Below are 217,618 nucleotides of genomic sequence, written 5' to 3'. Positions count from 1 at the left end.
CAGCGCCCGCGAGACACCCGCCCGCGCGGCCACATCCGCCATCGTCGGCCGCTGCCTGCCCGCCGCATCCACCAGTGCACCCACCCTCCGACGCCACACACCCTGGGGTCTGCCCTTCGGACCAGCCCGGCGCCAAGACGTGCCGCCTCGCAGCCGCCTTCCCGCAACATCCCTGGTCCGCGAGACAGACCCTAGCCGCGATCTCGAAGTCTCCCGGCTACAGGCTCTCGAAATCTCCGGCAGACCCCACAGACACCACAGATCCCACAGACACCACAGACGTCGAGAAAACCCCCGGTCTTCGGGTGAAGGGACACGTCATGGCGACGGCGCCAACCCCCTGCGCACCACCGCGGGCACCTGTGCCTGGGTTCCGCCCCCGACTCCTGGGGCGTCTGGTTCCCCCAGGACGAACAACAGGTCTCGTACATCCGCTTTCTCGACGAACTCGACGCCCGCGGCCTGCAGGTCTCCGGCGGCACCGCCTTCGGCGCCCTGCACCGCCCCGACGCCTGGGACGACATGCTCAAATGAGGTGCGGGGCCCGGCGGGCACGGAGCCGTGCCCGCCGGGCCGGGGTTCAGTGCAGTTCAGCACCGACAGTGCCGTCGTCGACGGGACTGTCGACCACGGCACTGTCGTCGAGGAAGCCGCCCGACTGGTGCTGCCAGAGCTTCGCGTAGGCGCCGTCCGACGCCAACAGCTCCTGGTGCGTGCCCTGTTCGACGATCCGGCCGCGGTCGAGGACGACGAGCCGGTCCATGCCGGCGACCGTGCTCAGCCGGTGGGCGACCACGAGCGCAGTCCGTCCCTCCATGAGCCGCCACAGCGCTTCCTGGACGAGGAGTTCGCTCTCCGAGTCCAGCGCGCTGGTCGCCTCGTCGAGCAGCAGGATCGGCGCGTCGCGCAGGATCGCCCGGGCGAGCGCGACCCGCTGGCGCTGTCCGCCGGACAGCTTGATGCCGCGCTCGCCGACCATGGTGTCGAAGCCGTCCGGCAGCGCGTCGGCGAACTCCGTGACATGGGCCGCCTCGGCCGCTCGGCGGATCTCGGCCTCGGTGGCGTCAGGGCGGGCGAAGGCGATGTTGTCCCGCAGGGTGCGGTGGAACATGGCCGGGTCCTGGGGGACGTAGGCGATGAGACTGCGCAGGTCGGCCTGGCGCATCCTGCTGATGTCCTGGCCGCCGATCAGGATCCGGCCCCCGTCGATGTCCGTCATCCGCAGCAGCAGCCGCGTCAGGGTGGTCTTGCCGCCGCCGGACCGGCCGACGAGGCCGATCTTCGTGCCGCTGGGCACGGCCAGGTCGAGGGCCTGGAAGAGCGGCTTCCCTCCCCCGTGGGCGAAGTCGACGCGCTCGAAGCGGATGTCGGCGGCCCCGCTCAGCAGCGGCTCCGGGGATGGCGGGTCGAGGACGGTCGGCGGTGACAGCAGGAGTTCGGTGAATTGCGCCGCCTCCGTCATTGAGCTCTCGAGACGGCGGTAGATCTGGTTGAAGTCGAACATGATCTTGGTCGCGTTGGTGTAGTAGGTGAAAGCGACCACGACTGCCTCCACCCCGTGCTCGCCCCCACCGAGCGCGACCGCGAGCAGCAGCCCCAGGACGTTGGTCAGCACGGACATCGGTGCGACCAGTGTGTCGATGCGCAGGTTGCCGTAGTCCCACGACCTGAGCATGAGCCGCCGCGACTGCGCGACGCGGTTCCGGTGCTCGGCGGCCTCGCGTTCCTCGGCGGCGAACGCGCGAACCGTGTCCATGTTCATCAGGCTGTCGGCGACATGGCCCGACACCCGAGCGATCGCCTCCTCGCGCTGGTCGACGAGTGCCTGACGGCGCCGGATGAGTGGTACGACGCACAGCGCCGTCAGCGCGATCATCGCCAACAGCCCTACGACGAGCAGCGGTTCGTAGCGCCACAGCACCACGGACCCGAACAGCAGCGGTACGAGGCTGCCCATGACGTTGAAGGTCAGCGTGTCGATGAACTCCTCGAAGCGGGAGGCGAAGCTCAACACCCGCTTGGTCAGCGAACCAGCGAAGTTGTCGTGGAAGAAGGCAGCGTCCTTCGCGAACAGTTCGTCCATACCGACGACGTAGAGGTGCTCGACACCGAAGGCGTCGAGGCGGTTCAGACAGTGCAGCCCGATGCGCCACACTCCCTCCGACAGCAGCATGATGCCGGCGAATCCGAGGACGTACGGCAGCGCAGAGCCGAGGCTTGTCCGGTCGTCACCGGAAATACGGCCGACGAGCTTCGCGACGACCAGTGGGGCGATGTAGTTCAGGCCGATGTTTCCGAGTGCCGGCAACAGCATGGCGGGCGCCGTCAGCCGCCTCAGGCGGCGCAACTCCCGTCCGTAGTAACGAAGTGCGAGGAGCACAGAGCCCCTGCGCGGCGGAGCTTCGTGCGATTGAGGTAATCCCATCCCGATCCTGTATGTCCGTTTGGGCAGGCCAGGGAAAGGGAGTGTCCCGCGACGACACCCACGGTGTCCAAGCGTTTTCGCTCAGTGACGCCGCCTGCCCGTTCCGGGGAGGGCGGCCGTCACACGTTCGGCCGAGCAGGCCGGCCTTCCAGCGGTCGATCTTCAGCACTGAGTCGTTACCTGGACGTACCCCTTGGTGCTCCCTCGCATCGCTAGTCTCGTCCTGCTTCACGAACATCACCTGGAGAGCAATGCCCGACCCGACCCTGCGGCTGCCGGACTATGTCGACCTTCGTTTGCTCGGCAAGTGCAATCTGAGCTGCCCGTTCTGTTTCGGACCTCGCCACGAGGTTCCCTCGATGGAGGAGAAGGACGCCTTCCGGGTTGTCGAGCTGTTGCGCCGGGCAGAGTTGAAGGGCGTGGTCATCTCGGGTGGGGAACCGACGCTGCTGCCCTATCTGGCCGACCTGGTCGCGGAGTTGAGCCTGCCTCTGCCGTCGGGCGCGCCGGGCCCGCGTGTCGTGTTGTCCACCAACGGGCTGGCTCCTGTGCGGACGATGGAGCGGATCCTGCCTCATCTCTCCTGGATCGCCCTGCCCCTGGAATCCGTCGACGCCGAGCAGCACCGGCGCATGCGCACGGGAGTCGCACCGCACCGCGAACGCGTACTCGGGCTCCTCAAGGAGGTGCGCACACGGCACAGACGCGTACAGGTGAAGCTCGGGACGGTCGTCACCCGGCTGAACGCGACCGGAGCGCCCGGCGTGCTGGATCTGATCGAGGAGGACGAGTGCCTTCCGGACGTCTGGAAGGTCTATCAGATGTCCGAGACGAACTACGGTGCGGACAACAGGGACTGGCTGGCCGTCAGCGACGAGAGTTTCGAGGCCGTGGTGGAACGGTGCGAGAAGACTGCCGCCAACCGCGGCGTTCAACTTCAGCTGTACCGCAATTCCACACGTAGCGGCAGCTATCTGTTCATCGATCCCGACTGCCAGGTGGTTGTCATCGACGAAGGGCGCGAACGGCGTATCGGCGACCTTTTCGAGGAGTCGGAGAAGGTCGCCGCAGGTCTGCGCGGCGCAATCGATCACACGAGGAACGCCGGTAATTTCTCCGGCACATATCCGGAACCGTGAAACCGGAACTGTGAAAGAGGACAATCATGGGCTCGGTCGTGCGTGTCGGCGTACAGGCCATTGTTCGGTCGGGTGACGGCGTTCTGCTGGGGCTGCGCAAGAACACCTTCGGCCAGGGCACATGGGGACTGCCCGGCGGGCACCTGGAGATCGGAGAGACGATCTTCGAGGCGACCGCCCGGGAGCTCATGGAGGAAGTCGGCATCCGCCCGGTCGAGTTGAGGGTCGCGTGCGTCACCGATCCTCAGCCGGAGGCCAACCACCACATGCAGATCGGTGTCGAAGTACTCGGACACGAGGGACGGATCACGGTCCGCGAGCCGCACCGCTGTGAGCGTTGGCAGTTCTGGCCGCTCGACGCACTGCCCGAGGAACTGTTCGTCGGCTCGGTCAAGGTGCTGGACAGCGTGCGGGCGGGATCACTGCATCTGTCCGTCTCCTGACTACTTGTTGTCGTTGGCCAGCGTCGTCATCAGTAAGCGCAGCCGCGACTGGTACTGCTCCTCGAATTCACGGAAGTGATCGAGACTGCTGGCGAGTTCCCACTGGGTCGCGAATCCGGCGAGGCTGTCCTCGTAAAGGCGGGTGGCGCGGTTGAAGCGGACCTCGAACGTCTTCATGCCGTGACTGGTGCGGTATTCGGGGTCCGTCGTCACATAGGGCTCGTAGAAGCCGCCTTCCGACGTCAGCAGTGTGGTCGCCGGGATGTCCATGGGGGTGAGGCGCAGTTCTATCGCCTCGCCGTGGCTCTCGCGCAGTTCCTCATAGGCCTCGGTCACAGCGACGAAGGTCTCGCGGTAGTACGCGCTGTTCTTGATGTGTTCGATGATGTTGTCCGCCGTGACCTCCACGTCGGGGTGCAGGTCCTTGTTGATGAAGACACCGAGGCTGTTCCACGGATTGCTGATGATGATCTCGAAGTGAACGTGACGGGCCAGCGCTTCGAGCAGGATCGGCCGGAACCGGTTGGCGCCTTCCAGCAGATACGACGCACCTCCGTGAGCGATCAGCCTGACCAGCGAACCCTCTTTGCGCAGGGCGTCCTTCTTCGCCTCGTTGCGATCGTCGCCGTCCTGGGGCAGATAGAGGTGATCGATGTGGTACGGCAGCTCGAGCGACGAGGGCAGGTCGGGCAGTATGCGGGCCCGGCTGTCGAGGGTCGCGAGGCTCTGCGGGTGGTCGACGCCGAGGACCGCTGAAGTGGTACCGGCGATGTGCTCCAGGGCGGCCAGAGCACTGCTGCCGCTGGGGTCGGAGCCGGCGTCCGTGGCTTCGAGTTCGGCGTTCGCGAGGACGGCGCGGACGGCCAGGGCGCGCGGGTCCTCGGTGCCGTAGGTGGCGGACACATGGAGGCCGATGATCTCCAGGGCTTCCCTGCCCCGTGCCGCCTGCTCGTGCCGGGCGGTGGCGTCGGCGTTCTTGATGGCCCGCAGCGCCAGGTCGAAGGCCGCGTTGAGGGAGAGCGAGTGGCTGTCGCCCGCGATTTCGGAGAACTGCCGCGCAGCCCGGGCGAAGTTCGCTGTGGCTGCCTCGTCCTGCGCGCCGGCCGGGGTCGCCGTGGCGGCCGCCCGCACCCAGTTGATCATCAGCCGGACCGCGGCTTCCTCCTCCTTCTCGCCCTGGTCCGCGGGCCAGGAGTCACCACCCATGGCGTCCAGTGCCTCTTCCGCCGACCCGGCCCACCTGCCCGCGTCCTGCGTGTTTCCCGAACGCAGGTTGACGGCGGCGAGATTGGCGAGGATCCGGGGCCGCAAAGATCCCGCTCCCCTGCGTGTCTTGCCAAGGCCCGTGACGAGCGCCGACCGCGCCTGGTCCAGCTGCTCGTGCTCGGCGAGGACAGCGGCCGTGTCACTCCAGACCTCGGCCCGGCACGGGGAGGGACCGGCCTCCGCGATCTCCAACTGCCGTAGAGCCAGACGTGCGACGCGCAGGGAGACCGCTTCGAACCGGAGCGCCAGCAGTACCTTCGCCAAGTGGACGAGCCCTTCTGCCGATTGGGGCGCCAGGTCGGCGGACTCCAACACCGCCACGTAGTCCTCGAAGGTCGACCTGTCCGAGTCCTCGGCCGCTCGTGCCACGCCAAGGAGCAGATCTTCGGCAAGAGCGATGGCTGAATCGAGATCCGCATTCATCATTGGCCCTCCGTCTCGTCATTCGCGCGCGTCAGAGCGCTGGGGATGGTGACGGGGGTGATGAAGCCGAACTCGCGCAGGCGGGCGCGGACTTCATTTGCGTATGTCTCACGGTACGACTCGACGATGCCCTTCTGCACCTCGTCGATCCGGAACGGTTCCGTCGGCCACATCTCCTCGATGACCGCGGTGAGGCGCAGCCGACCCAGCCGCTTCAGTGCCTCTCCGACCGTCGCCGCAACCAACTGCGGCTGGCCGTCCGGCCCTTGGGCAATGGCAGCGCCGTTGTTGAGTCGTATCGCGACACCCAGTACGACGGGGAAAGGGACCGCCTCGGCTCGCTCGATCGGCATCCCCATGCGTCCCGTGTAGGCGGTACGGTTCGCCTGCTGTTCCTCGTCGTCGGCGCCGGCACAGTCGAGCACCAGTACTTCGACGGCCGAGCGGCCGGGATCTCCGTGATGGAAGGTGAAGGAATTGAGTATGGTTCCGTGCAGAATGCCACCGCACGGATTCGGGTGAGCCGTGCGCCAGCGCTCTCCGCTTCTGGCCTGGCCGAAATAGATCTCGGGGCCGATCAAGTCCTCCTTGTAGAGCCTGATCAGCGCCAAGTCGGCTTCCGGGCAACGCTGTTCCACAGTGCCGACGATTCTGAGCCCCTGCGACAACTGCAGGTCCACGGAGGTGCGCTCACCGATCTCGCTCCCGAGATGATGATCGGCGGTGAGGACGAAATGCCGTGTCATACGGAATCCGCCACCCAGTACTCTCGCGTTGTGCGACAGCTCCACCGTGTATTCGGCCGACGTCACCCGTGATCCCCCGATCGTCGACAGGATCAGCATGCCCAAGACCCTGAATCATCAAGCATAGCTCGGCAGTTGGTGCGGATCGAGACAGCTCGTCACAGCTCAGGTCGTGCACTGTCACGAAGGTCTTCGCCACCACAGCAGGCGTGATCGCAGCGGACGTGTGCTCCTGCCGGCCTGGATCTCCGCCTGGACGATTGCCGCGAATTCAAGATCGGTGTCCTGGGCGCGTTTCGCTTGCCTTAACACGGCCGCCCAAAGAGGGTCCTCTGCCGCGTCCCGGAGGGGAGTTCTTCCGTATGCCGCCTGCTCTTTCCACGCGGCGAAGCTCGTGATCCATTCCGTCATCGCGGCGACGGTCCTCAAGTGCGCATTCACCACGCGGCGCGAGCCGTAGATCCGCAGCCGCGCCAACACCAGATCGGCCTCCACCTCGCGGCCCCGCTGCGCGGGTACCTCGGGCAGCTCACCCGTCTCCAGGACGCCCGCCCTGAACCGCTCGCCGCGGTTGACCGAAGTGAGCGCGTCCTCGTAGACCGTCGCGCGCCGTTCCCATATCCGGCTCTCGCGTTCGCGCGCCAGGGTGGCCCGTTGGATGAGCAGCGTGCTGGAGAACGAGGCCAGTGCACCCGCGGTGGTGCCGATGAGGGTGGCCTCCACCGGAGTCAGATGCATGACGGTCATCATGACAGCCGATGCCGTCCCCCTTGCGGTGCCCGGTCGAGCCTGTGGGCCGACACATCACGAGGGCTTGGGCGATCGGATCCATCCCAGCGACCGCTCGACGGCCCGCTTCCAGCTTTCGTACTCCCACTCCCGTCGTTCCGGGTCCATGTCCGGCATCCACTGCGCGGCCCGGTGCCAATTGCGGCGCAGGACCTGCAGGTCCGGCCAGTAGCCGGCCGCGAGCCCCGCGGCGTAGGCCGCGCCCAGGGAGACCGTCTCGTGGACCAGGGGCCGTACCACGGGAACGTCGAGCACATCGGCCAGGATCTGCATGAGCAGGTGGTCGGAGGTCATGCCGCCGTCCACCTTGAGCTGCTTCAGGTCGAGCGCGGAGTCGGCGTTCATGGCGTCGACGACCTCCCGGGTCTGCCAGCCGGTGGCCTCCAGGACGGCTCGGGCCAGGTGGCCCTTCGTGATGTACGACGTGAGGCCGACGATGACGCCCCGGGCGTCGCTGCGCCAGTGAGGTGCGAACAGACCGGAGAACGCGGGGACGATGTAGCAGCCGCCGTTGTCCTCGACGGTGCGCGCCAGCGTCTCGATCTCGGGGGCGCTGTGGATCAGGCCCAGCCGGTCGCGGAACCACTGGACCAGTGAGCCGGTGACGGCGATCGGGCCTTCCAGTGCGTAGACCGTGGGCTGGTTCGCGATCTTGTACGCGACGGTGGTGAGGAGCCCGTGCCGGGAGCGTACGAGATCCGTGCCGGTGTTCATCACCAGGAAGCTGCCGGTCCCGTATGTGCACTTCGCCTCGCCGGGCGAGAAGCAGGTCTGTCCGAACAGAGCGGCCTGCTGATCGCCGAGGGCGGCCGTGATGGGCACGCCCGGGAGCACGGAGCGGGCCTCGCCGTACCGCTCGGCCGAGGAGCGGATCTCCGGCAGCATCGGGCGGGGCACCCCGAAGAAGTCCATCAGTGCTTCGTCCCAGGTCAGCGTCCGGATGTCCATGAGCATGGTGCGGCTGGCATTGGTGGCGTCGGTGATGTGCAGGCCGCCGTCGGGACCCCCGGTGAGGTTCCAGATCAGCCAGCTCTCGATCGTGCCGAACAGCACCTCGCCGTCCCGGGCGCGCTGTTCCAGCCCGTCGACATGGTCGAACAGCCAGCGGATACGGGGCGCGGAGAAGTAGGTCGAAGGGGGCAGACAGCAGTGTTCGAGGAAGAACTCGTCTCCTGGCTCCTTTCTCAGCTCGTCGACGAGCGGGGCGGTGCGGGTGTCCTGCCAGACGATCGCCTTGACCAGCGGGACCCCTGTCCGCCGGTCCCAGAGGACCGTCGTCTCGCGCTGGTTGGCGATCCCTATCGCCGAGATCTGTCCCGCGTCGATCCCGGCGTTCGACAGCGCCTCGGGTACGACGCGCTGGAGATTGCGCCAGATCTCGACGGCGTCGTGCTCGACCCAGCCGGGCCGGGGGAAGTACTGCTGGTGCTCCCGCTGGGCGACCGACACCAGACGTCCGCCGTGGTCGAACAGGATGCATCGGGTGGAGGTGGTGCCCTGGTCGATGGACATCACATACCGGTCAACCATGATCGGCCCTGCCTTCCGATGTGTCGCCGAGGTGCCGGGAGCCTTACCAGCGAGCCGCACCCAGGTCTCTGGAGATCGCGCGTGCCGCCTCCCGCAGCACGGTGATCAGGGCCGGTTGAGGCCGGCCTTTGGTGTCGCAGATCCGCTCGACGGGGCCGGACACCCCGATCGCGCCCACCACGAGGCCGCCCTGCCCCCGGATCGGCGCGGCGATTCCGGCTTCTCCCATGCTCATCTCCTGCACCTCGGCGCCCCAGCCGAGCTCCCGTATCTCGCCGAGCGCCCGGTTGAACTCCTCCGGGTGGACCATGGTGTGCCGGGTGTACGCCTCCGGTTCGGCCTCCAGCAGGGGATCGATGGGCGTGGCCCCGAAGGCCAGCAGGACCTTGCCGAGCGAGGAGGCGTGCAGCGGCAGCAGCGCGCCGACGTCCAGGGTCTGGAGGGTGTCGTCCGGCCGGAAGACATGGTGGATGACGAGCACCTTGCCCTCCAGGGGCGTGCCCAGGCGGACGGCCTCCCCGCTGCGGGCGGCCAGGGCGTCGGCCCAGTTGATGGAGCGCGAGCGCAGTTCATTGACGTCGAGGTAACTGGTGCCGAGGTGCAGCAGAGCCGCCCCGAGCTGGTATTTTCCGGTCGCCGGATCCTGCTCCACGAAGTCGACGTGTTGCAGGGTGCGCAGAATTCCATGGGCGGTGCCCTTGGCCAGCCCCAGCGACGACGCCACCTCCCCCAGCCCCAGCCGACGGGAACCGCCGGCGAGCAGACGCAGGATCGCCGCCGCCCGCTCTATGGACTGGACTGGGCCGGCCATGAAGCGATGGTAGTCCGAGTTTTTCCGGTTTGGGACTGTCGTTCGGTAATGCCGACCGGGGTTCGTTGACCGGCTCTATGTCCTTCCATAGCGTGCCATGACACCCGCCCATGGCCGAAGCGCTTCCCCGAGGAGGACCCATGACACCAGCGCAGCTCGACGCCGCGCCTCGCGAGGAGGTCGAGCACGTCTTTGCACTGCCGCACGCCCCGGGGGCCGTCTCGGCCGTACGCCGACGCATACGTACGGTCCTCACCGACTGGAACCTGGCCGCGGACATCGCCGAAGACGTACTGCTGGTGGCCTCGGAGCTGCTGACCAACGCGCTCGTCCACGCCCTGCCCCCGGCGACGCTGAGGCTCTCGCGGAGCCAGGCGGAGCGGTGCAGAGCCGTACGCGTCGAAGTGACCGACATGGGGCCCGTGGCCCCGGCGGGGCTGTCTGCTTCCGCTCTCGACCCGGACGAGCACGGCCGTGGCCTCGGCATCGTCACCGCGCTGGCGGCACGGTGCGGCGTACACGTCCACTCCGGCGGGACCAGCCGGTGGGCGGAGCTGCAGCTCGGCCGGAGCTGACGCCGGCCACGCGGACGGGTGGTCCACCGGGCGGTACCGCATCAGGAATCCGGCTCACGCAAAAAGGGCCCCGCAGGCTCTCGCCTGCGAAGACCCTTCGCACCGTCGGGACGACAGGATTTGAACCTGCGACCCCTTGACCCCCAGTCAAGTGCGCTACCAAGCTGCGCCACGTCCCGGTGCCTGTCTGACCTGGGGTTTCCCCCGGCCGGACGTGCATGGAAACCATACCGCACTCGGGTCGGTGGTCGCGCACCGCTTTATCCGGGGCCGACGGCGGCTGTGATTGCCGGCGCTTGACCTGAAGTTTGGTTGAGGTTGCACGATCGTCCCCATGACGATCACCGAGGAACAGCGGCGCACGTACGAGTACGGCTACGCGGACCTGCCCCGGCTCATGGGCCTGATGACCGGCGACGAGAAGCACGGGCACGCGGCGACATCCACGCTGGATGTGCTGTGGGTGCTGTACGACCGCGTGCTGCGCGTGGCGCCCGAGCGGATGGCGGACCCGGAGCGGGACCGGTTTCTGCTGTCCAAGGGGCACGGGCCGATGGCGTATTACGCGGTCCTGGCGGCCAAGGGCTTCGTACGCGTGGAGTGGCTGCCGGGGTTCGGTTCGTACGACTCACCGCTCGGGCATCACCCCGACCGCGTGCTCGTGCCCGGCGCCGAGATCGGCAGCGGGTCCCTGGGGCACGGGCTGCCGATCGCCGTCGGTACGGCGCTGGGGCTGCGCGCCCAGGGGCTGGGCGAGCCGCGGGTCTGGGTGCTGATCGGGGACGCCGAGCTCGACGAGGGCAGCAACCACGAGGCCATCGCCTTCGCCGGTCCCGCCGGGATCGAGCAACTGCACACCGTGGTCGTCGACAACTCCTCCGCCAGCCATGCCCGCCCGGGCGGCATCGCCGCCCGCTTCGAGGCCGCGGGCTGGTCGACGGTCACGGTCGACGGCCGTGACCACGAGGCCCTGTACGCCGCGTTCACCGCTCCGCACCCCGGCCGCCCGCACGTGGTGGTGGCCCGGGTGGAGCCGAAGTACGCCTGAGTCCGACTCCCGCCCCCGCAGCCTCTCCTGCCACTTCAAGAAAGGGCCCGACCTGCCATGGAGACCATGCGTGACCGTTTCGCCCCTGTCGTCTCGCGACTGCTCGACGAGGATCCGCGCGTCGCCGTCGTTCTCGCCGAGATCGGCATGGACGGCTTCGACGAGGCGCGCCGACGGCACCCGGACCGGGTCGTCAACGTCGGCATCCGCGAGCAGCTGCTGATCGGGGCCGGTGCGGGGCTGGCGCTGACCGGGCTGCGGCCCGTCGTGCACACCTTCGCCGGCTTCCTCGTCGAGCGGCCCTTCGAGCAGGTCAAACTGGACCTCGGGCATCAGGACGCGGGCGCGGTCCTGGTGAGTGCGGCCGCCTCCTTCGACTGGCCCGCCGGCGGCTACACGCACATGGCGCCCGGCGACGTGGCCCTCCTCGACACCCTGGACGGCTGGACCGTGCACGTGCCCGGTCATCCGGACGAGGCCGAGACACTGCTGCGGCACGCGGTCGCCGCGGGCGACGACAAGGTGTACGTACGGCTCTCCGTCCAGGCGAACCAGGCCGGACTCCCGGTCGACGGCGGGCACTTCCGCACCGTCCGCGAGGGGCACTCCGGCGTCGTCGTCGCCGTCGGACCGATGCTGGACGCCGTGCTGGCCGCCACCGAGGGGCTCGACGTGACCGTCCTGTACGCGACGACCGTGCGGCCCTTCGACACGGCCGCCCTGCGCCGGGCCATCGAGACGGCCGGGGCCGACGTCGTCCTCGTCGAGCCGTACCTTGCGGGCACGTCGACGGCCGCCGCGAACGACGCCCTCTCCGACCTCCCGCACCGCGTGCTGGGCATCGGCGTGGGACGCCGTGAGCTGCGGCGGTACGGCGGCATCGAGGAACACATCGCCGCGCACGGGCTCGACACCCGGTCGCTGCGGAAGCGGATCAGCGGCTTTGTCGCCGGGGGACGGCGGGTAGCGGCGGTCGTGTGACGCGAGGACGGCAGTTCTGCGGGGAGGGGGCAACTGCGAGACCGCCGCGCCTACGGCCTACGACGTCCGGCCTCCCGCCCGGTCACCCGCCGCCCTTGTCCGAGCACTCCCGTCGGCGCACCACTTCCACGCCCGGCTCCGTGCCCGACCCCGTCCTCGGTGCATCGGCGCGTATCAGGCCCCGTATCGCCGGTACCGAGAGCAGAGCGACCGGGATGGCGAAGCTCATCGCTGCGGCGACGAGGAGAACCTGGTCGGCGCCCATGGCCGAGGCGGCGGGCCCGGCGAGGGCCTGGCCGACGGGCATCATCGCGAGGGAGCCGGCCACGTCGTACGCATGGATGCGATTGAGGACGTCGGGCGGTACCTGGGTCTGGACGCTGGTCGCCCACATCACGCCCCAGAACGACATCCCCGCGCCCGCGGCGGCCGCTCCAGCCGCCATGGCCGGTACGCCGAGCCCCGCCCCGACGGTCGCCGGGAAGCCCGCGAAGGCGAACAAGGAGATCGCGCCGGCCCGCAGCATACGGCGAGGACGCAGCCGCAGGGCGAGGAGGCCGCCGACGACGGTGCCGGCGCCGAGGGCGGAGTTGACCAGGCCGTAGGCGCGCGGGCCGTGCTGCTGCACCACCTCTGTCGCCACCAGCGGGACGGAAGGACCCCAGACGGCGATCATGTACACGCACCAGACGGCGATCACGCCCCACAGCCAAGTGCGCGCCCTGAACTCCCGCCAGCCTTCGACCAGATCGGCCCGGAAGGCGCTCCCGCCGCCGTGTCCCGTGGGGCGACTCCCGGGCGCGAGCGGGGGCAGGCGGAGCAGCAGGAGGCTCAGCGCGCTGACCGCGTATGTGGCCGCGTGGGCCGCGAAGACGCCGCCGGGCGAGGCGAAGCCGACCAGGACGCCGGCGAGGGCGGGGCCGGCGAGCTGGGCGGCGGACTCGGCGATGCGTATGGCGCCGTTCGCGCCCTGGATGTCGGAGGCGAGCCGAGGCACCGTACTGGCGACGCCGGGCTGGAACACGGCGCCCGCAACGCCGTTGACGAAGCCGATGGCGCAGACTTCCCAGAGCACCACGTGCCCGGAGTAGAACAGCACGGCGGCGAGGGACTGGGTGCCGAGGCGTACGAGGTCGGCGCCGATCATCAGCCTCCGCGTGCTGAACCGATCGGCGATCACCCCACCGAAGACGACCAGCCCGGCGAAGGCGACGGACGTCGCGGCCATCGCCAGACCGACCGCGCCCGCCCCGTACCCGTGCTGGAGCAGGCCCGCGGCGAGGGCGACGGGCAGCATGGTGTCGCCGAGCCGAGCAACGGCCCGGGCGACGAAGAACAACGCGAAGTCCCGCGACCACACCGGCCGCACATCCCCTTGGCGCCCCTTGCCGGCCACTGCCTCGCCACCGACTGCCAAAGCCGCCTCGGCCGCCCGGCCTGCCTGGCCTGCCTGGGCCGCCTCGGCAACGATGTCATGCCGCCCGCCGACAGCCCCTTCCGAGCCGCCCCGTTTCGCCATTGCCCCTGCCCCGGCTCCAGCCCCGCCCCCGTCCCCGTCGCCAATTCCCTGTTCCGACGGCTGTGATGACGTCCCGGTCATCCCGTCCAGCTCCCCTCCCCGCTCCCGATACCCAGGAGTCCCGGCCCGATCTCCATGTCCCCACCCGAGCCCCTGCGACCCGGCCGATCTCCCGGTCTCCACGACCCCACCCCGAGCCCTTACGACCCGGCCCGGTCTCCACGACCCCACCCGAACCCTTACGACCAGGCCCGAGCCCCCAAGACCCCCGCCCCCCACGTCAAGTCGGCAGCCGAAGCCCCCTCCGCCCGGCTCCCGCACTCATCCCCGGATCATGCCACCCGGCACTGACAACGCCCGAGGTATTTTCAGTCCGCAGCCGGAAGCCCCAACTCCGGGTAGGCGTCGAGGAGTCGCGGCGGGGCCGCCTGGCGCCAGGAGTCGGCGAGGATGTCGCGCAGTTCGTCCTCGTCCTCGATCGCGGAGAGGCGGGCTCTCACCCAGGCGAACTGCGCTTCGTGGTCGGCGATCCAGAACTTGCCCGGCTCGGCCAGCACCAGTTCGTCGCGCTCTTCCTTGGGACAGCGCACGGCGATGGAGGTCTCGTCCTCGGGCAGCGTGGCGAACATCTTCCCCGCGACCCGGAACGTGGGCATGCTCCAGGCGATCTTCTCCGTCGTGTCCGGCAGGGCAAGGCAGATACGGCGTACGTCTTCGGCATCCGGCATGCTTCGCACGGTAGCCGCTGCCACTGACAATCACCCGCCACTGCCGCCGACAACTACCTGGTGAGAGCGTCGGCCCTCAGTTTCTTGAAGTAGATCGACGTGGGCCGCAGCACGCCGTCCGGGTTCGCCGCGTAGTCGGGGATCACGCCGATGCGGGTCCAGCCGGCGGAGAGGTAGAGGCCCTCCGCGAGGCTGTCCGTCTCGGTGTCCAGGTGCAGGAGGGTGACGCCGGCCGCGGCTGCCGCCTCCTCGGCGGTGCTCAGGAGCCTGCGGCCGAGGCCCTGCCCGCGGGCGTCGCGGTGCACCATCAGCTTGACCAGTTCGGCGCGGTGGCTGCTGTTGGGCTTGTCCGGGAAGGCCAGGCTGACGGTGCCGACCACCCGCTCCCCGTCCTGCGCCACCCACACACCGAGTTGCCCGGCGGCGACTCCCGCAGCCCGCTCCTTCCACCAGTCGAGGGCCGCCGCGCGGTCCAGCGGTGCGAGGAAGCCCACGGAGGCGCCGCCGTCGACCGTGTCGACCAGTAGGTCGGCCAACTCGTCCACGCGCGCGTGCAGTTCAGCGCAGCTCAACCGGGTCACGATCACGGCAGCACCACCGCCAGCACATACCGCACGTCGTCGGGACCCGCGCACCGGAACCGCGTCGGCCCCCACACCCGCAGCCGCAGGCAGTCCCCGGCGCCGAGGAGGTGCTCGACCTCCTGTGCCGTCACCTCGAGCGCTCCTTCCAGAACCCAGATGTGCTGTTCCAGGCCGGGTACGGGCGGCCGGTCGTACGCGATGTCGGCGCCCGCGGTCAGACGTCCCTCGACGAGTTCGCCGCGCAGCCCGGCATGCGGCGGCGACACGGATCGCCGTACGAAACCGGAGGCCCGGTCCTCCCACACCTGCTGCTCGGCGGCCCGCACCAGCAGCGCCGGCTCCGCCTCGACCTCGCTGAGCAGCTGGGACATGGTGCGGCCGTACACACCGCACAGCCGGTTCAGTAGCGAGGCGGTCGGGCTGATCTCCGCGCGCTCGGCCCGGGACAGCGTCGACCGGCTGACCCCGCTCCGCTCCGCCAACTCGCCCAGCGACCAGCCCCGTTCGGCCCGCAGCTCGGCCAGCCGGGCACCGAGCCGGGCGTCGACGGGGTCCGGCCCGGTCCCGGCAACGTCTTGTTTCATATTCGGGATACTATCCCAGATCAGAGAAACGAAGAGACACGATCCTGTCGAACCTCCATGGCTCCCGTCACTCCCTCCCCCCGAACGCCGCCAGCGTCCGCTCCAGCGCCGGCATGGCCCGCACCACCCGCTTCGAGCGGATCAGCATGTCCCAGGCCGGTTCGAACTTCTTCCAGCCACCGGCGTACGCGAGATGCCGCAGCCGTTCATGCCGGCCCGGCTGGGCGGCGGAGCCGCGCCAGATGTTGGACCAGCGGTAGAAGTCGCGGTACGCGCGCCAGTAGCCGTCCTCCAGCTGACGGGGCGTCATTCCCTTGGGGCGGTAGACGACATGGCGCGTGTCGTAGAGGTCCCAGTCGCGGTGGACGATGCGGTCCTCGGACTCCAGCTGCTTCCACAGTCCGGTCGAGGGATACGGCGTCATGATGTGGAAGGTCGCCGTCTCGATGCCCTGCTCGACCGCCCAGGCCACGGTGCGGTCGAAGACGTCGGGACCGTCCTGGTCGAGCCCGAAGACGAAGCTGGCGTTGACCATGACTCCGGCGTCGTGCAGCCGCCGTACCGCTGCCGCGTAGTCGGTGCCGATGTTCTGGTTCTTGCGCCGCTCGGCGAGGTTGGCGTCGTTGACGGTCTCGAAGCCGACGAACAGGCTGCGCAGCCCCGCCTCGACCGCGCGCTCCAACAGGTCCGGCTTCAGCACGGAGTTGACCGTTCCCGCCGCCTGCCACAGCCGTCCCATGCCGCGCATGCCGTCGAACAGGGCTTCCGCGAAGCGGCGGTTGCCCAGGAGGTGGTCGTCGAGGAAGTAGAGGTGGCGGCCGGGCAGACGGTCGATCTCGGCGAGGGCGTCGTCGACGGTCTGCGTGTAGAAGGACTTGCCGCCCTCGAAGAAGGCGTCCTTGTAGCAGAAGTCGCAGTGGTGCGGGCAACCGCGCGACACCACGATGGAGTTGGGGACGAGATAGAGGTGACGCTTGATCAGGTCCCGTCGCACGGGCGGCAGTCCGGCGAGTGTGCGCTGCTTGGAGTCGTAGCGGCGGGCGGGCACTCCGTCACGGAAGTCCTTCAGGAACAGCGGCCATGTGTCCTCCCCGGGTCCGGTGAAGATCGTGTCGGCGTGGGCCGCCGCCTCGTCCGGGAGCGAGGTGACGTGCAGGCCGCCCATGGCCACGTGGACGCCCCGTGCGCGGAATTGGTCGGCTATCTCGTAGCTGCGCCGGGCCGAGGTGATGTACGGCTGGATCACCAGCAGGTCGGGGGTGTCGAGGGCTTCGAGGTCGATGCGCTCCACGTGCTCGTCGTGGAGCGTGACCTCGTCGTCGGGGTCGAGGTAGCCGGCCAGGGTCGCGAGGCCCAGGGGCGGGAACAGCGAGTACTTGATGGGCCGGAACAGCGGGCTGGTCGCCTCGGTCAGGGCCGGAAGGATCATCGTCACACGCATGACAACCCAGACTGCGTGCGACCCATGGCTGGTTCCCTACGCCCGCGCCGCCTCGCCCAGCGCCTCCAGCACCGGCCGGATCAGCGGATGCTCCTCGGCTCCCCGCCGTACCGCCGCGAAGACCCGCCGGGTGGGCGCGACCCCGTCGACCGGGCGTACGACCACTCCGGTCAGGTCCATGCCCCGCAGCGCCGACCGCGGGACCAGAGCGACGCCCGCATCTGCCGACGCCAGGGCCACGACCGCCCGGAAGTCGTCCGAGGAGTGCTCCAGGCGTGGCTGGAATCCGGCGCTCTCGCAGGCCAGGACGACCACCTCATGGCAGGGGTTGCCGGGGTAAGGGCCGATCCACGGGTCCTTGGCCAGCTCCGCCAGGGGCACCTCGCTCACCTCGGCCAGCCGATGCCGCACCGGCACGACCGCATCGAACGGCTCCGCGTACAGCGGTACGTGCGTCAGGCGCGGGTCGTCGGCCGGCGGCGCCCCGCGGTACTCGACCGCGACCGCGACGTCGACCTGCCGGTCCAGCACCATCGGCAGGCTGGCGTCGCCCTCGGCGTCCTGGACGCGGATGCGGATGCCGGGCGACGACTCGGCGAGACGGGCCACCGCGGGGGCGACGACCTGGGCGATACCGGTCGCGAAGGAGGCGACGGTGACCGTGCCGGCGGCGCCCGAGTCGTACGCGGCGAGCTCGGCCTCGGCCCGCTCCAGCTGGGCGAGGACGGCGTTGGCGTGGCTGAGCAGGATCTCGCCCGCCGGGGTCAGCCGTACGCCCTTGGCGCCGCGCTCGACCAGCCGGTGACCGGTCTCCTGCTCCAGGGCCGTGAGCTGCTGGGACACCGCGGAGGGCGTGAGATACAGCGCGGCGGCAGCCGCCGTCACCGTGCGGTGGTCGGCCACCGCACGGAGGATGTGCAGCCGCCGCGCTTCGATCATGAGATCGATTGTCTCAAATGCCCCCGTGCGCTCCGGCTCAGCCCTCCAGCTCCGCCCGCGCGGCCACGAAGGCGTCGACGGCCCGGTTCACGTCCTGCGTCGAGTGCCCGGCGGACAGCTGCACACGGATGCGCGCCTGCCCCTGCGGCACAACCGGGTACGAGAAGCCGATCACGTACACACCCCGCTCCAGCAGCAGCTCCGCGAGCCGGCCCGCCTTCGACGCATCACCGATCATGACCGGTGCGATGGCGTGGTCGCCGGGGAGGACGTCGAAGCCCTCCTCGGTCATACGGCGGCGGAACAGCGCGGTGTTCTCGTTCAGCCGGACGCGCAGGTCGTCCGCCGACTCCAGCAGGTCGAGCACCTTCAGGGAGGCCGCGGCGATCACCGGGGCGAGCGTGTTCGAGAAGAGGTACGGCCGCGAGCGCTGGCGCAGCAGTGCGACGATCTCGGCGCGGGCCGCCACGTAACCGCCGGAGGCGCCGCCGAGCGCCTTGCCCAGGGTGCCGGTGATGATGTCGACGCGGTCCATGACGCCGTGCAGTTCGGGGGTGCCGCGGCCGCCGGGGCCGACGAAGCCGACGGCATGGGAGTCGTCGACCATGACCATGGCGTCGTAGCGGTCGGCGAGGTCGCAGATGTCCCGCAGCGGCGCCACGTAACCGTCCATCGAGAACACGCCGTCGGTGACGATCAGCTTCCGTCGCGCGCCCGCGGCCTCCTTCAACTGCCGCTCCAGATCGGCGAGATCACGGTTGGCGTACCGGAAGCGACGGGCCTTGGACAGGCGGATGCCGTCGATGATCGACGCGTGGTTCAGCGCGTCGGAGATGACCGCGTCCTCCGGGCCCAACAGCGTTTCGAAGACACCGCCGTTGGCGTCGAAGCAGGAGGAGTAGAGGATCGTGTCCTCCTGGCCGAGGAAGGCCGACAGACGCGCCTCGAGCTCCTTGTGCACCTCCTGGGTGCCGCAGATGAAGCGGACGGACGCCATGCCGTAGCCCCAGCGGTCCAGGGCCTCGTGGGCTGCGGCGACGACCTCGGGGTGGTCGGCGAGGCCGAGGTAGTTGTTGGCGCAGAAGTTGAGGACCTCGCCGGGGCGGCCGCCCGCGGAGACGTTGACGGTCGCGGACTGCGGGGTGTCGATGACGCGCTCGGGCTTGTGCAGACCGGCGGCGCGGATCTCGTCGAGGGTGGCGCGCAGGTCGTCGCGCACGGAGTCGAACATGACAGAAGCTCCTGAAGCTGTAAGGGAGTTACGCAGTCCAGTCGAGGATGACCTTGCCGCCGCGGCCGCTCGCCGCGTCGGCGAACGCCGCCTCGAAGTCGCCGTAGCCGTACCGCCCGGTGATCACGGGCGACAGGTCGAGGCCGCCTTCGAGCAGCACCGACATCGCGTACCAGGTCTCGAACATCTCACGGCCGTAGATGCCCTTGATGGTGATCATCGAGGTGACGATCCGCGCCCAGTCGACCGCGAACTCCTGGGCGGGCAGGCCGAGCATGGCGATACGGCCGCCGTGGGTCATGTTGGCGATCATGCCGCGCATGGCCTCGGGACGGCCGGACATCTCCAGTCCGATGTCGAAGCCCTCGCGCAGCCCCAACTCCCGCTGCCCGTCGGCGATCTGAGCCTCCGACACATTCAGCGCGAGACTCACGCCGATCTTGCGGGCGAGCTCCAGGCGTTCCTCGCTGACGTCGGTGACGACGACGTTGCGGGCGCCCGCGTGCCGGGCCACCGCGGCGGCCATCAGGCCGATCGGACCGGCACCCGTGATGAGCACGTCCTCGCCGACCAGCGGGAAGGACAGGGCCGTGTGCACGGCGTTGCCGAACGGGTCGAAGATCGCGGCGACATCGAGGTCGACGGGGGCCCGGTGCACCCACACATTGGCGGCGGGCAGCGCGACGTACTCCGCGAACGCCCCGTCCCGTCCGACGCCGAGCCCGACCGTCGCCCGGCACAGATGACGGCGCCCGGCAAGACAGTTGCGGCACTTCCCGCAGACGAGGTGCCCCTCGCCGCTCACCCGGTCGCCGGCCTTGATGTCCGCGACATCACGCCCGGTCCCGACGACCTCGCCGACGAACTCGTGCCCGACCACCAGCGGCGTACGGATCGACTGCTGCGCCCAGCCGTCCCAGGCCCTGATGTGCAGATCCGTGCCGCAGATGCCGGTGCGCAGCACCTTGATCAGCACGTCGCCGGGTCCGACGGCGGGCTCCGGCACGTCCGCGAGCCACAGCCCCGGCTCCGCCTTCTCCTTGACCAGCGCCTTCAACGCTACGGCTCCTGTGCTCGAGGACCCGGATGCGGGCAGGCCGGAGCCGCCCGCATCCGGGGAGGGGGGTGGAATCGCGTAGCAATCTGCCGTACGGCACCGCCCCCGGTCCATCGAGGATTTCTTAACCCGCACCGCAGCTCCGCTTCACACCTGCCCCCGCTCGAAGTAGGCGGCGAGTTCCGCGTCCAACGGCGGCACCTCTCGTACGGCACCTCCGGCGCGCAGCGACTCGGTCGCACCGAACCCGGCCGCCACCGCCATCCGCGCGGCCACTGGGGAGGTGTCGGTGCGCCCTCCCTCCCGTACGAAGCGCAGGAACTCGTCGATGATCAGCGGATCGGCGCCGCCGTGCTCCGCGTCCTCGTCGACCTCCGGCACCGGGTACTCGGCGTCGGGCTCCGCCCGGTGGCCGGAGCGCCGGGAGTTCCACACCCGCACCGCTCCGCCGGGTCCGTCGCCGAAGTTCTCCAGACGGCCCGCGTCGCCGATGACGGTGTAGTTGCGCCAGTAGTCGGGGGTGAAGTGGCACTGCTGGTAGGCGGCCAACACCCCGTTGTCCAGGCGCATGTTGACCAGCGACACGTCCTCGACGTCGATGACCGGGTTGAGGGCGCGCTGGGTGTGCGGCGGCCAATGGCCGTCCTCCGTGTACCAGTCGGCGGTCTTGGGCTCGCCCGGTGCCCGGCGGTGCGGGTTGTCGCCGTAGACCATGAGGTCGCCGAAGGCCTGCACCTGCCGGGTGTATCCGCCGGCCAGCCAGTGCAGTACGTCGATGTCGTGGGCGCCCTTCTGGAGCAACAGGCTTGTGATGTACCGGCGTTCGGCGTGCCAGTCCTTGAAGTACCAGTCGCCGCCGTAACCGACGAAGTGGCGGACCCAGACCGTCTTGACCGTGCCGATGTCGCCGCGCGCGATGATGTCGCGCATCAGGCGGATGACCGGCATGTGGCGCATGTTGTGGCCGACGTAGAGGCGGGTGCCGGTCTCGCGGGCGGTGCGCAGGATGCGGTCGCAGCGCTCGACGGTGATGTCGAGAGGCTTTTCCACGAAGACGGGCCTGCCGGCCTGAAGGGCCGCGCAGGCGAGGTCGGCGTGCGTGTGGTCCGGGGTGAGGACGAGGATGGCGTCGACGTCCGGGGCCTCGATCGCCTGGCGGTGGTCGTCGACCGTACGCACCCCGCGGATTGCCTCTGCGGCCCGGTCCCGGCCGGCCGGATCGGGGTCGGCGACGACGGTCACGCGCGCTCCCCCGCCGGGTCGGTGGGCGATCCGGGCGAGGGAGCCGCGCAGTCCGTAGCCGAGGACACCGAGGCGCAGGTCGGTCATGGTGGGCCTTCCTTGGCAGTGCGCCCCGGGTCGCTCGGGAGGACGGCCTAGTCGAGGCGGGAGACCTGGTAGTGGCTGATGTACCAATCGTCCCCCACCCGGGTCACCAGGACCGAGAGCTTGACGTCCAGCGCGGGCCGGTCCGTGAAGGAGAACTCGACGTCCAGGTATCCGAGGACGAGCCCGTCGGCCAGGCGCCGCGTCTCGAGGATGCGGTAGTCCGCCTTCAGGCCGAGGGGCTGGGAGCCGTAGTACTCGGCGACGCCCTGCCGTCCGACGCTGTAGGGATGCAGCCCCTGGAAGATGGCGCCCTCGGTGAAGCGGGCGGCGACGCGCTCGGGTTGGTGTGCGTCGACGGCTGCCTTCCACTGGTCGAGGACCGCGCTCAGGATCGCCTTGTCATCCGCCGTTGTGGTCATGTCCGCTCCTCTGTCGACTGTCTGACGGATTGTCAATGTCCGGCGCTCATACCGCCGTCGACGTGCAGGATCTCGCCGGTGACGAACGGCGCCGTCTCCAGGAAGAGCACCGCGTCGACGATGTCGCCGACCTCACCCATCCGCCCGACCGGGTGCAGCGCGGCGAGGAACTCGTGGGTCTCCTCCGGGTGCATGGGGGTCTTGATGGTGCCGGGCGACACGGCGTTGACGCGGATGCCGCGGGTGGCGTACTCGATCGCGAGGGACTTGGTGGCGGACTGCAGACCGCCCTTGGTCAACGAGGCCAGCACGGAGGGGACGTTGGCGTTCGCGTTGTCGACCAGACTGGTCGTGACGCTGACGATGTGGCCGCCGCCCTGCGCGAGCAGGTGCGGCACGGCGAGCCGGGTGATGTGGAAGAAGCCGGCGACGTTGATGCCCGTCACGGCGGCGTAATCCTCGGCCGTGTACTCCGTGAACGGCTTGGCGACGAAGATCCCCGCGTTGTTGACCAGGGCGTCGATACGGCCGAACCGCTCGACGGCGGCGGAGATGACGCGCTCCGCGGTCGCCGGGTCGGCGATGTCGCCCTGGACGGTCAGTACGTCGGCGTCGTCGACGGGCGCGATGGTGCGCGAGGTGGCGACGACGGCGTAGCCGAGCTTGCGGTAGCCCTCGACGAGGGCGGCGCCGATGCCCTGCGATGCGCCGGTGACGACCGCGACCTTCTGGTTCGGCGTCTGGTTCTGAGTGCTCATGGTGACCTTCTCCGAAGTGGCTGACCGGTTACTAGCCGACCGGTCGACTATTTGGAAGGTAGGTCGGGTCGCCCGGCGAGGGAAGGACCGGCTTTCTCCCGTCTGGGAGGCGCAGGCTCCCAGCGCAGATCAGCCCCGGAGCGCGTACGGATCGCCGGCGGGCAGCCAGATGTCCGGGGCGTTGATGCCGAGGTCGCCGACGCCGTCGGCGAGGGCGTCGACGACGGCGAGGACTCCGGCGCGGTTCTCGCTCTCGCGCCAGACCAGGGACCAGGTCCAGTAGACCTTCGGTGCGACGATCTCCCGGCGGACCAGGTCCGGCGGGAGCGGATTGGTCTGTCCCTTGGGCGAGTTGACCACGGGGCGGGTGCAGCGGCGCACGTGGTCGAAGAAGGCGGGGCCGGTGATCGCGCCGTCGGAGATGCGTACCGTACGCGCGCCGGTGGCCTGTGCGAGCTCCTCGCCGTACACGTTCCAGGCGGCCCAGGCGGTGAGGTCGTCGTCGACGAGGACGTCGGTGTCCCGGGCCGCCACATCGGGTACGTCGCTGCTGTCGCCGCCCTTGGCCACGGCGTAGAGCCGGTCGGCGCCGATCAGCCGGGCCCGCAGCCCGAGCCGCTCGAGGTCCTCGGTGCGCACCCAGCACACGGCGAGGTCCAGGCTGCCGTCGGCGACCCGCGCGGCCTGGGTGTGCGAGGGGGCGACCCATGCGTCGACGTGCACCTGGGCCACCGCGGCGGTACGTGACGTCAGGTCCGGGGGAAGCCAGTTGACGTAGCCGAGCCGTACCGACTGGGAGCCGGACAGGCGGCCGGCCCGGCGTTTGAGGTCGTCGGCGCGTTCCAGCAGGGCGCGGGTGTGCGGGAGGAGGGCGGCGCCGGCCGGGGTGAGGGAGACCTTGCGGCGGTCGCGGTCGAAGAGCCGGACGCCCAGGTCCCGTTCGAGGGCTTTGATCTGCTGGGAGAGCGAGGGGCCCGCGATGAGCAGCCGCTCGGCGGCCCGGCCGAAGTTCAGCTCCTCGGCGACCGCGACGAAGTACCGCAGCTGACGCAGTTCCACGCGCGCCATGCTACGCGGCGACTGGGAGCCTGCGCCTATCAGCAGCGAGGAAGCCGGTCGTGGCATCGGTGCAGGTGACGCGCGCACGATGGGCTCACCAACGACGAACGGAGCACACCGTGCGAGAGTTCCTGGTCGAGATCACCACCACCGTCCCCGAGGGCACCGGCCAGGAGGAGGTCGACCGGCGGCGGGCCGCCGAGGCCGTCCGCGCGAAGGAGCTGGCCGCGACCGGCAATCTGGCCCGACTGTGGCGCCCCGTGGGCGAGTTGCGCAGCATCGGTGTGTGGCGGGCCGCCGACGAGGAGGAACTCCACGAGAAGGTGCTCGGCACCCTGCCGCTGCGCCCGTGGATGACCCTCCACGTCACGCCGCTCGAGGCACATCCGAACGACCCCGGCCGGATCGACGGCACGAAGTGAGCACGTCCTCCCCCTGGTCCCATGTCGCCAGGGCCGCCGCGGCGCTCGCTGCAGGCATGGGCGTCGGCCGCTTCGTCTACACCCCGATCCTGCCCCTGATGCACACCCAGGCGGGCCTGTCCGCCGCGGCCGGCGCGAACCTGGCCACCGCGAACTACGTCGGCTATCTCGTCGGCGCACTCGCGGGCATCCTGGCCCCCGTGCTGGTCCGGTCGCGCCTCGTACTGCGCGGGTCCCTGGTCCTGCTCACCGGCACGCTCGCCGCCATGCCCCTCACCCACAGCACCACGGTGTGGGGCCTGCTGCGGCTGCTGGCCGGTGCGGCGAGTGCCCTGGTGTTCGTCGTCGCCGCCAGTTCCCTCCTGCACCATCTGCGCGGACACCCCTCGCACCTGCCCGGCTGGGCCATCGGCGGCGTGGGCGGCGGCATCGCGCTGTCCGGCCTGCTGCTCCTGGGCCTGCGTTCGGTCGTGGACTGGCGGGCCGCCTGGTGGGCCTCGGCCGCGCTCACCGCGCTGCTCACCGTCGGCTCGTGGAACCTGCGACCGGAGGGTGCTCCGTCCGCGAGCGGCGAGAAGACCGAAGGCACAGCGCCGCGCACACACCGCTGGTTCGGTGCGCTGTTCGTCAGCTACACCCTGGAGGGCATCGGCTACATCGTCGCCGGAACCTTCCTGGTCGCGGCCATCGGCCAGGGTTCTCCCGGCTGGGTCGGCAACGGCGCCTGGGTGCTGGTGGGACTCGCCGCCCTGCCGTCCCCGGCGCTGTGGGCCTGGCTGGGACACCGCTGGTCCCGTCCCGGTCTGCTGCTCGCCGCGCTGATGGTGCAGGCGGTCGGCATCGCGCTGCCCGCCCTGATCGGCGGAACGGCCGCCGCACTCGTCTCGGCGGTGCTGTTCGGCGGCACGTTCCTGGGCGTCAGCATGCTCGCCCTCGCCGCCGGAGCCCACCTGCGGTTCCCCCGCTCGGTCGCCCTGCTGACCGCCGGCTACTCGGTCGGCCAGATCCTCGGCCCGCTGGTCGTCGCCCCGCTGCTGCACCACGGCTACCACCGGGCGCTGCTGCTGGCCGCCCTCGTGGTCCTGGCCGCGGCCGGGGCCGCCGCCGTACTGCGGATCGGCTTCCCGCACCACATGGTCGTAGTAGGACACACAGCACCCGTACGGCAGCGAGAATCGACCGAGGACGACCGGCCCGCCGCGGCCGGACCCGACGACGCACTCGCGCCGCACTCGGCCAACTGACGTGGAGCCGCTGATGACCACCGCACGGGACCTCGCGATCGTCGCCCTCGATGTGGCGACCGACAAGCCGGTGGAGCAGGGCGATCTGTCGCTCGCGCTCGCGGGAGCCGAGGTGTTCGACCTCCTCGAGGCCAGGGCCCTCGTCCTAGACGGCGACCGCATCCTGCCCAGCGCCCAGTCCCCCACGGGCGATCGCCTGCTGGACGAGGCCGCGGCGGCTCTCGTACGACAGGAGCCGTACGAGTCGGTCGAGGACTGGCTGTGGCGCCGGGGCCGCGGGCTGTCCTCGGCCTACGTCGAGGACCTGGAGCGGATCGGGCTGATCACCCGGCCGCGGGGCCGCCGGATCCCGCTGCGCACGGGGCGGACGGAGCTGGTCGACTCGGCGGCCCGGCGGCAGGCCGAGGAACGCTGGGCGGCGGACGAACCCGTCCTCGCCGCGCTGGCCGCGGCCGCCGGAATGCGCGACGAACCGGCGGCCGAGCCCGCCGACGAGACGGTCACCGTGCTGGCCGCCGTCGGGGACGCGGTGATGGAACTGGAGGCCGTACGCCAGCGAAAGGTCATCGAGGACGCCGCCTTCGACAACGTGTGGCGCGGTTACTAGGCGTCGGTGACGCCCAGCAGCGCCCGGCAGTTGTCCCACAGGGGGCTCAGGCGCTGGGGGCTGTTGTACAGCTTGGCGAACATCACCTGGCCCTCCAGCTGGGCCACCACCGCCCGGGCCGCCTCCCGGGTGTCGGTCACGGTCACGTCGCCGCGGTCGCGGGCCTCGGCGACGACCGCCTCGACCATGTCGACCTGTGCGTCGAAGATCTCCTGCAGCCGTCCGCGGACGGGCTCGGTCTGGTTGCTCAGCTCCAGAGTGAGGTTCCCGAACAGGCAGCCCGACACCGTGCCGCAGCCCTCCTGCACGGCGCGCTGGCCGGCCTCGGTCTGCTCGAAGAGGCCGCGCAGTCGCTGCAGGGGGTCCACGTCAGCACCCAACGCGCCTTCCCAGTCCCGCCGTTGGGCCGCCCAGTGCTCGTCGACGACGGCGAGCGCGAGGGCCTCCTTGGACTCGAAGAAGTAGTAGAAACTCCCCTTCGGCACCCCGGCGGCCTTGCAGATCTCGGCCACGCCCAGCGCCGAGTAGCCGCGCCCCTCGATGAGTGAGCGAGCGGCACCGAGGATCTTCCGCCTGGCGTCACTGGTACGTCCCACACGGCAATTGTACGTAGGTACTAGACCGGTCGGCTAGCAATGGGGCCGTCTCCCCCGTCACAGCAGCGGGAGCCCGTCGGCCTCCCGTCGCTCCAGGCGCGCGACCAGTTCCGCCGCCGAGGCCTTGATGGTCTCCAGGCCGGGCCTGCCCCAGGGGCGCGGCTCCACGTCGACGACGCACACGGTGCCGAGCACCATGCCGGTGCTGTCGATGAGCGGTGCGCCCAGATAGCTGCGGATGCCGAACTCGTCGACGACCGGATTGCCCGCGAACCGCGGGTAGTCGCACACGTCCTCCAGGACCAGCGCCTTGCGCCGGACGACCACATGGGGACAGAAACCGTGGTCGCGGGCCAGCTCACGGCCCAGCACGGGCGTGGTGCCGTCGGCCTTCACCACCACGACCGGTGCCACCACCGGCAGATGCAGCCCCGCGAAGAACTGCCGTTGCTCGTCGATGAAGTTGACCATGGCGTACGGCGCCCCGGTGAGCTCGGCGAGGCGGTCCGCGTAGGCGTCGAGGGCGGGGTCCGGCTGTTCTCCGAGGCCGAGCCGGTTCAGGCGCAGGGCACGCGCGGGGGCCTCCTTGTCCTCGGGGGTGAGCAGCAGACGACCGGCCGGTCGCGACGGGTCGTACCTCATGGGCGGGCTCCGTCACTGTGGACGCAGGTCATATACGGGCTCCGTGGCGGTGTGCGGGGATCACATGTGGGCGCCGTGGCTCGGCGCGTGCGCCGGGGCGTGGGCGATGAGATGGCGTACGAGGGTGAGCAGGGTCTGGACGCCGGAGCTGGAGATCCGGGCGTCGCAGCGCACGACCGGGATCTCCGGGGCGAGGTCTATGGCGGCACGGACCTCCTCGGGGTCGTAGCGATAGGAGCCGTCGAACTCGTTGATCGCGACGATGAAGCCGAGACCGCGCTGCTCGAAGAAGTCGACGGCTGCGAAGCACTCCTCCAGACGGCGGGTGTCGGCGAGGATGACCGCGCCGAGCGCGCCCTCGGAGAGCTCGTCCCACATGAACCAGAACCGCTCCTGCCCGGGCGTCCCGAACAGGTACAGCACATGTTCCGGATCGAGGGTGATACGGCCGAAGTCCATGGCCACCGTCGTCTCGACCTTGTTCTCGATCCCGTCGAGAGAGTCGGTCGCGGCGCTGACCGTGGTGAGCAGCTCCTCCGTGCTGAGCGGCGCGATCTCGCTGACCGCGCCCACGAAGGTCGTCTTGCCTACTCCGAACCCGCCCGCCACCAGGATCTTCAGTGCGGTGGGGAATGGGTCAGAGCTGTCGTCGTAGTCCATCGAGCACTGCCTCCAGTAGGGCCCGGTCAGTCGGGTTGTGGTGGAACTCGGGGGGCTTGGTGGTGAGCGCCCCGCAGTCGACTAGGTCCGACAGCAGCACCTTGGTGACCACCGCCGGCAGCTTCAGTTGGGCGGCGACCTCGGCGACCGACACGGGCGCGCGGCACAGGTCGAGCGCCTCGGCGTGTTCCGGACCGAGATAGCCGAGCGGGGTGGCGCCGGTGGCCATCACGTGCGACAGGAGGTCGAGTGCGATGCTGGGCCGGGTGCGGCCGTTGCTGACCGTGAAGGGGCGCACCAGCCGACCGGCCGCGTCGTCGAGCCAGGGCCCGTCGCCGACCGTCGCCACGCTCAAGGCCTCATCGCCGTGGGTTCGACGGCGTGCTGCCGGGGCGCGGTGACCAGGTAGGGGCGGACGCTCTTGACCAGCATCGCCATCTCGTAGCCGAGGACCGCCGCGTCGGCCTCGCGGCCGGCCAGCACGGCGAGACAGGTGCCGGAGCCCGCGGTGGTCACGAACAGCAGGGTCGAGTCGAGTTCGACGACGACCTGGCGGACGTCCCCGCCGTCGCCGAAGCGGACCCCGGCGCTGCGGCCGAGGGAGTAGAGGCCGGAGGCCAGCGCGGCCATGTGGTCGGCGCTGTCGGCATCGAGGCCGTGGACCGACTTCACGAGCCCGTCGCAGGAGAGGAGTACCGCACTGGTCGTGTGGGGTACGCGCTGCACGAGGCCGCTCATCAGCCAGTCGAGATCGGATACATGGCCGGTCGGCGCATCGCTCGCCATGGTGGATCGACTCCTTGAGGTACGAAGGTCTGCGGGAGCGGTGGGGGCGGGGGTGGAGAGGTTGGTCATCCGGCCGGTGCGCTCCCGTCGTGCCGGGTGGGGTGGTCGATGCCGCGCGCGGACGCGGGGCGCGCCTCGGCTATGTGGGCGGGGTCCATGTGCGGTACGTCCATGGCGGCCACCTCCAGGGACGTGATGTTCACGGAGGTCGCGTGCACGGTGGTCGGGTCCGTGGCCGCCTGGTCCATGGCGGCGGTGGACATGGGTTCGCGCTCCGGGTGTGACGACGCCTGCACATGGGGCGACTCCATGCGGGCCGGGCCCGCGTGCGCCGAATCCGTGTGCGTAGGGTCCATGGGAGCCGGGTCCGTGGGAGCCGACGCCGTCTCCGCCGACCAGTTGTGTTCCGACTCCAGGTGCTGCTGGGCCTCCGCCAGACCGATGCCGCGCTGGAAGGCCGCCATCAGGCCCGGGTCGTGGCCGGCGAGGTACTCGGTGTCCTGACGGGGCGCGGGACCGTCGCGGAGTTGGGGTGCGATGTGCTCCTGGGCGCGGCGGCGCGGGAGTTGGGGCTTGCCCATGGTGCCGCGGACGGTGCCGGTGCGGGGCGTCGGGGGCGCGGACGTGTTCTCCGCGACCAGCCGCCGGTCGTCGGGCCGGATGCCGGGGAGGGCCTCCGCCGGGTTGGCCCGCTCCTCGTCGGCGCCGCGTACGGGCAGGGGGTCCGGTCGGCCGCCGCCCGCCGTGGTGCCGTTCAGCGTGTCGTCGCTGAGGGAACCGCCGCCGTGGGAACCGCCGTTGACCATGCTGCCGTTCGGCATGGTGGCCGCGGGCAGCGCGACCTCCCGCTGCTCTGCGCGCCGCGGCGCAGGAGGCACGACACGACGGGCCCCGGTCCCGGGTCCGGGCACGGACGGCATCTGCGGCTGCGGGGAGCGCGGCGGCACGGACACCCCGGTCACTCCCCCCACCCCCATGACACCCTGCGGCTGCGGCGCCACGCCGGGAATGCCCGGCGTCGAGCCCAGCAGGCCCTGCGGCACGACGAGTACGGCCTGGACGCCGCCGTAGATGTTGGTCTGGAGGCGGACGTTGATGCCGTGCCGCCGCGCGAGCTGCGAGACCACGAACAGGCCGATGCGGCCGTCGGCCAGCAGGCTGGCGACGTTGACCTGGTCGGGGTCGGAGAGCAGGTCGTTCATCTTCTTCTGCTCGGCGACGGGCATGCCCAGGCCGCGGTCCTCGACCTCGACGGCGAGTCCGGACGTCACGAGGTTGGCGCGCAGCAGGACCTGGGTGTGCGGGGCGCTGAACACCGTTGCGTTCTCGACGAGTTCGGCCAGCAGGTGGATGACGTCGGCAACGGCGTGGCCGCGCAGGGTGCCGTCGATCGGGGGTACGAGCTTGACCCGGGAGTACTGCTCGACCTCGGCGATGGCGGAGCGCAGCACCTCGGTCATGGAGACGGGGTTGCTCCACTGCCGGCGGGAGACCGCGCCGCCGAGGACGGCGAGGTTCTCGGCGTGGCGGCGGATCCGGGTGGCGAGGTGGTCGACGTGGAAGAGGCCCTTGAGCAGATCGGGGTCCTCGATCTCGTTCTCCAGCTCGTCGAGGATCGAGATCTCCCGGTGCACCAGTGACTGCAGCCGCCGGGCGAGATTGACGAAGACCTCGAGCTTCTGTTCGCTGCCGGCCTGACTGGAGAGCTGGGCGGCATGGACGACTGCGGTGACCGCGCCGTCGTGGGCGCGGGCCAGGTCGGCGGCGAGCAGCTCGAAGTCGTCGGCGCCGTCGGCGGGACCGCTGCGCGGCTTGCGCGGGGGCACGGCGTCGCCGCGGCGCAGGGACTCGACGAGGGCGCGCAGGTCGGCCTCGCCGCGGGCGCTGCTGCGGCGCAGGGCGGCGATGCGGTCGCTGACCGACTTGGCGGCGCGGTCGGCGGCGACGCTGGCGATCAGGATGCCCGCGAGGGCCACCGCGGCGGCGCCGGCGAGTACGCCCCACAGGACAAGACCGGGCCTGGCCCCCGTGGAGCGGACCGTGAACAGGACTGCGGCGCAGGCGCTGAGGGCGACCGCGATCGGCGGCAGGATCGCGAGCCGCAGCAGCTGAGGCCGTATGTGCGTCTCGGGCAGCGAGGGAGCGGTGCGGGCGACCGGCCGTCCGTGCCGTCCGCCCTCGCGGCGGTCTGCGCGGGGGGCCGGTGCGCGGAGGTGAGACATCGGTGTCCTCGTCGTACTGGTCCGTCGGTGCCTGGCGCGCGGGCTGCGCGGTTCGGGCATGCGGCGCCCGATGGACACTCACAGTAGTCGCCAACGCATCATGTGCGGTGGGCAGTTGACAAAGTCCCACGCACAGCGTCCCGCTCTGGTATGAGGCTTCGTACGACAGACCGATAAACCCAGCGGACAGGTGATCTCGCTCCATAAGCGATCGATCAGAGCTGGTCAGAAGTGGTCACCGCGAAGAAGTGCGGGCCGGGGAGCGATCGCTCCCCGGCCCTCGCCGGTTGCCGATATCTGTCCGCTCGCCGACCCGACCGGACCGTTTCGGGCCCCTCCCGGGCCCTGGGGAGTCATCCCCTGAACGTCACTGTCCGTGTCAACCGCGGTGGTGGTCTCACGCCTTCGGCTGGGTGAAACGGATGCTGTTGCCGAAGGGGTCCCTGAGGCCGCAGTCGATTCCGTACGGCCGCTCGGTGGGCTCCTCGGTGAACTCGACGCCCTTGGCCTTGAGGGTCTCGTAGGTCTTGCGGCAGTCCTCGGTCCTGAAGATGAGGAAGCCGCCCGTCGCGCCCTTGGTCAGCAGCTCGCGGACCTGTTCCGCCGTCTCCTCCGACAGCCGCGGCGGGCCGGGCCGCTCCAGCAGGACCTCGCGGTCCGGCTGACCGGGGACGTTGATGGTGAGCCAGCGCATGAAGCCGAGGTCGGCGTCGGTGTTGACCTCGAGGCCGAGCTTGCCGACGTAGAAGTCGAGCGCCTCGTCCTGGTCGAGTACGTAGATCTGCGAGTGCGTGATTGCTGTGAACATGTGCATCACGCTACGAGCCCGGGGCGGCGAAAACTTATCCAAAACTGCTCTGCCGGCCGAAGGGCGAGCGGACCGTCAGGCGCTCGGCCGCATCCACGCCATCGTGAAGCAGGTGGGGACGTCCAGGGCGACGGCCTGCTTGCGGTACTCCCTCGGCGAGCGGCCGACGATGTCGCGGAACGTGCGGCTGAAGGTGCCCGGGCTGGCGAAGCCGACCTCGAAGCTGATGTCCGTGACGCTGCGGTCGGTCTCGCGCAGCAGGAACATCGCGCGCTCGACGCGGCGACGCTGCAGGTAGCGGTGCGGGGTCTCGCCGAACGTGGCCCGGAAGGTGCGCGTGAAGTGCGCCGGGGACACATGGGCGATCCGGGCCAGCGCCGGCACGTCCAGCGGCTCGGCATAGGCACGGTCCATGGCGTCCCGGGCCCGGAGCATACGGCGGTTGCTCTCTTCGACGGCACGGCTCACGCGGCCATCACACCATGGATCTCAACGGGTGGTGGCCGCCCGCGGCTAGCCTGGTCATGAGACGTGGCCGCCGCTGGACGGCCCGAGCGGAAGGAGCCGTCATGGACCTTCGACGCGATGAGGTGCACGTCGTCCGTCCCGGTGACCGCAGGCCCGGGCCCGCGACTGCGGGGATGGACCGGCAGGAGGCGCTCGCCACCGGGGGAATGTGGTCGGGATTCGTCCGCACCGAGGCCGGGATGGTCTCCGGCTGGCATCACCACGGCGAGCACGAATCGGTGATCTACGTCCTCACCGGAGCCCTGCGGATGGAGTTCGGCCCGGACGGCTCGCAGACGCTCGAAGCCGGCCCCGGCGACTTCGTCTACGTGCCGAAGGGGGCCGTGCACCGGGAGAGCAACCCCTCGTCGGAGCCCGCCGACATCATCGTCACGCGGGCGGGGACCGGGCAGTCCACGTTCAACGTCGACGGCCCCGCAGGGAAGTGAGGTCTCCGTCCGGCAGATGGATCCACCCTTCCTGCCGGGCGGCGGCCCGCTCCTGCGGCGTACGCGGCCACCTGGTGCCGCCGACCAGGACGGCACGGGCGACCAACGCGCAGACCAGGGCGTCGAGATGGTCGTGGCTGTCGACGCACTGCGCGCGCACCGGATCGGGCAGGGTCAGCCCGAGGCCCGTCTCGATCGAGCGCACGATGTACTCCCGCACTTCGCGGGCTTCCGGTACGGCGCTCTTGTAGCTGCGGGCCGGCCGGATGCCCCACAACCGCAGCGCCGCGGCGGGATACACCTCGGCGACCGGTCCGGAGCCGTCGCGCGGTACGGCGGTGTCCGTCGCCACGAACTCGTCCAGGAGACGGGCCGCGCGCAGCGCCACAACCCCGAGCAGATCGGTGGACACCGACAGCGGCGGCCGCATCGAGGTCGCCTTCCACGTGACGTCGTCGGTCAGCCGGAACCGCAGCGGGTCCAGGCCGGGCCTGCCGTCCGCACGCCCCTGGAACCGGGCCGCGGCCGGCAGCCGCTGCCCCTGGTGGTGGGCCAGGACGGTCGCCACGAAGCTCGACGGCCAGCCGAGCGGGCAGTCGAGGCCGGTCTTGTCGGCGGCCCGGACCAGCGCCAGCAGGTCCTCGTCCCCGTCCGGCACGACGAACTCCGCCGCCGGGCCGCCCCCGTCTCCCCAGACCACCCGGCACACGGCGGTCCGCCGCGCACTCGCAGCCAGGTCGATCCCGACCGTCACAGCCCGCGGCTGCCGCACGCCGGGGTCCTCCCCCGGCACGTCGCGCCGGCTCACGGCCTCCACTGACGGGGTCAGCCCGCCGGGACCGTCTCGGGCTCCCCGGTGCCCTCGGACGTCTTCCCCTCCGCGGCCCCGTCGGCCTGGGCCTCGGCGTCGTCGGCCGCCGTCTTGACCACGGCCTCCGTGAGGGCGTCCACAGCAGGCCAGCCGCCCGGCGGGGCCTGGGCGACACCGCGCCACCACGGGTCGGCGGGCACGGTCTCCGCGGTGGGCTCGAAGGGCTCGCCGGGGCGGGGCAGGGCTATGCGCGAGCCCGTGGCGCGGGCGGCCGCGACGGTGCCCTCGCCGGGGTCCGCCCAGGGGTGCGTCGCCAGGTTGAAGGTGGCCCAGTGGATCGGCATCATCACGCCGTGCGGCTGCCCGCCCTGGAGGTCGAGGTGGGCGCGCATGCCCTCTTCGGGCGTCATGTGGATGTCCGGCCAGAAGTCGGAGTACGCGCCGATCTGGATCATCGTGGCGTCGAACGGCCCGTGCTCGGCGCCGATGTCCTTGAAGCCCTCGAAGTACCCGGTGTCACCGCTGTGGTAGATCCGGTGCTCCTCGCCGGCGACGGACCACGAGGCCCACAGCGTGTGCTGGGTGTTGCGCAGTCCGCGGCCGCAGAAGTGCCGGGCCGGGGTGGCGGTCAGGGTGAGGCCGCCGACCTTCGTCGCCTCGTGCCAGTCCAGCTCGCGCAGCCGGTCGGCGGAGACGCCCCAGTACTCGAGGTGGGCGCCGACGCCGAGGGGCACGGCGAACAGGGTGTCCGTGTCGGCCAGTGCCTTGATCGTGGGCATGTCCAGGTGGTCGTAGTGGTCGTGCGAGATGACGACGACGTCGACCGGGCCCAGCGCGGCCAGCGGCAGCGGCACCGGGTGCAGCCGCTTGGGGCCGACGAAGGAGAACGGGGAGCAGCGCTCGCCCCACACCGGGTCGAAGAGCACCCGCTGTCCGTCGATCTCGGCGAGCACGCTGGAGTGCCCCATCCAGGTCAGCCGGAGCCCCGTGGCGGGCGGCTTGGAGATGTCGGCGAGCGTCGTGGCGTGCACGGGCACCGTGCCCTTCGGCGCGCGCCGGGGCCGCTCGTCCTTGTCGAAGAAGACCTTCGCGAAGTCCAGCGTCGAACCGGAGGGCCGGGTCCGGGCGGTGCCTCCGGGGTTCTGGAAGACACCGTCCTTGAAGTGGGGCGATCTGCGGATGCGCGCGAGGCGCTCACCGCTCGGGTCCGCGCCGAAGCCCGCGGGCTGCAGCGCGCGGAGCCCGGAGCTCAGGGAACGGAAACCGGACACGGTACCTCCAGGTGGAGTCGGTGAGGCATTCCATTATGGTCTGCCCCTCTGACAACACCCGGGCCGTCCGGGTCATGCCGGGCTCTTTCCAAGGAAAGCCCAAAGAAATCTCACAGTCACTCGCGGGTGACGCTGCGCAGCAAGCGGCTCCGGCCCACCGGCCGCCGTACTGACGATCCAGTCAGGACATTGACACGGCACGAGCCCGATTCCGATACTGACTGACGATTCAGTAATTGAGAAACCTGTCGAACCCCGTCGGTGAGCACCCCCCGCGGCCCGTTGGAGGCACCATGTCCGACCTCCCCACCGAACTGGTCCCGCTCGGCCAGGAGCAGCGCGACATCGTGGACCTCACGCGCGCGTTCGCACGGGAGGAGATACGCCCACGCGCGCGTGCCGTCGACGAGGCGGACGTCGAGACGCCGTGGGACCTGTGGAGCAAGGCCGCCGAGGTGGGCATCACCGGCTTCATGCTCCCGGAGGAGTACGGCGGGGGCGGCTTCACCGACGTGTTCACGCAGTGCCTCGTACAGGAGGAGCTGTGCGTGGGCGATCTGGGCATCGGCAACCTGCTCTGCTCGAACGGCTTCTTCGCCGACCCGGTCCTGGAGCTGGGCAGCGCGGAGCAGAAGCGGGAGTGGCTGACCCCGCTCACCGGTCCCGGCACCCCGATGACGGCCCTGGCGACGACCGAGCCGGGCGCGGGCTCCGACGCCGCCTCGATCATCACCACTGCGCACCGTGCCGAGGGCGGCTACCGGCTCAACGGCCAGAAGGCGTGGATCTCCAATGCGGGCGAGGCCGAGCAGTACGTCGTGTTCGCCAAGACCGACCCGACGCAGCGCTCGCGCGGCGTGACCGCGTTCCTGCTGCGCAAGGGCACGGAAGGCGTCTCGTTCGGTGAGCCGATGAAGAAGATGGGGCAGCGCGCGATCGTGTGCCGGGAGATCTTCTTCCAGGACGCCTTCGTGCCAGAGGAGCACCGGCTCGGGGCGGAGGGGCAGGGCTTCCACGGGCTGATGCGGACCTTCGACGTCTCGCGCACGGTGCTGGGCGCGGCGGCGACCGGGGTGGCGCGGGCCGCGTACGAGTACGCACGCGACTACGCCCGTGAACGGCGCCAGTTCGGCAAGCCGATCGTCGAGCACCAGGCGGTCGCCTTCCGTCTGGCCGACATGCGTACGCGCGTGGAGCAGGCCCGGCTGATGACCTGGCGGGCCGCGCGCCGCCTGGACGCCGGTCTGGACGCGACCGCCGAGGCCGCGATGGCGAAGCTGACGGCGTCCGAGACCGCCGCGTACTGCACCTGGTCGGCCGTCCAGACGCTGGGCGGCTGGGGGTACTCGCGTGAGTTCCCGGTCGAGCAGTGGATGCGGGACGCCAAGCTGGAGGAGATCGAGGAGGGCACCTCGGACATCATGCGGCTCGTCATCGCCCGGAGTCTGTGATGGGACACGACCGGTTCCTCAGCGGAGGAGAGGCGCTCGTCCGTGCCCTGGAGGCGCACTCCGTGACGGACGTCTTCGGCATCCCCGGGACGCACAACCTGGAGGTCTACCGGCATCTGGCGCCGTACGGCATACGGCATGTGACGTCCCGTCATGAACAGGGTGCCGGGTACGCGGCCGACGGGTACGCGCGCGTGACGGGCCGTCCGGGTGTCGTCCTCACCACGACCGGACCCGCCTTGCTGAACGCCGCTGCAGCCGTCGGGCAGGCGTACTCGGACAGCGTGCCGCTGCTCGTGGTCTCCCCGGGCGTGCCGCTGCGCCACCCGCGCCTGTCGACGGGCCTGCTGCACGAGACGCGCAGCCAGACCGAGGCGCTGCGGGGCGTGGCCGCGTTCAGTCATCGCGTCTCCTCGGTCGCCGAGATCGACGCCGCGGTGGCGCGTGCGTTCACCCTGTTCCGTACGGGGCGTCCGCGGCCCGCGCACATCGAGGTCCCGCTGGACCTCCTGGAGGCGACCGAGGCACTGGGGCCCGTCCGCACCGCCCCGTCCGTCCCGCGCGCCGCCCCGGATCCGCACGCCGTACGCGAGGCGGCCGGGGCCCTCGCACAGGCCCGGCGCCCGGCACTGGTCCTCGGCGGCGGCGCACGCGGCGCACAGGGTGCCTGCCTCGCCCTCGCCGAACGGCTGGGCGCTCCGGTCGTCACCACCGCCAACGGCAAGGGCACCGTCCCCGAGACGCATCCGCTGTCCCTCGGCGTGTCCCTGCACAGCGCGGCGGTGCAGAAGTGGCTCGCCACCCGGGACGTCGTCCTCGCCGCAGGGACTGAACTGGCCGAGTCCGACTTCTGGTCCCCCCCGCCCCCGCTCGACGGCACGCTCGTGCGCATCGACATCGACCCGGACCAGATGTACGCGGGTGCGCCTGCGGACGTGGCGCTCGTCGGGGACGCGCGTGCCGTCCTGGACGCCCTGCTGCCCGAAGTCACGGGCCACGCGCGCGTGGCGGACGAGATCCCCGTCCTCCGGGCGGCGCGCGACGCCGAGACCGCGGCACGCGACGCGCGCTGGATCCCGTATCTGAAGGCGATGCGCTCTGTGCTCGCCGAGGACGCGATCGTCACCTCGGACAGCGCCCAGTGCTGCTACTACGGCGCGCTCCCTCACTTCCCGCTCGGCCCCGAGGGCCGCTACCTCCACCCGACCGGATTCGGCACCCTCGGCTACGCCCTGCCCGCCGCGATCGGCGCCAAGGTCGCGCGGCCCGACCGGCAGGTGATGGCGCTCGGCGGCGACGGCGGGCTGCAGTTCACCGTGCAGGAACTGGCCACCGCGGTGCAGCTCCGACTCCCGTTGCCCATAGTGGTGTTCGACAACGGCGGCTACGGCGAGATCCGCGCCGAGATGGCGGCGCGCGGCGACACCCCCACCGCGGTGGACCTGCCGCCGGTCGACCTGCCGGCCCTGGCGCGCGCGTACGGCGGGCACGGCACGCGCGCGTGCGGTCCCGAGGAGCTCCGCCGCGCCCTCACCGAGGCCATGGACACGCCCGGTCCCACCCTGATCGTCATCCCTGAGGAGACCTCATGACCGCCGCCCCCCTGATGTCGCTCACCTGGACCGACCATCTCACCGGCCGCCAGGGCTTCCTGGTCGTCGACCGGCTGGTGCGCGGCGTCTCCAGCGGCGGGCTGCGCATGCGCGCGGGCTGCACGCTCGACGAGGTGGCCGGGCTCGCCCGCGGGATGACCATGAAGGAGGCGCTGCACTACAACCCCGAGGGCCGCTACGTCCCCCTGGGAGGCGCCAAGGGCGGCATCGACTGCGACCCCCAGGACCCGGGCGCGTACGAGCTGTTGGTGCGGTATGTGAGGGCCATGAAGCCGTACGTCGAAAGCTTCTGGACCACCGGTGAGGACCTCGGTCTGACCCAGGACCTGGTGGACCGGGCGGCGGCCGAGGCGGGCCTGGTGTCGTCCATCCAGGCCGTGTATCCGCTGCTCGACGACGAGGCGACGGCCCGGCGGCGGCTCGCGGACGCGTTCGCGGTCGACGTGGACGGCATCGGGCTCGACGAACTGGTCGGCGGCTGCGGGGTCGCCGAGTCCGCACTGGCGGCCCTGGACCGGGCGGGCGTGCCGCATGCGGGAACCCGGGTCGCCGTGCAGGGCCTGGGCACCATGGGCGGGGCCACGGCGCGCTTCCTCGCGCGCGCGGGGCTCACCGTCGTGGCTGTCGCCGACATCAAGGGCACCATCGCCAATCCGGCGGGCCTGGACGTCGAGGCGCTGCTCGCCGCGCGGGACGCGTACGGCACCGTGGACCGCGCGGTCCTGCGCCCCGGCGACCGTGAACTGCCGGGCGACGCCTGGCTGTCGGCCGAAGCGGAGGTGCTGGTGCCGGCGGCCGTGTCGTACGCGATCGACACGACGAACCAGGAGCGGATCACCGCCCGCTGGATCGTCGAGGCGGCCAACATGCCCGTACTGCCCGATGCTGAGGAGCTGTTGGCCGCGCGCGGGGTGACCGTGCTGCCGGACGTGGTGGTCAACTCCGGTACGAACGCCTGGTGGTGGTGGACCCTGTTCGGCGACATCGGCCCGTACGCGGACGAGGCGTTCGCGCACACCCGCCGTTCGATGCGCGCCCTGACCGAGCAGATGCTGGCCCGCGCGGAGGCCGACGGGACGACCCCGCGAGCGGCCGCGCACGCGATCGTCGCGGACCGACTGCCGGTGATCGCCGAGCGGTTCGGGTGGTATCGGTGACGGCGGCGATGGAGCCGCCATACCCTGCCGGGAATTGAGACGGGAAGCCGGCGGCGGGAGGGTCGAGGGCATACGCAGCTCACCCCACCTGAGGAGTGCCATGCCCGCCGTCGACGCGCAGGACCTGGTCGAGCGCTACATAGGGCTCTGGAACGAACCCGACCCGGAGATCCGTCGCAAGACCGTGCACGATCTGTGGACCGAGGAGGGTCGGCACTTCCTCCTGCCGCCCCAGCAGATGCATGAGCAGGCGGTGGGCCTCGGCTTCACCACCGCCGCCCTGGAGGCCCGCGGCCACGACGAGCTCCACGCGCGCGTGTCGCGCGCCTACGAGGAGTTCGTCGCGCCGGGAACGTACGTCTTCCGCGTCCAGGAGGCCGCCCGGCACCTGCGGGACGTGATCACGTTCCGCTGGGAGGCCTTTCACACCGGGGAAGGTCAAGTGACCGGCGGTGGCCGGGACTTCCTGGTCCTGGACGGGGACGGCCGCATCAGGTTCGACTACCAGTTCCCGGACTGACCCCGCCTCTGGATAGGGTCGGGCACCGTGACCGTTCGACTGTGTTGTCTGCTGTGGGCCCGACCCGGTGCCGCCGAGGCGCTGGCCGCGTACGAGGACAAGGTGCTGGCCCTGCTGGGCGAGCACGACGGGCGGCTGCTGCAGCGCGCCCGCACCGACGGTGACGACGGCCGGCCGGACGAGATCCAGCTGATCGAGTTCGCCTCGCAGGCCGGCTACGACGGGTTCATGGCCGACGAGCGCCGTACCGCCCTGGCGGGCGAGCGCGAGGCGGCCGTGGCGCGGACGGACCTGTACCCCGTGGAACTCGTCGGGCAGTGACCTCGCCCGGCACCGTCGGCGGCGACGGAATAGGGTGACCGCGTGGCGAGAGTGCGGTTGAGCGTGGCCGAGCGGCGCGAGGAGCTGTTGCGGGCCTCCATCGAGCAGATCGAGGCGCGGGGCGTGGCGGCGGTCAGGATCGCCGATGTGGCCTCGGCGCTCGGCGTGAGCAATGCGCTGGTGCTGTACCACTTCTCGACGAAGGAGAAGCTGGTCGCCGCAGCGTTCACCTACGCGGCCGAGGGTGACCTCGCGCATCTGCGCAAGCTGCTGGGCCGCCGCACCACGGCGCTACGACGGCTGCGCTCGGCCGTGCGCTGGTACGCGCCGACCGGCCAGGCCAAGGGCTGGCGGCTGTGGATCGAGGGTTGGGCGGCGGCGCTGCGCGAACCGGCGCTGCAGGAGGTCACGCGCGACCTCGACAAGCAGTGGAAGGCGGCGCTCGCCGAGGTCATCGCGGAGGGCGTGGCCGCCGGCGAGTTCCGCTGCCCGGACCCGCACGGCACGGCCCTGCGTCTGACGGCCCTGCTGGACGGGCTCGCGGTGCAGCTGACGTCGTACGCGGGCGCGGTGTCGCGGGCGCGGGCCCAGGAGTGGGTGGACGAGGCGCTGGCACGCGAACTGGGGCTGGAGCGGGCCGCGTTGACGGCGTCGGAGCGCGCAGAACCCGCGTCCGAAACCTCCTGACCGCGGGGCCTCAGAGCAGGACCGGGCCGTCGGATCCGGCCCGGCTTTCAGAGAGCAGGCCCAGGCTTTCAGAGGGGTGCGCCGCCGAACCCGATCTCATTTCCGTCCGGATCCCGATAGGTGACCTTGCGTACGCCGTTCGCGTACGTCTCTCGACCCGTGGGCCTCAGACCTCGGTCGACGATCTGCGCGACCCGCGCGTCGAGGTCGTCGACGAAGACGGTGTGCAGGGCGTGACCGCCGTGGCCGGGCCGGTGCTCGATGTACACGTACCGGTGCTCGGCAAGCTCCCACACGGCCTCCTTGTCGTTCGGGAAGAACGTCGCGGGGCCACCGAGCAGCCGCTCGTACCAGGTCAGTGCCGCTTCGTAGTCGTTGACGGGGATGCCTGCGAAGAGGACGACGGCCATGACGACATGGTAGGTCCGGCGATTCCGTGCGCTCAGCCCGACGGGCCGAGCCGCTGGAAGTCGGCCCGGCCCGTCGCGGTCCGCGTGGGCGTCGGTTCAGGCCACCGAGGCGATCCGCATCTTGATGTCGTCCGGGGACAGCGCGCCCTTCGCCGTGACGTGGTCGCCGGACGACTCGCCGCGCAGCCGGCGGCCGATCCACGGCACCAGGTACTCGCGCGCCCAGTGCACGTCGTCCCGCCGGACCTCGAGGGTGCCGCGCGGCGGGAGCGGCGGCCAGGGCTGGTCCGGGTCGGCCGGCACCTCCAGGCCGAGGACCTGTCCGGCCCGCAGCGCCACGCGCGTGTGCCCCTCGGGGGAGAGATGGAGGCGGTCGTCGTCCCAGGCCCTGCGGTCCTGGACGGTCTTCAGGGACCACAGGTCGAGCACGGGACAGCCGTACCGGTCGGCGATGGCCCGTACATGGCCGTTGTAGGTGGCGATCTTGCCGCGCAGATGCTTGAGCACGGGCACGCCACGGGTGTCGAAGCCGGTCGTCACCATGACGGTGCCGACGGCCTCGGTGAGCCGGACGATGGCCCGCTCGAAGCGCTCGGCGACCTCGTCGGGGTCGGTACCGGGCCGGATGATGTCGTTGCCGCCGGCGCAGAAGGAGACCAGGTCCGGCGCGAGTTCGACGGCCTGCGCGAGCTGGTCCTCCACGATCTGGTCGAGCAGCTTGCCGCGCACGGCGAGGTTCGTGTAGGTGAAGTCGCCCTCGGGCCGCCGGTCCGCGAGCAGTACCGCGAACCGGTCGGCCCAGCCGACGAACGCCCCGTCGGGGCCGGGGTCGCCGACGCCCTCGGTGAAGCTGTCCCCCACCGCAACGTACGACCCGATCACTGATCTGCTGTCACTCTTCGAATCGTCTGCCACGTCGGCCATGATTCACCTTCGAATGTGACCTACGCGACCGTAATAAAGGGGTGACGGACGGTGAGATAAACCACGTCCAAAGTGTTCACCAAGGCCGGAATAACCCTCTGATCAGGGATGTTGACGGGTCAATCGCCAGACCCTGAAGTCGCTGATCCGGAAGTGGCTCCAGGTGGTCCGAAAGGCGAAATGCCCACTGGTGTACGGCTCCGGGTCGCTGTAGTCGAAGACGAGCCGTCCGTTGTTCCACCAGCGGACCGTCGATCCGTCGGAGAGGATCCGGACCCGGTTGGGCTGGTTCGCGACCAGCAGCGGCTCCGTGTAGTCGTAGACGAGCGGCCGCACCCCGGCCTCGCCGACGTAACGGCGCAGGCGGGTCGTGGTGTTCGTGTTGGCGCCGTAGCCGACGTAGTACGTCTTGAGGTAGTCGTACTCGGCCAGCGCCCCGCCGCGCTGCGTGGCGAAGAGGTCGTCCGGGGAGCGGACGTCGGTGGCGTTCCAGAAGTTGTTGAGGTCGGAGACACGGTCGTTGACCCCGCCCTCCGAGACGGCCGTGGCGGTGTACTCGATGACGTACGGCCCTTCGAGGCGCTGCTTGAACCAGACGGTCGCCCCGGCGGGTACGTCCACCTCCAGGACCCCGCAGGAGGCGGTGACGGTGCCGCCCTTCTCCAGTTCCACGGCCCACTTGTCGAGGCCGCGGCGGAAGTCGTCATGGGCGACGAGGCGGCCGCGGTGCCGGGGCGCGGCGCTCGCGGTCCCGGCGGGGGCGAGGGCAGCCAGGGTGGCGCCGGCGGCCAGGGCTCCGAAGGTTCTGCGCGTGGTCGGGCGTGAACTGACGGTCACTGGTGCTCCTTTGCGATGAGGACAAGCAGACGGTCGGCCACCTTGCGATGGCCCTGGGCGCTGGGGTGGACGGTGCCGTTGAAGTCACCGTCCGAGGGAGAGCCAGTCGGTTGTGCCGACGAACTCCGCGCCGCAATCGGCCGGTTCGGCCACCACGGCCGCGATGCCGTCGGCGTGCGCGCCGTTGAAGGGACGCGGCGCGAGGATGCGAGTGTGCGGAGCGGCCGCCCGCAACCGGTCGAGGAGGGCGCGGTAGGCGGCTCGGAACTCCGCTGCTCCGGTATGACGAACACGCCGCCACCCGAGTCGGCGAACCGTATGTGCCGGTCGTACGGCTGGTCGGAGGGCGGCACCGTGCAGCGGATGCCGAGGCCGCGCAGGAAGCCGCCCCGGTCGGCACCGGGCTTCTGCTCGCCGTCCCCGACGAAGGTGTGCACCAGACCGAAGGACTCGGCGCCGGCGAAGAAGACGAAGCGGAGCGTGTACGGCAGCCAGGCGCGCCCGCCGCGGCGGTGCCGGCCCTCGACGCGGACCACGGCCCGCACCGGACCGTCCTGCTCCACCTCGACCTTCTCGACACGACCGGCCGACTGCTCGACGTCCGCGCCCTCACGCACGGACTCCTGCCGTACGGCGACCAGTTGACCGTCCCGCCCGATCTCGGCCGACCCGCGCCGCACGCTGCGCACGGCCGTGTCGGAGCCCTTCGCGCCGAACACGGCGGTGATGACGCCGATGGACACCTCGACCCGTCCGGCGGAGCGGCTGACGGTCACCTTCTGCGCGCGTGCGGCGCGAGTTCCGGCCGTGAGCCGGTACGCCGATGCCTTCGGTGCGTCTCGGGCGATCGCGTGCGCGGTCCACTTGATCGAGCCGTCGGGCCAGTAGCCGGAGGCCCAGGTCTGTACGGGGACATCGGCGCCGTCCGCGGTCGCGAGCCGGAACGTCTGCTCCGGCCGGTGAGCACCGAGCGCCCAGGGCACGCCCCAGGTGGCACCGCCGTGCACGTCGGGGGCCTGGCCCTCCAGCCAGTGCAGTTCGGTGTCGTCGCCGTCCGCCGCGGCGGTGCAGGACACGGCCCAGGAGAACTGGGCGACGGCGGCCGCGGCTGCGGCGCCCTTGATGACGGTGCGTCGGTCGACGCCGGGCAGGGGGACCTCCGTGGGCCTCGAAGGGCGGTAGCAAGCGCTTGCATCGCTACGGAGATCACTCTGTCCCCACTTTCCCCTCACTGTCGACAGCCCTGCACCACCCGCCACAGGACCGCAATGAAACGATCATGGCTCCGCAAAGCCGAACACACCGAAGGCCGGACCCGGGGATCGGGGTCCGGCCTTCGGCGGCGTGTCAGGCGATCGGTCGGCGGGGGGTCAGCCGACTCCGACGCCCTTCGAGCGGAGGTAGGCGACCGGGTCCACGTCGGAGCCGTAGTTCGGCGTGGTCCTGATCTCGAAGTGCAGGTGCGGTCCGGTCACGTTGCCGGTCGCTCCGGAGAGGCCGATCTGCTGGCCCTCGGTCACGGTCTGGCCTGCCGAGACGGAGAGCTGGGACAGGTGGCCGTACTGCGCGTAGTAGCCGTCGGCGAGCTTGATGACGACCTGGTTGCCGTACGCGCCGCCCCAGCCCGCGGAGACGACGGTGCCCGCACCCACGGCTTTGAGGGAGGTGCCGGTCGGGACGACGAAGTCGACGCCCGTGTGGTACCCGCTGGACCACATGCTGCCGGCCACGTGGTAGCCCGTGCCGACGGCGGCACCGGCGACCGGGAGCGTGAACCCGCTTGCCGTCTTGGTGGTTTCGGCGGCCTGCGTGGCGGTCTTCTTCGAGGAGGAAGAGGACTTCGCCGAAGAGCCCCTCGGCGAAGAGGCCTTGGACGGGGCGGAGGACGAGGACTTGGTGGTGCTCGTCGCGGCCTTATTGCCGATCGTGAGCTTCAGACCCGGGTGAATCAACGAGGGGTCGTCGCCGACGGCCCGGCGGTTGTCCGAGTAGAGCTTCTTCCAGCCGCCGGCGACGTGCTGCTCGTCGGCGATCTTCGCGAGATAGTCACCGGCCCGGACCGAATAGGTCCGCACACCCGCGTTGGCGGCGGTCTTCTTCTTGGCCGCCTTCTTCTCGGCGGCCGGAAGGGACTGGACGGTCTTTTCCGAAACCGACTGGGAAGCGGACTGCGGGGTGGCGGCATGGGCCCCGGCGGCGCCCATGAGCGGAAGGGCGAGAGCTGCGCCACCGGTTCCGGCGACGGCAATGGAGCGAGTGAAACGCTGGTACTTCGGGCGGCGGTGCTTACCCTTCGCGGGCATGGCGAATTCCTCTCCGGCGCCTACGAGGTGAGCTGTCGGGTGCGGACTGGAGATGTCCGGCCGCGTTTTGGACGCGACTTAACCCCTAGCCGTTCCGGAGACCGGAACAGGCGGTTGTACCTGTGGGTCCCCCGCTCCTGCCGTTCACGGGTGAGTTGTGCGGGCACCGGGCGGCGGCAGGATTGGGCGTCCGTCCGGATTGGTGGCGAACGTAAGCGACCGGGACGCAAAGGGACAAGTGACGGTTCCCTGGGAATGGGATTCTGTTGATCCCTTGTGGGAATTCGCGGTCACCCAGCGTGAATTACGGGATCACCTCTTTACCCAAACCCCCATGTAAAGCACGTGAATTACGTGAGCATGACGGGCCACGCACGGTCACGAATATGACGCTCCTCACGTGACACTGCTCCACCACACCTCATTCCAGAGCGAGTTGGAATGAAGGATGATGAAGCAGAATCAAGGCACCAATTCGGACAGATAGCTCAGATGCGACGCAGTCGGAAGATCGCCGCATCAAGGTCGCCACGCAATCCGGTACGAAGCCCGTGATGCAGCAATACGCCACCTCTGTGAACTTCGCCCGTTTCGAGGCATTCGTACGATGCTGTCGGGTCGAGGCCGCGCAGCCGCAGGGCCGGTACAGGCTCCCCGTAGCTCTGCGCCTGGAGCCAGGCAAGGACAACCGCCTCGTCCCCGCGCACGTACTGCACCGCGCTGAGCCCACCGGTCGGGGGCCGGAGCCGATGGAGGTCGCCGTGCTGCACAAGGGGCCGGATCTCCTTGTAGAGCGTCACCCACTCCCGGGCCTCGGCAAGCTCCTCCTCGGTCCACTGAGTGAGGTCCCCGCCGACCCCGAGTACGCCCGCCATGGCGCTCACGAACCGGAAGCGCAGCGAGCTGACCCGCCCGTTGAGCTGGGTGTTCGGGCTGTCGGTGACCCAGGCGGCCATCACGCGCGCGGGGTGGATCTGGCTGAAGCCGTGCTGGATGGCGAGACGGTCGAGCGGATCGGTGTTGTCGGAGGTCCACACCTGGTCCGTACGGCTCATGATCCCGAAATCGATCCGGCCGCCACCGCCCGAGCAGGACTCGAAGGCGACGTCGGGGTGGGCCGCCCGCAGTCGGTCCAACAGCGTGTACAGGGCGCGGACATGATCCACCCAGAGCCGCTGCGGGTAGGGCTCGCCCGGCCAGCCCGCGTCGGTGAAGCAGCGGTTGAAGTCCCACTTCACATAGTCGATCGGGGCGCCGGACAGCAGCCCGTCGAGCCGCTCCCACAGGTACTCCTGGACATCCTCCCGGGCCAGGTTCAGTACAAGCTGATTGCGGAATTCCGTCCGCTTTCGTCCCGGTTGGAACTGCACCCAGTCGGGGTGTGCGCGGTAGAGGTCGCTGTCCGGATTGATCATCTCGGGTTCGACCCAGATGCCGAACTGCATGCCGAGGGCGTGCACATAGTCGGCGAGCGGCTTGAGGCCGTTCGGGAACCGGTCCCGGTTGGGCGTCCAGTCGCCGAGTCCGGCGCGGTCGCTGACGCGCTTGCCGAACCAGCCGTCGTCGACGACGAACAGCTCGACACCGATCGCCGCGGCCCGCCGGGCAAGGGTTCCCTGCTGCTCCTCGGAGATGTCGAACTCCGTGGCCTCCCAGGAGTTGAACAGCACGGGCCGGTCCCGGTCGGCGTCCGGGATGACGTACGCGCGCTGGTACGCGTGCCAGGCACGGCTCGCACCGCCGAAGCCGCCGTCGCTCCACAGGCCGGCGAAGACGGGGGACGTGTACGACTCCCCCGCCTCCAGGCGCAGCAGCCCGGAGTCGTCGTAGCCGGCGCCGCCGGTGATCTGCACGCGCGCGTCCGGGAGTTGCGCCACCGCGATCCGCCAGGAACCGGACCAGCCGAGGGCGCAGCCGTAGACCTCGCCGCGCTCCTCGGTCGCGTCGGTGTCGAGCGCCACCCAGGGCAGGTGCTGGTGCCCGGTGTGCCCGCGGCGGCTGCCGATGACCTTCTCACCGTAGGTGAGGAGAGAGCCGGTCAGCCGGGACTCCGCGGCCCACCGCCCATGCAGCTGGGACAGCCGCCAGCCCTCCCGATCGGGCAGGGTCCAGGTCGCGGGGTCGGCCCGCAGCAGCTCCAGGGCGGGCCCGTCGTTGTCGAGGGTCACCCATCGCTCCAGGACGTCCTGCCGCATCCGGTAGTGCAACGTGATCGCGAGCCCGCCGTCCCGGAAGCGGAGCCGCAGATGGTCGCCCTCCGCCTCGTACGCCTCGAAGCGCCACTCGGTGCCGCGGCGCTCGTCGGTGCGCACGGACAGGGCGGGCCGTACGAAGCGGGGGCCGCCCTCGACCGGGTACTCCTCGCGCCCGTCGAGCCGGGACTCGAAGGGCCAGTAGTCGGGCAGCGGCCGGACGGCGAGGGCCTCGGCGTCGGCGAGCGCGATCCGGGGACCCCAGTGCAGGTGCAGCAGCTCGTCGTCCTCGGTGAGATGGACGGCGTAACCACTGGCCGGCCCGGTGAGAAGCCATGTACGGCCGTTGTCGGCGATCTCCAGCATCGAGCCCTCACATATCCGAACAGGTGCGATCAATCGCCAACATCATCAAGGGCCATGGGGCCCGGTCGCAACGCCTGTGGACAACTCATTGCCTCAAGAACCCATGTCGTATCGTCGGGAGAGCCCGTCGACGAGCCGCGCCGGCGGGGCGGACTGTGAGGAGCCCCCGTGACGCAGCAGATTCCGTCGACCGAGCCCGAGCTTGCCGGAGTCCGCAACTTCCGTGATGTGGGCGGACTTCCGACCGTGGACGGACGGCGGGTGCGGTACGGAGTGCTGTTCCGCAGCGGCCACCTCGCGCACGCGACCGAGGAGGACGCGGAGTTCCTCGCCTCGCTGGGGCTGCACACGATCTTCGACTTCCGGAACGCGGCGGACCAGAAGCTGGAGGGCGCGGACGTCGAGCTGCCGGGAGTGCGCAATGTGAACCTGCCGCTGACCGACCCGGCGGAGGGCTCCGAGTTCTGGAAGATGGTCCGGGACGGCGAGATCGACCAGCTGCGGGAGATCCTCGGCGACGGCAAGGGGGCGAACCGCATGATCGGTTCGTACCGGACGATCATCAAGGAGCGCACCGGCGTGCACGCGCGCGTGCTGCGCTCGCTCGCCGAGGACAGCGTGCCCGCGCTGATGCACTGCGCGGCCGGCAAGGACCGTGCGGGCCTGTCCATAGCAGTGACGCTGCTCGCCCTGGGTGTCGAGCGCGAGGCGATCGTCGCCGACTACATGGAGTCGAACGCGAAGCACCGCCGCTACAAGGTGCGCCGCAGCAGTTCCTCCCCCGAGGCCTACTCCCCCGAGGTCATGGAGCTGCTCAGCCCCTTCTTCGAGGCGCGTGCCGAGTACATGGCGGCGGCCTTCGAGACCATCGAGGAGACGTGGGGCAGCGTGGACGCCTACCTGGAGCAGGGCCTCGGGGTCACGCCGGAGCTTCGCGAGCAACTGCGGGAGCGGCTGCTCGACTGACCCGGAGGGTCACTTCGCGCCCACCTCGAACAGCAGGTAGACGAAGGCCGCGAACAGGTGGCCGACGGCGATGTAGATGATCAGGCGCACCCACAGGGCGCGGGGGAACTTCTCCTCCATGTTGCTGTTGCTCATGGTGTGTCTCCAGTGGTGGGGCCCAGGCACAGCGTGGCCGTGGGGCTCTGCAGCAGGGTGTGTACGAAGAGGAGCTCGACCCCGTCCGCGTCCTGCGCGGCGAGGCGGTGCGGGGTCAGCGAGTCGAAGTGTGCGCTGTCGCCCGGGGCAAGCAGATGCGTCGTGTCGCCGAGGCGCAGCCGCAGCCGCCCGGTGAGGACGTACAGCCACTCCTCACCGGGGTGCACACGCACGATGTCGCCCTGGGAGCCGTGCGGCACCTGGACCCGCAGGGCCTGCATACCGCGGCCGGGCGACCCGGCCTGCCAGTAGGTCCAGCCGCCGGCCGCCGTCGGTTCCATGTCCTCGGCCCGCAGCACGGCGTCCCGGTCGGCGACCGTCTCGCCGAGCAGCTCCGAGACGGTCGTACCGTAGATACGGGCCAGCGCGAGCAGCATCGGCAGCGAAGGCTGGCGCTGCCCGGTCTCCAGCCGGGAGAGGTGGGCCGGTGACAGCCCGGCGGCACGGGCCGCGGCCTCCAGCGTGAGGGAGGCGCGGCGACGCAGCGCGCGAAGCTGTGGGGCGACCACGGGCAGCTCCGCTTCGGCTTCCGAAGAGCTCATGCCTCCATTCAGCCCGATTCTTGCCTCTGCGGCAAATTTCTTGCCTCAGAGGCAAAACCCCGTCCGAGGCCGCTACCGGTTGGCGACCGCCTGCTTCACCAGCGTCTTGCTGAAGTCCCACATCAGCCCGCCACCGCTGTGCGCGTCGTCCATCACGGCCGTGAAGGCGTCGACGAACCGGTCCACGTCCTGCTCGCCGATGATCAGCGGCGGAATCAGCTTGATCACCTCGAGGTGGTCGCCGGAGACCTGGGTCAGGATCCGGTGCCGCTGCAGCAGCGGTACGACGACCATCTGGGCGAACAGCCCCTTGCGCGCGGCCTGCAGCATGGTCCAACGGCTGCGCAGCTTCAGCGACTTGGGCCTGCCGAACTCGATGCCGATCATCAGGCCCCGGCCGCGTACGTCGGCGAGCAGCTCGTACTTGTCGATCAGAGCGGCGAGCCGGGACTTCAACTGCTCACCGGTGGCACGGGCATTGGCGACGATCTGCTCGTTCTCCATGACCGACAGCACGGCGAGGCCCGCCGCCATGGCCTGGGCGTTGGACCCGAAGCTCGCCGAGTGCACGAGCACCCGGTCCATCGACGAGTAGACCTTCTTGAAGATCCAGTCCTTGCCGAGCGTGGCACCGACGGGCACATAGCCGCCGGAGAGCGCCTTCGCCACGCACACCAGGTCGGGCTCGACACCCTCCTCGTGCTGGTAGGCGTAGAAGTCGCCGGTCCTGCCCAGCCCCGTCTGCACCTCGTCCGCGATGAGCAGCGCCTTGTGCTTGCGCAGCAGCTCCTGGCCGGCGCGCAAGTAGCCGGGCGGGGCCTCGTGGACGCCCTTGCCCTGGATCGGCTCGACGATCAGGGCGGCGACGTCGCCCTTCTTCAACTCCCTTGCCAGGGCGTCGAGATCACCGAGCGCTACGGCCGTGTCGGGCAGCAGCGGGGCGAAGCCGTCCCGGAAGCCGGACTCGCCGTTGACCGACAGCGACCCGGTGGTCAGGCCGTGGAAGGCGTGGTCGCAGTACAGGATCCGCGGCTTCCCGGTGACGTACCGGGCGAACTTCAGCGCGGTCTCCACCGCCTCCGTACCGCTGTTGCCGAAGAACACGCGGTCCAGGTGCGGGCTGTGCGCAAGGAGCTGCTCGGCCAGCAGTCCGGGCAGCGGCTGGCAGTCGAAGCGGGTGAGGTCGGCGAGGCCGGCGTCGAGGACGTCGTGCAGCGCCTTGCGGACGACGGGGTGGTGGCGCCCCAGGCCCATCACCCCGAACCCGGCCAGCATGTCCAGGTAGTCGTTGCCGGCCGCGTCCCAGAAGTGGGCGCCCTCGGCGCGCTCGTAGACCTTGTCGAAGCCGATGGTGTGCAGCATGCGCGGGAGCTGGTGGTTCAGGTACTTCCCGTGCAGCTCGTAGCGTTCGGCTCCGCGCTCGGCCATGAGTGCGCCGAGGTCGAACTCCTTGGTCATTCAGCGTTCTCCTTGACTGGCGCGGCCGCCTCACCGCTCTCGGCCGCCTCCTTGACGGCCAGGGTGTCCTCGGCCTCCTTGACGGCCAGGCTCGCGCTGATCCGCCCGGCGACCTCCACCGGCGTGAGCCCGATGTCGGCCAGCACCTCGCCGCGCTTGGCGTGCGCGAGGAACTGCTCCGGGATGCCGAACCGCCGTACGGGTACGTCGACTTCGGCATCGCCGAGGGCCAGCGCGACCGCCGCACCGACTCCCGACGCACGGCTGTTGTCCTCGACGACGGCCACCAGACGGTGTTCGGCTGCGAGGCCCGGGAGCGCCGGGTCGACGGGCTTGACCCAGCGCGGGTCGACGACCGTGCACGAGATCCCGCGCGCCTCCAGCAGCTCGGCGGCCTGCAGGCAGACGGGCGCCATCACGCCGACGGCGATGAGCAGCACGTCGGGCGCGTCCGGGCCGCGGTGCAGGACGTCGAGGCCGCCCACCCGGTCGATCGCCGGGATCTGCGGGCCGACCGACTCCTTCGGGAAGCGGACCAGCGTCGGCGCGTCGTCGACGGCGACGGCTTCGCGCAGCTGGGCGCGCAGCTGGTCCGCGTCGCGCGGTGCGGCGATCCTGAGCCCCGGCACCACCTGGAGGATCGACATGTCCCACATGCCGTTGTGGGAGGGCCCGTCCACGCCCGTGACGCCGGCCCGGTCCAGGACGAACGTGACCCCGCAGCGGTGCAGCGCCACGTCCATCAGGAGCTGGTCGAAGGCACGGTTGAGGAAGGTGGCGTAGACGGCGACGACGGGGTGCAGGCCGCCGGTCGCCAGGCCTGCCGCCGATACGGCGGCATGCTGCTCGGCGATGCCCACGTCCCACACCCGGTCCGGGAACCGCGCGGCGAACTTGCCGAGCCCCACCGGGTGCAGCATGGCCGCCGTGATCGCCACGACGTCCTCCCGCTCCTCCCCGATCGCGACGATCTCGTCGCCGAACACCGAGGTCCAGGAAGGGCCGTTGGAGGGCGCGAGGGGCTCACAGGTGAGCGGGTCCATCACGCCGACGGTGTGGAAGTGGTCCTCCTCGTGGGCGATGGCGGGCTCGTAGCCGCGGCCCTTCTCCGTCAGGCAGTGGATGAGCACCGGCCCGTGGAAGCGCTTCGCGCGCCTGAGCGCCGACTCGACGGCGCCGATGTCATGTCCGTCGATCGGGCCGACGTACTTCAGGCCCAGGTCCTCGAACATGCCCTGCGGTGCGAACGCGTCCTTGAAGCCCTTCTTGGCGCCGTGCAGCGACTCGTAGATGGTGTTGCCGACGACCGGCGTGCGCAGCAGCACGTCCTTGCCCCAGGCGAGCACCCTCTCGTAACTGTCGGTGGTGCGCAGGGTCGCCAGGTGGTTGGCGAGGCCGCCGATGGTCGGCGCGTAGGAGCGCTCGTTGTCGTTGACGACGATGATCAGCGGCCGGTCCTTGGCGGCCGCGATGTTGTTCAGCGCCTCCCAGGCCATGCCGCCGGTGAGCGCGCCGTCGCCGATGACCGCGACCACATGCCCCTTCTCGCCCTGCACCTGACGGGCCTTGGCAAGACCGTCGGCCCAGCCGAGCGCGGTGGAGGCGTGGCTGTTCTCGACGATGTCGTGCTCGGACTCCTCACGCGACGGGTAGCCGGACAGGCCGCCCTTTCCGCGCAGCTTGGAGAAGTCCTGACGCCCTGTCAGCAACTTGTGTACGTAGCTCTGATGGCCGGTGTCCCACACGAGGCGGTCGACGGGTGACTCGAAGACCCGGTGGAGCGCGATGGAGAGTTCCACCACCCCCAGGTTGGGCCCGAGGTGTCCGCCGGTCCTGGCCACCGCGTGCACCAGGAACTCCCTGATCTCTTCGGTCAGTTGACCGAGTTCCGCTTCGGACAGCGCCTTCAGGTCGCGTGGTCCCCGGATGTTCTCCAGAATCGTCACGCTCGGGCCCCCTTCGGTCCGTGCTGTTCAACTCACGGTGACGGCCGGCTCCCCCGACGCGACGCCGTCCTGTTCCATCTGTTCGGCGATCTTCATCGCCTCCTCGATGAGGGTCTCCACGATCTTCGACTCGGGCACGGTCTTGATGACCTCGCCCTTGACGAAGATCTGCCCCTTGCCGTTGCCGGAGGCGACCCCCAGGTCCGCCTCCCGTGCCTCGCCCGGGCCGTTGACCACACAGCCCATCACGGCTACCCGCAACGGGACTTCCATGCCCTCGAGGCCCGCCGTGACCTCGTCGGCCAGCTTGTAGACGTCGACCTGGGCGCGTCCACAGGAGGGGCAGGAGACGATCTCCAGGCGCCGCTGCCTGAGGTTCAGCGACTCCAGGATCTGGATGCCGACCTTGACCTCCTCGGCGGGCGGCGCGGACAGCGACACCCTGATCGTGTCGCCGATGCCCTGGCTCAGCAGTGCACCGAAGGCCACCGCCGACTTGATCGTGCCCTGGAACGCCGGGCCCGCCTCGGTCACGCCCAGGTGCAGCGGGTAGTCGCACTCCGCCGCGAGCTGCTTGTAGGCCTCGATCATCACGACCGGATCGTTGTGCTTCACCGAGATCTTGATGTCGCGGAAGTCGTGCTCCTCGAAGAGCGAGGCCTCCCACAGCGCGCTCTCCACGAGCGCCTCCGGAGTCGCCTTGCCGTGCTTCTGGAGCAGCCGCTTGTCGAGCGACCCCGCGTTGACCCCGATCCGGATCGGCGTGCCGTGATCCTTGGCGGCCCGCGCGATCTCCTTCACCTGGTCGTCGAACTTCTTGATGTTGCCCGGATTGACACGTACGGCCGCACACCCGGCCTCGATCGCCGCGAACACGTACTTCGGCTGGAAGTGGATGTCCGCGATCACCGGGATCTGCGACTTGCGGGCGATGGTGGCGAGTGCGTCCGCGTCGTCCTGCGTCGGACAGGCGACGCGGACGATCTGGCAGCCGGAAGCGGTGAGCTCCGCGATCTGCTGCAGGGTGGCGCCGATGTCGGACGTACGGGTCGTCGTCATCGACTGCACCGACACCGGTGCCCCGCCCCCGACCGCCACCGGCCCGACATGGATCTGCCGCGACACGCGCCGCTCGGCGATCGGCCGGGCCGGTACCTCGGGGACGCCCAAGGAGACGGCGGTCATCTCGTCACTCCCGGTTTCCGGAGACCGTCTCGCGCATCGCGCGCAGGGACTCCTTCAGGGACCCCATGGTGGCGAGGACGGCGGTGGGCTCGTAGCCGCAGTGCGCCATGCAGTTGGCGCAGCGCGGGTCCTTGCCGCGGCCGTACTTGTCCCAGTCGGTGTCCTCGATCAGCTCGCGGTACGTCGGCACGTACCCGTCGCTCATCAGGTAGCAGGGGCGCTGCCAGCCGAAGAGCGAGTAGTTCGGGATCGCCCAGGCGGTGCACGGGAAGTCGACCTTGCCCTCGAGGAAGTCGAGGAACAGCGGCGAGTGGTTCAGCCGCCAGCGACGGCGGTTGCCGCCCGCGAAGGCCTTCTTGAACAGCTCGCGGGTCTGCTCCACGCCCAGGAAGTGCTCCTGGTCGGGGGCCTTCTCGTAGGCGTAGGCGGGCGAGATCATCATCTCGTCGACCTTGAGGTCGTCGTTGAGGAAGTTGAGCACCTCGATGATGGTCTGTGGGGTGTCCGTGTTGAAGAAGGTCGAGTTGGTGGTGACCCGGAAGCCGCGCCGCTTGGCCTCCTTGATCGCCTCCACGGCCTCGTCGAACACGCCCTCCTTCGCCACCGACTCGTCGTGCCGCTCGCGCAGTCCGTCGATGTGCACGGCGAAGGCGAAGTACGGAGAGGGCTTGAACTTGTCGATCTTCTTGCGCAGCAGCATGGCGTTGGTGCAGAGGAAGACGTACTTCTTCTTCGCCACCAGCTGCCGCACGATCTCGTCGATCTGAGGGTGCATCAGGGGCTCGCCGCCCGCGATGGACACCATCGGAGCACCGGACTCCAGTACCGCTCCCACGGCCTGCGCGACCGGCATGCGCTGCTTGAGGACACCTGCCGGATGCTGGATCTTGCCGCAGCCCTCGCACTTCAGGTTGCATGCGAAGAGGGGTTCCAGCTCCACGATCAGCGGAAACTTGTCCCGCTTGCGGAGCTTCTGTTCAGCCAAGTACGTAGCGACCTTGATGGACTGACGCAGCGGCATGGCCATCTGGCTCACCTCCTGGGGAGCAGCAAAGAACGGTGCCATTCGAAGAAAGCTGGAAGAACGGCACGAAGGACGCGGAAAGCCGATATTCCACCGCGTACCGTGCCGATTCGAACAAGTTCATGTTCAGGAGCGTCCACGACCACTCGTACGGCCGCAACCGGGCGCTCGCCCGTCTGCACGGCGCTGAGGAGCGTCGCGGCAGATTCCATGTCGACCGCGATCGCGCCGGTCGCGAGCAGATCGGACCGTTCGTGACCACGGACGACGTGATCGGAGCCGGTGAGCGGTCCGGTGTGGACGGTGCGCCCGGGCACGGCCCGCGCCAGCTCCTTGACGAGTAGGTCGGTCCCCAGACAGGGAACGGTTCCGTCCGGATCCCTGGTCTCCTCGGCGACGACCAGATCACCGGGGTGCATGCCGGGGGCGAGCCCCGCGCAGAAGCCCGTGGCCAGCACGGCGGCCTCGCTGAGCGCCGGGTCGGCCAGCACCCGGGCGACGGACCGCTCGGCTGCCTTCGGCCCCATACCGGTCCGCAGGACGGTGACCGGCCCGTCGGCACCGCTGCGGTCGCCGCTGCGCAGGGCGAGCTGCTCGATGCCGAGCGCACAGGCGATCAGCAGCGGGGCCGGGGCGGGCTGGGTGCTCATCAGCCCCCCTTGCCGACGGGTTTCGCGGCGAACGGCTCTCCGTGCACGTACCGCCCGAGCGCGGTGAGCGGGAAGACCTGCCGGTAGAGGTGGTAGTTGATCGAGAAGTCCCAGGGGAAGCCGGTCCCGGTGAAGTACGGCTCGTCCCATGAGCCGTCCTCCTGCTGGGTGGCCGCGAGCCACTCGACGCCTCGCTCGACGGCCTTGGAGTCCTTCTCCCCCGCGGCCAGCAGTGCCATCAGCGCCCACGCGGTCTGCGAGGCGGTGGAGGCGCCCTTGCCGCTCCACTCCTTGACGTACTTGTAGGAGCGCAGGTCCTCGCCCCAGCCGCCGTCGTCGTTCTGGACGGACTCCAGCCAGGAAACGGCACGCCGGATCGCGGGGTGCGAGCCGGGGAATCCGGCCGCGACGAGGGCGGGTACGACGGATCCGGTGCCGTAGACGTAGTTGACGCCCCAGCGCCCGAACCACGAGCCGTCCGGCTCCTGCTCGGCGAGCAGCCACTCGATGCCGCGCCGGGTGCGCGGGTCGTGCGAGAGGCCCTCGACGGCCAGCATCTCCACCACGTGGGCGGTCACGTCGGCGGACGGCGGGTCGATGACCTCGCCGAAGTCGCAGAACGGCAGCCGGTTGGGGAAGGGGCTGGTGTTGTCGACGTCGAAGGCGCCCCAGGCCCCGTTCTTCGACTGCATCCCGAGGTTCCAGCGCATCCCGCGCCCGATCGCCTTTTCCACCCGCTCCGGGTCGTGGTGCCGGACCCGGCGCAGCGCGAGGATCACCTCGGCGGTGTCGTCGATGTCGGGGTAGTTGTCGTTGTGGAACTCGAACGCCCAGCCGCCGGGAGGCAGCCCGGGCCGCTTCACGGCCCAGTCGCCGGGCCGGACGATCTCCTCGCCGAGCATCCAGTCCGCCGCCTTGACGAGCTGCGGATGATCGGCGGGCACGCCCGCGTCGACGAGCGCGATGGTCGCCAGACAGGTGTCCCACACGGGCGACTGGCAGGCCTCGATCATCCGGGCCCCGTCCGCGCGCCACACGGCGAAACGGTCCAGCGAGGCCAACCCCTCACGCATCACGGGGTGTTCGAGGTCGTAGCCCAGCAGATACAGCGCGATCACCGAGTACACGGCCGGCGGCTGGATACCGCCCCAGCAGCCGTCGTTCTCCTGCCGCTCGATGATCCAGCGGGCCGCGGAGTTCATGGCCGCCTTGCGCAGTCGGCGCGGCACGACCTTGCGCAGCTGGTGCAGGCCCTTGTCGAGGCGCTGGAACGCGCCGTCCCAACTCGCCACCGGGGCAAGGGGCTTGGGCGGGTTCGGGTTGCTCGGGTCGGTGTGCAGCTCGTCGAGCGGGAAGGGCGCGGGCCGCACCGGCCGCTTCGCGGACACGATCGTCAGGGGGACGATCGTCTGCCGGGCCCAGCACCCGAAGTCGTAGATGTTGAGCGGTACCCACTTGGGGAAGTAGATGAGTTCCGGCGGGAGTTCGGGCAGGTCCTCCCACTTCCACCAGCCGAACAGCGCGAGCCAGATCCGGGTGAAGACTCGCGCCGCGGCGATGCCGCCCCGCTCACGGATCCAGGCGGAGGCCTTCGCCATGTGCGGTGCGTCCGGCTCGTGGCCGGCCAGCCGGAGTGCGACGTACGCCTCGATGGTGGTGGAGAGTTCGCCCGGCCCGCCGTAGAAGCTGGCCCAGGCGCCGTCCTCGCGCTGCTCGCCGCGGATGAACAGGGCGGCGGCGTGCGCGGTGGCCTCGTCGAGGATGCCCAGAAACTGCCGTAGAAGAAGATCCTCGGCGTCCATGGTCACATTGGTCTCGAGGTCGCCCTTCCACCAGCCCTGGGCGTCCTGCTGGGACAGCAGGAAGTCGGTGGAGCGTTGTACGGCGCGTACGGCGGCATCGCGGACCCCCGCCGCCACAGGGCTCGTGCTGTCGGTTTCGCTGGCCGCGGCAGCTCGGGGCGGGAGAGCCCCGGTGCTTCCGTCGGTCGTCGCTGTCATGGCTTCCCCTTCGTGCAGTCGTGCGAGTCGTGCTGCTGTGGGTCCGCCGTCGGCCGGTGCTCTGCTGGTGCCCGGGGCACCGGCCGGCGACTACGCGAGGGTTCTTCGACCGATAGTGATCATCTCTTTCGTACGACGACGAAGTCGGCGAGCTCCGCGAACTGGGCCCGCACCCGGTCGGGCATGTCGATGGCGTCCAGGGCTTCGATGGCGATGGTGTGCTGACGACGCGCCTCTTCGGCGGTCCATTCGCGGCCGCCCGCCTTCTCGATCAGGGCGGCGCGGGCCGCGAACTCCTCCTCGGAGAAGTTCTGGAAGTCGCTGCTCTTGGCGTCGGCGGCGAGGAGCTCGCCCAGCCGCTCGGCGGCGGGACCCTCCGCCGCGAGCGCGGCCACCACCGGCAGGGACTTCTTGCGCTGGCGCAGATCGCTCCAGGTCTGCTTGCCGGTGGAGACCGGGTCGCCCCAGATCCCGAGCAGGTCGTCGACGGCCTGGAAGGCCAGGCCCAGGTGGTAGCCGTACTTCTCCAGGGTGTCGGCGGTGCGGTCGTCCGCGCCGCCGAGCACCGCGCCGATGGAGCTGGCGCAGGCGAGCAGGGCGCCGGTCTTGTTCCCCTCCATCTCCAGGCACTCCTCGACGCTGACGCGGTCGCGGTGCTCGTAGGAGATGTCCTGCGCCTGGCCGTCGATCAGGGCGCGGGTGGCGGTCGTGAGACGGCGGGTGGCACGGCCGGCCTCGACCGTGCCGAGCTCCAGCAGGATCTCGTTGGCGAGGGCGAACAGGGCGTCGCCGACGAGGATCGCCTGGGCGGGGCCGTGCACCTTCCAGACGGTGTCGCGGTGGCGGCGCTGTTCGTCGCCGTCCATCAGGTCGTCGTGCAGGAGGGAGAAGTTGTGGACGAGTTCGACGGCCACGGCGCCGGGGATGCCGACCTCGGGCGCGGCGCCGGTGACCTCGGCCGAGAGCACCGCGAGGGCGGGGCGCACGGCCTTGCCGCCGTCCCCGTCCGCGGGGTTGCCGTCGGCGTCGATCCAGCCGAAGTGGTAGGCGGAAACGGTGTCCATGGGAGGGGCCAGGCGGTCCACGGCCGCCCGCAGTACCGGTGTGGCAAGGGTCCGGCCGCGCTCCAGGAGCGCGGTCACGTCCACCGCGTCGGCAGCCGTCTCGGCCGGGGGCACAGTGGGCACAGTCTCTCCTCTTGTTGCGGTACCGGGGGTGCGGGGGCCTGCCGCATGCTGATCGAGCATCACGCCGCCTCCTCGAACTCGAAGAGGTGACTCGGGCGGGGCCGGCCCAGGGCGCTCAGCGCGGCGTCCGCCGCACTCACGCCACTGCGGACCGCACTCTCCATGGTCGCGGGCCACCCAGTGGCGGTCCACGCTCCGGCCAGGTAGAGGCCGGGGGCTTTGGTGCGGGCGCCGGGCCGCAGCCGCCCGACGCCGGGGGTGGGAGCGAAGGTCGCCGTGCGCTCCCTGGTCACGAAGAAGTCCTTCACTTCCGCACCGCGCGTACCCGGAAGCAGGCGTTCCAGCTCCGGCAGGTAGCGCTCGCGCAGTGCGGCGACCGGCTCCTCGATCTCGTCGTGGGCCGCCGACTGCGAGAGCGCGAGGTACTGGCCCTCGCGCAGCCCGGAGGCGTCGGTGCGGTCGAAGACCCACTGGACCGGGGTGCCGAGGGCCGCGAAGAAGGGCTTTTCCAGCACCTTGCGGTCGTAGACGACATGGACGTTGAGGATCGGCGCGGTACCGATCTCCAGAAGATTTTCAGGCGCCTCGAGCGCGCCGTCCGGCAGCAGGTCATGGGCCTCGCGCTGGGGTACGGCGAGCACGACGGCGTCCGCCTCGAGCGTCTCGCCGGGAACCTGAACGCTCCAACGCCCGTTCTCATCAGTAGAGATGGAGGTGACGCGTGTACGGACCTCGGTACGGACGCCCGCGGAGTCGAGCGCCTTGCGGGCGAGACGGTCATGCAGTTCACCCAGCGGGACGCGCGCCCATCCGATGTCGGCCGCGCCCGGGTCGGACAGCAGACCGGTCTTGAACACCATCGCGGCGAGCCCCAGCGAGGAGTCGCCCGCGACCGCGTTGAGGGTGGCGACCCCGACCAGGTCCCACAGGGCCTCGACGGCACGCGCCGACTGACCGTGCGCGGTCAGCCAGCTGCCGAAGTCCTGCGTGTCCAGGTTCGGATCGGCGAGGTCGAGCCCCTTGAGCGCGAGCGCGGCACGCCCCACCTTGGCCCGCTCGGCGAGCGAGAGATGCGGATACGTCGCCAGGCTGCGCCCCAGATGCAGGGGTACGGGCAGGGCGTCGCGCCGCAGCCTGCCCAGCCGCCGCCCCTCGGGCCTGTCGACGTCGAGTACGGGCACGTCGAGACGATCCTGCAGCGGCGCCAGCGCCGTCCCCTCGATGCGGTCGAGGAACCAGCGGTAGGCGGTGCAGCAGCGCAGGTAGACGTGCTGTCCGTTGTCGACGGTCAGTTCGCCGCGCTGGAAGGAGAAGGCGAGGCCACCGAGCCGGGGCCTGCCCTCGATCAGGGTGACGCGGACGCCCGCGTCGGCGAGCGCGAGCGCCGCGGTGATACCGGCGAGCCCGCCGCCGACCACGACGGCGTCCCGCCCGGATCGTCCCCGGGTGTCAGCAGCCAGCCCCTCGGGCTGCGTGCCGTCGCTCATCGTGCACCCTCCCCTGCGCGACCGCCGTGGTTGAACCGTGCACGGCAGGCCGTCGCAGTCAGGGACGCCGTCCTTACGCGGAGGGTTGCGTGCCGCTTTTCTCCGGCGGAATCACCTTGGACCGTTTTGTCCATCAGGCGCGCCTCCTGACGGTCCTCCGCGTCACATGCCGGGCATCCAGGCCGGACAGTCCGCGAACGGCGACATACGCCTTCTCCCGGCCGGGCAGCGAGACCCGGCCGCGCAGCACGGCCTCGGGGTCGCGCTCGATGCGGTCGAGCAGCCGACGGTAGATGCCCGCCATGGCGGCGACACACGCGCCGCTGCGCCGGTCGAGCATGGGGAGCAGCCGGTAGCCCTCGGCGAAAAGGGCGCGGGCCCGTCGCACTTCGAAGTGCACGAGGCCCACGAAGTCGGAGCCCTCCGGTGGGGTCGGGCCGTTGAACCCGGCCGAGCACCCGAATTTCGCGAGGTCGTCGGAGGGCAGATAGGTGCGGCCGCCCTCGGCGTCCTCGCGGACGTCTCTGAGGATGTTCGTGAGCTGCAGCGCGAGCCCGAGCGTGTCGGCGTACTCCGGCGCGCGATCGGCCCCGCGCGCCCCCGGTTCCGTACCGAACACACCGAGCGAGAGCCGGCCGATGGCGCCCGCGACACAGCGGCAGTAGACCTTCAGGTCGTCCCAGGTCTCGTAGGTCTCGCCACGGACGTCCATGAGCACGCCGTCGATCAGCTCGTCCAGGCCGCCGAGCGGGATCGGAAAGGTCTCCGCGGCATGGGCGAGGGCGACCGCGACGGGGTCGATGTCGTCCTCGGCGACCGCACCCTCGCGCACCCGGGTCAGCAGCGACCGGGTGTCCTCGAGTCTCGCGGCCTTGACGTCGTCCGCCAGCGCGCCGTCGCCGATGTCGTCGACGCGCCGGGAGAACGCGTACAGCGCCGACATCGCACGGCGCTTGGGCGTCGGCAGCAGCCTGATGCCGTACGCGAAATTACGGGCCTGCTGTCCGGTGACGGCCTCGCAGTAGCTGTAGGCGGCGAGTACCGGTGCGGACACGTGTTGTTCCAACTCCACGGTCCGGATCACCCCTCTCCTCGCAGAGTCACGCCCACCTCGCGCAGCAGCTGCACCTTGCCGGGCTTCGGCGGGCCGGGAAGTACGTCGTATTCGGCGGCGGCGATCGCTCGGATCGCCGCCCTTCCCCCCGCCACGAACCCCGCGAGCAGCAGCTTCAGCCTGCCGTGGACGCTACCCACCAGGGGGGCGCCTTCATTCAGGAGATTCCGGGCGCGTTCCGCTTCGTATGCAACCAGTGCGCGCACCGATGCGCCCGCGGTGGGCGTGGCGAGATCTGCCTCTTGAACATGGAAGTGCTTCATGTCCTCGGCAGGCAGATAGATCCGGTCGCGGCCGAGATCCTCGGCCACGTCCTGCAGGTGTTCGACGATCTGGAGCGCCGTGCAGATCGCGTCGGACAGACGGATCCGCTCCGGGGTCGAGGTGCCGGTGACCGAGAGGACCAGGCGGCCGACGGGGTTGGCCGACAGCTCGCAGTAGGCGACCAGGTCGTCGTAGGTCTCGTACCGGCTGACCAGCTGGTCCTGGCGGTTGGCCGCGATCAGGCCGAGGAAGGGGTCGGGGGTGAGCGAGCGGCGGCGGACCGTCGGCTGGAGGCGGCGCAGCAGGGGGTGGCGGGGGGTGGAGTCGAAGACGCGGTTCAGGTCGGCCTCGAAGGCGTCCAGGAGCAGCAGCCGGTCCTCGGCGTCCGCGGGCGACACGCCGAGCAGCCGGGCGTCGGCGCCGCCGGGGGCCAGGTCGCCGTCGCCGATGTCGTCGACGAGGCGGGCGAATCCGTACACCGCCATGAGGTCGTCGCGCCAGGCCCGGGGCAGGAAGAAAGGTGCCACGGGGAAGTTCTCACCCGCGGCCTTGTCGAGCGTGTCGCGCTCCGTATCACCGGCGCGCGACGTGCCGGTTCCCGTCACCGCGGACTGCCCGGGGCGGGGACGGCACATGCTGCGTGGAGCTGGGGAGTTTCCGTAGCCATTGCCGTCACATCTCCCGTTCTACACTGCCGACCCAATACGCACTATTTCGGACACGCCGCCCGGCCGTCCGCGCGGTTGTCCCACTTGAGGGTGTCGCGCATTATCGCCCCACTTGCCGCGTTTCGGGACCGGTACAGCTTACGTTGTACAACGCAGCGAGGTTCCCTGGGGTGTCCTGCACATCACAACAACACACCGATTGGCGTCAAGATTCCTTGGGCGAAACCGAGTTGACGTTTCCTTTGCAGACGCGGGGCCCCGCCGGAGCAGTTCCGGCGAGGCCCCGCGAAGCGTTCTGGCCAGTGTGTCCAGGTGGGGGTGGACTACTTGCCCGTGAACTTCTCGTACTCCTTGAGGACCTCTTCGGTAGGCCCGTCCATGCGCAGCTCGCCGCGTTCCAGCCACAGGACGCGGTCGCAGGTGTCGCGGATCGACTTGTTGTTGTGACTGACCAGAAACACCGTGCCGGCCTCTTTGCGCAGCTCACGGATGCGCTCCTCGGAGCGCTTCTGGAACTTGCGGTCACCGGTGGCGAGCGCCTCGTCGATCATCAGGACGTCGTGGTCCTTGGCGGCGGCGATGGAAAAACGCAGACGGGCCGCCATGCCGGAGGAGTAGGTGCGCATCGGCAGGGTGATGAAGTCGCCCTTCTCGTTGATGCCGGAGAAGTCGACGATCGCCTGGTAGCGCTCCCTGATCTGCTCGCGGGACATACCCATGGCGAGCCCGCCCAATATGACGTTCCGCTCGCCCGTCAGGTCGTTCATCAGGGCGGCGTTGACGCCGAGCAGCGAGGGCTGGCCGTTGGTGTAGACCTTGCCCTTCTCCGCCGGGAGGAGGCCGGCGATGGCGCGCAGCAGGGTCGACTTGCCGGAGCCGTTGGAGCCGATGAGGCCGATGGCCTCGCCGCGGTAGGCGACGAAGGAGACGCCCTTGACGGCGTGCACCTTGCGCACGCCGCGCTCCTCGCCCCGCTTGACGATACGGCTGAGGGCGGCGGTGGCGCTGCCCTTGCCGGTCTTGGCGCCGTGGACGCGGTAGACGATGTGCAGCTCGTCGGCGATGACCGTGGGAATGCGGTCTTCCTGCTGGTTCTCAGCCACGGCCGTACCTCTCCTCCGCCTTCCAGAAGTACACGAAGCCGCCGAGGGCGATCAGGACGGCCCAGCCGCCCGCGGCCGCCCAGACATGGTCGGGGAGGTTCTCCGCTCCGTAGTCCTCGATCAGCGCGAAGCGCATCAGGTCCATGTAGATCGCGGCCGGGTTCCACTGCAGGACGGTCGCCAGCCACTGCGGCTTGTCGGCCAGCATGATCGGGATGGAGAACATCACGCCGGACGCGTACATCCACGTACGCATGACGAACGGCATCAGCTGTGCCAGGTCCGGGGTCTTGGCACCGGCGCGGGCCATGATCAGCGCGAGGCCGCTGTTGAAGAGGAACTGCAGGGCGAGCACCGGGACGATCAGCAGCCAGGACAGGTCCGGGAAGCTGCCGAAGCCGATCGCCACGGCGAACAGCACGATCATCGAGAACAGCAGCTGCTGGAGCTGCTGGAGCGCGAAGGAGATCGGCAGCGAGGCGCGCGGGAAGTGCAGCGCGCGGACCAGGCCGAGGTTGCCGGAGATGGCGCGCACGCCCGCCATCACGGAGCTCTGCGTGAAGGTGAACACGAAGACGCCCGTGACCAGGAACGGGATGTACACGTCCTTGGACATGCCCCGGCTGGCGTTCAGGATGACGCCGAAGATGAAGAAGTAGACGGCCGCGTTCAGCAGCGGCGTCGCCACCTGCCAGAGCTGGCCGAGCTTCGCCTGGCTGTACTGGGCGGTCAGCTTCGCCCGCGAGAAGGCGAGGATGAAGTGACGCCGGTCCCAGAGCTGGCGGACGTACTCGACGAGGGAGGGCCGGGCGCCGCTCACGGTCAGCCCGTACTTGGCGGCGAGCTGTGGCGCCGCGAGGCCCTCGTCGGGCGACACGGACGCGCTCAGGGCGACCGTGCCGTCGTGCGTTGTCTCACTCACAGGTGGAAACTTTCGTCTTCTGGATGCGCAGCCTGTGCGGGCTTGGCATGAATCCGGGACCCGGCTCGGGTCCGTTGGCTCACAGGAACGAGCTTGTCAGATCACAGGGGGTCGGCCCAGTCTGGTCAGCCGCCACACCGTACGCCACTTCATGGGCCTGCGCGGCCCGCACGGAGTGGTCCAGCCTTCCCGGAACCCGCCGAACCATGCCCTCAGGGCGGGCCGCGAGGGGCGGCGGACGAGGGTGAGCAGCAGCCAGACCCCGAGGTAGACCGGGACGAGGGGCGCGGGGAGGTTGCGGCGGGCCAGCCAGACGCGGTTGCGGGCGACCATGCGGTGGTAGACCGCGTGCCGCGAGGGCGCGGTCGTCGGGTGGTACAGCACCATGTCGGACCGGTAGTCGATCATCCAGCCCGCGTCGAGGGCCCGCCATGCCAGGTCGGTTTCCTCGTGGGCGTAGAAGAATTCGTCCGGCAGACCGCCGACTTCGGCGAAGACCTGGGTGCGTACGGCGTTGGCGCCGCCGAGGAAGGTGGTGACCCGGGAGGAGCGCATCGGGTCGGCGGCGCGCAGCCGCGGGACGTGCCGGCGCTGGGTGTCCCCGGTGTCGGGGTCGGCGATGCGGAAGCTGATGATGCCGAGCCTGGGGTCGGCATCGAAGGCCTGGCGGCACAGCTCGGCGGTGTCGTGGCCGGCGAGGAGGCCGTCGTCGTCGAGGAACATCAATATGTCGACGTCGCGGCCGCTGGGGCCGAAGGCCTCGATACCGACGTTGCGGCCGCCGGGGATGCCGAGGTTCTCCGGCAGCTCGATGGTGCGGACGCCGTCGGGGACGTCCGGGACGGGCGAGCCGTTGCCGACCACGACCACCTCGACACGGTCGCCGTCCTGCTTGGCGACCGAATCGAGGAGCGCGCGGAGCTCGTCGGGGCGGTTGCCCATGGTGATGATCACCGCGCCGACCTTCATGGGCGTGCTCACTTCAGCCTGCTCGACGCGAGGATCGACACCAGGTGCAGCAGGGTCTGCAGCAGCGCGATGCCGGCGAGCACCGCGACGCCGAGCCGGGTGAAGAACAGGTCGCCGCGGGCCTGGTCGACGAACGCGAGGACCAGGATCAGCAGGGACGCCTCGATGCCGAGGATGAGGCGGTGGAACTTCAGCATGGCGGCGGCCTTGCGGGCCAGGGCCATGCCGGAGGAGCGCATCTCGGCTGCGGACTCCTGCACCGGGGGCTTCCCGGCCTGGTGGCGGGCGACGCCGACCAGGTCGGTCTCGGCCTTGATCAGGATCGCGCCGAGCGCGGCCAGTGTGCCGAGGAAGGCCCACAGCCAGTCGATACGGCCGCTGCCCCACGGGTCGGCGGCGCGCAGGCCGAAACCGACGAGCACAGCGGCGTCGGTGAGGTAGGCGCCGACGCGGTCGAGGTAGACGCCGTTCAGCGAGTACTGCTTCTTCCAGCGCGCGATCTCGCCGTCGACGCAGTCCAGCAGCAGATACATCTGGACGCAGACCACGCCGAGCACGGCCCCGGGGACGCCGGGCACCAGCAGTGCCGGGGCCGCGAGCACGCCGAATACGGTCATCAGGTACGTGAGCTGGTTGGGCGTGACCCTGGTGTTCACCAGGTAGCGGTCGACCCGCAGGGACACCTCACGCATGTAGAGGCGTCCCATCCAGTGCTCACCGCTGCGCCGGTCCTTGACCCCTGCGGGGTGGACGACCGGGCGGAGTTCAGCTACCGATGGCCTTGACATAGTCGGCGTATGTGTCCTTGATCTGGTCGGTTTTCAGGTCGAGGTGTTCGAGGATCGTGTAGCGGCCGGGCCGGGTCTCCGGGGCGAACTCCACGGCGCGGACGAACTCGTCCACCGTGAAGCCGATCTCCTCCGGGAGCACCGGCAGCCCGTGCCGTCGCAGCACCGCGGCCATGTAGGCCGACTCCTCGTGGGCTCCGCGCAGGTACATCGCGAAGGCGGCGCCGAGGCCGCACTGCTCGCCGTGGCTGGCGGCACGCTTGGGGAACAGCAGGTCGAAAGCATGATTGATCTCGTGGCAGGAACCCGAGGCGGGACGCGAGTCGCCGGAGATGGACATCGCGACGCCGGTGAGGACCAGCGCCTCGGCGAGCACCTGGAGGAAGCCGTTGTCGCCGACGCCGCCGGGGTGCCGCAGCACGGCCTCGCCTGCCTGACGGGCCATGGCCGCCGCGAGGCCGTCGATCTTCTCGCCCTTGACGCGGTTCGCGAGCTCCCAGTCGGCGATCGCGTTGATGTTGGAGATCGCGTCGCCGATGCCCGCACGCACGAAGCGCACCGGGGCCTCGCGGATGACGTCCAGGTCGACGACTGCCGCTATCGGGTTGGGGACACCGTACGATCCGCGGCCCGCGTCGTTGTCGAGGGTCGCGACGGGCGAGCACAGGCCGTCGTGTGCGAGGTTCGTCGGTACGGCGACCAGGGGCAGGCCGATGCGCGCCGCGGCGAACTTGGCACAGTCGATGATCTTGCCGCCGCCGAGGCCCACGACCGCGTCATAGTGACCGCCCTTCATCTCGCCGGCCAGCCGGATCGCGTCGTCGAGGGTGCCGCCACCCACCTCGTACCAGGTGGCGCCGGGAAGCGACGGCTCGATGCGCTCGCGCAGCCTCGCGCCCGAGCCGCCGCTCACCGCTACGGCGAGGCGGCCGGAGTGCGAGATGCGCTCGTCCGCGAGCACACAGGCCAGGTCGTCGAGGGCACCCGGGCGGATGTCCACGACGACCGGGGAGGGAATCAGCCTCGTCAGTACTGGCACGCGATCTCCCGTCCGCGGGCGAGATCGTCGTGGTTGTCGATCTCGACCCACTTGACGTCGCCGATCGGCGCCACGTCGATCCGGAAGCCGCGGTTCACAAGCTCCTGGTACCCGTGCTCGTAGAACTGCTGCGGGTCGGTCTCCCAGACCGCCTTCAGGGCGTCGGCCAGCTCGGGGGCGGCGTCGCCCTCGATGAGCGTCACGCCGATGTACTCGCCGGTCGCCTCGGCGGGGTCCATCAGCTTGGTGATCTTCGTCATGCCCTTCTCGGGGTCGACGACGACCTTCATCTCCTCGTCGGCCAGGTTCTTCACCGTGTCCAGGGCGAGGATGATCCGCTTGCCCTCGCCGCGGGCGGCGAGCAGCTTCTTCTCGACGGAGACCGGGTGGACGGTGTCGCCGTTGGCCAGGATCACGCCGTCCTTGAGGGCGTCACGGCCGCACCACAGGGAGTAGGCGTTGTTCCACTCCTCGGCCTTGTCGTTGTCGATGAGGGTGAGCTTGAGGCCGTACTTCTGCTCCAGGGCGGCCTTGCGCTCGTACACGGCCTCCTTGCGGTAGCCGACGATGATCGCGACCTCGGTCAGACCGATCTCGGCGAAGTTGCCGAGGGTCAGGTCCAGGACCGTGGGTTCGCCCTCTATGCCCGCGGGCCCCACCGGCACCAGAGCCTTGGGAAGGCTGTCGGTGTAGGGGCGCAGACGCCGTCCGGCGCCGGCCGCCAGCACGAGGCCGATCATGCGGGTTCTCCTTCATCGTGTACGGCGGGGGCCCCGGAGGACACCCAGAAGCGGATGCTCTCGACGAGCACCACCAGGGCGACGGCCACGGCGAGCGCCGTGAGCGCGACCTTGAACTGCGAGGCGGTGAGCGCGGCGGCGAGGACCGTGACGAGCAGCGTCCGCCCCTCCTGCCCCCCGACGGCGCGCACCAGCCAGGCCGGGGGCGCTCCGGCGTTGCCGCGAATGCGGTACACCGTGTCGTAGTGATGGTAGGCGACGGCCGCCACCAGGCCGAAAGCCGCAGGAAGGGCTCCGTTCACGTCCGCTTCGGCCGCCAGTACCAGGACGGTGCCGTATTCGGCGAGCCGGAACAGCGGCGGGACGAGCCAGTCCAGGGCGCCCTTGAGGGGGCGGTACAGCGCCTGACCGGCGGTGATCGTGTAGACGAAGGCGCCCGCGACGGGGGCCCAGGTCACCCCGGAGAAGAGGGAGACGGCGAGGACGGCCGTGCCGGCAGCCGCCACCAGCAGCGGAGCGCCGAGGCGGGCCCGTGTGGCACGCGCCACGAAGGAGGCGAGCGGGCCGTTGTCCGCGAGGTCCGCCAGCGCCTGCGCCGCCCGGTCGGTGCGCCGGGCCTTGCGCGTCAACGAGCGCAGCACCCGGCCCGCCGTCGTGTACGTCGCCGCGAACGCGCAGCCGATGAGCAGGACGTAGAAGGTGATGCGAGGTGTCGTGGCCGCCGTGAGCACGGCGATCATCGCCCAGCGCTCGCCGATCGGCAGCACGATCATGCGCCGGACCCAGACCGTCCAGCCGACGCTGTCCAGCTTGTCGGAAAGGGCGGCGGTGGGGCTGGTGTTGGCGGTGGCGTCGTGGTTGGCCTCGTTGAAGGAGAAGTCGACGACGTGCCGGCAGGTCTGCAGGATCATCGCGCCGAGGGCGAGGGCCCATACGTCGTCACCGCCGCGGGCCGCTCCTAGGGCGAGGCCCGCGTAGTAGGCGTACTCCTTGGCGCGGTCGAAGGTGGCGTCCAGCCAGGCGCCGAGCGTGGAGTACTGCAGGGAGTAGCGGGCGAGCTGGCCGTCGGTGCAGTCCAGGACGAACGAGGCGATCAGCAGGACGCCCGCCGCGATGAAGCCGCCGCGGGTGCCGGTGGCCGCGCAGCTCGCCGCGATCAGCGCGGTGAGGAGGGAGGCGGTCGTGACCTGGTTCGGGGTCAGACCGCGGCGGGCGCACCAGCGGGCGATGTAGCGGGAGTAGGGGCTGATGAAGAACGTGGTGAAGAAGCCGTCGCGGGACTTCACGGCCGACTTCAGGCGTATGGCTTCGTCGTCGACGGCGGCGACGGCCTGCCGTGCCTCGTTGCGGGCCTGCGGGTCGGCGGGGACGACGGCGACCAGGCTGCCGAGGTCGGGGCGGTGGACGTCGGCGCCGTCGGCGTCCAGGGCGGTGACGACACGGTCGGCGAGGCTGTCCACCGCGACGGCGGTTCCTCCGCTCGCCGAGCTCTCGCGGGCCATCGCCCGGGTCAGGGCCTGGCGTCCTGCCGACTGGGCGGTGACGGCGCCGGGGATCGCGGCGAGGTCGAAGCGCGGGTCGGTGAGGCCGAGGCGCAGGGCGTGCAGGTGGCCGACGAAGCGGGCGTCGACGACGGCGACCCGCTCACCGCCCGGCGCCTGCGCGAGCAACGTCTCGGCGTCGGCGGCGTCGGCGGCGACCCGGACGTCGAAGCCGAGGGACCGCAGATCGCCCTCGATCGACGATCCGGGGACCGGCTGACCGGTGAGGATGGCGGTCGACAACCGAACTCACTCCCTGGGGTGCCGACGCGCCGGCGCCGGTCATGTGCATGGTGGGGGCGCCCCTTGGCTGCACCAGGCGGGCGGCATGTCGGCAGAGGCTATCGGATGCCCGGAGAGCGGTGTTCACCGCCCGTTCACGGGCCGATCAACGCCGTCTCCACCGGCCTTTGCCGCGATCATCATCGGTGATCCGGGGCTCCGGCCACAAACCGCGCGGACCAGATCAGGCATCCCGGACATTGGGGGCCTCCGGCCGGCGCCGACATAGGGTGGGCGACCATGACTTGGCTGATCACAGGCGGAGCGGGATACATAGGGGCCCATGTGGCGCGGGCCATGGCCGGTGCCGGGGAGCGCGTCGTCGCGCTGGACGACCTCTCGTCAGGGGTGCCCGCGCGGCTGCCCGCCCAGGTCCCGCTCGTCGAGGGCTCGACGTTCGACGGCGACCTGCTCAAGGGGGTCTTCGCCGAGTACGGCGTGACCGGTGTCGTACATCTCGCGGCGCGCAAGCAGGTCGCCGAGTCCGTGGCGCAGCCCACGCGCTACTACCGGGAGAACGTCGGCGGGCTGGCGACACTGCTGGAGACCGTCGCCGAGGCCGGGATCGGGAAGTTGCTGTTCTCCTCGTCGGCGGCCGTGTACGGCAACCCCGATGTGGAGCTGATCACGGAGGCCACTGAGTGCGCGCCGGTGAACCCGTACGGCGAGACCAAGCTCGCCGGGGAGTGGCTGGTACGGGCGGCGGGCCGGGCGCACGGCATCGCGACGGTGTGCCTGCGCTACTTCAACGTGGCGGGGGCGGCGGCGCCCGAGCTGGCCGACACGGGCGTCTTCAACATCGTCCCCATGGTCTTCGACCGGCTCACCCGCGACGAGGCCCCGCGGATCTTCGGGGACGACTATCCGACGCCGGACGGCACCTGCATCCGCGACTACATCCACGTCGCCGACCTGGCCGAGGCGCATCTGGCGGCGGCTCGGCGGCTCGAGGGCCGCAGCGGTGATCTGACGGTGAACATCGGCCGCGGCGAGGGCGTCTCCGTACGCGAACTGATCACGGTCATCGGCGAGGTGGCCGGCGACCGGCGCACGCCCGTCGTCGAGGGACGCCGCCCGGGGGATGCGCCGTGCGCGGTCGCCTCGGCCGCGCGGGCCGCCGAGGAGCTCGGCTGGACCGCCAGGCGCGGAGTGCACGAGATGGTCGAGTCGGCCTGGCGGGGCTGGCAGCTGCATCACGGAAAGTAACTGAGGGTGCCCTGACCTGCGTATCGTTTCCGCAGGTCAGGGCACATGACAACGGTGTTCAGTGCCGCGTTGCCCGATACCCCCCACCCGTAGTTCACTGTGATCCCGGGCGGAACACAGGAGGGCGGCTGTCATGGGGGCTGGGCACGATCACGGGCATGCGCACACGCACGCGCCGCCCACCGGTACGGCCGCGGCGGCCTACCGCGGGCGGCTGCGCGTCGCGCTGTCGATCACGCTCACCGTCATGGTGGTCGAGATCGTCGGTGGTGTCCTCGCGGACTCCCTCGCGCTGATCGCGGACGCCGCCCACATGGCGACCGACGCGCTGGGTCTGGGCTTGGCGCTGCTCGCGATCCACTTCGCCAACCGCCCGCCGACCGGCAACCGCACCTTCGGGTACGCCCGCGCCGAGATCCTCGCCGCGCTCGCCAACTGTCTGCTGCTGCTCGGGGTCGGCGGCTACGTCCTGTACGAGGCGATCCAGCGGTTCATCACGCCGGCCGACACGTCGGGCGGGCTGACCATCGTGTTCGGCGCGATCGGTCTGGTCGCGAACATGATCTCCCTCACGCTGCTCGTCCGCGGCCAGCAGGAGAGCCTGAACGTGCGCGGGGCGTTCCTGGAGGTCGCGGCGGACGCGCTGGGTTCGCTCGCGGTGATCATCTCGGCGCTGGTGATCCTGGCCACCGGCTGGCAGGCCGCCGACCCGATCGCCTCGCTCGTCATCGGCCTGATGATCGTGCCCCGCACCTTCAAGCTGCTGCGCGAGACGCTGGACGTCCTGCTGGAGGCCGCGCCCAGGGGTGTCGACATGACGGAGGTGCGGACCCACATCCTCGACCTGGACGGTGTCGAGGACGTGCACGACCTGCACGCCTGGACGATCACCTCCGGGATGCCGGTGCTCTCCGCGCACGTGGTCGTGCGCTCCGACGTCCTCAGCGCGATCGGCCACGAGAAGATGCTGCACGAGCTCCAGGAGTGCCTCGGCGACCACTTCGACGTGGAGCACTGCACCTTCCAGCTGGAACCGGGCGGACACGCGGAGCACGAGGCGAAACTGTGCCATTGAGGCAGATGGGGCGCCCTTTGGCCGGAATGCAGCCGTCCGCCGCGACCCTGCGTCGTTAAGCCTCACAGCGCTGCCCCGGACGGTTCCCCGCCGATCGCGACGGGCACGATCAACTACCGGGCCCCTCTTCCGGTCTTCAACCGGTGACGGCCGTGATCCGCGCCGCGCGCGGGACATGCGGGCGTGCCGTGAAGTGCCGGGAGTGCCGGATTCGTGCGGCACACTTGGGGCGCGAAGACCGATGTGAAGGATGGGTATGCCGATCACACCTGCCACCGCGACGCACAGTCCGTCGAACGGCACCGCAGACGCGATTTTGCTGGAACTGGTCGACGAGAACGGCGTCACGATCGGCACCGCGGAGAAGCTCGCCGCCCACCAGCCGCCGGGGCAGCTGCACCGCGCCTTCTCCGTCTTCCTCTTCGACGAGCACGGCCGGCTGCTGCTGCAGCAGCGGGCGCTCGGCAAGTACCACTCCCCCGGTGTGTGGTCCAACACCTGCTGCGGCCACCCCTACCCCGGCGAGTCGCCCTTCGCGGCGGCGGCCCGGCGGACGTACGAGGAGCTCGGGGTCTCCCCGTCGCTGCTCGCCGAGGCCGGCACGGTCCGCTACAACCACCCGGACCCGGACTCGGGCCTGGTCGAGCAGGAGTACAACCACCTCTTCGTCGGCATGGTGCAGTCTCCGCTGCGGCCGGACCCGGAGGAGGTCGGCGCGACGGCCTTCGTGACCCCCGCGGAGCTCGCCGAGCGGCACGCGAAGGACACCTTCTCGTCCTGGTTCATGACGGTGCTGGACGCGGCCCGCCCCGCGGTCAAGGAGCTGACCGGCCCGTCCGCCGGCTGGTGACCCCCCTCAGAGCACCCGCACGGGTTTGAGCGGCAGGGCTGCCCAGATCACCTTGCCGCCGTTCGCCGTGTGCTCGACGTCGCACACACCGCCCGCCTCCCGGGTCACCTCGCTGACCAGGAGCAGCCCCCGGCCGCCGGTCTGGCCGTGGTCGGCCTCCAGGGCGGTCGGGCGGTAGGGGTGGTTGTCCTCCACCGACACCCGCACCCACTCGGCGCCGACGGCGACCTCCACCGCGAGCATCGGCGACAGCAGCGCCGCGTGCCGGACGGCGTTCGTGACCAGCTCCGAGACGATCAGCAGCAGGCCGTGCACCAGGTCGTCGGAGATGGGCACGCCCTGGCGGTACAGCAGGTCCCGTACGGCATGTCGCGCCTGCGGGACCGAGGCGTCGGCGGCGGGAGCGGTGAACCGCCAGACACCTTCGTACGGCAGCGGCTGCGCGGGCCCCGGGTCGAGGGGCTCGTCCGCGCCGCCCTCTGGGCGTGGGCCGGACCCGCGCCCGTGGTTCTCCATCGTCCGGTCGCCACCCTTGCGCTCGATTGTCACCACACGTCCGAGTGTTGGTAACGACCCGCTCCGCCCCGGATGACTGAACAGAAGTCAGCAAGTATCGAGCACTTCTGACCGTTGGCGTATGACACGGTCAGTTGTGGGACTGCTCCTGTCCCCCTTCAGCCGACTTGGAGAACTTTTCGGGTTGTACGGGTTTGACGGCACCCTCACCCGATTCGTCCCGGACGTCGCCCTCGCCGGCGAGCTGCTCGGAGACCATGCCGACGATGCGCCGCCCGCCGAAACCGGTGGCGATCAGCCCGAGCCCGTCGAAGAGCAGCGCGAGCGAGAAGAAGCAGCCGATGACGTACTTGCTGCTGCTCGGCCAGGACGACAGCACCAGGATGCCGAGGAGCAGGTCGAAGGCTCCCTGCACCAGCGTCCAGCCGAACTGCGGGCCGCGCACCACCAGGCTGCCGACCAGGCGGAAGACACCACCGGTCAGGAACAGCAGCGCGGCGAACATGGTCAGCGCCTCGGCGGCGGCCTCCGGGCGGCGGATGACGACGATCCCGGCCGCGATGTTCAGGGCGGCGACCACGACCCCGAGCCAGAAGAAGTTGGAGGCCCGGGCCTGGATCGCGTGCAGCAGGCCGACCGCGCCGCCGATCAGCAGCAGCCAGCCGAACAGCAGCATCGAGGTGAGCGTGGCGACGCCGGTGTAGACGAGTCCGACGAGACCGGCGAGGACCAGGACGATGCCGAGTGCGGCGAGCACGCCGAAGCCGCGGTGGAGTTTCGCCGCCTCGCCCGTGGGCTTGGTGGACTGGGCCATCAGCCTCTCCTCACTCTCCGGCCGTCCCCCCTCTCCCTTCGTTGAGTCCCCCGTGCCCACGTGTCGTAACTCTCGCCCTTCCGTCCTTGATCACCCGCCCGGCGGGGCGGCTAGCATCCGGCCCATGGAGCCCCAGCTGCTGCACGACGTCGCCGACTCGGTCGCCACCGTCGTCATCCACCATCCGGCCAAGCGCAACGCCATGACGGCCGCGATGTGGGCCGCCCTGCCGCCGCTGCTCGACACGCTCGCGGCCGACCCGGCCGTACGGGCGGTGGTGCTGACCGGGGAGGGCGGGACGTTCTGCGCCGGGGCCGACATCTCCACGCTGCGGGGGTCGCCGGAGGACGCGCAGGGGCTGGCCGTGCGGGCCGAGGACGCCCTCGCCGCCTTTCCGAAGCCGACGCTGGCCGCGGTCCGCGGGCACTGTGTGGGCGGCGGGGCGCAGCTCGCGGGGGCCTGCGATCTGCGGTTCGCCGCGCAGGGGTCGCTGTTCGGGGTGACGCCGGCGAAGCTCGGGATCGTGTATCCGGCCTCCTCCACCCGGCGGTTGGTGTCGCTGGTGGGTCCGGCGGCCGCCAAGTACCTCCTGTTCTCCGGTGAGTTGATCGACTCGGCGCGGGCACTGCGCACCGGGCTGGTGGACGAGGTGCTGCCCGAGGACGAACTCGCCAAGCGGGTCGCGGAGTTCACCCGGATCCTGGCGTCCCGCTCACAGCTCACGCAGGCCGCGGCGAAGGAGTTCGCGAACGGACGCACCGACCGGGACGCGTACTGGACGGAGCAGATGCGCGGCAGCGGCGACACCGCCGAGGGGGTCGCCGCGTTTCTGGAGCGCCGTCAGCCGCGGTTCACGTGGACGGTTCCCGACCGAGGATGAACCGGCTCATCGACCGCATCAGCTCCACGACGTCCGCCGGGGCCTTCTGCGGGGCCCCCGCGTCGTAGGGCGGCTGCGGGTCGTACTCGATGCCCAGCTGCACGGCCTGCGCCACGAAGTCGCCCGCCATCCGGCCGAGCAGGGCGAGCCCCATGTCGATGCCGGAGGAGACCCCGGCGGCGGTGACGTACTTGCCGTCGGTCACCACCCGCTCCCCCGTGGGCTCGACGCCGAACTTCTTCAGTTCCTCGAGGGCCAGCCAGTGCGAGGTCGCGCGGCGTCCTTCGAGCAGGCCCGCGGCGGCGAGCAGCAGGGAGCCGGTGCACACCGACGTCGTCCAGGTGCTGGTGGCGTCGGCGGTGCGGATCCAGTCGAGGAGCACCTTGTTGTCCATCTGCGCGGTCTGCCCCGGGCCACCGGGAACGACCACGACATCGGGGTTCGGCACGTCGGCCAGGGTCTTGTCGGCGGTCAGGGCGAGGTTGCCGTTGTCGTTGCGGACCGGGCCGGTCCGCTCGGCGACGAACACGGTCTCGGCATCGGGCAGCCGGCCGAGGGTCTCGTACGGTCCCACGGCGTCGAGGGCGGTGAAGCGGTCGTAGAGGACGATCGCGAACTGCATTGGTTTCCCCCTTGAGCTGACGGGTGATCAGTGGGCGGGTGCCGGGCGGAACCGGCGCCGGTACTCGGCGGGTGCCGCGCCGAGCGTTCTGACGAAGGCGCGGCGCATGGCCTCCGGGGTGCCGTAGCCGCTGGCGCGGGAGATCTCCTCGACGCCGTCGGCGGTGTCCTCGAGCAGGCGGCGGGCGTGTTCGAGGCGGACGCGGTCGACGTAGCGGCCCGGCGTCATGCCGGTCTCCGCCTGGAAGGCGCGGGCGAAGTGGCGGGGCGAGAGGGCGGCGCGTTCGGCCAGGGACTCCACGCTCAGATCGCCGGACGGATGCTCGGTGACCCACTGCTGCACCTCGCGCAGCGGTTCGCGCCGGGCGGTCTGGGCGGCCAGTTGGGCGCTGAACTGCGCCTGGTTTCCCGGCCGGCGCAGGAAGACGACGAGATGGCGGGCGAGCGCGAGGGCGGTGTCGCGGCCCAGGTCCTCCTCGACCAGGGCGAGCGCGAGGTCGATGCCGGAGGTGACGCCGGCGGAGGTGGCCACGTGTCCGTCGCGTATGTAGATCGGGTCCGGGTCGACCTCGACGGCCGGGTGGTCGCGGGCGAGCTTGGCGCAGTACGCCCAGTGGGTGGTGGCCCGACGGCCGTCGAGCAGGCCCGCCTCGGCGAGCAGGAGGGCGCCGGTGCAGACGGAGACCAGGCGTTCGGCGCGGGAACCGTGCTCGCGCAGCCAGTCGGTCAGGCGGGCGTCACGGCCGGTGCGGCGGGTGCCCTCGCCGCCGGGGACGAGGAGCGTGTGCGGGTCCGGTGCCTCGGCCAGCGACTCGTCCGGTACGAGGGTCAGACCGCTGGAGGTGCGTACGGGGGCGCCGTCCGGGGAGGCCGTACGGATGCGGTAGGTGCCCGGGGTGTGTTTCTCGGCCCCGGCGAAGACCTCCAGGGGGCCGGTGACGTCGAGACTCTGTACGCCGTCGAAGAGGACGATCAGGACTGTTCGCTGCGCCATGTCATCGATTCTTGGCGGGCGCGAGGGTGGCCGCAATGACGAGCATCCCACCTTTCCTGCCATTCGGCGTCCGCCCTTGGATGACGTACCGACCAGTCGGTAACGTCCTCGTCATGACTATCGCCCTCGAGCCGCGCGCCGGCCGGCGCTGCCACAATGTCCTCAACGCGCTGCACGCGACGCTCTACTTCTCGCCCGATCTGGGCACGGAACTGGGCGCCCTCGGCATCACGCACCCCAGGGCCGTCAACTTCGCCGTGCGCGCGGCGGCGATGGGGCCGGTCGGGCCGGGCACGGTGACCGCGACCTTCTACAACTACAAGTACGCGCTCGTGGCCCGGCATGTGCCCGCGGTGTGGTCGGTCGCCGCTCCCGAGCAGGTGCTGGCAGCACGCGCGCGTGCCGTCGACGCGACCCTGCGACGGCTGCTGGGCGACGAGGCCGTGGCGTCCGCAGAGATGGCGGAGGCCGCGCGGCTCGCGCTGCGGGCCACCGAGGCCTGTACCCGCTCCGCCCGGCCGCTGTACTCCGCGCACGCCGATCTGCCGGTCCCCGAGGAGCCGCACCTGGCCTACTTCCACGCCGCGACGCTGCTGCGCGAGCACCGGGGCGACGGGCACCTCGCGGTCCTGATGTCGGCGGGGCTCGACGGGCTGGAGGCCGTCGTGACCCACACCGCGACCGGCAAGGGCATGAGGCCCAAGTGGGTGTTCGGCAGCCGGGGTTGGAGCCAGGAGGAGTGGGACGCGGCGGCCGGGCGGCTGCGCGAGCGCGGGCTGCTGGACGCGGACGGCGAACTGACCGAGCAGGGCGTCGCGCTGCGGGCCGGGATCGAGGCGGAGACCGACCGGCTGGACCGCGCGCCGTACGAGCATCTGGGCGCCGGGGGCGTGGGGCGGCTGACGGAGCTCGGGACGGTGTTCACGGGGGCCGCCGTGGCCGCGGGGTGCTTCCCGGCGGATCTGATCGGCAAGGGCTGAGGAGAGCTGGGTACCCGGGCCTCTCCCGGCCACCGTGGCCGGGAGAGGAAAGGGGAAACTCGTGTTCCGTGCGATCGCAGACGTACTGCGGCAGATCGGTGGCGCGATCGCCACCGTCGTAACCCTGCCCTTCCGCGCTCTGGCTCGGCTCTTCGGCGGAGCCTCCGGCTCGGCGCGGGGCCACCGGGCCTGATACCGCCGCCTCGCCCCGCCGGTGGGGCGCCCTGATCCCCGACTGTCGGTGCCACCTGCCACAATTGCGGCGCAACCTCAGTGGAGAAGGCGGTACGGGATCGTGACGACACCCGGATCCATCGAAGTAGGGTCCATCGAAGGCAGGATCGCCGAGGAGCTCGGCGTACGGGAGCGGCAGGTCAAGGCTGCCGTGGAGCTGCTGGACGGCGGTTCGACGGTGCCCTTCATCGCCCGCTACCGCAAGGAAGCGACCGAGATGCTCGACGATGCGCAGCTGCGCACGATCGAGGAGCGGCTGCGCTACCTGCGGGAGCTGGAGGAGCGCCGGGCGGCGATCCTCGACTCGGTGCGCGAGCAGGGCAAGCTCACCGAGGAGCTGGAAGCGCAGATCCGCGCCGCCGAGACCAAGGCGCGGCTCGAGGACATCTACCTGCCGTACAAGCCCAAGCGGCGTACGAAGGCGCAGATCGCGCGCGAGGCCGGGCTGGAGCCGCTCGCCGAGGGGCTGCTCGGCGACCCGACGGTCGATCCGCTCGCCGCGGCCGCCGCGTTCGTCGACGCCGACAAGGGCGTGGCCGATCCGCAGGCGGCTCTGGACGGCGCCCGGGCGATCCTGACCGAGCGGTTCTCGGAGGACGCCGACCTGATCGGCGAGGTGCGCGAGCGCATGTGGGTGCGCGGCCGGCTGGCCGCCAAGGTGCGCGAGGGCAAGGAGGAGGCGGGCGCCAAGTTCGCCGACTACTTCGACTTCGCCGAGCCGTTCACCGAGCTGCCCTCGCACCGCATCCTCGCGATGCTGCGCGGCGAGAAGGAGGAGGTCCTCGACCTCGTCCTGGAGCCGGAGGAACCCACGGACGGTCCGTCCTCGTACGAGGGCATCGTCGCCGCGAAGTTCCAGATCGCCGACCGCGGCCGTCCCGCCGACAAGTGGCTGACGGACACGGTCCGTTGGGCCTGGCGCACCCGCATCCTGGTGCACCTCGGCATCGATCTGCGGCTGCGGCTGCGCACGGCAGCCGAGGACGAGGCGGTGGGCGTCTTCGCCGCGAACCTCCGCGACCTGCTGCTCGCCGCCCCGGCCGGCACACGCGCGACGCTGGGCCTGGACCCCGGCTTCCGTACGGGTGTGAAGGTCGCCGTCATCGACGCGACCGGCAAGGTGGTGGCGACCGACGTCATCTACCCGCACGTCCCGGCGAACAAGTGGGACGAGGCGATCGCCAAGCTGGCCCGGCTGGCGAAGGAGCACGCGGTCGAGCTGGTCGCGATCGGCAACGGCACGGCGTCCCGCGAGACCGACAAGCTCGCCGGTGAACTCATCACCAAGCACCCGGAGTTGAACCTCACCAAGGTGATGGTCTCCGAGGCCGGCGCGTCCGTGTACTCGGCGTCCGCGTTCGCCTCGCAGGAGCTGCCCGACATGGACGTGTCGCTGCGCGGCGCCGTGTCGATCGCGCGCCGGCTGCAGGACCCGCTGGCCGAGCTGGTGAAGATCGACCCCAAGTCGATCGGTGTCGGCCAGTACCAGCACGACCTGTCCGAGGTGAAGCTGTCGCGCTCGCTGGACGCGGTGGTGGAGGACTGTGTGAACGGCGTGGGCGTGGACGTCAACACGGCGTCGGCCCCGCTGCTCGCCCGCGTCTCCGGCATCACTTCCGGCCTGGCCGAGAACATCGTGTCGCACCGCGACGCCAACGGGCCGTTCAAGTCCCGTACGGAACTGAAGAAGGTGGCGCGGCTCGGCCCCAAGGCCTACGAGCAGTGCGCGGGCTTCCTGCGGATCCGAGGCGGCGACGACCCGCTGGACGCGTCCAGCGTGCACCCGGAGGCGTACCCGGTGGTGCGGCGGATGGTGAAGACGTCCGGGCAGGAGGTGGCCTCGCTCATCGGCAACTCGGGCGTGCTGCGGTCGCTGAAGCCGAACGACTTCGTGGACGAGACGTTCGGTCTGCCGACCGTCACCGACATCCTCAAGGAGCTGGAGAAGCCCGGGCGCGACCCGCGGCCCGCCTTCAAGACGGCCACCTTCAAGGAGGGCGTCGAGAAGATCTCCGACCTGGCGTCCGGGATGGTTCTGGAGGGCGTGGTCACGAATGTGGCGGCCTTCGGGGCGTTCGTCGATGTCGGCGTGCACCAGGACGGTCTGGTGCACGTCTCGGCCATGTCGAAGACGTTCGTGAAGGACCCGCGGGATGTGGTGAAGCCCGGGGACATCGTGAAGGTGAAGGTCCTCGACGTCGACATTCCGCGCAAGCGGATCTCGCTGACCCTGCGCCTCGACGACGAGGCGGCTCCGCAGGGTCAGCAGGGCGGCGGTGAGCGCCGGCAGCGGGGCTCACGTCCGCCTCAGCAGCGGCAGCAGCAGCGCCAGGGCGGCGGCCGTGGTGGTCAGGGCGGCGGTTCACGTCAGGCGCCGCCGCCTGCCAACAGTGCAATGGCCGATGCTCTTCGCCGGGCCGGGTTGGTCGATCCGAAGAACGGGCGGCGTTAAGAGCTCGGGGCGACAGGTTGTGGGGAGCTGCGGGTCCGTTGTGGCTGGTCGCGCAGTTCCCCGCGGCCCTGAAGGAGGCGCTGCGCGCCCCTTCAGGCCTAGGGTGATGGCATGGTCACTTCGCGCGCCGTCACCTGGGAAGTGTTCGAGAGCCGGGGGTTCGAGACGGCCTGGGTCGAGCTCGGGGAAGGTGTGCTGCGGGCGCGTGGGCGGGCCGTCGGGATCGTTCCCGAGCCTTACTGGGTCTCGTACGAGCTGGAGACCTCCGAGCGGTTCGTGACCCGGCGGCTGAGGGTCACGGCGGAGACCGAGGCCGGGGTTCGCAGTCTGGATCTGCGGCACGACGGGCACGGGCGGTGGACCGCGGACGGTGAGCGGTTGCCCGGCGTCGACCGGGCGCTCGACTGCGATCTCGGGCTGTGCCCGCTCACCAACACCATGCCGGTGCTCCGGCACGGGCTCCATCTGGCGCCCGGCGAGCGGGAGTTCCTGATGGCGTGGGTGTCGGTGCCGGGTCTGGTCGTACGGCCGTCGCGGCAGAGCTACACGCATCTCGGGCGCACGAACGGCGGCGGGCAGGTCCGGTTCGCCTCCGGCGAGTACCGCAGTGACCTGGAGTTCGACGGTGACGGACTCGTCGTCGACTATCCGGGGCTGGCGACCGGTCTGCGCCGGGGCGCGTGACGGTCGACGCAGGCTGTCAGCTCGCCTCGGGGGGCCGGGGGGTGCCGTTCATCCGGGCGCGGTTCTCCGCGAGCAGCTCCTGGACGCGCCGCTCGACCTCCACGGCGTCGACGCCCAGAGCTCGGCCCATGTGGACGGCCCACACCTCCGAGCGCACGTTGGTCTCGAAGTCGAGGTCGGCGCGTACGTTCTCGCGGGCGGCCTGGCGGTTCTGGCTCACCATGACGAAGGTCGAGAGGAAGATCGCCTCCAGGCTGACGATCATGGTGAGCAGGCCGAAGGGGTACGGGTCCCAAACGGCTCCCTTGCCGAACGCGCCCTCGTTGCACACGATCCACACCGTGAACCACAGGGCGTGCAGGTACACGAAGGCCATGGTCCCGGCGAAGGCGGTGATCGCGTCCGCGATCCGGTCCTGCGTCCCGCGCATCCGCGTGACGACGTCCTGTTCGTGCGTGATCCGCACGGCCGGCCGTTTCGCCGTACTGCCCATGGCCCCTCCCTACCCCACGTCGAGTTCTAGCGTTCGGTGACCTTGCCCGCCGACACCTCCAGTCGCCGGGTCACGTGGACTGCGTCCAGCATGCGGCGATCGTGGGTGACCAGGAGGAGCGTGCCTTCGTAGGAGTCGAGGGCCGACTCCAGCTGCTCGATGGCCGGCAGGTCGAGGTGGTTGGTCGGTTCGTCCAGGACCAGGAGGTTGACGCCCCGGCCCTGCAGCAGCGCCAGGGCGGCCCGTGTGCGTTCGCCCGGGGACAGGCTCGCCGCCGGGCGCAGGACGTGGTCGGACTTCAGGCCGAACTTGGCCAGCAGGGTGCGTACTTCGACCGGCTCGGTGTCCGGGACGGCGGCGCAGAACGCGTCGAGCAGGGCCTCCGTGCCGTGGAACAGCTTGCGGGCCTGGTCGACCTCGCCGACGAGGACGCCGGAGCCGAGGGTGGCTGCGCCGGCGTCCAGCGGGATGCGGCCCAGCAGGGCGCCCAGCAGGGTCGACTTGCCGGCGCCGTTCGCTCCGGTCACCGCCACCCGGTCCGCCCAGTCGATCTGCAGGGAGACCGGGCCGAAGGTGAAGTCGCCGCGCTGTACCTCGGCGTCGCGCAGGGTGGCCACGACGGCGCCCGAGCGGGGGGCCGCCGCGATCTCCATGCGCAGTTCCCACTCCTTGCGGGGCTCCTCCACGGCATCGAGGCGCTCGATCATGCGCTGGGTCTGCCGGGCCTTGGCGGCCTGCTTCTCGCTGGCCTCGCTGCGGAACTTGCGGCCGATCTTGTCGTTGTCGTTGCTCGCCTTGCGGCGCGCGTTCTTGACGCCCTTGTCCATCCAGGAGCGCTGCATCTGGGCGCGGTCCTGGAGGGCGGCGCGCTTGTCGGCGTACTCCTCGTAGTCCTCGCGGGCGTGCCGGCGGGCTACGTCCCGCTCCTCCAGGTAGGCCTCGTAGCCGCCGCCGTAGAGGGTGATCTGCTGCTGGGCGAGGTCGAGTTCGAGGACCTTGGTGACGGTGCGGGTGAGGAACTCGCGGTCGTGGCTGACGACGACGGTGCCCGCGCGGAGGCCGGACACGAAGCGCTCGAGGCGTTCCAGGCCGTCCAGGTCGAGGTCGTTGGTCGGCTCGTCGAGGAGGAAGACGTCGTAGCGGGAGAGGAGGAGGGAGGCAAGGCCGGCCCTTGCCGCCTGGCCGCCGGACAGGGACGTCATCGGCTGGTCCAGGTCCACCGCGAGGCCGAGCGAGTCGGCGACCTCCTCGGCCCGCTCCTCCAGGTCGGCGCCGCCGAGGTCGAGCCAGCGCTCCAGGCTCGTCGCGTATGCGTCGTCGGCGCCGGGTGCGCCGTCGACCAGGGCCTGGGTGGCCTCGTCCATCACGCGCTGGGCCTCGGCAACGCCGGTGCGGCGGGCGAGGAACTCGCGGACGGTCTCGCCGGGGCGGCGCTCCGGCTCCTGGGGGAGGTGGCCGACGGTCGCGGTCGGCGGGGACAGGCGCAGCTCGCCCTGCTCCGGCGCGAGCAGCCCCGCGAGCATCCTGAGCAGGGTGGACTTGCCCGCGCCGTTGGCACCGACCAGCCCGATCACATCGCCGGGCGCGACGACGAGGTCGAGCCCGGTGAACAGGGAGCGGTCGCCGTGCCCGGCGGCGAGGTTCTTGGCGACGAGGGTGGCAGTCATCAGGGGGCTGATCCTAGTCGCCGTACCGCCTGGTCCTCAGCGGGCCATCGCCTCCACCAGCACGCTCCCGGCCGTCCGTGCCACCACGAAGGACTCCCCCTTGACCGCCTTGGCGTCCAGGGCGATGCGGTGGCGGCCCGGTTCGAGGACACCGTCGAAGACCTCGAGGGCGTGGGTGCGGTAGAGGCGGTCCAGGCGGTACGCGGTGAGGCGGACCCGGCAGGGGGAGGTGACCTCGACGCCCGCCTCGCCGTCGGCCGCCACCAGGCGGGTCAGGCGGCGCTGTTCCACGGGGCTGCGGTCCAGGGCGTGTTCGATCTGGGCGACGAGCAGCGGGACGATCGGGGCGAGGCCCTCGACGTACGCGACCTCGACGCCCGCCTGCTCGAAGGCGCGGCGTACGGCGGCGCGTTCCTCCCGGGTGATCGCGCGGCCGAAGGCGACGGCGCCGTAGCCGCGCAGTTCGTCGGCGTGGACGCCGTTCGTGTCGTGGGCGATGTCGGCGCCGATGCCGATGGTGCGCAGGGCGGCGGCGAGCTTGGCGAGCAGGGCGACGCGGGCGCCGATGAGAAGGACCCGGCGGCGGGTGCCCGGCGCTTCGCCGTCGAGAAGGGCGGCCAGCGCCTCGCGGTACTCGGGGCCGTGGAAGCGGAACGGCCCTATGCCGTGGTACCCGTTCAGATCCATGTCGGCGTGCTCCTCGGTCTGCCAGGCGAAGTCCCGCCAGATGTAGTCCTCGCCGTCCCGCTCGATGACCGCGGTGACGGCGCCGCAGGCCAGATCGGCGCACTCGGGGCAGCCGTAGATGACGTAGCGGCCGTCCGGAAGCGGTGGGTCCGCCTCCAGGAGAAGGCTGCGGACCTGTTCGGTGAAGATCGCGGGCGGGACGTCGGAGGCCAGTGGGGAGACGGCGTCCAGGTCGGAGAGCTGGAAGAGCAACGGACGGCCGTCGACGATGAAGTCCACGAAGTCCCGGTGAACCTGGTAGTCACCGTTGGCGAGGACTCCACCGGCACGCATCGCCGGTGCCAGGCCGAAGGTCGCGTACTCGGCAGACATGCTGTGAGTATTCCCGCAGTGGAAGCGATCTGCGCACGGCATGGGACATTCCGCTACGGTCCGGACGTGGAGAGTGGACTGAACAACGATGTCATCGTGGTCGGCGGCGGAATCATCGGCCTCACGACCGCTGTCGTCCTCGCCGAGCGGGGCGTACGGGTGCGGGTGTGGTCGCGGGATCCCGTCGAGCGGACCACCTCGGCGGTTGCGGGCGCGCTGTGGTGGCCGTACCACATCGAGCCGATCGCGCGGGCGCGCGAGTGGGCGCTGCAATCCCTGGATGTGTACGAGAAGTTGACGACGCGGGCCGAGTCGACCGGCGTACGCATGGTCGAAGGTGTAATGGGTGAAACCGAGCTGGACAGTGACGCGGCGTGGGCTGCCGCGCGGATTCCGGGGCTGCGGGCGTCGACGGCCGAGGAGTACGCAGGGTCGGGGCTCTGGGCCCGGCTGCCGCTCATCGACATGTCGACTCATCTGCCGTGGCTGCGGGAGCGGTTGCTGAAGGCGGGCGGAGTGATCGAGGAGCGTTCGGTCGGCGGCCTCGGGGAGGCCGACTCGCCGGTCGTCGTCAACTGCACGGGGCTGGGGGCGCGCGAGCTCGTGCCGGATGACTCGGTGTACCCCGTGCGCGGGCAGTTGGTCGTGGTGGAGAACCCCGGGATCAGCACCTGGCTCGGCTCCACCGGCCCCGACGGGGAGATGGCGTACTTCTTCCCACAGCCCGGGCGACTGCTGCTGGGCGGCACCGCCGACGAGGACGCATGGTCGACGGAGCCGGATCCTGCGGTGGCCGAGGCGATCGTACGGCGGTGTGCGGCGCTGCGGCCGGAGATCGCGGGGGCGCGGGTGCTGGAGCATCGGGTGGGGTTGCGGCCGGCGCGGGACGCGGTCCGGTTGGAGCGTGAACTGCTCGCGGACGGGCGGGTGTTGGTGCACAACTACGGTCACGGTGGGGGTGGGGTGACGGTGGCCTGGGGGTGTGCGACGGAGGCGGCCGGGCTGGCTGTTCCGGCCGCCTCCGGGTGAGCGTGCGGCTCAGCAGTCGGTCACCGGCTCGCCCGAGGTGAGGTGGTAGGGCGCTCGCGCGTCCAGGAGCAGAGGGACCAGGGCCCGCAGGGGCTGGCGGAGAGGGACGTAGCTGCCCCTCGACTTCACTCCGTGCAGGGCGAGTTCGTCCTTCACCTCCGTGTACTGGGCGTCGGTGAGCCGGTAGCCGCAGGGCGGGTCCTGGATCACCTCGGACGGTTCGGGCGGGTCGTTGTCGGCGCCGCCGAGGTAGATCGGGCCGGTGTCGGCGTAGCCCACGCGGCGGGCGGTGCCGGTGGCCGTCTCGACCTGTGCGCGGTGCTCGTCCGTGAAGTCGAACAGGCCGTCCAGGGCGGCGAGTTGGGAGTCCACCCGGCGCCTGTTGTTGGTTGCCTCGTCGACCTCGGTCAGCGGGTCGACGCGGCTCTCGATCAGCAGCCCGACCGAGTGCTTCACACCGGACATGTTCCGCAGGATGCGTTCCTGTCCGTCACCGGCGGTCTGCTTGATCGGGTCGCCGGTCACCGGATCGGTCCAGATGCCGTACGTGCCGGTGGTGTAGCCGGCCTGCCGGGCGGCGGGGCGGACGTACTCCTGGGACAGCGTTTCGGCCTCGTCGTGGACCGTCTCGTCCGTGTTGAGGTTGCGCGGCCAGAGGTCGAAGAGGTCCTTGTCGTAGTACTTGGGCGTGGGTGTGTATTCGTGCAAGTCGTAGACCACGTCCGGGTGTTGGTCGCGCAGGACCGTGGCCATGGCGCGCGCCTCCGCGGTCTGCAGGGCGAGGTGGTCGCGGTTGACGTCGACGCCGTCGCTGTTTCCGCGGGTGTCGGCGGCACGGCCGTCGGGGTTGGCGGTGGGCACGACGAACACCGTGGTGCGGTCCAGGAAGCGGCGGGTCTGCCGGTCCGTCGTGTAGGCCAGGTCGCGGATCGTGGTCAGGCAGGCCTCGCGGCCGGAGGGTTCGTCGCCGTGCTGGCTGCAGACGAGCAGGACCTTGTTCGGAGCCGAGTGGGAGCCGATACGGGCCAGTTGGAGCGGGCGGCCCTGCTTCGTCGTACCGATGCGGGCGACGGAGACCCTGGCGCTCGCCCTGTCGACGCGCGCCAGGAACTCCTGCTCCTCGGCCTCGCCGGTCCAGCGGGCGCCGTTCGTCTCCTCGAAGCCGGTGCGCGGCGGGGGCTCGGAGGCGTCCGCCGGTGCCGCGGCGAGGGAGGCGAGCAGGGCGGCCGCCGTTGCGGTGAAGGCGCGGATCACCGGGCTCCTTCCGGGACGCGGTGGATGCCGTTCGGAGAACGTACGCCGTCCAGGGTCGTGGCCGAGGGAGCAGCGGACGCCGTGCCGCCGGACGTGGCGCGGGCGAAGGCCGGCGCGCCGCCGACGAGCGGGACGCGGGCCGAGGTGCGGGACAGGTCCAGGGTGAGCGTCGGCTTGTCGGCCGGCGGGTCGATGAGGTCCTTGTCGGTGCCCGCGACGATCAGGGCGAGGCGGTGGCCGGCCGGGACGACGTGGTCGGCGGCGGCGAGGTCGAGGGTGATGGTGTAGGCCTTGCCGGGGGTGAGCGGGACGCCCTTGAGGTCGGAGGCGTAGTTGCCGAGGTCGGCCCAACCGCGGCTGAACACGGTGTAGTCGACGTCGGCCCTCTTGGCCTGGGTGTTCTTGAAGCAGGCGCTGTCGCCCGAGGTGCTCGCGCCCCAGCAGCTGCGGTCGGTGAGGGTGGTGATGCCCTCGGCGGCGTCGGCGTAGTCACGGATCGTGTCGGACCCGAGGTCGACCAGGACGGCGGAGAGGTGGGCCGTCGGGGTGGTCGGGGTCGCCGTGATCGTGACCTTGGAGGAGCCGGACAGGCGCAGGTCGCGGGTGAGCGGCTTGGTGACGAAGCCGGCCTTGTCGGGGGTCGACTTGTCGATCTGTGCGGCCCAGTCGGTCTCGCTCAGCTGCGGGTTGTCGGTGAAGGTCTCGATGCCGGAGCCGGTGGCCGGGCCGAGGGTGCCGACGCCGGGCTGGGCGCCGGCGGCCGGGCGCAGGGTCGTGGTGGCGGTGCCGCGCGGGGGCCAGGACCGGGAGGTGACCCACTGGTCGGGGTGGCGCTCGATGTCGGCCATGGGCTCGCGGTCGATGCCGTTGTCGTAGCCGAGGAGTTCGTGGTCGAACCAGCGGTGCAGGGTGTCTACCCAGGTGGCGCGGCGGAAGTCGAACGGGTCGACGTGGCCGGTCTGGGAGAGCCAGATCTTGCGCTCCACGCCGTTCTTGGCGAGGGCGTCCCACCACTGGCCGAAGTGCTTGGTGCGGACGTTGAGGTCCTGCATGCCGTGGATCAGGAAGACGCTCGCCCGGACCTTCGAGGCGTCCTTCACGTAGTCGCGCTCGGTCCAGAGCGAGGTCCAGTCACCGGTGCGCGGCGCCTCGTCGACGAGCTTCTTCTGTACGGCGGCGCACTTGGCCCGGGCGTCGGGGCTGTCGACGTAGTTCGAGAGCCAGTCCGGGCCGGAGTCGTAGAGCGGGGCGCCCTTGGCGAAGTAGTAGTCGTACCAGGAGGAGATGGCGCTGATCGGGACGATCGTCTTCAGGCCCTTGACGCCGGTGGCGGCGACGCCGTTGGCGATGGTGCCGTCCCAGCTCTTGCCGATCATGCCGGTCCTGCCGTTGGTCCAACCGGCTTTCGCGGGAACGGTTCCCGTGCGGGTCGTGTACGCCTTGGCGCGTCCGTTCAGCCAGTCGATCACGGCCTTCGCGGACTGGATGTCGGAGTGGCCGCCGACGTCGACGCAGCCGTCGGAGCGGTTGGTGCCGGCGAGGTCGACGCCGACGAAGGCGTAGCCGCGCGGGACGAAGTAGTTGTCGTAGAAGAGCGGCATCTGGACGACGTTGCCGTTCGCGTCGTACGTCTTCTTCTGGCTCTCGTTGCCGCGGCCGCAGCAGGAGTAGTAGGGGCTGGCGTCCATGATGACGGGCACTTTGCGGCCCTGCTGGGCGGGTTCGCGGGGACGGACGATGTCGGCGGCGACTCGGTCGGTCTTCCCGTCGCCGTCCCCGTCGAGTCCGGTGTCCACCCATACGGCCTCGCGGATGGCGTCGGCGTAGGAGTGGACGGGCCTGCTCTCCCGCGTTTTCTGCGGGGCTGCGTGGGCCGCCACCGGGGTGAGGAAGGCTGCCATCAGGACGGCGATGACCGCCGTCGCGAGCGTTCTCCAGGTCGTGAAGCGCATGCGTATCGGCATGCGCGGGACGCTACATCGGTCAACTCCCGTGCAGAAGAGGGCAGTAAAAGGCCAGGTGGGGCGAGGGTGGCCGAATAAGGCGCATGGCACGGCGTCGCTCATGACGGCCAAATGGCGATCGTGTGACACATGGGGCCATGGACATGCCCGGGGACACAGGGACTCAATAGGCTCCGAACAGACTTCGTTCCCCCACGACTTGGAGCTTTCGTGCACCGCAGAATCATCGCGCCGGGCGCACTCGCTGCGGCGTCCCTGATGCTGGCGATCCCGGCGTCGGCCGCGAGCTACTCCCCTGGCGCTCCGGGCATCGGCGACCCCTACTACCCGGCCTACGGCAACGGCGGATACGACGTCTCCCACTACGATCTGCGTCTGCAATACCAGCCCGCCACCGACGAGTTGGCGGGTACGGCGACGATCCTCGCCAAGACCACGCAGGACCTGTCGAGCTTCGACCTGGACTTCCTGCTCGACGTCAACGAGGTGCGCGTCAACGGCGCCAAGGCCTCCTTCGCGGCCTCGGGCCAGCACGAACTGGTCGTCACCCCGAAGACACCGCTGGCCAAGGGCACACCGATCACCGTGGTCGTCCGCTACAGCGGGGTGCCGTCCACGAAGAGCGCGTACGGCTTCAACACCTGGCACCGCACCCCGGACGGGGCCGTCGCGGCGGACGAGCCCGAGGCGGCCTGGTGGTGGTTCCCGAGCAACGACCACCCGCTCGACAAGGCGACCTACGACGTGTCGGTGGCCGTGCCGGACGGCACCCAGGTCATCTCCAACGGCCTGCTGCAGTCGACGAGTTCACGGCTCGGCTGGACCCGCTACAACTGGCGGGAGAACAAACCGCAGGCGACCTATCTGGCCACGCTGGCCGTCGGCAGGTTCGACATCACGACCAGCACGTCCGAGGGTGGCATTCCGGTCATCAACGCCTACAGCAAGGACCTCGGCGACAACGACGGGGCCGCGCGGGCGAGCGTGGAGCGGACCGGGGAGCTCGTCGACTGGCTGAGCGGCTACTTCGGGCCGTATCCCTTCAGCTCGGCCGGCGGGTATGTGCCGAACACGACCACCGGGTACGCGCTGGAGACGCAGACGCGCGTGTACTACAGCCCGCGGCAGTTCGCGAACGGCTCCAACACCTCTGTGGTCGTGCATGAGTTGGCGCACCAGTGGTACGGCGACTCCGTGTCGCTCAAGGGCTGGAAGGACATCTGGATCAACGAGGGCTTCGCGCGGTACGCGCAGTGGCTGTGGTCCGAGCACGAGGGCGAGGGCACGACGCAGGAGCTCGCCGACTATGTGTACGCCTCGCATCCGGCCGACGACGCGTTCTGGACCGTCAAGCCCGGTGACCCGGGTGCGGACAACCAGTTCGACTCCGCCGTCTACGACCGGGGCGCGGTGGCCGTGCAGGCGTTGCGCAACGCGGTGGGGGACGACGCGTTCTTCGCCATCCTGAAGGGCTGGCCGCAGGAGCACGCGTACGGCAACGCGTCCGTCGCCGACTTCGAGGCGTACGCCGAGAAGGTTTCCGGGAAGTCGCTGTCCGCGCTCTTCGACACGTGGCTGTTCCAGCCGACGAAGCCGGCCGCCCCGGCGGCGCGTTCCGCTTCGATCGCGAAGACGTCGACGGCGCCCGCGCAGCCGAAGTCGTGGAAGAAGATCGAGGCGACGAACGACGTGCACGCGCACTGACGAGTGTAGGCAGGGCAACTGCCGTGCGGCCCGGGGCGGTTGCCCCGGGCCCGCGCGTTGCGGATTGTCGAAAATTTACGCGGTTTCACGCGTGGTTCGTGGTCTTGGCTGGGAAGCTCCTGTCCTGAGCGGCACACCTGTCTGATGCGAGATCGCTCCGGGGGGACACGGTGTGCGAGGAGCGGGGGGAGAAACTGTGTCACAAACGCAGAACGCCGGTAGTGGTCTGGCGTTGTGGAGGGCGTTGGTTCTCGTCGGGGCGGTGCTGCTGGCCGCCGGCCTGATCGGTGGCGTACCGCTGTTCACCCTGCTGGGCTCACCCGTCGCCATCGTGGGTGTGGTCGGGCTGTTGGTGGCTCGGCGCAGACAGGCCTGACGGGGGGGGATACGCGATGTCCACGTGGAACGGGATCGGCACCAAGTACCTGGGTTACAGCCATCGCAACCGCGACGGCAGCCACTACGCCACCGAGTGGGGTGTGCTGTTCGACCTGCCGGTGATGCCGCTGCGTCGGCATCGGCTGAAGGTCGGCAGAACGGTCCACGCCACGGCCGGGACGGTCAACAAATCCAGCACCCGGTTCGCGGTGCTGGAGGAGACGCCGCTCAACGGCCGTGAGATTGCGCGTACTTATCTGACCTGGTGGGTGCTGGGCCCTCTCGTCGCGCTCGGCCCCGCGGCCCTGTTCGTCTGGCCGGTCAGCAGCAAGCCGGATGCCGGGTTCGGGGCGTGGCTCTTCGTTCTGGTCCTCTCTGCCGCGTGGGTGATGGGCTCGGGGGCGGCCATGGTCACGTTCAGTCGGCGTCAGCGCGGGCTGCCGTAGAAGTCGGCGGCGCGGGCGAGGAGTTCGTCGCGGGCAAGGGCGGCGGTCTCGGTGGACGGGACCGTGCAGGCGTACGCTCCGGCGAGCGTGCCGTACTGCGCACAGCGGTGCGGTGGCTCGTCGTTCAGCCAGCCGAAGAGGAAGGCCGCCGCGAAGGCGTCGCCCGCGCCGTTTGAATCCACGACCGGCGTCTGCGGTGGCACCGCCGGTATATGGGTGATCGTGCCGTCGGTCAGCAGGTACGCGCCCTCGGCGCCGGCCGTGGCGACGACGACCCGGGCCCTTCCCTGCTCGGCGATACGGCGCATGGTGCGCTCGGGGTCGGTCAGGGCGGCCGTGGAGAGGAAGACCACGTCCGCCACGTGTGCGAAGGGTTCCTGGTACGGGTTCTCGCCGTCCCAGTTGTGCAGGTCGGTCGAGAGGGTCACGCCGGACTCTCGCAATACGGGCAGGGCCTCGGCGCAGGGCTGGGTGATCGAGACGTGCGCGTGACGGCTCGCTTCGGCCAGCTCGCGGACCAGGGGCTCGAGCAGGCGGTCCTCGCCGAGCGTGCGGCTCGCGTCGTAGAGCGACAGCCGTCTGCCGTCGGGGCCGACGAGGTTGACGGCGCGCTTGGTGCCGGCGGGGTGGGCGACGGCGGTGAGTGCGATGCCGCGGTCCCGGTGCAGGCCGCGGACCAGGTCGCCCTCGGGGTCGTCGCCGAGCATGTCGAGGTGGTGGACGCGCAGGCCGAGGGCCGTGAGGCCCAGGGCCACGAAGTCGCCGGTCTGTCCGGCGCGGGTGCGGATGCCGCGCTCGATCATGTAGCTGTCGGCGTACGGAAGCGGCAGCTCCGGCACGTACACGATGGTGTCGACGCCCGCGCCGCCGAGCACGAGGACGTCGGTGTCACGGCTCAACTCCCGTTCTCCCCATGGTCGTAGACGGTGACCTTGATCCCCCGCTTCACGAGCCGTTCGATGATGAGTGGCTCGACGCGGGACCACTTGCCGCCTGCCAGGCCGCACCCTATCCGCGGCATGTGGACGGAGGCGTCGAGCTCCAGCGCCTTGTCGGCCAGCTTGGCGAGGGCCGCGTCGATCGCCTCGTACCGCACCGGGACGCCCTTGCTGCCGGTGCGCGTCCCGCGCTGCCCGATCAGGTTGGCCACCCACACATACGGCTCGACCTGCACGAACTGGGCCGCGCCCAGCCCGAAGTCGTTCGCCGCGCGGTGGCGGTGCCAGGCGCGGTACGCCGCCTCGGGCTCGGGCCAGCGGCGCGATACGGCTACGACGAAGCCCTTTCCCCAGCCCCCGCTGTCGTTCGCTGTCGTTGCAGACATGGGCGATCACCTTGACCCCCTTCACCGACGGAACGGTGGCGTCACCCCGGATGTAGATGATCTCCGACATGACGCCACCGTAGACGCCGCCACTGACAACGGCCCCTGGTTGTCCGCGCCCCCAGGCCGCGCGGGCTACTTCGTCAGCTCCGTCAGTTCGCGGTCCTCGTCGCGGCCGACCCGGCGACGGACCGCGTACCAGCCGCCCACCAGCAACGCGGCGATCACCGGGGATGTACTTGGCCTGCGCGTTCGGTGGAAGGCGCAGGCCAACGCGTTCCTTCCCCCGGCACCGGGGCGTATGCGATGGCGTGGATCACAGAGCGGGACTTCTCACAGGCCCCACCGGCCCCTCGAACCGGGTTTCGCAGTACTGGTGTGACAGCGATACTGCTGCACATGACGACCGACGCCGAGGAGCCGACGCTCACGATCGACGAACTGGCCGCGCGAGCCGGCATCACGGTGCGCACGGTCCGCTTCTACGGCACCAAGGGACTGCTGCCGCCGCCGGTGATCGGTCCGCGACGGGTGGGCCACTACGGCAGCGAGCACCTGGCCCGGCTCGCGCTCATCGAGGAGCTGCAGCTCCAGGGCATGACGCTGGCGGCGATCGAGCGCTACATGGAGCAGCTTCCGCCCGGCCTGAGCCACCACGACCTGGCGATCCACCGGGCCGTGGTGGCCTCCTGGGCTCCCGACAGCGTCGAGACGGTTACGGCGGCCGAGCTGCAGCGCCGGGCCGGGCGGCAGCTCGACGAGGACGACGTCGAGCGGCTCACCGCCATGGGCGTGGTCCGGCCGGACGGGGACACCTACCGGATCGACGCGGGCCTGCTGCGGCTCGCCGTGCAGCTGCTGGACGTACCGCTGTCCCAGGACGCGATCCTCGCCGCACGGAAGGTGCTGATCGCGCACTCACGGGCCGCGGCGCACGAGCTGTCGCAGCTGTTCCGGGGCGAGGTGTCGGAGCGGGCCGAGCAGGACGTGAAGTCCCTGTCCGCGCACATGGAGCCGATCGTCGTCCAGGCGCTGCTGACGACCTTCCAGCGGTCGCTGAAGGAAGAGGTGCACCAGTGGCTCGCCGCCTCAGACGAAGGCCGACCCTCCTGACACGTTGAGCGTCTGCCCGGTCAGGAAGCCGCTGCCCTCGTCCACCACGTACAGGAGCGTCGAGACCAGGTCGGACGTCTCCTGGGTGCGCGGCACGACCTGCCCGGAGCGAACGAACTCGAAGCCGCCGTCCGCGCCCACCGTCCGCTCGGCGGTGGCGGTGCGCACCATGCTGGGCGCGATCGCGTTGACGGTGATGTCGTACGGGCCGAGGGCCGCGGCGAGCGCGCGGGTGAAGCCGATCAGGCCCGTCTTCGAGGCGACGTACGGGACCATCGTGGGCGGCGCGGTGTAGACGGCCGCCGAGACGATGTTGACGATACGGCCCCACCCGGCCGCCTTCAGGTACGGCAGCGCGGCCTGCGTGACCAGGAACGGGGCCTCCAGGTTGACGCGCATGATCCGCCGCCAGTCCTCGGCGGTGGTCTCCTCGAAGGGCTTCGCGGGGTAGACGCCGGCGTTGTTGACGACGACGTGCAGCGTGCCGAACCGGTCGATGACGCGCTCCAGTCCGGCCCGTACCTGCTCCTCGTCGGTGACGTCGCCGACCAGCTCCACGTAGTCGAGGATCTTCCCGGCGGTCTCCGACTGAGGATCGAGATCGAGGCCGGCGACCCGGTAGCCGCGCCCGGCGAGCGCGACGGCGAACTCCTGCCCGAGGCCCTGTGCCGCTCCGGTCACCAGGGCGGTACGCGTCTCCATGGGGCGAGTGTGATGACCCCTCAGGCACTCCACAAGGGCGCATTTCACTCGCTGAAACGAGTCTGTTGCCGCTCGCGGCCGTGGGGCCGACGCTGCGGGGCGACGCCAAGACGGGCCGCAGCCGGGCCTGGCACCAGCCGTACGGGAGCCGTGTCGCATGACCGAGACCGAGCGTGCCGTGGACGACGCCGAGCGCGCCCGCGATCAGGGTGGCGGACCGCGCCGGATCGGGCCGCTGCCGCGGCTGGTGCGGGACGAGCTGGGTGTACTGCTCGTGCTGGGGCTGCTGATCGCCGGGATCGGCATCCCGTACCCGGACTTCCTGGACACCGACAACCTGCTCTCCACGGCCCACAACTCCGTCTACATCTCGCTGATGGCGTGCGGCATGGTCTTCGCGCTCGCCATGCGCGAGGTCGACCTGTCGGTGGGCGGCACCTATGCGATGTGCCTGGTGGTCGGGGCGCTGCTGGTGCGGGGCGGGCTGAATCCGTGGCTCGCGGTGCCGGTGATGCTGGTGACCGGGATCGCGGCGGGCGTGTTCAACGCGCTGGTGACGACGCTGCTGGCGCTGCCGTCGTTCATCGTGACGCTGGGCACGCTGATGCTGTACCGGGGCGTCGGGCTCGCGCTCGCCGACGGCAAGCAGATCACCGATCTGCCGCTGGACAACTCGTTCTTCACCGTCGCGGGCGGCGATCCGGGCGGGGTGCCCTTCGCGTTGTGGGTGCTGCTCGTGGTGGCCGTCGTGCTGGCCGTGGTGCTCGCCCGCACCCGCTTCGGGGCCCGGGTGCGGGCGATCGGGTCCAATCCCGACGCGGCCGCGTTCAGCGGCATCCCGGTCGTCCGCACCCGTGTCCAGGCCCTGGCCCTGTCCGGGCTGACCACGGCGTGCGCCGCAGCGCTCGCCCTCGCCTTCTACGGCGCCGGCGACCCGACCCTGGGCCAGGGCTACGAGCTGCAGGCGATCGCCGCGTGCATCATCGGCGGCACCCCGCTGGCCGGCGGACGCGGTTCGGTCGTCGGCGCGGTGGCCGGCGCGATGATCCTTTCGGTCGTCGCCTCTGGGCTCGTGTTCTTCGAAGTACCCATCAACTGGACGTCGTTCGCGACCGGCGGGGTCATCCTCGTCGCCGTCGCGGCCGACAGCGCACTGCGGCGCACCGGACGCCGACGCAAGTGAACACCCCGCCTGCGCAAGGCTCTTGGAGGCCGTGATGCATCCCCGACTCCGTACGACCGCCGCGGCGCTCGGCGCTCTGGTGCTGCTCGGCGCCGCGGGCTGCGGCGACAACAGCCCAGGCGGCAAGGGCGACAAGCTGAACATGGGCATCGCGGTCGCCAACATCTCCCTCAACTTCGCCCACGAGATGGTGCTCGGCGCCGAGAGCGCCGCGAGTCATGCGGGGAACGTCAACTTCAAGGCCGTGGGGCCGCCGAACACGGACGGGCCGGCCGAGGTGCAGCTGTTCCAGAACCTCACCGCGCGCGCGAAGGACGGCATCGTCCTGGAGAACCTCGACCCGCCGATCTTCACCCGGCCCGCCGCGCAGGCCGTCGACAAGGGCATCCCCATCGTCGCCCTGGACACCTCACCCACCGAAGGCAGCAAGGTCGACTTCTATGTGGGGAACGACAATTACGCGCTCGGCGAGCTGATGGCGAAGGAGGCGCTGAAGCGGCTGGGCTCCGACCCGAAGGGCCAGATCGTCATCGGCGTGCCCAACCCGGGGACACCGGTGCTGGACAACCGGGCGAAGGGCATCGCGGACACGTTCAAGAAGCAGGCGCCGAACGTCAAGGTGCTCGGCCCCTTCCAGACGTACAGCGACCCCGGGCAGAACTACAGCTCCTGGTCGGCTCAAGTGAACGCGCACCCAAGGGCGTTGGCCTTCCTCGGTGTGGGCGACGCCGACAGCTACAACCTCGCCAAGATCAAGAAGGCGGAGAAGGGCAAGTGGCTGTCGGCCGGCTTCGACGTCGACCCCAAGACCCTGGACGCGGTGAAGGACGGCTCGAACTTCGTCACCGTCGACCCGCAGCACTTCCTCAAGGGCTATCTCTCCACGGCGATACTGATCGACTCGGTCCGCAACAAGGACGGCAAGCTGCCCGAGGGCTGGTTCCTCTCCCCCGGCGGCGTCGTCGACTCCTCCAACATCGACGAGATCATCGCCCGCCAGAAGTCCTCCGATGCGGCCTACGACTGGTACAAGCCGACCATCGACAAGCTCCTCGGTGACCAGAAGGCCAACATCAAGCCCCTGACGGACGCCCGCTGAGATGACCTACGGCGACATCCTCGTGGCGCAGGGCCTGGTCAAGTCGTACGGCGGCGTACGGGCGTTGGACGGGGCCGCCATCCGGCTGCGGGGCGGCGAGGTGCACGCGCTGGTCGGGGAGAACGGCGCGGGCAAGTCGACGCTCGTACGGATCCTGTCGGGGACGCTGGCGGCGGACGAGGGGGCGGTGCGGTCGGCCCGGGACACCCGGATCGCCGTGGTCTCCCAGGAATTGAGCCTGTTCCCCGATCTGACCGTCCGCGAGAACCTCTTCCCGACCGGGCCGCCGCGGCGCTTCGGAATGCTCGACCGGGGTGCGATGGACCGCGCGGCCCGTCCGGTCCTCGCCGAGCTGGGCCTGGACCTGGACCTCGGTCTGGAGCTCGGTGAACTCCCCCTCGCCGACCAGCAGTTGACGGAGATCGCGCGGGCACTGCTGCGCAGCCCCCGGCTGCTGATCCTCGACGAGCCGACCTCCGCGCTCCCGGCCGCCGCCGTCGACCGGCTCGAACGGGTCCTGCGCACCCTCACCGGGCGGGGCATCGCCGTCCTGTACGTCACCCACTTCCTGGACGAGGTGATGCGGTTCGCGCACCGCGTGACGGTCCTGCGGGACGGGCGGGTCGCGCTGGCCGGGGTGCGCCGCACGGAGGTCGACGTGCCCGAGCTGGTCACGGCGATGCTGGGCGGGCGCCCGGAGCAGCCGGCGCGCCGGAAACGCGCGGTCGTCGACCTGCCGCCGCCGGTGGTGCTGTCCGGGGTGAGCGTGCCCGGTGAGCTCAGGGACGTGACCTTCACCGTGCGGGCGGGCGAGGTGGTCGGGGTCGCCGGGCTGCAGGGAGCGGGGCATCTCAGCGCCTTGGAGGTGGTGTGCGGGCGTTCGGCGATCTCGGCGGGGCGGGTGGACGTCGCGGGCCGCGGGCTGCCGCGCTCGCTTCGGGAGGCAATCCGGGCGGGCGTCGCCTTCGTGCCGAGCGACCGCAAGCGGTACGGGCTGATGGTGGACCGGGCGGTGTGGGAGAACACGACGGCGGTGAGCTGGCTGGCGCTGGGCCGCGGCGGCGTGCTGCCCTCGCGGTCCGAACTGGTGCGCCGCACGGCCGACTTGACCGGGCGGCTACGGCTGCGCGGCGGCCCGTACGACATCGTGGCCCGCCTCTCCGGCGGCAACCAGCAGAAGGTCGTCTTCGCCAAGTGGCTGGCGACGGAGCCGAAGATCGTGGTGCTCGACGATCCCACGCGGGGCGTCGACGTCGGCGTACGGGCCGAAATGCACCGCATCGTGGGCGAGTTGGCGGCGGGCGGCGCGGCTGTCCTGATCGCGTCGACCGACCTCGCGGAACTGACGGAGGTGTGCGACCGGGTGCTGGTGTTCGTACGCGGGCGGATCACCGGGGAGGTGCACGGGGAGCGGCTGACGGAGCATGCGCTCGCGGTGGCGATGCAGCAGACGGTGCCCGAGTCGGGGTGACGCCGGGCGCCCGTGCGCGGCGCGGGGGCCTGCGACAGCGGTGTCCGCGAACGGCTGTGCCGAGCCAGGCGAGCGGACTGCGCACGGAAGCCAGGCGGGCGCACCCCACGCAGAGCCAGGCGGTGGCATGCAGCACTTGGGGCCCGAGTCGGGGTGACGCCGGGCGCCCGTGCGCGGCGCGGGGGCCTGCGACAGCGGTGTCCGCGAACGGCTGTGCCGAGTCAAGCGGGCGGACTGCGCGCGGAAACCAGGCGGGCGCACCCCACGCAGAGCCAGGCGGTGGCGATGCAGCAGACGGTGCCCGAGCGGGGGTGACGAGGCGGACGTGAGTCAGGCGGAGAGTTTGCGGGTCAGGGCTCTCGCCGCCGCGCACACCCGGGCGCCGACGCGGTCGACGTCGAGGCGGCGGGTGCCGCCGGTGACGGAGATCGCGGCGATGGGGCGGGGGCCGTGGTCGCGGGCGTAGATCGGGGCGGCGACCGCGGAGATGCCGACCTCGGCCTCCTCCAGGTTGACGCCGTAGCCGCGGGCGCGGGTCAGGGCGAGGTCGCGGGCGAGCTGGCCGGGCAGGACCAGGGTGCGCGGGGTGAGGCGGGCCAGCGTGCGGTGCGGCGGGCGCGGGTCCTGGGCGAGGAAGACCTTGCCGGTGGCGGTGCAGTGGGCGGGCAGCCGGCCTCCGGTGCGGGAGACGATCGGGGTGGCGCGGCGGCCGGTGACCTTCTCCAGGAAGAGGGTGTCGGCACCGTCGGGGACGGCCAGGTGCACGTTCTCCTGCGTCAGCTCGTGCAGGTCGCCGAGGTACGGCAGGGCCGCGTCGCGCAGTTCGCGCACGGTCGGCGCCGCCTGGCCCAGCACGAACAGCCCGAGCCCGATGCGGTAGCTGCCCTCCTCGGTGCGCTCGACCAGACCGAGCCGGACCAGTTCACCGAGCAGCCGGTGCGCGGTGGGCTTCGGCAGCCCCGTGCACAGGGCCAGCTCATTGAGGCTGAGGGCGGTGTCGCAGTCGCCGCAGGCACGCAGCAGCAGCACCCCGCGCGCAAGCACCGACTTCGGCAGCTGCCCGTCCGTCATGGATCGATGGTGGTCGCTCGCGCGGGCGGGTGACAAGGCGTGGGCGACTGTGAATCCGGCGCGCCGCAGGCCCCGACGATCACTGCCTGAGCGGTACGTCGACCAGCAGCGGCCGGGTCAACTCGCCTGCCCCGGCGACCAGTTCGCGCAGATGGTCGGCGTCGGCCGCGCGGACCGCGTCGACGCCGAAGAAGCGGGCCGCCTGGGTGAAGTCCAGCTGTCCCAGGTCGGTGCCGGGGCAGACGCCCGTGCCGCCCGTCGCCTCGTAGGTGTCCTGGAGGGTGCGGTAGGCGCCGTTGCTCATGACGACGAACAGGACGGGGACCGCCTGACGTGCCGCGCTCCACAGTCCCTGCAGGCCGAACAGGGTGCAGCCGTCGCCGAGGACGGCCACCACCGGCCTGCCGGGTTCGGCGAGCGAGCGGCCGACGGCGGCGCCGATGCCCCAGCCCAGGCCGCCGCCGACGGTGTGCAGGTAGCTGCCGGGGCGGTCGAGGCGGACGAGGCGGCGGAGCAACAGGCCGACGGTGATGGCCTCTTCGACGACCACCGCGTCGGGGGGCAGGCCGCGGGCGACGGCGTGGGCGGCGGCCCAGGGGGCGAGCGGGGCCGGGGAGTAGGCGGCGCGGGCGGCGGACTCGGCGCGGGCGCGGTCGGCGGTGTGGCGTTCGCCGGCGCGCAGGATGCGGGCCTTGGCGGTGTGGGCGGGGACGCGGTCGCGCAGGAGCTCGCACAGGCGGTGGAGGGAGGGGGCGAGCGCGCCCACGAGCCCCGCGGCCGCCGGGAAGTTGCGGCCGATCTCGTGCGGGTCCGAGTCGAGCTGGACCACGGTGAGCCCGGGCGGCAGCGCGGGGCCGGGCGTGTAGTGGTGCGGTGTGAAGGCGTGCGCTCCGGCGATGAGCACGGTGTCGTACTCGGCGAGGGCGGCCCGGATCGCGTCGTGGCGGGGCGGCAGCATCCCGGCGTAGAGGGGGTGTGTGGTGGGGAAGTCGAGGCAGTCGGCCATCGGCTGGTGGTGGACGACCGCGCCGCACGCCTCCGCCGTACGCACGAGCGCGCCGAGGGCGTCCTCGCGGCCCACGCCGTCGCCGGCGACGATCGCCGGGCGGGTGGCCGCGCCGAGCAGGTGGGCGGCGCGTTCGAGGCCGGCGGCCGGTGCGGGTGGGGGTGCGGGGGTGCGGGCCGGGACTTCGACCTCCGTCTCCTCGCCGAGCACGTCCATGGGGACGGAGAGGAACACCGGTCCGGCGGGCGGTCGTACGGCCAGGGCGAAGGCGCGGCGCAGGGCGAGCGGCAGGTCGTGGGCGTGCTGGACGTCGTACGTCGCCTTCACCGCGGGCGTGGCCAGGCCGATGAGGTCGCCGGAGAGCATGGGGTCCTGCTGGAGGTGGCGGCGGTGCTGCTGGCCGGCCGTCACGACGAGGGGGGTGCGGGAGCGGCGGGCGTTGAGCAGGCCGATGAGCCCGTTGGCGAGCCCGGCGGCGATGTGCAGGCTCACGAACGCGGGCCGTCCGGTGCCGCGGGCGTATCCGTCGGCCATGGAGACGACGGCGCCCTCGTGGACGCCGAGCACGTACTCGGGGCTGCCGTGGGCGTCCGCCAGCGCGGACAGGAAAGGGAGTTCGGTGGTGCCTGGGTTGCCGAAGACGCGGTCCACGCCCTCGCCGCGCAGGATGTGCAGGACGGCGAGGGCGGGACGGTATCCCATGGGGGGCTCCTCGGGGACGGCGACCGTGCGAGCCTTTCGCCGATCAGCGTGCGGGGCCCCGGCCGGGCGGGCAAGGGGGCCGTGTCGCTGAGCGATACGACGCGCCTGCGACGGGTCTCACCCCGCCGCCCTCACCGCCGGGACCCCCGACCGTCACGCGTCCGAGAACCGCTCCCCCTTCTCCGCCTTCTCCACCAGCAGCGCGGGCGGCTCGAACCGCTCCCCGTAGCGCTCGGCCAGCTCACGCGCGCGTGCCACGAAGCCCGGCAGGCCGCCCTCGTAGCCGTTGATGTACTGCAGGATGCCGCCCGTCCAGCCGGGGAAGCCGATGCCGAAGATGGAACCGATGTTGGCGTCGGCGACCGATGTCAGGACGCCCTCCTCCAGGAGCTTGACCGTGTCGAGCGCCTCGGAGAAGAGCATGCGCTCCTGCATGTCCTCGAAGGGGATCTCGGCGCCCGCGCGCGTGAAGTGCTCGCGCAGCCCGGGCCACAGGCCTGTCCGCTTGCCGTCCTCCCCGTACTCGTAGAAGCCCGCACCCCCGCTGCGCCCGGTGCGCCCGAACTCGTCGACCATGCGGTCGATGACGGCCTCGGCGGGGTGCGTCGGCCAGGTGCCGCCCGCCTCCTCGACGGCCCGCTTGGACTCGTTGCGGATCTTGCGCGGGAGGGTGAGCGTCAGCTCGTCCATCAGGGAGAGCACCTTCGCCGGGTAGCCGGCCTGGGCCGCCGCCTGCTCGACGGACGCGGGCTCGATGCCCTCGCCGACCATCGCGACGCCCTCGTTGATGAAGTGGCCGATCACGCGGGAGGTGAAGAAGCCACGGGAGTCGTTGACCACGATCGGCGTCTTCTTGATCTGCCGGACCAGGTCGAAGGCGCGGGCCAGGGCCTCCTCGCCCGTGCGCTCGCCCTTGATGATCTCGACGAGCGGCATCTTGTCGACGGGCGAGAAGAAGTGCAGTCCGATGAAGTCGGTCTGGCGCTCGACGCCTTCGGCCAGCGCGGTGATCGGCAGGGTCGAGGTGTTGGAGCACAGCAGCGCGTCCGGCTCGACGATGTGCTGGATCTCCTGGAAGACCTTGTGCTTGAGCTCCGGGTTCTCGAAGACGGCCTCGATGACCGCGTCGCAGCCCGCGACGTCGGCGGGGTCGGCCGTCGGCGTGATGAGCGCCAGCAGCGCGTCCGCCTTCTCCTGGCTCGTACGGCCCCGGGACACCGCCTTGGCGCAGAGCGTCTCGGAGTAGGCCTTGCCCTTCGCCGCCGCCTCCGCCGACACGTCCTTGAGGACCACCTCGATGCCGGCGCGGGCGCATGAGTAGGCGATGCCCGCGCCCATCATCCCGGCACCCAGGACGGCGACCTTGCGGACCTGGCGGGGCTCGATGCCCGTCGGCCGGTTGGCGCCGGAGTTGACGGCCTGGAGGTCGAAGAAGAACGCCTGGATCATGTTCTTCGAGGTCTGGCCGGCCGCCAGCTCCACGAAGTAGCGGGCCTCGATGACCTGCGCGGTCTCGAAGTCGACCTGGGAGCCCTCCACCGCCGCCGCGAGGATGTTGCGCGGGGCCGGGTAGGGCGCGCCGTTGGTCTGCTTGCGCAGGTTGGCCGGGAAGGCGGGCAGGTTGGCCGCGAACTTGGGGTTGGCCGGGGTGCCGCCCGGGATGCGGTAGCCGGGCCTGTCCCAGGGCTGCTGCGACTCGGGGTTGGCGTCGATGAACGCGCGCGCCTTGGCGAGCAGTTCGTCCGGGGTGGCGGCCACGTCGTCGATCAGGCCGTTCTGCAGGGCGCGCTGCGCGTTGTACTGGGTGCCCTGGAGCAGGACCTTCAGCAGCGCGTCGGCGATGCCCAGCAGGCGGACCGTACGGACCACGCCGCCGCCTCCGGGGAGCAGGCCGAGGGTGACCTCCGGGCAGCCGATCTTGGTGCCGGAGGTGTCGAGCGCGACCCGGTGGTGGCAGGCCAGGGCGATCTCGTAACCGCCGCCCAGGGCCGCGCCGTTGATCGCGGCGACGACGGGCTTGCCCAGGGTCTCGATGCGGCGCAGGTTGCGCTTGATCGCCATACCGCCGTCGAAGAGGTCCTGCGCGGTCTCCGGGGTGACCCGGATGAGGTCACGGAGGTCGCCGCCGGCGAAGAAGGTCTTCTTGGCGGAGGTGAAGATGATGCCGCGGATGGAGTCCTTCTCGGCCTCCAGCCGGTCGGTGATCACGGCGAGGGAGTCGCGGAACGCCTGGTTCATGGTGTTCGCGGACTGGTTCGGGTCGTCGAGGACGAGGGTGACGACGCCGGTGCGGTCCTGTTCCCAGCGGATGGTGGTGCTCTGAGTCATGACGAGGGTCTCCGTAGAAGTCTCTGAAGTCTCTTGGTTCCGCCGGGTGTTCAGATGCGCTCGACGACGGTGGCGATGCCCATGCCGCCGCCGACGCAGAGGGTCGCGAGGCCGTACCGCTTGTCCTGGCGCTCCAGTTCGTCGACGAGCGTGCCGAGGATCATGGCGCCGGTGGCGCCCAGCGGGTGGCCGAGGGCGATCGCACCGCCGTTGACGTTGACCTTGTCCAGGGACAGGCCCATGTCGCGCACGAAGCGCAGGACGACCGCCGCGAAGGCCTCGTTGATCTCGACGAGGTCGATGTCGTCGATGGTCAGCCCGGCCTTGGCGAGGGCCTTGCGGGTGGCGGGCGCGGGGCCGGTGAGCATGATCGTCGGCTCGGATCCGGAGACCGCGGCGGAGACGATCCGCGCGCGCGGGGTGAGGCCGTGGCGCTCGCCGACCTCCTTGGAGCCGATGGCGACCAGCGAGGCGCCGTCGACGATGCCGGAGGAGTTGCCCGCGTGGTGGACGTGGTCGATCTTCTCGACCCAGTGGTACTTCTGCAGCGCCACGGCGTCGAAGCCGCCCAGGTCGCCGATGTCCGCGAAGGACGGCTTCAGCTTGGCGAGGGAGTCGGCGGTGGTGCCCGGGCGCGGAAACTCGTCGTGGTCGAGGACGACCAGGCCGCTGCGGTCCTTCACGGGGACGACGGAGCGGTCGAAGCGGCCTTCCTTCTGTGCCGTGGCCGCCCGCTCCTGCGAGAGCGCCGCGTACTCGTCGACGTCGCGGCGCGAGAAGCCCTCGATGGTGGCGATCAGGTCGGCGCCGATGCCCTGCGGCACGAAGTTGACGGCCAGGTTGGTCATCGGGTCGTTGAACCAGGCACCGCCGTCCGAGGCCATCGGCACCCGGGACATGGACTCCACGCCGCCCGCCAGGACCAGGTCCTCCCAGCCCGAACGGACCTTGGCGGCGGCCATGTTGACGGCCTCCAGACCGGACGCACAGAAGCGGTTCTCCTGTACGCCGGCCACCGTGTCCGGCAGTCCGGCGGCGACCGCGGCGATGCGGGCGATGTCGGAGCCCTGGTCGCCGACCGGTCCGACGACGCCGAGCACGATGTCGTCGATCGCGGCCGGGTCGAGGCCCGGGAAGCGGTCGCGGATCTCGTGGATGAGTCCGACGACCAGGTCGATGGGCTTGGTGCCGTGCAAGGAGCCGTTCGCCTTGCCGCGGCCGCGCGGGGTGCGGATCGCGTCGTACACGTACGCTTCGGTGCTCACTGGAAAGCCTTTCGGGGATGAGGGTGGGCCGAGCGGGAGGGGCCTCAGCCGAGCAGGGAACGGCCGATGATCTCCTTCATGATCTCGGTGGTTCCGCCGTAGATGGTCTGGATACGGCCGTCGGTGAAGGCCCGGGCGATGGGGTACTCGGTCATGTAGCCGTAGCCGCCGTGCAGTTGGAGGCAGCGGTCGGTGACCCGCTTCTGCAGCTCGGTCGCCCACCACTTGGCCATGGAGGCGTGCACGGCGTCGAGCTGCCCGTCCGAGTGGTCCTCGACGCAGCGGTCGATGAACGCGCGCGTGACGGCGCACTCGGTGGCCATCTCGGCTATCTCGAAGCGGATGTGCTGCTTGGTCGCGAGCGGCCGGCCGAAGGCCTCGCGCTCCTTGACGTAGTCGGTGGTGATCTCCAGCAGGTGCTCGGCGGCGGCGATCGCGGAGACGGCGATGCTCAGGCGCTCCTGCGCGAGGTTGGTCATCAGATGGACGAAGGCGCCGTTGAGCGTGCCCAGCAGGTTCTCCTTGGGCACGCGCACGTCGCGGAAGAACAACTCGGCGGTGTCCTGCGCCTTCTGGCCGATCTTGTCGAGGTTGCGACCGCGCTCGAAGCCCTCCGTGCCGCGCTCGACGACCAGCAGCGACAGACCGTGCGCGCCGCCCTCCGGGGTCGTCTTCGCAACGACGATCACCAGGTCGGCGAGGATCCCGTTGGAGATGAACGTCTTGGAGCCGTTCAGCACCCAGTGGTCGCCGCGGTCCTCGGCGTGCGTACGGATCCCCTGGAGGTCGGAGCCGGCGCCGGGCTCGGTCATGGCGATGGCGGTGATGATCGAACCGTCGCAGAAGCCCGGCAGCCAGCGCCGCTTCTGCTCCTCGGTGGCGAGGCCGGTGAGGTACGGGCCGATGACGTCGTTGTGCAGGCCGAGGGCGAGCCCGGGCGCACCCGCGCGCGTGAACTCCTCGGCCAGCACGGTGGCGTAGCGGAAGTCGGACGTGCCGCCGCCCCCGAACTCCTCGGGCACGGCGAGCCCGAGCAATCCCTGCTTGCCGGCCGCGCGCCAGGCCTCGCGGGAGACGATGCCGTCCTTCTCCCACTGCTCGTAGTACGGCAGCACCTCCCTGGCCAGGAAGGCGCGCACCGTCTCGCGGAACGCGTCGTGCTCGGGGGCGAAGATCTGCCGCTTCATTCAAGGCCTTTCAGGAGGTCGGGCACGTCCCAGTCGCGTGCCACGTCGGTGGTGTCGGCGCCGGGCTGCGCGGGGCCGGTCCGTACGGCCGTGGGGGTCGCGGAGAAGCGGGGTGCGGGCGCGGGCTGGGTGATGCCGCCGTGGTCGGTGAAGGTGCCGCGGCCGGCGAGATGCGGGTGCTGCGGGGCCTCGCGCAGCGACAGCACGGGGGCCACGCACGCGTCCGTGCCGTCGAAGGCGGACGTCCACTCGTCCCGGGTGCGGGACTTGAAGCGGGCGGCGACGGCCTCGCGCAGGTCGCCCCAGCGGGTCCAGTCCTTGCGGGCCTCGGCGTGCTCCTGCAGGTCGAGGAGTCGTACGAACTCGTCGTAGAACTGCGGCTCCAGCGGCCCGACCGCCATGTACTGACCGTCGGCCGTCTCGTAGGTGCCGTAGTACGGGCAGCCGCCGTCGAGGAGGTTGGCGCCCCGCCGGTCCTGCCAGCCACCGGCCGCGAGCATGCCGTGGATCATCGCCGAGAGGTGGGCGGTGCCGTCGACGATCGCGGCGTCGACGACCTGGCCGATGCCGGCCGCGCGCGCGTGGTGCAGGGCGGCGAGGACCCCGACGACGAGGTAGAGGGAGCCGCCCGCGTAGTCGCCGAGGAGGTTGGCGGGGGCGGGTGGAGGCTCGCCGGGGCTGCCGATCATGCCGAGGGTGCCGGTGAGGGCGATGTACGCGATGTCGTGGCCGGCGCGCTGGGCGAGCGGGCCTTCCTGGCCCCAGCCGGTCATCCGGCCGTAGACGAGCCGAGGGTTGCGGGCGTGGCAGGCCTGCGGTCCGATGCCGAGCCGTTCGGCGACGCCGGGACGGTAGCCCTCGATGAGGATGTCGGCGCGTTCGGCGAGGTCGAGGACGCGGGCCGCGCCGTCCGGGGCCTTCAGGTCGATGATCACCGAGCGCTTGTTGCGGTTGGTGACGTCGTACTCGGGGTTGATCGCCAGACCCGGGCCGCCGGGCCGGTCGACGCGCACGACGTCGGCGCCGAGGTCGGCGAGGAGCATGGCGGCGAACGGGCCCGGTCCGATACCGGCCAGCTCGAGTACGCGCACGCCGGTCAGCGGGCCCTGTCCTGGCGTCGTTGCCGTTGTCATGCAGCCCCCATTGGCGTGACACAACTGATGTAACACCAGTGATGCTAAGAACCTGTTCCACTGGACACAAGACCTGAACGAGCAAGCGCTTAGACAATCAGGGTTTCAGGGCGTTCTTCGGCACGGACACCGCTTACCTCCGGGCTCGTCGTCGGGCTCCGCATCCTTCACGCTAGCCTCGGCCACCGACAACGGCGCGTGCTGCGGAGCAAGGGGTGTCATGAACAGGCTGAACAGGGCGGACCGTCCGTACGACATCGTGCTCTTCGGAGCCACGGGCTTCGTCGGCGCGCTCACTGCGGAGTACCTCGCCGCGCACGCGCCCGACGGGCTGCGCTGGGCGATCGCGGGCCGCAGCGAGGAGAAGCTGGAGCGGCTGCGCGGGCGGCTGCCGGGTGCCGAGAAGGTGGGGGTGCTGCGGGCGGACGTGTCCGATCCGGCCTCGCTGCGCGAACTCGCCGAGCACGCGCGCGTGGTGGCCACGACGGTGGGCCCGTACGTGACGTACGGGGAGGAACTCGTCGCCGCCTGCGCCGACACGGGGGCGGACTATCTGGACCTCACGGGTGAGCCGGAGTTCGTGGACCTGACGTACGTCCGGCACGACGCACGCGCGCGTGAGACAGGCGCACGTCTGGTGCACGCCTGCGGGTTCGACTCCATCCCGCACGACCTGGGCGCGTACTTCACCGTGCAGCAACTGCCGGAGGGCGTGCCCCTGACGGTCGACGGATTCGTCACCGCCGACGCCACCTTCTCGGGCGGTACGTTCGCCTCGGCGCTCAACCAGTTCTCACGGGTGCGTCCGATGTGGGCCGCCGAGCGGGACCGCAAGCGGCACGAGCCGCGTCTGGTGGGCAGGCGGGCCACCGCGCCCACGGGTGCGCCGCGGTTCGCGAAGGAGGTCGGCGCGTGGGCGCTGCCGCTGCCGACGATCGACCCGCAGATCGTGCGCCGCTCCGCGCAGGCCCTGGAGCGCTACGGCCCGGACTTCCGCTACCGGCACTACGCGGCGGCGCGGCACCTGCCGGTCGCGGTCGGCGGGATCGCGGCCGCGGGCGGTGTCTTCGCGGCCGCACAACTGCCGCCCGCCCGGCGCTGGTTGTCGGACCGCCTCAAGCCCGGGGACGGGCCGAGCCCCGAGAAGCGCGCGAAGAGCTGGTTCAGGGTCCGCTTCGTCGGCGAGGGCGGCGGCCGGCGGGTGCTCACGGAGGTCGCGGGCGGCGACCCCGGCTACGACGAGACGGCCAAGATGTTCGCCGAGTCGGCGCTGTCGCTGGCCTTCGACGACCTTCCGCCGACGGCCGGCCAGGTCACCACGGCGGTCGCGATGGGCGACGCGCTCACGGAACGGCTGCGGCGGGCGGGGATCATCTTCCGGGTGGCGTCGAGCCGGTGAATTCGGACTGCTGGGGCCGCGGTGGCGACGTCGGGGTTCCGAGGCGGCGCCTCAGGAAGGGCTCCTGGGACAGTACGGCGCCCACGCTGAGGCAGACGGCGATGGCCGCACACACGACGATCAGCCAGGACAGCAGGACGAAGACCGAACCCGCGGAACCGTAGTCGCCCAGTGCCCGGTTGAGCGCTCGTGGCATGTAGAAGTGTGCCGTCACGGACAGACAGCCGACCGCGATCGCCGTGAGGACGGCCCCCGGCAGGAGGGGCGCCCAGCGGACGACGCCACCCAGCAGAAGATGCTGGGTCCACCACCACAGGGCCGCCTGCATGACCAGGACGAGCGGAAGCGCCAACCACGTCCCCAGGCCGAACCCGTCGTGCACCAGCCCTTGCACGACCAGTGCGCCGAGCCACAGGGCGATCCATGCGAGCCACCTCCACGGAGCGAGCTTCGTCCCGCCCCGGGGCAGCAGCCAGGCCCGCCGGCACAGCCGCTGCACCGCGCGACTGACCGCCGTGGCCGACAGCAGCACCATCAACCCGCCCACCACGCCGATCGCCTGGCGCAGATCCTCGTCGGGTGGCGCGAAGGCGTGCTTCACCTCGGACTTCGTCTGCCCGGTCAGTCCGAAGACGGCGCTGATCGATTTGACGACCTGGTCCTGCATCGCCTCCGGCGCGTATGCGCTCAGCACGAGCAGCAACGGGACGGCGGTCAGGAAGCACTGCGCCGCGATGCGGGTGGCGGAGTCGAAGATGTTCACCGACACGATGCGGTCGACGAGTCCCGTGATGACCGGGTAGCGGCTCTCCAACCGCGCGTGGACGGCTTTCAGTCGGGCCGTGAGTTCCCGTGAACGATCACGCCACCGTGACGAGCTCGCGTCCTCGCCCGTACCCTCGCGCCGCATCAGCCGCCAGTCTCCATTGCGCCGCTCCTTCCCTTTCCAGAGTGCGCGACGAAGCGGGCCATGGCACCTTGCCGTGCAAAGGAGCGCACAATGGACGCGTGCGGCTCACCCGAGACGAGATGCGGCGGGCCACCGCCCTGCCTAGGCTCGCAGCGTACGGTGCCTGATGGGATAGCCCATGGTCCTCGACCTCCTGCTCATCGCCCTTGCCATCACGCTGGACCCTCTTCCGGTCATGGCGTTCGTCCTGGTCGTGGCATCTGTCAAAGGCGTACGGACGGGACTTGCCTTCATCGCGGGATGGACGGTGTGTTTCGTCGCGGTGATCGCTCTGGTCCTGACGCTGACCGGCGGGAAGCCCCCGGAGCCGAGGTCGCCGCCGTCCACGGTGACCCTCGCGATCAAGGCCGCCATCGGAGTGTCTCTGATCGCGTACGGCCTCCACCGACGCCGACGGCCCGCTCACCACGAGCGTTCCGACACCGCCGCCTCGTCCTCGCAGGGCAAGTCCTCGTCCCTCACCGCCCGGATAGACCGCGGCGCGATCTGGCCGGCCGCGGGGCTTGCCATCGCTCTCCAGCCGTGGGGTCTCGTCGCTGCCGGCGCCATGACCGTGGTGGAGGCCGACGGCTCCCACCCCACGACCTGGCTGGTACTGGTCGCGTTCTGCGTCATCGCGACCGCCAGTCTGCTCGCCGCCGAGCTGTACGTGGTGCTCAAGCCCGCATCGGCCCGACGCAAACTGCATGAACTCCGCTCGTGGATGCAGGGCCACGCGGAACACGCGATCGTGTACGGCAGCATCGTGATCGGCCTGTGGCTGGCGGGCAAGAGCATCTATCAGCTGGCCGGTTGACGCCCCACCAGCACGGCGGGCGTTCCTTCCGCGTCAGGCGAGGAGCCGGCGCTTCTGGGCCTCGAATTCGTCGTCCGTGAGCACTCCCCGGGCCTTGAGCTCGCCGAGTTCCTTCAGTTGGTCGATCTTGCGGGTCATGTCGTCGCCAGTGGTCTGCTGTGCCGCGGGCGCGGCGGGTGCGGGCGGCGCGACGTCCTGCTGGTAGGCGAGTTGCCGTTCGCGGTCCTGCTCGGCCCAGCGGCCCGCCTGCCGCCGTGAGACGCGGTTGGACACCGCTGTCGCCGTCCCCGCGACCACGGCCGTACGGGCGACGCCACGAAGGAGTCCTGGCATGTCACTCATCTCCCTGTGCTCCGTGCGCGGTGTGGCGCTGCGGTGGCCGAGGCCGGTCTCACCGGGCGGCTCCACCGGAGGACGTCGTCGCCTCGGCGGCGTCCAGAGACGCCAGCAGCGTGTCCACGGAGATGCGGCCGCTCGCCACCATCTCGGCCCCGCTGCGCCGCAGCGCACGGGCGAGGGGCGCGGCCCAGAGGTTCTCGTACACGAGGACGGCGGCGGAGTTGCCGGGCGCCAGCGCGGCACCGGCGTCGTCCAGGTCGCCCTGGTCCAGCAGTCCCGACGAGGCTCCCTCGAACACCGTCAGATCGACCTCTTCGCCCACCTGCCGGAGTTCCAGCACCTCGACCGAACCGTCGGTGCCCTTGCGGATGAACACGAGGTCGAGAATGCGGATCACACCGCGCTCGACCAGATCGACGAGCAGGGGCAGGCCCTCACCCGTCATACGGCTGCCGGGAAACTCGACGATCAGGTAGTCGACGGGTCCCATGTCCCCGATGTCCTGCTGCATGGCCACTCCTCAGGAGGTGACTGGAACGCGGTCACGCCTCGGGCGTCGGTCACCCGCAGCGCAGCCGGAAAATCAGCCCCTTCAGCCATTGCAGCACTCGGCTCGGCCCCCTGCATGTTCAGTCGGCGGCCGGCGGGAGTTCAGACCGACCATCCCGCGATGGTGTAGATCATCCCGGCGATCCAGCCGAGCCCCGCCAGCACGGCGAGGATCAGCGCAGCTGTCACGGCACGCTCGACGGGACGGTTCGGGTCGGCGAGGGGCTTCGGTGCGCGGTGCGTGGTCATGCGGTGCGTCGTCATGCGGCACAGCCTGCCGACAGCGGCCATGTGCCCACATCCGTACGGGTACTCAGTCCAGGTACTCAGGTACCCCGTCGCGCGGCTCCGGCGGCCGCTCCCCGAGCGCGTCCGCGATCCGGTCCCGCACTGCGGGGTCGTACGCGGCGATGGCGAGCTGCCAGGCGAGTGGGCCGATCTGCCACCCGGCGTGGTGGTCGAAGAACGGGGGCGGCCCGGCCGCGTTGTGAGCGACCTTGCCCACCAGCTCCGCGAGGCGGAACAGGATCCGTTGCTCCTGCGGGAGTTGCTCCGCCCGGTCTCCGCGGACCAGCTCGAACACCTCCCGTCCGCGGCTCCACCGGTCCCGGTCGGCTGCCAGCTCCAACGCGGCCTCGATCTCCGGTGTCCGGCCCGGGCCCTCGGCCGCCGCCTCGAGCACACGGCCCGCCCAGGTCACCGGGTCGGGCTGACGCTCGAACACGGTGCGTCCCCACGATCGGGTCCGGTCCGCCGCCGCCAGGTCGGCGAGCGGCTGTCTCGGCGCAGCCGCCTCCCGCAACGCCGTGCGGCACAGCGCGTCCGCCCTGCGGGTCGTCTCCGGGAGGCGGTACTTCGGGGTCAGGGCCAGCACGTGGGCGCAGGCGTTGTCGAGGTCAGTGCGGTGGCCCACGGAGACGAAGACCGGCTTGACGGCCTCGCGGGTGCGCAGGGCACGGCCGACCTCTTCGGTGTCCGCGAGGAGCGGTGACGTGCTGCCCCGCTGAGCGCCCGGGTCGTCGTACGTGAAGGTGAAGGGGTTCTTGGCGACGCCGATCGTGGGCAGGCCGGTGAGGACACCGAGGTGGCCGGCGAGGCCGAAGCGGCGTGGGTGGGCGAGGCCGTAGCCGTCGCAGACGACCAGGCCCGGCTCGCACGGCAGGGCGTCGAGGGCGGCGAGGACCGTGGGGATCTCGCGGAAGGCGAGCAGGCCGGGGACGTACGGGAAGGAGATCCGGCCGACGGCCGTGGCCTCGGCGACGACCTCCAGGGTCGCCGCGTGCAGGACGACCGCCGCGGCCGCGACGACGTCCCGCTCGTCGTCGTAGGCCACGTCGACACCGGTGACATGACCCGTGCCGGGCGGCGGTCCCGGTTCGTCGAGCACCAGGCGTCCGCGCAGCTCGTCCTGAACGGTGCGGGCCTCTTCCTCGGTCGCGGGCCAGCCCGCGGGGATGCGTACGGTCGTCATGATGGCGACGAGCCTACGGCTCGCTGCCGGCGCCGCAGGCTCGCGATCCTGTTCGTACCGGAGTCGTGCGGTTCAGCCTTTCTTCGCGTTCAGCGCGCGCTGCAGCTGGTCCTTGTTCATGTTCGAACGGCCCTCGATGCCGCGCTGCTTGGCCTCGTTGTACAGCTGGTCGCGGGTCGGGCCCTGGGAACCCTGACCGGACCGCCGGCCACCCCGCTCGCCGGACGACATGTCCTTGGTGGAGCTGCGGCTGGCCGACTTGGACTCGCCCGACCGGGCGCGCTCCTTGTTCACCGTCCTCGCGGCGATCTCCTCGGCGCGCTTCTTGCTCTCTCCCCGGTCCTGCGCGCTCTCCTTGATGTGCTCGTACTGGCGTTCCCGCTTGGGGCTCGAACCACGCGGCATGTTCGCTCACTCCTCTCACAGTCGGCGACCGAGTACCCGCAATCGAGCCCCATGCGTCACCTCTCCAGGCGAGCCACCCGCCCCTGCTCCCCCGCCGCCCAGCAGCCCAGGTCCGCCGTGCAGTCCACGGTGTCGTACGACCCCGTGTCGACCGTCCGCCAGGTGCGGCCGCCGTCGGTCGTCAGATCGGTGCCGGTCGGGCCGACCGCGAGGGCGGCGGTGCGGCTGTGCGGGAGCCAGGCGGCGCCGGAGCGGTAGGCGGGCGGCGGCTCGGCGGCGGGCTGCCAGGTGCGGCCGCCGTCGCCGGTGACCGCCGCGGCCTGCGGTGAGGACTGGTCGGGGCGGTAGTCGCCGCCGACCGCGAGGCCGTGGGTGCGGTCGCGGAAGGCGAGCGCGAAGACACCCTTGGCGGGGTCGCCCGCCGGGATCGGCGTGTCGGCGGCCGTCCAGGTGAGCCCGCGGTCTCGGGAGTGCAGCACGCGTGCGCGTGCACCGCCGCCGGTGGCCAGCCAGACGTCCGACGGGCCGGAGGCGACCAGGCACTGGCCGCTCGCCGCGAAGCCCGCCTCGCCGTCCAGCGCGGCCGGCATGCCGGTGTTCGGGAGGACCTTCCAGGAGCGGCCGCCGTCGCTGGTCGACAGGATGCGGAACTTGCCGTCCACCGGGTCGCTCATCGCCAGGCCGTGGCGGCGGTCGAAGAAGGTGAGGCAGTCGTAGAAGGCCCTGGCGTCGGTGTTGCGGAAGGACTCGGTCCAGGTCGCGCCGCCGTCGTCGGTGCGGTACACGCGGGAGGCCTCGCCCTCGCCGATGGCCAGCACCACCGCGCGCCGCGCGTCGAACGCCTGGATGTCCCGGAACTGCAGATCGGTGACGCCGGGCGGCGAGACGTTCCGCCAGCTCGCCCCGCCGTCGGTGGTGCGCAGCACGGTGCCCTGGGTTCCGGCCACCCACGCGGTGTCGCGGCTCACGGCCGACAGCCCGCGGAAGCGCACACCGCTCGCTCCGGTGTCCTTGACCTCCCAGTGCGGCGCCCGGTGCTCCGGCTCGTGCGCCTGCGCCGGTACGGCGGTCAGCGCGGCCAGCGCCGCCGAGCACACCGCCCCCGCGGCCACCGTGCGAAACGTACGTCTCATTCGTCGCGTGTTCCCCATACGCCTCATGGCGGGCGAAGCTAGCCGACGCCTTGTACGCCGTCCAGACGGCGGGATCGCCACAACTGCCCGTCGGGACACGGGAGGTGGGCCTCGTCACTCCCGTGCATGAACACGGTGACGGAGGTCACTCGAATTCCGGGTGCACGGATTGGCTGATTCCGGCGTCTCTAGCAGTGCCCCGCCCGATCCACCCGAAGCCCGTCCAGCCGTCACAAGGGAGCAGGCGTTGTCCACCGTCATCGAGCAGCCCGTGGAGGCCCGCCTCGTCGCGGCCGCGCCGCGTATGCCGAGCATCCCGGCGAAGCTGCACTACGACCGCAGCGATCCGTTCGCGGTCCGCATGACCTTCCCCGCCCCGGCGACCCTGGAGGGCGTGGAGGTCTGCTGGACCTTCGCGCGCGAACTCCTCTCGGCCGGTCTGGAGGGACCCGAGGGTCACGGCGACGTACGGGTGCGGCCGTACGGCTACGACCGCACCGTCCTGGAGTTCCATGCCCCTGAGGGCACCGCCGTCGTACACGTCCACTCGGAGGACGTACGCCGGTTCCTCGGCGCGACGAGCGACCTGGTGCCGGTCGGGCTGGAGCATCTGCAGCTGGACCTGGACCACGACCTGGCCGAGCTCATGCGGGACGCCTGCTGAGCCTGCGCGGTCGGCGCCCGGCTCCCAGCAGTCCGTTGAGCTCGCCGTAGTCGAGGCCTCGCTCGAGCGTCCCGTACGTCCCCGCGCCCAACAGCTCCCTCGCGGCGCGGCGGACCAGGGCGTGCACCGCCTGGGCGATGGACGAACCGACGCTCACGCGCGCGACGCCGAGCGCGGACAGTTCGGCGACCGGCGGGGCGCCGGGGCCTGCCAGCACGTTCAGTGGGCCGTCGATTCCGTCGACGAGGAGTTTGAGTGTTCCCGGTTCGACGGCACCGGGGACGAAGATCCCGTCGGCGCCCGCGGCGCGGAAGGCGGCGGCCCGTTCCAGGGTGAGGTCCACTTCCCCGGCGCCCCTGAGGAACGTGTCGATCCGGGCGTTGATGAACAGCGGGACGCCCTCCGCGTCGGCGGCCTCGCGGGCGGCGGCGATGCGTTCGGACTGCTCGGCGACGGAACGCAACGGGCCCGTCCCGGCCTCGTACAGCGCATCCTCGATGTTCACGCCGACCGCGCCCGCCGCGAGCACCGCGCGGATGGTGTCGGCGACACCATCCGCATCTGGCGCGTAGCCGCTCTCGATGTCCGCGCTGACGGGCACGTCGACCGCGGCGGCGATGTCCGCGGCGGCGGCCAGGGCCCGGTCGCGGTCCAGTCGGTCGCCGTCCGCCGAGCCGAGCGCCCAGGCAAGGCCCGCGCTGGTGGTGGCGATCGCGGCGGCGCCCGCGTCCTCGATCAGGCGGGCGCTCGTGGTGTCCCAGGCGTTCGGCAGGACGAGCGGCCGGCCCGGGACATGCAGGGAGCGGAAGGCCAGGGCACGGTCGCGGAGAGGGTTCTCGGTCGTCATGCGGCTCACTCAACCAGCCGCTGCGGGGCGGGAGCTGGCAGGAATCCGACGTGTACGTGCAGCGCGAGAGCCGCCTCAGTCGCCCGTCGTCACGGCCACCGTCGTCACCGTTGCGATCACCGCCGTGTGCACCTCGGTGACGACCTTCCGCAGCGCCGGCGCCGCCGCCCCGCTGCGCTCGGTGAGCGCGTCCACGCGCGCCTTGTGGCGCTTGCGGTCCTTGCCCGGCACCACGGTGCGCAGCTCCGCGGCCGCGGCGAGGGCGACGACGGCCGCGTCCCGGTCGGAGACCTCCGCGACCGGCACCGGCCCCTCGAGGACCCGCCGCGCCTCCTCCTGGAGCGCGTTCACGAGGGCACCCTGCTCCAGTACGTGCTCCACGCTCGGGAAGACGCCGAGCACCCGCTTCTTCTCCGCGCGCAGGTAGCCCGCGGCGGTCAGCTGCTCCCGTACCGCGTCCAAGGTCACGCGCGCGTGCAGCGTCACCCAGGTCCGCCACCGGTGCGGCCGCGACTCGCGGACCAGCTCCAGCAGCCCGTCGAGGGCGGTGTCCCCGGTGAGGGAGTCCATGTCGGCGGGCGTGGCGATGCCGTCCTCGTCCACGAGCAGACCGCGCTGGGCCAGTTCGGTGAGGGCGCCGGCCCGCACCAGGTGAGGGAGGCGGGCGGCGCCGGTGACCTCGGTCCTGTTCGTGTCCCAGGCAAGCAGGTAGAGCCGGGCGGGCAGGGAGAGCGAGCCGTTGGGCACGAGGCCTCCTTCGTACGGTGAGGTCGGGGATCACGTTAATTCGTTGACAGGCCCCGAGCCGCTTCCTACGGTGTACAGCGGTTCTGTTGCCGTCGATCGGAGAAGGACGTTGCTCGTCTGAGGTCCTGAGACACCGCGTCACACACCTGAGGTGTGTGCGCAGCGTGCGACCTCGGCATTCGAGCCGTCCCGACGGAGCAGGGCCTTTCTCGTGCCCCGCCTGCTGCCTCAGGGCTCCCCTCTCCGCCGTCGGTCGCCGGTGTCTCGATACGCGTTTGCCCCTTTCCGCATCGAGCAACCGCGAGGCCCGCATGTCTGCTTCCATCACTTGTACGTCCCTGTCGTTCACCTGGCCCGACGGCACCGCCGTCTTCGAGGGCCTCGATGTCGCCTTCGGCCCCGGCAGGACCGGGCTGGTCGGCGTCAACGGCTCGGGGAAATCGACCCTGTTGAAGCTGATCGCCGGGGAGCTCGCCCCGGCCGACGGCACCGTCCGAGTCGCGGGCGAGGTCGGCCATCTCCCGCAGAACGTCACGCTCGACACCCGGTTGCGCGTCGACCATGCGCTCGGCATCGCCGCACAGCGGGCCGCGCTGCACGCCATCGAGGCGGGCGACGTGGCCGAGGAACACTTCGAGACGGTCGGCGACGACTGGGACGTGGAAGAGCGCGCCCTTGCCACACTCGGCGAACTCGGGCTCGGGCACATCGAGTTGGACCGCACCATCGGCGAGGTCTCGGGGGGCGAGTCGGTGCTGCTGCGGCTGGCCGCACTGCTGCTGCGCCGCCCGGACGTGCTGCTCCTGGACGAGCCGACGAACAACCTCGACCTGTACGCGCGCAGGCGGCTGTACGCGGCCGTCGAGTCCTGGCCGGGAGTGATGGTGGTGGTCAGCCACGACCGCGAACTCCTGGACCTCGTCGACCAGATCGCCGATCTGCGCTCCGGGGAGGTCACCTGGTACGGCGGCAACTTCTCCGCCTATGAGGCGGCGCTCGCCACCGAACAGGAGGCGGCCGAGCGGATGGTGCGGGTCGCGGAGGCCGACTTCAGGAAGCAGAAGCGCGAACTGGCCGACGCCCAGATGAAGTTGGCCCGCCGCAAGCGGTACGGGCAGAAGATGTGGGACCAGAAGCGCGAGCCGAAGATCGTCATGGGGGCGCGCAAGCGTGCGGCGCAGGAGTCCGCGGGCAAGCACCGCATCATGCACGAGGAGCGGCTCAGCGAGGCGAAGGAGCGGCTCGACGAGGCGGTGGACGCGGTACGGGACGACGACGAGATCCGCGTGGACCTGCCGTACACGGCCGTACCGCCGGGTCGTGACGTCCTCACGCTGATGGACCTGGAGCTCGCGTACGGCGCGCGCGTGGCGGGCGGGCTGGATCTGCGCGGTCCGGAGCGGGTCGCGCTGATCGGGCGCAACGGCGCGGGCAAGACGACGCTGCTGCGCACCATCGCCGGGGAGCTGGCGCCGGTGTCGGGCGAGGCACGCGCGCACGTGCCGATGCGTTTCCTGCCGCAGCGGCTCGACGTGCTCGACGGCGAGCTGTCGGTCGCCGAGAACGTGGCCCGGTTCGCGCCGGGCGCCACCAACAACCGGGTCCGGGCGCGACTGGCCCGCTTCCTGTTCCGCGGCGCCCGCGCCGACCAGAAGGCGGCGACCCTGTCCGGCGGCGAACGCTTCCGGGCGGCCCTGGCCGCGCTGATGCTGGCCGAGCCGGCCCCGCAGCTGCTCATGCTCGACGAGCCGACGAACAACCTCGACATGGCGAGCGTGCGGCAGCTGACCACGGCCCTGGAGTCGTACGAGGGGGCGCTGATCGTGGCCAGTCACGACCTGCCGTTCCTGGAGTCGATCGGGATCACGCGCTGGCTGCTGCTGGACGGCGAACTGAGCGAAACGGCACCGGAGGAGATCGGGTAGCGCATCTCAGGAGGGCCACAGCTGGGCAACGAGGGTTTTGTCGTCGTGGATCGGCGCTGCATGATGGCGGACCGGGCGTCGTTTCATGGGCGCCCGGTCTGCCGTCCCTTCGATTCGGAGTCCCCTCGTGCCCAGCAAGAAGGCCCTCGTCCGCCGTCCGAGCCCCCGCCTCGCCGAAGGACTGGTCACCCACGTCGAGCGGGAGAAGGTCGACGCCGAGCTCGCGGTCGAGCAGTGGGAGGCGTACGTCGAGGCCCTGCGCGAGCACGGCTGGGAGACGGTCGAGGTCGATCCGGAGGACGACTGCCCCGACTCGGTGTTCGTCGAGGACACCGTGGTCATGTACAAGAACGTCGCCCTGATCACCCGCCCCGGCGCCACCTCCCGGCGGAACGAGACGGTGGGCGTCGAGGAGGCCGTCGCCCGCCTCGGCTGCTCGGTGAACTGGATCTGGGAGCCGGGCACCCTGGACGGCGGAGACGTGCTGAAGGTCGGCGACACGATCTACGTCGGCCGGGGCGGCCGCACCAACGCGGCGGGCGTCCAGCAGCTGCGGGCCGCCTTCGAACCGCTGGGGGCGCAGGTCGTCGCCGTACCCGTCAGCAAGGTGCTGCACCTTAAGTCGGCGGTCACCGCGCTGCCCGACGGGACCGTCATCGGGCACATCCCGAAGGTGGACCGGCCCTCGCTGTTCCCGCGCTTCCTCTCGGTGCCCGAGGAGGCCGGCTCCCACGTGGTGCTCCTGGGCGGCAGCAAGCTGCTGATGGCGGCGAGCGCACCGAAGTCGGCGGAGCTGCTGACCGATCTCGGTTTCGAGGTGGTCGTGGTGGACATCAGCGAGTTCGAGAAGCTCGAGGGCTGTGTGACATGTCTCTCGGTGCGCCTCAGGGAGCTGTACGCCTGACGAGTGAGCCGATCATCCTTTCAGCCCTGGGACCTGCGAGTCCTGGGGCTTCAGGCATGTCCTCGGAAGTCCTAGGAAACATGGCCTGATCAGGGATCTTTACGCACTACTTAACCTACGGCAACGTAACCTACGGTTTCGTAGCCTACGCTTGCGTAAGTTCCGGCACCGCTCGCCGGTTTGTTCCGCTTTGTTACGCGTCCCCCTGGAGTTCCCGTGACGATCACTTCCCCGCACCTCGGCAGCCCCGCCGTCTGGACCGACGCCAAGCTGCTGTACGCACTGGAAGAAGTGGTCGAGACAGAACTCAACCGGCATCTGAAGGTCGCCAAGGACTGGATGCCGCACGAGTATGTCCCGTGGTCGGACGGCCGTAACTTCCCCGGTCTCTTCGAGGACGGCGAGGCCTGGGACAAGGAGCAGTCCAAGGTCACCGAGCTCGGCCGCATCGCCCTGGTCGTGAACCTCCTCACCGAGGACAACCTCCCGAGCTACCACCACGAGATCGCCTCGCTGTTCGGCCGGGACGGCGCCTGGGGCACCTGGGTGCACCGCTGGACCGCCGAGGAGGGCCGGCACGGCATCGTGATGCGGGACTACCTGCTCGCCTCGCGCGCGGTGGACCCGGACAAGCTGGAGCAGTTCCGCATGGCCCACATGAGCGAGGGCTTCGAGTCGGACAACCGCCACTCGATGCTGCACTCCGTCGCCTACGTCGCGTTCCAGGAGCTCGCCACCCGCGTCTCGCACCGCAACACCGGGCACCAGTCGGGCGACCCGGTCTGCGACCGCATGCTGGCCCGCATCGCGACCGACGAGAACCTGCACATGGTCTTCTACCGCAACCTCCTCAAGGCGGCCTTCGAGCTCGCGCCCGACCTCACCATGCAGGCCGTGCGCGACGTGATCGTCAACTTCCGGATGCCCGGCCACGGCATGCCCGGCTTCGAGCGGGCCGCCGCGCAGATGGCGATCGGCGAGGTCTACAACATGCGCATCCACCACGACGACGTGCTCCAGCCGGTCCTGCGCTTCCTGAAGGTCATGGAGATCGACGGCCTCGGCCCCGAGGGTCAGCAGGCCCAGGACGAACTCGGCCTGTTCATGGGCGGCCTCGACGCGGAGGCCCTGAAGTTCGACGAGAAGCTGGCGGCGCGCAAGGCGCGGATGGCGGCGCGGGCGGGAGCCTGACGGACTCCGCCGAGAAGACAGTGCCGGATTCCCCCGGGGGCAGCGGCACCCTAGGGCCCTGGCCGGGCGCGGCGCGCCCGTGCGCGTACCGCTCGCCCTGACCGGGCGCTCCATGGCCGGCCTGCTCCCGGCCCGCTGCGCGCAGTGGTACGGCGGCGAGCTGGCCGCGCTGACGGTGTTCGGACCAGCGATCGGGGCCTGGGGACCACCGGGCCCGGTGCACTCGCTCGACGAGATCCCCGACACCCCCATCACCCCGGCCGCACTCTGGAGCCGGCGGTCGGGCCCTGGGGCGCGGCGCGTCAGTGTGTCGTCCGCCTGAGTTCCAGGCGCTCCTTCTCCGACAGACCGCCCCAGACGCCGAAGCGCTCGTCGTTCTGCATGGCGTACTCGAGGCAGGCGGGGCGCATCTCGCACAGGCCGCAGATGCGCTTCGCCTCGCGCACCGAGCTGCCCGGCTCGGGAAAGAAGAAGTCCGCCCCGGTCTGCGCGCACAGCGCCTGGGCCTGCCAGGCGAGGTCGACCGGGGTGATCGTGTCGATGTGCATGGGCGAGATCGTGCCGGGCGGCGAAAAACGTTCGATCAACGCGCGATCAACGCCGCTCCCCGGGCCCCCGGCCACCCTGATGGTGACGTGCACGCGCGCGGTAGCGCACGGCGGCGCGCGGAAGAAGGTCCCCCCAGTCCCCCATGACACTCCGGCAGCGATTGTCAGTGGGCGGTGCAAGACTCGGCAGTGCAGAGAACGGGACCCTTCCGAGGAGGGCAACAATGCTCACCACCCGTTTCGTCAACGGCGCGCCGAACTGGATCGACGTCGGCACATCCGACATCGACGGCGCCATCTCCTTCTACGGCGGTCTCTTCGGCTGGCGGTTCCAGTCGGCGGGGCCGGATGCCGGCGGCTACGGCTTCTTCCAGCTGGACGGGAAGACCGTGGCCGGCGGCATGCAGACCACGCCGGAGCAGGGCCCGCCGTCCTGGACCGTGTACTTCCAGAGCGCGGACGCCGAAGCCACCGCCAAGGCGGCCGAGCAGGCGCACGGCAGCGTGCTCATGCAGCCCATGGACGTGATGGGCGAGGGACACATGGCGATCCTCGCCGACAAGGCGAGCGTGCCGTTCGGCATCTGGCAGCCGGGGCGGACCAAGGGCGTCGACGTGGCGAACGAACCCAATTCCCTGTCCTGGGTGGAGCTCTACACACCGGACATCGCCGCGGCCGCCTGGTTCTATCACGAGACGCTCGGCCTGGAGACTGCGGCAGTGCCCTTCCCGGGTGGCACGTACACCACCCTCAACCCCGCCGGGGGCGACGAGAACTCGATGTTCGGCGGCGTCGTCCCGCTGGTCGACGACCCGTCGGAGGACAGCGCGTACTGGCTGCCGTACTTCGAGGTCACCGACGCGGATGCCACGGTCGCCAAGGCACGGGAACTGGGCGGCACGGTCCGCGTCCCCGCCACCGACATCGAGGGAGTCGGCCGCTTTGCGAAACTGGCCGACCCGTACGGCGCCCGCTTCGCGGTGATCAAGAGCGCGCCGCCGCAGACGTAAGGGACACGCGCTCCGCAAGGGGCGCGGGGAACTGCGCGACGAGCCCCCACCGACCCGCAGCTTTCAGACCGCTTCGCCGACGGAGCGCTCACGCCGAGGCGCGCCGTACCAGCGTGGTGGGCAGGACCACGCCGGACGGTGCGTCTGCGGCGTCCGGGCCGGTGTTGCGGCGGTCGAGGCGGCGCAGCAGCAGGCGGGCCATCAGCCGGCCCATCTCCTCGATGTCCTGACGGACCGTCGTGAGCGGCGGGTCGGCCTGTTCGGCGACGGGCAGCATGTCGTCGAAGCCGATCACCGCGACGTCCTCGGGCACCCGCCGCCCCTGCTCGCGCAGCACCCGCAGGGCGCCCGCGGCGGTGAGGTCGTTGGCGGCGAACACCGCGTCCAGATCGGGTCGGCGGTCGAGGAGTTCCCGCATCGCCCGCTCTCCGCCGGCGGGCGTGAAGTCGCTCTCGGCGATCAGCCGCGGGTCGGCGTCGACCATGACGTCCCGGAAGCCGTCGAGCCGGTCCGCCGCGGATGTCTGGTCGAGGGGGCCGGTGATGTGCGCGATCCGGGTGCGGCCGAGCCCGACGAGATGGCGCACGGCCTCGCGGGCACCGCCGCGGTTGTCGCTGTCGACGTACACCACTCCGCTACGGCCGTCGCTCCAGCCGGGCCGGCCGCCGAACACGGTCGGCACACCGGCGTGCTGGATGAGTCCGGGCAGCGGGTCGTCGAGGTGCAGCGAGAAGACGAGCGCGCCGTCGACATGGCCGCCGGCGAGATAGCGGCCGACCCGGGCGTGGTCGTCGCGGCCCTCGGTGAGCAGCAGCACCAGCTGGTTGTCGTGGGCGGTCAACTCCTTGCTGATGCCCCGCAGTTGCAGCGCGAAGAAGGGGTCGGCGAAGACCCGGGTCTCCGGTTCGGCGATGACCACGGCGACGGCGTCGTGCCGCCTGGTCACCAGGCTGCGTGCCGCCTGGTTCGGCACGTATCCGAGCTCCTCCACCGCGCGCCGCACCCGTGCGACGAGCGGTTCGCGCACCCCGTCGCCGCCGTTCACCACCCGGGAGACGGTGGCCCGGGACACTCCCGCCCGGGCAGCCACGGCCTCCAGTGTGGGGCGCGGTGCGGTGTCGGTCACTTCGAGCTCCTAGTCGGCGGGTGCCGATCAGGATAGCTCCGGGTGGGTGAGGGTGGAGAGAGCGCTCTCAGTGTTCGTGCGGCTCGTATCCCGGAATCGTGCCGTCCGTCTTCTTCACCAGGAAGAGCCCGACCATCCCCATGTCGGAGTGGCTCTGGACGTGGCAGTGGTACATCCACGCGCCCGCTCCGACGCCCTCCCCCGCGAGCACCTGGAAACCGAAGGAGTCCGCCGGGCCCACGATCTTGTTGTCGATCACCTGGCTCGGGTCGTCGGGGCCGGTCAGCATGCCCGTGCGGTTGTCCGCCCAGCGGTGACCGTGCATATGGAAGGTGTGGTAGTACTCGCCGTGCGTGATCATCACGAACTCGACCCGATCGCCCACCGTGGCCTCGAAGTTCGGCCCGGAGTGCGCCGGCCTGTTGTTGATCGACATGTCGTTGAAGACGATCGTGTACGTCCGGTCCGGCAGCACGTCTCCCTTGCGGCGCACGATCACCGGACCGTACAGGCCCTTCCTGATGCCGCCGGTCCCGTGTTCCGTGCCGACGACGTGGTCGTGGTAGTGCCAGTAGCCGGCGCTGCCCGCCCGCCAGGTGCCGTCGGAGCGCCGGCCCGGCACATGGGTGCGCCAGGTGTAGGTGCGGGTGCCGCCGGGCTCGACGTCGCTCTTGTTCAACTTCGTTCCGTCACTGGAGATTTCGTAGTCCAGCCCGTGGACGTGCAGGCTGGCCGCCACGTCCGTCGTGTTCTCGAACTCGATGTGCAGCGTGTCGCCCTCGTTCAGCTCGATGAGCGGCCCGGGGATCGAGGCCTTGCCCTTCTCCAGGCCGTAGCCCATCTGCCCGTCGGCCAGCTTCTCGGCGTACAGCTTGATGCGCTTGACCTCTCCCCCGGCCGGCGCGGTCTTCGCCGGACCGGCGGCGGTCGCGGTCTCCGGCACCAGGGACAACGATGTCGCAACGGCCGCACCGCCCAACAGCACGTGCCGACGGTCGAATCGGCGTCTGTCCATGCAGAACTCCCCACGTCGATACGGGATTTGCGGAGACGTACCTGTGATGAACCTGTGAGACGGTACCGGCCCCGAGGCTGTTTATCCACACGCAGGACAAAGTTCGTGCCATTGCGGTCATAGGTATTGGCGAGTCATGCAAAGGGGTCTAGCTTCCTTGGCGTTGTTGCTGTGACCAAGGAGGTGCCCATGCACTTACGAGGGTTGAGCACAGGAAAAGCGAGAAGACGGGCCTGGGCGGCCACCGTCACGGCGGGGGTCCTCGGGGCGGGACTGCTCTCGGGTCCCGTCGCCCATGCGCGCCCGGCTCCGGAGCCATCCCTGACAACGATGTCCGTCAAGTCGCCGCCGGGCGGCGCGAATGTACGGGTGCTGATCTTCTACGGTTCCGCGGCGGCCGGGGACGAGTCACCGGTCGTGAACGCCGGTATCGAGGCGATCGAGAAGATCGGTCTGACGGGGCCCGAGAACCAGCGGTTCAAGGTCGAGGCGACGGACGACGCCTCGGTCTTCACCAACGAGACCCGCCTGGGCCGTTACAACGCGATCGTGTTCCCGACCGGCGGCGGGGACGTCCTCGATCCGGAGCAGGAGGCGGGACTCGAGGCCTACATGGAGGCGGGCGGCGGGTTCGTCGGCATCCATGACGCGGCGCGGGCCGAGCCGTACTCCGACTGGTTCACCGGTCTGGTCGGCGCCCGGCCCGCGGCCTCCAGTCCAACCGACGTACAGCGTGCGGTGGTTGAGGTGGGCGACCGGCAGCATCCGGCGACCAGGAGCCTGCCGTTGCAGTGGAAGCGACCCGACCAGAGGTTCAACTGGGTGAAGAACCCCTCCGGCGACGTGCACACCGTCGCGCGGGTGCGCGAGTCGACGTACAAGCCGGGGGCGAGCGCCAACGGCTGGGATCATCCGGTCAGTTGGTGCCGTGACTACGACGGCGGGCGGTCCTTCTACACCGGTATGGGCGGCACGGTGTCGTCGTACGACGAGACGGACTTCCGCGACCATCTGCGCGGTGCCCTGCTGTGGACGACCCGGCTGGTGCAGGCAGACTGCAAGGCCACGATCAACGCCAACTACAAGGCGGAGCGGCTGACTCAGCCCAACCAGCCGGGCCAGAACGACCAGATCGGCGAGCCGCACGGCCTGGTGACGGCGCCCGACGGACGGGTGCTCTACATCGGCCGTGGTGGCGCGGACTCCTCCCAGCCGGTGATCACCGACTGGAACAGCCCGGACATCGGCAAGGGCAAGGGCCAGATCCACGTCTACGACCCGAAGACCAAGAAGGTCACGCTCGCGGGCGAGTTGTCGGTCTTCGGCAACAAGGGCGGCGGTGACGAGCTCACCAAGGTCGAGGAGGGGCTGCTCGGCATCGAGATCGACCCGAGGTTCGAGCAGAACGGCTGGGTGTACCTCCACTACACGCCGCACTCCCAGCTCAACCGCGACACGCAGATGGCCGAGCGGCGCGTCTCCCGCTTCACGCTCGACCTCGCCACGAACAGGCTGGACCTGAGCAGCGAGAAGGTCCTCCTCAAGTGGCCGGTGCAGGTGCACAGTTGCTGTCACGCGGGCGGCGGGATGACCTGGGACTCCAAGGGCAACCTGTACATCGCGACGGGCGACAACAACTCCAGCGGCTTCAGCGACGGCTACTCCGGCAACAACCCGCAGCCCAGCTACAAGGGCGTCTCCTTCGCCGACGCGCGCCGCACCGCCGGCAACACCAACAACCTCAACGGCAAGATCCTGCGCATCCACCCGGAAGCCGACGGGACGTACACCCTCCCGGAGGGCAACCTCTTCACCGGCAGGGAGACCGACGAGGGCGGCGGCAAGACGCGCGGTGAGATCTATGTGATGGGCGTCAGGAACCCCGCCCGGATCTTCGTCGACAAGAAGACCGACGTCCTGTACGCGGGCTGGGTCGGCCCCGACGCTTCGGCGCCCTCCACGACATGGGGTCCCGCGAAGTACGACACCTTCGCCTCCATCACCAAGGCGAGCAACCGGGGTTGGCCGTACTGCATGGGCAACAAGCAGCCCTACCGGGACCGCAATCTGCCGGATCCGTCGAAGCCGCTGGGCTGGTACGACTGCGATCACCCGAAGAACGAGTCGCCGAACAACGACGGCCTCGTCAACCTCCCGCGGGTCACCGGCAACAACATCTGGTACTCGCCCCAGGGCGGCGCCCCGGACTACCCGCGCGACGCGGGCGGCATCCCCTCGTACAAGCAGTCGGAAGCCACCTATCTGCTGCCGTGGCTCAAGGGCGGCGGCCAGGCGGCGATGAACGGGCCGGTCTACCGCTACGACGCGGCGAGCACGAGTGGGACCAAGTGGCCCTCGTACTGGGACGGCAAGTGGTTCGTCGGGGACTTCTACGACGCCGACCAGCCGCGCAACGCGGTCATCACCGACCCGAGGACGCAAGGAGACGGCGGACTGCCGGTCCACTCCGAGACATTGAAGAAGATCGTGCCGATCGGCAACGACGGCATCAAGAACCTCATGGACTGGAAGTTCGGTCCGGACGGCGCGCTGTACGTCCTCGACTACGGGCGCGGCTTCTTCACCTCGGACGCCAAGTCGGCACTGTGGCGGGTCACTTACACCGGCGGCGGGCCCACACCGGCCGCCGGTCAGCTGGCGAGGGGAGGGCAGTGATGCGGCAACGAAGAGTCCTGACGGCCCTGTTGGCCGCCGTACTGATGATGCTGGGGCTGCAGACGACGGCCGGCGCGCAGCCGGAACAGCCCACGCAGGCAGCCGCCCAGGTACTCACCTGGACGGCGGGTGACGACATCACCAAGTACCTCTCGGCGCCCACGACAGCGGTCGCGGGCACGGCCACGATCGTCTTCGAGAACAGCACGGCCACCGGCAACACCACCGGGATGCCGCACACGTTGACGTTCGTGACGTCCGACCCCGAGTACAACAACGACGTCCAGCTCAACATCCTCGCCAGCCCGAACGACGACATGGGAGGCCGCCACACCGCCGAGGTCACCCTGACGCCCGGCCGGTACTTCTACCACTGCACGATCCCCGGCCACGGGCACATGCAGGGCACCCTGGTCGTGGCCGAGGGCGGCGGCGAGGACACGACGGCGCCCGAGACGTCGGCCGCCGTGAGCGGCACGCAGAACTCGCAGGGCCAGTACGTCGGTTCGGCGAGCGTGGCGATCAGCGCGAGCGACGCGGGCGGCTCCGGCGTGGACCGCGTCGAGTACGCGATGGGGGACGACGGCGCCTGGCAGCCGTACACCGCCCCGATCGTGGTCGATCAGGTCGGCGGTCACAAGGTGCGATACCGGGCCGTCGACAAGGCGGGCAACGTATCGGCCGAGAAGAGCGTCGAGTTCACGGTCGTGGCACCGCCGTCGGACGACACGACCGCGCCGGACACCTCGGCGACGGTCGGCGGTGAGCGGAACGCCGACGGGGCCTACCTCGACATGGCGACGGTCACCGTCTCCGCCTCCGACACCGGGTCCGGGGTCAACACGATCGAGTACGCGGTCGACTCCGGGGCCTGGACCCCGTACACCGCCCCCGTGATGGTGCATCAGCTCGGCACGCACACCGTGAAGTACCGGGCCACCGACAAGGCGGGCAACGTGTCCGCGGAGAAGAGCGTCGGGTTCACGGTCGTGTCGGCGCCCGCGCAGGACACCACTCCGCCGGTGACGGGTGTGTCCGTCGAGGGCACGAAGAACTCCGACGGGGCCTATGTGGGCAGCGCCAAGGTGACCGTGACGGCCACCGACGAGGGCGGGTCGGGTGTGGACCGGATCGAGTACTCGCTCGACGGCGGACCGTACCTCGCCTACACCGCCCCCGTGATCGTCGACCGCGCGGGCGCGCACACGGTGGCGTACCGGGCGACCGACAAGGCGGGCAACACCGCCTCCGCCCGCACCGTGAGTCTCACCCTGGTGTCGAGCCCGGTGCCGCCGCCCAACTGCCCCGAGTACGACGAGCGGTTGACGGTCATCGTCGGCACGGTCGACTCGGGTGTGCCGAACCGGATCACCAACAACCGTTGCCGTATCAACGAGTTGATCGAGGACGAGAAGGAGTGGACGTCCCACGCGCTGTTCCTCAAGCACGTGAAGACGGTCCTCGACCGGCTGTTGAAGGAAGGCGTCGTCGACCAGCGCGAGTACGACGCCATCCAGAAGGCCGCCCGGCAGTCCGGGATCGGCAAGCCCGGTCAGACCGAGGGCTACCGGAAGATCTTCGACGGGACGGCCGGTTCCCTCGCCAGGTGGGAGCAGGTGGGCGGCGGTTCGTTCGGTCTGGGCGCCGACGGGTCGATCACCAGCGGCACCACCAAGGACGGCCTGGGCATGCTGTGGTTCCCGCAGCGCAAGTACGGCAACTTCTCGCTGAAGCTCCAGTGGCGGGACGACGCTCCGGGCACCGGGAACGCCAACTCCGGTGTGTTCGTGCGCTTCCCGTGGGTCCACGACCACCCGGAGGAGTCTCGCCCGGAGTGGGTCGCCATCAAGTACGGGCACGAGGTGCAGGTGCTCGACCGGCCCGACGGCGACATGTACAAGACGGGCTCGATCTACGGCTTCGACCGTGTCGGGCTCGCCGGTGCCGGCGTCACCCAGAAGGGCACCTGGAACGACTACGAGATCCGGGTGGTCGACCAGCACTACTCGGTCTACCGCAACGGCGTGCTGATCAACGAGTTCGACAACATCGGCGGCCAGGTCTTCTACCCGCCGCGCTCGGACGACCCGGGCACGGACGGGCGGCGGTTCGCCTCCGGCTACATCGGGCTGCAGGTGCACAGCACGACGGACGTGGTCTCCTACCGGGACATCCGGATCAAGGAGTTGTAGCGTCCGGAGGGGGCGCCTCGGTCTTCGCCGGGGGCGCCTCCTTCTTCGCCCGGCTCGGCTGCACCCGCTTCGGCTCGCCCGGCATCTTCGGGTACTCCGGCGGATACGGCAGATCGCCCAGGCCGTGGTCGTGCTCGTCCCGGCGGGCGAGTTCGAGCAGGGCCTCCAGCGAATAGCGGTGGTCGTCCATGTCCGCGTGCACATCGCCCAGTTGGGCGAAGCGCGCGGGCATGGTCGCGATGTCGAAGTCCTGCGGGTGCGCGGTGCCGACCTCGTCCCAGCTCAGGGGAGCCGAGACGGGGGCGTGCGGGCGGGGTCGTACGGAATAGGCGGAGGCGATCGTGCGGTCCCTGGCCGTCTGGTTGTAGTCGACGAAGATGCGCTCGCCGCGCTCCTCCTTCCACCACTTGATGGTCACATGGTCCGGCATGCGCCGCTCCAGCTCCCGGCCGACCGCGATGGCGGCCCGCCTGACCTGGGTGAAGGTCCAGCGCGGCTCGATCGGCACGAAGACATGCAGGCCGCGGCCGCCGGAGGTCTTGGGGAAGCCGCGCAGTCCGCCGAACTCCTCCAGTACGTCGCGGAGTTCAAAAGCCGCACGCACCGCGTCGTCGAAGTCGGTGCCGGGCTGCGGGTCGAGGTCGATGCGGAGTTCGTCGGGCCGGTCGACGTCGTCACGGCGCACCGGCCAGGGGTGGAAGGTGAGCGTGCCGTACTGGGCGGCCCACACGACGGCGGCCTCTTCGGTGGGGCACATCTCGTCGGCGCTGCGGCCACTGGGGAAGGTGATGTGGGCGGTGGGGATCCAGTCGGGCATGTTCTTGGGCGCCCGCTTCTGGAAGAAGTTCTCGCCGTTCACCCCGTCCGGGTAGCGCTCCAGGGTGGTGGGCCGGTTGCGCAGGGCGCGCAGGATGCCGGGGCCCACGGCGATGTAGTACCGGGCGAGGTCCAGCTTGGTGAAACCGCGCTCGGGGAAGAAGATCTTGTCCGGGCTGGACAGCCGGACGGTGCGGCCGCCCGCCTCCAGTTCCACCGCTTCACCCATACGGCAACGGTAGGCACACCTGGTAAACCTCGCATACCGGGCGACAAGCGGCGTATGCGAGCAGAATCGGATCCATGGATCTGCCGGTGATGCCGCCCGTGAAGCCGATGCTCGCCAAGTCGGTGGCGAAGATCCCGCCGGGCATGCAGTACGAGGCGAAGTGGGACGGGTTCCGGGCGATCGTGTTCCGCGACGGGGCCGAGGTCGAGCTCGGCAGTCGTACGGGCAAGCCGCTGACCAGGTACTTTCCCGAGGTCGTCGTAGCCCTGAAGGAGCGGGTGCCCGAGCGCTGCGTCCTGGACGGGGAGATCGTGATCGCCCGGGAGGGGCACCTCGACTTCGACGCGCTCACGGAGCGCATCCATCCGGCGGACTCCCGGGTGCGGATGCTCGCCGAGAAGACCCCGGCGTCCTTCGTGGCCTTCGACCTGCTGGCGCTGGCGGACGAGTCGCTGCTGGACGTGGAGCTGACCGACCGGCGGGCGCTGCTGGAGCGGGCGCTGGCCGATGTCACCGCGCCGGTCCACCTCGCGCCGGCGACGACCGACGTCGACGTGGCACAGAGCTGGTTCGAGCAGTACGAGGGGGCGGGCCTGGACGGCGTCATCGCCAAGCCGCTCACCGGGCGCTACCTCCAGGACGAGCGCGCCATGTTCAAGATCAAGCACGAGCGGACTGCGGACGTCGTCGTCGCGGGCTACCGCTTCCACAAGAGCGGCCCGATCGTGGGCTCACTGCTGCTCGGGCTCTACGACGACCGGGGCGCCCTGCAGCATGTGGGCGTGTCGGCGGCGTTCCCGATGAAGCGGCGCGCGGAGCTGGTCGAGGAGCTGGAGCCCCTGCGGATGGAGGACGCCGAGGGGCACCCCTGGGCGGCCTGGTCCGACGAGGCCGCGCACGAGACGGCCCGGCTGCCGGGCGCGCCCAGCCGCTGGTCCGGCAAGAAGGACCTGTCCTGGGTGCCGCTCAGGCCGGAGCGGGTGGCCGAGGTGGCGTACGACCACATGGAGAACGGGGCCCGGTTCCGGCACACGGCCCGCTTCCGCCGCTGGCGCCCGGACCGGACCCCGCAGAGCTGCACCTACGCCCAGCTGGAGGAGCCGGTGCGCTACGACCTGGACGAGATCCTCGGGGGTCCCTGACTCAGGGGTGACCCAGGGGTGACTCAGGGATGCATCAACACCTTGACCGCGCCGTCCTGCTTCTTCTGGAACATCTCGTACGCGTGCGGGGCGTCCGTCAGCGGCAGCCGGTGGGTGGCGAAGTCGTCGACGCCGAGCGGGTCCTCGTCGGTCAGGTAGGGCAGGATGTCGTCGCTCCAGCGGCGGACATTGGCCTGACCCATCCGGATCTGGATCTGCTTGTCGAACATCGTCAGCATCGGCAGCGGGTCGGCCATGCCTCCGTAGACACCGGTGAGGGAGAGCGTGCCGCCGCGGCGCACCAGCTCGATCGCGGTGTGGAGAGCGGCGAGCCGGTCGACGCTGAAGCGTTCCGCGAACGGTCCGCTGATCTTCCTGGGCAGCAGGGCCGAGGCCTGCTGGGCCAGCCGGGCGGCCGCGCTGCCGTGGGCCTCCGTGCCGACCGCGTCGATCACGGCGTCGGGGCCGCGGCCGTCGGTCTCGTCGCGGATCGCCTCGATCAGCTCCTTCTCGTTGTCGAAGTGCCTGAGGTTGTACACCTCCACACCCCGCGACTTCGCCCTGCGCAGCCGCGCGTTCACCAGGTCCACGCCGAACACCCGCCCGGCTCCCCGGACTTGGGCGACACGGCAGGCCATGTCGCCGATCGGTCCGAGGCCGAGCACGGCGACGCTGCCGCCCTGGGGGATGCCGGCGTAGGAGACGGCCTGCCAGGCGGTGGGCAGCACGTCGGAGAGGTAGACGAAGCGGTCGTCCGGCGGCCCCTCCGGGATCTTGATCGGGCCGAACTGGGCCTGCGGCACCCGCAGATACTCGGCCTGGGCGCCCGGGACGGCGCCGTACAGACGGGTGTAGCCGAACAGGGCGGCGCCCATGCCCTCGCTGGTCACCTGCGTGGTCTCGCACTGCGTGGGCAGCCCGGTCAGGCACATCCAGCAGTCGCCGCAGGCGATCTGGAACGGCACGACGACCCGGTCGCCCGCCGCGAGGTCCGGCACCCCGGCACCGACCTCCTCCACGATGCCCATCGGTTCGTGTCCGAGGATGTCCCCCGGCGTCATGAACGCGGTGAGCACCTCGTACAGATGCAGATCGGAACCGCACAGCCCCGTCGACGTGATCCGGATGATCGCGTCGGTCGGTTCCTCGATCTTCGGATCGGGGACGTCCTCGACCCGTACGTCCCGCTTGCCCTGCCAGGTCACAGCCTTCATCGCGTGACGCTCCCTCCGTCGCACCGGTGCGTCCGGTCCTGCGGTGCCGCCCGGGTACCCGGGCGCCCCGAGCCGAAGCGGGGACGGGAACTGATCTGCGTATTCAACGCACACAATCAGAACCGAGCGGGTATGGCCATCAATGAACGGATAAGCGCACAATCATTGACACGGGATGTGGTGGCCACGGTGAGCAAGGGACGGAAGGCGCGCCCGCGACGGGCAGCGACGACGGTGGCGCTGCTCGCCGCCACGATGACGGCCGCCCTGGCCGCGGGCTGCACGGCAGGGACCGGCCCGGCGGAGGACGGACGCGGCCGGCCGCAGACGCCCGTCCCGGACCAGAGCCCCACCACCGGCGCCTCCCCACTCGCCGTGAAGATCGACAACGCGCCCGCGGCCCGCCCCCAGACGGGACTGGACGCGGCGGACGTCGTCTACGCCGAGCAGGTCGAGGGCGGGCTCAGCCGTCTGATGGCGGTGTACGCGACCATGCTGCCCCAGGTCGTCGGGCCGGTACGCAGCGCCCGTGAGTCGGATCTGGAGCTGCTGCGCCAGTACTTCGACCCGACGCTCGCCTTCTCCGGGGCCCAGCGCAAACTGCTGCCGCTCATCGACAGCGCCCCGCTGCAGGCGGAGCCGCCCGGCAAGGTGTCCGGCGCCTACTTCCGCGGGACCGACAAGGCCGCACCCCACAACCTCTACCTGCGCCCCGCCCGGCTGGTGCCGTCGCCCCCGGGCACGGCCGCCCTGACCAACGGCTTCCGCTACGGCGCCGCACCCGCCGGCGGCAAGGCCGAGACCACCCGCACGGTCCGCTTCCCGGCCGCCCGCTTCACCTTCACCTGGTCCCCCGGCAAACACAGCTATTCGGTCGCGATGGACGGGACGCCCACGGTGTCGCCCGGCGGAAAGGCGGTCGCGCCGGCGACCGTCGTCGTGCAGCACGTGAAGGTGCGCGAGTCCGACTTCCACGACTTCCTGGGCAACAACACGCCGTACACCGAGACGGTCGGCTCCGGGAAGGCGGAGGTGCTGCGCGACGGGCGGGTCTACGACGTCGACTGGAAGCGGGAGCAGGCGACGGACGGGACGGACTTCACAACGCCGGACGGCAAGCCGGTGAACTTCGCGAAGGGGCAGGTGTGGGTGGTGCTGGTGAAGTCCGGCTGATCACCCCGGCGGGCTCACGCCTGCGCGCTCACCCCTGCGCCACGAGGGGTTCCGCCGGGTTGCGGAGCCCTTCGGCCGCGTCCGCAACCCGCCGGATGAGGTCGAAGAACACCGCCTGCTCGTCGGCGGACAGCGGCGCCAGGAAGACCTGGTTCATCCGGGCCGTGCGCACGGTCAGCTTGCGGTGGGTGCGTATGCCCTCGTCGGTCGGACGGAGCAGGAAACGGCGGCCGTCCTGCGGGTCGCGCACCTTGTCCAGCAGTCCGCGCCTGCCCAGCCGGCTGATCACCTCGGCGATCGTGGACCGGTCGAGCCCCACCCGCTCCCCCACCGTGCGCTGGTCCAGGCCCGGCTCGGCGACGAGCGCGTTGAGGACCGCGAACTGGGGCGAGGTGATCTCCTCCGAGACCATGGTGTTCCACAGCAGGTAGTGGGCCTGCTGCAGCCGCCGGGCCAGATGCCCGGGGTGGGTGGTGAGGTCCACCGCTGCCATGTGCGCTCCCCGCGTCAAATTGGTTGGTGCACTGAACGATACCTGCCGGCCGATGGACTGTCTGTAGACCTGCACGCTTCGCTGACCTTGCACTTCTCCAGGGTCTTGACGCCGCACCCTTCCAGTGGCAGCGTGAAGGAAACTTCACCGAAATACTCAGTGCCCTGATTAATTCATTGAGGCCTGGCGCTCGGACGGGATGGAGCTTCACGGATGGACAAGGTGGTCGCCACAGCCGCGGAGGCGGTGGCCGATGTGCCGGACGGCGCGACGCTCGCCGTCGGCGGATTCGGGCTGAGCGGTGTGCCCAACGTGCTGATCCAGGCGCTGTACGAGCGCGAGGTGACCGGCCTCGGCGTGGTCTCCAACAACTGCGGGGCGATGGAGACCGGTCTTGCGGTGCTGCTGGCGGCGGGGCGGATCGCCCGGGTGACCGGTTCCTACATCGGCGCGAACAAGGAGTTCGCGCGGCAGTATCTGGCCGGGGAGCTGGAGGTGGAGCTGATCCCGCAGGGCACGCTGGCGGAGCGGCTGCGGGCCGGCGGGGCCGGGATCCCGGCCTTCTTCACCCCGGCGGGGGTGGGTACGCAGGTGGCCGAGGGCGGGCTGCCGTGGCGTTACGACGGCTCCGGTGGGGTGGCGCTGGCCTCCCCGCCGAAGGAGGTGCGGGAGTTCGACGGCACCGAGTACGTGCTGGAGCGGGGTATCCGGACCGACTTCGCGCTGGTGCGGGCCGCCAAGGGCGACCGGCACGGGAATCTGGTGTTCAACAAGTCCACCCGCAACTTCAACCCGCTGGCCGCGATGGCAGGCCGGATCACCATCGCCGAGGTGGAGGAACTGGTGGAGCCCGGCGAGATCGATCCGGATGCGGTGCACCTGCCGGGCATCTTCGTGCAGCGTGTGGTGGCGTTGAGCGCGGAGCAGGCGGCGGACAAGAAGATCGAGCAGCGGACGGTGAGCAGCTGATGGCCTGGAGTCGTGAGCAGATGGCCGCGCGGGCCGCGCGCGAGCTCGAAGACGGGCAGTACGTCAACCTGGGCATCGGGCTGCCCACCCTGATCCCGAACTATCTCCCCGAGGGCGTGGAGGTGGTCCTGGAGTCGGAGAACGGCATCCTGGGCACCGGCCCCTACCCGAGCGAGGAGGCGGTCGACCCGGATCTGATCAATGCCGGGAAGGAGACCGTGACCGTGCTGCCGGGGGCGTCCTTCTTCGACTCGGCGCTGTCGTTCTCGATGATCCGGGGCGGGCACATCGACGTCGCGGTGCTCGGCGCGATGCAGGTGTCCGCGGGCGGGGACCTGGCCAACTGGGCCATCCCGGGCAAGCTGATCACCGGGATCGGCGGGGCGATGGACCTGGTGCACGGGGCGCGCACGGTGATCGTGGTGATGACGCACACCGCGAAGGACGGCTCGCCGAAGATCCTGGAGGAGTGCGCGCTGCCGCTCACCGGCAAGGCGTGTGTGAACCGGGTCATCACCGACCTCGGTGTCCTGGACATCACCGACGAGGGTCTGCTCCTCGTCGAGACCGCGCCGGGCGTGAGCGTCGAGGAGATCGTGGCCAAGACCGCCGCCAAGGTGCGTATCGCGGAGGAGATCCAGTCATGACCAACGGTCTGAAGGACGTGTACATCGTCGACGCGGTGCGCACCCCGATCGGCCGCTACGGCGGCGGCCTGGCGAGCGTCCGACCCGACGACCTGGCCGCCCATGCCATCCGTGTACTGCTGGCCCGTACGCCGGAGTTGGAGCCGTCCCGGATCGAGGACGTGTACCTCGGCAACGCCAACGGGGCCGGCGAGGAGAACCGCAACGTCGGCCGGATGGCCGCCCTGCTGGCAGGCCTGCCCACCTCGGTGCCCGGCGTCACGGTCAACCGGCTGTGCGCCTCCGGTCTGGAGGCGGTCATCCAGGCCGCCCGCGCCATCGCCCTCGGCGACGCCCACATTGCCGTGGCGGGCGGGGTGGAGTCGATGACCCGGGCCCCGTACGTGCTGCCCAAGAACGACCGCCCGTTCCCCGCCGCCCACACCGAGCTGTACTCCACCACCCTGGGCTGGCGCCTGGTCAACCCGAGGATGGACCCGCAGTGGACCGTCCCGCTCGGCGAGTCCGCGGAACTGATCGCCGAGAAGCACAAGATCAGCCGCGAGCAGCAGGACGAGTTCGCCCTCGCCTCCCACCACAAGGCCGCCACCGCCCAGCAACAGGGTCTGTTCGACGCCGAGTTGGCGCCGGTGAGCATCCCGCAGCGCAAGGGCGACCCGGTGCTCTTCGCCGCCGACGAGTCCGTCCGCGCGGACGCCTCCCTCGCGGCGATGGCGAAGCTGAAGCCGTCCTTCCGCACCGAGCACGGCACGGTCACCGCGGGCAACGCCTCGCCGCTGAACGACGGCGCCGCGGCCCTGCTGCTGGTCGACGAGGAGGGTCTCAAGGCCACCGGCCGCGAGCCACTGGCCCGCGTCTCCGCGACCGGCGTGCACGCCGTCGACCCGCACTACTTCGGGCTCGCCCCGGTCGAGGCCGTCAACCGGGCGCTGGCCAAGGCCGGCAAGAGTTTCGCCGACCTGGACGTGCTGGAGCTGAACGAGGCCTTCGCCGCCCAGGTGCTGGGCTGCGTCGCCGAGTGGCCCGAGTTCGACCCGGCGATCCTCAACCCGCAGGGCGGCGCCATCGCGCTGGGCCACCCGCTGGGCGCCTCCGGTGCCCGCCTCGCCGGCACCGTCGCCCACCAACTCGCCCGCAAGGGCAGCGGTGTTGGCATCGCCACCCTCTGCATCGGCGTCGGCCAGGGCCTCGCCCTCGTCCTCGAACGTTAAGACCCCCGAGGAATCCCCATGACTCTCACGCAGCACGACATCGACCAGGAGATCGCGGCCGAGCACGCCGCGTACGAGAAGCGCATCGCCGACGGCGCCCCCGTCGAGCACCACCCGCGCCGCGACTACGCGCCGTACCGCTCCTCGGTCCTCCGTCACCCCAAGCAGCCGCTGATCTCCATCGACGTCAGCAAGGACCCGGAGCTGGTGGAGCTGTCCTCCCCCGCCTTCGGCGAGCGCGACATCACCGAGATCGACAACGACCTCACCAGGCAGCACAACGGCGAGCCGATCGGCGAGCGGATCACCGTCTCCGGGCGACTGCTCGACCGCGACGGCCGGCCGATCCGGGGCCAGCTCATCGAGATCTGGCAGGCGAACTCGGCCGGTCGCTACGCCCACCAGCGCGAGCAGCACGACGCCCCGCTCGACCCGAACTTCACCGGCGTCGGCCGCACGCTGACCGGCGACGACGGCCAGTACGAGTTCACGACCGTCCAGCCGGGACCGTACCCGTGGCGCCAGCACCTCAACGCCTGGCGGCCGGCGCACATCCACTTCTCGCTCTTCGGCACGGCGTTCACCCAGCGGCTCGTGACGCAGATGTACTTCCCGAGCGACCCGCTGTTCCCGTACGACCCGATCATCCAGTCGGTGACGGACGACGCGGCCCGGCAGCGGCTGGTCGCGACGTACGACCACAACCTGTCCGTGCCGGAGTTCTCGATGGGCTACCACTGGGACATCGTGCTCGACGGGCCGAACGCCACCTGGCTCGAAGAAGGGCGCTGACCTGCCATGACGAAGATCGACACGAACCGCCCGGAGACCGTGCTCCCGACCCCGTCGCACACGGTCGGCCCCTTCTACGGCCACGCCCTGCCCTTCCCCGGTGGCGGCGACATCGCTCCGGTCGGCCACCCCGACACGATCACCGTCCAGGGGTACATCACCGACGGCGAGGGCAATCCGCTGCCGGACGCCTTCGTCGAGCTGTGGGGTGCGGACCCCGACGGCAACCTCCCGCAGGTCGACGGTTCGATCCGGCGCGACCCGGCGAGCGGCGGCCATCTCGGCCGCAACGGCGTGGAGTTCACCGGCTGGGGGCGCATTCAGACGGACGCCAACGGCCACTGGTACGCGCGTACGCTGCGGCCCGGCGCCCGCGGACAGAGCGCGCCGTACATCAGCGTGTGCGTGTTCGCGCGGGGGCTGCTGGTGCACCTGTACACGCGGATCTACCTGCCCGGTGACGAGGCTGCGCTGGCCGCCGATCCACTGCTCGCCCGGCTGGACGCGGAGCGACGCGACACGCTGATCGCGAAGGACGACGGCAAGGGCACATACCGTTTCGACATCCGCCTTCAGGGCGAAGGCGAGACGGTCTTCCTGGAGTTCCAGTGACATCTGTCGGTCCCGACGACACCGGCCTGCTCGCCCCCGGGTGGGCAGGCTCCCCCGCCGCCTCCGCGACCGGCGACCGGGCCTACCTCCAGGCCCTGCTCGACGCGGAGGCGGCACTCACCCGCGCCCAGGCGACCCTGGACCTCGCGCCGTCCGAGGCGGCGGCCGCGGTGACCGAGGCGGCCGACAACGGCCGTTTCGACGTACGCTCCCTCGCCGAGCGCGCCCGCGGCGGCGGCAACCCGGTGATCCCCCTGGTCGCCGATCTGACGAAGGCCGTCGGCGAGGAGTACGGGCCGTACGTCCACCGGGGCGCGACCAGCCAGGACATCATGGACACGGCGACGATGCTGGTCGCCGTGCGCACGCTGGACCTGATCCTCGCCGACCTCGGCCGTACCGAGCGGGCTCTGGCCCGGCTGGCCGCCGACCACCGTGACACCGCGATGCCGGGGCGGACTCTCACCCAGCACGCCGTGCCGACGACGTTCGGGCTGAAGGCAGCCGGCTGGCGGTCGCTCGCCCTCGACGCACGGGACCGGATCAAGACCGTACGGGACTCGCTGCCCGCCCAACTGGGGGGTGCGGCAGGGACGTTGGCGGCGTTCACCGTGTACGGCGCCGCGGACACGCGGGCACTCACGGCGGCCTTCGCACGCGAACTCGGGCTTCGGGAGCCGCCGCTCCCCTGGCACACCCTGCGCACGCCGATCGCCGATCTCGCCGGGTGCCTGGCCTTCGCGGCCGGGGCGCTGGGCAAGGCGGCCGCGGACGTGCTGGTCCTCGGCCGTACCGAGATCGCCGAGGTCGCGGAGGGAAGCGGCGGCGGTTCGTCGGCCATGCCGCACAAGGCGAACCCCGTACGGTCCACGCTGATCGCGGCGGCGGCCCGGCGGGCGCCGCAGCTCGCGGCCACGCTGTACGGGTCGCTGGCCGCCGAGGACGAGCGGCCTGCCGGGGCCTGGCACGCCGAGTGGGAGCCGCTCAGGGATCTGCTGCGGCTGGTCGGCGGGGCCGCCCGGGACGCCGCCGAACTCGCCGAAGGGCTACGGGTCCACGCGGACGCCATGCGCGAACACCTGGGCCGCACCCACGGGTTGATCGTCTCCGAACGGCTGTCCGCCGGGTTGGCCCCGGTACTGGGCCGCGCCCGCGCGAAGGCCCTGCTCACCGACCTCGCCGCGCGCACCTACAACGAGGGCCGTTCGCTCGCCGAACTCCTCGCCGAAGAGCCCGAGTTGAAGGACGTCGACCTCGACGAGCTCACCGACCCCGCCCGATACACCGGCTCCGCCGGAGCCCTCACCGACCGTGCCCTGGAGCGACGTTGACCGACCACCTCCTCAACCACCGTGCCGAAGGGCCCACTTCCGCTCCCCCGCTGCTGCTCGGGCCCTCGCTGGGCACGTCGTACGCCCTGTGGGACAAGGTGGCGCCCGAGCTGTCCATCACCCACCGCGTGGTGCGCTGGGACCTGCCGGGGCACGGCGGGTCCGCGCCCGGTCTGATCAAGCCCGGTGCCACCATCGGCGACATCGCCGACCTGGTGCTCGCGCTCGCCGACTCGCTGGGCATCGAGCGGTTCGCGTACGCCGGTGTGTCGCTCGGCGGGGGCGTCGGTCTGCATCTCGCCCTGCACCACCCGGAGCGGGTGTCGTCGCTGGCCGTGATCTGCTCGTCGGCGCACTTCAACGGGTCCAAGCCGTGGGAGGAGCGGGCCGAGCTGGTCCGGCGCGAGGGCCTGGGCCCGCTCGTGGAGAGCGCCCCCGCCCGCTGGTTCACGCCCGGTTTCACCGTGCCGGAGCTGGTACGCGACCAGCGGGACGCCGACCCGGAGGCGTACGCCGCCTGCTGTGACGCGCTGGCCGCCTTCGACGTGCGCGACCGGCTCCCGGAGATCTCCGCGCGCACGCTGCTGATCGCCGGCCGCGAGGACAAGGCCACGCCGCCCCCGCATCTGCGGGAGATCGCGGACGCCGTGCCCGACGCCACGCTCGTCGAACTGCCGGGCTGCGCGCACCTGGCGCCCGCGCAGTGCCCCGAGGCCGTACTGACGGCCCTGCGGGCGCACCTCGACGGAGGCGCCAAGCGCGGCATGGAAGTGCGGCGCGAGGTGCTCGGCGACGCGCACGTCGACCGGGCCCAGGCCCGCCAGACACCCTTCACCGCCCGCTTCCAGGACTTCATCTCACGCTACGCCTGGGGCGAGATCTGGACCGACCCGACGCTCTCGCGCCGCGAACGCAGCATGATCACCCTGACCGCGCTGGTCGCGCACGGCCACTACGACGAGCTGGCCATGCACGTCCGGGCGGCGCGGCGCAACGGCCTCACGCCGGAGGAGATCGGCGCGGTGCTGCTGCAGACGGCCGTGTACTGCGGGGTCCCGGCGGCGAACTCGGCGTTCGCGGCGGCACAGCGCGTCCTGGCGGAAGAGGCCGAAGCAGAAGGGTGACCCTGCTGGTAGTAGCTTCAGCAGCACCTCGCACATGCCTCCACCGCGTGCCTACGGTGGAGGCATGTCCACCATTCTGATCACCGGCGCCACGTCCGGTCTCGGCCGCTACGTCGCCTTCGAACTGGTCCGCTCCGGCCACGTCGTCCTCGCGCACGGCCGCGACCCGCGCCGTACGCAGCAGCTGGTCGAGGAGCTGCGCACCGAGGGCGACGCCGAGGGCTTCGTCGCCGACCTGGCCTCGCTGACGCAGGTGCGCGAACTGGGCGCGCACGTGGCCGACGCACACCCCGACCTCGATGTCCTGATCAACAACGCGGGCGTCGGTGCGGGCGCCCCCGGCGCGGCCCGCGAGTTGAGCACCGACGGCCACGAACTCCGCCTGGCCGTCAACTACTTGGCACCGGTGGTACTGACCCGCACCCTGCTGCCCGCCCTGCGCGCGAACACACCGGCCCGAATCGTCAACGTGGGTTCGGTGGGCCAGGACCCCCTCGACTTCGACGACATCGAGTTCCGCCGCGCCTACGACGGCTTCGCGGCCTACCGCCGCGCCAAGTTCGCGTTGGCGGCCCATACGTTCGCCCTGGCAGAGGAGTTGGCGGACACCGGCGTCGTGGTGAACGTCCTGCACCCGGCAACTTTCATGGACACGGCGATGGTCCGCGAGGGCGGAGTGACCCCCTGGAACACGGTGGCGGACGGCGCCCCGGGCGTACTGGCCCTGGCCACGCAAGACCTGGGCACGGGCGGCTACTTCGACGGCACGAGCCCGTCAAGGGCACACGAGGCGACGTACGACCGCGAGGTGCAGAAACGCCTGACAACGGTCACGGACCAACTCCTGGCGCTGTAACGCCCTTCTTCAGCGCAGCCCCCGACCCGTCTCCAGAACGTCCCGGGCCTGCGCCGCCAACCCGTCCGCCCCACACGAACGAGCCAGCGCCATCCCCCGATTGAGCTCGGCAACCGACCGCGCAGCGATCCCGTACTCGACCCGAGCCGCCGCATGCTCGTACTGACAGGGCGACGCCTCCAGGTAGGCAACGGCCTGCGCCGCCAAGCGAACGGCCCGCTGCCCCGTCTCCAACGCGGCACCGCACCGAAGCGCCTCCCCGATGGCCGTGTCCGTACCGAACCGCTCCGCCTGCCGCCGCGCATCCGCGGCCAGCCGCCCCGCCCGAGCCGGATCCTCCGTGGCAAGGGCACGGGCGAGGTCGAGCGCCCAGGGCACGACCACCGGATTGTGATGCCCACGCGCGGCCGCCGCCTTCTCGGCCTCCTCGAGCTCGTTGATGCCCTCCTGGGTACGGCCGACCGCGAGCAGCAACCGACCACGCACGGACCTCGGGTCCGGCATCACGATCGTCGAGGGATACGGCGGCGCGAACCCGTACTGCTCCGCGACGGCCCAGGCCTCGTCCACATGACCACGGCAGAGCAGTACGTCGACGAGGTTGCAGGTCGCCGTCCAGTACAGCGGCAGCCCGCGCCCCACCCGCTCGGCCAGGCGCAGCGACTCCCGCAGGGACGACTCGGCGTCCCGGAGCCGCCCGCGCCGGCGGTGCCCGAGGCCGACGTAGGCATGGGCGAGGGCGAGGTGGCCGCCGCTCCAGCCGGCCGACTCGTAGGCGCGCAGGGCCTCGTTGTAGAGGCTCTCGGCGCGGTCGAGGCGGTCGGTGTAGGCGTAGGAGTTGGCGAGCATCAGCAGCAGTTCGATGCCCCACTCGGTGTCGGTCCAGCCGAGCCCGGGAGCGAGCCGGCCGTTGACGAGGGAGCGGTCACAGGCCTCGACGACCTCCTCGGCGTTCTCCCCCTGGATCAGGGCGTCGAAGCCACGCAGCATGAGCAGGGCGCGCTCGGAGTTGTCGCGGCCGGTGCAGGTGGCGGCGAGTGCGGTGAGGCGCTCGGAGCGGCCCGGGGAGATGGCCTCGCCGGCGTAGATGCCCTCCCACATGAAGTGCACGGCCTGGAGCCGGAGTTTGGCGGGCCCCTGCTCGTGCCGGGCGGCCTCCGCCTCGACGGTGCGGACCGCCTCCTCCAGCTGGTCGTTGTGGAGGAGCGCCTGGGAGAGGCGGAAGACGGCGTCCACGCGGGTGTCGCCGTCGAGGCCGGGCATGGCGAGTGCGGTCTGCAGGTGGTCGATGGTGACGGCGGGCGCGGTGAGCAGGGTGGCGCAGCCGAGTTCGTAGAGGACCTGCGCGTGGGCCTCGGGCACGGGCGGTTCCAGCAGGGCGCGTTCGAGGCAGCGGCGGGCCGCGTCCGGGGCGCCGACGGCGAGGTGTTCGCCGGCCGCCTCGCGCAGCTGCTCGACGAGTTCCTCGTCGTCGTCCGGGTGGACCTGGAGGAGGTGGCGTGAGGCCATGGCGGCGCCGAGGCCGGAGTCGGTGACGACCTGGGCGGCGATGCCGTGCATGGCGGTGCGCAGGGCGTCGGGGATGGAGTTGTAGACCGCGGAGGCGATCAGCGGGTGCACGAACTCCAGGTCACCGGCGTCGGCCTGGGCGCTCGCCGGGTCGGGTTCGGTGAGGATGCGGGCGTCCTGCAGCAGTTCGGCGCAGCGCTGTGCGTCCTCGTGGCCCATGGTGGCGAGCTTGGCGACCAGGCCGACGGAGATACCGGTGCCGAGGATCGCGGCGGCCCAGGCGAACCGGGTGGCGTCGATGCCGAGTTCCTCGAGGCGGGCGACGAGGCCGCCGCCGCGGGCCGAGCGGTTGAGGGCGCGCAGTTCGGCGGCGGCGCCCTCGGTCGGCTCCAGTTCGCTGTCCTGGACCTTGGCGAGGAGTTCCACGGTCTCGTACGGGTTGCCGCCGGTGACGGCCCAGACCTCGCGGCAGAACGGGGCGTCGGCGTGCGGGCCCAGGGTGGCGCGGGTGAGGCCGGCGGTGGCGTCCGGGGTGAGGGCGCTCAGGGTGGCGTCGGGGCGCCCGGCGGCGGCCGCGATCGCCTCGAGGTGGCGGGCGCTCTCGCCGCTGACCTCGCCGGGCCGCCGGGCGACCAGGACGAGGACGGACAGGTCGTCGAGCCGCTCGGCGAACGCGGCGAGCCAGCGCAGGGTCTCCTGGTCGGCCCAGTGGGCGTCGTCGATCAGCAGGACCAGCGGCCAGTCGCGCCGGGCCAGCCTGCGTACGGCGGCGACGAGGCCGTCGCACACGCCCTGCGGGTCGGCCTGGCGCTCGCCCGGCTCCGTGATGCCGAGGGCGGGGCCGGCGATGTCGTACCAGTCGCCGAGGTACTCGCGCGCCTCTTCGGGCATCAGCGAGACCAGTGCGGGCTGCAGTAACTGCCGTACGACGTTGAAGGGGACGGACCTGAGGGTCTCGCCGCCGCGGGCCGACCAGACCGTGCAGCCGCGGCGCTCGGCGATGCGGCGGGTCTCGGCCAGCAGGGCGGTCTTGCCGAGTCCCGCCTCGCCCCGGACCATCAGCAGGCTGCCCGAGGAGGAGCGGTCGGCGCACAGGGTGTCGATCGCCTGCCCGACGGCGGCGACTTCCTCTTCGCGCTCCCACAGGGAGTCCGAGGCGGCCTCCGTGGGCCTGACCTCCGTCATCCCGCTACCTCCCCAAGTCGCCCGAACGACGTACAGATCTCGAGCGTAGCGGCCCGATTGCGGAAGTGGAGGCCGGTCCGGGTACCTGTTGCCGTGATGGGTGACAGGCGGTGCGGGCGGGCGACGCGCCACGCCTGTGATCTGCCTGTGTGAAGGTGACCGACAGTCAAAAGGCGCTGAAATGACGCTGTTTTCCGGACAACGCCGGGCCGCACGGGAGCCGGCCGCGGTAAGAGCCCTCGCGGCGGGCTCCGTGGGCAATTTCGTCGAGTGGTACGAGTTCGGGGTCTACGGCTATTTCGCGACCGTCATCGCGGCACGGTTCTTCACTCCGGAGGGCGGCGGCGAGGTCGAGGCGCTGGTGAAGACGTACGCGTCGTTCGCGCTGGCGTTCTTCTTCCGGCCGGTCGGGGCGGCCCTGTTCGGGCGGCTCGGCGACCGGATCGGCCGCCGGCCGGTGCTGATCCTGGTGATCCTGCTGATGACGGGTGCGACGACACTGATCGGTGCGCTGCCGACGTACGCGCAGGTCGGCGCGCCGGCGCCGTGGCTGCTGACGTTTCTGAGGGTGCTTCAGGGGCTGTCCGCGGGCGGGGAGTTCGGGGGTGCGGTGGCGGTGATGACGGAGTTCGCGCCGCCGGGCCGGCGCGGGCTGTACGGGTCGTGGCAGTCGTTCACGGTGGCGCTGGGGCTGCTGGGCGGGGCGGGGGTGGCCGCCGTGCTGGCCACGGTGCTCACCGAGCGGCAACTGGGCGACTGGGGCTGGCGGGTGCCGTTCCTGCTGACGTTGCCGATGGGGCTGGCGGCGCTGTGGCTGCGGTTGCGGCTGGAGGAGACGCCGGCGTTCCGGGAGGAGGCGGAGGTCGTACGTCCGCCGGTGCGCGAGCTCGTCGGCGCGATCGCGCTGGGCGCCGCGCGGATCATGGGCTGGGCGGCGGCAGGCTACACCTTCCTGGTCGTGCTGCCGTCGTATCTGCAGAGCACCCTCAATGCGAGTTTCCAACAGGCGTTGATCGCAACCGTGTTGGCGAATCTGGGCTTCGCGGTGACGATCGTGCCGGCGGGCCTGCTCAGCGACCGGATCGGACGGCGGGCGGTGATGCTGACGGGCGCGCTGCTCGTGGCGGTGCTCGCGCTGCCGCTGCTCAACCTCCTTCAGGACGGCGGGACTTCGCACACCGTGCAGGGCGCCGCGGTGTTCGGCGCGGGTGCCGTGGTGGGCCTGATGGCGGGTCCGGGACCGGCGATGCTCTCGGAGCTGTTCCCCACGAACGTCCGCCACACGGGCCTGGGACTCGCCTACGCCCTGTCCAATGCCGTGTTCTCGGGCTGTGCCGGGCTCATCATCACGGAAACCGTGAAGCGGACGGGGAACGTCGACATCCCTGGGTACTACGCGGCGGCCATGTGTGCGGTGAGCGTGCTCGCCCTGACCAAGGCACCGAAACGGAAAGCGAGTTGAGCGCATGCGGGTGATCGGCCTGATGTCGGGCACGTCGTACGACGCCATCGACGCGGCGGCGGCCGACCTGAGCCTCGCCGACGACAGCCTCGTAATGAAGCCGCTCGGGATGGTGAGCGCGGCCTACGACGAGGAGCTGCGGGAGGCGCTCGCGGCCGCCCTGCCGCCGTCGCCCACCTCGCTGGCCGAGGTGTGCCGGCTCGACACGGAGATCGGGCAGGCCTTCGCCGCGGCGGCCGTGCGCGCCGACCGTGAACTGTGCGACGGCAGGGCCGAGTTGGTGGCCTCGCACGGACAGACGGTCTACCACTGGTCCGACGGCGGCAAGGTGCACGGCACGCTGCAGCTCGGGCAGCCCGCCTGGATCGCCGAGGCGACCGGGCTGCCGGTCGTCGCCGACTTCCGGCCGCGTGACATCGCGGCCGGCGGTCAGGGCGCGCCCCTGGTCAGCCTGGTCGACCTGCTGTGGCTGCGCGGCCGCCCGGGCACCCCCGTCGCGCTCAACCTCGGGGGCATCGCCAACCTCACGGCACCGGACGGCACGGCCTTCGACACCGGCGCCGCGTGCGCGCTGATCGACGCGGCGGCGAGCGGGTTCAGCGGCGGGCGGTTCGCGTACGACGTCGACGGTGCGCTGGCCGCCCGCGGCACCGTCCACGAGCCGCTGCTGGAGCGGCTGTTGGACGAGCCGTACTACGCGCTGCCCGCGCCGAAGACGACAGGCAAGGAGCTGTTCCACCTCGGCTGTCTGCGGGACGCGCTGGCCGGGTTCGGGACGCTCAGGGCCGAGGACGTGGTCGCCACCCTGACCATGCTCAGCGCCCGGACGGTCGCGGACGCGGTGCTCGCGCTCGGTGCCACCGAGGTGATCGTCTCCGGCGGCGGGATCCGCAACCCGGTGCTCATGGGGATGCTGGGGCAGCGGCTGCCGGCGGTCGCGCTGCGCACCTCCGACGAGCTGGGGCTGGCGTCGGACGCGAAGGAGGCGTACGCCTTCGCAGTGCTCGGCTTTCTGACCGCGCACGGTCTGGCGGGCACCGAGCCCGCGAGCACCGGCGCGCGGCATGCGAGCGTGCTCGGTTCGGTCACACCCGGCCGGGCGGGGCTGCGGCTGCCCACGCCGGGCACAAATCCACCGAAACGGCTGGTGGTGGCCTGAGTCCGGGATCCTCTCATCCCTCTTTCACCGACGCCTCATACGGTGGGGGCATGACGCAGGTGACTCCTCCCGGGTGGTATCCCGATCCCGGGCAGACAAGTGAGGGTCCCGCCACCGAGCGCTGGTGGGACGGCAAGGCATGGACGGAGCAGACCCGTCCCGCGGGCTCGGCCGCCGTATGGGGTCCCCCGGCGCAGGCGCCGACCGCCGGGGCGAGTCCGGCCGACCCGGCGTATTCGTCCTATCCGACGTACCCGGCGTTTCCCGCCCAGCCGCCGGCCGCTCCGCGGCGCGGTCTGCGCACCGGGATCGCCGTCGGGGCGGCGGTGGTCGTCCTCGCGTGCATCGGTGTGGGTGTGTACGCACTGGCCGGCAACGACAGTTCGGGCGGCGGCAGCGCCAACTCGCAGCAGGGCCCGGGCGGCACCGGCGGCCAGGGCGGTCCCGGCGGCTCGAGCGGCGGTCAGGGCGGACCGGGCGGCGGGAACGGCGGGTCCGGTGGATCCGGCGGTACGCAGTCGCCCGCTCCCGGCCAGTCCGAGGCACCGAAGATCGAGAGCGGTTCGGTGACGGACGCGCTGTCCGGGATCAGCATCCCGATCCCGGCGGACTGGTACGGCCAGGAGTACGCGGCGGGCGCGCAGGTCACGTCCAACGACTCCTACAAGTGCCCCGGCGACACCTCCCAGACCTGCACCAAGGGCGGCGCGTCATCGACACTGGCCGCGGTCCTCAAGACCGCGGGCAGCACGGCCGAGGCGGTCGCGAAGGCCGACATCAAGGCGAACGCCGAGCAGTCCTACGGCGGCAAGACCTACGGCTCGATCACCTCGCACCAGGTGCTGGCCTCCAAGGCGGTGACCGTCGCCGGGCAGAAGGGCTATCTGGTCCGCTGGAAGGCGATCACCAGCAAGGGCGCGGACGGCTATGTGGAGTCGCTCGCATTCCCCTCCCCCGCGGAGCCCTCGCAGATCGTCGTGGTCCGCTTCGGCGTCGACGTGGGCGAGAAGCAGTCGATCATCGACACGATCACCAAGGGCATCAAGGTGTCGACCGGCAGCGGCAACGGCCAGAAGGTCTGAACACCGGTCGGCCGGGTGGGGCGCCCCTCCGCTCAAGAGGAACCCCACCCGGCCGGGGGGTACGCGCCGCCCCCGTCCCCACGGTGCGGCGCGAGCAGGTCACCGTCCAGTCATCCCATGGACGGCGGCCTGATTCTCAGGTGAGACCGAGTACCGGCAGCACGGCGGCCTCCACGAAGCGGACCAGGTAGTCCGGGTCTGCGTACTCGCCGTCCACGACAGGGCGGGCGCGTACGACGCCGAACATCTGCGCCGGGATGTACTCCAGCGCCGGATGGTCGGCGACGATCTCGCCCCGCTCGACCCCGCGGCGCAGAATCTCCTTCAGCGCGGCGATCTCCGGGTCGACCAGGGCCTCCCGCAGCGCCTTGGCGAGGTCCACGTCCTGGGTGACGGCGTGCCCGAGGGCCTGCAGCAGCTTGGTGTCGTTCGTCGACCACCGGCCCACGGCCCGTGCCGCCTCGCGCAGGTCCTCCGCGAGCGACCCGGTGTCGATGCCCCCGAAGCGGGCCTTGCGGCGGGAGCGCAGGGCGGCCACCACGAACTGGGGCTTCGTCTTCCACTGCCGGTACAGCGTGGACTTGCTGCAGCGGGTGCTGGCGGCGATCCCCTCCATGGTGACGGCCTCGTATCCGCATTCGCGGATCTGCTCGAGCACGGCGTCGAAGAACTCCTGCTCACGCTCGCGCGTGAGTTTGGAGCGGCGCGAGGCGGCGGCCGTCTCCGGTCCGTCCGCGGCCTGCGACGTCATCTGCCCTTCTCCCTCACTCCGAGTGCCGGCTTTATTCGCGCTTTATTCCCGGCTTCCAGTGTGTCGTACCTCAATCGATACGCCAGTGTACCGGAACGTCGGCGTATCGGTACACTGCCGTATCGGAACGCTTTCGTTTCGGGACGGACGCGTACCGATGAGTTCGGGCCACGGCCCGAGTCATCACTCGCACCAGCACAAGCACCACGTCAGCGAAGGGGCCGGGGGATGAATGCCCGCACCGAGCCTGCAGCAGCAGAAGGGGAGACCGACGCGATAGCGCGGCCTCCGGTCGTCCGTGAGCTCCTGCTCGTCGCAGGGCTCTTCCTCGTCTACAAGTTCGGCCGCCAACTGGCGACGGGCCACACCGGGGAGGCGCTGCACAACGCGCACCGCGTGTGGGACCTGGAACGGACGCTCCACCTGCCCGGCGAGGGCTCGGTGCAGTCGGCGCTGCTGCACAGCGACACGCTCGTGCACATCGCGAACACCTACTACGCGACGGTGCACTTCCCGGCCACCGCGGCCTTCCTGGTCTGGCTCTATCTACGGCGCCCCGCACACTACGTCTGGGCCCGCCGGGTGCTCGCCACGGTCACCTCCGCGGCCCTGGTGCTGCCCTTCGTCTTCCCGCTGGCGCCGCCGCGGATGCTGGCCGCCACCGGACTCGTCGACACGGCGCGCGTCTACGGCCCGTCGGTCTACGGCCCGCCCTCCTCGGACCACCTCTCGAACCAGTTCGCGGCGATGCCGTCGCTGCACTTCGGCTGGGCCCTGATGGTGGCGATCGGCCTGATCGCGGCGACGCGTTCCCGCCTGCGCTGGCTGTGGCTGCTGCACCCGCTGGTGACGCTGCTGGTCATCGTGGGCACGGCCAACCACTACTGGCTCGACGCGATCGTGGCGACCGCCATGCTCGCCGCCGCCCTCGCCCTGGTCCTTCCCCAGACTTCGTCCGGGGGGACCCCCATCTCGCTTCGCTCGCCGCACCGCACGGTCTCCACCGCCGGGCGCGGCAGCGAGCAGCTCGCCCCCGCCGCCGAAGACAACGTCCTGCTAGGAGCGGGCCGATGAGCGCCACCCTTCTCGCCGTCGCCCTGTCCCTCTTCTCCGCGGTCGCCTACGCGGCCGCCGCGGTCGCCCAGGAGCGGCTGGCCTCCCGCAATCCCGGCTCGGGCCTGGCGCACATGCTCAAGTCGGGCGCCTGGTGGGGATCGGTCCTGCTCAACGCGTCCGCCGCGCTGCTGCATGTGGTCGCCCTCAAGTACGGTCCGCTGACCGTGGTGCAGCCGCTCGGTGCGCTCACCCTGGTCGCCGCGGTTCCCATGGGGGCGCGGATCGCCGGGCGGAAGGTCAGCGCGGTGGAGTGGCGGGGCACCGCGCTCACACTGCTCGGCCTGTCCGCGATCCTCGTCACGGCGTCCGGGCACGCGCCCGAGAAGGTGCTGAGCGTGCCCCAGGCGCTGGCGGTCGCGGGCGTGACCACGGCGCTGATCGGCATGCTGGCCCGGCCCGGGGCCCGGCCGGGACTGCGGCACGCGAGCGCGTCCGGCTTCGCCTCCGGTGTCGCCTCGGCGCTCACACAGACGGTGACGGTGGCCGCGACGGACCGCTCCGGCTCGCTGCTGAGCTGGCAGGTGGTCGGCGTGGCCCTGCTGGTCGCGGCCTTCGCAACGGGCGGACTGCTGCTGTCGCAGACCGCCTACCAGGGCGGCCTGGGCGCACCGCTCGCCATGGTGACCCTGGCCAACCCGATGGCCGCCGCGGTGATCGGACTCACACTGCTCGGCGAGCGGCTGCAGGGCGGCGCGGCCGGCGTGCTCCTCGCGCTCGCGGGAGCGGGGCTGGCGTCCTGGGGCGTGGTGCTGCTGACCCGGGCGACGCCCGAGGTGGCCCTCGTGGACGAGGAGCACCCGGTGGCGGCCGTACTGGCTCTGGAGCCCGAAACGGCGTTGCTGGAAAACCCGTTGGTGCCCCGACAGCCGGAGCCGGGGCACCTCACACCACTGTGACCGCGGTCAGCCGAGGCCGCGCGAGTCCTGCTTGAGTGCCGTGTCGACGGTCAGGGCCGTCGCGACGACGAGGCTCAGCAGCGGCTCGGGCAGCTGGTAGTGGATCTGCAGGACGTAGTTGTCCGCGGTGGTGAACATCGTCTTGGCGAGGCCTTCCCAGGTCTTGGTGATCCGGGCGACCTCGTTCTCGGCGTGGTCCACGATGGCGAAGTTCCAGGCCCGCCAGTTCTCCGCCTTGATCGCGCCGACCTTCTGGCCGTTCACGTTCATCGCGAAGTTGATCTTCCCGATCATGTTCTCCTGGACGATCTCGCCGACGGGCGAGCCGTCCGGACGGGACACGATCACCCGGGACTTGAAGAACTTCGCGGGCCGGGTCAGCAGCAGCTGCGGCTGACCGTAGGTGTCGCGGATCTCCAGCTTGTGCGTCATGAACTGGTCGAGGCTGGAGAGGAAGCGCAGCACCTTCTTCAGCGCGCTCTGGCCGACCTCGGTGACCGAGCCGATCTGGTTGCCGTTCTGATCCATGACCTTGTACTCATTGGTCACCTCGATCAGCTTGGCCTTCTGGTTGACCACCAGGACCGGCTCGGTGAAGAGGGTGCCGCCGCCGGGGCCGCCCGCGGCGACTCCGGCCTCCTGCTGCACCTGACGCTGCACCCGCAGGTCAGGTCCCGCGCTCTGGTGCGGAACCTGTACCTGCTGGGCGGCCTGCGCCTGCTGCTGGTCCGCGTTGGTGTGCTGGGTCCACTGGGCGCCGTCCCAGTAGCGGAGCGTCTGGGCCGCTCCGTGCGGATCCGGGTACCAGCCTGCAGGTGTGTTCGATTGCGTGGTCACCGGCGCACACTACCCCGACCACACCGGTATCCCGCCACCCCTCTCGTACCGGTATTCATCAGCTTTTACCCCGCACTTCACTTCGAGATGATCGCCGGGTCGCTCACACCGGGTCGCCCGTTCTCAACATGTCCGGCGAATCGCCGCAGGAATGCCGGGTCGGCCTCGGACGTGACGGTGAGGTCGTACCAGCGACGGCTGGCCGCGAGGTCGACGGTGTGCCGGACCGTGGCACCGGAGCGGACGGTGATGGTCTGCGGCTTGCATCCGTAGCCGCCGGACAGCTTCAAACGGGCCGTGCCCGAGCCCTTGTTGGTGAAGGTCAGCTCGATGTCGTCGCCGCTGTGGCGTGCGGTGACCTCGGGTCCGGCGGCCTTGTTGTCGCCCTTGAAGCCGCGCAGGAAGCCGTTCGGGCCGTGCACGGTCAGATCGTACGAGCCCTTCGAGTACGCCGAGTTCCAGGTGTCGGCCACGGTCTTGCCGGCCTCGGTGGTGTAACTCCACGGCCCGTCGGTGCGGTTGCCGGAGGTCACCAGGAAGGCGGCGCCGGCCTTCGCCCCCGAGGCGAAGGTGAGCGTGAACTTCCCGGCGGCCGTGTCCGCCGAACCGTCCACGTACGGCGCGTACTTGAGGGGCCGCGCCGGGCGCAGGCCGCGCTCCTGCTTGGGCAGGACGCCGCTCGCCGGCGGGGTCGGTACGTAGTCGGGGTGGCGGTTGTGGTCCGGCGGCTGGTAGCCGTCGGTGCCGGGCAGCGCGACCGGCTTGGTGTCCTTGTGCGAGAAGTCGAACGCGGAGGTCAGGTCGCCGCAGATCGCGCGCCGCCAGGGCGAGATGTTCGGCTCGTGCACGCCGAAGCGGTGCTCCATGAACCGGATGATCGAGGTGTGGTCGAGCGTCTCGGAGCAGACGTAACCGCCCTTGCTCCAGGGCGAGACGACGAGCATCGGCACGCGCTGGCCGAGCCCGTAGGGACCGGCCGGGTGGCTGCTGTCGCCCTTGAACAGGTCGAGGGCGGGGTCGACCGTGGACTTGCCCTGCGCCGCGGAGCCGGCCGGGAACGGCGGGACCAGGTGGTCGAAGAAGCCGTCGTTCTCGTCGTACGTGATGAACAGCGCCGTCTTCGCCCACACCTCGGGCGAGGAGGTGAGCGCGTCGAGGACCTGGGCGACGTACCAGGCGCCGTAGTTGGCGGGCCAGTTGGGGTGCTCGGTGAAGGCCTCGGGGGCGACGATCCAGGAGATCTGCGGCAGCTTGCCGCCCTTGACGTCCGCCTTCAGCTGGTCGAAGAAGCCCTCGCCCTTGCGGGCGTCGGTGCCGGTGCGGGCCTTGTCGTAGAGCGGGTCGCCGGGCTGGGCGTTGCGGTACTGGTTGAAGTACAGCAGCGAGTTGTCGCCGTAGTTGCCGCGGTAGGCGTCCTGGATCCAGCCCCAGGAACCGTTCGCGTCGAGGCCGTCACCGACGTCCTGGTAGATCTTCCAGGAGACGCCGGCCTTCTCCAGCCGCTCGGGGTAGGTCGTCCAGCCGTAGCCCACCTCGTCGTTGCCGAGGACCGGGCCACCGCCCTGACCGTCGTTGCCCGTGTAGCCCGTCCACATGTAGTAGCGGTTCGGGTCGGTCGAGCCGATGAAGGAGCAGTGGTAGGCGTCGCAGATGGTGAAGGAGTCGGCGAGCGCGTAGTGGAACGGGATGTCGTCACGGGTCAGGTACGCCATCGTCGTGGACCCCTTGGACGGGACCCACTTGTCGTACTTGCCCCCGTTGAAGGCGGCATGTCCGTCGTTCCAGCCGTGCGGGAGGTCCTGGATGAACGCCATGCCCAGGTCGTCGGCGTCGGGGTGGAAGGGCAGGATCTCCTTGCCGTTCGCGTCCGTCTGGTGCCAGACGGCCTTGCCGTTCGGCCAGGTCACCGGGCGCGGGTCGCCATAGCCGCGGACGCCTCTGAGCGTGCCGAAGTAGTGGTCGAAGGAACGGTTTTCCTGCATCAGGACGACGATGTGCTCGACGTCCTCGATGGAGCCGGTGCGGTGGTTCGCGGGCAGCGCGGCGGCGCGCTGGATGCTGTTGGACAGTGCGGTGAAGGCCGTGGTCGCGCCCGCGACCTGCAGGAATCGGCGCCGGTTGACTTCGGGCATGGGTGAAGGACCTCTCGCCTTGAGGGTGTTCGGCCGGCCGGATGTGACGGATTGCGCGCGGAGCGAGTGTTCCAAGAGCACCAAACGTCAGGGAAGGGTCTGGTGGCGTCTGTGTGAAAGTCGTCGGTACGTGAGGTGTGGCGCGACTCAGTCCGGCAGCGTGAAGGGGGTCGCGGACGGCAACTCGGCGGCGAGGCGTGCCGCTTGGGCGCGCCAGCGGGCCTCGACGCAGATCAGGATCGGACGCTCGGGTGCGGCCACCCGTCTGAGCCGCAGCCTGCCGGTCCCGCCCCGCCCGGCACGGAACGCCTCGACCAGCACGCTCCCGGCCGGGTCGGCCCAACCCGAGTGCGGCGGCCCGGGGTCGATCAGGAAGAGGCGGTGCCGGGTGAGCGCCAGGAAGACCGGCCGGGACCGTGAGCGCGCCAAGGCACCCCAGCGTGACCGGCTGCCCCACAGGGCACCGGCGAGAGCGTGGGGTACCACCGCCCCGTAGAGCCGGATCCGCACCGTTTCACCGGGCAGCAGGGCCGGGGCGATCAGTTCGAGTAGTTCGGCGGTGCCGGGCTGTCCGGGCTCGTCCGCCTGCGGTGCGGGCATCGGCGGCCTCCAGACCTGGGACGGGCCCGGAGACCGCCGGCGCAGCCGTCACCAGCCTTGGTAATTGCCCATGTCGTGCTGGAAGTTGTCGTACATGTGGTCGGAGAGGCCCTGAGGGTCGACGTCGAGGTCGTCCTCGATCTCCTGGTGCCGGTAGAAGTCGTCGAGCTCGTCACCCAGCGACTGGTCCGGTACCTGCTGTTCGGGCACGCCGTACGACGAGTCGGCGTCCCCCGAGCCGCCGTACGGCGCATCGCCGTCCCCCGTCCCCTCGTCGTACGACGTGTCCGCTCCCCCGTCGCCCGGGTCGTCCTGCGCGATCCCGGGCGGGTCGGCCGGCTTGTCCGTGTCCGGACTGCCGCAGGCCGTCAGCGCCATGACCAGTGCGGCGCCGGCCGAGACCATCAAGAGCTTCACTCGCATGGTTGGTTCTCCCCCGTGGTGTTCTGCGTGCTGTGCGGTGGTGCAGTCCCAGACTGGCAGCGGCCTTCCGGCCTCTCTGCGGGGTCAACCCTCCGAAGAGCGGCGGGTTTTCCCTCCGGTCGGCACAATGGGGGCATGCCGGCGGCAGGCGTCGTCCCGACAGCCGCCACTGCCTGGCCATGGGGGGAGGACCGGGATCCGGGCCGGTCGTTCGCCCCCGTGGCGCTGGGGGTGGCGGGGGTCCTTGTCGCCTCGGCGGCCGTGGTCACCACCTGGCGCGTGGCGCCGTATCCGTCGTGGCTGTGGCTTCCGGTGCAGTTGGCGGGCGTGTCGTTCGTGGTGTGCGGAGTGGTGCTGCGGCTGCGCAGGCCGGCCAACGGCACCGGCCCGCTGATGATCCTGGTCGGCTTCACGTGGTACATCGGCGACCTTCAACTCGGCGACAGCGCCGTGCTGTTCGCGATCGGCTTCTGCGGCTACCACCTCACGTACGCGGCCATCGGCCATCTGGTGCTGGCGCTGCCCGCCGGGCGGCTCTACAACCGGTACGAGCGCTGGGTGGTCGCCCTGCTGTACACCATGCCGCTGGTGACCCAGGGGGTGCGGTACGCGGTCGAGTACCCGCCGCAGCCGCAGATGTGGGGCGATCCGCATGCGCGGTACTCGGTGTGGGCGCCGGTCGGCAGCGTCCTCGTGTTCGCGCTGACCGCCCTGACCGCCGCGCTCGTGGTGCGCCGCTGGTCCACCGCCGGGCGGCCCGTGCGGCGGGCGTACGCGCCGGTGTGGATGACGATGCTGGCGCTGGGCGCCGTGGTCGCCGCGGGCGCGGTCGCGGCGCTGCTCGACGCACCGCACGCCGTCCAGCGGCTCACGCTCTTCGGATACGCCGTGGGCATGATCGTGACGCCGGTCGCGCTGGCCGGCGGGCTGGTGCGGGTGCGCATGGCCCGGGTGCGGGTCGCCGATCTCGTCGTACGACTGGAGGAGTCCGCCGAGCCGGAGGACGTACGCACGGCCATCGCCGAGGCGCTCGGCGACCCCGCTCTGGAGCTGTGGTTCCCGCGCCCCGAAGCGCCGGAGCATCCGGGTGTTCGCTATGTGCGCGCGGACGGGTCGAGGGCCGACAGCGCGCCGGGGAACGGCCGTTGTGTCACGCCGGTCGTCCGGCGGGGCGAGCCGCTCGCGCTGGTCGTCCACGATCCGGCGCTGCGCGAACAGCGGCCGCTGGTCGACACGGTGCTGGCCGCGGCCGGGCTCGCCCTGGACAACGCCCGGCTGCTGGCCGCGCAGCGAGCCCAGTTGGAGGAGATCCGTGCCTCCCGGGCCCGGGTCGTGCTGGCGGCCGACGCCGAACGGCGGCGCATCCAGCGCGACCTGCACGACGGCGTCCAGCACAAGCTGCTGGTCATCTCGATGCTGGTGGACCGGGCCCGGGGAACCCCGGCAGCTGCAGACGACGACTGGGAACGGACCGATCTCGCCAGTGCCGCCGCCCACTTGACGGAGGTCCTGGCCGAACTGCGGGCCCTGGCCGAGGGAATCCATCCACCGGCCCTCGCGGAACAGGGGCTGGCGGCCGCCGTCGAAGCACTGGCGGAACGCGCGCCGTTGCCGCTCCTGGCGGAGATCCCCGACCGCCGCCGGCCCGAACACCTGGAACGGGCCGCCTACTTCATCATCACCGAGGCCCTCGCCAACACGTACAAGCACGCGCGCGCGTCCCAGGTGCGCGTCGAGGTGACGGACGGCCCGGACCGGCTGTTCGTCGAGATCGCCGACGACGGTGTCGGCGGCGCGGATCCCGTACGGGGAACGGGACTTCGAGGACTGGAGGACCGGGTGGGTGCACTCGACGGACGGCTTCGTGTGGACAGTCCGCCCGGTGCGGGCACCCGTCTGGTCGCGGAGCTGCCATGCGGATCGTGATCGCGGAGGACTCCGGGCTGCTGCGGCAGATGCTGGCCGAGATCCTCACCGCGCGCGGCTTCACCGTGACCGCGGAGGTCGCCTCCCTGCCCGAGGTGCTGCAGGCCGTCGCCGCCGATCCGCCGGATGTCGCCGTGCTGGACATCCGCATGCCGCCGGCCCATCGCGACGAGGGCCTGCAGGCCGCGGAGCGGATCCGGGCCGACCATCCGTCGGTCGGTCTGCTGGTGCTCTCTCACTACGCCGAGACCTCCTACGCGATGCGCCTGTTGACGGCGGCCGACCAGGCGGTGGGTTATCTCGTCAAGGACCGGGTGCGGGACGCGGACCGGCTCGTCGACGCCATCAAGCGGGTGGCGTCCGGCGAGGTCGTCGTCGACCCGGACGTCGTGCAGCGGGTGCTGACGCGGCCCCGGACGACGGATCCGCTGGCGCCGCTGCTCCCGGTGGAGCGGCAGATCCTGGCGCTGATGGCCGAGGGGCAGTCCAACGCGGCGATCGCGGGGCGGCTCAGCTACAGCCTCAAGACCATCGAGAAACGCGTCACCTCGATCTCCCAGAAACTCGGCCTGCCGCACCCGGAGAGCCACGAGCGGGCCCACGTCAATCTGCGCGTGCTCGCGGTGCTGGCTTACCTGCGCAGTACGCGACCGACGGCCGAGCCCCCTGCCTGACACCGCGTCACCCGTTCCCGGCCAGCAGGGGCGGCGGCTTCCGCTCGGCCGCCGTCTCCCTCAGGCGACGCTGTGCGGCGGCCGGGGCACCCGCGGCCAGGAGTGCCTCGCTGAGCGCCCCGGCGACCGGGGGCACGTCGAGGACCCGGGGCCGGGCCAGCGGTGCCTCGGCGGACAGACGGGCCCGGATGTGGTCCCGCAGCAGTACGTGGTCGTTCTGAATCGTGCCGCCGCCCAGGACCACCGGGGTCGGTGTCCGCAGCAGACGAAGGCGGCGCAGCAGAGCGGTCACCATGGCGACGATCTCGTCGCCGAGGCGTTCCACGATGCCCTGGGCCACGGCGTCACCGCCGACGGCGGTTGCGAAGACCAGGGGGGCCAGGCCGTGCAGTGCGGTCATCGGTATGTCGCCGGCGCTGACTGCCAGCGCGACGGACTCCACGCTGTCCAGACCGAAGTGGACCGGTAGCTCCTGCCGCAGTCGGGTCGCCGGTCCTCGCCCGTCGCCCGCCCGGACGGCGGCGCCCAGCCCCGCCCGGGCCACCGCGAGGCCGCCGCCCCAGTCCCCGGTGATGTCGCCGAGGGAGAGAAAGCGGGCTGAGCGGCCTCCCGGGTGGACGGCGGCCGCATTGATGCCGGCGCCGGACACCACCGCGACCCCCCAGCCGTCCGGTGCGCCTGCACGCAGGACGGCGAGGGTGTCATTGCGGACGAGAGCCCGCTCGGCCACCCCCAGCTGGGTCAATTGCCGTAGTGCCAGACGTTCTTGTGCCCGGCGGTCGACGTTGGCGAGGAAGTACGCTCCGACCGAGACCGGGGCCGTCTCGGGCAGGCCCGCCTCGGCCAGCGCGCGCCGGCCGAGACGGGCGAGCCTTGCAGTGGTGGTCTGCATGCCCTCGGTGTGCGGGCGGGTACCCGCGCCGCGCACCCAGGACAACAGGCGCCCCTCGGTGTCCGCGAGGACGAGGTCGGTCTTGGAACTGCCCCCGTCGACGCCCACCACGAGGTCAGGCATGGGCGGCCTCACTCGCGAGGAACCGGGGCAGGTGGCGGGAGTTGGCTGTCAGCAGCGCGTCGAGAAAGGCGTCCGCGACCTCCCACTCACGCACGAGCGGGTGTGCCACGAGGGCACGCCGGGCCACCCCTCGGTCGCCGCTCAGCGCCGCCTCGACGGTGAGGGTCTCGTACGCGGTGACCGCCTGGACGAGCCCGAGCATCTCCGGCGGCAGGGGCGGCACGGCGGCGGCGTGCGGTCCGGCGGTGTCGACGTCGGCCGCCACTTCGACCACGGCCTCGTCCGGCAGGCCGGACAGTACGCCGTCGTTGCGTACGTTCACGTAATGGTGGGCGCCGTCGCCGGTGAGCAGGCTGGTGACCAGGGCGGCCGCGGCTTCGCTGTAGTACGCCCCGCCCCGCTGCTCCAGCAGGCCGGGGCTGCGGTCCAGCCCGGGATCCGCGTAGAGCGACAGCAACTCCCTTTCGATGGCCAGGACTTGCTCGGCCCGGTGCGATCCGGTCTGCTGGGCCCGGATCTCCTCGTGGGTGCAGTAGAAGTAGTGGAGGTAGTACGAGGGGATGGCACCGAGGTCACGCAGCACCCCGGCGGGGACGCGGACCTGCGCGGCGAGTTCGTCCAGAGCGGCGCCGCTCAGGAGTTCCGGCAGGCGGTCCGCTCCGTCGACGGTGACCGAGCGGATCCAGGACAGGTGGTTGAGGCCGGCGTGGCCGAGGCGTACCCGCTCAGGAGTGGTGCCGAGCCGATCGGCCAGCTGCCGCTGGAACTTGATCGCCACGTTGCACAGGCCGACCGCACGGTGTCCGGCGTCCAGCAGTGCACGGGTGACGATGCCGACCGGGTTGGTGAAATCGACGATCCAGGCGCCTGGTCGAGCCCGACGTCGGACCTCGTCCGCGATGCCCAGCACCACCGGCACCGTGCGCAGGGCCTTGGCGAAGCCTCCGGGGCCGGTGGTCTCCTGGCCGAGCAGGCCGAACCTGTTCGGCAGGGTCTCGTCCACCAGCCGGGCCGCCTGCCCGCCCACACGGAGCTGGACGAGCACCGCAGCGGCCGAGTCCACCGCACGGGCGAGGTCGGTCGTGGTGGTCAGCCGACCGGGGAAGCAGTGCCGGGCGAGGATACGGCGGGACAGTCCGCCGACGACGGCGAGGCGCTCGGTGTCGATGTCGTGCAGAACGAGTTCGTCGATCGGCAGGACGCCGGCACGCCGGGCGAAGCCCTCGATCAGTTCGGGTGTGTAGGTGCTGCCACCGCCGACAACGGTGATCTTCATCGTGCTCCCAGGAGTGTGTGCGGGCGCAGGGGTCCGGCCTGTCGGGGCGCCGGCGTCAGCCCTTGACGCCGGTCAGCGCGATACCTTCGACGAAGACCTTCTGCGCCAGGAAGAACAGCACCAGGACGGGCAGCAGGAACATCAGCGAGGCCGCCATCTGCAGCTGGTAGGCGTTCTGGTGGCCGTTCTTGGCGAGCTGGCTGAGGGCCACCGCGAGGGTCTGGCCGGTGTCGCTGTTCCCGGTGTAGAGCAGCGGGTTGTAGAAGTCGTTCCACGCGTAGAGGAACGCGAACAGCCCGACGGCGGCGATGGCCGGTCGGGCCACGGGGATCAACACCCGCCACAGGATGCGTAGTTCGCCCGCGCCGTCCACTCGGGCGGCCTCGGTGAACTCGTCGGGGATGGTCAGGAAGAACTGGCGCAGGAGGAAGATGCTGAAGGCATCGCCGAAGAAGGCCGGCACGATGAGGGGTTTGAGGGTGCCCACCCAGCCGATGTGCGCGTACATCACGTACAGGGGCAGGCTGGTGACCTGCGCCGGGATCATCATCGCGGCCAGGACGACCAGGAAGACACCCTCCCGGCCGCGCCACCGCAGCCGGGCCAGGGCGTAGGCCACGGGTACCGAGGAGACGACGACGCCGATCGTGGACAGTCCGGCGTACAGCATGGTGTTGAGCAGGTCGTGGCCGAACGGCATGGCTTTGAAGACCTCGGCGAAGTTACCGAACTCCCAGGGCGAGGGCCACAGCGATCCGGTGCCTGCCTGATGCTGGGTCATGAACGCGGTGAACACACAGATCGTCAGCGGCAGCAGGAAGCACAGCGCGATCGCGACAGCCGGTGCGTGCTCGGCGAGGACGTACAACAGACGCCGTCCGGCGCGAGATTGATGTTTCGTCAGGTCAGGGGTGCTCATCGGCCACCGCCGGCGTGATGCACGAAGCGGCGCGAGGCGCGGATGAAGACCGCCGTCGCCGCGAAGATGACCAGGAACAGCAGCCAGGCCATGGCGGAGGCGTAGCCGGTCTTGAAGTAGGCGAAGCCCTGCCGGTAGAGCTCTGTCGAGTAGAAAAGCAGCGAGTTGGCGGGGTAGCCGATCAGGTCGTTGCTGGAGGAGGTGGCGTTCGCGGAGCTGGAGGCGACGAACGCCTCGGTGAAGTACTGGAAGGTGTAGATCATCCCGGTGAGCAGCGCGAAGAAGATGACCGGGGAGATCGCCGGGAGGGTGACGCTGCGGAACTTCTGCAGCGCACTCGCACCGTCGAGTTCGGCGGCCTCGTACAGCTCGCGCGGAACGTCGAGCATGGCGGCGGAGAAGATGACCATCACGTTGCCGCTGGCCCACAGCGCCATCAGGACGAGGCTGGGCTTGGACCAGGCGGGGTCCGAGAACCATCCGGGGCCGCTCACGCCCACGAGGCCGAGCAGCCGGTTGAGCGGTCCGACCGGGTTGAGCAGCACGATGAACGACAGGGCGGCGGCCACCACGGGCACCATGGACGGCAGAAAGAACAGTGTCCGGTACACGGCCCGGCCGCGCTTGACGCGGATGATCACCCAGGCCGTGAGCATGGCCCAGGCGGTGCGAAGGGGCACCATGACCACGACCATCCACAGCGTGTTGCGTACGGCCGTCCAGAAGGTGTCGGACTGGGTGAACAGGGTGCGGTAGTTGCGCAGTCCGACGAACTGCACCGGCCGGTAGGAACCGGCCTGGAAGTCGGTGAGCGAGTAGTAGAGCGTGGCGACCACCGGGTAGAGCACGAAGACGGCGAACCCGACGACGAACGGTGACAGGAACGCGAGGACGACCCACCAGCGGGCCCGGCTCGGACGGCGCCGCCCGCCCCGGGCAGGGCACGGACGTGCCGTCCCCGGGGCGTCGCCGACGGGGGCGAGAACGGTCGTCATGCCTACTGCCCGCTCTCGGAGTTGAGGTCGTCGATCTTCTTGCCGACCTGCGCCAGTCCGCTCGCGGCGTCCTTCACCTTGCCCTGTTCGTATTCGAGGAGGAACGCCCGCCAGGTGTCCATGTCCTCGATGCCCGCCGGAGTGAGGGTCTTGTACGAGGAGTGCGGGTTCTCGAAGACGTCGACGAACGGCTTCCAGTGCGGGTCGTCGCGTTTGTCCCAGGCCTTGAGCGCGGCGAAGGTGGTCGGGATGTTGTAGACCGTGTCGGCCAGCGTGTTCAGGAACGTGGTGTCGGTGGTGAGTTGCTGGAGCGCGAAGAACGCCTCCTGCTTGTGCTTCGAGCCGGCCGACAGGTATGCGACGGTGCCCAGGGTGCTGCCGGCTCCGTAGGTGCCCGACGAGCCGTCCAGGACCGGCATCGGCACCACGCCGTAGTCGAAGTCCTTCTTCTCCGAGGCGATCTCGCCGACGTGCCACTCGCCGTCGAACTCCATCGCCGCGGCGCCGGTGAGCAGCGGGTTGCCCGCATCGTCGGCGTGCGGCTGGTAACGGCCCACGAACTTCTGCACGTTCGCCCTGCCGTAGTGGTCGATGAGCTCCCGGTCCCACTTGAGCAGTTGCTGCCACCTGGCGTCGGAGGCGAAGGTGGTCCTGCCCTCCTTGCCGTAGAAGTCGGTGTCGCTGTGCGCGCCGGTGAAGAGGAACCGGTTGACGTCGTAGTCGGAACGCGGGACGAAGCCGAAGGTCTTGATCGAACCGTCCGCGTTCTTCACGGTCAGCTTCTTGGCGTCGGCGGTCAGTTCGGCGAGCGTGGTGGGCGGCTTGGTGATGCCGGCCGCGGCGAACATCTTCTTGTTGTAATAGAGCGCGAAGGCGTCGGTCAGTAGCGGCAGCGCGCACTGCTTGCCCTGGTAGCGGGTGTAGACGAGGGTGGCCGACGGGAACATCTTCGCCGTGTCGATCTTGGCCGAGGACAGGTACGGGCTCAGGTCGGCGACCGTGCCGTTGTAGCAGAACCTCGCGACGTTGTCGGGTGCGGAGCCGATGAACACGTCGGGCGGGTCGCCCGCGGCGACTGCCTTGGCGTAGGCGGCATCGTCCTTGTTGGGCACGAACTTCACGGTCAGCCACGGGTACTTGGAGTGCAGCCTGTTCAGTGTGGCCTTGAACGCCGCCACCTCGTTCGGGAGGTGGTTGAACGTCCAGACCGTGACGGTGGTGGCCTCGTGCGAGGCGCCCGGCGAGATCGCGGAGGCGGGCTGTGAGGAGGCGGGGCCGGTGGACGTGCAGCCGGCCAGCAGCAGTACGCCGGCGGCCGTGGCGGACACGGCCCCGGTGATAGGTTTGAACACTGATCGTCCTTCCTCGGAGACGGGATTTCCTGGGTGACGGATCGGTCGTCGGTCGATCGGGCGCGGCAACGCTCGATGACCTGGAGCGGCGGCGCTGTCCGGCAAGACGGCGTCGCCGCGGTGTGTGCGAGGACACGGCGGTGTTTCAGGACAGGGACGACGGTGGCTCTGTCTGCGGGACAGGAGTGGTGGCGGCGGCGAAGGCGGCCTCGCGGGCCAGCTTGGCCGACATGGTCGTGGCTCCTGTGAGCACGGCGTCCTGGCCGAGAGCCGACGCGACGATGGGCGGCCGGAAGGTACTGAAGTCGGCCAGATGACGGGCGACCGGTTCGAGCAGCAGGTCGCCGTTGGCGCCGATGGCGCCGCCCAGCACGATGAGTGCTGGGTCGATGAGAGGTACGACGCAGGCCACCACGTAGGCGACGCTGCGGGCGGTGTCCTCGACGATCTCCAACGCGGCGGGGTTACCGGCACGGGCGAGTTCGAAGACGGTGCGCGGGCTGGCGTCACCGGGCAGTCCGCGCCGCTGGGCCTGCCCGCTGATGTAGCGGGCGCCCAGGTGTTCCTGCACGAGGTCCCTGCGCTGCCCCACCGGCGCGATCATGCGGTCGCTGGGGAGATAGCCGGCCTCTCCGGCCACGCCCGTGGCGCCCCGCCGGACCCGGCCGTCCACCACCAGCCCGAGACCCAGCCCGACCCCGAGGCTGACCAGGACGAAGTCGTCGGTCTCGGCTCCGCGCCCATGGGTGCGTTCGGCCAGCGCCGCGAGGTTCACGTCGTTCTCCAGGACCAACGGCACCGGCATCGCGCGGCCGAGCGCCTCGCCGAACCCCCGACCCGCGTCGGGCAACCCGGTGGCGTACGACAGGTGGCGTCCGTCCGGGCCGACCGCGGCCGGCATGCCCGCGACGATCCGGGTGATCTCCTGCAGCGGTCGCCCGACCTGCCCTGCCAGGTCCACGCACATGTCCAGGATCTGTGCGACGAGCGTGTCGGCACCCCGGTCACTGTGCTGCTCGGCCTCGGCCCGCCCCCGGATCCGACCGGTCACGTCGGCGACCGCGGCGCGGATCTTCCGGTGCCCGAGGTCCACACCGATCGCGAAGGCACAGTCGGCGTTCACCCCGTACTGCGCCGGCGCCGGACCCTTGCGGCCCGTCACCGGGCCCACCTCGGTGATCACCCCACGCTCCAGCAACAGCCCGACCGCGGCGGCAACGGTCGGCCGCGACAACGGAATCCGCCCGGCCAAGTCGGTGGTCGTGACGGGGCCCGCCTCGTCGATGGCCTCCAGAACGGCACGGCCGTTGAGCGAACGCAGCAACCGCTGCGGACCTGCTGGATAACGGCGGGTCACAGTGCCCTCATCTCGCCATCGGCGCTTGTAAGAAAGAAAGTTGCTTATTTATACGCTCGGGCATGGCCCGGATCAACCCCTCGGCCGGGGTCCGCCCCGGGCGCCGGCGCGCGTGAACGGCGTCCGCGTCCTTGCGAGATCCTTGCGAGACGACGCACCGCGGCCGGCAGTGCGGCCGAGTGGGGCACCGGACCACGGGTGGGCGCCTACGGCGTAGGCCTGGTAGGCGTGGGGTAGAGGGCTCGTGTGGGCGAACCCGAGAGGAGTCCAGCAGGGCTGGACATCAGCCGAGTGGCCGAGGTGATCACGGGACGTTCAACTGGTCTTGCGGGTCGCCGGGGCTCGGGCTACCGGGTGTCGGGGCATCACGTGATTACCTCGGCGCACGTCGTGGAGGCGTCGGCAGCCGTGTTGCGGGTCCGTTTCGATGCGGATCGCCCCGCCGAGTGGGCCACCGAAGCGCGAGTCGTATTTGCGTCTGCCCGGGCCGATCTGGCGCTGTTGGAGCTCACGGATCTGCCCGACGAGGTTCCGACGAGCCTCACGTCCCCACGGTTTGCGGGAGTTCCGGACGCCGACGTGACGGTGCAGGTCTCCGCCGTCGGGTTCCCCCTCTTCAAGATGCGTCGGCCCGCCGCCCCGACCGATCGTCCGGAATCCGGTCGACCGACCCGATATCGCGATTCCTGTCACGTGGACGGCAGAGTGTCCGTCCTCTCCAACCGCCGCGAAGGAACCTTGGAAGTCGCCGTTGCGCCGCCCGCCGACGAGGTGGGACCGGAGCGATCTCCCTGGGAGGGCATGTCCGGTGCGGCCGTCTGGTACAGGAACGCCATCATCGGCGTGATTGCCGTACACCATCGAGCAGACGGGCTGAACCGACTGGCTGCGGTACGGGTGGCCCGCTGGTACGAGGCGTTGAAGGACGAGGAACTGGAGATGATGTGCAGGCATGCCGACTTGCCGCCGTGTCTGCCGGTCGCGGAGGAGGCGCCCATTCCCGTACTTCCCTCCCGTCTGCTGTCCCTCTTGAATCCCGCCGAACTCTGGCACGTGACGGACGCAATTACCGCGCTTCCTTCGCTGCGCCGACTCAACGGGTTGGACACGGTTTTGGAGGGGGCCGATCCGCGTCTTGCAGCCCAGCGCCCCCGAGACAGCAGTCTCCGCTTCGAGGTGCACGGCCTGTTGCGTACGTGCCGAAGATACCCGGGCACCTTCGGCACGGTGGTCGATGCCCTCCGGCACTGGGAGCAGGACTCGGAGGAGGTCCGCCACGTCGAGCACGTTCTGAGACGACTAACGCTCAAATACGGATGAAGTGAGGCGGTGACTGGTCGGTACGCAGGGTTTCGGGAAGGCTTGCTCTGGGTCATCATGGGAAGGAGCGCCGCATGGAGCAACGGCCGTTAACAGGAGGGGACTTGGCAGACGCAGAGCAGGCTGAGCCTGAGAATGGTTCTGCAATCCTGGACCTTTCGGGCATATCTCTTGAGGAACTGCGCTCCATGGACGGTCCGGATCTGGCCGAGTCGCTCGAGTACTTGATAAGCGACCTCGACGACCCGTATTCGGTCAGGGTCGGGGGCAGCAACCCGTCTCGTGTGGGGTGACGCAGGGGGGATCTGTGGGTGCTGATGTCGGCGCGACCAACGACCGGCCAGCCTTCCACACCCTTTCCACGGAGGATGTTCCGGCGCTTGTCGACAGTGGCGATCCCAGCCGATTCGTCCTCGAGTTACTGAAGGCGGAACGCAGCCGCCGTATGTTGCTCCTGCGAGCGTTCCTGGACCGAGTTCGCCAGGACATCCCAGCTGAAGAAGCAGCCGTCGCCCAGGCCTGGACCCTGCTGGAGAGCGCCCAGCAGGTGGTCCCCGAGGCTGTGGAAGAGATCCTGATGTCTCCGGGAACGGGCATCTGGGTTTCCTCGGCCCTGCGGCAGCTGAGGGACGGTACATCCGGCCAACTTCCACTGTGGATGGTTACGGGACACCTGTCCGCGCTGGCCGTCGCCGCAGCGACCCGTGCCCGGCTCTCGTTCTCCATGAAAGTGCCGGTCCATCAGGGAACCGTTTCTCTTCCCGGTTTGGGCTGTGCGAGCTTTGAGGACCTGTGCGTGCCACCGTGGGCAACTGCTCATGCCGTCGGCCAGGACGGCTCTCTGCGCATTACCACAGCCGGCAGCGAGGTGGCCATAGAGTCCGACTGGCGGCGCTCCGCTCCCGGCTGGCTGCCGACCCGCCGACTGGCGATCGGGCCACGAAGGTCCGCCCTCCATCTCGTACTGGAGGAACACGACCCTTACCGCACCTTTTCGTCACCCCGAGCGCCGCGCTTTCTGCACCCCGCGGAGGAGCGCGTCTGGCGCTCATCGCTCGGCGATGCGTGGAGCATACTCTTGCGCGACGATCCGGTTGTGGCGGAGGAAATGCGGTCTGGCCCCCTCCTGTCCCTGGCACCAGCAGAAGCAAGGGAGAGATTTCGGCCATACAGCAGCTCGGCCGGTGAGGCTTTTGGTGGCATCAGTGCTTCATTACCAGACAGCCCTGCCCAACTTGCGGCCACCTTGGTGCATGAATTCCAGCACATCAAACTCGGCGCTTTGATTCACCTCGAACCGTTGTTGCATAGGGCGGAAAACGAGAACGACCGGATCGAGTTGTTCTACGCTCCATGGCGTGACGACCCCCGGCCACTGGAAGGAATAATCCAGGGGATATACGCCTTCTTCGGCGTGACACGATTTTGGCGAGCGCACCGCCGAAAATCTGCCGCCTCATCATTATTGGCCGACTTTGAATTTGCCCTATGCCGTAACCAAGTGTGGGAAACCCTCAAGGACGTCGGACGGCACCACCGCTTGACTCCCACAGGGCGTCGTCTCTTGCGCTTGCTCAGCGAGCACTGTGACGCATGGGTTGCTGAAGAGGTGTCCCAGACGGGGGTACGCCTGGCACACGAGGCGGCCACAGATCACCGTGCCAGATGGCGCGCCCACCACCTACGACCGCCCGTGCAGGCTGTCGAAGAAGCCGTACGTGCCTGGAAACGAGGGGACAGCCACCCGCCCGTCCTCCTGGAGACCGCACCGCGCTCCGTGCCCGACACCGCGGCGGTCTGTCTGGACACCGCTGCCACTCTCGCCCGGCACGCCATCGCGGATCCAGCGGCGCTTTGGGGCTCTCGAGCTGAGGATCAGGTCGTCGGAGCGGGACGGGCGGATGTGCTCCTGGCACTGGGCGAACGGTCAGCCGCTCGCCTGGTCCTGGTGGAGCAATTACGTGCCGAGAATCCCCCGGCAGGCTCCTGGCCCCTTTTGGGGCGGGCGCTGGTCGACGACCCGGCCCAGGGAGAGGTTTCTCGCTTTCTGCTCGATTTCCCGGAACGGATCAGAGCGGTTCACGAAGCCTTGAGTACCGCAGGTTCGGAGCAGGATGACCCCATTCGGCTGGCTGCCTGGCTGGCCAAGAAGCGATGACCTGAGGGAGCAGCCGCAGGGGCATACCAGCGGGTGGAACGTCGCGGCGGTCAGCTCCCTGCGGCATGTACGTCATCACCGACAAGCGTGCTAAAGCGGCAGCGGGTCGATGTCGCAGTTCGCACGGGCACCGGCCCGGAAATCAATGGCTGCGGGGTGCGGCGCCACATTGTCCTGCCCAGCCGATGATGTGTTCAGCACTCGCTCCAGGCGCTCTCCGGTATCCCTGCGCAAGGCCGCGCCTTCGTCGTGCAATCCGAGGGACACAAGGTCCTGGGCAAGATTTCCCGCGCATGCGAGGGTGGTGGGGTGGTCCGGGCCGAAGGTTTCCAGGCACCGTGTGAGCGTTTCCCGTCCCCTGTCGGCAGCCGATTGATACTCACCCAGGGCTGCCAAATCGCTGGCCAGATTGATGGCGGTCACAAGGGTGAACGGGTGAAGTGGGCCGATCGCGTCGGTCAATGCCTCCGAGGCAGCCTCGTCCAGCCGACGTGCTTCCTCCGGGCGTCCCAGCAGGCGTTCGGAGATCGCCAGTCCGACGTCAGCCGACATGGTGTATGGATGCCGCTCGTGGAATACCGTGCGATAGCCGCTGCAGACTTGGAGACTGCGGGCATGTGCGCTGTCCAGATCGCCGTTCTGACGCAGCGCGATTGCCAGCGTCAATGCACTGGCCAGGGACCGGGGGTGGGTCTCACCATAGCGACGGGTGAAGCCTTCGTGGGCTTCCAGAGCGAACTCCAGGGCGCGAGCGTGATCGCCTGACTTGCGGCAGGCAATACCCAGCTCACGTACGGTGTCGATTGTGTTGGGATTGTCGCCGCCAAAGAGCTCCCGGGACGCGCTCAGGGCACTTTCCTGGAGTCGACGTGCACCGATGTAGTCCCCGATCTCACGGACGTCGATGGCGATCGAGTTCTCGGTGATGAGGCTGCGCTGTTCATCGCGGCCGAAGACGCGCAGTTTGAGCTCCCACGTCTTACGGTCCAGATCGAGCGCCTCTCGGAATGCACCGGTCAGGCGAAGACTCACGCCGAGGTTGTGGGCGATGTTCAGGGTGACGGGATCGTCCTCACGGAAGGCGCGTACCGCTCGTTCGTAGGCGACTCGGTTGAGCTCCACCGCGTCTTGGAAACGACCTTCGGCACGGCGTACGCCGGCCTCGGTGTCGATGGCGTCGAGGGCGCTTTCTGCGTCGGGGTCCGCGACGCGATCGTAGACCCGCCGGACGTGTTCAACGAGGTCGGAGGCTTCCTGATACCGGCCGACCGTCCAGTACATCCAGGTCAGCCATTGGCCCATCAACAGCGTCTGATGGTCTTCCTCACCGAACAGCTCCAGCCACGCCTTCCAGGCGGATTCGGAGAAGTCGACCGCGACCTCGTGTTCGCCCCAGTGGTACAGGTACTTCGCGACGTTGATGACGAGGTCGCGGGTCCAGGACTGGTTCGACCGCAAGGCGTCTGAGGCCATCACGTGAGTGTAGAGCTCAGCGTACCGATCCCAGCTGGTCGGGTCGGTCGGTGTCCCTGGGTCGGCGGTCGCCATCAGGCGGTGGGCGCTCTCGCGCATGCTGTCTTGCTCCTGGGGGCTCATACGGTTGATCAAAACGTGCTGAACCAACCTGTGCATCTCGATGGAGTTGGTACGGTGATCGATTCGGGCCAACGAGTAACGGTTGATCTCCCGAATCGCACGTGCGAGCTTCATCGGATCGCTGAGCGTTGCGTTCAGCTCCGGAAAGGGGTCGTCGCGATTACTTTCGCGGCGGGAAAGGATTTTCCTGGAGATCGGGTCCGGCGCAAAGTATGAGCACAGCTGGAGCAGGCGGAGCGCGGCTGGGCTGCGCGTCTCCAGGTGGTCCAGAGATACGTTCCAGGCAGCCGCGACGGGCAGCTGATAGTCCGGCGGTGGTGCGGTTTCCAGCAGTTCGTTCTTCTTGCTCTCGAAAAGACGCAGGTATTCGGCTGCCGACATACCCGTTTCGGCCCGCCATGCGGCGGCCTGGACGAGTGCCAGAGGCAGATCGCCCAGCGCTTCGGCCAGTGCTTCCGCTTCTTCTTCCGCGAGGATCGGCCCAGAACCGCGTAGCAGCTCTTTACTCTCTTCGCGCGTAAAGACGTCCACCTCGAGGGAGCCGCTGACAAGTCCCCAACGTCGATTACGGGAAGTGACGAGAATGGTTCCCGTTCCGCCGGTCGGGAAATAGGGGCGCACCTGTTCAGGGCTGTCGGCGTTATCAAAGATAAGCATCCACCTGGAGTAGGGCTTACCTTCACGCAGCGCTTCTCGTACTGCGGGACCAGCTACGTTGACTTCCGAAGAGGTAGTCAGTCCCAATCGCCTGGCGAGTTCGACCAACGACTGGCCGATCTGTCCTGGGCGTTCGGACGGAATCCACCAGATGATGTCGAATTCGGCTTGGTGGCGATAGGCGTATTCAATTGCCAGCTGCGTTTTTCCGACCCCACCCATGCCGTGGATCGCTTCGGGCAATACCGTTGTCGTGCCCTCGCCAAGCCGCTCGTCCAGCAAATTAAGAAGCCCGGTCCGGCCAGTGAAGTTCTGATTACGTGGCGGCAGGCTCCAAATGCGGGGCTGTGCGGTCCTCACTCCTTCCTCCGGGCGCTGAGGCGTGGTTGTCATGCGCAGTGCTCCTTCGTCTTCTACGGGGTGAGGGGATGGGGTGACGTCGGACGCAGCGGGCGGAAGATCGGTAAGGCGAACTGCATGCCGCTGATCGTGCCAGCGCAGGGCATCTCGGAGAACGGCGGCGCGCCCAAGAAAGGACACGGCCACCATCGCGCTGAGTTCCACGCGGAGGAAATAGGCGTTCCGGCTCGTGACCGCAGGAACAGTCGAGTCGCACAACGACGCCGATGGAGGCGGCAGCAGAGAGGCGCTGGACGGGGCCCGGGCCAGCACCGCGCGCACCTCACGCAGGGTGCGCATCGTCGCGCTACGACGGCCCACGGCAAGCAATTGCTCGCGCGCATCGGGAAGGAAGTCGTAAACAACGGCGTCGGGCGCGTCGTCACGGACTCCTGTGGGGCGCACCAAGCCGCCGAGGAAGAGTTCCGAGGCGTGCACCGGTCCGGCGCCTGGTGTGGAACGAATCAGCGCACGGATGACGGGCAGGCTGAGCGGTGCCGCGGCGAGGCGGGTGGCCAGTTGGAAGGCAGTGGGAGAGGCGGCCGCACGGAAGTCGGAGACGCGGCTTGCGGCAGAAGGCGGGCCCTGCGCGGCAAGGAACTCGTCCGCCCAGGGGAAAGCCCGTGCCGAGTCGGGTCGGGCCTTCCAGCGGTGGGCAATCAGCGCCGGCAGATCTCGCCAGTGGGGTCCGTCGGTGAGCACGCCGGACAGAGCCCGCGCTCCGTGCTGGGCAAGAGAGAGTACGGGAACGATGCTCGGGGCGTCTGCTTCGGCTGTGCCGTCTTCGTCGTCTTCCGCCTCTCCTGCGCCGACCGACCACAATCCGGGTGGCGCCTCCCGCAGCCGCCACTCCCACAGTGCATTGGCCGTCCATGGGCTCGGTGCTTTCACCTGAACGTGGGACACATCGAGTCCGGTGCGAAACCACAGGTGGGGTGGAAGGACATCGATCACGGCAAGAGGCCAGGTCATCGTCCAGTCACGGAGCAGCGGCTGCACCGTCCCGAGGTGCCAACCAGCCGCAAGCCCGTCGGTGACCACGAGGATCACCCGTCGGGTACCTTCTTGCGTTGTTCCGAGCAGTGAATCGGTGCCCACTCGCGAAGGCACCGTTTCGTCCGTGCCCAGCAGACGGATGACCCGCACTTGGGTGAAGTTCTCAGCCAGCGCCTCGGGCACTTGCTGGACCACCTGGTCCCACACGCGCATGCTGACATGGGCATCGACGACCAGAACGGCCTCCGTCGGCACCGCGCTGCCTTCCGGGAGCAACGCGTGCCAGAGCAGTGCTGCGTCTGTACCAGCTCGTAACCGACCGCGCCAGACATCGTCATTGGACATGGTCACTCGCAGGGGATTGGCGGCGGTGTCGGGGCGGTGACGGGGACGCGTCTCCGCTGACAGTCGTGACAACCACCCCGTGCACGGGGCAGCTTACCCGTGCCCCGGGCGGGTGGTCGCACGCTATGACGCGCGTATCCGGCATCAAGAAATGCGCCTCCAATCTCCCCCGCTCGTAGGCAACTTCGGATCAGGAGCTGCCCTGCCCACCCGCTGAGGCAGAGGGACCCGGCAGTCGTTCAGGATCATCCAGGAGCAGCGCCAAATGGCGGCCGACATGACCGTTCCAGCCCTCGGGCCCCAGTGCCAGCGCTGCATTGCGCCAACGACGGGTGCGGTCCAGCAGTCCGGCCAGTCCTCCGTCGCGGACGATGTCCGCGGCTGCCTCACGAAAGGGCACTCCGGAGCCGCTCCTGTCCCACAGCAGGGCAGGGATGCCCGCGCGCAGAGCCGCCACGAATTCCTGACGGGCCGTCGGCGAGTCGGTACGAGGGGATTCATTGAGAACCAGGCAGACGATCTGCTCGTCTTCTTTGAGCTCTCGTTCCAGGTGAAAGGCAGATTCCTCCGACGTGCTCCAGTGCGAGCGGCTGTCAGCGGGCCGGTCCTTCAGTTGGCGCCAGCGATTGTTCCAGGGGCGGTGCCACGCCCCCCTGCGTAGCCGCTCGAACGAACGCAGGACCACGGTGTAGTCCATCACCAGGGGAGTCGGGATGGGCGCGTCGAGTTCCTTGTTCCACCACTCCACCGGTTCGTCAAGCAGTTCCCACGGCAGGATGTACTCGATGATCACCGGTTGGCGCAGATCTGCCCACCGTTCCTCGGCTTGCTCGATGAGGCGATCCACGGCGGCGGGAAGGTCGGTCCTCCGGAGTTTGAGGGTCTCACCTGGTATCGGGTGCCACCCGTCCGAATCGGACTGCCGCCAGTGCGACAAGTAGTAGCTGTCAAGGTCGACTCCGTCCGGTTCCAACTGGATCAGCAGGTATGCGGGATGGAGTGCGGGTTCACTGGGAGGGTCGTAGGCGTCATGCTGCCAATTGGTCATCTCGTCGGTCAGCCCCCGCTGTTGGGCCTGTCCCCGGTTCCAACGCCGCAACTCCTCAGCTTCCTTGGTACGGCCGTCCTTGACCAGGTATTCAGCGACCACAGCGAGGAACGCCATGGCAGGGGGGAGCTCATCCGCCACGGCGTTGTCGCCGGCCAGATGCAGGAACACCTCCCAACTGGTGCCGCACCAGGCTTCAAGCTCCTGGGTTCGCCCATGGCTGGCTCGGCGGGCCAGCCGCGTCAGGAGCGATGCGGAGCGTAAGCTCTGCAGGATCGGTCGCAGAGGATGCAGATCCGCATCCTCGAAAAACGCCACCGCTTCCCACTCCTCCACCAATCGCCACAGCGCAAGGGCGGTCTCGGAGCCCTGCTCGGCGTAGTCAAAACACCGAGCCAGCGTCTGCAGGCCTTCGTCGGCAGCCGCACAGGACTTCACCAACTGGCGCATCCACAGCGCCAGGGGAACGTCCTGGCGGGGGTCGATGGCCGCATGTGGCCCCAGCTCGGCGGCGAGATCCTGTAGCACCATGTCAGCGCCGGCCTGTCGGCGCATCGTCTCCGACGTGGTGAGTACGCGGGTGATCGCTGCTATGAGTTCGTTGCGTACCCGTGCGGAGCTGCGCTCTCCCACCCCGTGACCTCCCCCCGGCTGTCATCGAGTTGCTTCCCGCTGGTTTGGACAGCCTACGGCTAAGCCTTCCCAACCGTCATGCGCTCGAAAGGTCGTAGTAGTCGAACGAGCTTCCTTGGGCGCGCGCCTGAGACGGGGAAGCCGAACCAGTGGCAAAAGGCACCCAAGTACCGGTGAGCGCCCCGGAGTTCATCTCGTCCTCTGCCGGGTTGGCGGTTGCTCCGGCCAGTGCCGGCTCACCCGTTGCCTCGTACCAGAAGGAGCCGCGCAAGCAACTGAACGCCCTTCCCGGGACTCGCTACGATGCTGGCTCCAGGGCGACGGCAGGGAGCAAGCGTGATTGAACTGGCCGACATGATACGGGAGTTGCGACTGGAGCTGTATGCCGCGATGGCGGAGGGACCGGCCGGACCGATCCGATTCGAGCTCGGTCCGGTGGAGATCCAGGCGAGTGTGGCAGTGGACCGCGAGGCCGGGGCTGGAGGGAAGGTCCGCTTCTGGGTCGTCGAAGCCAACGCCGACGCCAAGTTGGCGACTTCGCAGACCCATCAGATCAATGTCACCTTGCATCCGAAGCTGGTTGCCCCGGATGGCACACAGCGGAGTGTCCTGATCACGGGAGATGAGGCCGACGGCGAGCGCTGACCGCCACGCGGCGACTGTGCCTCCGGTTACGAAAGAAGTCTGTTCCGGCCAGACGGTTCACCGATCCCCTTCCGCCAGACGGAAGCACCCTTGCCGGGCTGTGTCCCCCGTCACGAGTCTGAGTCCAACCACGGCAAGCGGGGCGAGGGCGCCCCGCTCTCAGGGACGGGATCGCCATGCCTCACATCACTGCCTTCGCCAGGAACCAGTGGTACGTCGCCGCCTACAGCCATGAGGTCGGGCGCGAGGAGCTGCTGGGTCGGACGATCCTCGGTGAGCCCCTCGTCTTCTACCGGACCGAGGAGGAGGGCACCCCGGTCGCGCTGGCCGACCGCTGTGTGCACCGCCGGTTCCCGCTGCACGAGAAGCCGAGCCGGCTCGACGGCGACAAGATCGTGTGCGGGTACCACGGGTTCACGTACGACACGACGGGTACCTGTGTGTACGTGCCCGGTCAGAAGCGTGTCCCGCGCACCGCCCGGGTCGCCTCCTACCCCGTGGTCGAGCAGGACTCCCTGGTGTGGGTGTGGATCGGCGACCCGGCGCTCGCCGACGCCGACACCATTCCGCGGGCCAGGCACCTCGACTCCCCCGGCTGGGTCACCGTCCGCGGAATGGAGCCCATCGACGCCGACTACGGCCTCCTGGTCGACAACCTCCTCGACCTCTCCCACGAGACCTATCTGCACGGCGGCTACATCGGCACCCCCGAGGTCGCCGAGACGCCGATCACCACCGAGGTCGACGAGGGCGCGGGCATCGTGCGGGTCAGCCGGCACATGGACGACGCCGAGTGCCCGCCGTTCTACGCCAAGTCCACCGGCATCGAGGGCCGGATCACCCGCTGGCAGGACATCGAGTACCACGCCCCCTGCCTGTACCTGCTGCACAGCCGCATCGCGCCGGTGGGCGTGCTGCCGGAGGCCGACGGCAGCGACCCGAACGGCTTCCACACCGAGATCACGTACGCGATCACGCCGTCCTCCGACGGCAAGGTGTACGACTTCTGGATGGTCTCCCGCGACTGGGCGACCGACAACGACGAGGTCACCGAGTTCCTGCGGGGCAACAACCACACCGTCGTCATGCAGGACGTGGACGCGCTCAACCTGCTGCAGAAGACGCTCGGCACGGAGCGCACCGGCTACCAGGAGCTGAGCATCAACATCGACACCGGCGGTCTGGCCGCCCGCCGTATCCTCGCCCGCCTCGTCGAGGAGGGCGACAAGCCCGTGGAGAAGGTCCTGTGAGCAGCAGCCCCACCGGCGAGATCTACCGCATCGACTGGCTGCCGGGCACGGACATCCTGCACGGCACCTGTCACTGCGGGGCCGAGCACAGCGCCCAGGACCCGATCGAGATGTGGGAGTGGATGCTCGCCCACCCCGAAGGACACCAGCCGCGAGGGCACGAGTCTCAAGGAAACAGCTCATGACCGTGTACGAAGCCGAACTCGTCGTCGACCGCAGGGAGTTCGCGGCCGACGGCGTGCTCGCCCTCACCCTGCGCCACCCGCTCGGCGAGGACCTGCCGGCCTGGGAGCCGGGCGCCCATGTCGACGTGGTGCTCGGGCCGGAGCTGGAGCGGCAGTACTCGCTGTGCGGCGATCCGGGGGATCGGTCGGTGTGGCGGATCGCCGTACTGCGAGAGCCCGACGGGCGCGGCGGATCCGCGCACGTGCACGAGCAGTTGGAGCACGGGGACAAGGTGCGGGTGCGGGGACCGCGCAACCACTTCCGGCTGGAGTCCGCGCCTCGCTACCGCTTCATCGCGGGCGGGATCGGCATCACGCCGATCCTGCCGATGGTGGCCGCAGCGGAGGCGGCGGGCGCGGAGTGGACGCTGCTGTACGGCGGCCGCACCCGCAACTCCATAGCTTTCACCGAGGAGTTGGGGCGGTACGGCGACCGGGTGACCGTCGCCCCGCAGGACGAGACGGGTCTGCTGGACCTCGCCTCCGTGCTGGACGACGTCCCCGACGGCACGCTCGTGTACTGCTGCGGTCCGGGGCCGCTGCTGGACGCGGTGGAGGAGCGCTGCCCCGCCGACCGGCTGCGGGTCGAGCGGTTCTCCCCGAAGGCCCAACAGGTCGGCGAGAACAGCGAGTTCGAGGTCGAGCTGGCACAGAGCGGCCGTACCGTGACGGTCGCACCGGACGTCTCCGTGCTCGACGCCGTGCGCGCCGCCGGCGTCGAGGTGCTGTTCTCCTGCACCGAGGGCACCTGCGGCACCTGCGAGACCGACGTCCTCGAAGGCACCCCGGACCACCGGGACTCGGTGCTCACCGACGAGGAGCGGGAGGCCGGCGAGACGATGATGATCTGCGTGTCCCGTTGCCGTGGGAGACGGCTCGTACTGGACCTGTGACCCCCAAGGCCGACGCTCGACCGGGCGTCGGCCTTGCACTGCTCCAAAGTGTCAACAATTTCGTCAGCCGAGCCATTGACCGCGCAGGATGCGTGGCTCTAGGTTCCCTGCACGTCAGTTGGGCATTACTGTGCGGTGCGCGCACAGCCTGTCGGAACACCGTTGTCTGCACAGGAGGAGCCATGCGTCGTCTGCCCGCCGGTCTCGCTGCCGGCGCCTTACTGCTCGCCGCGACGGCCTGCGGCTCGTCCGGTGACGATTCGTCGAGCGGGAGCACGTCGTCCGGAGGCACCACCACGGTCAAGGTGGGTCTCATCCCCATCGTTGATGTCGCGCCCCTTTTCCTCGGTCAGAAGAAGGGCTTCTACAAGAAGCAGGGCCTGAAACTGTCGGTGTCGTTCGCCGCGGGCGGCGCCGCCATCGTGCCCGCCGTGGCCTCCGGCCAGAACCAGTTCGGGTTCTCCAATGTGTTCTCCCTGATGGTCGCGCAGTCCAACGGCGTGGCCCTGAAGGCGATTTCCAACGGCAACGCCTCAACCGGGGTCGCCGGCAAGGACTTCGCGGCCACCCTGGTGAAGAAGGACAGCCCGATCAAGACGGCGAAGGACCTCGAGGGCAAGAAGGTCGCCGTCAACACCCTCAAGAACATCGCCGAGTTGTCGGTGCGGGAGTCGGTGAAGAAGGCGGGCGGCGACCCGGACAAGCTGAAGCTCGTCGAGATGCCCTTCGACCAGATGCCCGCGGCGCTCGACAAGGGTCAGGTCGACGCCGCCCTGGCCGTGGAGCCCGCGCTCACCACCATCAAGCAACAGGGCGGGCGCGAGATCGCCGCCTCGTTCGTCGACGTGGCGCCCGACATGACCGTCGGCATGTACTTCACGTCGCAGCAGTACGCGCAGAAGAACCCGGCCGTGGTCAAGAAGTTCCAGCAGGCCACCGCCGAGTCCCTCGCCTACGCGAACGCCCACCCGGACGAGGCGCGCGAGATCGTCGCCACGTACACGAAGGTCCCGGCGTCGCTCCTGGCCGAGATCACCCTGCCGAAGTGGCCGGCCGAAGCCAACCGCGCCTCCATCGAGACGCAGGCGAAGCTGGGCGAGGAGTTCGGGTTCTTCAAGAAGTCGCCCGACGTGGACGCGCTGCTGCCGTGAGGGGTGCGAACGCCGCATTCGGTGCGGCCGGGCTCGCGGCCTTCCTCGCCCTGGGCGAGGCGGTGCCGCGGCTCGGCCTCGTCAAGGAGGCCTACTTCCCGCCGACCAGCCGTATCGCCTCCGCCCTCGGGGACGAACTCGCCGACGGCGCCTTCTGGTCGGCGCTCGGAGACACCCTGACCGGCTGGGCGATCGGCCTCGCGATCGCGGTCGGCGCGGGTGTCGTCGTCGGCGTGGTGATCTCGATCGTGCCGTATCTGCGCGAGGCGACGGCCTCGACGATCGAGTTCCTGCGCCCGATCCCCTCGGTCGCCCTGATCCCGCTGGCGGTGCTGCTGTACGGCACCGAACTGAAGTCGGTGCTGTTACTCGTCGTCTATGCCTCCTTCTGGCAGGTCCTCATCCAGACCCTGTACGGCGTCCAGGACGTCGACCCGGTCGCCGAGGAGACGGCGCGCTCGTACGGTCTCGGCACCTGGGCCCGGGTCCGCCATGTGCTGTGGCCGACGGCGCTGCCGTACGTCATGACGGGTGTGCGGCTCGCCGCGGCGGTGGCGCTGATCCTCGCCATCACCGCCGAACTGGTCATCGGCGCACCGGGGTTGGGCGCGCGGATCGCGGTCGCGCAGACCTCGCAGGCCGTGCCGGAGATGTATGCGCTCGTCGTGGTCGCAGGGCTGCTGGGGCTGCTCATCAACGTCGGCGCGCGTACGGTGGAGCGGCGGGCTCTGGCGTGGCACCAGTCGGTGCGCGGGGAGGTGGCGGTGTGAGGCGTCTGCTGCTGCGGCTGCTGTTCGTGGTCGCGCTGCCCGCGATCCTGGTCGCCGTGTGGTGGGCCGCGTCCGACGGCAGCACGGACCCCTTCTGGCCTCCCCTGCGGACCATCCTCAACACCTTCCCGGACGTCTGGACCGGCGAACGCCTGCGCACGGACGTGTGGCCGAGCCTGCTGAGGCTCACGGCCGGCTATGCGACGGCGGCCGTCCTCGGCGTCGCGATCGGCACGCTCATCGGCTCCTACCGGCGGGTGCGCGCGGTGTGCGAACCGGTCCTGGAGTTCCTGCGGGCGGTGCCGCCGCCCGTGCTGGTGCCGATCATCATGCTGTTCGCGGGCATCGGCGACACCATGAAGATCGTCGTGATCGCGAGCGGCTGCGTCTGGCCGATCCTGCTCAACACGGTCGAGGGCGTGCGCGCGGTCGACTCGGTGATGCTGGAGACGGCCCGTTCGTACGGCATCACGGGCGCCGCCCGGCTGCGCAACCTGGTCCTGCGCTCGGCGAGCCCGCAGATCTTCGCGGGGCTGCGCCAGGCCCTGTCCATCGGCATCATCCTGATGGTCATCAGCGAGATGTTCGCGGCCAGCAACGGCATCGGCTTCACCGTGGTCCAGTTCCAGCGCAGCTTCGCCATCCCCGACATGTGGACCGGCATCCTCGTCCTCGGCCTGCTCGGCTTCCTGCTCTCCGTCGTGTTCCAGGTCGTCGAGCGCCGGGTGCTCGGCTGGTACCACGGCCTGCGCGCGTCCACCCGGCGGTCCCCGTGAACCTCGTGAAAGGGCGGTCCATGCTCGACGTACGCGGCCTGCGGAAGGTCTACGAGGGGTCCGGCCGTCGCGTGGAGGCGGTGCGCGACCTCACCTTCACGGTCGAGGCGGGCGAACTGGTCTGTCTCGTGGGCCCGTCGGGCTGCGGCAAGACGACCCTGCTGAAGTGCGTCGGCGGACTGCTCGCGCCGACCTCCGGCCAAGTGCAGCTCGCGGGAAAGCCGGTGAGCGGACCACCGCCCGGGATGGCGTTCGTCTTCCAGGAGTACGGGCGCAGTCTGTTCCCCTGGATGCGAGTGGGCGAGAACGTCGAACTTCCCTTGAAACAGAAGGACTTGAGCAAGTCCCGCCGCAAGGAGCTGGTCGCGGACGCACTGCGGTCGGTGGGGCTCTCGGACGCGGCCGGCGCATACCCGTGGCAGCTGTCCGGCGGAATGCAGCAGCGTGTCGCCATCGCGCGGGCGCTGGCGTACGAGCCCGACGTCCTGCTGATGGACGAGCCGTTCGCGGCGGTCGACGCGCAGACACGCGCCGATCTGGAGGATCTCGTACGGCGGCTGTGGCGGGAGCGCGGGATGACGATCCTGTTCGTCACGCACGACATCGACGAGGCCGTGTACCTGGGCGAGCGGGTGGTCGTGCTGTCCGCGTCGCCCACCGTCGTACAGGAGCAGTTGAAGGTCGATCTGCCCGACGAGCGCGACCAGTTGCACACGCGGGTGACCCCGCGCTTCGCCGAGCTGCGGACCCATGTGTACGAGCAGATCCAGGCGGCGAAGCGCGGGGTGGTGCAGGACGCGGTCACGAAGTCGGATACGCCTCCACCTCGCTGAACTGACCTGCGGGCCAACCGGTGTTGGCGCTCACGGACAGACGCAGATAGCGCAGGTTCGTGCTCGCGGGCAGGGCGACGGTGACCGTGTTGCCGGTCGCCGGGTCGAAGCGGTAGCCGGTGGAGCCGACCACGGTCGAGTAGTTCGAGCCGTCGGTGCTGCCCAGCACGGTGATCGTCTGCGTGCGTGCGCCCCAGGCCGACGACGGCGGGAGCTTCAGCACCAGTCGCCGGACCGCGTAGGACGAGCCGAGGTCGGCCGTCCAGGCCTGCGGGAAGGCGTTGTTGGTGGACTCCCAGTAGCTGTTCGCGTCACCGTCGACCGCCTTGCCGGGCGTGTAGACGTCCTGCGAGCCGGTCGCGGTGACCGGGCGGCCCTTGGCGAGGTTGCGGTTCGGGTCGGGGTCGGGGTTGCCCTGGCCGGGCTGCGGCCAGGTCGAGCAGTCCAACCAGGTGCTGCTCCAGCCGGAGTTGCCGCCGCCGTCGGTGAGGGTGAAGGTGCCCGAGCTCGCCGGGTACGGGCAGTTGTAGATCCCGGCGGCGCCGACGCTCGTCGCCGTGACGTTGCGGAAGGTCGCCGCGCCCTGGGCCTCGGCCTGGACGACGACCGTGCCGGTGTTCTTGACGGTCGCGCCGTCCACGGTGACGTTGCGGACGGGGTGGCCCTGCCCGCCGCCGGAGACGAACTCGAAGGCGCTGTACGGGCTGTCGGTGACCGTCGTGTGGGTGATGTCGACCGTGGCGTTGATGGCGCTGTCGTAGGAGTCGACGCGCAACGCGCCCATCGGGTGGTTCCAGTTGGGGTTCATCGCGCCGGTGCGCACGAGGGTGTTGCCGTCGACCGTGATGGTGCCGGCGAGCGGGGAGAAGGGGTCCAGGAACTTCTGGTTGGAGATCGCGATGCCGCTGCCGAGGGCGTTGGTGTCGGAGACCAGGTTGTTCTTGACGGCGATGTCGGTGCCGCCGTAGATCGCGATGCCGTTGGCGAGGTTCGGCTGCGAGACGGTGTTGTTCTCGAAGCTGCTGTTGGTGTCGGGCGAGTACAGCGACCACATGGCGAGCGCGTCGTCGCCCTGGTTGCGCAGGAAGTTGTTCCGGACACGGACGCCGCGGGCGTTGCCGTTGAGGTTGAGGCCGTCGGCGGTGGTGTCGAGGATGCGGTTGTTCTCGACGACCAGGTTGTCGTTGTTGCCCATCAGCCAGAGGCCGACCTTGAGGTGCTGCAGCCACATGCCGGACACCGAACTGTTCGGCCCCAGCGCTCCGTTGACGAAGTTGTCCGGGTTGGAGTCGACCCGCTCTGTGACCTCGCCGATCACCGCGAAGTCCTTGATGTGCACGCCCCCTGAGGAGCTGGACTGGTCGATGAAGCGGGATGTGTGCACGATCGAGTACCAGCTGCCGGCGCCCTGGAGGGTGACGTTCTGCACGCCGCTGAGCGAGGACGACAGCTTGTAGTCGCCCGGCGGGATCCAGACGACTCCCCCTTGGGCGGCGGAGATCGCGTCCCGGAAGGCTTGCGTGGAGTCGCCGTTGCCGCTGGGGTCGGCGCCCTTGGAGGTGACCGAGACCGAGCCGGCGGGCTGGATGGCTGCCGCGTCGACCTGCTCGAAGTCGGCGACGTCGACGGTGGCTTGGGTGGCGGTCGCCTCGAGGGCGACCTTGTCGCCCGCCTGGACGTTCTGCCCGAGCAGAAGACGGGTGTTGTCGAAGAAGTGGTGCGTCTTGGCGCCGGGGATCCAACTGGTGTCGATGTACGAGTACTTGGAGGTCACCGGGAGCGTCTTGGTGAGCTTGGTGCCGTTGACGTACACGTCGAGCGTGCCCGACTGGCCGTCCGGGACGCTGTAGGCGAGGTTCACGGCGTTGGCCGCGCGCGGCACGGTGAACTCGACGCGTTGGCCGGAGGTGAGCCGTACGGCCTGGCGTCCGGAGGCCTCGGAGGCGAGGGTGCCCTGGGTGTAGTCGGGGCCGATCTTCGTGCCGGTGGTGGTCGCCGACTCGGCCTCGACGGAGCTCAAGGGGAGGGTGGCGCCGGAGGCCGCGTGGGCGGCGGGGGCCGTTGTGGTGAGCAGGCCGGCGGAGAGGGCGACGACCATCGCTGCTGGCATGCCCCTGACAGTTCTGTGCATGTGCTGATCCCTTCGATGTGGGGGTGCGGGGATAGCGGGAGTGGATACGGTGCGGTCTCAGGCGCGCAGCCAGACCGCGGTGTCCTGCGGCAGCCGTCCCTCGGGGTCCAAGGGGCCGCTGGCCAGGAGCAGTTGGGTGTGGGCGGGCAGGTCGGCCGGAGTTTCCGCGAGGTTGACCGCGCACAGGACGCCGCCGTCGGCGCGGGCGAAGGCGAGGACGCCGTCGGGTGCGGTCAGCCAGGTGAGCGGGCCGCCGCCGAAGACGGGGCGGATCGTGATCGCCGTACGGTAGAGGCTCAGCATCGAACCGGGGTCCTGGGCCTGCCGGTCGACCGCGTACGACGCCCAGTCCTCGGGCAGCGGCAGCCATGGCTCCCCGCGGGAGCCGAAGCCCGCGTACGGTGCGCCCGCCTCCCAGGGCAGCGGCACCCGGCAGCCGTCGCGGCCCGGGTCGGTGCCGCCGGAGCGGAAGTGCATCGGGTCCTCGATGCGGTCGCGGGGGATGTCGGCCTCGGGCAGCCCCAACTCCTCGCCCTGGTAGACGTAGACGGCGCCCGGCAGGGCGAGCGACAGCAGGGCGGCCGCGCGGGCGCGCCGGGTGCCGAGGGCGAGGTCGGTCGGGGTGCCGAAGGCCTTGGCGGCGAAGTCGAATCCGGTGTCGGCGCGACCGTAGCGGGTGACCGTACGCGTGACGTCGTGGTTGCACAGCACCCAGGTGGCGGGGGCGCCCACGGGTGCGTGCTCGGCGAGTGTCTCGTCGATGGACGTACGCAGCCTCTGAGCATCCCAAGGGCAGGTCATGAACGCGAAGTTGAAGGCGGTGTGCAGTTCGTCGGGGCGCAGGTAGCGGGCGAAGCGTTCACTGTCGGGGAGCCAGACCTCGCCGACGAAGACACCGTCGTACTCGTCGGCGATCGCCCGCCAGGACCGGTAGATGTCGTGGAGTTCGTCGCGGTCGACGTAGGGGTGCGGGTCTCGGCCTTCGACGAAGTCCGGCAGGGCGGGGTCCTTGGCGGGGAGGGCGGCCGAGTCGATGCGGACTCCGGCGACACCCCGCTCGAACCAGAAGCGCAGGATGTCCTCATGCTCCTGGCGGACGGCCGGGTGGGCCCAGTTCAGGTCGGGCTGCTCGGGGGCGAACAGGTGCAAGTACCAGGCGCCGTCGGGCATTTGGGTCCAGGCGGGGCCGCCGAACTGGGACGTCCAGTCGTTGGGCGGGAGTTCGCCGTGGGCTCCGCGGCCGGTCCGGAAGTGGAAGAGCTCGCGCTCCGGGGCGCCGGCGAGTGCGGCTTGGAACCACGGGTGCTGGTCGGAGACATGGTTGGGCACGATGTCGACGATGGTGCGGATGCCCAGCTCCCGGGCTTCGGCGATCAGCTTCTCCGCCTCGGCGAGCGTGCCGAAGGCCGGGTCGATGGCGCGGTAGTCGGCGACGTCGTAGCCGCCGTCCTTCATCGGCGACAGGTACCAGGGGCTGAACCACAGGGCGTCCACGCCGAGTTCGGCGAGATACGGCAGCTTCGAGCGGACGCCCGCGAGGTCGCCGGTGCCGTCGCCGTCGCCGTCGGCGAAGCTGCGGATGTACACCTGGTGGATGACGGCGGAGCGCCACCACTCCTTCTGGGCAGGGCGGGGCTGTCCCACTGTGCTTGCCTTTCTGTCGGAGGGAGGGCGTCAGCCCTTGGCGCTGCCCGCGCTGATCCCGGCGATGATGTGCCGCTGGAAGAGCAGGAACAGGGCGACCATCGGGATGCTGGCGATCACCATCGCCGCGATGAGCACGGTCAGTTGGATGTTCTGCGACAGCTGGACGAGTGCCACGCTGATGGGCTGCTTGGCGGTGTCGGAGAAGACCATCAGCGGCCAGAGGAAGTCCTGCCACACGGCGACCAGAGCGAAGATCGACACGACGCCGAGCACCGGCCGGGACATGGGCAGCACGATCGACGACAGGATGCGCAGCTTCCCCGCGCCGTCGATCTCGGCGGCCTCCAGCACATCCCGCGGGATCTGGTCGAAGAACCTCTTGAGCAGGTACAGGTTGAAGGCGTTGGCGACGGCCGGCAGCCAGATCGCAAGGGGGTCGTTGAGCAGGCTGGTGTGGATCAGCGGCAGGTCGGCGACGGTCAGGTACTTCGGTACGACGAGGGCCTGGGCCGGGACCATCAGCGTGGCGAGGATGCCACCGAGGATCAACTTGCCGAAGGCGGGCCGCAGTTTGGACAGGGCGTAGGCGGCGGCCGTGCAGAAGACCAGCTGGAACACCCAGGCTCCGGCGGCCTGGACCACCGTGTTCCACAGGTGCTGCGGCAGCTGCATCAGGTCCCAGGCGTCGGTGTAGCCGCCGATGTGCCAGTGCTCGGGAACGACGGTGGGCGGGGTCTGCGCCACCTCGTCCGGCGACTTCAACGCGCCGGTCACCATCCAGTAGACGGGGAAGAGGAAGGCGAGGGCGAAGAGCAGGACGACGGTGGTGAACACCGCCCAGTAAGCAGCTTTGCCGCGCGGGCGAGCCAGGGTCGCCGGCGAGACGATGGTCCGGGTGCTCATATGTCCCCCTCGGAGCGTGTGAGCCGCAGATAGAGGGCCGAGAACGCGCCGAGCAGCACGAGAAGCATCACGCTGAGCGCACAGGCGCCGCCGAAGTCGTTGTAGAGGAAGGCGTACTTGTAGATCAGGTAGAGGACGGTGACCGTGGCGTTCTCCGGGCCGCCGCCCGTGATCACGAACGGTTCGGTGAACACCTGCATCGTCGCGATGATCTGAAGGAGCATCAGCATGAGGATGACGAACCTGGTCTGCGGGATCGTCACATGGCGGATGCGCTGGAGCAGGTTCGCGCCGTCCAGCTCTGCCGCCTCGTACAGCTCGCCGGGGATGGACTGGAGCGCGGCCAGGTAGATCAGGACGGTGCCGCCCATGTTGGCCCAGGTCGCCACGATCACAAGGGAGACGAGGGCGGTGTCGGCGCCGTTGGACCAATTGGATGTGGGCAGGTGCAGCAAGCGCAGCGCCTCGTTGGCGAGGCCCGCTCCGGGGTCGTAGAACCACTTCCAGAGCAGGGCGCTGACCACCGGCGGGATCATCACCGGGAGGTAGACCACGACCCTGAAGAAGGCTTTGGCGTGCCGGAGTTCGTTGAGGACGAGGGCCATCACGAAGGGGATCGCGAAGCCGATCAGCAGGGCGAGCAGCGTGAAGGTGAGCGTGTTGCGCCAGGCCGCGCTGAACTCCGGGTCGTGCCAGACGCGGGTGAAGTTGGCGGTGCCGACCCACTCGGGCGGTGAGCCCGGCGTGTACTTCTGGAAGGCGATCACGACCGCGCGGATCGCCGGGTACCAGGAGAACAGCGCGAAGCAGATCAGGCCGCCGAGGAGGAAGGCGTAGGCGCGGGCCTGCTCGGCGAGGCGGCGCCGCCTCCGGTCCCCTGCCGGGGGCGGCGCCTGGACCGGGTGGACGGCGACCTTGCCGACCGGTCGCCGCTCGGCCGTCTTCGTCATGTGCGTCAGCCCCGCGCCAGGATGCTGTCGATCTTGCCGGAGGCGTCCTTGAGGAGCTGGTCGATGTCGGCGTCCTTCTTGGTGAGGACGGCGGAGACGGTGCCGTCGAGGACGGAGTAGATCTGCTGGGCGTCGGGCGGCTCGATCTTCATCTGGAGTGTGTGGTTGCCGTCCAGGAAGGTCTGGTAATTCGCCACCGGCACATTGGCGTTGGCCTTCTTGACCTGCTGGTCCTTGGCGTCGGCGGCGCCGGTGAACAGGCGCGGCTCGGGCAGGCCGACCGGGGCGTCGGCCTTCTTCGCGCGGGCGTAGTCGCCGAGGAAGCCTGTGCCCGGAGTGAGGAACATGTGGTCCAGCCACTGCAGGCCGGCGCGGATCTGGGCGGGCGTGTCGTGCTTGTTGAACATGTAGCCGTCGCCGCCGATGAGCGTGCCCTTGCCGCCGGGCATCGGAGCGAGGGCGAGGTCCTTGTAGTTGCCGCCCTTCTCCTTCACCAGGATCGGGATGTTGTCCGGCGCGGACAGATACATGCCGAGCTTGCCCGAACCCATCATCTGCTGCACGTCGTTGATGACGAGGAGCTGCTTGCTGCCCATCGAGTTGTCGGTCCAGCGCATGTCGTGCAGGGTCTGCAGGACGGCCCGGCCCTCTGGGGTGTCGATGGTGGCCTTCTTGCCGTCGGCGCTGACGACGTCGCCGCCCTGCGAGTACAGCTCGGCGGTGAAGTGCCAACCGCCTTGGTTCTGGGCGCTGTAGTCGGCGTATCCGACGGTGCCGTTGCCGAGTGCGGCGATCTTCTTGGCGTCGCTGCGGACCTCGTCCCAGGTGGCCGGTGGCCGGTCGGGGTCGAGGCCGGCCTTCTCGAAGAGCTTGCGGTTGTAGATCAGGCCCATCGAGTAGCCGGTGCGCGGGACGCCGTAGACCTTTCCGTCGACGGTGTAGATGTCGCGCAACTGCTTCTGGATGGTGTCGTAGCTCTTCAACTCCTTGATGTACGGGGTGAGATCGGCCGCCTGTTTGATGTCGACGACGTGCTTGGCGTCGGTGAAGTACGTGTAGAAGACGTCCTCCATCTGCCCGCCGGCGAGCTTGGCGTCGAAGGTCTTCGGGTCCTGGCAGGGGAAGGCGTCGTGTGCGGCGACCTCGATGTCCGGGTTCTGCTTCTCGAAGGAGGCGATGTCCTGCTCGAAGAACCGCCGGTCGACCTTGGCGCTCTTCGGCGGCATGCAGTTGACCGTGATGCGGGTCTTGCCGCTCGCCGAGTCGTCGCCCGACCCGCAGGCGGACGCGGTGAGAGCAAGAGAACAGACGCTGAGCGCGACGAACGTACGGCGGAACCCGGTGCTTCTCATCGGTGGACCCCTCGTGGCAGGAGCGGTGGGCGGGGCACACTCAAGCACCGGCAACATCTGTCCACAAGATGTCGCGCGCAATCTGAAATTATTTGACAGACGGATGGATCTCAGGAACGAGGCGCCTGCGCGGTCGACCCCCGAACTACCAACTCGGGCTCGAACAGCAGCTCTTCGGGGGTTACGGCACTGCCGTTGATCTGTGTGTTCAGCAGCTCCACGGCCGCCCTGCCCATGGCCTCGATGGGCTGGCGGACGGTGGTGAGCGGGGGCTCGGTGCAGTTCATGAACGCGGAGTCGTCGTAGCCGACGACCGACACCTGGGACGGGACGGCCAGCCCCTTGCGGCGGGCGGCCCTGATCGCGCCGAGCGCCAGGGGGTCGCTGGCGCAGATGATGCCGGTGACGCCCCGGTCGATGAGCCGGGAGGCCGCCGCGTGGCCGCCCTCGATCGAGAACATGGCGCGGGCGACGTGCTCGTCGGGCAGCTCCCCCATGGTCTGCGCGGTGGCGAGCTTGCGCGCCGACGGCACATGGTCGGCCGGTCCCAGCATCAGGCCGATACGCTCGTGGCCCAGTGAGGCCAGGTGCCGCCAGGCCTGCTCCACCGCCACCGCGTCGTCGCAGGAGACGCCCGGGAAGCCCAGGTCGTCGATGGACGCGTTGACCAGCACCACCGGGATGTTCCGCTCGGCCAGCTGCCGGTAGTGCTCGTGCGGGGCGTCGGCCTGGGCGTACAGACCGCCGGCGAACACGACGCCGGAGACCTGCTGCTGCAGCAGCAGCTCCACGTAGTCGGCCTCGGAGACGCCGCCCTTGGTCTGTGTGCACAGCACCGGCGTCAGGCCGAGCTGGGCGAGGGCGCCGCCGATCACCTCGGCGAACGCCGGGAAGATCGGGTTCTGCAGTTCGGGCAGGACGAGGCCCACGAGCCGCGCGCGTTCGCCGCGCAGCTGCGTGGGCCGCTCGTAGCCGAGGACGTCCAACGCGGACAGCACCGCCTGCCGGGTGGCCTCCGAGACCCCGGGCTTGCCGTTGAGAACCCGGCTGACCGTGGCCTCGCTGACCCCGACCTTCTTCGCCACCTCAGCAAGTCGTCGCGTCATGAACGCAAGAATAGCGCAAGAAACGCAAACGGCTTGCGTAGATGCGTCACTCTTCCCCGCGGGCCGCCCACAGGCCGCGTACGTGGCCGAGGTGCCGGGTGATCACCTCGCGGACGGCCTCCTCGTCCCGCGCGAGCAGCGCGTCGAGGAGTTCGAGGTGCTCCCTGGCGGAGGCGTCCAGCCGCCCCGCCTCGACCAGGGCGGTCAGTCCGTACAGCCGCGAACGGCGCCGCAAGTCCCGTACGACTTCCACGAGATGCTCGTTGCCGGCGAGGGCGAGCAGACCGGAGTGGAAGTGCAGGTCCGCCTCGACGTAGTCGATGAGGTCGCCTCTCGCGGCCGAGCTGACGATCTCCAAGGCGAGCGGGCGCAGCGCCTCCAGGTCATCGGGGTCGGCGGTGATCGCGAGGGCGACGGTCGTGGGGATCTCGATCAGGGACCGGACGTGGGTGTACTCGTCGAGCTGTTTCTCGGAGACCTCGGTGACCCGGAAGCCCTTGTTCGGGACGATGTCGACCATGCCCTCCTTCACCAGCTCGAGCATCGCCTCGCGCACCGGGGTCGCGGAGACGCCGAAGCGGGGAGCGAGGGACGGCGCCGAGTACACCTCGCCGGCGCGCAGTTCACCGGTGATCAGCGCGGCCCGCAGCACGTCCACGAGCCGTTCCCGGAAGTTGGGTTTCCTGCCGCCGAGATGAGGCAGAGCCGGTCGGTTCCGCACGGCCATGGTGATCGTCCTCCTTGGGTCACCGGACATTATCGGGGCCGTCCAGGGCCTGTCCGGCGGATCAGGTCGGCTGCAAGAAACGGTCGCCTTGCAGCCGCCCCGAGCGGGGTCATGGGGGTCCCCCCGCTCGAGCGAAGCCGAGAGTGGGGGAGACCGACGACAACGCCGCTGGGGGTCCCCCCACGCCTTTGAGGCAGTGGGGGAGCTCGTGCCAGGGCCCGCGGCGCCGAGCTGATCCGCCGGACGGGCCCTAGAGCACGAATCCCGCCGGGAACGGGTCCTCCGGGTCCAGCAGGTACTGGGCGGTTCCGGTGATCCAGGCGCGGCCGGTGAAGCTGGGCAGGACCGCGGGGCGGCCCGCGACCTCGGCCGTGTCGAGCAGGCGGCCGGTGAAGCGGGTGCCGATGAACGACTCGTTGACGAACTCCGTGTGCAGCGGCAGTTCACCGCGTGCGTGCAGCTGCGCCATGCGCGCGCTCGTCCCGGTGCCGCAGGGCGAGCGGTCGAACCAGCCGGGGTGGATGGCCATCGCGTGCCGGGAGTGGCGGGCGGTGGAGCCGGGGGCGTAGAGGTGGACGTGGTGGCAGCCGCGGATGGACGGGTCCTCGGGGTGGACGGGCTCGTCGTCCGCATTGATGGCGTCCATCAACTCCAGCCCCGCCGCGAGGATTTCGTCCTTGCGGGAGCGGTCGAAGGGGAGGCCGAACTGCTCGAGGGGGAGGATGGCGTAGAAGTTGCCGCCGTATGCCATGTCATATGTCACTGACCGCCCGTCGGACAACGTCGCCTTCCGGTCGAGCCCGACCGAGAAGGACGGCACGTTCTTCAGCGTCACCGCCTTGGCCGCGCCGCCCTCCACCGCCACCTCGGCGACGACGAGCCCGGCCGGGGTGTCCAGGCGGATGGTGGTGACGGGCTCGACGACCTCGACCATGCCGGTCTCCACGAGGACGGTCGCGACACCGATCGTGCCGTGCCCGCACATCGGCAGATAGCCGGAGACCTCGATGTAGACGACGCCCCAGTCGCAGTCCGGCCGGGTCGGCGGCTGGAGGATCGCGCCGCTCATCGCGGAGTGGCCGCGCGGCTCGTTCATCAGCAACTGCTTGATGTCGTCGCGGTGTTCGCGGAAGTACAGCCGTCGCTCGTTCATCGTCGCGCCGGGGATGGTGCCGATCCCGCCGGTGATCACGCGGGTTGGCATGCCCTCGGTGTGCGAGTCGACGGCGTGCAGGACGAGTTTGCTGCGCATGGTCGCTCCTCCGTTATGCGAGTCCGGCGGCGACGGCCTTCTCGGTGGCGGCGCGGACGACGGCCTCCTGCTCGGGCAGCAGGGGCATGCGCGGCGGCCGGACCGGGCCGCCGTGTCGTCCGATCACGTCCATCGAGACCTTGATGGCCTGCACGAACTCGACCTGCGAGTCCCAGCGCAGCAGTGGGTGCAGCTGCCGGTAGAGGCGGTTCGCGGTGGCCAGATCGCCTCGGACGGCCGCGTGGTACAGCTCGACGCTCGCAGCGGGCAGGGCGTTCGGGTATCCCGCCACCCAGCCCTTCGCGCCCGCGATCGCCAGCTCGAGCAGGACGTCGTCGGCGCCGATCAACAGGTCGAGTTCCGGGGCGAGTTCGGCGATCCGATAAGCGCGGCGGACATCCCCGGAGAACTCCTTGACGGCGTGGATGTACCCCTCGCCGTGGAGCTTCGCGAGGAGTTCGGGGACGAGGTCGACCTTGGTGTCGATCGGGTTGTTGTACGCCACGATCGGCACGCCCGCCTTCGCGACCTCGGCGTAGTGGGCGAGGACCGAACGCTCGTCGGCGCGGTAGGCGTTGGGCGGCAGCAGCATCACGGACGCACAGCCCGCGTCCCGCGCCTGCTCGGCCCAGCGGCGGGACTCCGCGGACCCGTACGCGGCGACGCCGGGCATGACCCGCTGCCCGCCGATCGCGGCGACGGCCGTCTCGACGACCTTGGCGCGCTCCTCGGGAGTGAGCACCTGGTATTCGCCGAGCGAGCCGTTGGGGACGACACCGTCGCAGCCGTTCTCGACGAGCCAGGCGCAGTGCTCGGCGTACCGGCCGTAGTTGACGGAGAGGTCGTCGTTCAGGGGCAGCGCGGTGGCGACGAGGACGCCGCGCCAGGGACGGTGGTCGGTCATGAGAGGCCTCCATCGGTGGGGTGGGTGTGCTCGCGGGCGAGGACGCCGAGGGGTACGGGGCGCGCGAACGGCCGCCGGGAGGGGACGAGTTCGCATCCGGCGAGGGCGGCGACCGCGGGTGCGCACATGCGGCCCTGGCACCAGCCCATGCCGGCCCGGGTCAGCAGCTTCGCGGTGCGTACGTCGCCGGCACCGAGGCCCGCGACGGCCTCGCGGAGGGCGCCCGCGGTGACCTCCTCGCAGCGGCAGACGACGGTGTCGTCGGTGAGTTGCTCCCTCCAGTGGGCGGGCGGGCTGTACACGGAGTCGAGCGCGGCGGCGAACTCCCGCAGCCGAGTACGGGACTTGGCGGCCGTGGCCCATGCGTGCGGGTCGGGTGCGGTGCCCTGGAGGCGGGCCGCGGCCGAGCATCCGGCGATGTGGCCCTCAGCCAGGGCGAGGGCCGAACCGCCGATGCCGGTGGTCTCCCCCGCGGCCCAGACGCCGGGCACGTCGGTGCGCTGCTCGTCGTCGACGTGGACGTTCAGGCCGTCGAGGCGGCAGCCGAGGGTCTCCGCGAGATCGGTGTGCGGGAGCATGCCGTGGCCTACGGCGAGGGTGTCGCACGGGATGCGGCGCTCGGTGCCGGGGCGGATGCGCCCTTCGGCGTCGAGGGCGGCGACGGTGACCGCCTCCAGGCGTTCGCCGCCGTGCGCCTCGACGACGGTGTGCCGGGTGAGGGTGCGTACGCGGTGCCGGGCCAGCTGGGCGGCGTACCGGGCACCTTCGGCGAGCTTGCCGGGCTGCGCCGCCAGCGCCCGGGTCCGTCGTACGAAGGCCTTGGGGTCGGCGGACTCGACGAGCGCCGCCACTTCCACGCCCGCCGCGGCGAGGCCGGTCGCGACCGGCAGCAGCAGCGGTCCGGTGCCGGCGACGACGGCGGTGCGGCCGGAGACCACGAGCGTGCCCTTGAGCATGGCCTGGGCACCGCCCGCGGTGACGACTCCGGGGAGGGTCCAGCCGGGGAAGGGCAGGACCTTCTCGTAGCCGCCGGTGGCCAGGAGCACGGCGTCGGCGTGCACCGTCACCGGGTCCTCCTGCTCGGGGCCGAGCAGCGCGTGCACGGTGAAGCCGTCGGGCCACCGCTCCGCGAACCAGACGTGATGATCCGTCAAGTGGCGTACGACGCCCGCCTGTAGGTGGGTTCGGAGGCCGTCCTGCAGTCGTTCCCAGGTCCGCCACTCGTGGTGCAGCGCCTGCGGGCGGCGGGCGTGCAGCTCGGTGGCGGGGCAGCGGTAGAACTGGCCGCCGGCCTCCGGGGCCGAGTCGAGCAGTGTGACGCGGACGCCGTGCGCGGCGGCGGCCAGGGTCGCGGCGAGGCCCGCCGGGCCCGCGCCGATCACCGCGAGGTGCGGTCGGTCAGTCATCGGCGTCGGCCCCCTCCTGTGTACCGCGGCCGGTCCCCTCCTGTGTGCGGATCGCGTCGCCCGGCTGCAGAGGGACGAGGCAAGCTCGTTGGTTGGGGCGGTCGTTGACCGTCACCAGGCAGTCGAAGCAGACGCCGATCCCGCAGAAGACACCGCGCGGGCGTCCCCCGTAGCGAGTGGTGCGCCAGGAGGTGATGCCGTTCGCCCAGAGCGCGGCGGCGACGGTCTGCCCGGGCACTGCCTCGATCTCACGGCCGTCCAGCGTGACCGTGTACGCCGGGCCCGGGTGGGCCCGGGCCAGGTCCAGTGGGGAGCTCACGCGGCCTCCTGGGGGAAGCGGTCGGGGCGGAACGGGGCCAGGTCCAGGTCGGGTGTCTTCGCGGTCAGCGTCTGTGCGATCAAGTGGCCGGTGCCGGGGGCGAGTCCGATGCCCGCGCCCTCGTGTCCGCAGGCGTGGTGGAGACCGGGGACGCGGGGGTCGGGGCCGATGGCGGGCAGGTGGTCGGGCATGTACGGGCGGAAACCGGCGTACGAGCGGATGGCGCGGACGTCGGCCAGGAAGGGGAAGAGCCTGGTCGCGCCCGCCGCGAGGGCACGCAGCGCCGGCAGCGAGAACGACCGGTCGAAGCCGACCCGTTCGCGGCTCGCCCCGATCAGGATCGGCCCCGCCGCCGTGCCCTCCACGACCGGTGAGGTCTGCAGGGCGGCCGAGTCGCTGGCCACGTCGGCCACGTAGTCGGCGGCGTAGACCTTGTGGTGGACCATGCGCGGGAGCGGTTCGGTGACGAGGACGAAGCCGCGCCGCGGGAGGACGGGCAGGGAGGTGCCCGCGAGCGCGGCCAGGTCGCCGCCCCAGGTACCGGCCGCGTTGACGACCGCCGGGGCGTGGATGTCGCCCCGGTCCGTGCGCACCCCGCGTACCGCCCCGTCGGCCGTGCGCAGGACGTCCGTCACGGTGCGGCCGGTGAACAGGCGGGCGCCCGAGGCGCGGAGGAGGTGGGCGGCGGCCAGGGCGGGCATGACCTGGGCGTCCTGCGGGTAGTGCACGGCGCCGGGAAGGCCCGGGGCGAGATGGGGTTCGAGGTCGTACAGGGCGTTGCCCTCGACCGACGTGGCGGTGACTCCGGCGGCCCGCTGCCGGTCGGCGAAGTCCTCCAGCGCGGTGAGGCCGCCGGGTGAAGTGGCCACCACCACTCCGCCCTTGGCCTCGTACTCGATCGACTCCCCGAATTCCAGGGCCAGTTCGCCCCACAGTCGGTTCGACAGGAGGGCCAGGTCGAGCTCCGGGCCGGGCTCCTTGTCGGAGACGAGGAGGTTGCCCTCCCCCGCGCCGGTGGTGCCGCCGGCCACCGGGCCGCGGTCCACGACGACGACGTCCAGGCCCGCGCGGGCTGCGTAGAGGGCGCAGGCGGCGCCTGTCATGCCGGCTCCGACGACCACGACATCGCAGGTCAGTCGCTGACTCACGCCAGTACTATGTCACATACCACTGGTCCTGGAAACAGTGCGCGCACTCCCGCGCACCGACTCACACCCGACTCCCCGTAGCCGTGTCCGCCGACAGCCGCTGAGCCACGTAGATCGGAATCACGGAAAGCAGCACGAGCACGGCCGCCACCACGTTCACCACCGGCGCCTGCTGCGGGCGGGTCATGTTGTTGAAGATCCAGATCGGCAGCGTCTCGATGCCCGGCCCCGCCGTGAACGTCGTCACCACGATCTCGTCGAAGGAGAGCGCGAAGGCGAGCAGTCCGCCCGCGAACAGCGCCGAGCGCACCAGCGGGAAGGTGACGTCGGCGAACGCGCGGAAGGTGTTGGCGCCGAGGTCCATCGCCGCCTCCTCGTAGGAGCCGGCGGTGCGGCGCAGCCGGGCCACGACGTTGTTGAAGACGACGACGATGCAGAAGGTGGCATGCCCGACGACCACGGTGAACAGGCCGAGGCCCACGCCGAGCGGCGCAAGGACGGTCCCGAAGGCCGAGTTGAGGGCGATGCCCGTGACGATGCCGGGCAGGGCGATCGGCAGCACGACCACGAAGGAGATGGCGTCCCGGCCGAAGAACCGGTGCCGGGCCACGGCGAAGGCGATCAGCGTGCCGAGGACCAGGGCGATGGCGGTGGCCCCGAGGCCCGCCTTGACGGAGACCCAAAGGGCCTCCCGCGCACCGGCGTTCTGCCAGGCCACGGACCACCAGTGCACGGTGAGACCGGGCGGCGGCCAGCTCGCACTGCGGTCCGGGTTGAGGGAGTTGACGAGGACGAGCAGCAGCGGGACGTAGATCACGGCGAAGCCGAGTCCGGCGGCGATGCGCAGCGCGATGCGCGCGGAGCGGGAGAGTGGCATGTGATACAGCACCGCCTTTCAGAGGCTGCTCAGCGCGCCCGTGCGCCGCATCGCCAGCAGATACACCACGATGACGACAACCGGCACAGTGCCCAGCGCAGCCGCCATCGGCAGATTGAGTTCGATGTTGGAGTAGACAAGATTGCCGATCAGCTGCGTCTTGCCACCGACGATCTGCACCGTGATGTAGTCGCCGAGGCTGAGCGAGAAGGTGAAGATCGACCCGGCGGCGACGGACGGCAGCACCATCGGCAGTACCACGGAACGGAAGGTCCGCCAGCCCTTGGCGCCCAGGTCGGCCGATGCATCGAGCAGGTTGGCGGGCAGCTGCTCCAGCGCCGTGTGGATCGGCAGGATCATGTACGGGAGCCAGAGGTACGTCAGGGTCAGCACGGTGGCCGGGAGGCCGAAGCCCGGGCCGCTCAGCCCGAACGGCTTCAGCATCCAGTCGGCGAGCCCGCCCTCGGACAGGATCAGCCGCCAGGCGTACACCTTGACGAGGTAACTCGCCCACAGCGGAGTGAGGATGGCGACCACCAGCAGCGGCCGCCACTTCGGCTTCGCCACGCGCGCGGTGTAGAAGGCGACCGGGAAGGCGATCACCACGCAGAGGGCGGTGACCGCGAGCGCCACGACCACGCTGCGCAGGATCACCTGCCGGAAGACCGGCGTGGTGAGCAGCTCGCGGAAGTTGTCGGTCGACCAGACCTTCACGACCTCGGAGGTGAAGGAGTTGGTCGTCCAGAACGCGGAGACGAACAGCACGGCGAGCGAGCCGAGGTAGAGCACGGCCAGCCACAGCACCGGGGCGGTCAGCAGCAGGGCCAGTCTCAGCCGGGGGCGGCGGTGCAGCGCCCCGGCGAGCCGCCGTACGGGTCCTGCGGAGTCCCGTACGGCGGCCTGCGCGGAGACGGTCATGTCTTATTCAGCCCTTGATCTCGGTCCAGGCCTGGACCCACTTGGCGTACGGCACGCACTTGACGTCGGTGCGGCCGTCGAGGCACTGCTCGATGGGCGTGTTCCAGAAAGCGATGTTCTTCCAGTAGCTCTCGTCGGCCGCGTGGTAGGTGGTGCAGAAGTTCTTGTCGCTGGTCAGGTCGCAGGCCTTGGAGTTGGCGGGCGCCTCGCCGAAGTACTCGGCGACCTGGGCGTTGACCTTCGGGGAGACGATCCAGTTCATCCACTGGTAGGCGCAGTTGGGGTGCTTGGCCTTGGCCGAGATCATCCAGGTGTCGGACCAGCCGGTCGAACCCTCCTTGGGCACGAAGGCCTTGACCTTGGCGCCCTCGTCGGCGGTGAGGTTGGCGATGACCTGCCAGGTCGTACCGACGACGGAGTCGCCGCTCTTGAAGGCGGAGATCTCCTTGAGGTAGTCGCTCCAGTACTCGCCGATGTCCGCGTTCTGCTTCTTCAGCAGGGCGACGGCGGCGTCGAACTGCTTCTGGTCGAGCGCGTACGGGTCCTTGATCTTCAACTCGGGCTTGGTGGCCTTGAGATACAGCGCGGCGTCGGCGATGTAGATCGGGGAGTCGTACGCGGTGACGTGGCCCTTGTACTTCGAGGCGTCGTCGAAGACCGCGGACCAGGAGGTGGGCGCGGGCGTGACCTTCTGCGTGTTGTACATCAGCAGGTTGGCGCCGCGGCCGTGCGGGATGCCGTACATCTGGCCCTTGACGGAGTTCCAACTGCCGTTCTTCAGGCCGCTGAAGATGTCCTTGTAGTTCGGTACGAGCTTGGTGTTGACGGGGGCCGCGTCGCCGGAGGCGATGAGGCGCAGGGACGCGTCACCGGAGGCGGAGACGGCGTCGTACTCGCCGGTCTTCATCAGTTTGACCATCTCGTCGGAGCTGGCCGCGACCTTGGAGTTGACCTGACAGCCGGTCTGCTTCTCGAAGTCGCTGACCCAGTCGACCTTGGGGTCGTTGGAGCCGTCCTCGACATAGCCGGCCCAGGCGATCAGGTTGACCTTGCCCTCGGACTTGCCGAGCTTCGACTGCGCCTTGAGATCAGGGGGGTTGAGGCCGGTGGCCGAGGAGCCGTCGCCGTTGTCGGAGGATCCGCAGGCGGTGGTGGCGAGGAGCAGGGCGGCTGCGGAGGCCGCGACCTGGAGCATTCGGGTGGGGCGCACGACGTTCTCCCTACGGGAAGGGGCTTCAGCGGGTGTCGGGGACCTGGACGGTGTGGCGGCGGTGCCATAGCAGTCGCACCCGGGTGCCGCGGTAGGCGGCGACGTCCTCGGCGGAGGTCTCCAGGTTCTGCTGGAGTGCGGTGAGGCGGCCGCCGGCGTCGAGGTCCACCAGGAAGCGGGTGGCGTCGCCGAGGTAGACGACCTCGGCGACGGTGCCGGTGGCGGTGGCGTGGTCGGGCTGGTCGGCCTCCGCGGACTCCTTCAGGACGCGGATCTTCTCGGGCCGGATGCTGTAGATGCCGGGGCTGCCGACGACGCGCTGGGCGGACTCGCCCTCGAGCAGGTTGGAGGTGCCGACGAAGGACGCCACGAACGGGGTCGCGGGGCGTTCGTAGATCTCGGCGGGGGTGCCGACCTGCTGGATGCGGCCCTGGTCGAAGACGGCGATGCGGTCGCTCATCGTCAGGGCCTCCTCCTGGTCGTGGGTGACGAAGACGAAGGTGATGCCGACCTCGCGCTGCAGGGCCTTGAGCTCGACCTGCATCTGCTCGCGCAGCTTGAGGTCGAGGGCGCCGAGCGGTTCGTCGAGCAGCAGCACCCGGGGGCGGCCGACCAGGGCGCGGGCGAGGGCGACGCGCTGGCGCTGGCCGCCGGAGAGCTGGGCGGGGCGCCGCTTGCCGAAACCTTCGAGGCGGACCTCGGCGAGGGCCTTGCGGGCGCGGACCAGGCGTTCGGCCTTGGGCACCTTGCGGATCTTGAGGGCGTAGGCGACGTTCTGCTCGACGGTCATGTGCGGGAACAGGGCGTAGTCCTGGAAGACGGTGTGCACGTCCCGCTCGAAGGGGGCGAGGCCGGTGACCTCCTGGCCGGCCAGTTCGATCCGGCCCGCGGTGGGGATCTCGAACCCGGCGATCATGCGCAGGACCGTGGTCTTGCCGGAGCCGGAGGGACCGAGCATCGAGAAGAACTCGCCGTCCCGGATCTCCAGGTCGATCCCGGCCACGGCGGTCGTCTCCCCGAACGACTTCCGCAGATCCTGCAGCCGGATCGCAATTCCCTCCATGGACGGGAACCTTTCTGGCGTTCTCGTACGTTGCTACGTTGCACGGAAAGATATGAAGTCATAGTTCAAAGCTCAAGGCCCCCTTAGGGTAAAGCTTGAGTCAACGCACAAGGTGGTGGCCGTGAAGCAGCAGCAGATGAACGGCGGCGCCCGCAGAGCCGTCTTCACCCCGGTGGACAACCGGGCGCGCGTCGACGCGGTCGTCCGCCGGATCGGCGACGCCATCGAGCTCGGGCTGCTCGCCGACGGGGAGCAGCTGCCCGGCGAGAGCGAGCTGGCCGGGCAGCTCGGGGTGTCCACCGTGACCCTGCGCGAGGCGCTCATGGCCCTTCGCCAGCAGGGCCTGGTCACCACCCGCCGCGGCCGCGGCGGCGGCTCCTTCGTGTCCCTCCCCGAGGTTCCCGGCGAGGACCGTCTCAGGGTGCGCCTGCGCGGCTGGAGCACCGAGGAGCTACGCGACCTCGGCGACCACTGGGCCGCTTTGTCCGGTACGGCAGCGCGCCTCGCCGCCGAGCGCACGGAACCGGACGACCTCGTACAACTCCGCCGTACGGCCGAGGAGTTGACGCACGCGGAGGACGCGGCGGCACGCAGTCGCGTCTACGGCCGTTTCCATGTGGAGCTGGCCGCCGCCGCGCAGTCGGCCCGCCTCACCCGCGAACAGGTCGCGCTGCAGACCGAGATCGGGGCACTGCTGTGTCTTGTGCTCGGGGACGACGAATATCGTGAAGAGGTGGCAGACCGTCACCACTCCGTAATCTCGGCCGTGCAGGATGGGGCCCACGAAACGGCCAGGGAACTGGCCGAGCGGTGCGTCCAGGACTCCACGGCGCGGCTCATCGCCCTGCGCCTGACCCTCTAGCCACGGAGTCCACGCTCGCGCCGCGCCCGGTCCCCGTCCGCTGGAGGGCAGCCATGAGCCTCGCGACGGCAGCAGTCGGCACGGCACCGGAGGAGTCGGTCGCAGCCGGGGTCCGCTCCGCCCTCGAGAGCGTCTTCGACGCCGTCGCCGCCACCCGCGCCGACACGGCGGACCTGCTGGCCCGGGTGGCCGCCGAGGGCCGCCGCCCCGCGACCGTGGACCTCGCCGCACTGCGCCCCGGGCTCCATCTGCGCCTCGCCCGCCACGAGTTGGTCTCCGGCGTCGGCTTCGTCGCCGCACCGGGACTGCTCACCGACGTACCGGCCTGGCTGGAGTGGTGGCAGAGCGGCTCCGACGGCGGCGTACGGCCGCTGCTGCTCGACCTCGACCCCGAGCAGTCGGCGTACGCGGACTACACGCACTGGGACTGGTTCGCCCTCCCCCGCGACACCGGCAAGCGCGCGGTGGCCGGGCCGTACGTCGACTACCTGTGCTCCGACGAGTACAGCCTCACGCTGTCCGCGCCGGTCGAGATGGCGGGACGGTTCGCCGGGGTGGCCGCTGCGGACGTGTATCTACGGCACTTCGAGGCGGCCGTGATGCCGATGCTGCGCCGGCTGCCCGGACCGGCCCATCTGGTGAACGCCCGCGGGCGGGTGACCGCCTCCGCGGACCCGGCCCATCTCGCCGGATCCCTCACCAAGGGGCCGGACTTCGCAGCCGTACTGGAGCGGGGGCGGCCCTCCCGGTACCGCGGGCTGCGGCTGGTCCCGTGCCGGGACATCCCGCTCGTGCTGGTGGTCTCCGCGCGTTGACGCCGATGCCGGTGCGGGTCAGTTCCCGGGGGCCGGAACCACCTTCAGGTGTGCTGCCGCATGCCGTGTCCGGCGAGCTCGGGGCCGGTCGCGCAGGACCAGCGTCATCCGCGTGTACCCCATGTCCCGCAGGGTCCTCGGGGTCTCGTCCACGACCCGGCAGTCGGTGGCGCCCCAGCGCGGATCGGGGTGCAGCAGGGGGCGTACGGCGCCGTCGTGCTGCACGGCCTGCTCGCCGACCGCGCGGATCCAGTGCGGCAGGCCCTGCCGGTAGGCGGCCTCCATGATCGGGTCCTGGGCGATGTCCCGGCGGATGGCCTGCAGTCCGTGGTCGTGGCCGTAGCGCTCCACTGCGGCCGCGAAGTGCGCCAGCACGGGCAGACACCAGCTCGACTCGTGCTCGCCCAGGACCGTGGCCGCGTCCGGGTGGAACAGCACGAATCTCAGGAAGTTGTCGCCCGGCATGGCCGTCGGATGCGGGCCCACCTCGCGGAAAAGTGACGCGAAAGCGTTGTTGGAGAGAACGACGTCCCAACGGTGGTCCAGGACGACGGAGGGGAAGGGAACCGCCTCCAGAAGGGCCGCGTAGTCCTGTAGATACGCCTGGGCCTCGAGACTCTCGGGGACGGGCCGCGGTGCCGACCGCTGCCCTCCTGCCTGATACGCCATCGGGAGGTCACCCCTCTTGCCTATGCGGCCTTCACGCGGCGCCTTGATCCTGCGGCCCGGACGCGAGTCGTGTCAACTATCGTGGCATTTCGTGCCTGTTGACGGCTGAAATTGGCCACAGTTGTGGCGACACCTGGATGTGAGTTCGAACTACCCGGTAATCTCCGTCGAGTTCACGGCAACCGCTTGTGAAGAGCCTGTGAGAAACGTGGGAGATCTGTCGGTGACGGATGGCTTCGAGAGTCCGGGCACCACGGGGACGACCGCGGCGCTGCCCGCCGTCGTCGCTCGCGTCACCGCGCTCGCCGACCGGCTCGGCGTGCCGCACGCGGAGGTCTTCGACACCGGCCGTCTGTCCGCCGCCTCCGGCGTCCCCGAGCCCGTGGTCAAGGCCCTGCTGGGCGGCCGCCCCGCGGGCGAGCCCGATGTCCAGGCACGGTTCCTGCAGCGGCTGCAGCTGCTGCGGCGCACCCGGCTCAAGCCCAACGGGCGCAAGTACACCCAGCAGGAGATCGCCGACGGCGCGGGCATGTCCCGCCAGCAGGCCGGAGCGCTCATCAACGGCGACCGGCGCCCCACCATGGAGCACTGCGACGCCATCCAGCGCTTCTTCCGCGTGCACGCCGGATTCCTCACGGCCGAGGACCCCGAGGCCCTCACGGGCGCCCTGCAGGGCGTGGAGCAGGAGCTCCTGCAAAGGCTTGCCGAACGGGAGGCCGCCGCGACCGACGACGACCCGCTGGAGCGGCTGCTGCAGGACCACGGCGTCCGCGGGATCGCCTGGCGGGCCGCCCAGCTGCCCACCGACCAGCACCGCGACAAGGTCGCGGAGTGGCTGGACATGCTCCTGGAGAGCGTCAAGCGGCCCGAGTCGTGAGCCTGGGGAGAACTGTGGGCATCGGTAAGGAAATGCGCCGCCTGTGCGGCGAGCTGATCGCGGAGCTGGCACTCCCCGCACCGGCACGGCCCGATGACCTCTACGGCGCCCTGTGCGACGCGATGAGCAGACGCCGCGGCCGGCCCGTCCACTTCCGTACGGCGGCCTTCCCGAGCGGCACCGCGAGCGGGCTGTGGCTCGACATGGCCGACCAGGACCTCGTCGTGATCGAGGAACGGACCGCGCCCGACCACCAGTTGGTGATCCTCGGCCACGAGCTGTGGCACATGAAGGCCGGGCACTGCGGTCACCACGTCGAGGGCGCCAAGGTCGCGGCGCGCCTGCTGAGCGACGACGCGGACCTGGCAGCCACCGTCCGCAGAGTGGCCGCCCGCAGCCGCTTCGACCTCGCCGAGGAGCAGGAGGCCGAGACGTTCGGCCTGCTGCTGGCGAGCAGGTGCCGTACGTGGCTGGCGGGGTCGGGGTTGCGGGGGCCGGTGCAGAGGGATCATCTGGCGGGGCGGATCGAGGCTTCGTTGGGGTATTTGGGGCCGCAGGGCTGAGGGCGGGGCGGCTGCGGCAGTGGCAGTGGCAGTGGCAGTGGCAGTGGCATGTGACATACCACTGCACCGGTTCCACAGTGCCATGTCACGTTGCACTGCGTTCACTGGCCTCCCGCAGATCCCGCTCCACCGCCCGATTACGAGCCGTGTCCGGCCGTCCCGCGCTGGTGCCGGGACGGCCCTCGACCAGGAGTTCCCGCCAGTGTTCGCGACTCCAGTCGGCCGGGGCCGTGGTCGACGTGAACTCCTCGACCAGGGAGACGAATCGCGCGGGGTCGGTGTGGAACGGGAAGTGGCCGGCCTGCTCGAAGATCTCCAGCCTGCTGCCCGGCATCGCCTCGTGCGCACCGTAGGCGTGCCGTACGGGCACCACGCTGTCCCGGTCGCCCCACAGCAGCATGGTCGGCATGCCCTCGGTGAGATAGCACCGGTCGAGCATGGTGACGACCTGGCCACGCCAGTCGACGACCGCGCGCAACGTGCGGATGAAGGCGTTGCGGGAGGTCTCGTCGGGCAGCGCGTCGACGAGGTTGATCAGGTCGGGGGCGTCCAGGCCGAGGTCGGTGTCCAGCATCTTCATCAGGTGGATCGCCAGGCTCACTTGGAGCCGCATGCCGGGCAGCCGGAGGCTGGACAGCATCAGGTGGGCGCCGGGGAGCGAGACCAGACGCAGCACGGGGTTGACCTCGCGGCCGACGCCGCCGGCGCTGACCAGGATGAGCCGTTCCGTGCGCTCGGGGAACTGGTAGGCGAACTGCATGGCCACGCCGCCGCCCAGCGAGTGCCCGACCAGCGTCGCGGACTCGATGCCGAGCGTGGTGAGCAGGTCCCGCACGCCGTTCGCGTACGCCGCCACCGAGTAGTCGGCGCGCGGCTTGTCGGAGGCGCCGTGGCCGAGCAGGTCGGGGGCGATCACGGTGTGGGTGCGGGCGAGGTCGGGGATCAGCTCGGCCCAGGTCGCCGAGGAGTCCCCGATACCGTGGATGAGCACCAGCGCCGGGCCCTCGCCGGCCATGCGGAAGGCGCGCCGGTAGCCGTGCACCAGGCGGTACTGCAACTCGAGTTCACCGTCGCCCACCGGACGCAGCCGTACGGCGCGCCCGGGACGGCGGTGCGGGACGTCGACCACGCACTTGCCTCCCCGCTCCATGGCCGCCGCTGAAGCGGCCGAAAGCCCTTCCCTTCCAGCGTAGGACTGCTTTCCCACAAGGGATTTCGTGGACGTTTCGCCTCCGCTAAGCGGGCGACGCCACCCGTGGTCACAGCCGATTGTCAGTGGCGGGCGGCAAGCTGGAGTTGCGCCCCTTTGTGAGGGCGTGACGCAACGATGCCGAGACGGGGAGAGCCGACCGATGCCCACTGCAGTAATGACCGATCGCGAGCGCACCGCGGTACAGGCCTACCTGCGGCTGCTGCACACCGTACGAGCCGCCTTCGACGGCCCGCCCGGCACCGCGCGACCACCGGTCGTGCCGCCCTCCGTACTCGCCGAGGCGGAACAGGCCCTGGCGGCCGCGGGCCTGACCGGCAACGAGGAGGAGTTCTTCCGACTGCTGCAGATGTGGTGCCCGGAGCCATGACCATCACCTCCGGCGAGAGCCCGAACGCGCGGAGGCGCGAAGCGCTGAGCACGATCGGGCTCTCGACACCGACTCAGGCGCCCCCGGAGGCGAACGAAGCCGCAAGAGGTTCGTGCGGCACCGTCACCGCCGAAGCCACCAGGCCGCGTTGGACGGTCCAGCGGCCCTCGAAGTGACCGAGGCGCCGGCCGCCCACCAGCGGACCGGGGACGAGGAGTTCGGCGCGGAAGGTGCCGTGCAGCCGTTCGCCGGGGGCGACGGAGACCTCGATGTCGGCTTCGGTGAACTCCAGCCACCGGCCGGTGAGGGGGAACCACGCCTTGTAGACGGACTCCTTGGCGCTGAACAGCAGCCGGTCCCAGGCGACCGCCGGGTGGTCCGCCGCCAGGCGGCTCAGCCTGGCGGCCTCGGCGGGCAGGGACACGGCGTCCAGGACGCCCTCCGGGAGCGGCAGATGGGGTTCGGCGTCGATGCCGAGGGAGGCGAGGTCGGTGGCGCGGACCAGGGCGGCGGCGCAGTAGCCGTCGCAGTGGGTCATGCTGCCGGCCAGGCCGGCCGGCCAGGTCGGTGCGCCGCGCTCGCCGGGCAGCAGGGGCTGCGGCGGGACGCCGAGCTTGTCCATGGCGCGCCGAGCGCAGGCGCGGACGAGGGCGAACTCGCGGCGGCGCTTGTCGACGGCCTGGGCGACGACGGCCGCCTCCTCGGGGTACAGCGGCGCGGGCTCGCTCCCGTCGTCGCCGTGCACCTCCACGGCCACCACCTCGTCCGGCAGCAGCTCCTCGATCACCCGACCCCGACCTCCTTCGGCAGCACACGGCGCAGACGCCCCGGCGGCTGCGGCCGCTTCCGCCACTCGCGGGGATACCCGACGGACACCTCCTCGAAGCGGACGCCCTCGTGCCAGGTGGTCCGCGGGATGTGGAGGTGGCCATAGACCATGGTCTCGACGCGGAAGCGGCGGTGCCAGTCGGCGGTCAGCTCGGTGCCGCACCACATGGCGAACTCGGGGTGCCACAGGACCTCGGTCGGGTGCCGGTCCAGTGGGTAGTGGTTGACGAGGACGGTGGGCAGGTCGTCGGGCAGGGCGGCGAGCCTGCGCTCGGTGTCGGCGACCCGGGCCCGGCACCAGGCCTCGCGGGACGGGTAGGGGTCGGGGTGCAGCAGGAGCTCGTCGTTGCAGACGATGCCGGTGCCGTGCGCGTACTCCAGCCCCTCGGCCTTGGTGGTGCAGCCCTCCGGCAGGAACGAGTAGTCGTAGAGGAGGAAGAGCGGTGCGACGGCCACGGGGCCGTCGGGGCCCGCCCAGAGCGGGTAGGGGTCCTCGGGTGTCGTCACGCCGAGTTCGCGGCACAGGGTGACGAGGTGCTCGTAGCGGGCGACGCCACGGAGGGTGACGGGGTCGTTCGGGTGGGTCCACAGTTCGTGGTTGCCGGGCGCCCAGATCACTTTGCGGAAGCGGCTCGCGAGGGTCTTCAGGGCCCAGTGGATGTCGGAGACGGTCTCCGAGACGTCGCCGGCGACGAGCAGCCAGTCGTCGTCCGTCTCGGGGCGCATGCGCTCGACCAGGGCGCGGTTCTCGGGGTACCCGATGTGCAGATCGCTGATGGCCAGCAGCTGTCCGGTCCCACCGGCCGTCGACGTCACCTCTCGCCCCCTCCGTCCGCCCGGTCCGTCGGCCCTGCGCGCTCACGGACGGGTCCACGACAACACATTTCACGGCTCCGGGACAAGGCGACCCCGCCCAGGTCGGGCCAGGTGCCCGGCGGACCGGAAAATCCGTAACACGTACGTTGCACGCGCGGCCCCTCGGAAGCCGTATGATCGCCCCAACACCACCGCCACGAAGACGAACTCCCTTCACACAGGGGCGGTTTGGTGACCCTCCAACTCCCCTGCCCGGGCACGGGCTGCTCCGCCGTGCCCGCGAACCGTGAAAGGACGGCCCTGCATGGTCTCTCGCGTACGCGTCTGGCTCAACCGCACGTACGCGGAGAACGTGTTCTTCATGGATCAGCTGCGGCGAAATCCCAGCGATCGGGCGGTCGAGATCCATGCGACGCACGGGGACGCCGACTCCCCCGTACTGGCCGCCGCCGACACCGCCGAACTGGAGCCGGAGGGCCTGTCCCCGGCCGGGTACGTCGAGTACGCCCTCGCCCAGTGCGGGCGCCGCGGCATCGACGTGTTCGTGCCCCGGCTGCACCAGTCGGCGATCGTGGCGCACCGTGCGGACTTCGAGGCGATCGGTACGGCGCTGCTGGCGCCGCCGCCGGAGGCCGTGGCCGTCTTCGAGGACAAGGTGATCGCCTACGAGGCCGTGCAGGCGATCGGCGTGCCGGTGCCGTCGTGGTGGCGGGTGCGCAGCGCCGATGAACTCGTCGCCGCCGTGGAGGAGTTGGAGGCGGCCGGGCACAAGGCGTGCTTCAAGCCGGCGTCCGGTGCGGGTGGGGTGGGCTTCCGTGTGATCACGCGCGCCCCCTTCTCGATGGTTCACCTCACCGGGTTCCCTAGCCCGTACGTGCCGCTCGATCTGGTCGTGGAGGCGCTGAAGCAGTCCGACGAGCCGGTCGACTGGATCGTGATGCCGCGGCTCGAGCAGCCGGAGGTGTCGGTGGACTGCCTCACCGGCCCCGACAACCGGGTGCGGCTGGCCATCGGCCGTACCAAGAACGGCCGTCGGCGCGGGTTCACGCTGCACGAGCAGTGGCTGGAGCCGGCGCGGCAGATCGCGGAGGGGTTCGGGCTGCACTACCTGTCCAACATCCAGTTCCGCATGTTCGGTGACCGGCCGGTCCTGATGGACGTCAACACCCGGCCCGCGGGCGGGCTGCACCAGCTGTCCCTGTGCGGGGTCAACGCCCCTTGGGCGGCTGTGCAGTTGGCACTCGGCGAGGACCCGGGCGAGATGACGCCGCCGTTCCTCGGGCAGGACTACACGGTGGTTTCCGGCCCACGGCCGCTGCGGGCGATTTCGCTGCCGCAGCAGCGGGTCGAGGAGGCGGAGCCGCTGCTGCCGGCCGTACCCGCGCAGACGGCGGAGACCACCGAGGTCGGCGCCGCGGAGACGGCGAACCGGGCCATCACACCGGCCTAGACCACAAGTTCATACCGGTCTGGACCAATCATGGCGCAGCACCTTGACACCCTGATTGGTCCATACCAACTTGGTTGCGCACCTCTCTGCACTCCCGAACACCCCCATTCCTTCAGGGAGATCGCGTGCGCAACACATTCAGACGTTCCAGACGTCGGCTCCTCGCACTGCTCGGCTCCGCCGCCCTCGCGCTCGCCGGAGCCATCGCCCTTCCGGGTACGGCCCAAGCGGCCAACGTCCTGACCAATCCCGGCTTCGAGTCGGGCAGTCTGTCGCCCTGGTCCTGCACCGGGAACCTCGGTTCGGTCGTCTCCTCCCCCGTGCACGGCGGCTTCAGGGCCCTGCAGGGGGCGGTGACGGACAGCGACAACGCCCAGTGCACGCAGACCGTCTCCGTGCAGCCCAACACCACCTACAACCTCACCGGTTGGGTGCGCGGCTCCTACGTCTACCTCGGCGTGAGCGGCGGTGCTTCGACCTGGACGACCTCCCCGTCGGCGTACAGCCAGCTGTCGGTCTCCTTCACCACCGGTGCCTCGCAGACCAGCGCCACGATCTACGTCCACGGCTGGTACGCCCAGGGGACCTACTACGCCGACGACATCAGCCTCGACGGGCCCGGCGGCGGTGGCGGTTCGGACACCCAGGCGCCGACCGCGCCGACCGGACTGGCCTCCACGGGCAAGACGTCGTCGAGCGTGTCGCTGAAGTGGAACGCCTCGACGGACAACGTGGGTGTCACGGCCTACGACATCTACAGCGGCTCCAACAACGTCCTTACCGTGTCGGGTACTTCGGCCACGGTCAGCGGGCTTTCGCCGAGCACGAGTTACACCTTCACGGTCAAGGCGCGGGACGCCGCCGGCAACACCTCCGGCGCCTCCAACTCCGTGTCCGTCACGACCGACGCGGGCAGCGGTGGCGGGACCGGCTTCAAGCAGGCCGCGCCGTATCTGTACGAGGGCTGGGGCGATCCACCGAGCCCGAGCACGGTGATGAGCGCGACCGGCATCAAGTGGTTCACGATGGCGTTCGTGCTCGACTCCGGTGGCTGCACGCCTGCCTGGGACGGCAGCCGGGCGCTGACCGGCGGTGTCGACCAGACCGCCATCAACCAGATCCGTTCCGCCGGCGGTGACATCGTGCCGTCGTTCGGCGGCTGGCAGGGCAGCAAGCTCGGCGCCAACTGCTCGTCCGCGAGCGCGCTCGCCGGAGCCCTGCAGAAGGTGATCGACGCATACTCGCTCAGGGCGATCGACATGGACATCGAGAACACGGACGAGTTCGAGAACGAGGCCGTGCAGGCCAAGATCCTCACCGCCCTGAAGACGGTCAAGGCCAACAACCCCGGCCTCAAGACCATCGTCACGTTCGGCACGTCCACCACCGGCCCGACCTACTACGGCAACCGGCTCATCGAGCAGGCCCAGTCGCTCGGCGCCAACATCGACGTCTTCACGATCATGCCGTTCGACTTCGGCGGCGGCTCGGACATGTACGGCAACACCGTCAACGCGGCCGAGGGGCTCAAGGCCAAGCTGAAGTCGACGTTCGGCTGGGACGACGCCACCGCGTACTCCCACATCGGCATCTCCGGCATGAACGGCCTGTCCGACCAGCAGGAGAACACCACCCCGGCGATCTGGACCCAGATCAAGGACTGGTCCAACAGCCACCACATCGCCCGTCTCGCCTTCTGGTCGGTCAACCGCGACCGGCCGTGCCCGGGCGGCGGCGTGGTGAGCAACTGCTCCGGAATCAGCCAGAACAACTGGCAGTTCAGCTCGATCACGGCGGGCTTCACCGGCTGAGGAGCCATTGAGGAGGCTGGAAGAAGGGCTGGCGCCCGGGCCCCCGCGGCGGGAAGAATCTTGAACCGACCCGCCGCGGGGGCCTTCCCGCGGTTCGACGGCACGGGATCCGGGGGCGGCTCATGGCCGAGGCGGCGCAGGGGTGAGGAGCAGGAGCATCACTGCCGGCCGGTGTCTGTCGTTCCTCCTCGCTCTCGGCCTCCTCGCTCTCCTCGCCTCCTGCGGCGTGCCCGACAGCGCGAACAAGGGGCCCGAGGACGTGGAACAGCGGCCCGGGCAGGCGGACTTACAGGCCTCGATCGTCAACGACCGCAAGCACCTCTTCGACGGATCCCTCGCGTACGACCCCGCCGTCTCCGTGAACGTCGACGAGAGCCTGACCTACGACGTACGGCTCACCGCGCGGGGAGAGAAGTCGTCGGGCAAGGCGGCGCAGGCCGCCCTGGTGACCCGGACGTTCCGGGTGGGCGGAGACGAGGGCGCCACGCTGGCCTCCGGGAGCAGGCAGGTGCGGATCGTACTGCTGGGCGACGGGTCCAAACAGGCCATCGCCCAGCCCGGCGAGGACGCGGAGTGGCAGTGGAGCGTCTCCGCCGACGAGCCGGGCGACTACGACCTCGCGCTCACCGTCACGACGTACCAGGGCGAGTCGGACCGTGCCCTGGACACCTTGCATCCCCCGATCAAGATCCGTCTGAGCGTGCAGAACACATGGTCGCACCGCATCGACTCGATGAACGACTGGCTCATCACGGCGAGCGGCATCGCGACCGCGCTGATCGCCATCTACGCGCTACGGGCTCCCCTCACCGAGTTCGTACGAACCCGAAGGGAAGCCCGTCGGCAGCGCAACCAGAGCCGGGACGGCTATATGTGAGCAGTCGTCAGAAGCGACCCGCCCCCCGGTACAGCTCCAGTTCCCCCTCCAGCTCCACGGCCAGCACCGTGGCGTACGGGTCCAAGTCCGCCTCCGCCGGCGGGTCGATCCACAGCACGCCCACCGCGTCGTGCAGCCCGCCGACCACCCGGTGGCCCAGCTCGGTGCCGGTGCCCACCACCCTGACCTTGCGGACCCCCGTCGCCAGACCCCGGACGCCGATCTCGGCGCGCGGGATGTCGAACAGGGTGAGGTAGAGGGTCCGGCGGTCGGCGGAGAGGGTGCTGGGCCCGTAGTGGTGCCCGGCCGGGAGGCCGCGCACCGTTCCGTACACCGCCTCCGCGTGCCCCCGGATCCACTCCCCCAGCCCCTCCAGCCGCTCGACCTGCGGCTGCGGGATCGTGCCGTCCTCCATGGGTCCGACGTCGAGGAGCAGGTTGCCGCCTGCGCCGATCGTCTCCGTGAAGTAACGGACCAGCTGGGACAGCGACTTGTGGTTGTGGTCCTGGTGCTGGTAGCCCCACGAGTCGTTGATCGTCAGGCACAGCTCCCAGGGGCCCTCCGGCGGCACGATCGGCGCGCCCTGTTCCGGCGTCGCGTAGTCGCCCTCGCCGAGCATGCGCGCGTTGAAGACGACGTCGGGGACGTACGACCTGATCAGCGCGGCCAGCTCCGGGATGCGCCACTGCTCCTCGCTGCGGTCCCACTCGCCGTCGAACCACATCAGGTCGGGCCGGTAGCGCGAGGCCAACTCCCGGATCTGGCCGTCCCGGTAGGCGATGAACCGCTCCCAGGCCGCCAGGTCCTCGTCCTCGGCCGCGACCTCGGAGTAGCGGTTGTCCTCCTGCTCCGGCGGGCGGCCAGGCTTGCGGGTGGACGCGTAGTCGGGGTGGTTCCAGTCGGAGTGGGAGTAGTAGAAGCCGACCTTGAGGTCCTTCTCGCGCAGGGCCTCGGCGTACGGGCCGAGATAGTCCTTGCCGAGGTTGAGGTCGCCGTACTGCGTGTCCCACAGGGCCACGCCGTCATGGTGACGGCTCGTGAGGACCGCGTACTTGGCGCCCGCGCGGGCGAACAGGTCGGCCCACGCCTTCGGGTCGTACTTGGCGCCGGTGAAGCGCTCCAGCTGGGACATGTACTGGTCGTGCGGCACGATGTCGTCGTAGAACGACCAGGACTCCTGGACGCCGTCCACGGCGTAGATGCCCCAGTGGATGAAGATCCCCAACTTGGCGTCGGTGAACCAGGGTTGCATGGCCACGGGTCAGGCCCTCCGCAGGCGGAGCGTGAGGATCTGGAAGGGACGCAGCGCGACGGGGACACCGCCGTCGGCGATCTCCGCGTCCTCCAGCGGACGCTCCAGCAGGTCGGTCACCTGGGCGCCCGCGAGCGGGAATCCCGTGCGCAGCACGCCTGTGGCACGTCCACCGCGGGACTCGTAGAGCCGTACGACGACATCGCCGGAGGCGTCGTCCGCGAGTTTGACCGCCTCGACCGTCACGCCCTCGCCGTCGACCGAGACGACCGGCTCCGGCACGCCCGCCGAATCCGCCAGCCGCAGCGGGAGGTTGAGGGCGTAACCCTCCGCGATCGCGTCGTCGATGCTCGCGCCGGGCAGGAGGGAGTAGGTGAAGCGGTGCCTGCCCTGGTCGGCCTCGGGGTCCGGGATCCGCGGGGCGCGGACCAGGCTGAGGCTGACCCGGGTCGTCGTACCACCGTGCTCGCGGACCGTGCGGGAGACGTCGTGGCCGTAGGTCGAGTCGTTGATGACCGCGACGCCGTAGCCGGGCTCGGCGATGTGCACCCAGCGGTGGCCGGAGACCTCGAAACGGGCCGCCTCCCAGCTGGTGTTGGTGTGCGTGGGCCGCTGGATGTGGCCGAACTGGATCTCCGCGGAGGAGTGCGGGGCGCGGATGTCCACCGGGAAGCCCGCCTTGAGGATCTTCTCGGCCTCGTGCCAGTCGATGTCGGTCTCGAAGTCGATACGGGGGCTGCCGGCGCGGAGGGTGATCGTCTGGGTGAGTTTCGAGCCCTTGCCGAAGGACCGCGAGACGCGGATCGCGCCGAGCAGCGGGTCCTCCTCGACGACCGTGACCGACTCGGCCTCCAGCAGGTCCGTGTAGCGGTTCTTGTAGTGCTTGTCGATGTCCCAGGCGTCCCAGTAGTTCGGGAGGTCGGTGTGCAGACGCAGCAGGTTGCCCTTCTCGGCGAGGACTTCACGGCCGCCGGCGCGCAGGTCGCGTACGGAGGCCAGGGTGCCGTCCTCCGCGACCTCGACCCGCACCAGGCCGTTGTCGAGCACCCGGCCGCTCACCGTGACGGGGTCCGGCACCGTCCCGGCGCCCACCACGGCGCTGCCGCTCGCCGGCACCTCGACATACGCCGGGGCGCCCTCGGCCGTACGGACGACCTCGGCCCGGTCGAACGGGCTGGTGTTGAAGACACGGGTGGCTCCACCGCCCAGCGCGGCGACCGCCTCGGCCGTCAGCTCCTCCAACTCGACCGCCACCCTGGCGTATTCGGCCTCGGCCTCCCGGTGCACCCAGGCGATCGAAGACCCCGGCAGGATGTCGTGGAACTGGTGGAGGAGGACCGTCTTCCACAGCCGGTCCAGCTTCTCGTACGGGTAGGAGTAGCCCGGCGCGTGCAGTGCGGCCGTCGTCGCCCACAACTCGGCCTCGCGCAGGCGGTGTTCGGAGCGCCGGTTGCCCTGCTTGGTGCGGGCCTGGGAGGTGTAGGTGGCGCGGTGCAGCTCGAGGTAGAGCTCGCCGTTCCAGACCGGGGCGTCCTCGTACTCCGCGCGGGCCTTGGCGAAGAACTCGTCGGGATGCTCGACGACGACCTTGGGCGAACCCTCCAGGTCGGCGAGCCTGCGGGCGCGTTCCATGATCTCGCGGGTGGGGCCGCCGCCGCCGTCGCCCCAGCCGAAGGGGGCGAGGGAGCGCGTACCGGCGCCCTTCTCGGCGTAGTTGCGGACCGCGCGGTCCATCTCCTCGCCGCTGAAGCGGGCGTTGTAGGTGTCGACCGGCGGGAAGTGGGTGAAGATGCGGGTGCCGTCGATGCCCTCCCACCAGAAGGTGTGGTGGGGGAACTTGTTGGTCTGGTTCCAGGAGATCTTCTGGGTGAGGAACCACTCGTTGCCTGCCAGCTTGGCGAGCTGCGGGTAGGCGGCGTTGTAGCCGAAGGAGTCCGGCAGCCAGACTCCCTTGGTCTCGATGCCGAAGTGCTCGATGAAGAACCGCTTGCCGTGGACGAGCTGGCGGGCGATGGCCTCGCCGCCGGGCAGGTTGCCGTCGGACTCGACCCACATGCCGCCGACCGGCGCCCACTGGCCCTTCTTCACGGACTCCTGGATGCGCGCCCAGACCTTGGGGTAGTTGTCGCGCACCCACTCGTACTGCTGGGCCTGCGAGCAGGCGAAGATGAAGTCGTCGTACTCGTCGGCGAGCGAGGTGACGTTGGAGAACGTGCGGGAGGTCTTGCGCTTGGTCTCGCGGATGGGCCACAGCCAGGCGGAGTCGATGTGCGCGTGGCCCACGCCGGAGACGACGTGGGCACTCGCGTGCGCGGGCTTGGCCAGGACGGGCGCGAGCACCTCGCGGACGGCGGCGGCGCTGCCGGAGACGTCGTCCAGGTCCAGGGCGTCCATGGCCCGGTCCAGGGCGTGCAGGATCTCGTGGCGGCGCGGCTCGTGCTCGGCGAGGTGGACCATGAGCTCGCGCAGCACCTGGAGGTCCAGGTCGAGGTGGAAGACCTCCTCGTCCAGGACGGCGAGGTCGGCGCGCCGGAAGGTGTACAGCGGCTTGTCGCCGGCCGTCAGGACGTCGCCGAGGAGCGTGGGCTCGGAAAAGTTGTCGGCCAGGATGTCCGGGTTGGAGGCCGCCTCGACCAGGTAGTCGATCTGCTCGCCGCCGGTCGCCGGGTTGGCGATGGCCACGTACTGGTTGAGCGGGTTGACCGCCTTCAGCGGCGTCCCGTCGGTGAGGTGGACCAGTGCCTCGGCCTGGTTGCCCGGCCAGTCGCCCACGAAGCCGAGGTCGATGACCGCCTCGACGCGCTTGCCGGCCCACTCGGCGGGCACCTGCCCGCGCATCCGGAACCAGGTCGTGCCCCAGGGCGGACCCCACGGGGTGTCCATCGCGAAGGGCTTGTACGGGGCTGCCGCGGCCTCCTCGAAGGAGACCGGCTCGCCCGGCGCCTGCCAGGCCTCGACCGCCAGGGGGACGGTGGCCGCGTAGATCGCGGGCTTGATGCGCTGGGTGTGGAGGCGCTCGGCGCGCTCCTCGATCCGGCGGCGTTCGTCGTGCATGGGAAGTCTCCAGAAACCAGGAAGCCGAAGAGGGGCAGGAGGCCGAAGAGGCGGTAAGCGCTTTCCGGCGAGCGTCTACTTAAGGTACGACAGCCCGGGATGCACGTCCGTGTACCCGTCGACCAGCCGTCGGGCCACGTTCACGGAATCCACCAGCGGATGCAGCGCGAACGCCTTCACCGCCGTCGTACGGGAGCCGGACTCGGCGGCGGCCAGCACCTCGCGCTCGACCGCCTTGACCGCGCAGACCAGGCCGGTGGCGTGGTCGGGCAGCGGGGCGACGGCGACCGGGTGCGCACCGTTGGCGTCGACCAGGCACGGGACCTCGATGACGGCCTCGGTGTCCAGTACGGACAGCGTGCTGCGGTTGCGGACGTTGAGGATCAGGGTGGTGCGCTCGTCGCGGGCGATGGCCCGCATCAGGGCGAGGGCGACCTTCTCGTAGCCGCCGGAGAGGTCGTCGGCGTCGCGTTCGCCTGCGCCGGCACTCTCGCGGTTCTCGGCCATGTACGTCGCCTCGCGCTCGGCGCGGGTGCGGTCCCAGGCGTCGAGTGCCCGGGCGTCGGGGTTGCGCATCTCCTCGTAGAAATGGGCCTGCTGGTCGCGCAGGAAGGCGCCGCGGGTCTTCTCGGCCTGCTGGTAGGCGCGGACGGCCTCGCGGTTGAAGTAGTAGTAGTGCAGGTACTCGTTCGGGATCGCGCCGAGGGACTGCAGCCAGTCGACGCCGAAGAGCTTGCCCTCCTCGAAGGAGCCGAGCAGGTCGGGGTCGGCGAGCAGCCGCGGGAGCTCGTCGCGGCCTGCGATGTGCAGCCCGCGGACCCAGCCGAGGTGGTTGAGGCCGACGTAGTCGATCCACGCCTCCTTCGGGTTCCCGCCGAGCACCCGGGCGATACGGCGGCCGAGGCCGACCGGCGAGTCGCAGATGCCGATGACGCGGTCGCCGAGGTGGCGGGACATGGCCTCGGTGACCAGGCCCGCCGGGTTGGTGAAGTTGATGACCCAGGCGTCGGGCGCGAGGCGGGCCACCCGCCGGGCGATGTCGACGGCGACCGGGACCGTGCGCAGGCCGTAGGCGATGCCGCCCGCGCCGACCGTCTCCTGGCCGAGGACACCCTCGGCCAGGGCCACCCGCTCGTCGTTCGCCCTGCCCTCCAGGCCGCCGACGCGGATCGCGGAGAAGACGAAGTCGGCGCCGCGCAGCGCCTCGTCGAGGTCGGTCGTCGCGGTCACCTCGGGGGCGTCGGCGACCTGGGCGGCCTGCTCGGCGAGGACTCGGGTCACCGCGGACAGCCGGCCCGCGTCCAGGTCGTGCAGGACGACCTCGGTGACCCGGCCCTCGCCTCTGTCGCCCAGCAGTGCCCCGTACACGAGCGGCACCCGGAACCCGCCGCCGCCCAGAATCGTCAGCTTCACGCCTGCACCTTTCCTGCCACGACCACCTCGACGCCCGCCTCCTCCAGGGAGGAGCGGGTCGCCGGATCGACCGGGGCGTTCGTCACCACCACGTCCAGGTTCTCCGGACCGCAGACCTTCGCCATGCCCGTGCCCGGGAACTTCGCCTGGTCGGCGAGGAGGACGACCTTGTCGCTCGCTTTGATCATGGCCCGCTTGACCGGCACCTCGACGACCGTCGTGTCCATCACCTGCCCACCGGGGCGCACTCCACTGGTGCCGAGGAAGAGCCAGTCGGCGTGCAGCTGACGCAGATTGTCCTCGGTGAGGAAGCCGACCAGGGAGCGGTACTCGCGGCGGACCATGCCGCCGAGCAGCACCAGCTCGATGCCCTCGTCGTCGGCGAGCTCCTCGTAGACCACCAGGTTGCTGGTGATCACCGTGAGCCGGCGGCCGTGCAGCTGGCGGGCCAGCCGGAAGGCGGTGGTGCCGATGTCGAGCAGCACCGACTGACCGTCCCTGACCATCGCCGCGGCACGCTCGGCTATCGCGTCCTTCTCGGACACGCGCACCTCGGCGACCTCGGCGAAGGGCTGGTCGCCCTCCTCCACTACGGCGCCGCCGTGCACACGCGTGAGCAGCCCGTCCTCCTCGAGCTTGACCAGGTCGCGCCTGATCGTGGCGGGGCTCACACCCAGCTGCTCTGAGAGGTCGGTCACTGCCGCGGGACCGCCGGAGCGCAGGGCCCGCAGGATGAGTTGGTGTCGTCGTTCTGCCAGCACGCGCTGCACACTACTCGTCATCTTCAATCATTTCCATGCTCACTTCTGCTCGGGTATTGACCAATCTCGTGGATCAGCGCACGATTCCCGTCATCGAAAATGACGAGTTTTGACGAGAGGCGGTGCGCGTGGACGACGACAGGCCCGACGTGCTCCTGACCGGGCTGCTCTTCTACGACCTCGTCCTCACCGGGCTCGGGAAGCCCCCGACGCCGGGCGAGGAGATCTGGACGGGCGGCATGGGCTGCGGCCCCGGCGGCATCGCGAACCTCGCGGTGGCCGCGTCCCGGTTCGGTCTGCGCACCTCGCTGGCCACGGTCTTCGGCGACGACTTCTACGGCGAGTACTGCCGTGACGTCCTCGACGACCAGGAAGGCGTCGACCTCTCGCTCTCCCCCACCGCCGACGGCTGGCCCACCCCCGTCACCGTCTCCCTCGCCCACGGTTTTGACCGCGCCCTCGTCACCCACGGCCAGGAGCCCCCGTACTCGCAGGACGCGCTGATGGGCGACCCGCCCGAGGCGCGCACGGCCCTCGTGCACATCGAGGCCGAACCCCGCGAGTGGCTCGCCAAGGCCGCCGCGAACGGCACCCACATCTACGCCGACGTCGGCTGGGACCCCACCCAGGAGTGGTCGACGGACCTCCTCGACCAGCTGAAGCTCTGCCACGCCTTCCTCCCGAACGAGACCGAGGCGATGGCCTACACCCGCACCGACAGCGCGGTCGCGGCCCTCGGCACGCTCTCCGAGCTGGTGCCGGTGGCCGTGGTCACGCGCGGCGGCGACGGCGCGGTCGCCGTCGACCAGGCGACGGGCGAGTACGCGGAGGTCCCGGCCCTCGACGTCGACGTGCTGGACGCGACGGGCGCCGGGGACGTCTTCGGCGCGAGCTTCGTCACGGCCTCGCTCGGCGGCTGGCCGCTGGAGGAACGGCTGCGGTTCGCCGTCCTCGCCGCGGGCCTGTCCGTCCGGCACCACGGCGGGGCGCTCGCCGCCCCCGGCTGGTACGGCGTCGACCGCTGGTGGCGCTCCCTGACCGACCCCGACCTCAAGCGCGCGTACGGCTTCCTCGCGGACCGCCTACCGGCGAACGTCGGCCCGCCGGTGCGGTACGCGCCGGTGACCCCGCCCGCCCCTCACACGCTCGTCGGCCCACGCGCCACCGAACGGCTGCACTGACCCTCAAGCCCCTCAGCACCTCGAACAGGAACAACAGGAGTGACCCGTGGACCTTTCTCGTAGAGGCTTCCTCCAGGCCGCCGCGCTCACCGCGGCCGCGTCCGGCCTGACCGTCGCATGCGGCGGCAGCTCGGGATCGGGCGGCACCAAGAACGGCAAGAACCTCACCCTGTGGTACTGGGGTGGCGCGCTCAGCGACAAGGTGGTCGCCGAGGCCAAGACCCACTTCAGCAGCCAGGTCAAGCTGACCAGCGCCTCCATCGGCGGCGACTTCAAGCAGAAGCTCACCACCACCCTGGCGGCCGGCACCTCCGTGCCCGACATCACCGGCATCAAGGGCGAGGACATGGCGTCCTTCCTGCCCAACGCAAGCCGCTTCCTCGACCTGAACGACCTGGGCTTCAAGAAGATCTCGTCCCAGTACCTGGACTGGAAGACCAAGCTCGCCCAGACCGAGGACGGCAAGCAGATCGGCTTCCCCATCGACATCGGTCCCACCGCGCTCTTCTACCGCGAGGACCTCTTCGACAAGGCCGGGGTGGACACCGACCCCGACAAGGTCGCCGCCCTGGTCAAGACCTGGGAGGACTACTTCGCGCTCGGCACCGAGCTGCAGAAGAAGAACCCCGGCACCTACCTGGTCAACAACATCAGCTCCATGTTCGACATGACCGTCGGCCAGGGCACCCAGCGGTTCATCGACAAGAACAACCACTTCATCGGCGACCAGGACCACATCCGCGCCGCCTGGACCACGTCGGTGCGCCCCTACACCCTGGGCCTGGACGCCAAGATCAACGACAACACCTGGAACGCCGCCGTCGGCAAGAACCTGCTCACCGAGCTCGGCGCGGCCTGGCACGCGCTGGACATCGAGCAGGCGGCCCCGCAGACCAAGGGCAAGTGGCGGGTGTGCGCGATGCCCGTCGGACCCGCCAACCAGGGCGGCTCCTACCTGGCCCTGCCCAAGCAGTGCCGGAACCCGGAAGAGGCCTTCAAGATCATCAGCTGGATACTCAGCCCCGCCAACGACGCCCGCGGTTTCACCGACGCCGCCATCTTCCCGGCCGCCCCGGCCGCCTACGCCATGCCGGCCATGACGGGCCCGGACGCCTTCTTCGGCGGCCAGAAGATCATCGAGGTCTTCGGGCCGGCCGCCAAGGCCGTCCCGGTCGCCTACGAGGCCCCGGCCGACGCCGCTGTCATGGCTCCCTACAAGACGGAGCTGACCAACATCGAGGCCAAGGGCAAGAAGCCCGATGACGCCTGGAAGGACGCGGTCAGCCAGGCCAAGCAGATCGCCAGGCGACAGGGGGTGAACTGAGGTGTCGTCACCTCCGGTCACCGGCCCCGCCACGGTGCCCGAGCACCGTGGCGGGGGGGGCCCCGGCCGGGTTCGTGCGCGGGGGCCCCCCCCCCCGGGCGCCGGGGGGCCC

203 protein-coding genes, 1 tRNA gene, 3 pseudogenes and 1 riboswitch are annotated in these 217,618 nt (G+C 70.4%); of the genes and pseudogenes, 81 read left to right on the top strand and 126 right to left on the bottom strand.

The window, feature by feature from the left end:
- Positions 1-320: 320 nt before the first annotated feature.
- Positions 321-528: pseudogene (locus ABZ880_RS32300) on the top strand (2-keto-myo-inositol dehydratase); the annotation flags it as partial.
- A gap of 52 nt (positions 529-580) precedes the next feature.
- Here ABZ880_RS32300 and ABZ880_RS32295 read toward each other — a convergent pair.
- Positions 581-2,425, bottom strand: a complete 1,845-nt coding sequence (locus ABZ880_RS32295; RefSeq protein ID WP_361270004.1) for an ABC transporter ATP-binding protein — start codon at positions 2,423-2,425, stop codon at positions 581-583.
- A gap of 251 nt (positions 2,426-2,676) precedes the next feature.
- On the opposite strand from ABZ880_RS32295, the gene ABZ880_RS32290 reads away from it, so the two are divergent.
- Together ABZ880_RS32290 and ABZ880_RS32285 are read left to right on the top strand one after the other, a co-directional pair.
- Positions 2,677-3,564: a radical SAM protein gene (locus tag ABZ880_RS32290; protein WP_361270002.1), complete on the top strand. Its 888-nt coding sequence runs from the start codon at positions 2,677-2,679 to the stop codon at positions 3,562-3,564.
- Between the two features lie 26 nt (positions 3,565-3,590).
- Positions 3,591-4,007: an NUDIX domain-containing protein gene (locus ABZ880_RS32285; RefSeq protein ID WP_361270000.1), complete on the top strand. Its 417-nt coding sequence runs from the start codon at positions 3,591-3,593 to the stop codon at positions 4,005-4,007.
- On the opposite strand, the gene ABZ880_RS32280 is transcribed toward ABZ880_RS32285, so the two are convergent.
- From ABZ880_RS32280 to ABZ880_RS32260, 5 genes are all read right to left on the bottom strand, one after another.
- On the bottom strand, positions 4,008-5,642 hold the full coding sequence (locus ABZ880_RS32280) for a hypothetical protein (protein ID WP_361269997.1): 1,635 nt from the start codon (positions 5,640-5,642) through the stop codon (positions 4,008-4,010).
- A gap of 53 nt (positions 5,643-5,695) precedes the next feature.
- On the bottom strand, positions 5,696-6,541 hold the full coding sequence (locus tag ABZ880_RS32275) for a hypothetical protein (RefSeq protein WP_361269995.1): 846 nt from the start codon (positions 6,539-6,541) through the stop codon (positions 5,696-5,698).
- Between the two features lie 81 nt (positions 6,542-6,622).
- The gene (locus tag ABZ880_RS32270; protein WP_361269992.1) at positions 6,623-7,180 is read right to left on the bottom strand and encodes a hypothetical protein; all 558 of its coding nucleotides are present in this window, start codon (positions 7,178-7,180) and stop codon (positions 6,623-6,625) included.
- 66 nt (positions 7,181-7,246) lie between these two features.
- Complete coding sequence (gene glpK / locus ABZ880_RS32265; protein WP_361269990.1) at positions 7,247-8,761, bottom strand: glycerol kinase GlpK; 1,515 nt, start codon at positions 8,759-8,761, stop codon at positions 7,247-7,249.
- A gap of 43 nt (positions 8,762-8,804) precedes the next feature.
- Entirely contained in the window at positions 8,805-9,572 is a 768-nt protein-coding gene (locus ABZ880_RS32260; protein WP_361269986.1) for an IclR family transcriptional regulator, read from the bottom strand.
- A gap of 140 nt (positions 9,573-9,712) precedes the next feature.
- Here ABZ880_RS32260 and ABZ880_RS32255 point away from each other — a divergent pair, with 140 nt between their 5' ends.
- Entirely contained in the window at positions 9,713-10,147 is a 435-nt protein-coding gene (locus tag ABZ880_RS32255) for an ATP-binding protein (protein WP_361269983.1), read from the top strand.
- A 105-nt stretch (positions 10,148-10,252) separates the two neighbouring features.
- Here the strand turns inward: ABZ880_RS32255 and ABZ880_RS32250 are convergent.
- A tRNA-Pro gene (locus ABZ880_RS32250) sits at positions 10,253-10,326 on the bottom strand.
- Positions 10,327-10,481: 155 nt separating this feature from the next.
- Here ABZ880_RS32250 and ABZ880_RS32245 point away from each other — a divergent pair.
- Positions 10,482-11,195, top strand: coding sequence for a transketolase (locus ABZ880_RS32245; RefSeq protein ID WP_361269980.1), 714 nt, complete (start codon positions 10,482-10,484; stop codon positions 11,193-11,195).
- 57 nt (positions 11,196-11,252) lie between these two features.
- Complete coding sequence (locus tag ABZ880_RS32240; protein WP_361269978.1) at positions 11,253-12,176, top strand: transketolase C-terminal domain-containing protein; 924 nt, start codon at positions 11,253-11,255, stop codon at positions 12,174-12,176.
- A gap of 82 nt (positions 12,177-12,258) precedes the next feature.
- Here ABZ880_RS32240 and ABZ880_RS32235 read toward each other — a convergent pair whose 3' ends face one another.
- The 12 genes from ABZ880_RS32235 to ABZ880_RS32180 form a co-directional block, all read right to left on the bottom strand.
- Complete coding sequence (locus ABZ880_RS32235; RefSeq protein ID WP_361269975.1) at positions 12,259-13,572, bottom strand: MFS transporter; 1,314 nt, start codon at positions 13,570-13,572, stop codon at positions 12,259-12,261.
- Positions 13,573-14,063: 491 nt separating this feature from the next.
- Entirely contained in the window at positions 14,064-14,423 is a 360-nt protein-coding gene (locus ABZ880_RS32230) for an MmcQ/YjbR family DNA-binding protein (protein WP_361269972.1), read from the bottom strand.
- Between the two features lie 53 nt (positions 14,424-14,476).
- Positions 14,477-15,010 (bottom strand): GNAT family N-acetyltransferase, encoded by a 534-nt coding sequence (locus tag ABZ880_RS32225; RefSeq protein WP_361269970.1) that lies wholly within the window; start codon positions 15,008-15,010, stop codon positions 14,477-14,479.
- A complete protein-coding gene (locus ABZ880_RS32220; RefSeq protein ID WP_361269967.1) occupies positions 15,007-15,591 on the bottom strand; it encodes an XRE family transcriptional regulator in 585 nt (194 codons plus the stop codon). Before ABZ880_RS32220 ends, ABZ880_RS32225 begins: the two co-directional genes overlap by 4 nt.
- A 67-nt stretch (positions 15,592-15,658) precedes the next feature.
- Entirely contained in the window at positions 15,659-17,032 is a 1,374-nt protein-coding gene (locus tag ABZ880_RS32215) for a radical SAM protein (RefSeq protein ID WP_361269965.1), read from the bottom strand.
- A gap of 36 nt (positions 17,033-17,068) precedes the next feature.
- Positions 17,069-17,971 carry a LysR family transcriptional regulator gene (locus tag ABZ880_RS32210; protein ID WP_361269962.1) on the bottom strand — a complete coding sequence of 301 codons (903 nt, stop codon included), beginning with the start codon at positions 17,969-17,971 and terminating at the stop codon, positions 17,069-17,071.
- 37 nt (positions 17,972-18,008) lie between these two features.
- Positions 18,009-19,202 carry a glycine C-acetyltransferase gene (locus ABZ880_RS32205; protein ID WP_361269960.1) on the bottom strand — a complete coding sequence of 398 codons (1,194 nt, stop codon included), beginning with the start codon at positions 19,200-19,202 and terminating at the stop codon, positions 18,009-18,011.
- A gap of 28 nt (positions 19,203-19,230) precedes the next feature.
- Positions 19,231-20,259, bottom strand: a complete 1,029-nt coding sequence (tdh, locus tag ABZ880_RS32200) for an L-threonine 3-dehydrogenase (RefSeq protein ID WP_361269958.1) — start codon at positions 20,257-20,259, stop codon at positions 19,231-19,233.
- Positions 20,260-20,406: 147 nt separating this feature from the next.
- Positions 20,407-21,588, bottom strand: coding sequence for a Gfo/Idh/MocA family oxidoreductase (locus tag ABZ880_RS32195; RefSeq protein ID WP_361269955.1), 1,182 nt, complete (start codon positions 21,586-21,588; stop codon positions 20,407-20,409).
- Between the two features lie 47 nt (positions 21,589-21,635).
- Positions 21,636-22,007 carry a hypothetical protein gene (locus ABZ880_RS32190; protein WP_361269952.1) on the bottom strand — a complete coding sequence of 124 codons (372 nt, stop codon included), beginning with the start codon at positions 22,005-22,007 and terminating at the stop codon, positions 21,636-21,638.
- A 32-nt stretch (positions 22,008-22,039) separates the two neighbouring features.
- Positions 22,040-22,765, bottom strand: a complete 726-nt coding sequence (locus tag ABZ880_RS32185) for an SDR family oxidoreductase (RefSeq protein WP_361269949.1) — start codon at positions 22,763-22,765, stop codon at positions 22,040-22,042.
- 129 nt (positions 22,766-22,894) lie between these two features.
- Positions 22,895-23,833 (bottom strand): LysR family transcriptional regulator, encoded by a 939-nt coding sequence (locus ABZ880_RS32180; protein WP_361269947.1) that lies wholly within the window; start codon positions 23,831-23,833, stop codon positions 22,895-22,897.
- Between the two features lie 110 nt (positions 23,834-23,943).
- On the opposite strand from ABZ880_RS32180, the gene ABZ880_RS32175 reads away from it, so the two are divergent.
- Genes ABZ880_RS32175 through ABZ880_RS32165 form a run of 3 tightly spaced genes read left to right on the top strand, consistent with a single transcriptional unit; the run spans position 23,944 to position 26,097 of the window.
- Positions 23,944-24,246, top strand: coding sequence for a muconolactone Delta-isomerase family protein (locus tag ABZ880_RS32175; RefSeq protein ID WP_361269944.1), 303 nt, complete (start codon positions 23,944-23,946; stop codon positions 24,244-24,246).
- 56 nt (positions 24,247-24,302) lie between these two features.
- On the top strand, positions 24,303-25,490 hold the full coding sequence (locus tag ABZ880_RS32170; RefSeq protein ID WP_361270023.1) for a YbfB/YjiJ family MFS transporter: 1,188 nt from the start codon (positions 24,303-24,305) through the stop codon (positions 25,488-25,490).
- Positions 25,491-25,503: 13 nt separating this feature from the next.
- Complete coding sequence (locus ABZ880_RS32165; RefSeq protein WP_361269941.1) at positions 25,504-26,097, top strand: GPP34 family phosphoprotein; 594 nt, start codon at positions 25,504-25,506, stop codon at positions 26,095-26,097.
- On the opposite strand, the gene ABZ880_RS32160 is transcribed toward ABZ880_RS32165, so the two are convergent.
- The 8 genes from ABZ880_RS32160 to ABZ880_RS32125 form a co-directional block, all read right to left on the bottom strand.
- Complete coding sequence (locus ABZ880_RS32160) at positions 26,094-26,693, bottom strand: TetR/AcrR family transcriptional regulator (RefSeq protein ID WP_361269938.1); 600 nt, start codon at positions 26,691-26,693, stop codon at positions 26,094-26,096. The two genes, ABZ880_RS32165 and ABZ880_RS32160, sit on opposite strands and share 4 nt — an antisense overlap.
- A 57-nt stretch (positions 26,694-26,750) precedes the next feature.
- Positions 26,751-27,335, bottom strand: coding sequence for a GAF domain-containing protein (locus ABZ880_RS32155; protein WP_361269935.1), 585 nt, complete (start codon positions 27,333-27,335; stop codon positions 26,751-26,753).
- A 60-nt stretch (positions 27,336-27,395) separates the two neighbouring features.
- Positions 27,396-27,995, bottom strand: coding sequence for an ATP/GTP-binding protein (locus ABZ880_RS32150; protein WP_242761822.1), 600 nt, complete (start codon positions 27,993-27,995; stop codon positions 27,396-27,398).
- Positions 27,973-28,344 (bottom strand): DUF742 domain-containing protein, encoded by a 372-nt coding sequence (locus ABZ880_RS32145; RefSeq protein WP_361269931.1) that lies wholly within the window; start codon positions 28,342-28,344, stop codon positions 27,973-27,975. Before ABZ880_RS32145 ends, ABZ880_RS32150 begins: the two co-directional genes overlap by 23 nt.
- 2 nt (positions 28,345-28,346) lie before the next feature.
- On the bottom strand, positions 28,347-28,781 hold the full coding sequence (locus ABZ880_RS32140) for a roadblock/LC7 domain-containing protein (protein ID WP_242761824.1): 435 nt from the start codon (positions 28,779-28,781) through the stop codon (positions 28,347-28,349).
- Between the two features lie 65 nt (positions 28,782-28,846).
- Positions 28,847-31,003, bottom strand: a complete 2,157-nt coding sequence (locus ABZ880_RS32135) for an ATP-binding protein (protein WP_361269929.1) — start codon at positions 31,001-31,003, stop codon at positions 28,847-28,849.
- A gap of 397 nt (positions 31,004-31,400) precedes the next feature.
- The gene (locus ABZ880_RS32130) at positions 31,401-31,811 is read right to left on the bottom strand and encodes a VOC family protein (protein WP_266963214.1); all 411 of its coding nucleotides are present in this window, start codon (positions 31,809-31,811) and stop codon (positions 31,401-31,403) included.
- A gap of 75 nt (positions 31,812-31,886) precedes the next feature.
- The gene (locus tag ABZ880_RS32125) at positions 31,887-32,279 is read right to left on the bottom strand and encodes an AraC family transcriptional regulator (protein WP_361269925.1); all 393 of its coding nucleotides are present in this window, start codon (positions 32,277-32,279) and stop codon (positions 31,887-31,889) included.
- 101 nt (positions 32,280-32,380) lie between these two features.
- Between ABZ880_RS32125 and ABZ880_RS32120 the strand changes: the two genes are divergently transcribed.
- The gene (locus ABZ880_RS32120) at positions 32,381-32,767 is read left to right on the top strand and encodes a cupin domain-containing protein (protein WP_361269923.1); all 387 of its coding nucleotides are present in this window, start codon (positions 32,381-32,383) and stop codon (positions 32,765-32,767) included.
- Here ABZ880_RS32120 and ABZ880_RS32115 read toward each other — a convergent pair.
- Positions 32,739-33,575: a DUF429 domain-containing protein gene (locus ABZ880_RS32115; protein ID WP_361269920.1), complete on the bottom strand. Its 837-nt coding sequence runs from the start codon at positions 33,573-33,575 to the stop codon at positions 32,739-32,741. The genes ABZ880_RS32120 and ABZ880_RS32115 overlap by 29 nt on opposite strands.
- A gap of 17 nt (positions 33,576-33,592) precedes the next feature.
- Entirely contained in the window at positions 33,593-34,849 is a 1,257-nt protein-coding gene (locus ABZ880_RS32110; RefSeq protein ID WP_361269918.1) for an MBL fold metallo-hydrolase, read from the bottom strand.
- Positions 34,850-35,142: 293 nt separating this feature from the next.
- Between ABZ880_RS32110 and ABZ880_RS32105 the strand changes: the two genes are divergently transcribed.
- The 6 genes from ABZ880_RS32105 (at position 35,143) to ABZ880_RS32080 (ending at position 40,598) form a co-directional block, all read left to right on the top strand.
- Positions 35,143-36,300 carry an acyl-CoA dehydrogenase family protein gene (locus ABZ880_RS32105; RefSeq protein WP_361269915.1) on the top strand — a complete coding sequence of 386 codons (1,158 nt, stop codon included), beginning with the start codon at positions 35,143-35,145 and terminating at the stop codon, positions 36,298-36,300.
- Entirely contained in the window at positions 36,300-37,892 is a 1,593-nt protein-coding gene (locus tag ABZ880_RS32100; RefSeq protein WP_361269912.1) for a 5-guanidino-2-oxopentanoate decarboxylase, read from the top strand. The genes ABZ880_RS32105 and ABZ880_RS32100 overlap by 1 nt, the downstream gene beginning before the upstream one ends.
- The gene (locus ABZ880_RS32095; RefSeq protein ID WP_361269910.1) at positions 37,889-39,070 is read left to right on the top strand and encodes a Glu/Leu/Phe/Val dehydrogenase dimerization domain-containing protein; all 1,182 of its coding nucleotides are present in this window, start codon (positions 37,889-37,891) and stop codon (positions 39,068-39,070) included. Before ABZ880_RS32100 ends, ABZ880_RS32095 begins: the two co-directional genes overlap by 4 nt.
- Before the next feature lie 100 nt (positions 39,071-39,170).
- The gene (locus ABZ880_RS32090; protein WP_361269908.1) at positions 39,171-39,590 is read left to right on the top strand and encodes a hypothetical protein; all 420 of its coding nucleotides are present in this window, start codon (positions 39,171-39,173) and stop codon (positions 39,588-39,590) included.
- 27 nt (positions 39,591-39,617) lie between these two features.
- On the top strand, positions 39,618-39,911 hold the full coding sequence (locus tag ABZ880_RS32085; RefSeq protein ID WP_361269905.1) for a hypothetical protein: 294 nt from the start codon (positions 39,618-39,620) through the stop codon (positions 39,909-39,911).
- A gap of 42 nt (positions 39,912-39,953) precedes the next feature.
- Positions 39,954-40,598, top strand: coding sequence for a TetR family transcriptional regulator C-terminal domain-containing protein (locus tag ABZ880_RS32080; RefSeq protein WP_361269902.1), 645 nt, complete (start codon positions 39,954-39,956; stop codon positions 40,596-40,598).
- Between the two features lie 68 nt (positions 40,599-40,666).
- On the opposite strand, the gene ABZ880_RS32075 is transcribed toward ABZ880_RS32080, so the two are convergent.
- The 6 genes from ABZ880_RS32075 to ABZ880_RS32050 all read right to left on the bottom strand — a co-directional run bounded on the left by ABZ880_RS32075 (position 40,667) and on the right by ABZ880_RS32050 (position 47,630).
- The gene (locus ABZ880_RS32075) at positions 40,667-41,008 is read right to left on the bottom strand and encodes a VOC family protein (RefSeq protein WP_361269900.1); all 342 of its coding nucleotides are present in this window, start codon (positions 41,006-41,008) and stop codon (positions 40,667-40,669) included.
- A gap of 96 nt (positions 41,009-41,104) precedes the next feature.
- Positions 41,105-41,890 (bottom strand): SGNH/GDSL hydrolase family protein, encoded by a 786-nt coding sequence (locus ABZ880_RS32070; RefSeq protein ID WP_361270021.1) that lies wholly within the window; start codon positions 41,888-41,890, stop codon positions 41,105-41,107.
- A 144-nt stretch (positions 41,891-42,034) separates the two neighbouring features.
- Entirely contained in the window at positions 42,035-42,769 is a 735-nt protein-coding gene (locus ABZ880_RS32065) for a DUF6250 domain-containing protein (protein WP_361269897.1), read from the bottom strand.
- A complete protein-coding gene (locus ABZ880_RS32060; RefSeq protein ID WP_361269894.1) occupies positions 42,766-43,845 on the bottom strand; it encodes a hypothetical protein in 1,080 nt (359 codons plus the stop codon). The genes ABZ880_RS32065 and ABZ880_RS32060 overlap by 4 nt, the downstream gene beginning before the upstream one ends.
- A 294-nt stretch (positions 43,846-44,139) precedes the next feature.
- Positions 44,140-45,072: a LysM peptidoglycan-binding domain-containing M23 family metallopeptidase gene (locus ABZ880_RS32055; RefSeq protein WP_361269892.1), complete on the bottom strand. Its 933-nt coding sequence runs from the start codon at positions 45,070-45,072 to the stop codon at positions 44,140-44,142.
- Between the two features lie 4 nt (positions 45,073-45,076).
- Positions 45,077-45,255, bottom strand: a riboswitch (cyclic di-AMP (ydaO/yuaA leader).
- 305 nt (positions 45,256-45,560) lie between these two features.
- A complete protein-coding gene (locus ABZ880_RS32050; protein WP_361269890.1) occupies positions 45,561-47,630 on the bottom strand; it encodes an alpha-galactosidase in 2,070 nt (689 codons plus the stop codon).
- A gap of 168 nt (positions 47,631-47,798) precedes the next feature.
- Here ABZ880_RS32050 and ABZ880_RS32045 point away from each other — a divergent pair, with 168 nt between their 5' ends.
- Entirely contained in the window at positions 47,799-48,596 is a 798-nt protein-coding gene (locus tag ABZ880_RS32045) for a tyrosine-protein phosphatase (RefSeq protein WP_361269888.1), read from the top strand.
- Between the two features lie 9 nt (positions 48,597-48,605).
- Here ABZ880_RS32045 and ABZ880_RS32040 read toward each other — a convergent pair whose 3' ends face one another.
- The 20 genes from ABZ880_RS32040 to ABZ880_RS31945 all read right to left on the bottom strand — a co-directional run bounded on the left by ABZ880_RS32040 (position 48,606) and on the right by ABZ880_RS31945 (position 69,661).
- Positions 48,606-48,731 carry a DUF6126 family protein gene (locus ABZ880_RS32040; protein WP_344400340.1) on the bottom strand — a complete coding sequence of 42 codons (126 nt, stop codon included), beginning with the start codon at positions 48,729-48,731 and terminating at the stop codon, positions 48,606-48,608.
- The gene (locus tag ABZ880_RS32035; RefSeq protein WP_361269886.1) at positions 48,728-49,333 is read right to left on the bottom strand and encodes an XRE family transcriptional regulator; all 606 of its coding nucleotides are present in this window, start codon (positions 49,331-49,333) and stop codon (positions 48,728-48,730) included. Before ABZ880_RS32035 ends, ABZ880_RS32040 begins: the two co-directional genes overlap by 4 nt.
- A 72-nt stretch (positions 49,334-49,405) precedes the next feature.
- Entirely contained in the window at positions 49,406-50,791 is a 1,386-nt protein-coding gene (locus ABZ880_RS32030) for an aspartate aminotransferase family protein (protein WP_361269884.1), read from the bottom strand.
- Positions 50,788-52,737, bottom strand: a complete 1,950-nt coding sequence (gene dxs / locus ABZ880_RS32025; RefSeq protein ID WP_361269881.1) for a 1-deoxy-D-xylulose-5-phosphate synthase — start codon at positions 52,735-52,737, stop codon at positions 50,788-50,790. Before dxs ends, ABZ880_RS32030 begins: the two co-directional genes overlap by 4 nt.
- 27 nt (positions 52,738-52,764) lie before the next feature.
- Entirely contained in the window at positions 52,765-53,922 is a 1,158-nt protein-coding gene (gene ispG / locus ABZ880_RS32020) for a flavodoxin-dependent (E)-4-hydroxy-3-methylbut-2-enyl-diphosphate synthase (protein ID WP_361269878.1), read from the bottom strand.
- A 4-nt stretch (positions 53,923-53,926) separates the two neighbouring features.
- The gene (gene hpnH, locus ABZ880_RS32015; protein ID WP_361269876.1) at positions 53,927-54,949 is read right to left on the bottom strand and encodes an adenosyl-hopene transferase HpnH; all 1,023 of its coding nucleotides are present in this window, start codon (positions 54,947-54,949) and stop codon (positions 53,927-53,929) included.
- Positions 54,950-54,954: 5 nt separating this feature from the next.
- Complete coding sequence (locus ABZ880_RS32010; protein ID WP_361269873.1) at positions 54,955-55,596, bottom strand: 1-hydroxy-2-methyl-2-butenyl 4-diphosphate reductase; 642 nt, start codon at positions 55,594-55,596, stop codon at positions 54,955-54,957.
- Positions 55,596-57,596: a squalene--hopene cyclase gene (gene shc, locus ABZ880_RS32005; protein WP_361269871.1), complete on the bottom strand. Its 2,001-nt coding sequence runs from the start codon at positions 57,594-57,596 to the stop codon at positions 55,596-55,598. The genes ABZ880_RS32010 and shc overlap by 1 nt, the downstream gene beginning before the upstream one ends.
- 119 nt (positions 57,597-57,715) lie before the next feature.
- Positions 57,716-58,843 carry a polyprenyl synthetase family protein gene (locus tag ABZ880_RS32000; RefSeq protein WP_361269869.1) on the bottom strand — a complete coding sequence of 376 codons (1,128 nt, stop codon included), beginning with the start codon at positions 58,841-58,843 and terminating at the stop codon, positions 57,716-57,718.
- Positions 58,843-60,270, bottom strand: coding sequence for a hydroxysqualene dehydroxylase HpnE (gene hpnE / locus ABZ880_RS31995; RefSeq protein WP_361269867.1), 1,428 nt, complete (start codon positions 60,268-60,270; stop codon positions 58,843-58,845). Before hpnE ends, ABZ880_RS32000 begins: the two co-directional genes overlap by 1 nt.
- Positions 60,267-60,404: a DUF6380 family protein gene (locus ABZ880_RS31990; protein ID WP_361269864.1), complete on the bottom strand. Its 138-nt coding sequence runs from the start codon at positions 60,402-60,404 to the stop codon at positions 60,267-60,269. Before ABZ880_RS31990 ends, hpnE begins: the two co-directional genes overlap by 4 nt.
- A complete protein-coding gene (hpnD, locus tag ABZ880_RS31985; protein ID WP_361269860.1) occupies positions 60,404-61,354 on the bottom strand; it encodes a presqualene diphosphate synthase HpnD in 951 nt (316 codons plus the stop codon). The genes ABZ880_RS31990 and hpnD overlap by 1 nt, the downstream gene beginning before the upstream one ends.
- Positions 61,351-62,253 carry a squalene synthase HpnC gene (gene hpnC, locus ABZ880_RS31980; RefSeq protein WP_361269857.1) on the bottom strand — a complete coding sequence of 301 codons (903 nt, stop codon included), beginning with the start codon at positions 62,251-62,253 and terminating at the stop codon, positions 61,351-61,353. The genes hpnD and hpnC overlap by 4 nt, the downstream gene beginning before the upstream one ends.
- A gap of 386 nt (positions 62,254-62,639) precedes the next feature.
- A complete protein-coding gene (locus tag ABZ880_RS31975) occupies positions 62,640-63,419 on the bottom strand; it encodes an ABC transporter ATP-binding protein (RefSeq protein WP_361269855.1) in 780 nt (259 codons plus the stop codon).
- Entirely contained in the window at positions 63,412-64,341 is a 930-nt protein-coding gene (locus ABZ880_RS31970; protein ID WP_361269852.1) for an ABC transporter permease, read from the bottom strand. The genes ABZ880_RS31975 and ABZ880_RS31970 overlap by 8 nt, the downstream gene beginning before the upstream one ends.
- Before the next feature lie 96 nt (positions 64,342-64,437).
- Positions 64,438-65,322: a glycosyltransferase family 2 protein gene (locus ABZ880_RS31965; protein WP_361269849.1), complete on the bottom strand. Its 885-nt coding sequence runs from the start codon at positions 65,320-65,322 to the stop codon at positions 64,438-64,440.
- Positions 65,319-66,098 carry a CDP-alcohol phosphatidyltransferase family protein gene (locus ABZ880_RS31960; protein ID WP_361269846.1) on the bottom strand — a complete coding sequence of 260 codons (780 nt, stop codon included), beginning with the start codon at positions 66,096-66,098 and terminating at the stop codon, positions 65,319-65,321. The genes ABZ880_RS31965 and ABZ880_RS31960 overlap by 4 nt, the downstream gene beginning before the upstream one ends.
- The gene (locus ABZ880_RS31955; protein WP_361269843.1) at positions 66,076-67,137 is read right to left on the bottom strand and encodes an iron-containing alcohol dehydrogenase family protein; all 1,062 of its coding nucleotides are present in this window, start codon (positions 67,135-67,137) and stop codon (positions 66,076-66,078) included. The genes ABZ880_RS31960 and ABZ880_RS31955 overlap by 23 nt, the downstream gene beginning before the upstream one ends.
- Positions 67,125-67,877 carry a phosphocholine cytidylyltransferase family protein gene (locus ABZ880_RS31950; protein ID WP_361269840.1) on the bottom strand — a complete coding sequence of 251 codons (753 nt, stop codon included), beginning with the start codon at positions 67,875-67,877 and terminating at the stop codon, positions 67,125-67,127. Before ABZ880_RS31950 ends, ABZ880_RS31955 begins: the two co-directional genes overlap by 13 nt.
- A complete protein-coding gene (locus ABZ880_RS31945; RefSeq protein ID WP_361269838.1) occupies positions 67,874-69,661 on the bottom strand; it encodes a DUF5941 domain-containing protein in 1,788 nt (595 codons plus the stop codon). Before ABZ880_RS31945 ends, ABZ880_RS31950 begins: the two co-directional genes overlap by 4 nt.
- Positions 69,662-69,940: 279 nt before the next feature.
- On the opposite strand from ABZ880_RS31945, the gene galE reads away from it, so the two are divergent.
- From galE to idi, 3 genes are all read left to right on the top strand, one after another.
- The gene (gene galE / locus ABZ880_RS31940) at positions 69,941-70,906 is read left to right on the top strand and encodes a UDP-glucose 4-epimerase GalE (protein ID WP_361269836.1); all 966 of its coding nucleotides are present in this window, start codon (positions 69,941-69,943) and stop codon (positions 70,904-70,906) included.
- 133 nt (positions 70,907-71,039) lie between these two features.
- Positions 71,040-71,981 carry a cation diffusion facilitator family transporter gene (locus ABZ880_RS31935; protein ID WP_361269834.1) on the top strand — a complete coding sequence of 314 codons (942 nt, stop codon included), beginning with the start codon at positions 71,040-71,042 and terminating at the stop codon, positions 71,979-71,981.
- Between the two features lie 256 nt (positions 71,982-72,237).
- Positions 72,238-72,831, top strand: a complete 594-nt coding sequence (gene idi / locus ABZ880_RS31930) for an isopentenyl-diphosphate Delta-isomerase (RefSeq protein ID WP_361269832.1) — start codon at positions 72,238-72,240, stop codon at positions 72,829-72,831.
- 6 nt (positions 72,832-72,837) lie between these two features.
- Here the strand turns inward: idi and ABZ880_RS31925 are convergent, their stop codons facing one another.
- Together ABZ880_RS31925 and ABZ880_RS31920 are read right to left on the bottom strand one after the other, a co-directional pair.
- Positions 72,838-73,347, bottom strand: coding sequence for an ATP-binding protein (locus tag ABZ880_RS31925; RefSeq protein ID WP_361270018.1), 510 nt, complete (start codon positions 73,345-73,347; stop codon positions 72,838-72,840).
- Positions 73,348-73,477: 130 nt separating this feature from the next.
- Positions 73,478-74,161, bottom strand: a complete 684-nt coding sequence (locus ABZ880_RS31920; protein ID WP_361269829.1) for an HdeD family acid-resistance protein — start codon at positions 74,159-74,161, stop codon at positions 73,478-73,480.
- A 124-nt stretch (positions 74,162-74,285) separates the two neighbouring features.
- Between ABZ880_RS31920 and ABZ880_RS31915 the strand changes: the two genes are divergently transcribed.
- Positions 74,286-75,041 carry an enoyl-CoA hydratase-related protein gene (locus ABZ880_RS31915; protein ID WP_361269827.1) on the top strand — a complete coding sequence of 252 codons (756 nt, stop codon included), beginning with the start codon at positions 74,286-74,288 and terminating at the stop codon, positions 75,039-75,041.
- On the opposite strand, the gene ABZ880_RS31910 is transcribed toward ABZ880_RS31915, so the two are convergent.
- Both ABZ880_RS31910 and ABZ880_RS31905 read right to left on the bottom strand, forming a co-directional pair.
- On the bottom strand, positions 75,013-75,663 hold the full coding sequence (locus tag ABZ880_RS31910) for a DJ-1/PfpI family protein (protein WP_361269824.1): 651 nt from the start codon (positions 75,661-75,663) through the stop codon (positions 75,013-75,015). The two genes, ABZ880_RS31915 and ABZ880_RS31910, sit on opposite strands and share 29 nt — an antisense overlap.
- 27 nt (positions 75,664-75,690) lie before the next feature.
- Entirely contained in the window at positions 75,691-76,656 is a 966-nt protein-coding gene (locus tag ABZ880_RS31905) for a GlxA family transcriptional regulator (RefSeq protein ID WP_361269822.1), read from the bottom strand.
- Between the two features lie 113 nt (positions 76,657-76,769).
- Here ABZ880_RS31905 and ABZ880_RS31900 point away from each other — a divergent pair, with 113 nt between their 5' ends.
- From ABZ880_RS31900 to ABZ880_RS31885, 4 genes are all read left to right on the top strand, one after another.
- A complete protein-coding gene (locus ABZ880_RS31900) occupies positions 76,770-77,636 on the top strand; it encodes a hypothetical protein (protein ID WP_361269819.1) in 867 nt (288 codons plus the stop codon).
- A gap of 61 nt (positions 77,637-77,697) precedes the next feature.
- Complete coding sequence (locus ABZ880_RS31895) at positions 77,698-77,829, top strand: LPFR motif small protein (protein WP_260844787.1); 132 nt, start codon at positions 77,698-77,700, stop codon at positions 77,827-77,829.
- Positions 77,830-77,931: 102 nt separating this feature from the next.
- A complete protein-coding gene (locus ABZ880_RS31890) occupies positions 77,932-80,322 on the top strand; it encodes a Tex family protein (RefSeq protein WP_361269815.1) in 2,391 nt (796 codons plus the stop codon).
- A 111-nt stretch (positions 80,323-80,433) separates the two neighbouring features.
- Entirely contained in the window at positions 80,434-81,006 is a 573-nt protein-coding gene (locus tag ABZ880_RS31885) for a putative glycolipid-binding domain-containing protein (RefSeq protein WP_361269812.1), read from the top strand.
- A 16-nt stretch (positions 81,007-81,022) separates the two neighbouring features.
- Here the strand turns inward: ABZ880_RS31885 and ABZ880_RS31880 are convergent, their stop codons facing one another.
- From ABZ880_RS31880 to ABZ880_RS31870, 3 genes are read right to left on the bottom strand one after another with little or no spacing between them, the layout of a single operon-like run.
- Positions 81,023-81,499, bottom strand: a complete 477-nt coding sequence (locus tag ABZ880_RS31880; protein WP_361269809.1) for a DUF1003 domain-containing protein — start codon at positions 81,497-81,499, stop codon at positions 81,023-81,025.
- A 26-nt stretch (positions 81,500-81,525) separates the two neighbouring features.
- Positions 81,526-83,166 (bottom strand): ABC-F family ATP-binding cassette domain-containing protein, encoded by a 1,641-nt coding sequence (locus ABZ880_RS31875; RefSeq protein WP_361269806.1) that lies wholly within the window; start codon positions 83,164-83,166, stop codon positions 81,526-81,528.
- A 36-nt stretch (positions 83,167-83,202) separates the two neighbouring features.
- Positions 83,203-84,225, bottom strand: coding sequence for an oxidoreductase (locus ABZ880_RS31870; RefSeq protein WP_361269803.1), 1,023 nt, complete (start codon positions 84,223-84,225; stop codon positions 83,203-83,205).
- A 66-nt stretch (positions 84,226-84,291) separates the two neighbouring features.
- Here ABZ880_RS31870 and ABZ880_RS31865 point away from each other — a divergent pair, with 66 nt between their 5' ends.
- A complete protein-coding gene (locus ABZ880_RS31865) occupies positions 84,292-85,254 on the top strand; it encodes an FAD-dependent oxidoreductase (RefSeq protein ID WP_361269801.1) in 963 nt (320 codons plus the stop codon).
- Positions 85,255-85,263: 9 nt separating this feature from the next.
- On the opposite strand, the gene ABZ880_RS31860 is transcribed toward ABZ880_RS31865, so the two are convergent.
- Both ABZ880_RS31860 and ABZ880_RS31855 read right to left on the bottom strand, forming a co-directional pair.
- Complete coding sequence (locus ABZ880_RS31860; protein WP_361269798.1) at positions 85,264-86,508, bottom strand: M14 family metallocarboxypeptidase; 1,245 nt, start codon at positions 86,506-86,508, stop codon at positions 85,264-85,266.
- Positions 86,505-88,472 (bottom strand): Xaa-Pro dipeptidyl-peptidase, encoded by a 1,968-nt coding sequence (locus ABZ880_RS31855; protein WP_361269796.1) that lies wholly within the window; start codon positions 88,470-88,472, stop codon positions 86,505-86,507. The genes ABZ880_RS31860 and ABZ880_RS31855 overlap by 4 nt, the downstream gene beginning before the upstream one ends.
- Positions 88,473-88,682: 210 nt before the next feature.
- Here ABZ880_RS31855 and ABZ880_RS31850 point away from each other — a divergent pair, with 210 nt between their 5' ends.
- The 3 genes from ABZ880_RS31850 to ABZ880_RS31840 all read left to right on the top strand — a co-directional run bounded on the left by ABZ880_RS31850 (position 88,683) and on the right by ABZ880_RS31840 (position 91,000).
- The gene (locus tag ABZ880_RS31850) at positions 88,683-90,176 is read left to right on the top strand and encodes a M1 family metallopeptidase (RefSeq protein ID WP_361269793.1); all 1,494 of its coding nucleotides are present in this window, start codon (positions 88,683-88,685) and stop codon (positions 90,174-90,176) included.
- A 244-nt stretch (positions 90,177-90,420) separates the two neighbouring features.
- A complete protein-coding gene (locus ABZ880_RS31845; RefSeq protein ID WP_361269790.1) occupies positions 90,421-90,552 on the top strand; it encodes a hypothetical protein in 132 nt (43 codons plus the stop codon).
- Between the two features lie 16 nt (positions 90,553-90,568).
- Positions 90,569-91,000, top strand: a complete 432-nt coding sequence (locus ABZ880_RS31840) for a hypothetical protein (RefSeq protein ID WP_361269788.1) — start codon at positions 90,569-90,571, stop codon at positions 90,998-91,000.
- On the opposite strand, the gene ABZ880_RS31835 is transcribed toward ABZ880_RS31840, so the two are convergent.
- Together ABZ880_RS31835 and ABZ880_RS31830 are read right to left on the bottom strand one after the other, a co-directional pair.
- Positions 90,982-91,899, bottom strand: a complete 918-nt coding sequence (locus ABZ880_RS31835) for a PfkB family carbohydrate kinase (RefSeq protein WP_361269786.1) — start codon at positions 91,897-91,899, stop codon at positions 90,982-90,984. The two genes, ABZ880_RS31840 and ABZ880_RS31835, sit on opposite strands and share 19 nt — an antisense overlap.
- Positions 91,896-92,394, bottom strand: a pseudogene (locus tag ABZ880_RS31830) (Appr-1-p processing protein). Before ABZ880_RS31830 ends, ABZ880_RS31835 begins: the two are co-directional and overlap by 4 nt.
- Positions 92,395-92,723: 329 nt before the next feature.
- Between ABZ880_RS31830 and ABZ880_RS31825 the strand changes: the two are divergent.
- Positions 92,724-93,437, top strand: a complete 714-nt coding sequence (locus tag ABZ880_RS31825) for a MerR family transcriptional regulator (RefSeq protein WP_361269784.1) — start codon at positions 92,724-92,726, stop codon at positions 93,435-93,437.
- Here the strand turns inward: ABZ880_RS31825 and ABZ880_RS31820 are convergent.
- Entirely contained in the window at positions 93,414-94,139 is a 726-nt protein-coding gene (locus ABZ880_RS31820) for an SDR family oxidoreductase (protein WP_361269781.1), read from the bottom strand. The genes ABZ880_RS31825 and ABZ880_RS31820 overlap by 24 nt on opposite strands.
- A 157-nt stretch (positions 94,140-94,296) precedes the next feature.
- Here ABZ880_RS31820 and ABZ880_RS31815 point away from each other — a divergent pair, with 157 nt between their 5' ends.
- From ABZ880_RS31815 to ABZ880_RS31805, 3 genes are read left to right on the top strand one after another with little or no spacing between them, the layout of a single operon-like run.
- Positions 94,297-95,322 (top strand): ABC transporter permease, encoded by a 1,026-nt coding sequence (locus tag ABZ880_RS31815; RefSeq protein ID WP_361269779.1) that lies wholly within the window; start codon positions 94,297-94,299, stop codon positions 95,320-95,322.
- A 34-nt stretch (positions 95,323-95,356) separates the two neighbouring features.
- Entirely contained in the window at positions 95,357-96,421 is a 1,065-nt protein-coding gene (locus ABZ880_RS31810) for a sugar ABC transporter substrate-binding protein (protein WP_361269776.1), read from the top strand.
- A 1-nt stretch (position 96,422) separates the two neighbouring features.
- Entirely contained in the window at positions 96,423-97,892 is a 1,470-nt protein-coding gene (locus ABZ880_RS31805; protein WP_361269772.1) for a sugar ABC transporter ATP-binding protein, read from the top strand.
- A gap of 330 nt (positions 97,893-98,222) precedes the next feature.
- On the opposite strand, the gene ABZ880_RS31800 is transcribed toward ABZ880_RS31805, so the two are convergent.
- The 6 genes from ABZ880_RS31800 to ABZ880_RS31775 form a co-directional block, all read right to left on the bottom strand.
- Positions 98,223-98,963 (bottom strand): IclR family transcriptional regulator, encoded by a 741-nt coding sequence (locus ABZ880_RS31800; RefSeq protein ID WP_361269770.1) that lies wholly within the window; start codon positions 98,961-98,963, stop codon positions 98,223-98,225.
- Between the two features lie 79 nt (positions 98,964-99,042).
- Positions 99,043-100,671 (bottom strand): thiamine pyrophosphate-binding protein, encoded by a 1,629-nt coding sequence (locus tag ABZ880_RS31795; RefSeq protein ID WP_361269767.1) that lies wholly within the window; start codon positions 100,669-100,671, stop codon positions 99,043-99,045.
- Between the two features lie 153 nt (positions 100,672-100,824).
- Positions 100,825-102,999 (bottom strand): 3-hydroxyacyl-CoA dehydrogenase NAD-binding domain-containing protein, encoded by a 2,175-nt coding sequence (locus tag ABZ880_RS31790; protein ID WP_361269764.1) that lies wholly within the window; start codon positions 102,997-102,999, stop codon positions 100,825-100,827.
- Positions 103,000-103,049: 50 nt separating this feature from the next.
- On the bottom strand, positions 103,050-104,264 hold the full coding sequence (locus ABZ880_RS31785) for an acetyl-CoA C-acetyltransferase (protein ID WP_361269762.1): 1,215 nt from the start codon (positions 104,262-104,264) through the stop codon (positions 103,050-103,052).
- A gap of 44 nt (positions 104,265-104,308) precedes the next feature.
- Complete coding sequence (locus ABZ880_RS31780; protein WP_361269759.1) at positions 104,309-105,451, bottom strand: acyl-CoA dehydrogenase family protein; 1,143 nt, start codon at positions 105,449-105,451, stop codon at positions 104,309-104,311.
- A complete protein-coding gene (locus tag ABZ880_RS31775; protein WP_361269757.1) occupies positions 105,448-106,584 on the bottom strand; it encodes a CaiB/BaiF CoA-transferase family protein in 1,137 nt (378 codons plus the stop codon). The genes ABZ880_RS31780 and ABZ880_RS31775 overlap by 4 nt, the downstream gene beginning before the upstream one ends.
- A gap of 220 nt (positions 106,585-106,804) precedes the next feature.
- On the opposite strand from ABZ880_RS31775, the gene ABZ880_RS31770 reads away from it, so the two are divergent.
- A complete protein-coding gene (locus ABZ880_RS31770) occupies positions 106,805-107,983 on the top strand; it encodes a saccharopine dehydrogenase NADP-binding domain-containing protein (protein ID WP_361269755.1) in 1,179 nt (392 codons plus the stop codon).
- Here ABZ880_RS31770 and ABZ880_RS31765 read toward each other — a convergent pair.
- Complete coding sequence (locus ABZ880_RS31765; protein WP_361269753.1) at positions 107,955-108,893, bottom strand: YhjD/YihY/BrkB family envelope integrity protein; 939 nt, start codon at positions 108,891-108,893, stop codon at positions 107,955-107,957. The two genes, ABZ880_RS31770 and ABZ880_RS31765, sit on opposite strands and share 29 nt — an antisense overlap.
- 178 nt (positions 108,894-109,071) lie before the next feature.
- Here ABZ880_RS31765 and ABZ880_RS31760 point away from each other — a divergent pair, with 178 nt between their 5' ends.
- Positions 109,072-109,749, top strand: a complete 678-nt coding sequence (locus ABZ880_RS31760; RefSeq protein WP_361269751.1) for a GAP family protein — start codon at positions 109,072-109,074, stop codon at positions 109,747-109,749.
- A gap of 33 nt (positions 109,750-109,782) precedes the next feature.
- Here the strand turns inward: ABZ880_RS31760 and ABZ880_RS31755 are convergent, their stop codons facing one another.
- The 6 genes and pseudogenes from ABZ880_RS31755 to ABZ880_RS31730 all read right to left on the bottom strand — a co-directional run bounded on the left by ABZ880_RS31755 (position 109,783) and on the right by ABZ880_RS31730 (position 113,646).
- Entirely contained in the window at positions 109,783-110,082 is a 300-nt protein-coding gene (locus tag ABZ880_RS31755) for an SHOCT domain-containing protein (RefSeq protein ID WP_361269748.1), read from the bottom strand.
- Positions 110,083-110,140: 58 nt separating this feature from the next.
- Positions 110,141-110,599, bottom strand: coding sequence for a DUF6325 family protein (locus ABZ880_RS31750; RefSeq protein ID WP_361269745.1), 459 nt, complete (start codon positions 110,597-110,599; stop codon positions 110,141-110,143).
- Positions 110,600-110,739: 140 nt separating this feature from the next.
- Positions 110,740-110,901 carry a hypothetical protein gene (locus ABZ880_RS31745; RefSeq protein WP_361270026.1) on the bottom strand — a complete coding sequence of 54 codons (162 nt, stop codon included), beginning with the start codon at positions 110,899-110,901 and terminating at the stop codon, positions 110,740-110,742.
- Between the two features lie 523 nt (positions 110,902-111,424).
- Positions 111,425-112,108 (bottom strand): annotated as a pseudogene (locus tag ABZ880_RS31740) (endonuclease V); the annotation flags it as partial.
- A 72-nt stretch (positions 112,109-112,180) separates the two neighbouring features.
- Complete coding sequence (locus ABZ880_RS31735; protein WP_361269742.1) at positions 112,181-112,513, bottom strand: plasmid stabilization protein; 333 nt, start codon at positions 112,511-112,513, stop codon at positions 112,181-112,183.
- 56 nt (positions 112,514-112,569) lie between these two features.
- On the bottom strand, positions 112,570-113,646 hold the full coding sequence (locus tag ABZ880_RS31730; RefSeq protein WP_361269739.1) for an oxidoreductase: 1,077 nt from the start codon (positions 113,644-113,646) through the stop codon (positions 112,570-112,572).
- Between the two features lie 247 nt (positions 113,647-113,893).
- On the opposite strand from ABZ880_RS31730, the gene ABZ880_RS31725 reads away from it, so the two are divergent.
- On the top strand, positions 113,894-114,310 hold the full coding sequence (locus tag ABZ880_RS31725; protein ID WP_361269736.1) for an SsgA family sporulation/cell division regulator: 417 nt from the start codon (positions 113,894-113,896) through the stop codon (positions 114,308-114,310).
- Here ABZ880_RS31725 and ABZ880_RS31720 read toward each other — a convergent pair.
- Both ABZ880_RS31720 and ABZ880_RS31715 read right to left on the bottom strand, forming a co-directional pair.
- Positions 114,291-115,157, bottom strand: a complete 867-nt coding sequence (locus tag ABZ880_RS31720; protein WP_361269732.1) for an isocitrate lyase/phosphoenolpyruvate mutase family protein — start codon at positions 115,155-115,157, stop codon at positions 114,291-114,293. The genes ABZ880_RS31725 and ABZ880_RS31720 overlap by 20 nt on opposite strands.
- A 75-nt stretch (positions 115,158-115,232) precedes the next feature.
- Entirely contained in the window at positions 115,233-115,904 is a 672-nt protein-coding gene (locus ABZ880_RS31715; protein ID WP_361269729.1) for a GPP34 family phosphoprotein, read from the bottom strand.
- Between the two features lie 311 nt (positions 115,905-116,215).
- Here ABZ880_RS31715 and ABZ880_RS31710 point away from each other — a divergent pair, with 311 nt between their 5' ends.
- The 4 genes from ABZ880_RS31710 to ABZ880_RS31695 all read left to right on the top strand — a co-directional run bounded on the left by ABZ880_RS31710 (position 116,216) and on the right by ABZ880_RS31695 (position 120,246).
- Positions 116,216-117,829 (top strand): ABC-F family ATP-binding cassette domain-containing protein, encoded by a 1,614-nt coding sequence (locus ABZ880_RS31710; protein WP_361269726.1) that lies wholly within the window; start codon positions 116,216-116,218, stop codon positions 117,827-117,829.
- 127 nt (positions 117,830-117,956) lie between these two features.
- Entirely contained in the window at positions 117,957-118,733 is a 777-nt protein-coding gene (gene ddaH / locus ABZ880_RS31705) for a dimethylargininase (RefSeq protein WP_361269723.1), read from the top strand.
- A 216-nt stretch (positions 118,734-118,949) separates the two neighbouring features.
- A complete protein-coding gene (locus ABZ880_RS31700) occupies positions 118,950-119,924 on the top strand; it encodes an acyl-ACP desaturase (protein ID WP_361269721.1) in 975 nt (324 codons plus the stop codon).
- Between the two features lie 79 nt (positions 119,925-120,003).
- On the top strand, positions 120,004-120,246 hold the full coding sequence (locus tag ABZ880_RS31695; RefSeq protein ID WP_361269718.1) for a hypothetical protein: 243 nt from the start codon (positions 120,004-120,006) through the stop codon (positions 120,244-120,246).
- On the opposite strand, the gene ABZ880_RS31690 is transcribed toward ABZ880_RS31695, so the two are convergent.
- Complete coding sequence (locus ABZ880_RS31690; RefSeq protein ID WP_361269715.1) at positions 120,227-120,472, bottom strand: WhiB family transcriptional regulator; 246 nt, start codon at positions 120,470-120,472, stop codon at positions 120,227-120,229. The genes ABZ880_RS31695 and ABZ880_RS31690 overlap by 20 nt on opposite strands.
- A gap of 224 nt (positions 120,473-120,696) precedes the next feature.
- Between ABZ880_RS31690 and ABZ880_RS31685 the strand changes: the two genes are divergently transcribed.
- A complete protein-coding gene (locus ABZ880_RS31685) occupies positions 120,697-121,482 on the top strand; it encodes a VOC family protein (protein WP_361269712.1) in 786 nt (261 codons plus the stop codon).
- 88 nt (positions 121,483-121,570) lie between these two features.
- Here the strand turns inward: ABZ880_RS31685 and ABZ880_RS31680 are convergent, their stop codons facing one another.
- Entirely contained in the window at positions 121,571-122,608 is a 1,038-nt protein-coding gene (locus tag ABZ880_RS31680; protein WP_361269710.1) for a LacI family DNA-binding transcriptional regulator, read from the bottom strand.
- Between the two features lie 67 nt (positions 122,609-122,675).
- Positions 122,676-123,623 (bottom strand): multicopper oxidase domain-containing protein, encoded by a 948-nt coding sequence (locus ABZ880_RS31675; RefSeq protein ID WP_361269708.1) that lies wholly within the window; start codon positions 123,621-123,623, stop codon positions 122,676-122,678.
- A gap of 189 nt (positions 123,624-123,812) precedes the next feature.
- Between ABZ880_RS31675 and ABZ880_RS31670 the strand changes: the two genes are divergently transcribed.
- Entirely contained in the window at positions 123,813-126,299 is a 2,487-nt protein-coding gene (locus tag ABZ880_RS31670) for a ThuA domain-containing protein (protein ID WP_361269706.1), read from the top strand.
- The gene (locus ABZ880_RS31665; protein ID WP_361269703.1) at positions 126,299-128,491 is read left to right on the top strand and encodes a family 16 glycoside hydrolase; all 2,193 of its coding nucleotides are present in this window, start codon (positions 126,299-126,301) and stop codon (positions 128,489-128,491) included. The genes ABZ880_RS31670 and ABZ880_RS31665 overlap by 1 nt, the downstream gene beginning before the upstream one ends.
- On the opposite strand, the gene ligD is transcribed toward ABZ880_RS31665, so the two are convergent.
- Positions 128,478-129,536: a non-homologous end-joining DNA ligase gene (gene ligD / locus ABZ880_RS31660; RefSeq protein WP_361269700.1), complete on the bottom strand. Its 1,059-nt coding sequence runs from the start codon at positions 129,534-129,536 to the stop codon at positions 128,478-128,480. The two genes, ABZ880_RS31665 and ligD, sit on opposite strands and share 14 nt — an antisense overlap.
- Positions 129,537-129,610: 74 nt before the next feature.
- On the opposite strand from ligD, the gene ABZ880_RS31655 reads away from it, so the two are divergent.
- Positions 129,611-130,678, top strand: a complete 1,068-nt coding sequence (locus ABZ880_RS31655) for an ATP-dependent DNA ligase (protein ID WP_361269697.1) — start codon at positions 129,611-129,613, stop codon at positions 130,676-130,678.
- A 23-nt stretch (positions 130,679-130,701) separates the two neighbouring features.
- Here ABZ880_RS31655 and ABZ880_RS31650 read toward each other — a convergent pair whose 3' ends face one another.
- Complete coding sequence (locus ABZ880_RS31650) at positions 130,702-131,892, bottom strand: zinc-dependent alcohol dehydrogenase (RefSeq protein WP_361269694.1); 1,191 nt, start codon at positions 131,890-131,892, stop codon at positions 130,702-130,704.
- A 255-nt stretch (positions 131,893-132,147) separates the two neighbouring features.
- Between ABZ880_RS31650 and ABZ880_RS31645 the strand changes: the two genes are divergently transcribed.
- On the top strand, positions 132,148-133,065 hold the full coding sequence (locus ABZ880_RS31645; protein ID WP_361270015.1) for a DUF3048 domain-containing protein: 918 nt from the start codon (positions 132,148-132,150) through the stop codon (positions 133,063-133,065).
- Between the two features lie 28 nt (positions 133,066-133,093).
- Here the strand turns inward: ABZ880_RS31645 and ABZ880_RS31640 are convergent, their stop codons facing one another.
- Entirely contained in the window at positions 133,094-133,558 is a 465-nt protein-coding gene (locus tag ABZ880_RS31640) for a MarR family transcriptional regulator (RefSeq protein WP_361269691.1), read from the bottom strand.
- A 213-nt stretch (positions 133,559-133,771) separates the two neighbouring features.
- Between ABZ880_RS31640 and ABZ880_RS31635 the strand changes: the two genes are divergently transcribed.
- The 8 genes from ABZ880_RS31635 (at position 133,772) to ABZ880_RS31600 (ending at position 141,100) form a co-directional block, all read left to right on the top strand.
- Positions 133,772-134,527, top strand: coding sequence for a CoA transferase subunit A (locus ABZ880_RS31635; protein WP_361269689.1), 756 nt, complete (start codon positions 133,772-133,774; stop codon positions 134,525-134,527).
- Positions 134,527-135,174 carry a CoA transferase subunit B gene (locus tag ABZ880_RS31630; RefSeq protein ID WP_361269686.1) on the top strand — a complete coding sequence of 216 codons (648 nt, stop codon included), beginning with the start codon at positions 134,527-134,529 and terminating at the stop codon, positions 135,172-135,174. The genes ABZ880_RS31635 and ABZ880_RS31630 overlap by 1 nt, the downstream gene beginning before the upstream one ends.
- An 8-nt stretch (positions 135,175-135,182) precedes the next feature.
- Positions 135,183-136,385: an acetyl-CoA C-acyltransferase gene (locus tag ABZ880_RS31625; protein WP_361270012.1), complete on the top strand. Its 1,203-nt coding sequence runs from the start codon at positions 135,183-135,185 to the stop codon at positions 136,383-136,385.
- 18 nt (positions 136,386-136,403) lie between these two features.
- Positions 136,404-137,177 carry a protocatechuate 3,4-dioxygenase subunit beta gene (gene pcaH / locus ABZ880_RS31620; protein WP_361269684.1) on the top strand — a complete coding sequence of 258 codons (774 nt, stop codon included), beginning with the start codon at positions 136,404-136,406 and terminating at the stop codon, positions 137,175-137,177.
- A 6-nt stretch (positions 137,178-137,183) separates the two neighbouring features.
- Positions 137,184-137,789, top strand: a complete 606-nt coding sequence (gene pcaG / locus ABZ880_RS31615; RefSeq protein ID WP_361269680.1) for a protocatechuate 3,4-dioxygenase subunit alpha — start codon at positions 137,184-137,186, stop codon at positions 137,787-137,789.
- Positions 137,786-139,120, top strand: a complete 1,335-nt coding sequence (pcaB, locus tag ABZ880_RS31610) for a 3-carboxy-cis,cis-muconate cycloisomerase (protein ID WP_361269678.1) — start codon at positions 137,786-137,788, stop codon at positions 139,118-139,120. The genes pcaG and pcaB overlap by 4 nt, the downstream gene beginning before the upstream one ends.
- A complete protein-coding gene (pcaD, locus tag ABZ880_RS31605; RefSeq protein ID WP_361269675.1) occupies positions 139,117-140,244 on the top strand; it encodes a 3-oxoadipate enol-lactonase in 1,128 nt (375 codons plus the stop codon). Before pcaB ends, pcaD begins: the two co-directional genes overlap by 4 nt.
- Before the next feature lie 64 nt (positions 140,245-140,308).
- The gene (locus ABZ880_RS31600; protein ID WP_361269673.1) at positions 140,309-141,100 is read left to right on the top strand and encodes an SDR family NAD(P)-dependent oxidoreductase; all 792 of its coding nucleotides are present in this window, start codon (positions 140,309-140,311) and stop codon (positions 141,098-141,100) included.
- 9 nt (positions 141,101-141,109) lie between these two features.
- Here the strand turns inward: ABZ880_RS31600 and ABZ880_RS31595 are convergent, their stop codons facing one another.
- A complete protein-coding gene (locus ABZ880_RS31595; protein WP_361269671.1) occupies positions 141,110-143,794 on the bottom strand; it encodes an AAA family ATPase in 2,685 nt (894 codons plus the stop codon).
- 181 nt (positions 143,795-143,975) lie between these two features.
- On the opposite strand from ABZ880_RS31595, the gene ABZ880_RS31590 reads away from it, so the two are divergent.
- Genes ABZ880_RS31590 through ABZ880_RS31580 form a run of 3 tightly spaced genes read left to right on the top strand, consistent with a single transcriptional unit; the run spans position 143,976 to position 147,497 of the window.
- A complete protein-coding gene (locus ABZ880_RS31590; protein WP_361269668.1) occupies positions 143,976-145,256 on the top strand; it encodes an MFS transporter in 1,281 nt (426 codons plus the stop codon).
- Between the two features lie 4 nt (positions 145,257-145,260).
- Positions 145,261-146,415, top strand: a complete 1,155-nt coding sequence (locus tag ABZ880_RS31585) for an anhydro-N-acetylmuramic acid kinase (RefSeq protein WP_361269665.1) — start codon at positions 145,261-145,263, stop codon at positions 146,413-146,415.
- A gap of 50 nt (positions 146,416-146,465) precedes the next feature.
- A complete protein-coding gene (locus ABZ880_RS31580) occupies positions 146,466-147,497 on the top strand; it encodes a DUF2510 domain-containing protein (protein WP_361269663.1) in 1,032 nt (343 codons plus the stop codon).
- A 136-nt stretch (positions 147,498-147,633) separates the two neighbouring features.
- On the opposite strand, the gene ABZ880_RS31575 is transcribed toward ABZ880_RS31580, so the two are convergent.
- Positions 147,634-148,248, bottom strand: a complete 615-nt coding sequence (locus ABZ880_RS31575) for a TetR/AcrR family transcriptional regulator (RefSeq protein ID WP_361269661.1) — start codon at positions 148,246-148,248, stop codon at positions 147,634-147,636.
- A gap of 228 nt (positions 148,249-148,476) precedes the next feature.
- Between ABZ880_RS31575 and ABZ880_RS31570 the strand changes: the two genes are divergently transcribed.
- Positions 148,477-149,322, top strand: a complete 846-nt coding sequence (locus ABZ880_RS31570) for a phosphatase PAP2 family protein (RefSeq protein WP_361269659.1) — start codon at positions 148,477-148,479, stop codon at positions 149,320-149,322.
- Positions 149,319-150,260 (top strand): DMT family transporter, encoded by a 942-nt coding sequence (locus ABZ880_RS31565; protein ID WP_361269657.1) that lies wholly within the window; start codon positions 149,319-149,321, stop codon positions 150,258-150,260. The genes ABZ880_RS31570 and ABZ880_RS31565 overlap by 4 nt, the downstream gene beginning before the upstream one ends.
- A gap of 6 nt (positions 150,261-150,266) precedes the next feature.
- On the opposite strand, the gene ABZ880_RS31560 is transcribed toward ABZ880_RS31565, so the two are convergent.
- The 4 genes from ABZ880_RS31560 to ABZ880_RS31545 all read right to left on the bottom strand — a co-directional run bounded on the left by ABZ880_RS31560 (position 150,267) and on the right by ABZ880_RS31545 (position 154,252).
- Positions 150,267-151,097 carry a phospholipid scramblase-related protein gene (locus ABZ880_RS31560; RefSeq protein WP_361269654.1) on the bottom strand — a complete coding sequence of 277 codons (831 nt, stop codon included), beginning with the start codon at positions 151,095-151,097 and terminating at the stop codon, positions 150,267-150,269.
- 77 nt (positions 151,098-151,174) lie between these two features.
- The gene (locus ABZ880_RS31555; RefSeq protein ID WP_361269651.1) at positions 151,175-153,229 is read right to left on the bottom strand and encodes a phosphocholine-specific phospholipase C; all 2,055 of its coding nucleotides are present in this window, start codon (positions 153,227-153,229) and stop codon (positions 151,175-151,177) included.
- 147 nt (positions 153,230-153,376) lie between these two features.
- Complete coding sequence (locus tag ABZ880_RS31550; protein WP_361269648.1) at positions 153,377-153,829, bottom strand: hypothetical protein; 453 nt, start codon at positions 153,827-153,829, stop codon at positions 153,377-153,379.
- Positions 153,830-153,877: 48 nt separating this feature from the next.
- Entirely contained in the window at positions 153,878-154,252 is a 375-nt protein-coding gene (locus ABZ880_RS31545; protein ID WP_361269645.1) for a hypothetical protein, read from the bottom strand.
- A gap of 135 nt (positions 154,253-154,387) precedes the next feature.
- On the opposite strand from ABZ880_RS31545, the gene ABZ880_RS31540 reads away from it, so the two are divergent.
- Both ABZ880_RS31540 and ABZ880_RS31535 read left to right on the top strand, forming a co-directional pair.
- On the top strand, positions 154,388-156,178 hold the full coding sequence (locus ABZ880_RS31540; protein ID WP_361269644.1) for a histidine kinase: 1,791 nt from the start codon (positions 154,388-154,390) through the stop codon (positions 156,176-156,178).
- Positions 156,166-156,852 carry a response regulator transcription factor gene (locus ABZ880_RS31535; RefSeq protein ID WP_361269641.1) on the top strand — a complete coding sequence of 229 codons (687 nt, stop codon included), beginning with the start codon at positions 156,166-156,168 and terminating at the stop codon, positions 156,850-156,852. The genes ABZ880_RS31540 and ABZ880_RS31535 overlap by 13 nt, the downstream gene beginning before the upstream one ends.
- Positions 156,853-156,859: 7 nt before the next feature.
- Here ABZ880_RS31535 and ABZ880_RS31530 read toward each other — a convergent pair whose 3' ends face one another.
- From ABZ880_RS31530 to ABZ880_RS31505, 6 genes are all read right to left on the bottom strand, one after another.
- Positions 156,860-157,867: a BadF/BadG/BcrA/BcrD ATPase family protein gene (locus tag ABZ880_RS31530; RefSeq protein WP_361269638.1), complete on the bottom strand. Its 1,008-nt coding sequence runs from the start codon at positions 157,865-157,867 to the stop codon at positions 156,860-156,862.
- Positions 157,860-159,143, bottom strand: coding sequence for a 6-phospho-beta-glucosidase (locus tag ABZ880_RS31525; protein WP_361269636.1), 1,284 nt, complete (start codon positions 159,141-159,143; stop codon positions 157,860-157,862). Before ABZ880_RS31525 ends, ABZ880_RS31530 begins: the two co-directional genes overlap by 8 nt.
- A gap of 55 nt (positions 159,144-159,198) precedes the next feature.
- Positions 159,199-160,062: a carbohydrate ABC transporter permease gene (locus tag ABZ880_RS31520; protein WP_361269633.1), complete on the bottom strand. Its 864-nt coding sequence runs from the start codon at positions 160,060-160,062 to the stop codon at positions 159,199-159,201.
- Positions 160,059-161,057, bottom strand: coding sequence for a sugar ABC transporter permease (locus ABZ880_RS31515; protein ID WP_361269630.1), 999 nt, complete (start codon positions 161,055-161,057; stop codon positions 160,059-160,061). The genes ABZ880_RS31520 and ABZ880_RS31515 overlap by 4 nt, the downstream gene beginning before the upstream one ends.
- A gap of 2 nt (positions 161,058-161,059) precedes the next feature.
- Positions 161,060-162,385: an extracellular solute-binding protein gene (locus ABZ880_RS31510; protein ID WP_361269627.1), complete on the bottom strand. Its 1,326-nt coding sequence runs from the start codon at positions 162,383-162,385 to the stop codon at positions 161,060-161,062.
- Positions 162,386-162,554: 169 nt separating this feature from the next.
- On the bottom strand, positions 162,555-163,766 hold the full coding sequence (locus ABZ880_RS31505) for an ROK family transcriptional regulator (RefSeq protein WP_361269624.1): 1,212 nt from the start codon (positions 163,764-163,766) through the stop codon (positions 162,555-162,557).
- Positions 163,767-164,057: 291 nt separating this feature from the next.
- Here ABZ880_RS31505 and ABZ880_RS31500 point away from each other — a divergent pair, with 291 nt between their 5' ends.
- The 3 genes from ABZ880_RS31500 to ABZ880_RS31490 all read left to right on the top strand — a co-directional run bounded on the left by ABZ880_RS31500 (position 164,058) and on the right by ABZ880_RS31490 (position 167,244).
- Complete coding sequence (locus ABZ880_RS31500; RefSeq protein WP_361269622.1) at positions 164,058-165,086, top strand: trypsin-like peptidase domain-containing protein; 1,029 nt, start codon at positions 164,058-164,060, stop codon at positions 165,084-165,086.
- Between the two features lie 74 nt (positions 165,087-165,160).
- Positions 165,161-165,379, top strand: a complete 219-nt coding sequence (locus ABZ880_RS31495; RefSeq protein ID WP_361269619.1) for a hypothetical protein — start codon at positions 165,161-165,163, stop codon at positions 165,377-165,379.
- 14 nt (positions 165,380-165,393) lie between these two features.
- A complete protein-coding gene (locus tag ABZ880_RS31490; RefSeq protein WP_361269616.1) occupies positions 165,394-167,244 on the top strand; it encodes an HEXXH motif domain-containing protein in 1,851 nt (616 codons plus the stop codon).
- Between the two features lie 90 nt (positions 167,245-167,334).
- On the opposite strand, the gene fxsT is transcribed toward ABZ880_RS31490, so the two are convergent.
- Positions 167,335-171,237: an FxSxx-COOH system tetratricopeptide repeat protein gene (gene fxsT / locus ABZ880_RS31485; RefSeq protein WP_361269613.1), complete on the bottom strand. Its 3,903-nt coding sequence runs from the start codon at positions 171,235-171,237 to the stop codon at positions 167,335-167,337.
- A 190-nt stretch (positions 171,238-171,427) separates the two neighbouring features.
- On the bottom strand, positions 171,428-172,918 hold the full coding sequence (locus ABZ880_RS31480) for a hypothetical protein (RefSeq protein WP_361269611.1): 1,491 nt from the start codon (positions 172,916-172,918) through the stop codon (positions 171,428-171,430).
- A 336-nt stretch (positions 172,919-173,254) separates the two neighbouring features.
- Between ABZ880_RS31480 and ABZ880_RS31475 the strand changes: the two genes are divergently transcribed.
- The 8 genes from ABZ880_RS31475 (at position 173,255) to ABZ880_RS31440 (ending at position 179,460) form a co-directional block, all read left to right on the top strand.
- Positions 173,255-173,563 (top strand): trypco2 family protein, encoded by a 309-nt coding sequence (locus tag ABZ880_RS31475; protein WP_361269609.1) that lies wholly within the window; start codon positions 173,255-173,257, stop codon positions 173,561-173,563.
- A gap of 176 nt (positions 173,564-173,739) precedes the next feature.
- Complete coding sequence (locus ABZ880_RS31470; RefSeq protein WP_361269606.1) at positions 173,740-174,813, top strand: aromatic ring-hydroxylating dioxygenase subunit alpha; 1,074 nt, start codon at positions 173,740-173,742, stop codon at positions 174,811-174,813.
- The gene (locus tag ABZ880_RS31465) at positions 174,810-174,998 is read left to right on the top strand and encodes a hypothetical protein (RefSeq protein WP_361269603.1); all 189 of its coding nucleotides are present in this window, start codon (positions 174,810-174,812) and stop codon (positions 174,996-174,998) included. The genes ABZ880_RS31470 and ABZ880_RS31465 overlap by 4 nt, the downstream gene beginning before the upstream one ends.
- Entirely contained in the window at positions 174,995-175,930 is a 936-nt protein-coding gene (locus ABZ880_RS31460; RefSeq protein ID WP_361269601.1) for a PDR/VanB family oxidoreductase, read from the top strand. Before ABZ880_RS31465 ends, ABZ880_RS31460 begins: the two co-directional genes overlap by 4 nt.
- 182 nt (positions 175,931-176,112) lie before the next feature.
- Entirely contained in the window at positions 176,113-177,081 is a 969-nt protein-coding gene (locus ABZ880_RS31455) for an ABC transporter substrate-binding protein (RefSeq protein WP_361269599.1), read from the top strand.
- On the top strand, positions 177,078-177,851 hold the full coding sequence (locus ABZ880_RS31450; RefSeq protein ID WP_361269597.1) for an ABC transporter permease subunit: 774 nt from the start codon (positions 177,078-177,080) through the stop codon (positions 177,849-177,851). Before ABZ880_RS31455 ends, ABZ880_RS31450 begins: the two co-directional genes overlap by 4 nt.
- Positions 177,848-178,627, top strand: coding sequence for an ABC transporter permease (locus ABZ880_RS31445; protein ID WP_361269594.1), 780 nt, complete (start codon positions 177,848-177,850; stop codon positions 178,625-178,627). Before ABZ880_RS31450 ends, ABZ880_RS31445 begins: the two co-directional genes overlap by 4 nt.
- Before the next feature lie 20 nt (positions 178,628-178,647).
- On the top strand, positions 178,648-179,460 hold the full coding sequence (locus ABZ880_RS31440) for an ABC transporter ATP-binding protein (protein WP_361269592.1): 813 nt from the start codon (positions 178,648-178,650) through the stop codon (positions 179,458-179,460).
- Here the strand turns inward: ABZ880_RS31440 and ABZ880_RS31435 are convergent.
- From ABZ880_RS31435 to ABZ880_RS31360, 16 genes are all read right to left on the bottom strand, one after another.
- Positions 179,429-181,591 carry a discoidin domain-containing protein gene (locus ABZ880_RS31435; protein ID WP_361269589.1) on the bottom strand — a complete coding sequence of 721 codons (2,163 nt, stop codon included), beginning with the start codon at positions 181,589-181,591 and terminating at the stop codon, positions 179,429-179,431. The two genes, ABZ880_RS31440 and ABZ880_RS31435, sit on opposite strands and share 32 nt — an antisense overlap.
- Before the next feature lie 57 nt (positions 181,592-181,648).
- Positions 181,649-183,235, bottom strand: coding sequence for a glycoside hydrolase family 13 protein (locus tag ABZ880_RS31430; protein ID WP_361269586.1), 1,587 nt, complete (start codon positions 183,233-183,235; stop codon positions 181,649-181,651).
- Positions 183,236-183,265: 30 nt separating this feature from the next.
- Complete coding sequence (locus ABZ880_RS31425) at positions 183,266-184,141, bottom strand: carbohydrate ABC transporter permease (RefSeq protein ID WP_361269582.1); 876 nt, start codon at positions 184,139-184,141, stop codon at positions 183,266-183,268.
- Positions 184,138-185,091, bottom strand: a complete 954-nt coding sequence (locus ABZ880_RS31420; RefSeq protein ID WP_361269579.1) for a sugar ABC transporter permease — start codon at positions 185,089-185,091, stop codon at positions 184,138-184,140. Before ABZ880_RS31420 ends, ABZ880_RS31425 begins: the two co-directional genes overlap by 4 nt.
- Before the next feature lie 5 nt (positions 185,092-185,096).
- Positions 185,097-186,443, bottom strand: a complete 1,347-nt coding sequence (locus tag ABZ880_RS31415; RefSeq protein WP_361269577.1) for an extracellular solute-binding protein — start codon at positions 186,441-186,443, stop codon at positions 185,097-185,099.
- A 110-nt stretch (positions 186,444-186,553) separates the two neighbouring features.
- The gene (locus ABZ880_RS31410; RefSeq protein WP_361269575.1) at positions 186,554-187,549 is read right to left on the bottom strand and encodes a LacI family DNA-binding transcriptional regulator; all 996 of its coding nucleotides are present in this window, start codon (positions 187,547-187,549) and stop codon (positions 186,554-186,556) included.
- A 46-nt stretch (positions 187,550-187,595) separates the two neighbouring features.
- Positions 187,596-188,276, bottom strand: a complete 681-nt coding sequence (locus ABZ880_RS31405) for a GntR family transcriptional regulator (protein ID WP_361269572.1) — start codon at positions 188,274-188,276, stop codon at positions 187,596-187,598.
- A 250-nt stretch (positions 188,277-188,526) separates the two neighbouring features.
- Positions 188,527-189,528 (bottom strand): proline racemase family protein, encoded by a 1,002-nt coding sequence (locus tag ABZ880_RS31400; protein WP_361269570.1) that lies wholly within the window; start codon positions 189,526-189,528, stop codon positions 188,527-188,529.
- 13 nt (positions 189,529-189,541) lie between these two features.
- On the bottom strand, positions 189,542-190,432 hold the full coding sequence (locus ABZ880_RS31395) for a dihydrodipicolinate synthase family protein (protein ID WP_361269568.1): 891 nt from the start codon (positions 190,430-190,432) through the stop codon (positions 189,542-189,544).
- A complete protein-coding gene (locus tag ABZ880_RS31390) occupies positions 190,429-191,838 on the bottom strand; it encodes an FAD-dependent oxidoreductase (protein ID WP_361269565.1) in 1,410 nt (469 codons plus the stop codon). Before ABZ880_RS31390 ends, ABZ880_RS31395 begins: the two co-directional genes overlap by 4 nt.
- Positions 191,831-192,157: a (2Fe-2S)-binding protein gene (locus ABZ880_RS31385; RefSeq protein ID WP_361269563.1), complete on the bottom strand. Its 327-nt coding sequence runs from the start codon at positions 192,155-192,157 to the stop codon at positions 191,831-191,833. The genes ABZ880_RS31390 and ABZ880_RS31385 overlap by 8 nt, the downstream gene beginning before the upstream one ends.
- Entirely contained in the window at positions 192,154-193,305 is a 1,152-nt protein-coding gene (locus ABZ880_RS31380; protein WP_361269561.1) for an FAD-binding oxidoreductase, read from the bottom strand. The genes ABZ880_RS31385 and ABZ880_RS31380 overlap by 4 nt, the downstream gene beginning before the upstream one ends.
- 61 nt (positions 193,306-193,366) lie before the next feature.
- A complete protein-coding gene (locus tag ABZ880_RS31375) occupies positions 193,367-194,182 on the bottom strand; it encodes an ABC transporter permease (protein ID WP_361269559.1) in 816 nt (271 codons plus the stop codon).
- A gap of 18 nt (positions 194,183-194,200) precedes the next feature.
- The gene (locus ABZ880_RS31370) at positions 194,201-195,100 is read right to left on the bottom strand and encodes an ABC transporter permease (RefSeq protein WP_361269557.1); all 900 of its coding nucleotides are present in this window, start codon (positions 195,098-195,100) and stop codon (positions 194,201-194,203) included.
- A gap of 7 nt (positions 195,101-195,107) precedes the next feature.
- Positions 195,108-196,310, bottom strand: coding sequence for an ABC transporter substrate-binding protein (locus ABZ880_RS31365; RefSeq protein ID WP_361269554.1), 1,203 nt, complete (start codon positions 196,308-196,310; stop codon positions 195,108-195,110).
- A gap of 25 nt (positions 196,311-196,335) precedes the next feature.
- Entirely contained in the window at positions 196,336-197,373 is a 1,038-nt protein-coding gene (locus tag ABZ880_RS31360) for an ABC transporter ATP-binding protein (protein ID WP_361269552.1), read from the bottom strand.
- 121 nt (positions 197,374-197,494) lie between these two features.
- On the opposite strand from ABZ880_RS31360, the gene ABZ880_RS31355 reads away from it, so the two are divergent.
- Both ABZ880_RS31355 and ABZ880_RS31350 read left to right on the top strand, forming a co-directional pair.
- Positions 197,495-198,235 carry a GntR family transcriptional regulator gene (locus ABZ880_RS31355; RefSeq protein WP_361269549.1) on the top strand — a complete coding sequence of 247 codons (741 nt, stop codon included), beginning with the start codon at positions 197,495-197,497 and terminating at the stop codon, positions 198,233-198,235.
- Positions 198,236-198,288: 53 nt separating this feature from the next.
- Positions 198,289-199,050, top strand: coding sequence for a cache domain-containing protein (locus tag ABZ880_RS31350; RefSeq protein WP_361269546.1), 762 nt, complete (start codon positions 198,289-198,291; stop codon positions 199,048-199,050).
- 18 nt (positions 199,051-199,068) lie between these two features.
- On the opposite strand, the gene ABZ880_RS31345 is transcribed toward ABZ880_RS31350, so the two are convergent.
- Complete coding sequence (locus tag ABZ880_RS31345; protein WP_361269543.1) at positions 199,069-199,719, bottom strand: hypothetical protein; 651 nt, start codon at positions 199,717-199,719, stop codon at positions 199,069-199,071.
- Positions 199,720-199,942: 223 nt separating this feature from the next.
- Between ABZ880_RS31345 and ABZ880_RS31340 the strand changes: the two genes are divergently transcribed.
- Positions 199,943-200,596: a helix-turn-helix transcriptional regulator gene (locus ABZ880_RS31340; protein ID WP_361269540.1), complete on the top strand. Its 654-nt coding sequence runs from the start codon at positions 199,943-199,945 to the stop codon at positions 200,594-200,596.
- Positions 200,597-200,628: 32 nt separating this feature from the next.
- A complete protein-coding gene (locus ABZ880_RS31335; protein ID WP_361270009.1) occupies positions 200,629-201,159 on the top strand; it encodes a toxin-antitoxin system, toxin component in 531 nt (176 codons plus the stop codon).
- 85 nt (positions 201,160-201,244) lie between these two features.
- Here the strand turns inward: ABZ880_RS31335 and ABZ880_RS31330 are convergent, their stop codons facing one another.
- Complete coding sequence (locus ABZ880_RS31330; protein WP_361269538.1) at positions 201,245-202,288, bottom strand: alpha/beta hydrolase; 1,044 nt, start codon at positions 202,286-202,288, stop codon at positions 201,245-201,247.
- Between the two features lie 223 nt (positions 202,289-202,511).
- Here ABZ880_RS31330 and ABZ880_RS31325 point away from each other — a divergent pair, with 223 nt between their 5' ends.
- On the top strand, positions 202,512-202,739 hold the full coding sequence (locus ABZ880_RS31325; RefSeq protein WP_361269534.1) for a hypothetical protein: 228 nt from the start codon (positions 202,512-202,514) through the stop codon (positions 202,737-202,739).
- Between the two features lie 73 nt (positions 202,740-202,812).
- On the opposite strand, the gene ABZ880_RS31320 is transcribed toward ABZ880_RS31325, so the two are convergent.
- Both ABZ880_RS31320 and ABZ880_RS31315 read right to left on the bottom strand, forming a co-directional pair.
- Entirely contained in the window at positions 202,813-203,526 is a 714-nt protein-coding gene (locus ABZ880_RS31320; protein WP_361269531.1) for a 4'-phosphopantetheinyl transferase superfamily protein, read from the bottom strand.
- Complete coding sequence (locus tag ABZ880_RS31315) at positions 203,523-204,383, bottom strand: metallophosphoesterase (protein WP_361269529.1); 861 nt, start codon at positions 204,381-204,383, stop codon at positions 203,523-203,525. The genes ABZ880_RS31320 and ABZ880_RS31315 overlap by 4 nt, the downstream gene beginning before the upstream one ends.
- A 304-nt stretch (positions 204,384-204,687) precedes the next feature.
- Between ABZ880_RS31315 and ABZ880_RS31310 the strand changes: the two genes are divergently transcribed.
- The 3 genes from ABZ880_RS31310 (at position 204,688) to ABZ880_RS31300 (ending at position 208,521) form a co-directional block, all read left to right on the top strand.
- Positions 204,688-205,833 carry an ATP-grasp domain-containing protein gene (locus ABZ880_RS31310; RefSeq protein ID WP_361269527.1) on the top strand — a complete coding sequence of 382 codons (1,146 nt, stop codon included), beginning with the start codon at positions 204,688-204,690 and terminating at the stop codon, positions 205,831-205,833.
- Positions 205,834-205,958: 125 nt separating this feature from the next.
- Complete coding sequence (locus tag ABZ880_RS31305; protein WP_361269524.1) at positions 205,959-207,644, top strand: carbohydrate binding domain-containing protein; 1,686 nt, start codon at positions 205,959-205,961, stop codon at positions 207,642-207,644.
- A gap of 142 nt (positions 207,645-207,786) precedes the next feature.
- A complete protein-coding gene (locus ABZ880_RS31300) occupies positions 207,787-208,521 on the top strand; it encodes a hypothetical protein (RefSeq protein ID WP_361269521.1) in 735 nt (244 codons plus the stop codon).
- Between the two features lie 7 nt (positions 208,522-208,528).
- On the opposite strand, the gene ABZ880_RS31295 is transcribed toward ABZ880_RS31300, so the two are convergent.
- From ABZ880_RS31295 to ABZ880_RS31280, 4 genes are all read right to left on the bottom strand, one after another.
- Positions 208,529-209,779 (bottom strand): alpha-L-fucosidase, encoded by a 1,251-nt coding sequence (locus ABZ880_RS31295; protein WP_361269518.1) that lies wholly within the window; start codon positions 209,777-209,779, stop codon positions 208,529-208,531.
- Between the two features lie 3 nt (positions 209,780-209,782).
- Entirely contained in the window at positions 209,783-212,827 is a 3,045-nt protein-coding gene (locus ABZ880_RS31290; protein ID WP_361269515.1) for a glycoside hydrolase family 38 C-terminal domain-containing protein, read from the bottom strand.
- Between the two features lie 75 nt (positions 212,828-212,902).
- Complete coding sequence (locus tag ABZ880_RS31285) at positions 212,903-214,240, bottom strand: 6-phospho-beta-glucosidase (RefSeq protein WP_361269512.1); 1,338 nt, start codon at positions 214,238-214,240, stop codon at positions 212,903-212,905.
- A complete protein-coding gene (locus ABZ880_RS31280; protein WP_361270007.1) occupies positions 214,237-215,001 on the bottom strand; it encodes a DeoR/GlpR family DNA-binding transcription regulator in 765 nt (254 codons plus the stop codon). Before ABZ880_RS31280 ends, ABZ880_RS31285 begins: the two co-directional genes overlap by 4 nt.
- Positions 215,002-215,129: 128 nt before the next feature.
- Here ABZ880_RS31280 and ABZ880_RS31275 point away from each other — a divergent pair, with 128 nt between their 5' ends.
- Both ABZ880_RS31275 and ABZ880_RS31270 read left to right on the top strand, forming a co-directional pair.
- Entirely contained in the window at positions 215,130-216,182 is a 1,053-nt protein-coding gene (locus ABZ880_RS31275) for a carbohydrate kinase family protein (protein ID WP_361269509.1), read from the top strand.
- 46 nt (positions 216,183-216,228) lie between these two features.
- Positions 216,229-217,506 (top strand): extracellular solute-binding protein, encoded by a 1,278-nt coding sequence (locus ABZ880_RS31270; RefSeq protein ID WP_361269506.1) that lies wholly within the window; start codon positions 216,229-216,231, stop codon positions 217,504-217,506.
- Positions 217,507-217,618 lie beyond the last annotated feature (112 nt).

It is taken from the genome of Streptomyces sp. NPDC047043 (genome assembly GCF_040644055.1).
Lineage (GTDB): Bacteria > Actinomycetota > Actinomycetes > Streptomycetales > Streptomycetaceae > Streptomyces.
This window is presented reverse-complemented; position numbering and strand designations above follow the sequence as displayed.

Coding starts and splice junctions, on each gene's coding strand:
- ABZ880_RS31575 (WP_361269661.1), bottom strand. CDS start 148,248: ATGACGTCGCAGGCCGCGGACGGACCGGAGACGGCCGCCGCCTCGCGC.
- ABZ880_RS31810 (WP_361269776.1), top strand. CDS start 95,357: ATGCATCCCCGACTCCGTACGACCGCCGCGGCGCTCGGCGCTCTGGTG.
- ABZ880_RS31950 (WP_361269840.1), bottom strand. CDS start 67,877: ATGATCGGCCTCGTGCTGGCGGCCGGCGCCGGACGGCGTCTGCGCCCC.
- ABZ880_RS31880 (WP_361269809.1), bottom strand. CDS start 81,499: ATGGGCAGTACGGCGAAACGGCCGGCCGTGCGGATCACGCACGAACAG.
- ABZ880_RS31565 (WP_361269657.1), top strand. CDS start 149,319: ATGAGCGCCACCCTTCTCGCCGTCGCCCTGTCCCTCTTCTCCGCGGTC.
- ABZ880_RS31745 (WP_361270026.1), bottom strand. CDS start 110,901: ATGACGACGCACCGCATGACCACGCACCGCGCACCGAAGCCCCTCGCC.
- ABZ880_RS32035 (WP_361269886.1), bottom strand. CDS start 49,333: ATGAGCTCTTCGGAAGCCGAAGCGGAGCTGCCCGTGGTCGCCCCACAG.
- ABZ880_RS31915 (WP_361269827.1), top strand. CDS start 74,286: ATGGAGCCCCAGCTGCTGCACGACGTCGCCGACTCGGTCGCCACCGTC.
- ABZ880_RS32030 (WP_361269884.1), bottom strand. CDS start 50,791: ATGACCAAGGAGTTCGACCTCGGCGCACTCATGGCCGAGCGCGGAGCC.
- ABZ880_RS32215 (WP_361269965.1), bottom strand. CDS start 17,032: ATGCGTGTGACGATGATCCTTCCGGCCCTGACCGAGGCGACCAGCCCG.
- ABZ880_RS31515 (WP_361269630.1), bottom strand. CDS start 161,057: ATGACGACCGTTCTCGCCCCCGTCGGCGACGCCCCGGGGACGGCACGT.
- fxsT (WP_361269613.1), bottom strand. CDS start 171,237: ATGTCCAATGACGATGTCTGGCGCGGTCGGTTACGAGCTGGTACAGAC.
- ABZ880_RS32285 (WP_361270000.1), top strand. CDS start 3,591: ATGGGCTCGGTCGTGCGTGTCGGCGTACAGGCCATTGTTCGGTCGGGT.
- ABZ880_RS31555 (WP_361269651.1), bottom strand. CDS start 153,229: ATGCCCGAAGTCAACCGGCGCCGATTCCTGCAGGTCGCGGGCGCGACC.
- shc (WP_361269871.1), bottom strand. CDS start 57,596: ATGACAGCGACGACCGACGGAAGCACCGGGGCTCTCCCGCCCCGAGCT.
- ABZ880_RS32140 (WP_242761824.1), bottom strand. CDS start 28,781: ATGGCGAGCGATGCGCCGACCGGCCATGTATCCGATCTCGACTGGCTG.
- ABZ880_RS31525 (WP_361269636.1), bottom strand. CDS start 159,143: ATGAAGATCACCGTTGTCGGCGGTGGCAGCACCTACACACCCGAACTG.
- ABZ880_RS31920 (WP_361269829.1), bottom strand. CDS start 74,161: ATGGCCCAGTCCACCAAGCCCACGGGCGAGGCGGCGAAACTCCACCGC.
- ABZ880_RS32230 (WP_361269972.1), bottom strand. CDS start 14,423: ATGCCGGATGCCGAAGACGTACGCCGTATCTGCCTTGCCCTGCCGGAC.
- ABZ880_RS32205 (WP_361269960.1), bottom strand. CDS start 19,202: ATGTTCGACTCCGTGCGCGACGACCTGCGCGCCACCCTCGACGAGATC.
- ABZ880_RS32260 (WP_361269986.1), bottom strand. CDS start 9,572: ATGGCCGGCCCAGTCCAGTCCATAGAGCGGGCGGCGGCGATCCTGCGT.
- ABZ880_RS31335 (WP_361270009.1), top strand. CDS start 200,629: ATGCGCCGCCTGTGCGGCGAGCTGATCGCGGAGCTGGCACTCCCCGCA.
- ABZ880_RS31600 (WP_361269673.1), top strand. CDS start 140,309: ATGTCCACCATTCTGATCACCGGCGCCACGTCCGGTCTCGGCCGCTAC.
- ABZ880_RS32255 (WP_361269983.1), top strand. CDS start 9,713: ATGACACCAGCGCAGCTCGACGCCGCGCCTCGCGAGGAGGTCGAGCAC.
- ABZ880_RS31665 (WP_361269703.1), top strand. CDS start 126,299: ATGCGGCAACGAAGAGTCCTGACGGCCCTGTTGGCCGCCGTACTGATG.
- ABZ880_RS31635 (WP_361269689.1), top strand. CDS start 133,772: ATGGACAAGGTGGTCGCCACAGCCGCGGAGGCGGTGGCCGATGTGCCG.
- ABZ880_RS31580 (WP_361269663.1), top strand. CDS start 146,466: ATGACGCAGGTGACTCCTCCCGGGTGGTATCCCGATCCCGGGCAGACA.
- ABZ880_RS31710 (WP_361269726.1), top strand. CDS start 116,216: ATGTCTGCTTCCATCACTTGTACGTCCCTGTCGTTCACCTGGCCCGAC.
- ABZ880_RS31400 (WP_361269570.1), bottom strand. CDS start 189,528: ATGCGCAGCAAACTCGTCCTGCACGCCGTCGACTCGCACACCGAGGGC.
- ABZ880_RS31420 (WP_361269579.1), bottom strand. CDS start 185,091: ATGACGAAGACGGCCGAGCGGCGACCGGTCGGCAAGGTCGCCGTCCAC.
- ABZ880_RS32270 (WP_361269992.1), bottom strand. CDS start 7,180: ATGCATCTGACTCCGGTGGAGGCCACCCTCATCGGCACCACCGCGGGT.
- ABZ880_RS31855 (WP_361269796.1), bottom strand. CDS start 88,472: ATGCCGATACGCATGCGCTTCACGACCTGGAGAACGCTCGCGACGGCG.
- ABZ880_RS31900 (WP_361269819.1), top strand. CDS start 76,770: ATGACTATCGCCCTCGAGCCGCGCGCCGGCCGGCGCTGCCACAATGTC.
- ABZ880_RS31685 (WP_361269712.1), top strand. CDS start 120,697: ATGCTCACCACCCGTTTCGTCAACGGCGCGCCGAACTGGATCGACGTC.
- ABZ880_RS31540 (WP_361269644.1), top strand. CDS start 154,388: ATGCCGGCGGCAGGCGTCGTCCCGACAGCCGCCACTGCCTGGCCATGG.
- ABZ880_RS32090 (WP_361269908.1), top strand. CDS start 39,171: ATGCCCGCCGTCGACGCGCAGGACCTGGTCGAGCGCTACATAGGGCTC.
- ABZ880_RS31360 (WP_361269552.1), bottom strand. CDS start 197,373: ATGGAGGGAATTGCGATCCGGCTGCAGGATCTGCGGAAGTCGTTCGGG.
- ABZ880_RS31630 (WP_361269686.1), top strand. CDS start 134,527: ATGGCCTGGAGTCGTGAGCAGATGGCCGCGCGGGCCGCGCGCGAGCTC.
- ABZ880_RS32185 (WP_361269949.1), bottom strand. CDS start 22,765: ATGAGCACTCAGAACCAGACGCCGAACCAGAAGGTCGCGGTCGTCACC.
- ABZ880_RS31755 (WP_361269748.1), bottom strand. CDS start 110,082: ATGCCAGGACTCCTTCGTGGCGTCGCCCGTACGGCCGTGGTCGCGGGG.
- pcaH (WP_361269684.1), top strand. CDS start 136,404: ATGACTCTCACGCAGCACGACATCGACCAGGAGATCGCGGCCGAGCAC.
- ABZ880_RS31820 (WP_361269781.1), bottom strand. CDS start 94,139: ATGGAGACGCGTACCGCCCTGGTGACCGGAGCGGCACAGGGCCTCGGG.
- ABZ880_RS32105 (WP_361269915.1), top strand. CDS start 35,143: ATGTCCGACCTCCCCACCGAACTGGTCCCGCTCGGCCAGGAGCAGCGC.
- ABZ880_RS31795 (WP_361269767.1), bottom strand. CDS start 100,671: ATGGGATACCGTCCCGCCCTCGCCGTCCTGCACATCCTGCGCGGCGAG.
- ABZ880_RS31735 (WP_361269742.1), bottom strand. CDS start 112,513: ATGCCGCGTGGTTCGAGCCCCAAGCGGGAACGCCAGTACGAGCACATC.
- ABZ880_RS31760 (WP_361269751.1), top strand. CDS start 109,072: ATGGTCCTCGACCTCCTGCTCATCGCCCTTGCCATCACGCTGGACCCT.
- ABZ880_RS31875 (WP_361269806.1), bottom strand. CDS start 83,166: ATGACTGCCACCCTCGTCGCCAAGAACCTCGCCGCCGGGCACGGCGAC.
- ligD (WP_361269700.1), bottom strand. CDS start 129,536: ATGGGTGAAGCGGTGGAACTGGAGGCGGGCGGCCGCACCGTCCGGCTG.
- ABZ880_RS32220 (WP_361269967.1), bottom strand. CDS start 15,591: ATGAAACAAGACGTTGCCGGGACCGGGCCGGACCCCGTCGACGCCCGG.
- ABZ880_RS31655 (WP_361269697.1), top strand. CDS start 129,611: ATGGATCTGCCGGTGATGCCGCCCGTGAAGCCGATGCTCGCCAAGTCG.
- ABZ880_RS32040 (WP_344400340.1), bottom strand. CDS start 48,731: ATGAGCAACAGCAACATGGAGGAGAAGTTCCCCCGCGCCCTGTGGGTG.
- ABZ880_RS31535 (WP_361269641.1), top strand. CDS start 156,166: ATGCGGATCGTGATCGCGGAGGACTCCGGGCTGCTGCGGCAGATGCTG.
- ABZ880_RS31775 (WP_361269757.1), bottom strand. CDS start 106,584: ATGACAACGGCAACGACGCCAGGACAGGGCCCGCTGACCGGCGTGCGC.
- ABZ880_RS32155 (WP_361269935.1), bottom strand. CDS start 27,335: ATGAGGTACGACCCGTCGCGACCGGCCGGTCGTCTGCTGCTCACCCCC.
- ABZ880_RS31550 (WP_361269648.1), bottom strand. CDS start 153,829: ATGCCCGCACCGCAGGCGGACGAGCCCGGACAGCCCGGCACCGCCGAA.
- ABZ880_RS31870 (WP_361269803.1), bottom strand. CDS start 84,225: ATGTCTGCCGAGTACGCGACCTTCGGCCTGGCACCGGCGATGCGTGCC.
- ABZ880_RS31650 (WP_361269694.1), bottom strand. CDS start 131,892: ATGAAGGCTGTGACCTGGCAGGGCAAGCGGGACGTACGGGTCGAGGAC.
- ABZ880_RS32150 (WP_242761822.1), bottom strand. CDS start 27,995: ATGGACTACGACGACAGCTCTGACCCATTCCCCACCGCACTGAAGATC.
- ABZ880_RS31840 (WP_361269788.1), top strand. CDS start 90,569: ATGTCCACGTGGAACGGGATCGGCACCAAGTACCTGGGTTACAGCCAT.
- ABZ880_RS32295 (WP_361270004.1), bottom strand. CDS start 2,425: ATGGGATTACCTCAATCGCACGAAGCTCCGCCGCGCAGGGGCTCTGTG.
- ABZ880_RS31495 (WP_361269619.1), top strand. CDS start 165,161: ATGGAGCAACGGCCGTTAACAGGAGGGGACTTGGCAGACGCAGAGCAG.
- ABZ880_RS31290 (WP_361269515.1), bottom strand. CDS start 212,827: ATGCACGACGAACGCCGCCGGATCGAGGAGCGCGCCGAGCGCCTCCAC.
- ABZ880_RS32120 (WP_361269923.1), top strand. CDS start 32,381: ATGGACCTTCGACGCGATGAGGTGCACGTCGTCCGTCCCGGTGACCGC.
- ABZ880_RS32190 (WP_361269952.1), bottom strand. CDS start 22,007: ATGACCACAACGGCGGATGACAAGGCGATCCTGAGCGCGGTCCTCGAC.
- glpK (WP_361269990.1), bottom strand. CDS start 8,761: ATGGTTGACCGGTATGTGATGTCCATCGACCAGGGCACCACCTCCACC.
- ABZ880_RS31720 (WP_361269732.1), bottom strand. CDS start 115,157: ATGACGACCGAGAACCCTCTCCGCGACCGTGCCCTGGCCTTCCGCTCC.
- ABZ880_RS31390 (WP_361269565.1), bottom strand. CDS start 191,838: ATGACTGACCGACCGCACCTCGCGGTGATCGGCGCGGGCCCGGCGGGC.
- ispG (WP_361269878.1), bottom strand. CDS start 53,922: ATGACCGCCGTCTCCTTGGGCGTCCCCGAGGTACCGGCCCGGCCGATC.
- ABZ880_RS31370 (WP_361269557.1), bottom strand. CDS start 195,100: ATGACCGTCTCCGCGCAGGCCGCCGTACGGGACTCCGCAGGACCCGTA.
- ABZ880_RS31435 (WP_361269589.1), bottom strand. CDS start 181,591: ATGCACAGAACTGTCAGGGGCATGCCAGCAGCGATGGTCGTCGCCCTC.
- ABZ880_RS32240 (WP_361269978.1), top strand. CDS start 11,253: ATGGAGACCATGCGTGACCGTTTCGCCCCTGTCGTCTCGCGACTGCTC.
- ABZ880_RS31960 (WP_361269846.1), bottom strand. CDS start 66,098: ATGTCAAGGCCATCGGTAGCTGAACTCCGCCCGGTCGTCCACCCCGCA.
- ABZ880_RS31350 (WP_361269546.1), top strand. CDS start 198,289: ATGAGCCTCGCGACGGCAGCAGTCGGCACGGCACCGGAGGAGTCGGTC.
- ABZ880_RS31825 (WP_361269784.1), top strand. CDS start 92,724: ATGACGACCGACGCCGAGGAGCCGACGCTCACGATCGACGAACTGGCC.
- ABZ880_RS31645 (WP_361270015.1), top strand. CDS start 132,148: ATGACGGCCGCCCTGGCCGCGGGCTGCACGGCAGGGACCGGCCCGGCG.
- ABZ880_RS31750 (WP_361269745.1), bottom strand. CDS start 110,599: ATGCAGCAGGACATCGGGGACATGGGACCCGTCGACTACCTGATCGTC.
- ABZ880_RS31440 (WP_361269592.1), top strand. CDS start 178,648: ATGCTCGACGTACGCGGCCTGCGGAAGGTCTACGAGGGGTCCGGCCGT.
- ABZ880_RS31570 (WP_361269659.1), top strand. CDS start 148,477: ATGAATGCCCGCACCGAGCCTGCAGCAGCAGAAGGGGAGACCGACGCG.
- ABZ880_RS31670 (WP_361269706.1), top strand. CDS start 123,813: ATGCACTTACGAGGGTTGAGCACAGGAAAAGCGAGAAGACGGGCCTGG.
- ABZ880_RS31455 (WP_361269599.1), top strand. CDS start 176,113: ATGCGTCGTCTGCCCGCCGGTCTCGCTGCCGGCGCCTTACTGCTCGCC.
- ABZ880_RS31910 (WP_361269824.1), bottom strand. CDS start 75,663: ATGCAGTTCGCGATCGTCCTCTACGACCGCTTCACCGCCCTCGACGCC.
- ABZ880_RS31415 (WP_361269577.1), bottom strand. CDS start 186,443: ATGAGAAGCACCGGGTTCCGCCGTACGTTCGTCGCGCTCAGCGTCTGT.
- ABZ880_RS32210 (WP_361269962.1), bottom strand. CDS start 17,971: ATGATCGAAGCGCGGCGGCTGCACATCCTCCGTGCGGTGGCCGACCAC.
- galE (WP_361269836.1), top strand. CDS start 69,941: ATGACTTGGCTGATCACAGGCGGAGCGGGATACATAGGGGCCCATGTG.
- ABZ880_RS32010 (WP_361269873.1), bottom strand. CDS start 55,596: ATGAGCACCCAGCCCGCCCCGGCCCCGCTGCTGATCGCCTGTGCGCTC.
- ABZ880_RS31375 (WP_361269559.1), bottom strand. CDS start 194,182: ATGCCACTCTCCCGCTCCGCGCGCATCGCGCTGCGCATCGCCGCCGGA.
- ABZ880_RS32000 (WP_361269869.1), bottom strand. CDS start 58,843: ATGCTCGATCAGCATGCGGCAGGCCCCCGCACCCCCGGTACCGCAACA.
- ABZ880_RS31990 (WP_361269864.1), bottom strand. CDS start 60,404: ATGGACAAAACGGTCCAAGGTGATTCCGCCGGAGAAAAGCGGCACGCA.
- ABZ880_RS31805 (WP_361269772.1), top strand. CDS start 96,423: ATGACCTACGGCGACATCCTCGTGGCGCAGGGCCTGGTCAAGTCGTAC.
- ABZ880_RS32290 (WP_361270002.1), top strand. CDS start 2,677: ATGCCCGACCCGACCCTGCGGCTGCCGGACTATGTCGACCTTCGTTTG.
- ABZ880_RS31345 (WP_361269543.1), bottom strand. CDS start 199,719: ATGGCGTATCAGGCAGGAGGGCAGCGGTCGGCACCGCGGCCCGTCCCC.
- ABZ880_RS31530 (WP_361269638.1), bottom strand. CDS start 157,867: ATGCCTGACCTCGTGGTGGGCGTCGACGGGGGCAGTTCCAAGACCGAC.
- ABZ880_RS31675 (WP_361269708.1), bottom strand. CDS start 123,623: ATGGACAGACGCCGATTCGACCGTCGGCACGTGCTGTTGGGCGGTGCG.
- ABZ880_RS32180 (WP_361269947.1), bottom strand. CDS start 23,833: ATGGCGCGCGTGGAACTGCGTCAGCTGCGGTACTTCGTCGCGGTCGCC.
- ABZ880_RS32050 (WP_361269890.1), bottom strand. CDS start 47,630: ATGCTGGAGATCGCCGACAACGGCCGTACATGGCTTCTCACCGGGCCG.
- ABZ880_RS31800 (WP_361269770.1), bottom strand. CDS start 98,963: ATGACGGACGGGCAGCTGCCGAAGTCGGTGCTTGCGCGCGGGGTGCTG.
- ABZ880_RS31460 (WP_361269601.1), top strand. CDS start 174,995: ATGACCGTGTACGAAGCCGAACTCGTCGTCGACCGCAGGGAGTTCGCG.
- ABZ880_RS31310 (WP_361269527.1), top strand. CDS start 204,688: ATGGTCTCTCGCGTACGCGTCTGGCTCAACCGCACGTACGCGGAGAAC.
- pcaG (WP_361269680.1), top strand. CDS start 137,184: ATGACGAAGATCGACACGAACCGCCCGGAGACCGTGCTCCCGACCCCG.
- ABZ880_RS31815 (WP_361269779.1), top strand. CDS start 94,297: ATGACCGAGACCGAGCGTGCCGTGGACGACGCCGAGCGCGCCCGCGAT.
- ABZ880_RS31425 (WP_361269582.1), bottom strand. CDS start 184,141: ATGAGCACCCGGACCATCGTCTCGCCGGCGACCCTGGCTCGCCCGCGC.
- ABZ880_RS32055 (WP_361269892.1), bottom strand. CDS start 45,072: ATGCCCGCGAAGGGTAAGCACCGCCGCCCGAAGTACCAGCGTTTCACT.
- ABZ880_RS32170 (WP_361270023.1), top strand. CDS start 24,303: ATGGGCGTCGGCCGCTTCGTCTACACCCCGATCCTGCCCCTGATGCAC.
- ABZ880_RS31640 (WP_361269691.1), bottom strand. CDS start 133,558: ATGGCAGCGGTGGACCTCACCACCCACCCCGGGCATCTGGCCCGGCGG.
- ABZ880_RS32275 (WP_361269995.1), bottom strand. CDS start 6,541: ATGCTGATCCTGTCGACGATCGGGGGATCACGGGTGACGTCGGCCGAA.
- ABZ880_RS32165 (WP_361269941.1), top strand. CDS start 25,504: ATGACCACCGCACGGGACCTCGCGATCGTCGCCCTCGATGTGGCGACC.
- ABZ880_RS32130 (WP_266963214.1), bottom strand. CDS start 31,811: ATGTTCACAGCAATCACGCACTCGCAGATCTACGTACTCGACCAGGAC.
- ABZ880_RS31470 (WP_361269606.1), top strand. CDS start 173,740: ATGCCTCACATCACTGCCTTCGCCAGGAACCAGTGGTACGTCGCCGCC.
- ABZ880_RS31585 (WP_361269665.1), top strand. CDS start 145,261: ATGCGGGTGATCGGCCTGATGTCGGGCACGTCGTACGACGCCATCGAC.
- ABZ880_RS31790 (WP_361269764.1), bottom strand. CDS start 102,999: ATGACTCAGAGCACCACCATCCGCTGGGAACAGGACCGCACCGGCGTC.
- ABZ880_RS31405 (WP_361269572.1), bottom strand. CDS start 188,276: ATGGCCGTGCGGAACCGACCGGCTCTGCCTCATCTCGGCGGCAGGAAA.
- ABZ880_RS31595 (WP_361269671.1), bottom strand. CDS start 143,794: ATGACGGAGGTCAGGCCCACGGAGGCCGCCTCGGACTCCCTGTGGGAG.
- ABZ880_RS31590 (WP_361269668.1), top strand. CDS start 143,976: ATGACGCTGTTTTCCGGACAACGCCGGGCCGCACGGGAGCCGGCCGCG.
- ABZ880_RS31885 (WP_361269812.1), top strand. CDS start 80,434: ATGGTCACTTCGCGCGCCGTCACCTGGGAAGTGTTCGAGAGCCGGGGG.
- ABZ880_RS32245 (WP_361269980.1), top strand. CDS start 10,482: ATGACGATCACCGAGGAACAGCGGCGCACGTACGAGTACGGCTACGCG.
- idi (WP_361269832.1), top strand. CDS start 72,238: ATGCCGATCACACCTGCCACCGCGACGCACAGTCCGTCGAACGGCACC.
- ABZ880_RS32075 (WP_361269900.1), bottom strand. CDS start 41,008: ATGGCCGTCGTCCTCTTCGCAGGCATCCCCGTCAACGACTACGAAGCG.
- ABZ880_RS31780 (WP_361269759.1), bottom strand. CDS start 105,451: ATGAAGCGGCAGATCTTCGCCCCCGAGCACGACGCGTTCCGCGAGACG.
- ABZ880_RS31765 (WP_361269753.1), bottom strand. CDS start 108,893: ATGCGGCGCGAGGGTACGGGCGAGGACGCGAGCTCGTCACGGTGGCGT.
- ABZ880_RS31690 (WP_361269715.1), bottom strand. CDS start 120,472: ATGCACATCGACACGATCACCCCGGTCGACCTCGCCTGGCAGGCCCAG.
- ABZ880_RS32100 (WP_361269912.1), top strand. CDS start 36,300: ATGGGACACGACCGGTTCCTCAGCGGAGGAGAGGCGCTCGTCCGTGCC.
- ABZ880_RS32195 (WP_361269955.1), bottom strand. CDS start 21,588: ATGACCGACCTGCGCCTCGGTGTCCTCGGCTACGGACTGCGCGGCTCC.
- hpnH (WP_361269876.1), bottom strand. CDS start 54,949: ATGGCCATGCCGCTGCGTCAGTCCATCAAGGTCGCTACGTACTTGGCT.
- ABZ880_RS31770 (WP_361269755.1), top strand. CDS start 106,805: ATGAACAGGCTGAACAGGGCGGACCGTCCGTACGACATCGTGCTCTTC.
- ABZ880_RS31545 (WP_361269645.1), bottom strand. CDS start 154,252: ATGCGAGTGAAGCTCTTGATGGTCTCGGCCGGCGCCGCACTGGTCATG.
- ABZ880_RS31395 (WP_361269568.1), bottom strand. CDS start 190,432: ATGACCGACCACCGTCCCTGGCGCGGCGTCCTCGTCGCCACCGCGCTG.
- ABZ880_RS31410 (WP_361269575.1), bottom strand. CDS start 187,549: ATGACGCGACGACTTGCTGAGGTGGCGAAGAAGGTCGGGGTCAGCGAG.
- ABZ880_RS31905 (WP_361269822.1), bottom strand. CDS start 76,656: ATGGCGCAGCGAACAGTCCTGATCGTCCTCTTCGACGGCGTACAGAGT.
- ABZ880_RS31730 (WP_361269739.1), bottom strand. CDS start 113,646: ATGAGACGTACGTTTCGCACGGTGGCCGCGGGGGCGGTGTGCTCGGCG.
- ABZ880_RS32135 (WP_361269929.1), bottom strand. CDS start 31,003: ATGTCTCACCTCCGCGCACCGGCCCCCCGCGCAGACCGCCGCGAGGGC.
- ABZ880_RS31325 (WP_361269534.1), top strand. CDS start 202,512: ATGCCCACTGCAGTAATGACCGATCGCGAGCGCACCGCGGTACAGGCC.
- ABZ880_RS31520 (WP_361269633.1), bottom strand. CDS start 160,062: ATGAGCACCCCTGACCTGACGAAACATCAATCTCGCGCCGGACGGCGT.
- hpnE (WP_361269867.1), bottom strand. CDS start 60,270: ATGAGCGACGGCACGCAGCCCGAGGGGCTGGCTGCTGACACCCGGGGA.
- ABZ880_RS31925 (WP_361270018.1), bottom strand. CDS start 73,347: ATGGAGAACCACGGGCGCGGGTCCGGCCCACGCCCAGAGGGCGGCGCG.
- ABZ880_RS31935 (WP_361269834.1), top strand. CDS start 71,040: ATGGGGGCTGGGCACGATCACGGGCATGCGCACACGCACGCGCCGCCC.
- ABZ880_RS32095 (WP_361269910.1), top strand. CDS start 37,889: ATGACCGCCGCCCCCCTGATGTCGCTCACCTGGACCGACCATCTCACC.